Below are 226,330 nucleotides of genomic sequence, written 5' to 3'. Positions count from 1 at the left end.
GCCGCTGTCTCCCGTGGTGGACCTCCTGCAGGAGCAGGGCCACGACGCCGAGGCCGCCGGCAACCTGTTCGGCGCCATCGACGCGCTGCGGATCCCGGTGGAGTACCTGGCCGAGCTGTTCACGGCGGGTGACACCGCCGTCGTCACGGGAGTGTTGCAGAAGCTCGCCGCGATGCGGGCCTACATGCGAGACATCACGCTAGGCCGCCCCGGCGACGAGGAGATCGCCGAGGCCGTCGGCATGACCGGCGGGGCCATCGAGCAGATGTACCGCCTGCTGGCCATCGCCAAGTACAACGAGCGCTACGTCATTCCCAAGGCCCACGTCGAGCAGGCGCACAACCTGGAGGAGATGGGCTGCTCGGTGGACTTCGACGGAGACCCGGCCTTCGCCGAACCGTTCGGCGGCTCCTCCGGCAAGCCCGTGCCGGTCACCATCCAGAGCTTCAACGCCATGAAGGCTCAGCGCGACGACGAGAGCATGACCTGAGATGGCCGGCCAGATGCAGGTCTGCTTCCAGGCCGCCGCAATGGTGCTCCAGTACCCCGACGAGTCACTCCTGACCCGGCTGGACCTGCTGGAGCAGTCGCTGGCGGGCTCGCAGTCGGCCCCGCTGTTCGCACCGACTTTGGCGCACCTGCGCTCGATGCCGCTGCGCGAGCTGCAGGAGTTCCACGTCCAGGAGTTCGACCTCTCCCGCCGCCACGCCATGCACCTGACCTACTGGACCGACGGCGACACCCGCCGCCGCGGCGAGGTGCTGGCCGCCATCAAGCAGACCTACCGGGACTCGGGCCTGATCGTCGACCTCGACGGTGAACTGCCCGACTACCTGCCGATGGTGCTCGAGTTCGCCGCCCGCGGCGACACCGAGCGCGGCCTGGGGCTGCTGAACACCTACCGCGCCAGCCTGGAGCTGCTGCGGCTGGGGCTGCGCAAGGACGAGCTGCCGCAGGAGGGCGTGGTGGAGGCGGTCTGCCGGCACCTCGCCGGTCCGCTGGCCGGCTCGCGCGCGGACGTGCAGAAGATCTACGGCGCCACCTTCGTCGACGCCCCGCCGATCGAGCAGGTCGGCCTCGAGACCTATCAGATCCAGACAGGCAGGCCAGTGTCATGACTTTCTTCATCTGGGGAGTGCTCCCCTACGTCGTGCTGCTCATCCTCATCAGCGGGCTCACGTGGCGCTACAAGTACGACCAGTTCGGCTGGACCACCCGCAGCTCGCAGCTGTACGAGTCGAAGCTGCTCAAGATCGCATCCCCGATCTTCCACTTCGCGCTGCTGGCGGTGCTGATCGGCCACATCGTCGGCCTGCTGGTCCCGAAGGCGTTCACCGACTGGATCGGCCTGACACAGGAGATGTACCACTTCGGCGCGTTCTACGGCGGCGGCCTGGCGGGCCTGGCGCTGGCCGTCGCGCTCGGCATGCTGATCTGGCGCCGACGCCGCACCGCCCGGGTGTTCAAGGCCACCACCGCCAACGACAAGGTGATGTACTTGGTGCTGGCCGTCGTGATCGTGCTCGGCCTGCTGGCGACGTTCACCGGTGAGACCCACCCCAACGGCGACCACCACAACTACCGCGAGACCGTCTCCGTCTGGTTCCGCTCGATGGTGATCTTCCAGCCCGACGTCGCCCCCATGGCCGCGGCGACGTGGCAGTTCAAGGCGCACGTCTTCTTCGGACTGTTCCTGTTCGCCATCACCCCCTTCACCAGGCTCGTGCACGCGTTCACCGCCCCCGTGCACTACCTGTTCCGCCCCTACATCGTCTACCGCTCCAGGGACCAGGTGAAGGCCAGGCAGGTATCGGCCGGCGGCCGCGGCTGGGACCCCGTGGGGACCTCGGACCGTGACAAGGGACGTCGCTGACCAGACCCCGGTCGAAACTCCAGATGTCGACCCTGCGACAATCTCCGAGGCTCCGGCCCCCGAGGGTGCCTGGTCCAGGGAATCAGAGCTTCGAGGAGTGTGACTCATGACCAGCACGACTGTGTCCAGGAAGGGCGCCGGCCGCGTCCTCACGATGTCCAGCATCGCGTTCACCCTGATGTTCGCGGTCTGGCTGATGTTCGGAATCCTGGGCGTGCCCATCCAGGAGGAGCTGGGGCTCACCGACGTCGAGCTGTCCTGGATCTCTGCCTTCGCCGTCCTGAACGGCTCCATCTGGCGCCTGCCCGCCGGCATCCTCACCGACCGCATCGGCGGCCGCAAGGTCACCCTCGCGATGCTGTTCGTCGTCGCGATCCCCGCCTACCTCGTCTCAATCGCCGACAACTACGGGATGCTGCTGTTCCTGGCCTTCCTCGTCGGCTTCTCCGGCAACCTGTTCTCCGTCGGCACCGCCTGGAACGCTGCCTGGTTCGGCCGCGAGCGGCAGGGACTGGCCCTGGGCGTCTTCGGCGCGGGCAACGTCGGCGCCTCGGTCACCAAGTTCATCGGCCCCCCGCTGATCGCCGCCACCTCCGGTGCCACCTTCTTCTTCGGCGTCCAGGGTGGCTGGCGCCTGGTGCCGGTGATCTACGCGGTGCTGCTGGTGCTGGTCGGCATCGCCACCTGGGTGATCGTGCCCCGGCAGGACATCGCGCCCGGCTCCGCCAAGCCCATCAAGGAGATGCTCGCCCCGCTGCGGCACGTGCGGGTGTGGCGCTTCAGCCTCTACTACGTGGCGGTCTTCGGCGCCTACGTCGCCCTCTCGGCGTGGCTGCCGAAGTACTACGTCGACAACTTCGACGTCACCCTCACCGTCGCCGGCCTCCTGACCGCCACGTTCATCTTCCCCGCCTCGCTGCTGCGGCCCGTGGGTGGCTGGATGGCCGACCGGTGGGGAGCGCGTCGGGTCATGTACTGGACGTTCGGGATCATGCTGGTCACCTCCGGCGTCCTGATGATGCCCAACGGCCACATCGTCATCTCCCACGCCGACGGCTCCACCTCCGAACACCTGGCCTACCGGCTCTCGCTGTGGGCGTTCGTCGTGCTGGTGTTCCTGCTCGGGTGCGCCATGGGCTTCGGCAAGGCCGCCGTGTTCAAGCACATCCCCGAGTACTTCCCCGACAACGTCGGCTCCGTCGGCGGCCTCGTCGGGATGCTCGGCGGGCTGGGCGGCTTCTTCCTGCCGCCGCTGTTCGCCTACACGAAGGAATGGTCGGGGTTCCCCACCAGCACCTTCTTCGTGATCTTCCTCGTAACGGCTGTGTGCGCCGTCTGGATGCACTTGACTGTGGTGAGGATGCTCGACGACAAGTCGCCGGACCTGGCCGGCGCGATCGAACTGCCGATTGAGGAGGCCGCGAAGTGAGCACCAAGCACGAGACCGAAGGGGACTGGCTCAAGAGCTGGGACCCCGAGGACGAGAAGACATGGGACAAGAAGCTCGCCTGGCACACGCTCATCATCACCACCTTCTCGCTCACGATGTGCTTCGTGGCGTGGTTCCTGCCCAGCGCCATCATCCCGAAGCTGCGGCCGCTGGGTTATGACTTCTCACCGTCGCAGCTGTACTGGATGGCCGCCATGCCCGGCCTGTCCGGTGGCGCGTTGCGCATCCTGTGGATGATCCTGCCCCCCAAGATCGGCACCCGGAAGCTGGTCACGCTGACCACGCTGCTCCTGCTGCTGCCCATGCTGGGCTGGGCGTTCGAGATCACCAACCCCGACGTCCCGTACTGGCGCTTGATGGGCCTGGCAATCCTGTCCGGCATCGGTGGTGGCGCGTTCTCCGGGCTGATGCCGTCCACGTCGTACTTCTTCCCGAAGCGGCTGCAGGGCACGGCCCTGGGCCTGCAGGCGGGGATCGGCAACTTCGGCGTCTCACTGGTGCAGCTCCTCACGCCTTGGCTGATCTCGTTCCCGCTGTTCGGGTTCGCGTTCTTCGACAGGGTGGGCTCGGACTTCCTGAAGAATTTCGGCTACGCCATCTTCCAGAGCCACACCATGACCTTCACCGGCAAACCCGACGTGCTGGTCTGGTACCAGAACTCGGCGCTGGTCTACCTGCCGTTCGTGATCGCCATCGCCATCTGGGCCTACATCGTGCTCAAGTCCGTGCCGATGAAGGTGAGCATCAAGCAGCAGTTCGACATCTTCGGCAACATCGACACCCACCTGATGACAATCCTCTACATCATGACCTTCGGCACCTTCTCCGGGCTGGCCGCACAGTTCGGGTTGATGATGGAAAACATGTATGGGCAGTACAACGAGCTGATCGTCTCCGGAGACAACCTGCTGGTTGCCGGCTACCAACTGCCTGACGTCGTCAACTACATCTTCCTGGGCCCGCTGGTGGGTGCAGGTGCGCGCATCCTGTTCGCACCGCTGACCGACAGGATGGGCGGGGCCATCTGGACGCTGATCTCCGGGATCGGCATCCTCGCATCCATCCTGTTCACCATCCCCTCGCTGACGCCTGATGTCTCCTCGGCCGAGTCGCTGACCCGCGGCTTCTACTGGTTCCTGTGGGGCATGATCGCCATCTTCTTCTTCACCGGAATCGGCAACGCCTCCACGTTCAAGCAGATGCCGATGATCTTCGAGAAGCGGCAGGCCGGTGGCGTGATCGGCTGGACCAGCGCCGTCGCGGCGTTCGGCCCGTTCCTGTTCGGCGTCGGCCTCACCATCATGAGCCCCACCGCCTTCTACTGGATCGGTGCCGCCTGGGCCGTGATGTGCATCGTGATCACCTGGGTCCGCTACGCCGGTCCCAACGCGCCGAAGAAGGGCTGACCCCCCGCCCCGACGCCGCCCGGCCGCGTGCCGGGCGGCGTCGTCGCACCTACGCTGGAGTCACCCGCCCGAGAGGAACCCAAGTGAGCCAAGACTTCGTCCGCCTCGCCGAGATCTCCGACGTCCCCGTCGACACCGCCGCCGTCGCCGCCCTGGTGGACGACCCCCGCGCCGGCGCCGTCGTCACCTTCGTCGGTGCCGTCCGCAACCACGACGGCGGGCGCGACGTCACGTCGCTGTCCTACTCGTCCCACCCCTCGGCGGAGGATCTCCTGCGGGAGGTGGCCGAGTCCTTCAGCGGCCGGGAGGGTGTGCACGCCGTCGCGGTGGTGCACCGCGTGGGGGAGTTGGAGATCGGTGACGTGGCGCTCTTCGCCGTGGTGGCCGCCTCGCACCGTGGGCAGGCGTTCAGTTGCGCCTCGGACCTGGTCGACCACGTCAAGGCTTCCGTGCCCATCTGGAAGCACCAGCACTACGTCGACGGCACCTCCGACTGGTCAAACCTGCCGTGACGACGGCGCGGGCTCGGTCCCGCCGCCGCGCAGATAGGGCTGAAACGTATCAATAGTACGTCCCGCCCCCGTCTAAGGTGAAGGAACGACCAGTTGAGTTTTCCACAGGGGGGGCGCAGCCCGTGACGGATCGCCTGCTTGGACAACCAGAGTGTGGGTCATGCGGACCCGACAAGAGCCAGACCGCGCACTGATGAGACTCGCACGCACCCAGGCGGGAGTCCTCACGCGCGCCCAGCTGAGGCGGCACCAGAAGTCCCGCAAGGTCCGTGAACGCTGGGCCAGGGGCTGGGTGACGCTGGTGCCCGGCTTCTACTGCACGAAGGAGCCGACATGGCACAGCTGGTGTTGGGCCGGACTGGAGCGTGGCGGCTCAGGGGCTGTGGTCGGTGGTGCTGCGGCCGGGCACCTGCACGGTTTCGTGAAGGAGCCGCCGAAGCGCATCACGATCTTCCACACAAGACAGCGACCCCTCGCGGGCATGGGCGACGGCGCGGTCCGGGTGGAGCTGTGGCGGGGCACCCGCGCGGGGCGGGGGACACCGCCGCGGACGTCGGTGGAGGTGGCCATCCTGGACTTGGCTGGGGAGTGCGACGAGGACGCGACGATCATGGCGGCCACGCGGGCCATCGCGGAGGGCATGACCACGCCGTCGCGGATCGTGGAGGAGTTGCAGGGGCGCCGGGCGGTGCGGCACCGGCGGGTGCTGGAGCGGGTGTGCGAGGAGGCATCGAAGGGCATCGAGTCGGTGCTGGAGTGGCGGTTCCTGGAGCTAGTGCTGCGGGCGCACGGGCTGCCGTTGCCCACCCGGCAGGTACCTGTGGTGGAGCACAGCCGCTCGGACAACGTGTGGGACGAGTTCGGGCTGCTGGTGGAACTGGACGGCCACCTGGGCCATGAGGATGCGTTCCGGGACATGGACCGGGACAACCGCGCAGCCCTCAAGGGGTACACCACCCTGCGTTACGGCTGGCACGACGTCGTGGAGCGGCCGGCGGAGGTGGCCGCCCAGATCAGGAAGGCACTGGCGGCGGGAGGCTGGGTAGGCGCCCGGGCGGGCCGGTGACGGTCCCATGCTGGACTGGGACGCAGCAGGAGTGGATCGGATCCCGACGAGGCCCAGCACCACTACCCGAGTGCGAGGACAGCGGGCGGAGTCCCAGCCGATTTGGCCACCGCTATCCTCGGGACCGGAGCCGATGGAGGAGGAGCAGTGCGCACGGTTGAGGAGCACCAGGGGGCGGTGCTGGCGCTGGCGGAGCCGCTTGCGCCGTGCGAGGTCCCGGTGAAGGCAGACCCGACGACGGTGCTGGCCGCCGACGTCGTCGCCCGCTACCCGGTGCCCCCTTTCGACAACTCGGCGATGGACGGCTTCGCGGTACGCTCCGACGACACCGCCGAGACCCCCTGCGTGCTCGAGGTGGTGGGCGACGTCCCGGCCGGCAGCGCCTCAGACCTCACCCTCGCGCCCGGCCAGGCCATCCGGATCATGACCGGCTCGCCGCAACCCGCCGGGGCGGACGCCGTCGTACCCGTGGAGGACACGGACCAGGCACCCGGCGACCATCCGCTGCCGCAGCTCGTCGAGATCCGCGCCACCGTCGCGCCCGGGCGCCACGTCAGGCGCCGGGGGGATGACATCGAAGCCGGCCAGCTCGTGCTCCCCGCCGGGGCCCGCACCACAGCCGCAGCGGCCGCGGCGGCGTCGTCGGTGGGGCACGGGAAGTGGCTCGTGCACCCACGGCCGCGCGTGCTGGTCGTGGCCACGGGTACGGAGCTGGTGGCGCCGGGGGAGCCGATCGGCCCGGGCCAGATCCCGGACTCCAACGGGCTGCTGCTGGAGGGGCTGGTTGAGCAGTTCGGTGGGGTGGTGGCGTCGGTGCTGCGGGTCGGTGACGACCAGCAGGCCTTCCGCGACGCCCTCGCCGGGGCCGGCCGCGTGGACCTCGTGGTCACCTCCGGTGGCGTCTCGGCCGGGGCGTTCGAGGTGGTGCGCCAGGTGACCAGCGGCAGCGTCGAATTCGTGAAAGTGGCGATGCAGCCCGGCAAGCCGCAGGGCCTGGGCCACTGGGACATCGCCGGCCGCCGCGTCCCCCTGCTCGCCCTGCCGGGCAACCCCGTCAGCGTGTTCGTCTCCGCCTGGCTGTTCGTGCGCCCCCTGGTTGCGCACCTGGCCGGTCGGCCGACGACCCGTGCCACCCGGAGCTTCCCCGTGGCCGACGAGTGGACCACGCCTCCCGGCAGACGGCAGTATGTGCCCGTGGTGGTCACCCCCGCCGGGATCCGCCGCGCCCATGCCCTCGGTTCCGGATCGCACGCCATCGCGTCGCTGCACCTGGCCGATGCGCTCGCCGTCGTCCCCGCCGAAGTGGCAACCGTCCACGCCGGCGACGTCCTGGAGGTAATCGAGACCAATGACTGAATTCACCCACCTCGACGCCGCGGGCCAGGCCCGCATGGTGGACGTCACAGCCAAGCAACCCACCGTCCGCTCCGCCACCGCGCGGGCCAAGGTCACCTGCTCCGACGAGGTGGTCGCCGCCCTTCGCGACGGCACCGTCCCCAAGGGTGACGTCCTCGCCGTCGCCCGGGTGGCCGGGATCGCCGCCACCAAGAAGGTCCCTGACCTGCTGCCCCTGGCCCATGTCATCGGCGTCCACGGCGCCCGGGTGGACCTGGAGATCGTCGACGACGGGGTGGAGATCGAGGTGGAGACCCGCACGGCAGACCGCACCGGCGTCGAGATGGAGGCGCTGACCGCAGCCACCGTCGCGGCCCTCGCGATCGTCGACATGGTCAAGGGCGTGGACCGCAGCGCGGAGATCGTCAACGCGCGGGTGATCGCCAAGTCCGGTGGCCGGTCCGGGGACTGGCACAGGGAGTAGGCGAGGCTGCCTCGGATCCCGGGGCTGGTCAGGGGCCAGTTGCCACCACACCGGTGCCGACCACCCGAGGCGCTAGGCTGCCGCGCATGCCCGCAGCACGAGGAGCCACACCCGAGGAACTGGAGCGCCTGCTCCGCGATGGTGACCTGCCCGCGGCGGCCGACGTCGTCGCGCAACTCTCTGCCGCAGGCGCGGCCGACGAGGCACTCTCGCCGCTGGGTCGCCACGTGGCCGCCGCCGACGGCGAGGACCGCGCCGCCCTGGAACTGCTGGTGGAAACCCTCGACGCGTGCGGTGTCATCCATCGCATCGCCGGCTCCATGCTGCTGGACCGGACCGCCGTCGACGACGTGGCCCAGGAGTCACTGATCTCCGTCGTGCAGTCCATTGGCTCCTACCGGGGGGACTCGGCCTTCACCACCTGGCTCCACCCCATCGTGAAGCGGCGCGTCGCCGACCACCTGCGCCGCCGCCGCGACGCAGCCACGCTCTGCGACGACGAGGAACTGCTGCCGTCCGCGCGGATGAGCTCCATGATCGCCACCCGTGCCACCGTCCAGGACCTGCTGCGGCAGCTGCCCGAGCTCTACCGTCGACCCGTCACCATGCGTGACATCGACGGTATGGCCTACCGGGAGATCGCCGAGCAGCTCGGGCGCAGCATCGGCACCGTCAAGGCCCAGATCAGCCGCGGGCGGGCCATGCTCGCCGGCGCGGCCGGTGACCTGGACGGACGGCAATGAGCCAGCACCTGGGCAGGTACCGGTTGGAGGAGGCCATCGGGGTGGGCTCCTTCGCCACGGTCCACCGTGCAGTCGACGAGCACCTCGACGACGTCGTCGCCGTCAAGGTGCTGGCCGAGAACCACTCCATGAGTCCGGAGATCCGGGAGCGTTTCATCGCTGAGGGTCGGGCCCTGCGCCGCGTCGGTGGGGAGCACTGCGCCGAGGTCCACGACATCGGGGAGTCCGAGCGGCTCCAGCCATACCTCGTCATGGAGCTCGCGGACCGTGGCTCCCTCGGCGCGCGCGTTGCGGCGCTGCGTCAGCAGGGGTGGCGGGCCACGGCCGACGACCTCCTGGTCTTCGCCAGGGAACTCGCCGCCGGCGTCGACGACGTCCACCGCGCCCGCCTGGTCCACCGGGACCTCAGCCCCGGCAACCTGTTGCTGGCCTCCCGTGGCTCGGGTGGACTCGACGCCGAGGACCGGCCCCCGAGCTGCCTCGTCGCGCCCGACGAGCGGCTGCTGCTGGCCGACCTCGGAATGTGCAAGGACCTGGCGCTCAACTCGGGGCTCACGGTGGCCGGTGGCACGTCCGGCTTCCGGCCGCCGGAACAGGATGCTCCCGGCGTCGTGGACATCCGCGCCGACATCTGGGCGATGTCGGCCCTGCTGCAGTGGCTCGCCGATGACGCGGACCTGCCCCGTCCCGCAGCCCGGGCCCTCGCCGGGGTGCTGCGTCGCGGCATGGCGAGGCGCCCGAAGGACCGGCCCGCCGATGCCAACCGGTGGCTGCATGAGGTGGAGGGCGCGCTCGCCCCCGCCGACGAGGCGGCACCGTCGCCAGACCCAGCCGCCAGCCACTCCGTCTCCACGTCGCCGCCCCGTGCCCGGGTGGGTCGCTGGCTCGCGGTGGTGACGGCTGTGGTGGCCCTGGCCTGTGGGCTGTGGGCAGGCTGGCAGCTGGGTGACTCCACGCCCCCGGCCAGCGTGGGCGGGGCAAGTATCGCCATCATCGGCCCGGACGAAGTGGTGGTGGGGGAGAGCGCCGTCTTCACCGTCGACCTCGACGGGGTAGACACGTGGGTGTGGACGCTGCCGACCGGCAGGTATGTCGTCGACGAACAGGAGGTGGCGGTTCGTGCCACGAGTGCCGGCAGCGGCCGGGTGGTGCTGGCGGCACGCTCCCCGGAAGGTGCTGACCTCCTTGTCACCCATACTTTCCGGGTTGTCGAGAAGTAGTTCGGGAATCACTGCAACCGAATCGCTGTGGCTTGCGACTCATCTGCAGAACCGTTCCGAGAATCCCAAGGAGATACCAATGTCCCCCGCCCACCTGCACACTTCGTCCACGCGCCCAACCAGCCTGCTGCCCCGGGTCCGCAACCTCGGCCTGGCGGGCATCGCCCTTGTTGCGCTCAGTGCCTGCGGCGCCACGCAGGCCGCGGACTTCACCGAGGACGGTGCAAACCCCTCGGCCAGTGCCGAGACCACCGCCGAGACCACGACGGAGGCCACCCAGGAGGCTGCTCCGGCCGTCGAGGTGCAACCCGTCGAATCCGGCTTCATGACCGAGGAGTTCGCCGAGGACCTCACCTACACCGAGACCGTGCGCCCCGAACAGGGCACCGTCATCACCCCCGCCGGAACGCTGGAGTTCGTCCAGGTGCAGGCAGTGGAGACGCTCACCCCGCAGCAGATCGGCCTCGACGCGACGCTGTCCGACGGCACCGAGGTGACCAGTTACGGGCCGGCCGACGGCGAGGTCCTGCGGGTCGTCGAGGTGAAGTTCAAGCCGGTTTCCACCACTGGCTGGGACAAGGCGCCACAGGGTGACCTCTCCATCACCGTCGGCGGAGCCCAGAAGCACCTCCACGAGCTGGACAAGGAGCGCTCCGTGCGGTTGCTCGTCTCGATGCCCGACGACGGCTCCACCCGGCTGGTGGTCTCCTCCGAGGGGCACGACCAGTTGGTTGACGTCCTGACCGGCGAGCGCCAGGACGACGACGTGGCCGCGGCCTACTACCGCGCCAACACCGTCCAGGAACCACACCACACCATCCGGCTGGATCCGATCACGTTCCCCACGGACGAGACCGGTGAGAACTCCGAGGTGGTCACCGAGTTCTCCTTCGACGTCGAGGCCGCAAGGCTGACCGCCTGGACGGCCGACGGCGGTTGGGCAGAACCGGATGCCGCTTGGCTGGGAATCACCTGGGCCTACGACCTGGGCACCTCCGAGGACGGGTTCCTGACGGAGTTCACCAGCATGAACGTGGAGGCCAGCATCGACGCTGATGGCACCGTCACCACCGACGGGTTCCACGCCGAGGGCTTCTACGGCACCACCGGAACAGACGACGAGCGCACCACCTGGGTGCAGGTTCCCGTGGACCTGACCAGCGTGACCATCGGCTTCAGCGGTGACTTCGCCGTCGAGATCCCCTACGGTCAGGGCGTCCAGATCACCTCCGACGGCACGGGCACCTTCGTCACCGACGCCTTCGAGATCACTTTCCCGGCCGACGGCTGACCCAGGTGCTTCGTGCCTGCTGCCCGGGCTGCTGCGTCAGTGGGTCTCACCGTCCAACTGCCCGACGACGTGGGCACCCACCTCCGCCACCACCGCGACGGCGTCCCGCGCGCCCCCGCGTGAGCCGGGTGCGTTGACCACCAGGGCCGAGCGTTCGCCGTCGCGGATGGCCACGGCCAGCCCACGCGAGGCGATGGCCAGCGGCGTGTTGGCCAGGCCGCGGCGGCGGATCTCCTCCGGGATGCCCGGCAGTTCCTGCCCGCCGAGTGCGGCGGTGGCCTCGGGGGTGACGTCGCGGGGTGCGACGCCGGTGCCACCGGTGGTGAACACGATGCGCGCTCCGTCGGCGATGGCGGCCCGGATGGCCCCCTGGATGGGTGCCACGTCGTCGGGGACCACCACGATCCCGGCAACATCGAAGCCGGCCGCCACCAGCGCGTCGCGGGCGACGGGGCCGGAGCGGTCCTCGTAGTCGCCGTGGTGGGCGCGGTCTGAAACGGTGATCACGGCTGCTCGGATTGCCATGCGCCCATGCTAGAGCAGGTGGCTCGTGTGGAAACCAACTGCGCGCAGCGAATTCACACGCAAATGCGGTGCTATCGTCGAGAATATGACGCAGATACGGATCTCACAGGCCGCCGTGTTGCTCGGCGTGAGCGACGATTCCATCCGCCGCTGGGCCGCCGACGGCAAGCTTGCCACGGTCAGCGACGAAGCCGGGCGGCAGGTGATCGAAGGTGCGGAACTCGCACGGTTCGCCGAGGCCCTGCACACCGATGACACCCTCGCCACCCTCGATGGCGGCGCCGCGGTGCGCTCCGCCCGCAACCACTTCACCGGCATCGTCACCCGGGTCGTCTCCGACAAGGTGATGAGCCAGGTGGAGCTGCAGAGCGGACCCAACCGGGTCACGTCGTTGATCTCCACGGAGGCCGTGCAGCAGCTCGGCCTCGAGGTGGGCAGCATCGCCACCGCGGTCGTCAAAGCCACCAACGTCACCATCGAGGTGCCGCGATGAGCCGCGGCCCCCGCCTCGTGGGCGCCGCCCTGCTCGCGGCCGCACTCCTCGGGGCCACGGCCTGCTCCGCCGCCGAGGAGGCCGCTCCCGTCGTGTTCGCCGCCGCATCCCTCACCAACCCGTTCGAGGAACTGGCCGACGACGCGGCGGAGCCGGCGGACTTCTCCTTCGGCGGCTCCAACGGCCTGGTGGACCAGCTCGTCGGAGGTGCGCCCGCTGACGTGTTCGCCTCGGCCAACACGTCCACCATGGACCGCGCCGTCGAGGAGGGTGTCATCGAGGGGGAGCCCGTGCGGTTCGCCACCAACGTGCTGGTGCTGGTGACCCCGGCCGGCAACCCCGCAGGCATCACCGGGCTCGACCAGTCCCTCGACGGCGCCAAGCTCGTCGTCTGCGCACCCGAGGTGCCGTGCGGTGAGGCCACGGCAGCGCTCGCCGAGACCGTCGGGATCACGCTGCAGCCGGTCTCCGAGGAGTCCGCGGTCACCGACGTGCTCGGCAAGGTCACCTCCGGTGAGGCCGACGCCGGACTCGTCTACGCCACCGACGCCGCGGGCGCAGGCGAGGACGTGGAGACCATCGAGATCCCCGAGTCCTCCCAGCACGTGAACGAGTACTGGATCGCGGCGGTGGTCGGCGGCGACGCCGAGGCCGCGGCGTCGTTCATCGGCCTCGTCACCGGGCAGCAGGGGCAGGACCTCCTGGTCGAGTTCGGGTTCGGGCCCTCCTGATGACCCCGTTCCCCAGGTGGACGTGGCTGCCCTTCGCGCTCGGGTTGGCGTTCCTCGTCATCCCGCTCGCGGGGATGGCGGCGCGCGTCCCCTGGAGCCAGTTGCCGGCCCTGCTGCTCTCGGTGGAGGCGCGGCAGGCGCTCGGCCTCTCGCTGGTCACCTGCCTGGCAGCCACCGCCATCTCCCTGGCGCTCGGCGTCCCGTTGGCGCTGGCGATGTCCCGGATGCAGGGCCGCGGGGCCGTAGTCGTGCGGACCCTGGTGACCATCCCGATGGTGCTGCCGCCGGTGGTGGCGGGTCTGGCGCTGCTGTCCACCCTCGGGCGCCGCGGCCTCGTGGGCCAGCACCTGTCCGCCATCGGCATCGAGATCGGGTTCACGACGGTGGCCGTGGTCTGCGCGCAGGTCTTCGTCGCCATGCCGTTCCTCGTCATCTCGCTCGAGGGCGCCCTCCGCGCGGACTCCGGCGACTACGGCACCGTCGCCGCCAACCTCGGCGCCTCTCCCGGCCGGGTGCTGTGGCGCGTCACCCTGCCCATGGCGATGCCCGCGCTGGTCTCCGGCGCGGCGCTCACCTTCGCCCGCGCCCTGGGGGAGTTCGGCGCCACCCTGACCTTCGCCGGCTCGCTGGCCGGCACCACCCGCACCCTGCCGCTGCTGGTCTACCTGCAGCGCGAGCAGGATCCGGACCTTGCGCTCGCCCTGGCCCTGGTGCTGGTGGTGGTGGCGCTGCTGGTGGTGGCGGTCTCGGCGCGCTTCAACCGGCCGGTGGCATCGTGAGCGGCATCCGCGTCGACGCCCGGATCCGGGCCCGCGACGTCCACCTCGACGTGGACCTGCCGCCCGGTTCCCGCACCGCCGTGATCGGCCCCAACGGCGCAGGCAAGTCCACGCTCCTCGGGCTGCTCTCGGGTGCGCTGCGCCCCGACGACGGCCGCGTCGAGGTGCACGGCCGCGCCCTCGCCGACGGCAAGTTCTTCATCCCCCCGCACAGGCGGGAGGTGGCGCTGCTGGAGCAGCGGCCCCTGCTGTTCCCCCACCTCGACGTGCTGGCCAACGCCATGTTCGGGCTGCGCTCGCGGGGTGTCGCGAAGGGGGTGGCCCGCCAGGAGGCCCTCGCCCAGCTGGACCGGGTGGGGTGCGCGGCGCTGGCCGATCGCCGTCCCAACCAGCTCTCCGGCGGGCAGGCGCAGCGGGTGGCGCTGGCGCGGGCGCTGGCCATCAGGCCCGAGGTGGTCCTCCTCGACGAGCCGATGGCCGCGTTGGACGTGGCCACCGCTCCCGAGCTGCGGAGCCTGCTGCGAACCCACCTGGCGGACAGGACGTCTGTTCTGGTGACCCATGACCTCCTGGACGTGCTCACCCTGGCGTCCCACGTCGTCGTGCTGGAGGGCGGCCGGGTGGTGGAACAGGGTCCCGTGGCCGAGGTGCTGTCCCGGCCCCGCAGCCGGTTCCTGGCCGACTTCACCGGCGTCAACCTGCTCTCCGGGGAGCTCGTCGACGGCGGGTTGCGCCTGGCCGACGGCACCGTCGTCGCGGGCCTCATGGGCGACGACGCCAGCACCGGACCCGGCTGGGCCAGCATCCCCGCCAACGCCGTCGGCCTGCACCTGCACGACCCGCACGGCAGCCCCCGCAACGCCGTCGACGTAGTGGTCCGGGCCGTGGAACCGCGCGGACCCGTGGTGCGGGTGCTGGTGGACCTCGACGGGCAGGCGCTCGCGGCGGACCTGACCACGTCGGCCGTGGCCGAACTGGGAGTGGAGCCCGGCCTGCGCCTGGTGGCGTCGATCAAGGCCACCGCGGTGACCCTGTACTGAAGCTCGACCCGTTGGGGGCTGCGCTAAACTCCCACAAAGGGTTGGAGGCCATCGTGTCCATCGGTCAAGCGGAAGACGGACGCTCCGTCTCAGTTGCTGCCCGAGCTGTTGGGGTGGACACCCCTGGGCGGCACTGGCCGACGGTGCCGGAGATCGCCGAGGACGTCCGCGCCAACGTTGCTGCTGGCGACACCGGCCACGCGTTGAGGATGCTGATGGACGGGGTCAACCGGCTCCCGTCGGCCCTCGGTGCAGGCAGGCTGGATGAGGCCCTGACAGAACCGCCAACAACCGGCGACCACGCCTGGGATGCCCTCCTGAGGGGGGCCATCAGGTACCGCCTCCACGAGTTGGAGCGCAAGGCGCCGTCGTGGACCCGGGTGGAACCCCTCAACCAGTTCTGGTGGCCCGTCGCGTACAGCAAGGAGAAGGCCTACGTCGACATGGCCCACACACCGGCGGAACTGATGCGAATCGGTATCTTCATCGACGAACGAGAGTTCACCCAGGCATGGACGACGGTGGGCGCGACCTGAACCGCGAGGACCTGTTGATCCTGCTCACGGAAACCGGTGAGATCCTCCAACGGCAGGGAGTCGAGGCAAGCATCTACGTCGTCGATGGGGCCGCGATGGCACTGGAGTACCAGTCCCGCCGCATCACTCGCGACGTCGATGCCCAGATCAGGGCTGAGCACGCGGGTTTTCGCGAGGCCGCTGCCGTGGTTGCTGAACGGCACGGTCTGGCTCGGGACTGGGTCAACACTGCAGCTTCCGCTTTCATGTCAAACGAGCCCGACGAGGATGCCGGAGAGTTCAACCTTCCCGGTCTGCGGATCGCGGTGGCGTCAGCGGAGCACCTGATCGCGATGAAACTGCGGGCCATGCGTGAGCGTGACATGGATGACTTGGAGACGTTGTTCCGGTTCACGGGTGTCACCGAACCGGAACAAGCCGCCGACATCCACAACCGACTCTTCGACGAGTCCTACATCGGCCACGCGGATCCTGACGAGGCCCTCTATGCTGCCCGGCAGGTGTTCGCGAGGGCGGCAGCACAGGGTCGCCCGCTCAACTCTCGGGGCAACCACTAGAACCCGGCTGCTGGACACAGGTCGGCTGCTTGCCCGCTGTGGTTCGATGGGGCCATGACGACTCCTGTTGACTTCTGGTTCGATCCCACCTGCCCCTGGGCCTGGATGACCTCCCGCTGGATGCTGGAGGTGGAGAAGGTCCGCGACGTCGAGACCACCTTCCACATCATGAGCCTCGCCGTCCTCAACGACGGCCGTGACCTGCCGGCCGAGTACCGCGCCGCCATGGACCAGGCGTGGGTTCCGGCCCGCACCGCGCTGGCCGTGGAGCAGGCGCACGGCTCCAAGGGCCTGCGCGACTTCTACACCGCCATCGGCACCCGCTTCCACCCCGGCGGCGAGCCCAAGGACGAGGCCACCATCCTCAAGGCCCTGGCCGACGTCGGCTTCTCCTCCGACCTGCTGGAGCTGGCCAAGACCGACGAGCTCAACGACGCCCTGCGCAAGTCGCACCACGAGGGCATGGACCCAGTCGGCGACGAAGTGGGTACGCCCGTGCTGCGCATCAACGGCATGAGCCTGTTCGGCCCCGTCATCTCGCCCGCACCCAAGGGCGAGGAGGCCGGTGAACTGTTCGACGGCTTCGTCAAGGTGACCGCCTACCCCGGCTTCTTCGAGCTCAAGCGCACCCGCACCGTCGGCCCGATCTTCGACTGACGCTGCTGGCCCCCGGCCACCCACCGTGGTCGGGGGACAGACCCGCCGGGGTCGAGGCTCTCAGCCCGTGGCCGTCGCGCGGAGGAAGCCGCGCCAGCCGTCGGCGTCGGCCAGGGGACGGGTGAGGCCCAGCTGGGCCTGGGTCTCCCGGAGTGCGGCCTTGGTCTGGTCGTCGTAGCTGCCCGTGGCCTGGACCTCGCGCCCGTGGACGTGCCGCAGCGCGGACTGCACCAACTGCACCTGCACCTCGGAGCGCTCGCGGAACGTGCTCAGCTCATCACCGGAGACCGAGTTGTCCACGTGGATGTGGTTGTGGTGCTGCGCGTTGTACAGGTAGGTGAGGGTGTAGGCGAAGTGCAGGTGCAGCGACGCCGCCAGCCGCCAGTAGTCCCGCAGCTGGGTGCTGCTCCCGGGACCCCAGGTGTCGTAGCGGCAGGAGATCGAGCCGCCCTCGTGCACCACCTCCGCGAAGTCGAACGCCCGGCCCGCCTGGTGGAACGAACTGCACTTGTCCACGTAGGCGCCGTAGCTCCAGACCTCGCGGATCGCGCCCAGACCGCTCAGCTCCGCCCAGTCCTCCGCCCACAGCTCCAGCCGCTCCAGGAACCGCGGGTCCGAGCGCATCGACGTGTGCGCGCGGTCGATCTCGTAGCCCAGCGCGCCGGTGCCCACCGTGTCGAAACCGACCAGCGACTCCGGCGTGCGGCAGTTGTCGCCGCCGTCGGGGCGGTTCGGGAGATCCGGGACGACGTCACTCCCGCAGCCCGCGAGCAGCACCGTGCCGCCTGCCAGCAGCAGCCCGCGCCGGGAGAAGTTCGCCATGCGACAAGCATATTTCAGCGGTGGTGGCTGCCCTTCGAGGCGGCGACTGCGTCCCCGCACCTCAGGGAAACTGGAATTTCAGTTGCCATGAGGTGCGAGCGGCAGCGAGCCTCGAAGGGCCCCGTCAGTCGCCCAGGTTTGTCCCAACGTTGCGGGCGGTGCGGATCCAGGCGTGGTCCTTCGGGACGAGGGCGAGGTTTCCGGCGACGTCCTCGAGCGGCACGGCCTCGGTGTCGTCGCCCTTGGAACCCACCATCACGCCCCACTCGCCGTCGGCGATCAGGTCCGCGGCGGCGGAGCCGATCCGGGAGCCCAGCAGCCGGTCCTCGGCGCAGGGGATGCCGCCGCGCTGGACGTAGCCGAGGATGGTGACGCGTGACTCCAGCCCGGTGACCTCCTCCAACTCGTTGGCCAACTTGAACGTGTGCTCGCGGTGCTCGTGCTCGACGGCGGCCAGGTGCTTCTTCGCGGCGGCCTTCGCCTCGGGCGTGTTGGCGTCCTTCACCAAGCGCTCGGCGGCCTCCATCTCGGCCGTGGCCGCCATGTCCCGGGCACCCTCGGCGACGGCGACGACGCTGAAGTTGGTGCCGGCGTCGCGGCGGTGCTGGATGGCAGCGGCGATGGAGTCGACGGTGTAGGGGATCTCGGGCAGCAGGATCACGTCCGCGCCACCCGCGATCCCAGCGCCGAGGGTGAGCCAGCCGGCCTTGTGGCCCATGATCTCGGCCAGGATGATGCGGTGGTGGCTGTGCGCCGTCGAGTGCAGCCGGTCGATGGCGTCGGTGGCGATCTCCAGCGCCGTCGAGAACCCGAACGTGTTGTCGGTGTGGGCGACGTCCTTGTCGATGGTCTTGGGAAGGTGCATCACGTTGATGCCGGCCTTCGCGAGCCGCAGCGCGTTCTTCGCGGTGCCGCCGCCACCCAGCAGCACCAGCCCGTCGAGCCCGTTGCGCTCCACGACGTCGGCGATGGCGCCGGACATGTCACGCACCTCGCCGTCGACCTCCATCTTGTGCACCTTGTCCCGGCTGGTGCCGAGGATGGTGCCGCCGGTGGTGAGGATCCCGGACAGCATCCCCTTGTCGAGGTCGATGTGTCGGTCCTCGGCGAGGCCGCGGATGCCGTCGCGGAACCCGATCAACTCCATGCCGTGCGAGCCGATTGCCGCCTTCCCGAGGCCGCGGATGGCGGCGTTGAGGCCGGGGCTGTCGCCGCCGGCGGTGAGGACCCCGATTCTCTTCTTCGCACCCATGGCATCTCCCTGTTCGGCTCTGGGAACTCAGACGATACCGGCCGCCGACTCCGCCCGGAGGGTCTTCGGCGACCCCGCCCGATATCTCCACGACGGGCATGCCTAACGTGTGCGGGCATGGGACGAATCCTCATCACCAGTGCATCCAGGGTCGGGGCCACCACCGACGTCGCGGCCATCCTCGCCGACGCCCTCACCGAAGCGGGCCACGACGTCGTGGCCACGCCCGTCGCCGATTCTCCGACGCCCGACGGCTTCGACCTCGTGGTGGTCGGCAGCGGCATCCACGCCACCGCCTGGTACGCCGACGCGCTGGGCTGGCTGGAGCGCCACGGCGGGCGACTCGACGGCCGCACCGCGCTGTTCAACGTCTGCCTCAACGCAGCCGACCCGACCAAGCGCGACGAGGCACTCGGCTACAACCGGTCCGCCGCGTCGCTCGTCGAGCCCGTCGCGCAGGCCAGCTTCGCCGGCCGCTACGTGCCCGAGCGCGTCAGCTGGTGGAAGCGGGTGTTCATGCGCACCATGCAGGCCCGTCCGAAGGACCACGTGGACCCGGATGCCATCCGCGCGTGGGCCGCCGAGCTCGGGTTGCGGGCGCCGGTTTGATTCCACCCCTTCCGATCTGTCAGTGGTGCGTGTGACCATTGCGACATCCCAACAAAGGAGTTGCAATGCCCGTCACAACCACTCCCTACATCGAGTTCCCCGGCACCGCCGCCGTGGCCATGAAGTTCTACCAGTCCGTCTTCGGCGGCGAACTGGAGGTCATGGGCTACGAGGGGATTGACACAAGTGAATTCCCCGTGCCGCCCGCCCCCGACGCCGTTGCGCACGCCAGCCTCACCGGGGGCTCCCTGGACATCAGGGCGGGCGACGCCGTCGCGGAGGAACCCGCCGGGACCGCCTCCGACGTCTACTCGATGATGATCCTCACGGACACCGTCGCGGAGGGGGAGGAGCTGATCGAGAAGTTCGTCGCCGCCGGCGGCACCGTCGAACTGCCCTTCGAACCCGCACCCTGGGGCGACGTCTACGGCCAGGTGCGGGACCCCTTCGGCGTGATGTGGCAGGTGGACACCGAAGCTCCGCAGGAGTGAGTCGGTAGCCTTCACGGCGTGAAGCAGCGGTCCTGAGGATCCTGAGTCATGGCTGACCAGTTGTCTGCCCTCACCAGCCAGCAACACTCCTTCACGCGGTACTTGACCCTGACACAGTGGCAGGTGGGAGAACTGGAAACATGCTGTCCATCGGAGCGTTCGCACAGATCGGCCAGGTGACCCACCGGATGCTGAGGCACTGGGACACCGCCGGCCTGCTCGTGCCCGCCCACGTGGATGAGTTCAGTGGCTACCGCTCCTATGACCCGTCGCAACTCCAGCGCCTGCACCGGATCGTCGCCCTGCGGCAGCTCGGCTTCGGTCTCGACGACGTGTCCCTGATCCTCGAACAGGGCCTCGACGCCGAGCGCATCGGTGCCCTGCTGCGCGCACGACGCGCCGAGGTGGAGGAAGAGTACCGGATCGCTGCCGAGAGACTCGTCGACGTGGAGCGGCGGCTCCAACTCATCGAGAAGGAGAACCAGATGTCCCATATCGAGATCATCGAGAAGCCCCTGCCCGCCCTACGCCTCGCTGCCCGACGCGCCGTCGTCACAGAACAACAGCAGATGGCTGGTGTGGTCGGTCCCGCATTCGACGCCGTCGCCGCCATCATCGGGGACCAACGAGGTGCGCTGGCCACACCCGTCGCCCAGTACGGCAACCTCGAGGACGGGCTGTCCGTCGTCACCGGCTACGAGTACAACGGGCCAGCACGTGACGGTTTCGAGATCGTCGAGTTGCCCGCCGAGACATCCGCGGTGTGCGGCATCCACCTGGGTTCCATGGCGGGGATCGCGCAGAGTTGGCAGGCGATCCATGCCGAGATCCTCGCCCGCGGCTTCGTGCCCTCGGGCCCCTGCCGCGAGCTGTACGTGCGTGCCGAGTCCGACGACCAGGCGGACTGGGTCACCGAACTCCAGCAACCCGTGACACGTCCCTGACCGGGCCCCGGAACTGCTCCCCGGGGTGCCGGTAGCCTTCACCGGGTGAAGCAACTCGTTGTGGGTGCCCTCCTGGTCGACGACGCTGCCGCAGCCAAGCGCGTTCTGGCCGCCCGACGCTCCACACCGCCCGTGGGCCGCTGGGAGTTCCCCGGCGGCAAGGTGGAGCCGGGGGAGGGTGCCCGGGAGGCGCTGGTGCGGGAGATCGCGGAGGAGCTCCTCGTCGACGTCGTGGTCCACGGACGCCTCGACCCGCCTGCCGGTGGCCGCTGGCCCATCAACGACGCCCTCGAGCTGGAGCTGTGGTGGTGCACCACCGATGGTGAACCCGTGCCGCACGACTCCCACGACGCGCTCGGGTGGCTGACCGCCCAGGAGTTGGACGACGTGGACTGGCTGCAGAGCGACCTGGCCGCCGTCCCCGTCGTCGCCGCCCGACTGCGCGGCTAGGGTGCAACCATGGACGAGAAGCTGCGCACCGCGCCCATCGGCCAGCGCGTCACCGTGCGCTACCGCCTCGACGACGGCTCGGCCACCGACGCCGTCGGCCCCATCATCGAACGTGACGAGGAGACCATCGTCGTCGAGACCCGGCGCCGCGGCGAGGTGCGGATCGTGCTCGAGACCGTGATCGCGGCCCGCATCATCCCCGCATGACCTCTGCGGGTGCCCGCCCCGCCCGCAGCAGCAGCGCCATCTCCTCGACGGTGGGTGCGGCGTGGCTGAAGAACCGGAAGTAGCCCTCGCAGAGGTGGTTGTGGCCCGCCTCCCCGTCCACGGACGTGCCGAACCGGTCCTTGGGGCAGCCGCCGTTGCAGGCCCAGCGCACCGGGCAGCGTCGGCACTGCTCGGTCAGTCCGGTGCGCTTGGCGCGCCCGAACTCGCGCTGCTGCGGTTTGGCCAGCACCTCCGAGAAGGCATCGGTGTGCACGTTGCCGAGCAGGTAGCCGGGCTCGACGTAGTGGTCGCAGGAGTAGATGTCGCCGTTGTGCTCCACAGCCAGCGCCGTGCCGCAGTCCGGCGCGTGCACGCAGAGCGAGTACTGGCCGAAGCGGGCGGCCAGCATGGCGTCGAAGTGCTGCACGAACACCCTTCCGACGTCGCCCGTCGCCCACGCGTCGAAGACCTCACACAGGAACCGCCCCCACTGTTCCGGGCCGACGGAGCGCGACGTCACGGCGTCGCCCGCCTGCCGGTACAGCAGCCGGGCACCGTCGGGTCCGGTCCAACCCCTCTCGGCCACGGCCAGGTCCTCGGCGGGTACCCGCTCCACGATGGGGATGAACTGCAGGAACCTGGCGCCCAATTCGTCGCGGAACCAGCGGTAGACGCGGTTGCCGTGCTCGGCGTTGGCCGCGTTCACGGTGCACAGGATGTTGGTCTCCACCCCGTGGCGCTGCAGGTGCTCCCAGCCCCGGACCACCTGGGCGTGCGTGCCCCGGCCGGCCTTGTTGACCCGGTAGGAGTCGTGCAGGTCCGCCGGGCCGTCGATGGAGATGCCCACGAGGAAATCGTTCTCGGCGAAGAACTCGCACCAGTCATCGTCGAGGAGCGTGCCGTTGGTCTGCATGGCGTGCAGCACCCGCTGGCCGGGGCGTTTCAGCTCCCGCCCCAGCCGCACCGCCTCCCGGTAGAACGCCAGGCCCCGCATCGTCGGCTCGCCGCCCTGCCACATCAGGGTCACGTCGCCGTCGGGCTGCGAGTCCAACTGGTTGCCGATGAACGCCCGCAGGGTGTCGGCGGACATCCGCTGCGAGTCGCCGTCGTGCAGCAACTCCTTGGAAAGGAAGAAGCAGTACGTGCAGTCGAGGTTGCAGGCCGCGCCCGTGGGTTTGGAGACGACGCTGAACGGCAGGCTGCGCATGGCACATTCCTACGACACGAGGCGGTGTGGAATCCTCGCGGGGTCTGCTTGCACCCGCTTCAGCGGCGCTGGAACGCCACGATCCGCTCGATCGCCTCGGCGACTGCATCGGCCCCTGCCGCGAAGGACAGCCGGACGAACTCGCGGCCGTGGAACGGGTCGAAGTCGGTGCCCGGGACCAGCGCCACCCCGGTGCGTTCCAGCAGCTCTGCGCACCAGGCGGCGGAGTCAGCGAACCCGCCCAAGTTCTCCCCGAGCCCGGCGTACAGGTAGAACGCGCCGTCGGCCGGCGCCACCGGGCCCCAGCCGAGCCGCGGCAGCTGCTCCAGCACCAGCTCGCGGGTGGCGGCGAACGAGGCCACCCGCTGCTCGGCGTGCCGGTAGGAGTCCTCGGTGAACGCGCCCAACGCCGGGCGCTGCGCCGGCACCGGAGGGCACAGCGCGACGTTCCCGGCCAGTGCGTCCACCCCGTCGCGCAGGTCCTGGGGGAGCAGTGCCCAGCCCAGCCGCCAGCCGGTCATGCCCCAGAACTTGGAGAACGAGGACACGACGACGGCGCTGCGGTCCAGCTCCCAGGCGCAGACGCCGCGGGGTTCGGGATCCGCGGGATCCGGGTAGGTGATGCCGTGGTAGATCTCGTCGCTGACCAGCCGCACGTCATTGGTGCGGCACCACCCGGTGAGCGCCTCCAGTTCGGCGCGCGTGACCATGGTGCCGGTCGGGTTGGCGGGCGAGGCCACCACCAGCCCTGCGAGCGGGCCGTGGGCGGCGACGGCGTCGTCGAGGACCTCGGGGGTGGGCTGGAAGCGGGTCTCGGGGCCGCACTCCAGCTCCACCACCTGGCACCCGAGCGCGGAGAGGATGTTGCGGTAGGCGGGGTAGCCGGGCGCGGCGAGGGCCACGTGGTCGCCGTGCTCGAAGGCCGCCAGGAAAGCCAGCACGAACGCGCCGGAGGAACCGGTGGTGATGGCCACGTCGTCGGCCGAGAGCTCCAGGCCGTACCAGCGGCGGTAGTGTCCGGCGACGGCGGTGCGCAGCTCCCGCAGACCCAGGGCGCTGGTGTAGCCGAGCGCTTCGAATTCCCGGTGCTGTTCGGCCGCCAACCGGTGCACCTCGGGCGGTGCCCCACCGCTGGGTTCGCCCGCGCACAGGGAGATGACGTCGCGGCCCTCCGCCCGCAGCTGCGCGACCCGGTCCAGCACGCTCATCACCTGGAACGGCGGCACCTGCGCCCGGCGGGACAGCTTCATGGGCTCAGCCTGCCACAGGCCCGCGATTCCGGTCCGCGTGGCCCAGGTCGCGCTCCGGGGCGATCACGTCGCGGACCCCGCGCTTCAGCTCCACGATGTCCGGGAAGCCACCGTCGGCGCGGCGCGACCAGACCCGTTCGTCGTCGGCGTGGACCTCGAAGATGCCGCCGGTGCCGGGCACCAGCGTCACGCCGCCGTCGCGCAGCTCGTCCTGGAAGGTGGTCAGCAACTCCTGCGCCACCCAGGCCGCGCGGATCATCCAGTTGCACTGCGTGCAGTACGTGATGCGGATCGTGTGAGCCATGCCGGCACCGTACCTGAAGCTCGGCCCCCAACTTGTCGGTGCCATCGGGCAGGATGGACACATGTACCCCACCTACGTACCTGACCCGGACCGCTACGACGGCAGAATGCCCTACCGACGCACGGGACGCTCGGGCCTGCAGCTCCCGCTGATCTCGCTGGGGCTGTGGCAGAACTTCGGCGACGACAAGCCGATGGAGACCCAGCGCGCCATCATCCGGCGCTCGTTCGACGCGGGCATCACACACTTCGACCTCGCCAACAACTACGGACCGCCGTACGGCCAGGCCGAGACCAACTTCGGCACCATCTTCGCCCAGGACCTCGCCCCGTTCCGTGACGAACTGATCATCTCCAGCAAGGCCGGCTACGACATGTGGGCCGGCCCCTACGGGCAGGGCGGCGGCAGCCGCAAGTACGTCCTCGCGAGCCTGGACCAGTCGCTGGCGCGCACCGGCCTGGACTACTTCGACATCTTCTACTCGCACCGCTTCGACCCGGACACGCCCATCGAGGAGACCATGATGGCCCTGGACCAGGCGGTCCGGTCCGGGCGGGCGCTCTACATCGGCATCTCCTCGTACTCGGCGGCCAAGACGCGCGAGGCCGCCAACATCGCGCGCCAGCTGGGCACCCCGATCCTGATCCACCAGCCCAGCTACAACATGTTCAACCGCTGGATCGAGCCTGACCTGCTGAACGCCTGCGAGGCCGACGGCCTGGGCATCATCGCCTTCACCGCGCTCGCCCAGGGTCTGCTGACGGACCGCTACCTGGACGGCATCCCCGAGGACTCCCGAATGGCGCGCCCCGGCAGCCTCTCCAAGAGCCAGCTGACGGCGGAGACCTTCGGGCACATCAAGGCGCTCAACGAGATCGCGGCCGCCCGCGGCCAGAAGCTCGCGCAGATGGCGCTGGCCTGGGTGCTGCGCGACGAGCGGGTCACCTCCACGCTGATCGGTGCGTCGTCCGTGGAGCAGCTGGAGACCAACCTCGGTGCGCTGGACAACCTGGACTTCAGCGACGACGAACTGGAGGCCATCGACGAGCACGCCGTCGAGGCCGGGGTGAACCTGTGGGCGAAGTCGACCGAGGAGTGAGCGGCGTCGAGTACGCCCCCGGTGAGCTCGAGCGCATCCGGCGGCGACGCAGCATCGAGCCCACCGCCGTCGAGGGGGAGCCGCGCGCGGTGCGGTGGGTGGTGGAGACCGGTGGCCTGCCCTCAGGTGAGGTCGACGCCGCGCCCGGCACCCTCGGGCCGCTGCTGCAGTACGGGGTGCTGACGCGCGTCGTACTGGAGGCCGGCGCCGTCGTCACCTGGCTGGCCGACGGCCACGAGTGGACGGACCACGGTCCCCGGATCCGTGACGCCGTGAACACCGCCATCGACCTCGACGGCTGGATCACCGCCTCGCTGTAACCGAGAGCTTGGCTGTTGGAGCCCCCGGTTGCACCGACTCGAGTTTCCGGAGCCTTCCGGTTTCCCGAGCCTTCCAGTTTCCCCGAGGTGCGAGCGGCAGCGAGCCTCGAGGGGCCTCCCGCCACTACTGTGACCGGGTGAACGACGAACTGGCGCAGCTCTACCCACCCTTCGGCCTCCGCGTCACCGCAGGTGACCTCACGCTGAGGCTGTTCCGGGACTCGGACCTGCCCGCCTACTCCGAGCTGATCTCGTCGGAGATCTTCGCCGACGCCGAGGCGCCCCACGTGTTCGCCTGGACCCGCACCGAACCCGAGGAACGCCTCGTCGGGTCCCTGCAGCACCTGTGGAACGCCCGCGCTACGGTAAAGCCCGACGACTGGAAGCTGCCGCTGGCAGTGTTCGAGGGAGAGCGGCTGGTGGGCTCGCAGGACGTCGGGGCCAAGAACTTCTCCAAGCGTGGGGTGGTGGACTCGGGCTCCTACCTGCGGCTCGACGCCCAGGGCCGTGGCCTCGGCACGCTGATGCGGCAGATGGTCCTGGTCCTCGCCTTCGACCACCTCGGTGCGGTCCGTGCGGAGTCGGCCGCCGTGCTCGGCAACGAGTCGTCGCTGGCGGTGTCGCGCCACTGCGGCTACCACCTGGACGGCATGGAGATCAGCCTGAACGGCGACCAGCCGGTGCAGCACCAGCGCGTGGCGGTCACCCCGGACACCTTCGTGCGCCCCGACGTCGAGGTCACCGTCACCGGTCTCACCCCGCAACTGCGCACCATGCTGGGTGCGGTTCCCGCCGAGGGGTGAGCCGCCGGACCCGCCCGCGGTGACCGGGGCGCATGGCAGGATGACCGGCATGCAGCCAACGACGGCAGGCAACCCATCCGATGCGGACCGCGACGGCGCGGACCGGGAACAGTTGCGGCGCACGCTCCTGGCCAGCCTCGTCGCGCTCCTGGTGGGCGCGAAACTCTCCGTGCTGCTGCATGAGGTGGCGCACTGGGTCACGGGAGCGGCCCTGGGTTACCCCAGCCGGCTGTACTCCTTCGCCGTCGAGCACGCCGGGGAACTCACGCCCACCGGCGAGGCGATCGCGGCGCTGGCCGGGCCGGTGTTCAGCATCCTGTTGGGCCTCCTCCTCACCTTCTGGCTGCCGCTGCTGCGGACTGCCGGGGTCTGGCACCTGGTGTGGCTGTGGACCGGTTTCACCTCCCTGCAGGAGGGGGTCACCTACTTCGTGATCACTCCATTCGGGGCCGGTGACACCGCCCTCGCCGCCGACCGGCTGGCCTGGCACCCGGTGGTGATGATCGCGCTAGGCCTACTCGGCGTGGCCGGCATGTTCTGGCAGGCGCGACGGTTCGCGGACCACATCGTGCGCCACTGCGGCCACGACCAGGCCCTGTCCTGGCGGTTCGCGTTCATCCCCTGGATCATCGGGTCCGCTGTCCTCGTGGTGATCCAGCTGTTCGACCTCCTCATCTCCGACGTCGGCACCAGCGCGGCGGAGAACTTCACCATCGTGTTCTCCTGCATCTCCCTCACGGTGTTCGCGCCGATGGGCTTCATCTTCTGGAACCGGCCCAAGGTGGAGCGAGTGCCCTTGGACCTGCCCCGCTGGCCCGTCGGCCCCGCCGTCCTGCTGGTGGCGCTGCTGGCGTTGAACGTCGTCCTCCTGCTCACAGGTCCGACGATCGGCTGAGGCGGGCGCCACTAACCTAGGCGCATGCCCATCCGTACCTCGCAGCGCCCCCGGACGACGGTGTGAGCGCGCCCGCGAGTCGGCAGCGGCTGACCCTCAGCGACACCCCCACGCAGCTGCTGCGACGGCTGCGTCACCGGCGGTGCATCGTCGCGTTGATCGGTGCCTGGCACCACGGCGAGGCGCTGATCGCCTTCGACCCGGAACGCGAGCTCGGCCCCGACGAGGACCCCTTCGAGATCGCGGACGTGCCGCCGGCCGCGGCCGACGGCACCTTCGGCGGCGGTTGGCTAGGCGTCTGGGGCTACCGGCTCGGGCGCCGCCTGGAGGAGATCGGCCCCGAACCGCACCGCCCCGTCCCGCAGCCCGAGCACGTCCTGGCCCACTACCGCCACGTCCTGCGCTGCACCCGGGGCGCCTGGTGGGCCGAGTCGCTCGACGGAGCGGATGCGCTCGCCGCCTGGGTGGCCGGGCTCAGTGAACTGGAGGGGGGAGGCCCTTCGAGGCTCGCTGCCGCTCGCACCTCAGGACGGCTGGAGGGGGAGGTAACTGAGCAGGGCGAGCTCCCATCATCGCTGGTTGAGCAGGCCTGCGGCTCGCGCAGCGGGGAGGACCGTGTTGAAACCACGCCGAGCCCGCCCGCCTACTCGTTCACCCCGTTCCGCTCCGTCCCCGCACCCGCTGAGCACGAGGCCGCGGTGGCAGAAGTGCTGGACCACATCGTCGCGGGGGACATCTTCCAGGCAAACCTGTGCCAGCGCCTCGAGGCGGACTTCGACGGCGACCCGCTCGACGTGTTCTGCGACGGCGTGGAGGCCCTCGCACCCGCCTACGCCGCCTACGTCGGCTGGGACTACGGCGCGGTGGTCAGCTTCTCGCCGGAACTGTTCCTGCGCCGTACCGGACGTGAGGTGCTGACGTCGCCCATCAAGGGCACCGCGCCGTTGTCCGCGGACCCGGCGGAACTGGTGGCCTCGGCGAAGGACCGCGCGGAGAACATCATGATCGTGGACCTGATGCGCAACGACTTCGGCCGCGTCTGCGAGCCCGGCTCCGTCCGCGTCCCAGCGATGGCTCGGGCCGAGCGTCACAGCGTCTGGCACCTGGTCTCCGACGTCGTGGGCCACCTGCGCGCCGACCTCACCGACGCCGACCTCCTGCGCGCCACCTTCCCACCCGGCTCCATCACCGGCGCGCCCAAGGTGCGTGCCATGCAGGTCATCGCCCAGCAGGAGAGCACCGCCCGCGAGGCCTACACCGGCGCCATCGGCCACCTCAGCCCGCACGCCGGGCTGGAGCTGAACGTCGCCATCCGGACGCTCGAGTTCTCCGGGGGCGACGTCTGGCTGGGAGTGGGCGGCGGCATCGTTGCGGACTCCGTCCCGGAGCTGGAGCAGGCCGAGTGCCTCGTGAAGGCCGAGCCGATCCTGCGTGCAGTCGGTGCCCGGCTGGATGGGGACCCTTCGAGGTTCGCGAGCTCGCACCTCAGGGAGACAGAGAGAGACAGTCGCCCGGTGGGGGACCCTTCGAGGTTCGCGAGCTCGCACCTCAGGGAAACAGGGGGAGACAGTCGCCATGAGGTGCGAGCGGCAGCGAGCCTCGAAGGGCACACCGCCGCAGTCTTCGAAACCGTCCTCGTCGTCGACGGGCGGGCCATCGACCTCGACGCCCACCTCGCCCGCCTCGACGCCTCGGTCCGCGCGCTGCACGACACGTCGGTCCGTGCGGGTCTGGAGTCCGCCGTCGCCGCCAAGGTGGCAGGTGCGACGGGGCGGCACCGGCTGCGGATCGACGCGGTTCCGACTGGCCCGTCGGAGGTGGACGTCACGCTGACACTCGCGCCGCTGCGCGAGGAGCCGGCCACCTGGGTGCTGGACGTCCAAGTGCTGCCGGGCGGCTGGGGTGCGCACAAGTGGGCCGACCGCGACGCCCTCGGCCCGCACGTCCCCGGCCGCGACCGACTCCTCGTCGACGCCGACGGCTCCGTCCTCGAGTCCGCCCGCGGCAACGTGTTCGTGGTGCTCGACGACGGTGTCCACACGCCGCCGCTCGACGGCCGGATCCTGCCCGGCACCGAACGCGCCCGGGTGGTCGAACGCCTCCGGTCCGCCGGCATCGGCGTCCACCAGCGTCGCCTCACCACCACCGACCTCACCCGTGCTTCCGAGGTGTTCGTCACCAACGCCCTGCGCGGCACCGTGCCCGTGACCGAGTGCCCGGGGGTCGGGCAGTGGCTGCCCGGCCCGGTGGCCGCCCTGGCTGACTCGCGCACCAGTCGCCCTGAGGTGCGAGCCCTTCGACAGGCTCAGGAGGGGCCGCCAGCGAGCCTCGAAGGGCAAACCGGCCAGCGCGCCCGGGTGCTGTTCGTCGACAACTACGACTCGTTCGTGCACAACCTCGTCCAGTACGCCGGTGAGCTGGGCGCTGCGACGGAGGTGGTCCGCAACGACCGCGCGGACGTCGACCGCCTCGTCGCACGATTCGCGGCGGGGGAGTTCACCCACCTGGTCATCTCGCCGGGGCCGGGCACCCCGTCGGAGGCGGGGATCAGCGCGGAACTGGTCCGCCGCCTCGGCCCGACGACGCCGACGCTGGGGGTGTGCCTCGGGCACCAGGTGATCGGTGAGGTCTACGGCGCCCGGGTGGTGCGCGCCCGGGAGGTGGTCCACGGCAAGCCGTCGCTGGTCCACCACGACGGTGACGGCGTCTTCTCCGGCCTGCCCAGTCCGCTGACCTGCGCGCGGTACCACTCGCTGGTGATCGAGCCGGACTCGATGCCGGCGGAACTGTTGGTCACGGCCCGCACCGCGTCGGGGGTGGTGATGGGCGTGCGGCACCGCGACCACCCCGTCGAGGGTGTCCAGATGCATCCGGAGTCCATCCTCACCCACCGCGGCCACGACATGCTGGCCAACTTCCTTTCATTCGGCCCCCGCTGACCGCACCCGACGGCCATGGAACCCTGTCCCCAGCGCAACACTGTTGCGAAAGGCGCCGACTGCCACACCCTTCGAGACACTGTTGCGCTGGGGACATCTGGGCACTGCTCAAGTGTGTTGCATTGGGTGTCGACCACAGCGCCTTCCGCAACACTCTTGCGCTGGGGCCAGGCGCGGCGATCGGGCACCGCGATGGTGGCGATCGTCGGCCCGCCGACGGGGCTGCTGAGCGCGAACTCGCCGTCGAAGGGCTCCAGCCGACGGCGGATGCCGTCCAGCCCACCGCCGGGCGTCGGCGCCCCATCCGCCCCGCCAACTCCGTTGTCAGCCACGATCAGCCACACGGTCCCGGCCTCGGCGCGCAAGTCCACGTCGACGACGCTCGCGCCGGAGTGCTTGGCGGCGTTGGTCTCAAGGACCGCGTCTTCGACGACGTCGCCTTCGTCGCCGCACTGCGCACCGTCGCCGCGGGCGGCACCAGCGTGGACCCGGAGGTGGTAACCCGGCTGATGCAGCGTCGAGCCGTGGTCACCAGGCTCGAGCGGCTCACCCCGCGTGAGACAGAGGTGCTGGCGCGGATGGCGGAGGGGGAGTCCAATAGCGAGATCGCGGCCGGGCTGTTCGTCACGGAGAAGGCGTGGCCAAACACATCAACTCCATGTTCGCCAAGCTTGACCTGCCCGAGACCAGCAGCAACTCGCGCCGCGTCCTGGCGGTGCTGGAGTTCCTGCGCCGCTGACCCGCCACGGTTCGCCCCAATTGGATCAGTTTGCCCCCGCTACAGCAGGAGCGAAGTTACCCAACTGGGGCGCAATCGGCCGACGGGGCGGGTGCGTCAGTCGATCGCCGCATGCAGCGGCGTCGCCACCGGCTCCTTGGCCGGGCCGACGGTGAGGGCTGCGATCCCCGTCGTGATGGGAACCGACAGCACCAGCCCGATCGCGCTCGCGAGCGTGCGCACCACCTCGCCGGCGAACATCTCGACGCCGAACAGGGCGAGGGTGTCGCGGTTGGTGAAGTAGAGCAGCAGCAGGACGGCCAGGGCGCTGCCGGCGTAGGCGAACACGATGGTGTAGATGGTGGAGGCGATGTGGTCGCGCCCGATCCGCATCCCGGCGGCGAACACCTTGCGACGCGTCCACTCGGGCGCCGCGCCGCGCAACTCCCACACCGCGGAGCTCTGCGTGATGGTCACGTCGTTGAGGACACCGAGGCCGCCGATGATGATGCCCACCATCAGCAGTTCCTGGAAGTTGAGGCCGCCGACGAGTTGGGCCAGGTCGTACTCGGCCTCGTCGGCGAAACCGGAAAGGCGTGCCGCACCCACCGCCAGCATGCCCAGCCCCGTGGTCACCGCCAGCCCGAGCAGGGTGCCGGCGAGCGCCGTCGACGTCCGTATCGACACGCCGTGCGCGACGTATAGGACGACGAACATGATGGCCGTCGATCCCGCCAGCGCCACCGCCATGCCCGGTTTGCCGACGATGAGCGCCGGCAGCATGAACCCCATCAGCACGTACGCGGCCACGCCCAGACCGATGATCGCGAACAGACCCTTCCAACGGGCCACCGCCACCACACAGATCACGAACAGCACCGCGAGCGTGATCAGCACCGGCAGCCGGTTGGTGCCCGAGTAGGAGTAGATGGGGCCGGTCTCGGTGGCGATCCGGGCCACCTCGATGCTGTCGCCGGCCCTCAGCCCCGCCTGCGCCTGCGGGCCGAGGAGTTCGATGGTGATGGTCTGCCCGGACTCCTCACCAGTGCTCATCTCCACGTGTGCCGTCTGGCAGGGGGCCTCGGAACCGGAGCCCTCCATGGTCTCGCAACCCTGCTCGACCGACGTGATGGTGCCGTGCTCGTAGCTGACGCCCGGGGCGTCGTAGACCGGGACGATCGCCTGGTCCATCTCCGCCTGCGAGGGCCACAGCCAGATCAGCCCCGCGACGGCGAGGACACCCACCGCCACCAAGAACCCGACCAGCGCGTTGCGCGCCCGCGTGCCAACCTCCACCTTGCCGTGGCTGGCGGTGTGCGAGTGTCCGTGTCCCATGGAGCGCCAGCCTACCCAGCGGCACGCTTCGAACGCGCCGCGCGTGACAACTGTCATGTCGCATTCGTGACGCCACCCGATGGCGGGATCCGGGCCGTCGGCGGAGAGTGGATGGCATGAACGAAACCAACCAGTTCGCCATCAGCCTCACGGGGCTGCACAAGCGCTTCCGCACCCGCGACGGTGTGGTGGAGGCCGTGGCCGGCATCGACGTGGAGGTCTCCCAGGGCGAGATCGTCGCCTTCCTGGGGCCCAACGGTGCCGGCAAGACCACCACCATCGACATGGTGCTGGGCCTCACCGACCCCACCGCCGGCCGGGTCCGCGTCCTCGGCACGACGCCGCAGCGCGCCGTCCACGCCGGCCGCGTCTCGGCGGTCATGCAGACCGGCGGCCTGCTGCGCGACCTCACCGTTCGCGAGACCGTCCGAGCCATCGCGTCCCTGCACGGTGCATCGCACCGCGTAGACGAGGTGATGGAGCGCACCGAGATCACCAAGCTCGCCTCGCGCAAGGTCTCCAAGTGCTCGGGCGGCGAGCAGCAGCGCCTCAAGTTCGCGCTGGCGCTGCTGCCGGACCCGGACCTGCTCATCCTCGACGAGCCCACCGCCGGCATGGACGTCAACTCCCGCCGCGAGTTCTGGGACACGATGCGCGACGACGCGGACTCCGGCCGCACCGTCGTGTTCGCCACCCACTACCTCGAGGAGGCCGAGCAGTTCGCGCAGCGCACCATCCTGATCGCGGGCGGCCGCATCGTCGCCGACGGGCCCACCGCCCGGATCCAGTCGATGGTCTCGGGACGTACCGTCTCGGCCGCCCTGCCGGACCTGAACGGCGACGCCGAGGCCACCGTCGCGGCCATCCGCGGCTTCGACGGCGTCACCCGCGTGGAGCGCAACGGCCCGCGGATCTCCGCGGTCACCACCGATTCCGACGCGCTCGCCCTCGCGCTGCTGCGCGACCACGGCGCCCACGACCTGCAGATCTCGGCACCCAGCCTCGAGAACGCGTTCGTCCACCTCACCAACGGCGCCGCCGAGCGCCCCGAACTCCAGGAGAGTGCCCGATGACCGCCACCTTCATGGCAATCGACCTGACCCGCCAGTTCCGCGACGTCAGCAACGTCATGTTCGTCCTGCTGCTGCCGCTGCTGATGTACCTCGTGTTCGGCGTCACCATGGACGCCGGCTCCATCCCCATCGGCGACGCCAACGTCCGCTTCTACGTGATGAGTTCCATGGCCGCCTACGGTGCCGCGCTGGCCGCCACCACCTCCACCGGCGTCGCCGCCATGGAGCAGATGCAGGGCTGGGGCCGCCAGGTTGCCCTCACCCCGGTCCGCCCCTTCCAGGTGGTCCTCGGGAAGGTGGGCGTGGCGCTGGTGGTGACCTTCGCCGCCATGGCCGTGGTCCACCTGGGTGGGCTGGCCACCGGGGCGCAGGCCTCCGTCGCCACCTGGGCCACCACCGCCGGCATCACCCTGGCCGGGGCCACCATGTTCGCCCTCTACGGGTTCGCCGTGGCACAACTCTTCAAGAGCGAGTCGGCCCTCGGCGTCGCCACCGGCGTGCTGATCCTGATGAGCTTCGTCGGCAACGTGTTCATGCCGCTGTCCGGCTGGATCCTCGAGGTGTCCCGCTTCACCCCCATGTACGGGTTCGTCGGGCTGGTGCGCTGGCCGCTGCTGCACGGCCACCAGGTGATGGCCGACGTGGATCCCGACCCGCTGTGGCTGCTGCTCGCTAACGTGGGTGCATGGTCCCTCGTGTTCGCAGCGCTCGCCGTGATCGGAGTCCGACGTGGCCGCAACCGGCAGTGACCGCGCCGTGAGGCGTGACTCCTCCGACCCCGGGGCCGCCGCCTCCACCTGGCGGACCTGGGGTTGGCTCATGCCCGGGATCTGGCTGCTGTTCCTCATCTACACCGTGGTGGCGGTCTTCGACGCGAGCCTCGGCACCTTCGGCACCGTCGTCGGGCTCGGGATCATCGTGCTCTACGCCGCCACCTACATCGCGGGCTTCAACATGCACATGGGCGGGAACCTGTGCCGGTACCGGTTCCCCGGCTGGCGCTGGGTGGGCTTGGGGCTGATGTGGCTGTGCATCGTCGCCCAGATCGCCCTGATCGGCCCGGGGGCCATCAACATGTGCCCCTTCACCCTCGCCTACGCCGCCTACCTGTTCGCCCCGCGGGTCGCCTGGCTGGTGGCAGCCGTGACATCGGTGGGAGTGGGCCTGTTCGTCAGGCACTGGGCCGCCGAGTCGTTCTGGTACATCGTCGGGATCATGCTGGGCGTGTTCCTGGTCTGCGTGGTGATGCGGGCCCTGATCGAGGCCGACGAGCGCGCAACGTCCTCCCGCCGGGACCTCGCCGTCATCTCCGAGCGGGAGCGCGTGGCCCGCGACGTCCATGACGGCCTCGGCCACACCCTCACCGTCGTCGCCATGAAGGCCGAACTGGCCGAACGCGTGATGGAGGCGGACCCCGAACGCGCCCGCACCGAGCTCGCCGACCTGCGCCGCCTCACCCGCGACGCCCTGGACCAGGTCCGCTCCACCGTCAGCGGCCTGCGGGAGACGGACCTGCCCAACCAGGTGGCCGCCCTCACCATGACGCTGGAGGGCGCCGGCCTGGAGGTGGAGGTGAGCGGCGACCCGGCCGACGTCGCCCCCGAACTCCACACCGCACTCGGCTGGGTGCTGCGCGAGGCCGGCACCAACGTCCTGCGCCACTCCGGCGCGAGGCATTGCCAGATCGTGTTCGGGCCACGCTCCGTCGAGGTGCTGGACGACGGCGTGGGCGTCGGCGACGCGCCGGCCGGGCACGGGCGCCGCGGCATGACCGAACGGCTCGAGGCCGTCGGCGCGGAACTGCTGCTGGAGGACCGTCCCGAGGCGGGCACCCGATTGGCGGTGACGTGGTGATCAAGGTCCTCATCGCTGACGACCAGGCGCTGGTGCGTGGGGCGCTGGCCGCCCTGCTGAACCTGGAGTCCGACATCGAGGTGGTGGCCGAGGTGGACGACGGCGACGCGGTGCTCGACGCCGTGCGCGCCCACGCCGTCGACGTCTGCCTGCTGGACATCCAGATGGCCCGGCTGGACGGGATCGCCGCGACGGCGCAGGTGCGGGCCGCCGTCCCCGGGTGTCACGTGCTGATCGTCACCACGTTCGGCCGCACCGGCTACCTGCGCCGCGCGCTCGAGGCCGGCGCCAGCGGTTTCGTGGTCAAGGACACCCCCGCCGCGCAGCTGGCCGACGCCATCCGTCGCGTGCACCAGGGCCTGCGGGTGGTGGACCAGCAACTCGCAGCCGAGTCCCTCGCCGAGGGCTCCAACCCCCTCAGCGAGCGGGAGCGCGAGGTGCTTGCCCTGGCCCGCGACGGCGTCGCCGTGGCCGAGATCGCCAAGCGGGTGCATCTTTCCCCGGGGACCGTGCGCAACCACCTGTCCTCGGCCATCGGCAAGACCGGCGCCAGCAACCGGATCGAGGCCGCCAACACCGCCGCCGAGCGCGGCTGGCTGTAGACGCGCTTGCGCTGGAGTGTCTGCACCTTCACCACCAAGATCAGGGGACTTTCGTACCCTCCCACGAGTAATCCTTGACGGCGGCGAGAGCGTCCTGAAGTGTGGTCGCCGTGAAGAACCTGAACTCACCATCGCGACTCCGAACGTGGCTGGTGAGCTTTGTCGGTGCCGCTCTGGTGCTGGCTGTTGGCATGACACTGATCTCCGGCGTGCTCTCGCTGTTGGGCGTGGAGACCAGACCGTTGAGCCTGCTGCTGCCCACAGGTCTGGTCTACTGCGTCGTCTTCAGTGCCTGTTACGCCTCAGCCGAGGTATGGCGTAGAGGGAGGCGCGACAAGCAGAGCCCACCCGAATAGCGGCGGGGTTGGGACTGGCCTGCACCGGTACGCTTGCCCGCATGGAATCCGCCGTGCAGCCCGTCTGCTACCGCCACCCGGACGTGCCCACGCGCATCGTCTGCCAGCGCTGCAACCGCCCCATCTGCCCCCAGTGCATGATCCCCGGCGCCGTCGGGTTCCAGTGCCCCGAGTGCGTCGCCATCGGCCAGAAGCAGACCCGCCAACTGGTGCTGCCCTACGGTGGCAAGCGCAGCAAGGACCCGCGGATCACGTCCATCGTGCTGATCGCCCTCAACGCCCTGGTCTGGGTGGGTGTGATGCTCATGGGCGGCTCGCTCGGCAGGCTCGTCGACGCCCTTGCCATCAGGGCGCAGGGCATCTGCATCGTCGACGGCGGGCGCTACCTGCCCGGCGGGCCGGAGCAGTGCCTGGCAGCGGGCTACACGTGGGTCGACGGCGTCGCCACCGGATCGTGGTGGCAACTCATCACCAACGCGTTCACGCACTCCGAGCCGCTGCACATCGGCTTCAACATGCTGGCGCTGTGGGTGCTGGGCCCGCAGTTGGAGCGCGTCTTCGGCCGCGCCCGGTTCCTGGCCGTCTACTTCGCCTCCGCACTGATGGCTTCTGCCTTCGTGATGTGGTTCTCGGACCCGCACGTCGCCACACTGGGTGCATCGGGTGCCGTGTTCGGCATGATGGCCGCCATCCTGCTGGTGGCCCACAAGCACAAGGGCAACTACCAGACCATCCTGATGTGGCTCGGCGCCAACGTCGTCATCACCGTCGTCGGCTCGTCCTACATCTCCTGGCAGGGTCATCTCGGCGGTTTCGTCGGGGGCCTGCTGACGGCGCTGGTGCTGATGTACCTGCCCAAGCAGCAGCGCAAGCCATGGCAGTGGGTGCTGGTGGCTGCCGTCGGCGTGGTGGCGCTGGCCGCGTGCGTGGTGCGCGGCCTCCTGTTGGGAGGCTGAGACCTCTCAGGGGGCGAGGCCCCATACCGCACCTGACTGGAGAAATCAGGGAGATTTCTGAGGTTTCATTGTGAATTCTCAGGGTGTTCACGTAGGCTCGTCCTGTTTTCACGGGAACCACGAGCTATCCAAGGGGGGCGTGCCGCTGTGCGTCGAATGCGAATCCTCATCACCGCGACGCTCGCTGCCGTCGTCGCGACACTGGCCGGAATGCTGCCGCAGCAGGCGCACGCGGCCGAACTTCCCGACTTCCCGATGGCCCTGCCCGTGTCCTGGGGCGCCACCGTCCAGGCGGGCGGCACCCACACCCACGCCTCCGGCGTCCGTAGCTCCGTGGACCTCGGCGCCCTGAACGGCGCCAGCATCCCCGTGACCGCCGTCGCCGACGGCGTCGCCTCGGTCAAGCCCGGGTGCAGCGTCACCATCACCCACGCCGACGGCTGGCAGACGCAGTACTACCACCTGCGCGGCATCCCGTCCGGCCTCGACGGCGCCCAGGTGGTGGCCGGCCAGAAGGTGGGCATGAGCGCCATGCCCGGCTCCGAGACCTGCGGCCGCGGCAGCTTCCGCCACGTCCACCTCACCCTGATGCGGCACGGCGAGGAGGTGGCCATCGACGGCCTCTCCCTCGGCGGCTACACCATCCACAGCACCGGGCGCAGCTACTGCGGCTTCTGGAGCCGGGACTCCGACGGCGTGGTCGTCGCCGACGCGCAGCGCGCCTGCCTCGCCGTCCCCAGCCTGGTCAACAACATCGTGAACCCTGCCAACCTCAAGGACCGGGGCATCGAGGGGCCGAGCCGCTCCGAGGAGCGTCCCGTCATCGCCGACGAGGACACCATCACCGCGGAACTGATGTACGTCACCGAGGGCCGTCACACCGTCGGCGGGCGTGCCTGGGCCACCGACTGCGAGCCCTACTCCCAGACCGAGCGCTGCTTCACCGACATCTGGGCCACCCAGGTGATCCACGGCGCCAACGGGTACGAGATGGTGGAGGGCTGGGCGTTCAACAACCTCACCTACAAGCCCCTTGCGCGCAAGGCCTGGAGCGAGAACCCGCTGGGCCACACCGCCGAGTGGACCGCCGACGGCCGCTCCTGGCGCACCGAGTGCGACACCGAACGCACCGGCCGCAACGGCTGCCGCAGCTACATCCTGGCCACCACCTACGCCGCCACCAAGAACAAGTGGGGCCTGTTCGAGGTGACCGCCAAGAACCAGTGGGTGTTCAACAACATCGTCCACTTCACCGTCGGCGGCAGCAACGCCGCCGCGGCCGCGGCCGCCACCGTCGCGCCCGAGCCCGACGCCACCGCCAGCTCCGAGCCCGCTGCATCGGCCTCGCCAGAGCCCGCCGCGTCCGTGACGCCGGAACCCACCGCCGCGCCCAGCGCCGATGTCGAGGCGGCCGTCGAGGCCTGAGGCCCCCGTCCTACTCGAAAAGGGCCGTGATCAGCGGTGCGGCCGAGGTGGAGCCGGAGACGCCGTCCTCGACGAAGGCGGCGATGGCGTAGTTCTGGTTCCAGGAGATCATCCAGCCGTGGTGCTTGTACTCGCCCACGGGACCCCACTCGGCGGTGCCGGTCTTGGCGCCGGTCATGATGGGGGCCAGTGACCGGCCGGGGCCGTCGGTGACCACGGCGGTCATCATCTCCTGCAGGGCGGCGGTCTCCTCCGCTGTCAGGGGAGTGGCGGTGGACTCCGCCTGGGTGCCGGCCACCACCCACGGGATGGTGGTCTTGCCGCTGGCGACGCTCGCCGCCACCGAGGCCATCCCGAGCGGGGACATCGTGATCTGGCCCTGCCCGATCATGCTGGCGGCCCTGTCGATGGCGCTGTTGTTGGGCTGCACCGTGCCGAAGTTGGAGGTGAAGCCGGCGTCGTAGTCGGTGCCCACCCCGAGGCTCGCGGCGGCCGCGTGCAGCTCGTCGGGCGTGATCGACGCCGCGGCGGCGGCGAAGGTGGTGTTGCAGGAGTGCGCCAGCGCCTGGGTGAGGGTGATGGTGCCCACCATGTTGCCGGGGTAGTCGGAGTAGTTGCTGAAGCTGTGGCCGGACACGTTCAGCGAGGCGGGGCACTCCACCGTCGACGACGGGGTGTAGCCCTTGCGCAGCATCGCCAGCGCGGAGACCACCTTGAAGGTGGACCCGGGGGCGAACTTGCCGAAGGTGGCCTGTGGGTACTCGCCCGCGGCGGGTGAGTTGGCCGCCACCAGGAGGGCGCCGTCGCTGGGGCGCACCACCACGATCGTTGCCAGTCCCGGCTGGGTGCTGAGCACCTCCTCGGCCTTGGTCTGCAGGTCCCGGTCCAGGCTGAGCTCGAGCGGTTCCCCGACGCTGGAGGCCTGGTCGAACAGGTTCTGCTCCTCGAACTCCTCGGCGGCGTTGGGGTCAGCCTCGGTGTTTCGGCCCACGAGGTCGATCCGCACCTCGGGCACGCCGCGCAGCCGCTCCTGGTAGCGGGCCTGCAGCCCGCTCAGGCCGATGATGTCCTGGGGCCAGATCTCGCCGTCGGACTCGGCCACCTGTTCGGCGTTGGGCTTGCCGGTCCTGCCGAGGATGCTGATGGCGAAGGTGGAGCTGGGGGCGACGTTGGCCGTGGTGGCCAGGGCCATCCCGCCGGGGACCTTGCCGATGTCCGGGCTGATCTCCTCCTGGGACATGGTGCGGGCCACCACGAACTGCTTGGGGCCGCCGGCCAGCACCTTGGCGACGTAGGCGGCCTGGTCGATCTCCACCAGCCGGGCCAGGTCCGCGGCGGCGGTCTCCCACTCGGCCTCCACCACGCGGCTCTTGTCCAGTCCCACTTGGTAGAGGGTGCGCTCCTCGACCAGCGCCAGACCCTCGTTGTCGTTGATCGGCGCGCGCTTGGGGAGGCTGCGGGTGTGCCGCATCCGGGAGTCCGAGGTGAGTCTGGAGTGGATGATCTGCGGGGACCAGGTGACCTGCCACTGGTCATCGGCGAACTCGAGCGGCACCGTCGTGGAGAAGGTCCAGCCCTCCACGCCGACGTCGTAGCTGTGCTCGAGGGTGGCGACGGCGGTGCCGGCCTCGGCCTCGTACTCCACCGGGCCCGCGGTGACGGTGGGGTGGATGTCGTCCATGCCGGCGAAGATCGCCTCCAGGTCCGCCTGCGCCTGCTCCGGGTCAGCCAGGGGCAGCGTCGTCAGGTCGAAGGCGTTGAGCGCGTCGACGAGGTCCGCGACGACGGCGTCGGCGGCCGGCAGGTCCACCGGCGGCGTGGTGGCCGCGGCGGTGGGTGGGGCGGACTCGTTCGGCTGCTCCGCGAAGGGCGTGCACGCGCCGGTGAGCACCATCCCGAGGGACAGCGCGATGGCAGCCAGTCGTCGTCGTCCCATGGGTCCTCCCTTGCCACAAGCACGTTCATCTCGAGGGTACCCGCCGGGCCAGGGGTGCCTCCGGCAGGCGCGCCCGGGCGGTGCGGCAACTACGGGCAACGGGGTTCCGGGCACTTTGGTTTCCGGGTTACTCTTGATTACGGCGCAGGTGACGTTCACGGATCTGCGCCTTCTTTCTCCAACCTGTAGGGAGTTGTCGCACGTTGTCCGTTGCACCTTGGGTCTGGGTCCTCACGATCGTCGTGATCGCGGCCCTCCTCGCATTCGACTTCTTCTTCCACGTCCGGAAGGCCCACATCCCGACGCTGAGGGAGGCCGCCATCTGGTCCTCCATCTACGTCGGCGTCGCCATCGTCTTCGGCATCCTAGTGCTCATCTTCGGCGGCGCGCAGATGGGCGGTGAGTACTTCACGGGTTACCTGATCGAGAAGGCGCTCAGCGTCGACAACCTGTTCGTGTTCCTGGTGATCATCGGCTCGTTCGCCGTGCCCCGGGAGGACCAGCAGAAGGTCCTGCTGTTCGGCATCGTGTTCGCGCTGTTCGCACGCACGGCCTTCATCCTCGCCGGCAAGGCCATCATCGAGACCTGGTCCTGGGCGTTCTACATCTTCGGCCTGTTCCTGATCATCACGGCCGGGCGCATGCTCGGCCCGGAGAAGGAGGACCACGACGACGCCAACAACTTCATCATCAGGTTCGCGAAGAAGCACCTGCGCACCTCGGACCACTACGACGGCGACAAGCTGTTCACCATCGAGAACGGAAAGCGCGTCCTCACCCCGATGCTGCTCGTCATGATCGCCATCGGCGGCACGGACCTGCTGTTCGCGCTGGACTCCGTGCCCGCCATCTACGGCGTCACCACCAACGTCTACATCGTGTTCACCGCGACGGCGTTCTCCCTGATGGGCCTGCGCCAGCTGTACTTCCTGATCGACGGCCTGCTGGACCGCCTCGTCTACCTCAAGTACGGGCTGGCGGGCATCCTCGCCTTCATCGGCGTGAAGCTGGTCCTGGAGGCCCTCGTCAGCAACCAGCTGTCCTTCATCAACGGCGGCGAGAACGTCGACGTGTGGCACCCCAGCATCCCGGTCTCCCTGACCGTGATCGTGGTCATCCTCACCGTCACCGTCGTCGCCTCGCTGGTCAGCCCCACGGGCCGGATCGCGAGCGCCGTGGGTTCGCTGGACCGGGCGGCCCACGCCTACCTGCACACCGAGTACCACTCCGACGGTGACGAGCGCGTCAAACAGTACGAGCAGATCCAGGACAAGCTGGCCAAGCTGCGCTCGATGGACTCGCCCAAGGCACGGCAGCTGGCCGACGAGGCGGGCCTGCCCTGGACCATGGAGAAGGTCGAGGAACTGCACCTGTCCTCCAGGGACAAGTAGCGGCGTTGGCGATCGGTCCCGCGCTCAAGCGGCTCTGGCGACACCAGGCGTTCCGTCGTCTCCTGACGGTGCGCGTGCTCAGCCAGGCGGCCGACGGCACCCTGCAGGTCGGGATGGCCTCCTACATCCTGTTCTCCCCGCAGAGCCAGCCGGACGCGTGGGCGATCGCCGGGGTGCTGGCGCTCACGCTGCTCCCGTTCACGGTGATCGGGCCGTTCGTGTCCACCTACCTGGACCGCTGGTCCAGGCGGCAGGTGACCGTCATCTCGGACACGGTGCGCTGCGCCCTGGCCGTCGTGATCGGGGCCATCATCGCGGCCAACCTGACCGACGGCGGCTGGCAGGTGGTGCTGTTCGGCGCGCTGCTGGTGGCCATGAGCATCAACCGGTTCATGCTGGCCGGGCTGAGCGCCGGCATGCAGTACACCGTCGAGGACGACGAGTACCTGTCCGCGTCGTCGATCCTGCCGACGGTGGGCCCGCTCGGCGTCGTCATCGGCGCCGCGCTCGGGTTCGCCGCCCGTGCCGGGCTGGGACCGTTCCTGCCCGCCCACCAGGCCGACGCCGTCGTGTTCTGGGTGGCCGCACTCGGGTTCGGCTGCTCCGTGCTGGTCTCGCGCCGGTTCGCTCGTGACGCCCTGGGCCCGGAGCCGGGCCTGCCCCGCACCACTGCCCGCGAGGTGCTCGACGGGCTCGTCCGGGCGTGGGGGCACCTCCGCACCCGCGGCCCGGCAGGGCTGGGCCTGGCGAGCATGTTCTGCTCGCGGCTGTTGTTCGGCGTGCTCAGCGTGATCGTCATCCTCGCGCTGCGGAACTCCTACCACGTGGGCGACACCACCGCCGCACTGGCGGACCTGACCCTGTGGGGGTTGATCACCGGCGCCGGCTTCATCCTCGCCACCCCGTTCGTCCCGCTCCTCGCCCGACGGCTGGGGCTGCGTCGCACCGCCGTGGTGGTGATCCTGATCGGTGGCGTGGCGCAACTGGTGCCCGCCTTCGCCGGCGGCAAGTGGACGCTGTTCGTGATCTCGTTCTTCGTCGGACTGGCCGCGCAGTCGCTCAAGATCTGCGTCGACACCCTCGTGCAGGCCCACGTCGACGAGGAGTTCAAGGGCCGGGTGTTCGTGTTCTACGACATGCTGTTCAACGGTGCCTTCGTGCTGGCCGCCGTTGTCGTCGCCGTCCTGCTGCCGCCGACGGGGCTGTCCATGGCCGCCTTCGCCGTGCTGGGGGCCGTCTGGCTGGCGCTGGCGGTGGCGTTCGGCGTCGTGTCGAGGATGCTCGGGGCCGCCGCCTTCGAGAAGGGCACTGAGGACCTCACCCGCGCCTGACGCGGTCGCCCGCCCGCCCGGACCGCCTGCCCCTCGGCCCGCCCGCTCGCCGACCCGACACGCCGACAAAAATCGGCGGAAGGGGCACCGGTGCCCCTTCCGGCCGATCCGTTCGGCGTGTCGGGTCGGCGGGCCCGGTGCGGGTCAGTCGTCCAGCAGGCCGCACTCGTGCGCGACAAGTACCAGCCCCACCCGATCCCGCGCCTGCAGCTTGCTCAGCAGGCGTCCGATGTGGGTCTTGACGGTGCCCTCGGCCATGTACAGCCGCTGCCCGATCTCGGTGTTGTTGGCGCCGCGGGACACCTCGACGAGCACCTCCCGCTCGCGCTCGGTGAGGGCCGCGAGCTTGTCGTCGGAGCGCTCCTGGCCCGACGGCAACCGCGGCGCGACGTGGTCCAGCAGGCGACGCGTGGCGGTGGGGGCGACGATGGCCCCGCCGGCGGCCACCACCCGGATTGCGCCCAGCAGCTCGTCGGGCAGGGCGTCCTTCAGCAGGAACCCCGACGCCCCGTTGCGCAGGGCGGCGAACACGTACTCGTCGAGGTCGAAGGTGGTCAGCACCAGCACCTTGGTGTCGACGTCCAGCTCGGCGATCCGCCGCGTGGCCTCGGTGCCGTCCATGTTGGGCATCCGGATGTCCATCAGCACCACGTCCACCGCCCGGGAGCGCACCATCGCCACGGCCTCGGCGCCGTCTGCGGCCTCCCCGACGCACTCCATGTCATCGGTGGAGTCCACCATCATCCGCAGTCCGCTGCGGACCAGGGACTGGTCGTCGGCGAGCAACACCTTGATCATCTGGTTTCCCTTCATCTGAGCCAGCCGCGCCCCAGCTGGGACGGCATCGGAAGTGTCGCGGTGACGGCGAACCCGCCGCCGGTGCGCGGGCCCGCCCTGAACGTACCGCTCATCGCGTTCACGCGTTCCTGCATCCCGCGCAGGCCCGAACCCGCGCCGTCGCCGCCCGCCTGGGCGCCGATCCCGTCGTCGGTGACACGGATCCGCAACTCCTCGGCGCTGGCCTCGACGGCGACGGTGGCCCGCGCCGTCGCGCCGGCGTGCTTGAGGAAGTTGGTGACGCTCTCCTGCACGATCCGGAACGCCGTCAGGCCCAGCGACTCCGGTACCAGCGGCAGGGTCTCGGGCACCTCGAGCTCGATCCGGTCACCGGCCTTGGTCACCATCTCCGCGATGTCCTCCAGACCAGGGCTGGGACCGAAGGCGGCGCCCTCGACGCCGCGCAGCAGGGACACGATGTGGCGCATCTCACCGATCGAGGACCGGCCGGTCCGTGCGATCACGTCCAGGGCCTCGGCAGCCGCCTCCGGCCGCTTGTTGAGCATGGCCTTGGCGCCCTCGGACTGCACCACGATCACCGACAGCGAGTGCGCGACGACGTCGTGCAGCTCCCGCGCCACCTCGTTGCGGACCCGCTCGGTGGTCAGTTCCGAGGCCTGCTGCAGCTTCTGGGCGTCGGTGACGAAGCGCTCCTCGGTGAGCTCGCGCTCCAGCCGCTCGTAGCGGGCCTTCTCCTGGCCCCGCCGGCCGAGCAGGTAGGCCAGTGCGCACAGCGTCAGGCACAGGCACACCAGCAGGGAACCGGAGACGAATCGCTCGCCCTCCTCGACGTTGCCCAGCCAGGACAGGGGGCCGGCGATGGAGGCGGCGACGAACACCGGGACCAGGACCAGCGAGACAGTGGCGGACACGGTACGGGCGACGGAGTAGATGATCATCAGCACCACCACGACGGCGGGGGTGGGGGAGTGCAACTGGGCCACCATCCCAACCCCGGCGAGTGCGCAGACCGCGACGGCGAACAGGGGTGCCACCCGACGCAGCACGAGGCTGGCCACCATCAGTGCGGACCAGCCCACCGCCACCCACATCGTCGGGGAGGTGTCCACCAGGGGCAGGGGTGCGACGAGGACGAGCAGCGCCGCGAGTGCCGCCAGAGAATCGGTCAGCAGTCGACGGCGGTCACTCGACAGCCCGGCTCCCATCATGCACGTCAGCTTAGGCCGACGGCGCGGCCCGATCCGTCAGACTTTGGGTTGGTTCAGGGGTGACTCAGGTCTACGGCAGGGTGACCCCCCATGCCAACGGCACCGGCGGGCGGGTAGATTTCGGGGCATGGTTCGAAAGTTCTTCTGGGTACTCACGATGGTGGCCGCAGCCTGCGCGGCGTCGGGCCTGGTGGATCGTCACCACGCCAAGCAGCGTCGGGAACTGTGGGCCGAGGCAACCGACCAGATCTGATCATCCCGCACACGACAGAGCCGTCCGCTCCCCTCGGGGACGCGGACGGCTCTTCGTCTGCTCGGCGGGCGCGGTGGTGTCACCGCGCCGCGTTCACTCCGCGGCCGGGAGTTCGAACGTGAGCGGGTTCTCGATGTAGGCGGCGGCCGGGTCGTCGGCGACCAGGCCGCCGTTCACGGACTGCCCGTCCCACTCGAGCGACGCGAGCGCCGCACCCTCGGGCACCAGCAGCACGGTGCAGTCCATCTTGTGTTCCGCGGAACTGGCTCCGTAGTTGCTGCCCCAGCAGAACTCGGCGCTGCTCTTGAACCCGTCGAGGCTGAGGTACTCGGTGTACTCGCCGTTGTCGAGGACACCGTAGGGGCTGGCCGCCGACGGGGACTCGAACTCGCTGTCCGCGGGGATGTTGGCCTGGGTGGAGACCAGGACGGGGGTGTAGCCGGCGAAGTCCTCCGGGTTGTTGAGTTCCTTGAACCAGCCCTCGTCCTCGTACTTCACCTCCGCGACGGTGAGGCCGACCTCGGACTGGGCCACGTAGCGGCCGTCGTCCCTGACCTCGTAGGCGGAGCCGGGGACGCGCACAGTCTCGCCGAGGGCGACGGTGGTGCCGGGATCGACGAGCGTCTCCGGGACCGTCACGTCGAGGGGCTTGGCGCAGGCGGTGAGGGAGAGCAGCCCGGCGGCCAGTAGTGCGAAGGCAGCGCCGGAGCGGGTGGAGACTTGGGACAAGTTGAGAACCTTTCAATCGTGCAAAACGTCCGAATGTTAACCCCGAACGGGGTCAGTGGTGCGAAGCCCCAAGTCAACGCAGGGGCCCCGGCCGGAGATCCGACCGGGGCCCTGAATCGGGGCGTGCTGCGGCGTCAGTAGCCCAGCATCTCCTTGCGCACCGGCAGCCACGCGATGGCGTCGCGCACGGCGTCGGTCTCGCTGAGTTCGGCCTTCCAGCCCAGCACGTCGTGGGCCTTGGAGCTGACGGTGTAGACGCCGGCGACGTCCCCGGGGCGTGGGTCCCCGAACCGGACCTGCAGCGGGTCGCCGGAGATCTCCTCGAAGGAGGCGGCGAGCTCCTTGACGGTGACGCCGTTGCCGGTGCCGATGTTGAACACCTGGTAGGGACCCTCGGAGGTGGCCTTGTCGAAGCCCTCGAGGGCAGCGACGTGGGCGCGGGCCAGGTCCCAGACGTGGATGAAGTCGCGGATGCCGGAGCCGTCGCGGGTGGGCCAGTCCACCCCGGTGACCGTGAAGGTCTCCTTGTTCACCCAGGCCTCCAGCAGCTTCGCCAGCACGTGGCTGGGCTGTTCGAGCTGCTGGCCGGAGCGCAGCTTCGGGTCCGTGCCGATGGGGTTGAAGTAGCGCAGGCTGAGCACCCGCACGTCGGAGGCCTTGGTGAAGTCCTCCAGCACCATCTCCACCATGTACTTGGTGCGCGCGTAGGGGGAGCCGGGCTGCAACGGCGACTCCTCCGTCACGACGAAGTTCTCGTCGGGGGCGTAGATGGAGGCCGAGGAGCTGAACAGGAATCGGCCCACGCCGTTGCGCTGCAGGCCCTCCAGGAGGGTGACGGTCTTGGAGACGTTGTTCTCGTAGTAGCCCAGCGGGTCGGACACGGACTCGGGGACGATGATCTTCGCGGCGCAGTGCACCACGGCGTCTATCTGGTGCTCGGAGAAGATCCGGTCCAGCAGGGCGGCGTCGGCGATGTCTCCCTCGTACAGGGGGCGCTCGCCGATGAACTCGCGGCGGCCGGTGGAGAAGTCGTCGAGGATCACCACCTCGTGGCCGCTGTCCTCACACGCCGATGCGACGGTGCTGCCGATGTATCCTGCGCCGCCGGTGATCAGTACCTTCATGGTGTCCTCTCGAGAGAATTCCTCAGAGCTTCCATCCTATGACCGCTCGGTCCCGGCGCCGCAGCCGGATCTGGAAACGGTCACCGGCCGCGTGCGCGCCACTCCTCCAGGTGTGGGCGCTCGGCGCCGATTGTCGCCGACGGTCCGTGGCCGGTGTGGACCGCCGTCTGGTCCGGCAGCACGAACAGCCGCTCCTCGATGGAGGCCAGGATCTGCTCAAAGCTGGAGTAGTCCCAGCGGGTGGCGCCGGGGCCGCCCTCGAAGAGGGTGTCGCCGGAGAACACGCAGCCCAGGTCCGGTGCGACGAAGCACGTCGAGCCGGGCGTGTGGCCCGGGGTGGCGACGGCGGTCAGGGTGGTGCCGGCGACGCCGAAGGTTGCGCCGTCGGTGAGGGCCTCGAAGGGGGTGGTGCCGTGCTCGGCGGCCCACAGGAACTCATCGGCCCGGCCTAGATGGATGGGCGCCCCGCCTGTCAGGGATGCGAACTCGACGGCGGCGCGGACGTGGTCCCAGTGGCCGTGGGTGAGTAGGACGGCAACCACGCGTCGGCCCCCGACGGCCTCGGCGACTGCGGCGGCGTCGTGCGCCGGGTCGATCACCAGGACCTCGTCGGCGTCCCCGACGAGCCAGACGTTGTTCTGGTGTTCCGGCGGGCCGGCCGGGTCGTGGTTCCCTGCGGTCACGAGGTGCTGGATCTCAGCCATGGTTCTCCTCTGGTTCGGCGAGTGCGATGGCTACGGGGCCGATCAGGCGCTCGGCGTCCGCAGGCCCTTGGAAGTAGATGGCCTCGAACACGGCCATCAGGTCGTCCAGGGGCATCCGGAAGCGCAGGCGCAGCCGGCTTGCGATCTGCGACATGAAGGCCATCAGCTCCGGCCTGATCTCCGCGGCCAGGTCCTCGGCTCGGGCTGCCAGCTCGGGGGAGCGCAGCGCCCGTAGCCGGATCTCCACCAGCGTGATCCGGAACTCCTCGCTGGGCGCGATGATCTTGAAGAAGGTGGACAGCGCGGTGCCGGTGGCCCATTCGAGGCTGACTGCCTCCGGCTGGTCGGAGAAGGCCTTCTCCAGTCCGGCCATCACCTCGTCGCGGTGGTGCTCCAGCACGGCGACGCACAGGTCGTCCTTGGTGGCGAAGTTGGAGTAGAACGCCCCGCGCGTGAAACCTGCGGCCTCGCACAGCTGCTCCACGCTGGTGCCGTCCACGCCCCTGGCGGCGAACTCGCGGATGGCGGCCTCCACGAGTCGCTGGCGGGTGGCCACACGGCGCGGGGTGGTTTCGCTCATCGGCATTCCTTGCTGCTGGTTTCCGCTCAGCTTAGCGACGCAGCCCGGGCCGTGGTGCGTTGGCCCGGGTCAGCGCACCAGGCCGTGCTCGTGCGCGAACACGGCGATCTGGACCCGGTCCCGCAGCCGGAGCTTGCGCAGGATGGACCCGACATGGGTCTTGGTGGTGGACTCGCTGATGAAGATCTGCGCGGCGATCTCGGTGTTGCTCAGCCCGCGGGCGACGGCGGAGAGCACCTCGAGCTCCTTGGCCGTCAGCTGCGCGAACTCCGGCGGCAGGGGGGTGCGCTGCCGGTACTCGCCGTCGAGCAGGGTCGCCAGGTCGCCCGGCGCCAGCACCGCATTGCCGCGGTGGACGGTGCGGATCGCGTCGCACAGCATCGCGGGGGTGGTGTCCTTCAGGAGGAAACCGCTGGCCCCGTAGCGGATCGCGGCGGCGGCGCGCTCGTCGAGGTCGAAGGTGGTCAGCACCACGACGCGCAGGGGCCGACGGCGCCGCGCCACCCTGGCCGGTGCGAAGAGCTCGCGGGTGGCGGCCACGCCGTCGAGCTCCGGCATCCGCAGGTCCATCAGCACAACGTCCGGCTCCAGCTCGTCGACCGCGCGGATGGCCTCCCGCCCGTCGGCGGCCTGGCCCACCACCGCCAGGTCCGGTTGCGCGTCGACCATGATCGCCACGCCGCTGCGGAACAGTTCCTGGTCGTCGACGAGCAGGACGCGGATCGGTGGCTGTGTGCTCATGGAGTCCTCGCTGCTCGGACGGGGAGCCACGCCTGGGCCACGTAGCGCTCCTCCCCGTCGACGGTGTCCTTGCCGAAGGCCAGTCTGCCGCCCACCGACTCCACCCGGCGGGCCATCCCGAGCTGTCCGAGCCCGGGCCCGTCTCCATGGGCGGGCGCGCCCACGACGTGATTGGCCACCCGCAGGTGCAGCTCTGCGCCCCAGCGCTGCTCGACCTCCACCGGCTCCCCGCGTCGGCCGTGCTTCAGGGCGTTGGTGAGCATCTCCTGCAACGTCCGGTAGGCCACCATCTGCAGCTCCGGCGGCAGCGGCCTGGGTTGCCCGACGACCGACAGCTCGACGGCGCTGCCGGAGGCGCGCACCCCTTCGACGAGGTCGTTGAGTTCGGTGCGGACCCCGGCCGTGGTGTCGCTCCGCTCGTCGGCGCCGGCCAGCACGGTGCGGACGTCGCTGAGGGACTGCCGCGACGTCGCCGCGATGTTCGCCAGCGTGTCCCGGATCCGGTCCTGCTCGGCCGGGTCGAGGAACTGGGCCGACTCGGCCTGCGCCAGGATCACGGCGAGGGAGTGGCCGACGACGTCGTGCACGTCGTGCGCGAGCCGGGCCTGCTGCGCCCTGAGGGCTGCGATCTCGTCCGAGCGTGCGGCCTCCGCCTCGGCCTCGAGGCGCGCCTGCTGGGAGACCCGTGCCCTGCGCGTGGCCCGCATGGCCAGCCCGACGAGCCACGGCACGCCCAGGATGAGCATCACCATCGGGGCGGCCAGCAGGTAGGACTGCACCAGGTCGGACCACGCGTCCCGCCAGGGGAGGAAGTCCGGCCCGACGCCCATCTTGTCCAGCGCGTGGGTGCTGACGAACAGTGCCCCGACGGGCACGGAGACCGCACTGGCCACCAGCACTGCGGGGCCTCCCCAGCAGGCCAGCGCGAACGTCACGTAGACGATGGACAGCTGGGCCACGACGATGTCGCCGCCCAGGACCAACTGCACCGCACCGCTGAGCCAGACCACCGCCAGCGCAGCGCCGCCGTGGTGCCGCGCCAGGGCGCAGGCGGCCGCTGCGGCCACCGCCAGGAACAGCCCCGTGACGCTGACGCCGAACCCGAGGGCCCGCAGCAGGTCGCCCAGGCCGAGGACGTCGAAGCGGCTCGCGTCCCACCCGGTCAGCCCCCGACCCCGGGTGACCACCTCCAGCAGGGTCGGTGCGCCGTAGCGTCGCGCCGCCACCTCGAGCACCCCGACAAGCAGCACCAGCAGCGCGAGCGCCAGGTCTGGGAGGTAGCGGCGGGCTGGTTGCACGGTCACAATGGTGCATCCACCCGGGGCCTTTGGCGAACGCGCCGCTGCACGGGCTTCTCGACCAGGTGCCAGCTCAGCGCCGCGGCCGCGAGCGTCATCGCGGCGGCGACGGGCCCGGCCCACCCGCCCAGGTGGGGCCGGAGCCACATCGTGAACGGGTAGTTCCACAGGTAGGCGCCGTAGGACACGACGCCCAGCGCCGCCAGTCCTCGCACCGCGGGACGGGTCCCCACGTCGCGCCAGTCCCGCCAGGCGAGCATCAGCACCGCGGCCGCGGCCGCCACCACAGGTCCCGCCACCAGGTAGGTCCAGAAGTGGCCACGGAGCGGGGCCAGGGCCATCGCGCCCAGGAGCACCAGCAGGACGGGGACGAGTTGCGTCGGCGGCCGCCACGGCTGCAGGTACAGCCGCGCGGCCGCGCCGATGACGAAGCACACCGCCCACGACGTCGGCAGCGGGTAGGCCAGGTCCAGGTGCGGCGAGAGCCGCCACAGCGTGGCCACACAGACGCCCAGCAGCAGCACGGTGAGCACCACCATCACCGTCCGCAACCGACGCAGCCGGTGCGCCAGTAGCAGCGTCGAGGGCCACAGCAGGTAGAACTGCTCCTCGGTTGCCAGCGTCCACGTGTGGAAGGCGGCCGGACTGGCGTCGGCGATCGGGAGGTTGGCGGTGAAGGTCAGCATCACCAGCACCGACGCCAGGAGGAGGCCGCGCTCGTCGAGCGGGTCGAGGGTGAGGGTGACGAGGGCGAAGACCGCCACCATAGCCACCAGCGGCGGCAGCAGTCGGGCCGCCCTACGCCAGTAGAACCGACCCAGCCGGACGCGCCCGTCACGCTCCAGTTCCCGCTGCAGCACCCCGGTGATCAGGTATCCGCTGAGCGAGAAGAACATCACCACCCCCACCACCCCCGCCCCGGGGAACTGGTCCGGGAAGGCGTGGCGGGCCATCACCAGCGCGATGGCGATCCCGCGCAGCACGTCCCAGCCCGCGACCCGCCCCGACCCGCCGCTCACGCTGCCCGCGCGCGGGCCGGGGACGCCGCCAGCGTGGCCTCGATCCACGTGTCGAGCAGGGCCGGGTAGCCCCAGCCGTCGGCAGCGAACATCCGCGGCACCTGCGACTCGCCGGTCATCCCCGGCATGGTGTTGACCTCGTTCAGCACGGGTCCGGACGGGGTGAGGAAGAAGTCCACCCGTGCGATCCCCCGGCACCCCAGCGCCCGGTAGACCCGCTCCGTCGCCGCGCGCAGCTGCCCCAGCTCTGCCACGGTGAGGGGCGCGGGCACGAGGAAGCGGGCGGAGCCGTCGTACTTGGTGTCGGTGTCGAACAGGCCGCCGTCGACGAGGACCTCCAGGGGCGGGCTGATCCGCAGGTCACCGCCCGGGAGCTCCGCGACGGCCAGGTCGACCTCGCGGCCGTGGACCACCTCCTCCACGAGGACGCGGTCGTCGAGTGCGAGAGCCTCCGCCAGTGCCCCGCGCAGTTCGGCGGCGGTGCGGGCCAGCGAGACCCCGTGGCTGGAACCGGCAGAGACGGGCTTCACCACCACGGGGTGGTGGAACTCGACGGTGGGTGCCTCCGCTGCGGTGACGACCCGGCCCCTGGCCGTCGTCACGCCCACGGCCTCGGCCGCCAGCTTCGTGGCCCACTTGTCCATGGCGAGGGCGCCCGCGCCGAGCGGGGAGCCGGCGCACGGGACGCCCGCCAGCGCACACAGGCCCGTCAGGGTCCCGTCCTCGCCGAGGCGGCCGTGCACCACCGGCAGCACGACGTCGCAGCTCCCCAGGACCCGCACCGCCACCGCGAGGCTCGCGGCCGTCGTCGCGCCCAGCGGCACCCCGTCGTCGCCCGCCCAGCGCCCGTCGGGGCGGATGGTCAGCGCGATCACCTCGTGGCGTCGCGCGTCCAACGCGGCGGCGACGGCGGCCGCGGACGACAGGGACACCTCGTGCTCGCAGTTCTGGCCGCCGCCGATCACGGCGACCCTCGTTCGTGTGCTCACAGGTACTGCCTCTCCAGTCTCGTGCCCAGGCCGGTGACGATCTCGTGCGGCAGCGTGCCGCTCCAGCGGGCCCAGTCGTCGATGGTCGGTTCAGCGTCGTGTCCGGGTCCGAAGACCACCGCCGTGGTCCCCGGCGGCACGGGTGCCCCGCCCAGGTCGACGACGGTCTGGTCCATTGAGATCCGTCCCCGCACCCGGCAGCGGCGGCCGTCGATCCAGACCTCCGCGACGCCGGAGGCCGTCCGCGGGAGGCCGTCGGCGTAGCCCACCGGCAGCAGACCGACGTTGGTCGCGCCGTCAGTGACGTCGGTGTGTCCGTAGCCGATGCCCGTGCCCGCGGGCAGCGCGCGCACCTGCACGACGGGTGCGCTCAGGCGGATCGCTTGCGCGAGCCGGGTGGTGCCGGAGGGGTCGATGCCCACCAGCCCGGCGCCCACGCGGACGAGGTCCAGGTGGGTGCTGTCGTCGGTCAGCGTGGCGGCGGTGGCGGCGAGGTGGCGCAGCGTCGGCCGCAGACCCGCGGCCTCCGCCAGCGCGACGCCTGCCAGCAGCGCGCGGAGGCCCGCCCGGGTGCTCGGATGGCCGGGCTGGTCGGCACAGGGCAGGTGTCCCATGACGGCAACCACCTCGAGGTGGCCGTCGAGTTCTGCGCGACGCGCGCGTTCGAACAGTGCTGCCCAGTCGGTCGGGGCGGCCCCGTCGCGCGCCATGCCGGTGTCCAGGTGCAGGTGGACCCGTAGTGGGCGCGTCGGGCGCTGGGAGGTCACGCGGGCCAGGTGCTGGAGACTCGGGATGCCGACGTCCACGCGGTAGCGGACGGCCGCGTGGACGTCGAGGTCGACGGGGTTGAGCCAGCTCAGGATCGGGGCCCCGATCCCGGACTCCCGCAACCGGAGCGCCTCGGCCAGCGAAGTGACGCCAAGCCAGCGGGCGCCGTTGGCGAGCGCGACGCGGGCCATCTCGACGATGCCGTGGCCGAACCCGTCGGCCTTCACCACGGCCATCAGCGCCGCGTCCCCCGCCCGCCGGGCGAACAGGCGGGTGTTCGCGGCCACCGCCGACGGGTCGATCTCCAGCCTGGGACGTGCCGCCGGAGCAGGGGCCGGCGGGATGGCGAGGGCGCTCATGCGACCAACGCGGCGTCGACCGGGCCGAACAGGGCGCAGGGTGCCCCGTGGCTGAGGGCCCAGTACCTGTCGCCGTAGGACCAGTGCCACCACTCCGTCGGGTAGTTGACGAGCCCCTCGCGGCGGAGGGCGTCGGCCAGGACGGTCCGGTTGCGTCGGGCCTCCGCGCTGACTTGCGCGTCGAACCAGCAGGCGCCCGCGCTCTGCTCCGGGGTCGCGTCGATCGGGGTGCCCATGTCGAGTTCCCGGCCGTGGGCGTCCACCAGGGTGAGGTCCACGGCCGCGCCGGCCACGTGCGGGGCCACCTCGATCGGCGCGACGAAGCGGCTCGAGAGGCGGCGGATCTCGACGGCGTCGGCGCCGGGGTGGAGGAGGCGCAGCTCCGAGGAGTAGGCGTCGATGATGGCTTGCTGGTCGCTGCGGCTGCGATGGCCCTCGACCACCAGCAGGTCCGTGCCGGCGGGCAGGTGCGTTCGGGCCCTGGCCAGCCGTTCGGCCAGCGCGCCCCGGACCAGGACGTGCGGTGCGAAGTCGAGCGGGACCAGGTGGCTGCCGTCGTCGCGGACCGGCACCTCGGCCACGCGCGGGTCGGAGAGGAGAATCGTCATGGCAACGAGCTTTCCGGGCGCGGCCCCGGGAAACCTCCACCTGCGGTACCGCCCGGCTGTTCCCAGGTACCGACCCCGTCCGGCCACGGGGGCAGGCCGTGGCCGCGTGCCATCAGGGTCCGGGCTGCCCCCCGCGGGCGAATCATTTGGATACGGAACTGTATCGACGTAGAATCCACTGCGCTGGTGTACCGAACCGGCCCCTCCCGACGACGCTTTTCGAAGGTGGCTCATGTCCGCACAGCTGTACGCCCTCGGTCGCTGGTGCTTCCGCAACCGGCTCAAGGTGATCGGGATCTGGCTCGCACTGCTGGTGGTCCTCGGCGGCACTGCCGTCGCACTCGGACCGAAGTTCAACAGCACGTTCGAGATCCCCGGGTCCTCGTCGCAGGAGGCTCTGGAGAAGCTCTCCATGACGTTCCCCCAGGGCGCCGCGCTCACCGCCACGGCCATCGTCGTGGCCCCCGAGGGCACCGACGTGGCCGAACTGCAGCCGCAGATCGAGGAGGGTGTCACGGAATTGGCGGAGCTGGAGGTGGTGGAGAACGCCACCTCGCCGTGGGACGAGTTCGTCTCCGGGCAGGTGGCCGACGACGGCTCGGCCGCCATCATCCAGCTCCAGCTCGACGTGGACGGGACGCCCAGCGACGACCAACTCGCCACCATCACCGACGCCGGTGAGCGGATCGAGGCCCAGATGCCGGCAGGCACCCAGGTGGCCATGGGTGGCGAGGCGTTCAACATCGACGTCCCCGCGCTCACCATCGTCGAGGCCATCGGCCTGGGCGTCGCGTTCGTCGTCCTGTTCGTCCTGCTCGGCTCCCTCGTCGCCGCCGGGCTCCCGCTGATCACCGCCGTCGTCGGCGTCGGCGTCGCCATGGGCATCATGCTGATCTTCTCCCAGGTGGCGGACCTGAACTCCGTCACGCCGCTGCTGGCAGTCATGCTGGGCCTGGCCGTCGGCATCGACTACGCGCTGTTCATCCTCTCCCGCCACCGCGACCAGCTGCGCGACGGCATGGAGGTGGAGGAGTCCGCCGCCCGCGCCGTCGGCACCGCCGGATCCGCCGTCGTGTTCGCCGGCGTCACCGTGTTCATCGCGCTGCTGGGCCTCGGCGTCGCCGGCATCCCGTTCCTCACCGTGATGGGCGTCTTCGCCGCCCTGACCATCGTGTTCTCCGTCCTGATCGCCCTCACCATGCTGCCCGCGTTCATCGGGCTGGTGGGCGAGCGGATGCGGCCCAAGCCCAAGAAGCCGAAGAAGGCTGTTGCTGCGGAGGGGGAGGCCCTTCGAGGCTCGCTGCCGCTCGCACCTCAGGGCAACTCCGAGGCGCCGAAGAAGAAGGGTGGCCTGTTCGCCTGGTGGGTGGGCGTCACCACCAAGCACCCGGTGGTCACCACCGTCGCCATCGTGGTCTCCCTCGGCGCGCTGACCATCCCGGCGGCGGGCATGCAGATGTCGCTGCCGAATGCCGGCCAGAACGAGCCCGGCACCCCGTCGCGCGTCGCCTACGACCTGATCGCCGAGCACTTCGGCCCCGGCTTCAACGGCCCCCTCGTCGTCACGGCGGACATCATCGCCTCCGAGGATCCCATCGCCCTCATCGACGAGCTGAAGGAAGACATCCTCGCCCTCGACGGCGTCGCCAGCGTCCCGCTCGCCACCCCCAACCCGAACGTGGACACCGCGCTTATCCAGGTGATCCCCACCACCGCCTCCGACGACGCGGCCACGGCCCTTGTGGTCGAGGACCTCAAGGAACTGGGCGAGCAGTGGCGCGACGAACTGGACGTCAACACGGCCGTGACCGGGTTCACCGCCGTGCAACTCGACGTCACCGCCAAGCTTTCCGCGGCACTGCTTCCGTTCGCGATCCTCGTGGTGGGACTGTCGATGGTGCTCCTGGCCGCGGTCTTCCGTTCGGTCTGGGTACCGGTGAAGGCGACGGTGGGCTACGTCCTGAGCGTCGGCGCGGCATTCGGCGCGTCCACGCTCGTGTTCAACGAGGGCTGGTTCAAGGAGCTCATCAACCTCGAGCGCGGCATGCCCCTGATCAGTTTCCTGCCCATCCTGGTGATGGGCATCCTGTTCGGCCTGGCCATGGACTACGAGGTCTTCCTCGTGTCCCGGATGCGGGAGGAGTACGTGCACGGCAAGTCCGCGTTGGAGTCCATCCGGGCTGGCTTCGTGGCATCCGGCCCCGTGGTGATGGCAGCAGCACTCATCATGTTCGCGGTCTTCGCGTTCTTCGTGCCCGAGGGCATGGGGCCGATCAAGCAGATCGCCTTCGCGCTCGCAGTCGGGGTCATGGTGGACGCATTCCTGGTCCGCATGACCCTCGTCCCCGCCGTCCTGGCACTGCTGGGGGACCGGGCCTGGTGGCTGCCGAAGTGGCTGGACAAGCTGCTGCCCTCCTTCGACGTCGAGGGTGAGGTGCTGACCAAGAAGCTCGAACTGGCCGACTGGCCCGGCGACGGCAGCCTGCTGCACGCCGATCAGCTCGCGGTGGAGGGCGTCGTCAACCCGGTGAGCCTCAAGGCGGTCGGCGGCAATGTCATCGGCATCGCCGGTCCGCTCGGGGCCCGCACCGGCCTGGCGCTCGCACTCAGTGGCCGCCTGGCCGTCACCTCCGGCCGGGCCCGCGTCGTCGGGGAGCTGCTCCCCGAGTCCGCCGGGCTGGTCCGGAGCCGGGCAACCTATGTGGACCTTGCCGTGGAGCACTCACCCGCCGCGGCCCTCGAACGGATCGAACCCGCAGCCGGCAGCGTCGTGTTCATCGACTCCGCCGACGTGGTGGCCTCCGAGGCCGAGCGGCAGGCCCTCCAGCGCCTCGTCGACGCTGCCCGCTCCACCCGCGAGTTCGCGCTCGTGGTGTGCGCCGGCAGCGAGGCCCACCTCGCAGAGATCAACCCCGACGGCATCGTCACCGTCACCGAAGCCGAACTTGTTGGGAGCAACGCATGAGGCCCGAAAGCACCGTCACCGGCCGCAAGGTCGGCCTGCCCGCGCTGATCGCGCTGGTTCTCGTCCCGCTGCTGGCCGTCGGGGGACTGCTGGCGCTCGTCAACGGCAACGGCGAGGAGCGGGTGCAGGCCGCCGTCGTGAACCTCGACGAGGCCGTGACCGTCGGGGACCAGTACATCCCCATGGGCCGACAGTTGGCCGCCGCCATCATGGACCGCGAGGGCAGCAACATCTCCTGGACGCTCGCGGACCAGGCCAATGCCCAGGCCGGCCTCGCCAGCGGGCAGTACTCCGCCGTCGTCACCATCCCCAAGGAGTTCTCCGCCGCGGCCACCTCGTTCAGCGAGAACGACGCCGCCGTGGCCCGGCAGGCCACCATCGACATCACGATGTCCGAGAACGCGCCCGTCACCGACGCGCGCCTCGCCAAGGAGATCGCCGGGCTCGCGCGGGAGGGCATCAACTCCACCCTCACCGAGAGCTACCTGGACAACGTCTTCATCGGCTTCAACAGCGTGGGGGACCAGTTCGGGGCCATCGTCGACGGCGCCTCCCAGCTCTCCGACGGCGCCACCCAGCTGGCCGACGGCACGGACGAGCTGAGCGACGGCACCGGTGAACTGGCGGACGGCATGGGCCAGCTCTCCGACGGCGCGCTGCAACTCAACGACGGTGGAGCCCAGCTCGCCTCCGGCAGCACAGAACTGGTGGACGGCGGCGCCCAGGTGGTGGCCGGTGGCGATGCGCTGACCGAGGGCAGCGGCCAGCTGGTCTCCGGCGGCAACGAACTCGCAGCCGGGGCCGACGAACTCAGCCAGGGCGTCGAGCAGTTCGCTGGTGAGCTGCCGGCACTGGTCGACGGCGTGGGCCAGCTGGTGGACGGCGCCGAACAACTGTTGCCCGGCATCCCCGACTACACCGACGGCACCAGACAGGTGGTCGGTGGTGTCGGCGAACTGAAGGCCGGTATCGACCAGATGATCGCTGGCCTCGACGCCGGCGGCCAGACCCCTGACCCCGCCGAGCTCGAGGCCCTCGGTACCGGCGCCACCGAGATCGGCGCGGGCGTGCAGGGCATCGCCGGCGGCCTGGAACAGGTGGACGGGGCCCTGCAGGGCTTCGCCACCGGTGCCGTGCCCGCGCCCGCCGAGGTGCAGGCCATCGGCGGCCAGATCGCAGCCGCGTTCGAATGCCCAGTGGCGGATCCGGCGACGTGCGCGATGCTCGAGCAGACCTTCGCCGCGGGTGCCGCAGCCGGTGTCACCGCCGGGTTCCAGGCAGGTGCCGGGACCGCGTCCGCCGCCCTCAGCACCCCCGATGCCAGCGGCGCCAGCCTGATCGACGGCGCCTCGCAGCTAGCGACGGAGTCGGCGCCCTTCTTCGACGGCGTCGGCCAGCTCGCGCAGCAGCTGCCCGCCCTGCTGGAGGGCCTCCCCGCCCTCCGCGACGGACTGCAGCAGCTCTCCGACGGCGCCGGCGAACTCGTCACCGGGGCGCAGCCGCTGGTGGACAACGCCGACGCACTCGGCTCCGGCGCCACCCAGTTGCTGGGTGGCATGCAGCAGCTGGACCAGCAGCTCCAGGCCATGCCCGGTGGCGTCGCGGAGTTCACCGACGGCGTCTCGCAGTTCGCCGACGGCGTCGGCCAGTACACCTCCGGCGTGGAGACCTACACCAGTGGCGTCGGCCAGTTCGCCGAGGGTGTGGAGACCTACGCCGACGGCGTCGGAACCTATGCCGATGGTGTGGGCGACTACATCGACGGCGTGGGAACCTTCGCCGACGGCGTCGTGACCGCCGCCGACGGCACCCAGGACCTCGCCGACGGTGTGGTCCAGCTCGACGACGGTGCGCAGCAGCTCGCCGACGGCGTGGACACCTTCGCCACCGAGCTCTCGGCCGGTGCGGACCAGGTTCCCACGTACTCCGAGGAGGAGCGTGCCGCGCTGTCCACCGTCGTGGCCTCACCCGTTGACGGCTCCGACGAACTGGCTTCCAACAACTCCGTGGGACTTGCGGCGCTGCTGCTGGTGGCCGGGTTGTGGCTGATCGCGCTGGCGGCCTTCGTGGTGGCGCGGGCGGTGCCCTCTGACGTGGTCAGTTCCCGGGCGCCCAGCATCGCGTTGTGGGCCCGTGCGGTGGGACTACCTGCGATCCTGGCTGCCGGCCTGGGTGTGGTGTTCGGGGTCGTGGGATCCGTGGTGGTCGGACTCGGCCTCGGCCGCTCCCTTGGTCTGGTGTTCCTGCTGGCGGCCCTGGGCGTCTCGTTCGTGCTGGTCAACCACGCCCTCGTCGCGTGGCTCGGCAACGTGGGCCGGGGGATCTCCGCGCTCCTGCTGGTGGCGACGGTGGCGCTGGGCATCACCTCCGGCCTCCCCGCCTGGTTCGACTCCGTGGCCACCTTCTCGCCCGCCCAGAACGGCCTGCTCATGGTCCGTACCTGGATGGCTGACGGTTCCGGCATGACGGGCCTGGTGGGAGCCGCGGTGCTCGTGGCCGCGATCGCGTTCGCGCTGTCCTACCTGGCCATCGCGTCACGGCGGCAACTCACCGCCGACCAGTTCCGACGCCGCGTGGTGACCGCCTGAGCTTTTGCCTGCGCCGCGCCGTCGGGTTACCGTCGGACAGGGTCCGGAGGCGAACTCGGGCAGTTGTGGCCGTCCGGTCTGACCCCGGCTGTTGCAATACTTGAGCGGTGCGCGTCGAAGGATCGGAGGTGTGGCCCATGAGCCCGGAGGAAGTACACGAGGACGATCTCTCGCCACTGGCACCGGTTATCTACGGTGAGACCCCTGAGGACGAGAATCCCGAGGAGGACGCTGCCGTCGGTGGCGTCTCCGACTCGGACGGAATCGTGCGGGTGTGGCTGGAGGAGGGGCACCTGACCAAGGTGCGGGTCTCCCCGGTCTGGTACACCCGACTGGGCAAGCGAACCCTGGACGAGAGCTTCGGCCAGGCCCTCCGGATGGCCAACGCCACCGTCGGCCAGATCACCGAGCGCACGGCCCCGGACTTCGGCGACGTCGACTTCTCCGGCCTGCCCCGGTTCGACAGCAGGGCCTTCGCCGTGATGCGCAACCTGGTGGCAGACGCCGAGGAGCGCTGGGACGCGGCAATCAAGGAGTACCAGGAGCGTCCCCCGGCGCAGTCCGACGCGGTGGAGGGGCGCTCGAAGGGCGTCACCGTCCGGCTGAGTTCCGCAGGGCTTGCCGAGGCCGTCCGGTTCGAGGACAAGTGGCTGGACTCGGCCCAGGCCGGGGCCATCGCGGACCACGTCCTGGCGGCGGCCCAGAACGCCTACTCCCGCTACACCCCCAACGTTGAAGACAGAGAAGAACTCGACGCCATCGAGGACGAACACAGGTTCCTCATGGCTACTTTCAAGGCAATGCTCAACCCGAAGGAGCGATCATGACTGGTCCTGTGGATCCCTGGTCCGAGGTGGAACGACGCGCTGCTGAGAGCTCGGTGGCCGGCGTCACTGCGGACAGTGACGACACCCTCGACGACGGCGAGCTCGGCGAGGCCGCCATCAACCCCAACGCACAGGGCGGCAAGGGCAAGGGCGACAAGGGCGGCATGATGCCCCCGATGATGATGGGTGGCCGTGGCGGTGGCGCCGGTGCGGCCGGGACCACCGGTGCAGGCGGTGGCGGCGTCATGGACGCGGGCGGCATGGGCGGCGTGGGTGCCGTCGGCGCTGCCGGCGCCATGCGCAGCACCAGTGTGGGCGGCCTTGGAACCGGTGGCGGCGCAGGCATGGGCGGTGGCCTCGGAGGCGGCGCGGGCGTCGGCGGTGGCGGCGTGCTGGCCGCCGGGGCCGGCCCGGGCGACCTCAACGGCGACGGCATCGAGGACTCCTACGTCTCGGGCGGTATTGATCTTGACGGCGACGGCGTTGCCGACGTCGACTACAACGGCAACCCCCTCGGCGGTGGAGGCGGTGGCGTCGGTGGTGGCGTCGACATCGACGGCGACGGCATCCCGGACCGCGTGGTCCCCGGGGGCATCGACACCGACGGTGATGGCATCGCCGACCACGACCACAACGGCAACCCCCTGCCGGGTACCCCTGGCCACCCGGACTACCCGGGCAACCCGGGCGATCCGGGCTACCCGCAGCCGGGTGATCCGGACTATCCCGGGAACCCGGGCAATCCGGGCTACCCGCAGCCGGGTGATCCGGACTACCCCGGGAACCCGGGCAATCCCGGCAACCCGGACTACCCGCAGCCCGGTGATCCGGACTACCCCGGGAACCCGGGCAACCCGGGCTACCCGCAGCCGGGTGATCCGGACTACCCGGGCAACCCGATTGGCCCGGACTACCCGCAGCCCGGTGACCCGGACTACCCCGGGCCGGGAACCGGCACGAACCCCGGCCCCGGCACGGGCGTCACTCCCGGTGGGAGCACTGGTCCCGGCACCGGTGGCGGCACCGGCACGGGCACGGGCGGGGGCACCGGCACGGGCGGTGGGAACACCGGCGGCTACACGGGTGGCAACACGGGTGACGTCTCCGGCGCCGACGGCTACGTCGCGGACCCCGAAGCCCTCCGGACCGCCGCCAAGCAGTGGAACGAGCTCTCCGGGCAGATGAAGGCGATGCAGTCCTCGTCCACCACCGTGAGCGAGTTCGGACTGGTCAAGCAGGTCCAGCCCTCGCACACCAAGCTCTCGGGTGCGGCGGCCGAGTGGTCCGGAGGCGCCAGCACGGAGTTCGACTCACTCACCGGGAAGTTGACCAGTGCCGCAGGTGGTTACCAGGCCACCGAGGAAGCCAACGCGCAGGCAACCAAGCAGATCCACCAGGGGTGAACTGAACGTTGAACGTCAACGCAATGTTGGGCGCCATCATGGGCGCCATCAAGTCAGGTGAACAGGCCGCTGCGGCGAACTACGAGTTCTCCGAGGTGCGCTCCGAGGTGGTCAAGCTGCGCACGGCCGTCACGAACGCCATGCAGCGCGACGAGAGCGAGGCGTCGGGGTTCTGGATGGAGATGGGTCGGCTGGGCCGTCACACCCTGAACTACTTCGCGGAGAAGAACCGCTTCGAGGCGGAGGCCCGCCAGCTGAAGAACCAGGCGTTCCAGGCGCTGCAGCAGGTGGAGAACTTCATCGACACCAACGTCGCCAAGCACGCCCCTGTCCCGGGGCGACTGGTGGCCGACGCGGAGGGCTGGGACGCTCGCGCGGCCCGGGTCGGGGAGATGCAGAAGGTGGCGCAGCGGCTCCAGAACGTCGAGGGCTGGTCCGGGGATGCCCGGACCCAGTACACAACTGCTGCCAGTGTCCAGAGCAACGCCCTCCTCGAGCTCGAGGGAGTCATGAAGAGCACCGGCGCGGGTGCCCGCGCGGGCGCGCTGCTCAACCGTGCCATCTTCTACGTCGTCGGCAAGGACGTGCGGTTGGCTGCTGGCCGGATCAACGGTGCCCAGGGCAGCGGGGGCGGCCAGTACTACACGCGCACGGCCAAGGCCCGCAACGAGTGCTACGCGCTCCTCGGTGAATTGATACAGGCCATCACGGGAGATGTGGCTGGGGGCTCGAGTGCGAACCTCAGCAATGAGTTGAGGAACACCATCTCCCTCCCGAACCTGCTGGAGGTCGGGTCCTGGCCCACCGGTACCAGCGGCGCGGGCCAGACTGCCGCTGACACCAACGGGGTGACCCCCGACGTCGACGACACCAACCTCAGCGGTGGCGGTGGCGGTGGGGGCAACGCTCCCGGTGTGGACCTCTGAGCCTCGAATGACCCAGCAGCAGGCGTCCAGCGGACGCGGACGAAGCGTCCTGTGGGTGATCATCGGTGTGGCAGCCGTCGTGCTGGCCGGGCTCGTCGTTTGGGGGCTGGTTGGTGGCGGCGACACCGAACCGACCACCACGCCCACCGAGTCCGTCACCACGGTCCAGAGCACCGAGGGGACCGATGGGACCACTGGGCCCACGGAGCAGACCACCGGGCCCGGCGAGGAGACCACCGAACCCACGGGGGAGACGAGCGAGCCGACGGACGTCGACTGGGGTCCGGTGACTCCGCCCAACGTCGATTCCCTGCGGGACTTCTTCACGGCACCGAACTTCCCGGATTCGATTGGGCCGTTCGTGCAGGACCCCGAGGGCCCCATCAAGGACGTTGCCAGCATCACCGTGGACTATGACGACAACGAGGCCATCCGCGGCGTCGGCGTCGTGATCTCGATGGGACGGGACAGCTACACCCTGGCGACCTCCGAGATGCCCGACGCCACAGTGATGGGCAACGCCGTCTGCGGCACCACCAACGACGGGATCGGGGACATCATCCAGTGTTTGGTGGCCGGTGAGCCGGCCACCCTCAAGGTACTCACCGCCGGGGTGGACCACATGACGCTGGAAGAGCTCGCCGAGTTCACCAACTCCCTCTACGACCAGCTCTGACGCAGGCCCGCGTCGCGTACGCGCGGCCCAGGCTGCACCAGGGGCTCCGAGTGCCAAGCTCTGGGTTCCCCTTGTGCGGGGTCGGGTGTTGCCTGCACCGGGGGCTCCGACTGCCGAGCTCCCGGTTCCCCTTGTGTGGCCGCCGGGTCCCCGCTCCGTGACCCGGCGCTTTGGCACACTGGGGGCAGGCACTTCGCACGAGGACGAGGAGAGCATGGACGGCCTCATGGACGACGACTACGACCCGCTGGCGCCGGTTCACTACGGGGACGACGCCGCCGAGGACGAGCCGTCGCAAGGGCGTGACACCGGCTTCACCGACGGCGACAACATCGTTCGCGTGTGGGTGGCCGACGGGCAGTTGGTCCGCGTCCAGGTCTCACCCGTGTGGCACCACAAGGTTCGCGAGAAGACCCTGGACCAGTGCTTCGCCGCGGCGTTGGCGTCGGCGCGCATCCAGATCGCCCCGGCCGCCCCGGAGCCGCAGGAACCCGACCTCACCGGGGTGGACTTCTCCGGACTCCCCAGGTTCAACCGCAGCCCGTTCGTGACCTACCGGCTGGCGCTGCAGAACTTCAACCAGCGCTGGGAGGAGGCCGTCGAGCGGGCCCGCAGCACGCCGGTCGAGCCCGCCCGGCCGGTCAGCGCCGAGACGGAGGGCGTCACCGTCCGGCTGGACGAGAACGGGCACGCCGTCGCCGTCGAGTTCGACGACGAGTGGCTCGAGGACATGGCGGTCAAGGACATCAACCACTGGGTCCTGGAGACCGCCTCCCGCGCCTACGCCGCGTACGAGGCGGCGCCCGAGCCCCGTGACGAGCTGGCGGACCTGGCCCGCGAGCACGAGATCCTCATGACGGGTCTGATGAAGATGCTGACCGGGAAGGACCGACGATGACTGAACCGGACGACGTCTGGGCGGAGGTGGCCAGGCGGGCTGCAGTGAGTCGGTTCTCCGGCGTCACCGCGGACGACGACGACGTGATCGTCAACGCCGAACTGCGCGAGGCACAGCTGAACCCGAACCGGCAGGGCGGCCAGGGCGGTGTCGGGGCGCCCGGCATGATGCCCCCGATGATGATGGGCGGCATGGGCGCCGGCGGTGCGGGCGCCTCCGGGGGCTCCGGGGGCGGTGGGCTCGGCGGCGGGTCCGCTGCCGCTGCGGCCGCTGCCACCACGAGGCCGCCCCAGGCCAGCACGGGCCTCGGGGTGCAGGCCGCGCAAGCCGCCCCGCTGGCAGAGGAGGTCGAGGAGGAGCCGGGTGTCCCGGACATCGGCGGTCTCGGGGGCGGCGGCATCGGTGGCGGTGGCGGCGGGCTGCCCGACGGCGGCGGCGCCGGGGGAGGTGCCCCGGTGGGACCGGCCGACGGCTTCAGCGCGGACCCCGTCGCGGTGCGCGGCATCGCCTCCAGGTGGGCCGAGCTTGCCCAGGAGATCCAGGCGCTCGACAGCCCCGCCTTCGACGCCGCACTCGGGCTGGTGCAGCCGCCGCAGCGCCCCCAGCAGGCCGTCAACGAACAGGTCCGGACCTGGACCACGGGAGCCGGTGAGGAGTTCGACGCACTCGTGGGCAGGCTGCACGACGTCGCGGGTCAGTACGAGGCGGTCGAGGAGTCCGGCACCGCCGAGATCAGGGAGAAGACTGCCGATGAGTGAGCAGTTCCAGCAGCGAAACACCGCCCGGATCGACCTGGGGTCCGAGGAGACCGCCTCCGCGCAGCTGCGTGAGTTGCGTCGCATCGGCTACCAGGGCGGCGACGTCGAGGAGACCGAGCCGCTGCCCCAGCCCGAGTTCGCCGACGTCACGGCCGCGCTCGAGGAACTCGACGCCACCGTCACCACCGTCCTGGGCGAGGACCGCGAGCAGACGCTGCAGGCGCTGGGGCAGCTGAAGACCATGTTCCCCACGGTCTACACGCTCGTGGTGGAGCAGCTGGACACCGCGTCCGAGGTCATCACCGAGGGGGTCCGCTCCCAGCTGGAGGGGATCCGCACCCTCCTGGACGAACGGGTGGCGCCCCACGCCGAGGTGCCGGCGAAGCTGGAGGCCGAGCGCGACCTCGAGCGCAAGCAGGGTGAGAAGGTGCTCGAGATCGCGCGGCAGGTGCGGGAACTCGTCGAGGTGGAGAACTGGACCGGCGAGGCGGCCGAGGGCTACCGTCGCGCGGCACTCGTCCAGGCCAGCGCCCTCGAGGAACTCGCCGGCGTGGAGGACAGCTCATCCAACGCCTTGGACCACACCGCGCTGCTGAACCGGGCCGCGTTCTTCTACACCTCCGAGGCGATCTCCTTCACGGCCTCGCAGATCCGCGCCCTGCCCGGTGGCGACACCACCCAACTGTTCCGCCGCAGCCGCGGCGTCGAGTCCCACCTCACCCTGCTCAGGGGCAAGCTCACCCACGAGCTGGACTCGATCGCCGACGGTGACACCGCCAGGGAACTGGCCACCGAGCTGGACTCGCTGCTCGGCATGCCGAGCGTGCTGCTGCCCACCGGCTGGCCCACCGGCGGCGACTCCGCAGACCTGCGCCCGGCCCCCACCGCGGGTGCCATCCCGCCCCTCGCCTGACCGCACCCCACTTCAGCGGCGCCGGCCGCCGTCGCCGCCCCGACCCGACACGCCGACGAAAAGCGGCGACGAGGGCACGGGTGCCCCTTCCGGCGATTTCTGTCGGCGAGTCGGGTCGGCGGGGTGGGCGACGACGGGCGCCGCCGGGGCGACGGGGCACCGTCGGCGACGCGACGGCGGCCGGGGCGTCGCGCCGGACCCCGGCATCAAGGTGCACGGGAACGGACCCCTGGTGCACGAACGTGCACAGCCATTGCACCTACGTGCAGGACGGGATTGTCTGGTGCCTATACCCGGTGCCACCGCGCCAACACGGTGTTCTCGCCGGGATCCCACCGGGACACCAGTCCCGGGCCACCCGGTGCCGAGAGGCACCACGGCTGACACAGTTGTCAGGAATGGAGTCACACACAATGGAACTGTTGGAAACCTCGCTAGGGGCCATCTTCGTATCGGAAGTCGTCGGGTCCGCACTCCTGATCCTGCTGGGTGGTGGCGTCGTCGCCAACACCCTGCTGGCAAAGACCAAGGGGCAGGACACCGGCTGGCTCCTCATCAACTGGGGCTGGGGTCTCGCAGTCTTCGTCGGTGTCCTCGGGGCGGCAGCCTCCGGCGGCCACCTGAACCCGGCCGTCACCCTCGGCCTCCTCGCCAGCGGCGTGTCCATGAGCTTCGGCATGGTGATGACCTACATCGCCGGTGAGCTCGTCGGCGCGATGATCGGCGCGGGCCTGGTGTGGCTGACCTACAAGCAGCACTTCGACGCCGAGGAGGACAAGGGCAAGAAGCTGTGGGTGTTCTCCACGGCGCCGCAGATCCGCAGCCCGTTCTGGAACACCCTCACTGAGGTCATCGGCACCTTCGTCCTCGTGTTCGGCGTCCTCGCAGCGGGGCACTTCACCGACGTCGCCGCATCGGCCGAGGGCGGCACCGGCCCGGCCAACCTCGGCTGGCTCGGAGCGCTCGGCGTCGGCCTCCTCGTCGTCGCCATCGGCATCAGCCTCGGCGGCCCCACCGGCTACGCCATCAACCCGACGCGTGACCTCGGCCCCCGCATCATGCACGCCATCCTGCCCATCAAGGACAAGGGCAGCTCCGACTGGGGCTACGCCTGGGTCCCGATCGTGGGCCCGATCATCGGTGGTGTGCTGGCCGGCCTCGTGCACAGCGCACTCCTGCCCCTCCCGTGACCATCCGACAACCACACAAGGAAGTGAGAATTCATGACTGACAAGTTCGTCATGGCAATCGACCAGGGCACCACCAGCACGCGTGCCATCATCTTCGACCACAGCGGCAAGATCGTCGCCACCGGCCAGAAGGAACACGAGCAGATCTTCCCGAAGGCCGGCTGGGTGGAGCACAACGCCAAGGAGATCTGGGACAACGTCCGCTCCGTCGTCGCCGATGCCCTCGCCAAGGCCAGCCTCAACAGCGGCGACATGGCCGCCGTCGGCATCACCAACCAGCGCGAGACCACGCTGGTGTGGGACAAGACCACGGGCGAACCCGTCTACAACGCGATCGTCTGGCAGGACACCCGCACCGCCAAGATCATCGACGACCTGGGTGGCGAGGAGGGGCAGGACAAGTACAAGGACCGCGTCGGCCTGCCGCTGGCCACCTACTTCGCCGGCCCCAAGGTCAAGTGGGTCCTCGACAACGTCGAGGGTGCCCGCGCCAAGGCCGAGGCCGGGGACCTGGTCATGGGCACCATGGACACCTGGGTGCTGTGGAACATGACCGGCGGCGTCGACGGTGGCGTGCACGTCACCGACGTCACCAACGCCTCGCGCACCATGCTGATGGACCTGAAGACCCTCAGCTGGGACGAGTCGATCGCCGAAGACATGGGCATCCCGATGTCCATGCTGCCGGAGATCAAGAGCTCCGCCGAGGTCTACGGCGAGGGTCGCGCCAAGGGACTCCTGACCGGGGTTCCGATCGCCGGCATCCTGGGCGACCAGCAGGCGGCCACCTTCGGCCAGGCCTGCTTCGAGCCCGGCATGGCGAAGAACACCTACGGCACCGGCAACTTCATGCTGCTCAACACGGGCGAGGAGATCGTCCCGTCGAAGAACGGCCTGCTGACCACCGTCTGCTACAAGATCGGCGACAACAAGCCGATTTACGCGCTGGAGGGCTCCATCGCCGTCACCGGATCGCTGGTCCAGTGGCTGCGTGACAACCTCAAGATCATCGACAGCGCACCGGAGATCGAGGAGCTGGCCGCCACCGTCGAGGACAACGGCGGCGCGTACTTCGTGCCCGCCTTCTCGGGCCTGTTCGCGCCCTACTGGAAGTCCGACGCCCGCGGCGCGCTCGTCGGTCTGACCCGCTACGTCAACCGTGGCCACATCGCCCGCGCTGTCCTGGAGGCCACCGCCTACCAGACCCGCGAGGTGCTGGAGGCCATGGAGGCCGACTCCGGGGTCAAGCTGGCCGAGCTCAAGGTGGACGGCGGCATGACCAGCGATGAGTTGCTCATGCAGTTCCAGGCCGACCAACTCGGTGTCGACGTGGTGCGCCCCGTCGTCGCGGAGACCACGGCTCTGGGCGCGGCCTACGCCGCCGGCATCGCCGTCGGCTACTGGGGCGGCGAGCAGGACGTCATCGACAACTGGGCCGAGGACTCCCGCTGGAACCCGAAGATGGAGGAGGGCGAGCGCGACCGCCTCTTCCGCAATTGGAAGAAGGCCGTGACCCGCACCTTCGACTGGGTGGACGACGACGTCGTGGAGTGATCTGCGAACTCCCTTCAACGGGCCGGGCGGCGTGGGGTGACCACGCCGCCCGGCTTCTTCCTTGCTTGACCTGGGGACCGGGCCGAACGGTGCCGGCCGGTGACGTCGGCTAAGTGGGGTCGTTTTGCTGGTCGACGCGCAAAAAGAACGACCCCACTGAATCCTCTCCGGCGGGGCTCAGGGGTAGCGGATCTCCGCCTCGTGGACGCGGGCGCTGGCCTCGGTCAGGACTTGCAGCAACGCGTCGCGGTCCTTCGACGGGGCGAACGACTCACCGTCGATGGCCAGTGGGGCGCCGAAGACCACTACGGGCGCGCCCAGGCCGACGCACTCCACCGCCTGGTCGATGCTCAGGCCGCCGACCGCCTGCACGGGGATGCTGGTGGCGGCGACGATCTCCGGCAGGTCCGTCAGGGGGCTCAGCCCCAGCTCGGGGTGCCTGCCGCGGTGGTCGTAGCCGATGTGGTGGATCACCATGCCGACGCCCAGCGACTCCAGGCGCCGCGCCTCGGCCACGCGGTCCTCGGTGGCGAGGTCGTCGCCCATCACCAGCAGCCCGTACTTCTCGCCGGCCTGCAGCACCCGCTCGATGGTGGCGTCGTGCGCGCGGCCCATGACGAGCACGGCGTCGGCGCCCGCGTCGCCCATCATCTCCGCCTCCAGGTAGCCGCCGTCCATGGTCTTGAGGTCCACGACGATGGGGTGGTCCGGGAACTCGCGGCGCAGTGCCCGCACCGCATGGAGGCCCTCGGCCAGCACCAGGGGGGTGCCCACCTCGATCCAGTCCGCCCCTGCCTCGACGGCGACGGCGGCGGTCTCGAGCGCCTCGGTGTTGTTGGTCAGGTCCAGCGAGATCTGGACCAGCGCGCGGGTGAGGTTCTCGCGGGTGATGCCGCGGATGCTGCTGGACATGGTTCCTCCGGGTTCAGTTGGTGGGCAGGGGGCGGTCGATGGCGGCGCCGAGTCGGTCCAGCTCGGCCACGACGGAATCGGGGACGGGGATGCCTTCGGCCAGGCGCTGGGCGCGGCGGGTGTCCTCGGGCTCGCCCGGGACCTGGACGCCGGCGCTGCCGGGGGCGGGCCGCACGGCGTGGGCGCGTTCCGTGAGGAGGGCCATCCGGGTGAGGAACTCGGCCAGCGGGAGGTGCTGCTCGACGTCGAGCGCGAGCATCCAGTGGCCAGAGTTCTGGGGCTTGGAGAAGTCGGCGTACATGTTGCCGACGTCGGATCCGATGGCGGCGCCGCTGAACACGCCGGCCAGGGTCTCCACCAGCATCCCCATCCCGTAGCCCTTGGGGCCCCCGAACGGCAGCAGCGAGACCACCCGGCCGGGATCGGTGGTGGGGTGGCCGTCGGCGTCGATGCCCCAGTCCGGTGGGATGGCCTCGCCGGCCTCGGCCTTGACCATCACCCGCCCCATCGCGCTGGTGGCGGTGGCCATGTCCACGCACAACGGGTGTGGCTCGTGCGGGGCGGCGAACGCGAACGGGTTGGTGCCCAGCAGCGGGTCGCGGCCGCCGAAGGGCACCACCACGGGCTCGGAGTTGGACACCACTATGGCGACGAATCCCTCCCGCGCCAGCTGCCTGGCGTAGTAGCCGGCGGCCCCGAAGTGGGCGCTGGAGCGCACCACGGCACTGGCGACGCCGTGGGAGCGCGCCGTCGCGGCCACCGCCAGCATCGCCTCGCGGGCCACCACCTGCCCGGCCGCCTGCCGCCCGTCCACGTGGACGACGGCCTTGTCAGCGGTCACTTCCGGCTTGGCGTCCGGCAGCACTAGCCCCGCGTCCACCCGCTCTCGGTAGGCGGGCAGCCGCAGCACGCCGTGGGAGTCGATCCCGCGCAGGTTGGCGTCGACGAGGGTGTCGGCGATGAAGCGGGCATCGGCCCCGGGGTGTCCCCAGGACTCGAGCACGGCGGTGGTCCAGGCGGTCAGGGCGTCGGCTTCGACGGTTGCCATTCCGGTCCTCTCCGGTGAGGTTCGCTCGGGCGGGAAACCAATTTCCCGAATCCCTTGTGAAGCTTATGCAGATTAAGCATACTTAACGGCAACTTCAATGTTGAAGGGATGCGAGAAGTGCGAATCAGTGTCTTCCCCAAGGGCGAGATGGAGGCCATCACCGCCGGCCGGATGACGGTCTTCGAGTGGATCGAACAGGTGAGCGACCTCCCCGTGGAGGGCGTCGAGCTGTACTCCGGGTTCTTCATCGACAAGCCGGACTCCTTCGTCGACGACGTCGCCGCGGCCGTCCACGGCGCCGGCTTCGAGATGCCGATGCTGTGCGCCTCCCCGGACATCACCCACCCTGACCCGGCGGTGCGCCGGCAGGAGATCGAGCGCGAGATCCGGATGATCCAGGTCACGCACCGCATCTCCGGCAGCGGCGCCTCCACCCGCGTCCTCACCGGCCAGCGCCACCCCGGCGTCGAGGTGGACCAGGGCATCGAATGGGTGCTGGAGGCGCTCGACGAACTGCTGCCCGTCGCCCGCGAGCTGGACATCCTGCTGGGCCTGGAGAACCACTACAAGGACGGCATCTGGGCCTACCCCGAGTTCGCGCAGCGCAAGGAGGTCTTCCACCGGCTGCTCGGGCGCATCGAGGAGGACGTCCACTTCGGCGTCCAGTTCGACCCCTCCAACGCCATCACCGCAGGCGAGGACAGCGCCGACTTCCTGGACACCGTGATCGATCGCGTCTACACGATGCAGGCCTCGGACCGCTCGCTGGCGCCCGGCGGCTCCCTGGACGAGCTCCGGCAGAGCGACGGCACCCTGGGCTACTCGCCGCTGCTGCAGCACGGCGTCATCGGGCAGGGCCTCAACGACTACCCGCGCATCTTCAACACCCTGGTAACTGCCGGCTACGACGGCTGGATCAGCATCGAGGACGGCGTCAACGGCATGGACGAGATGCGCGCCTCGGTGGAGTTCCTGCGGGATGCCCGGGACAAGTACTTCGGCGGCTCCACAGCCGTCCGCGTCGAGCGGCTGGAGCAGGCCCGCGCCCGCGCCGGGATGGCCGGCTGGGCCCGCCCCGGGCTGGGGGAGGAGCAGGCGTGAGCGCCACCATGCAGGGCCTGGTCAAGTACGGCACCAACCCCGGCGACGTCGAGGTGCGGGAGGTGCCCGTGCCCGAACTGCTGCCCGGTCACGTCCTGGTGGCGCCGCGCTCCATCGGCGTGTGCGGCTCGGACGTCCACATGTGGCAGAACAACCAGAGCTGGGCCGTGAAGCCGGACCTGGTGCTGGGCCACGAGATGAGCGGCGTCATCGCCGAGGTGGGCGACGGCGTCGAGGGCTGGGCGGTCGGGGACCGCGTGGTGTGCGAGACGGCGTTCCGGATCTGTGGCACCTGCGCGCTGTGCCGGGCCGGCAGCTACAACCTGTGCCCGAACCGGATCGGCTATGGCGCACTGGCCGACGGCTCCTTCAGCTCCCTCGTGCTCGCCGAGCCGCGCGTGCTCCACCGCATCCCCGACGGCGTGGACTTCGACGCCGCCTCCATGACCGAGCCGTACTGCGTGGCCTACAACGCCATCGTCGAGCGCGGCAGCATCAAGCCGGGCGACGTCGTCGTGGTCCAGGGAGTGGGCGCCATCGGTTCCCTGTGCGTCCAGGTGGCCCGCCTCCAAGGTGCGGGGACCATCATCGCGCTCGGCACCACCGTCGACGGCCATCGCCTCGGCAAGGCCTCCGAGTTCGGGGCGGACCGCGTCGTCAACATCGACGACGAGGACCCGCTCGCCGTGATCGCCGCCACCGGCGATGGGTTGGGGGCCGACGTCGTCGTCGACGCCACCGGCGTCAGTGCCGCGTTCCTGCAGTCGATGGCGCTGGTGCGTCCGCTCGGCAGCATCGTCAAGGTCGGCTGGGGCCCGCAACCGCTGGGCGCCAACCTCGATCCCCTCGTGGCCAAGGCGGTCACGGTCCACGGGTCCTTCTCCCACACCTGGAACACGTGGGAGCGGGTACTCGCCCTCTTCGCCACCGGCCGGCTGGACCCCCACTCGGTCATCGGCGGCGTCTACCCCCTGTCCCGCTGGCTCGAGGCCTTCGAGGCCATGGAGCAGGGACGCAACATCAAGTCCGTGGTGACCATGGCCCACTGAACAGGCCTGGCGCCGTCCGAGGAACAGCACCACGCAGAGCAGCGCGGTGGCACACAGGAAGGTGAAACCCAACATGAGCAGGACCAGAACACTCCTCGCCGGGACCGCGGCCGCAGCACTGCTGCTGACGGCATGCGGCGGCGGCGACGGCGACAACGGTGACAACGGCGGCGACGGAAACGCCGCGGGCGGCGGCGAGGTCCACGTCTCGCTGCCCAACCACACCTGGACCGATGCCATTCAGGAACGCATCGGTGACTTCGAGGACAAGACCGGCATCACCGTCAACCTCACCACCTTCGGCGAGGACCAGCTCTCCGACCAGTACAACGTGAAGCTGAACACCGGCTCGTCGGACTTCGACGTCATGATGTACCGCCCCCTGCAGGAGGGCAAGATGTTCGTCACCAACGGCTGGCTGGCCAACCTCGACGACAACATCACGGCCAACGCCGACTGGGACTGGGACGACTTCCAGGACGGTCCCGTGGGCGCCGTCACCGACGCGGACTCCGGCTCGGTCTACGGCGTGCCGCTGGTCACCGAGCGCGAGATCCTCTACTACAACAAGGAGATCCTCGCCGACGCCGGCGTCGAGGTGCCCACCACCATGGAGGAGTTCGAGGCGGCCGTCGAGGCCACCACGGACAAGGACGCGGGCATCTTCGGCTGGGTCTCCCGCGGGCAGCGCTCCGCGGCCGTCACCCAGTTCTCCAGCTTCCTGTACTCGATGGGCGGGGACTGGGACGACGTCGCCAGCCCCGAGGCGATCGCCGCCTACGAGCTCTACAGCGGACTGCTGCGCGACTACGGCCCCGCCGGCACCACGGAGATGAGCTGGCCGCAGGCGCTGCCGGTGTTCGCGCAGGGCAACGCCGCGTTCTACACCGACGCGGACAGCCTCTACAACAACTTCATGGACCCGGAGAACTCCAACGTCGTCGACACCATCGGCTTCGCGCAGTTCCCGGCGGGACCGGCCGGCTCCAAGCCGTACAACGTCCCGTCTTGGGCGCTCGGCATCAACGAGTTCTCCGAGAACAAGGAGAACGCGTGGGCCTTCCTCGAGTGGGCCACCAGCCCCGAGACCTCGCTGGACATCCAGTCCAGCGGCGTGCCGCTGGCGCGGGCCTCGGTGTGGGCCAACCCGGAGAGCACCGCGAGCTTCCCGGAGGAGCTGGTCGAGGTCATCAACGCATCCGCCGAGGTGGGGGTCGGCTACGACCGGCCGAACGTAATCCGCGTCTCCGAGGCGCGTGACATCGTCGGCACCCCCATCGTCGAGGGCATCGAGGGCCGCGACGTGGCCGCCGCCGCGCAGAAGGCCAAGGAGGACTACGAGGCCTTCCTGGAGACCGACGGCTGATCGGGGCGCCACCGGAGCCCGGCGGCGGGAGGAGTGACATGAGGCAGGAGTCAGCAGCCACGCAGGCGCTGGCCACCAAGCTCGAGTCCGGGGGGCCGCGTGCCCCCCGGACCGGGCCGGGCCGGCTCTGGGACAACTGGGTGCACTGGGCCAACCGGCACCGCAAGTGGGTGCTGTCCGCGCCCGCGGTGGCGTTCATCGTCGCGATGGTCTCGTTCCCCATCGCGTACACGATCTACCTGAGCGTCACCAACGCGCAGGGCTCGGTGACCAGGGACGTGTCCTTCATCGGGCTGGAGAACTACGTCACGCTGCTGACCGCCTCGGACCGCTTCTGGCCGGCGGTGTGGCGCACCATCTACTTCACCGTCGGTGCGGTGGCGATCGAGCTGGTGCTGGGCATGGCCATCGCCCTGTTGCTGCGACGCCCGTTCCGCGGCGAGCGCTGGGTGCGGGTGGTAATCCTGCTGCCGCTGGTGGCCACGCCCGTGGCCGTCGGCATGATGTGGATGCTCATCTTCCAGCCCCAGATCGGCGCCGCCAACGAGATCCTGCGGACGCTGGGCCTGCCGATCCAACCATGGCTGTCGTCGTCGACGCAGGCGCTGCCCACCCTGATGTTCGTCGACATCTGGCAGTGGACGCCGATGGTGGCGCTGATCCTGCTGGCCGGGCTCACCGTCATCCCGGAGGAGCCCGACGAGGCGGCCCGCGTCGACGGCGCCTCCAGCTTCCAACGGTTCTGGTACGTCACGCTGCCGCTGCTGATGCCCACGCTGGTGACGGCGGTGCTCCTGCGCTCCATCGACGCGTTGAAGACCTTCGACATCCTGTACGCCACCAAGGGCCGCGGCGGTGGCTCGTTCCACGAGGCCGAGACCCTCAACGTGCTGGCCTACTCGCTGAGCTTCGACTACAACCGCTACGGCCAGGCCAGCGCCGTGCTGATCCTGTTCTTCTTCTTCATCGTCATCGTCGTGGCGGGGCTCGTGCTGACCCGCCGGAAGGGGAGGCTGTGATGTCCACCCAGACCGTGACGGCCGTGCGTCGCCGTCGCCGTCCCGCGGCCGTGGCCTACTCCGTGTTCCGCGTGGCGGCCATCGTCGCCATCCTGCTGTTCTTCCTCGTCCCGATGGTGTGGATGGTGCTGGCCTCGCTGAAGACCAACCTGCAGATCACGGACCCGAGCACGCTGTTCAACTTCGACCTGACCTGGACCAACTACGAGACCGTGTTCGGCCAGGAGAACTTCCTGCCGTTCATCTGGAACTCGTTCTACATCGGCTTCCTGGCCACCGCCATCTCGCTGGTGATCGGGGTGCCGGCGGCGTGGGCGATGGCCCGGTTCCGGATGACGCGCTCGGCCTCGGGGGTGCTGGTGGCCCGGATCATCCCCGGCGTCAGCCTCCTGATCCCCTGGTACTACGTGTTCGCGCAGCTCGGGCTGGTCGGCGGCTACACGGGGCTGGTGCTCAGCCACATGTTCGTCTCGCTGCCGCTGATCGTGTGGATCCTGCTGTCGTTCTTCGAGTCCCTGCCCGAGGAGTTGGAGGAGGCCGGCCAGATCGACGGGCTCACCCCCATCGGGGCGTTCCGGCACATCACGCTGCGGCTGGCCACCCCCGGCATCGCGACGGCGGCGATCCTGTCGTTCATCTTCTCCTGGAACAACTTCATGTTCGCCCTCATCCTCGCCGGCGAGAACACCCGCACCCTGCCGGTGGCGATCTTCAACTTCGTCTCCTACGCCAGCATCGACTGGGGCGGCCTGATGGCGGCCTCGGTGGTGATCACCGTCCCCATGATGGTGATCTCGCTGTTCTTCCAGCGCTACATCGTCGCCGGCCTCAGCGCCGGCGCGACCAAGGGGTGAGGGTTGTGCACATCGACTTGAGGGACAAGGTGGTCATCGTCACCGGCGCCGGCCGGGGCATCGGCCGCGACATCGCCCGGACCTTCGCCGAGGAGGACGCCGTCCCGGTGCTGCTGGACGTCAACCGCACGGACCTCGAAGCCAGCGTCGAGGCCATCGGCCGGGACGTGCCCGTGCAGGTGGTGGACGTCCGCGACGGCGCCGCCGTGCAGCAGGCCGTCGACGAGGTGGTGGCCCGGTTCGGACGCGTCGACGCCCTGGTCAACAACGCCGGCGTCGGCGGCAACGGGCTGGTGGAGGAGATGACGGAGGAGGGCTGGGACTTCTGTTTCGACGTCAACGTCAAGGGCGTGTTCAACACTTGCCGCGCCGTCGTGCCCACCATGAAGCGGCAGCGCGGCGGCCGCATCATCAACGCCGCCAGTTTCGCCGCCATCGTGCCCATGATCGGGTCCGCGGCCTACGCGGCGGCCAAGTCCGCCGTCGCCCAGTACAGCCGCGCGCTCGCCGGTGAACTGGGGCCGTGGGACATCACCGTGAACGCGTATGCTCCCGGCATGGTCCCCACCGCGCTGAACGGATTCACAGAGCTGCCCGAGCCGCAGCAGAAGGAACTGCTGGACATGCTGACGCTGCGACGCTGGGGCACCGCCCGCGAGGTCTCCGAGCTGCTCGTGTTCCTGGCCAGCGACAAATCCTCCTACATCACCGGCACCATGATCGACGTCTCGGGCGGCAAGTTGGCCACCCAGTTGCCCGCCCGCGCCTACGCGTCGGCCGCGGCGACGGGCGCCGGGAATGAATGAGGACTACCACCGACGACGGGGCGGGGCGGGGCGCGCGGACGCCGGTCTGTTCGGGGAGGTCCTGAACCGGCTGGGTGAGGACATCGTCTCCCGCAGGTTGGCCGAGGGTGAGGTGCTGGTCACCGAGCAGCTGTGCGAGAACTTCGGCGTCTCCCGTTCCGTGATGCGTGAGGTGATGCGGACGCTGTCCTCCCTCGGCCTGGTGGAGGCGCGCCAGCACCGCGGCACCCGGGTGACCCCCATGACGTCGTGGGATCTGCTGAACTCCCGTGTCATCCGCTGGCGCGGCCGCGGCGCCAACTACCTGGAGCAGCAGCGGGAACTGCTGGAGCTGCGTCTCGGCGTGGAGGCCGTCGCCGCCAGCCTCGCCGCCATGCGCGCCGCCCCAGAGCTGGGACAGGCGATGATGGCCAACGCCGAGGCCATGGGCCGCGCCATCCTCTCCGGCGACCGGCACGGTTTCTTCGACGCCGACGCCCACTTCCACTCGCTGCTGGTCCAAGGCAGTGGCAACCACGTCATCGCCCAGTTCGCCGACACCGTCTGGGCCATCCTGATGATCCGCAGCTCCGACCTGCGCCCCGGGATGCGCAGCATGCTGGTCGCCTCCGTCGACCGTCACATGGACCTCGCCCGCGCCATCACCGAGCGCGACCCCGAAGCCGCCGAGGCACGCGCCCGCGTCATCGTGGAGGAGACACTGAAGGAGTTCGCCGACGACGTCGGCGCTTAGCGGGGCGACCAGGGAAAGTGTGGTCGCTGCCGCCCCCACCTGTCCCGTGCAGAACTTTGCCACCGCTCGGTCAGCTTGCCACCGCTACAGCGGTGGCGAACTGACCTAGCGGTGGCAAACCTCCTCGGGGGACCCTCAGGACTTGAAGCGGACCATGTTGTTCATCAGCCAGCCGGCGTCGGGGAAGGGGCGCCAGCTGCCGTCGGGCAGCTGCCCCGAGCCGATGAAGCTCGTCCAGGTGTAGGAGCGGCAGGCGTCGCGCCCGGTGAGGGCGGTGTCGCACTCGGTGCGCCAGGCGCGACCGTCGGCGGCGGTCCACTCGCCGGTAAACCCGAGCGGGTTGGACGCCCACAGGGCCCGCGTCATCAGCGGAGCGTAGGTGAGGTTGTTGAACACCCAGCCGGTGGTGGCGACGTAGCGGCCGTCGACGAGCTCCACCTGCGTGCCGTGGATGTCGGTGGTGCAGCGCACCGTCTGCGAGTAGTCCTCGCACTCGGTGTACTAATGGCGGCCGTTCACCTCGTGGAAGCCAGGCGTCAGGTACAGGTCCACGGGCGGCGCCGTCGTCGGTGAGGTGCTCGGGCCGCTGGTGTTTGACATTCGCTCACTCATAGAGATCAGACGTCTGCTGATCTGCGCTCAGCGGACGGTGACCTCGTTCAACTGCGCGAGGAATCGGGCCTCCTCCACCTGCGGGAGCTTGGTGAGGTAGATGAGCACGAACTGGGTCTCGGTGGCGGCATCGGCGGTCAGGACCGTGGTCTCGGGTGCGTCGGCCTGGGTGGCCAGCACGCTCCACTCGGACTCCGAAGTCATCGGTGCCGACGTCACGGTCGCGTCCGCTGGGACGCGCAGTTCCACCGTCGCGCCGGGGGCCTCGAAGAGCAGTTCCACCTCGGCCACGGGGCGGGGTTCGCCCAGGTCCAGCACGAGACCGACGCCCGGCTTCAGGCCGCCCATCTCCGGGTTGTTGTGGTAGCGCAGGGTGGGCCAGCCGGTGGCCGGGTCGCCGTCGAAGGCGAGGGGCACCGAGTCCGGGTTCTCCTCGTCGTTGCCGTTGTCCGCGGCCGGGTCGAAGTCCGCGCCGCCGACGATCTGGAACGGCCCGGTGGGTGCGGTGGATTCGCCGGACGTGGTGGTCTCGCCGTCGCCGCTGGTGGGCTGCGTGGTGCTGGTGGGGTCCTGCCCGGCGTTCTGCTCAGCGTTGTTGATGGCCACCACCACGAGCGAGATCACCAGCGCTGCCAGCACGAAAGCCACCAGCAGCCAGAGCGCGCGCCGGCCCGGCGGACGGGTGTCGGCGGCCTCGACCTCGTCGTAGTCCTCGGGTTCCTCGGGAGCGTCGTCGGCATGGGACTGGGGGCCGGTGTAGACGGGCGGGGCGGCGGCCATGGGGGCCGGCTCCGGCTCGCGCGGCACGGCCGCCATCATGACGTTGGAGTCCTCGGGCAGCATGCTGCCGCCCTGCTCGGCCAGCGGCTCGGCCGAGCGCTTCGGCACGGAGCCGCGGGCGGCGCGGACGCGGTGCTCCAGGTCCGAGCTGGGGTCGGCGGTGCCCAGCACCTCGGACAAGGAGGCGGCCAGTTGGCCGGCAGTGGTGATCCGGCGCTCCGCCGCCGCGCCGCGCTCGGTGAGGGTCGCCGACGTGATGCGGTCCAGGGCGGGGGAGACGCCGGCGCGGACGATGTGGGGGCTGGCCGGTTCCCCGGCGATGATCGGGGCGGCCTCCATCCCGAAGTCCGGCCCGCCGGGCCAGCGCTGCACCAGCGTGGCGTAGAGGAGCTTGGCCAGGCCGTGGACGTCGGAGGCCTCTCTGTCGGTCCAGTTGGTGGCGCGGGTCTCGAGGGAGATGGCCGCCTCGACCCCGAAGCCGACGAGCTTCACGTCGCCGCTGTTGGTGATGATGACGTTCTCCGGCGTCAGGTGCTCGTGGAACAGGCCCTGCGCGTGCATGCTGGACAGCGCGTCGGCCAGTTCCCGCACGATCCACGCCGACTCCAGCGTGCTGAGCGGCCCGAAGCCGAGGATCTCGCGCAGGTTCTTGCCCGTGGTGTACTCGCACACCACGTAGGCGCCCACCTCGTTCTCGTGGTCCGAGACCTCCACGGCGTCCAGCACCCGCAGGAAGCGCGAGTCAGTGGCGACGGCGCCCTTGCGCGCGGCGTCGAGGACGTCCGGGATGCGGGGGTCCTCGGTGCGCAGCACGTGGGCGATGACGTCGCGGGAGAGCACCAGGTCATGCGCGCGCCACGTCTCGATGCTGTCTCGCTTCGCGAGCAGTTCGTCCGTGCGGAAGCGGGTGCTGAGCAGCAGGCCCGGGACGGCGATGGGCGGGAGCGGGCGGTACTCGAGCGACTCGTCGGCCGGCTGCCCGTCGGTGGCCGGCTCGGGCTCTCCGCCGGCCTCCATGTCCGCGGAGTCCTGTCGGTCGGTCTCCTCCGCGGCGTCGTCGTCGGCGGGGAGGTCGTCGGCGGGGGCGTCGTCGCCGGGCAGGCCCGGGACGGGGGTGGGGGCCGGTGCGGCGCCGGAGAGTGCCGCGGCGCCACCGGCGGCCAGCGCACTTGCGCCGGGGCCGGCCAGTGGCGGCCGGAGGCGGGTCTCCTGCATCGACTCCTCGTCGAAGTCGGCGCGCTCGGCCCATTCGTCGGCCGGCTCGGGGGCGTCGCCGGTCAGCTCGTCGCGGTAGAGCGGGATGCTGGGCTCGGGCTCGGGTTCCGGGGCGGCGACGGGGCGCGCGGGCTCGGCGCGCCGGCCGGGGGCCAGGCTGGGCTCGAAGTCGTCGTCGAGGCTGATGGCCGGGGTGAGCTGGGTGGGCATCAGGTCCTCGGTGAGCCCGGCGGCGATGCTGCCCGCGGAGTACTCGTGGTCCTCGTCGACGTCCCAGCCGTCGTCGGTCACCTCGGCCTGGGGGGCGGGCTTGCGCTTGCGGGTCCGGGCGGGGCCCGGCTCGGACTCGGCGGGGACGGCGCCACGGCGTCGCACGATGTTCACCAGGCCGGACAGACTCGTCAGCTCGCGGACCCGCAGCAGGCGGCCCACCAGGAGGTAGACCGCGCCGATCAGCACCAGCCCGACGAGGATGGCCACCACCCCGCCGAGGATGCCCTCGCCGAGCCAGCCGACCACCAGTCGGGACACGAAGTAGGCGGCCACACCACCCAGGCCAGCGCCCAGCAGCAGCCGCACGATGTGCAACGCGACGGGCCCGCCGGCGAGCTCGGGGACCTGCCGCTTCAGCAGCTGCCAGCTCACGAACACACCCACGAGGTAGGCGACGGAGTACGCGAGCGCCAGGGCGGCGGCGACGAGGCCGGGGTCGGTGACGAGCCACACGAACAGCAGCGCAAGGCCCGCGTTGGCACCTGCGATCACGAGCTGCAGGAAGAACGGGGTGCGGGTGTCCTCGAGCGCGTAGTAGGTGCGCAGGCACACGAACTGGACGGTGAACGGGATCAGCCCGACGGCGAAGCCCATCAGCGCCAGACCGACGTACTGGGAGTCCTCGGTGCCCTGGCCGTGCCCGAACAGGAGCGCGGCGATCGGGTCCGCCAGCACGAAGAACCCGACGGCGGCCGGCACCAGCAGGATCAGCGCCAGCCGGATGGTCTTGGTGGCCTCCTGCGCGACGCCGCGGAAGTTCTCCGAGGCCGCCAGTCGGGAGGCGTTCGGGAGCATCGCCGTCGCCAGCGAGACCGTGATCAGCGAGTGCGGCAGGATCCAGATCAGGTGGGCGTTGGAGTAGACGTTGTAGCCCGAACCGGAGCCGCCGGCGGTGGCGGAGGTGGCCAGCCGAGTGACGATCACGAGGACGATCTGGTTGACCGCGACGAAGCCCATGGTCCACTTGGTCAGGGAGAACGTCTTGCCCAGGCCGGTGCCCTTGAGGTCGAAGCGGGGCCGGAACCGGAAGCCCACCTTGCGCAGGTAGGGCACCAGCACCAGCGTCTGGGCGGCGATGCCCACCGTCGACCCGATGCCCAGCAGCAGCACCTGCGGGGTGGTGAACGCCGCGCCCGTGTTGCCGTCGGTGCCCCACACGAACAGGTAGACGCACAGCACCAGCACGGAGATGACGTTGTTGGCGATGGGCGCCCACATCATGGGGCCGAACTTGTCGCGGGCGTTGAGCACCTGGCCCAGCAGGAAGAAGGCGCCGTAGAAGAACACCTGCGGCAACGTCAGGTACGTGAGTGCCACCATCGACGCGTACTGCGCCGCCAGTTCCTCCGCGCGCCAGGCCTCCGAGGAGTAGAGCTGCGTGATCAGCGGCGCGCACACCGTGACCACCACCGCCACCGCGCCGACGATCAGCATGAACGCCGTCATGATGCGGTTGGTGTAGGCCTCCCCACCGTCGGCGTCGTTCTTGATGGCGCGCACGATCTGCGGCACCAGCACGGTGTTGAGGGCGCCGCCGGCGAACAGGATGTAGAGGGAGTTGGGCACCATCGTCGCCAGCGCGAGGATGTCGGCCTGGCGGGTGCCGTTGCCGAGGATGAGGGCGATCAGCATCACCCGCACGAGCCCGAGGGCCCGGGAGATGAGCGTCCCCGACGCCATGAGTGCGCTGGCAGACACCAACTTCTTGGTGCTACTTACCTGACTCACTGCTCTCCTCGTCGCCGGCCACGGTCGAAACCCGGTCAGGGGGAAATCTACCCGGTGCGTCCGGCGGGGCTGTGGCGCACCGCCGGGAACCGGTCAGGTGCGAACACGCCCGGCTTGTTCGTTCCCGCCCGTCCTACTGGGCGGGCGGGAACGAACAAGCCGGGCGGGAACTCCTGGCAGGCCGTCGCGCTACTCGACGACGGGGGCCTGGTCCGGCGCGTCACCGTGCTTGGCCTTCTCCCGCTGCACCGCCCGGATCCGCAGGAACGTGCCGCCCAGCACCACCACGCCGGAGACGATGATGATGATCCAGCCGACGCTGCCCAGGTTGGTGGCGGTGATCTCCATCGTGACCGGCAGGCCGAAGTTCTCCTCGCCGCGGGTCTGCAGGGACGCCTCCACCGCGACGACGCCGTTCGAGGTGGCCTCGGGGGAGATGTTGACCGAGAGGTTCTGACCCGGGTCGATCGTCACGAAGTCCGTGGGTGGCACGTGGATGCGCTGGGGGGAGGCGCTGTCGAAGACCAGCCGCACGGTCACGGGGAAGTCGAGCCCGTTGGTGACGGTCACCGGGAAGTCGTTGGTGCGCGAGCCCATCACCAGCTGCTGGGCGGCGGTGATCGTGACCTGGTTGGTGTCGACGGTGGCCAACGGGTGCGCGTCGACGTAGGCGATGGCGGCCGCCTCATCGACGAACCCCGACGACGACGCCTTGGCGGAGAGGACGTCGAGGAGTTCCGGGTCCGACTCACCTGTGAGGTCCTGCAGGAACTGCGCGCGGGAGCGGATCTCCTCCAGCTGGGCCAGCAGCTCCAGCCTGGGCTGCGGCACCTGCGCGGTGGGCGCGAATTGTGCCGTGCCGCCGCCGTTGTCGGGGACCGGCACCAGGGTGTTGTGCTCGAGCGTGCCGAGGGCCGCGACGTCGGCCGGGGTGCGCAGCAGGTACACGCGGGGGCTCTCGGCGACGAACTCCTCGGCGAGGCGGCGGGTGAGGTGCTGGGCGTCGGAGTCGCGGCCGCCCGGGCCCATGCCCGTCTGCTCGATCTGGTCCACGCCGACGATGCCGCCGGTGCCGGTGCCCTCGCCGATCACGTTGTCCGCGAAGATCGTGCCGATGCCGAACTGCCCGAGCCGTGCCGTGTCGGCGTCCGTGGCCCCCTCGCCGAGGTCCACCGCCAGCGGCAGGGAGCGGGTGGGCTCGGACGCGACGGCGGTGGCCTGCCAGTCCATCACCTGCGCGAGGTTGTCCTGCGCGACGGTGCGGGGGATGTCCGGGTTGGCGAACGGGAGCCGCAGCGCGTCGCCGTCCGTGGCGAGGGCCCGCGCGCGTCGCGCCCAGTCGGCGGCGGACTCGTGGCCCTCGTGCTCCTCGTCGCCGACGACGTGCGGCTCGCCCAGTGCGGTGGCCTCGGCCAGCAATGAGGGGTCCAGCAGGACCGTCGTGCCGTCGGTCTCGGCGGTGTCCAGCAGTTGGCCGAGGCGGCCCTCGATGTCGGTCAGCAGACTGTCGTCGACGAACTCGCCGGTGGCCAGCCGCGTGGGGGCGGCGGCCAGTTTCACCACTGGTGCGATCTCGAGGGCGTCCTGGCTGGCGACGACGAGGATTCGGCCGCGCCCCACCGTCACGTTCCCGTCGCCCGCCTCCGGGATGCCGCGCACGTGGACGCCCAACCGGTAGACGGCCTCGTCGGTGGGCAGCGCCAGGTCCGCGACGGTGGCGTGCACCTTGAACGTGGCGCGGTCGCCCGGCTCGAACCACTCGTCGTTGCCCCGCGTGATCACCTGGATGTGGCCCGACTCCTCAGACCAGGGCTCAGTCCGCTCCCCAAGTGGAACCATGGGCGCCGAGTCGATCGCCGCGGCGAGTTCGTCGTCGGTGGTGATCGGGTCGCTGGACTGCCAGAAGTTGATTGCCACGTAGCGCACGCGTGTGGCCGAGGTGTTGATGATGGTGCCGCTGATCTCCACCACCTGCTCCGGGTCCGAGAGGTCCAGCACCGGGGTGGAGACGTCGGTGATGGTGACGTCGATGGTCAGGCCGTCCTCCGCCCGCGCCGTCGGGGCCACCGCGACGGACGCCACCAGGACCAGCAGCGCCGCGAGCAGGGCGCGGAGGCAGGTGCGGGTGGCGGTCACCGGACCATCGTAGTCGGCCGGGCGCGTGGCCCGGCCTGGCCCCGGGTGTGGCACCCGGTCCTCCCACCGGCGACCCGACCCGCCGACGGAAATCGGGGCAAGGGGCGCGGGTGCCCCTTGCCCCGATTCCACGCGGCGTGTCGGGTCGGTCAGCGGAAGCGGACCATGTTGTTGAACACCCAACCGGAGTCCCAGCCGTGGGTCCAGGTGCCGTCGGCGGCCTGCGACGACGACACGAAGTTGGCCATCACGTAGGTCCGGCAACCGCCCCGACCCGTCTCCGCGGTGTCGCAGACCGTGCGCCACTGGCGCCCGTCGGCGGCGGTCCACGTGCCCGGGTTGGCCAGCGGGTTGTCGCCCCAGGCCGCGCGCGTCATCTGCGGCAGGTAGGTGAGGTTGTTGAACACCCACTTGTTCACCGACGCGAACCTGCCGTCCACCTCCGTGACCGTGGTGGCCCAGATCGACGTGGTGCACCGGATGGTCTGCGAGTACGGCTCGCACTCGGTGTACCACTGGCGGCCATTCACGTTGTGGAAGCCCGGCGTCGAGTAGAGATCTCCCTGCTCCGGGGCCGACGTGACGGTGGCCGTGGCGGTCACCGTCGGTGCCGGGTTGGGCGTGGCCGTGACGGTCACCGTGGGCGCCGGGTCGGGCGTGGCCGTGACAGTCACCGTCGGCTGCGGCGAGGGCTCCTCACTAGGCTCTTCGCTGGGCTCCTCACTGGGCTCCTCGCTCGGCTCGGGCGAGGGCTCGACGTCCGGCTCCTCGGCCACGACGAACGACTGCACTGCGCTGCGGGTGGTGTTGCCCGCCTCGTCGGTCAGGTCCACCCAGTACAGGTACTCCTGTTCGGCGACGACGTCGCCGGCCACGGCCGTGACGCTGCCCGCCCCGCGGACGGTCTCCGAGCCCACCAGCGTCGGCTCACCCGCGGACAGGGTCATGGCCTGGGCACCCAGCGTCCGAACCGTGTGGGAGCCGAGGTCCAGCTCCAGCACGAAGTTCTCCGCGTCGTGGCCGTGGTAGCCCTCGATCTCGACGTGGTCCGGCACCGGGTTGTTCCAGCGCGAGTCGGACGTGGTGCGGTCCAGCCAGGGAGAGTACGTCGTCGAGTACAGCAGGCCGTTCTCGGCGTCGACGCCCAGGGTGCGGTAGAACTCGTGGCCGCCCCAGGCCCTGGTCTGGTAGTCGGTCAGGATCCCGTAGGTGGTGTTGCCCTCGGCGTCGGTGAAGTCAGTCACCAGCGTGCCGGACTGGTGTCCGCTCAGCACGAGCTTCACGTTGGCGTAGGGCTCCACGAGGTGCTCCTGGACCAGCGGGTTGCTGATCGGGTCCTCGTACGGCGTCGGGGTGCCGCGCGCCCACAGGTGGTGGTGCGTGGCGATGATCACCGTGTGCTCCGGGTGGGACTCGATGACCTCCTGCGCCCAGGCGAACTCGTTGTCATCGGCGTACTCGGCCGAGTAGTAGCCGACTGCCAGGAACAGCAGCTGGGCACCGTCGAGTTCGGCCGTGTAGTAGAAGTTGTCGTTGCCCTGAGAGCCGCCGAAGGTGAACGGCGAGCCCTCGACGGAGTCCTTGAAGCGGGACATCGGGAAGTACTTGTCCAGCATCAGGTTCTCGTTGCGGGCCAGCCCGTAGTCGTGGTTGCCCCACGAGACCATGTACGGGATGTCGGCCTCCTCCATCATCTGGGCCGCCGGGTCCACGCTCGCCCACTGGAACTCATCCGTCTGGTACTGGCGGTTCACCCAGTCACCGGCGTGCAGCACGATCTCCGTCTTGCGCTCGTCGGCCACGTCCACCAGGTGCTCGAACATGTCCAGCTTCATCCACGGCGTGGACTGGGAGTACAGCTGGGTGTCGCCCATGTGGACGAAGCCCCAGTCGAAGTCCGCGCCGTCGGGGGCCTGGTCGTAGGCGTGGTCCTCGCCGAAGGGCTCGGCCAGCAGGCCGCGCCACACCAGCAGGCTGAGCTTCCCGTCATCGACGGCGTCGTCCTCGGGCGTGACCTGCACGTCCAGGCCGACGGTGCCGCCGTCGGTCTCGGCGTGGGCGTCGTCCTTCAGCACCCAGGACTGGGTGGTGTGGGACCAGACCCAGGCGGAGACGCGCCTGTCGTCGCCGGTGCCGGTCCAGGTCCAGTGCAGCGCACCGGCCTCCACCTGCTCCGGGGTGAGGGCGATCTCGTAGACCTGGAACGGGTTCTCGTTCTCCCCGACGGTGGTGGGCAGCAGCTCGCCCGCCACCTCGCCCGAGGTGGGCGTCAGCGCGTCCGGCACCCGGTCCGTGGTGCTGCCGGTGCGGACGGTGACGTTGGCGTCGGTCAGTGCCGCGGCGGGTGCCAGGTGGAAGTCCGCCCGCACCTGCTCCAGGTCCTCGGCTGCCACGTCTGCGGTCAGTTCCACCTCGCTGGAACCGGCCGCGTCGTCGGTGATGACCGCGGCCCCGGGGGCGACGGTGTCGGCCAGCACGACGGCGACCTCGGCCGGGGCGGAGGTTCCCGCCTCCGACGTGGCGGTGAACGTGACCACCTGTTCGCCGAGCGCGTTCAGCGGCACGGCGACGGTGAAGTCGCCGGCGTCGACCTGCTGGTCGAAGACGGTCCGGCCGTCCAGGGTGGCCACCACGCGGGAGCGCTCTGACAGCGTCCCGGTGAAGTCCACCAGCCCGTTCTCCAGCTCTGTGCCCGGGGCGGGGCTGCCCACCACGATCGCCGGCAGCTCGCCTCCCTTCGTGACCAGCGCGCCTGCGGTGACGGCGTCACCGAACTGCATGGCGTGGCGGAACCGCTCGAACTCGGGGATGAACGGCTGCCCTGATACCTGGACGCCCTCGATCCGGCCGACGAACGGGGCCGCCAGGGTGCCGTCGCGGGTGAACAGGTCACCGATGGTGGTGGGCAGCGCGTGGTCCGATGAGGTGAGCGCGAACTCCACCTTGGACTCGAAGGCCTGCACGCCGTCGACGAACACGGCATACGTCATGCCGTCGTACATCTGCGTCACCAGGTGCGGCTGGCCGTCGGCGGGCACCTCGATGTCCGGGGAGTCCGCGCCCAGCGACGCCTGCATTTGGCCGCCGGGGCGGAGCACCTGGGCGTAGCTGTTGCTGAGCGGCTCGCCGGCGTACTGCTTGCCGACGACCGCGCCGCCGGCCCCCACCGCGGGGGCGTCGAAGGCGTAGACCGCGCTCACGCTGAGTGCGCGCTGGTCCGCCCCGATGTTGCCGGGGTACTGCAGCCTGGACCCGTCGAAGGCTGCCCAGGCGGTGCCGTCGTCGCCCACCGTGGTGGTCAGGGGAGCCCCGAGGAGCTCGCCCGTGGCGCGCCCGGTGGAGTCGACGTGGCCGCCGCCCGTGGCGATGTCGGCGTTGAAGTGCTCCACCAGCAGGTAGTCGTTGCTCCACACGTCGGCGGGGCGGTTGTCCGGGTTGCCGCCGCCGAAGTAGGCCCACAGGCCGGTGGTGGTCTCACGCGTCACCTCTGGCAGCTTCACCCAGACGACGGAGCTGCCGCCGGTCTGCCAGCTCTCCACCTCGTGGGACAGCGGTGCGCCGTCGGTGTCGAAGAACGCGAGCGTCGAGGCTGCGACGTCGGGCGTGGCGGCGATGACCACCCGCACCGGGGTCTCGGTGAAGGTCTTGTCCGTGTCGTTGCGCACGGAGAACGCCTGCCGCGAGGTGGCGGCGGGATCGGCCCACGCCACCACGGAGCCGTCGGTGCTGACCAGGCCCTGCAGCTCACGCAGGCGCTGCTCCAGTGCCTCCAGCCGCTCCAGGTTGGCCAGTGCGCCGCGGCGCTCGGCGGACAGTGCCGCCACGGCCGTGCGGGCCGCGGCCGCGGCGGGGGCGTCGGCCACCGTCGCGTCCTGCGCCGACGGCAGGGCCGCCAGCTGGGCGTCCACGTCGTCGACGAGCTTGTCGATGCCGAAGCCCTCCATCAGCTGCGGCCGGCCCGCGGAGTTCACCTCGTAGATGTCGATGGTGAGGCGGTCGCCGGTCACGTCGACGGTGGAGAACACCTCGGCGCGGTTGTTGCGCGGGGTGCCCAGCCGGTCGAACAGCTGCAGGTAGGCCTCGGCGTCGAAGGACTCGGCGTCGGTGAGCTGGTTGTAGTGCTTGGCGCCGGCGGTCTGCGGCAGGTAGTAGATGGTGCCGTCGGGGTCGACGGTGTACTCGCGTCGGATGCCGCCGCTCAGCTCGGTGTAGACGGCGGCCTCGACGGCCTTGCCGCCGGCGGGGCCGTCGGGGTCATGGGTGAGCGGGAGGGTGCGGGCGAGGTAGTGGTCGTGGCCCTGGAAGACCAGGTCGATCCCGGCCTCCGCGACGATGGGCAGCAGCACCTCGCGCATCGCGATGATGTCTGCGTCCTCCGCGTGCGCGGCGGGGGTGTACATGCCCTTGTGCATGCTCAGGAACACCCAGTCGGCGCCGTCGGCGCGGGCCGCCGTCGCCTCGGCCAGCACCCAGGCCGCCTGCTCGTCGGTGATCGCCTGCCCCGGGTCCTCGTTGGTGTTGAGGACGATGAAGTGGGCGTTGTCGTAGCGGAACGAGTAGTAGGCGCCGGTGGTGGTGTCCTGCCCGTTGGGTGCCGGCAGCATGAAGTGGTCCACGAACGAGTTGTCGTAGAGGTCGTGGTTGCCGGAGGCCGGCACAATCGTGGTGGCCAGCAGCTGCTCCTGGGAGGCGCCGAACAGGTCGATCCAGTCCTGCTCGAAGTAGCCGTCCTGCACCACGTCGCCGCTGTGCAGCAGGAACTCCGCCTCCGGGGCCGCCTCCAGTGCGAAGGCCATGGTCTGCGCGGCCAGCTGGGCCTCCTCGCGGGCCTTGGCCTGCGTGTCGGTGAGGTTCACGAAGCTGAACCCGTCATCACCGTCGGCGGTCAAGAACTCGCCGGTGGCGCCCCAGACGCCGGTCAGGGCGTCGCCCACCCGGTAGTGGTAGGTGGTGCCGGGCTCGAGGTCCGTGGCCACCGCCTGGTAGACCCGGCCGCCGTTCGCGGCGTCCCGGGCGGTGCCCGACACCTGGAAGGTGGCCTCGGGGGCGAAACCCGGGTCCGTGCTCAGCAGCACGGCGGGCTCGGAGGCCTCGGCCGCCTGGTACCAGGTGAACCCGCGCTCGGTGCCGGCGTCGGAGAACATCGTGGCGGTGATCCGGTTGGGGAGGTCCTCCGGGGCGACGAACTTGATGACCGGGCGCAGCCGCTCGAGGTCCCAGCGCCACAGGTCCACGAAGTCCCAGCCCAGCGCGTCGTAGGGTGCGCGGGTCTGCAGCACCTCCAGTGCGGTGCCGGTGCCGTTGGCCGGGGAGTCGGCCACCTGACTGCCGCCGACCGTGATGGTGGCCAGCGCCACGTTGTCCGTAGCCGTGCCCTCACCGAGGATGCGGCCCGCCTGCTCGCCCGCCCCGACAGTGCCCGAGTAGGCGACGTTGCGGGCGACGGTGGCGTCGACCGCGCGGCCGGCCAACAGACCGGCGTGGCTGGAGCCGGAGACCTCGCCCTCGACGATGTTCTCCTCGATGGTGGCGCCTGCGGCGTCTGCAACCAGCACACCGGCGATCCCGCCGCCGGCCACCTGCGCGACGACGTCGTTGCCGCTCACCACCGCGCCGTCGGAGGCGACGGCCACCAAGCCCGCCGCGGCAGTGGCGTTGGGTGCGGAGACGGTGGCGTCGGTCACGGTGACGGCCTCGACGTGGCCGCCGACGGAGCGCGCGGCCACCGTGGCGGCCGGGCCCTCGCCGTCGGTCTCCACCCGCGTGTCCACCAGCCGCAGCTCGCGGACGGTGCCGGTCAGGGTCCCGACCAGTCCGGGCTCGGCGCCGGTGAGCACCAGGTTGGCCAGCTGGTGGTTGTTTCCGTGCAGGGTGCCGGAGAACTCGGCGATGCCGGGGAAGGGCTCCTCGCCGGTGAAGTCCAGGTCCACGAGCAGTTCGACGTGCTTGTCACCGGAGAACGGCCCAGCGGTGTTCTGCTCGGCGTAGCGGCGCAGGTCCGAGGTGGACCAGATCTGGAACGGCAGCTGCTCGGTGCCGGAGCCCAGCAGGTAGTCGTTGCCCGCGGGCACGGGGTGGCCGAGGGCCTCCTCCCAGCGCCACTGCGCTTCGAAGTCCCAGCCCAGTGCCTCGTAGGTGTCCTGCTGGGCCAGTGCGTCGGCACCGGTTGGGGTGCCGTTCTTGTTGTTCTCGCCCGGGAATTCGGGGGTGGAGCCGCCGATGGTGATGCCCTCGTCCACCAGGTTGTCTGTGAACACGAAGCCGGCGGCCTGGGCGGCGGCGGTGATGATGCCGGCATCGCCCGAGGAGCGCCAGGTGATCTCGTCGCCGAGGACGACGTTGTTGCGGGCGAAGGACTCGCGGCCGGTGCCGGAGTAGGAGCCCTGGTAGGCCATCACCATGGAGCCGCGCCCCATGGAGCCGGTGCTGGCGATGGTGGCGCCCACGAGGTTGCCCTCGATCACGACGTCGTAGCGGGCGTAGCCGGTGATGGCTGCGGGGTACCGGTTGGCGGTGTAGGTGCCGGTCACCCAATTGTTGGTGATCACGACGCCGTTCTGCGAGTTCGCCACCAGGCCGGCGGCGTACTGGGCGTTGGTGCTGATGTCCGAGTTCAACACCGAGTTGCCGTCGATGACGGCGCCGTTGTTGGCGTTGACCACCAGGGCGGAGACCGTCTGGTTACTGGAGACGTGGGCGGAGATGCCGTCGACGGTCAGGTTGCGGACGGTGCCGCCGCTGAGGACGCGGACCAGGCCCAGGTCCGCACTGGAGGCGGAGGGTCCGTAGGAGATGTTGAAGATCTTGTGCCCGTCACCGTCGAGGGTGCCCAGGAAGGTGTCGATGCCCTCGAAGACCTGGCCGCCGAAGTCGATTGACTCGGTGAGGCGGTAGTGGGCGGAGCCGAACAGTGCGGGCTCCGCGTTGATGGCCGCCGCGACGGTGGCCAGTCCGGCGGCGTCGGCCACCAGGTACGGGTCCGCCTCGGTGCCCGCACCATCGACGCCCTCGAGTTCGGGGGTCTCGACGGGTCCGGTGTACTCGGTGTGGGGGACGAGGGTGAACTCGGCCACCACCCCGGCGGGCAGTGGGTGCGCCAGCTCGGCGTCCCAGCGCCAGGCGGCGTCGAAGTCCCAGCCCAGCTCGGTGTAGGTGGTCTGCAGGGCGAGGGCCTCGGGGGTGGTGGGGGTGCCGTGCTTCTCGTGCACGCCGGGGGCCTCGGGGACGACGCCGCCCACGGTCACGTCCTCGTTGGCGAGGTTCTCCGTGATGATGAAGCCCGCGTCGCGGGTGACACCGGCGATCCGGCCCGCATCTCCCGGCAGGTTCCAGTCCACCTGCCCGTTGTGGACGACGTTGTGGCGCACGAAGGTTTCGCGCCCGGTACCGGAGTAGGAGCCCTGGTAGGCCAGCGCCAGCCCGCTGCGGCCCTGCGAGCCGGTGGAGACGGTGCGGGCGTCGATCAGGTTGCGCTCGATCACGACGTCGTAGCGGCCGTAGCCCACCAGCGCCGAGGGGTAGCGGTCCGAGGTGAACAGGCCGTGGACCCAGTTGTCCGTGACGGTCACGCCGTTGGACGCGTTGCCGACGAGGCCACCGACGTACTGGCCGGTGGAGGTCAGGTCCGCGTTGATGACCGCGTTCCCGGTGATGACCGCTCCGCCGCTGGCCGTCGTCGTGATGCCGGCGACGTTGGCGCTGCCGGTGCCGGAGACCGTGTCGATCACCAGGTTGCGGACCGTGCCGGTGAGGTTGCGCACCAGCGCCAGTTCCGCGGCGGTCTCCGACGGGCCGTAGACGACGTTGCGGATCGCGTGGCCGTTGCCGTCCAGGACGCCGGAGAAGGCTTCGATGCCGGTGAAGGTGGCGCCGGCGAAGTCGACGTCGGCGGCCAGGTGGACGTGCGCGGCGCCGAAGGCGGCGGCGTTGGTGTTGATGGCGTCGGCGACGGCCAGGAGGTCGGTGAGGTCGGTCACCAGGAGCGGTGAGGCCTCGGTGCCGTCACCCTCGACGCCCGCGATGGGCTGGGCGTCGTCGTCGATGGGGAGGGTGCCGTTGGAGGTGTAGACGGGTGTGGCGGCCAGGCCGGCGGGGACGGGGTGGGAGAGCCCGGCGTCCCAGCGCCACGCAGCGGAGAGGTCCCAGCCGAGGGCCTCGTAGGTGGCCGGGTCGGCGAGCTGTGCGGCCGTGGTGTCGGTGCCGTGCTGGTTGTCGGTGCCCGGTGCGATGGGCAGTATGCCGCCGACGGCGATGCCCTCGTTCGCGAGGTTGTCTGCAACGGCGAAGCCTGTGGAGCGGTGGGCGCGGACCGCTCGGCCCGGATCAGTGACCGTGGCGGCGTCGGACCAGGACAGGTCTCCGGCGAACAGCACGTTGCCGGTGATGGTGCTGGGCTCGTCGCGCGTGGGGTTGCCCTGGTAGCCCAGTAGCATGCCGCCGCGGGCCTGGTTGCCGGTGGCGTGCAGGTCCGCGTCCACGAGGTTGTTGGTGATGTCGATGAAGTAGCGGCCGTAACCCACCACTGCCGCCGGGTAGCTGCTGGCGGTGAAGCTGCCGTGGACGAGGTTGCCCGTGACCGTGACGTCGTCCTGCGCCCAGGCGACGAGGCCGCCCACGTTCTGCTGCTGGGCGTGCAGGTCCGCGTTCACCACGGCGTTGCCCTCGATGACGGCGCCCTTGGTGGCGCGGACGGCGAGTGCGCTCACGTAGTCGCGCGCCGTGGCGGTTACGCCGTCGACAACCAAGTGGCGGATGGTGCCGCCGGTGAGGTTCCTGACCAGGCCCAGGTCCGCGTCGTCGTCGGCGGTGTGGGCGTAGGTGACGCCGGAGATGGTGTGGCCGCCGCCGTCCAGGACGCCCGTGAGGGTCTGGAAGCCGGTGAAAGTGGCGCCGTCGAAGTCCAGGTCCGCGGTGATCAGGACGTGGCTGTCAGGTGCGCCCGCATTCACGAACTCGGCCACCACCTGGAACCTCTCCGGGGTGTCCACCAGGAACGGGGACTCCGCCGTCCCGGCGCCGCTCACCCCCTCGATCGGGTCCGCGGCCCGCGCCGACGGGGCGAGGCCGAGGAGGAGTGCGAGGGCGACGATGATTCCGGCGAACGGCCGAAGTCGAGACATGTTTGCTCCCTGGAGACGACAACTCCGCCGACGCTATTGAGGCGGGGGAACCGCTCGGCCAACTCCTGGTTACCAACAGGCGTCCCGCGGGTTAAGCCCTGGTGAACAATCCCGCCATCTACCGCGGGTTGACTAGGCGCTGTGTCAATGGGGGCTGGAGCGGACGGCTCCGTCTGCGGTGCTGTCCGCTCCACTCTCGTCTGCGGGTGGGCTGACCCGAGCTGACGGCTCCGTCTGCGGTGCTGTCCGCTCCACCGACGTGCGGGCCGGGATCAGGCCTGCCGTTCGGCCCACCAGTCCAGCAACAACTGCTGCGCGGCTGCCTCTTCGACAGGGCCGTGCTCGAGGCGGTGCTCCAGCAGGAACTTGTACGCCATCCCCACGTCACGCCCGGGTCCGATCCCGAGGATCTCCATGATCTGGGTGCCGTCGAGGTGGGGGCGGATGGCGGCGAGCTCCTCCTGGGCGTTCAGCTCGTCGATGCGCCACTCCAACTCCTCGTACGCGCGCCGCAACCGCGTGGCCTTCGCCTTGTTGCGGGTGGTGCAGTCGGAACGGGTGAGGATGTGGAGGCGCTCCAGCTGGTCGCCGGCGTCGCGGACGTAGCGGCGCACGGCCGAGTCGGTCCACTGGCCCTCGGAGTAGCCGTGGAAACGCAGGTGCAGCTCGATCAGGTGGCTGACCGCCTTCACCACGGCGGTGGGGTAGTTGAGCGCCCGCAGTCGCTTGGCGGCGAGCTTGGCGCCCACGACGTCGTGGTGGTGGAAGGTGACCTTGCTGCCCTCGAAGCGACGCGTGGCGGGCTTGCCGATGTCGTGCAGCAGGGCCGCGATCCGGCCGATCAGGTCGGGCTCGTGGCCGCGCGCCTTCTCCAGGTCGATGCTCTGCTCGAGCACGATCAGGGAGTGCTCGTAGACGTCCTTGTGGCGGTGGTGCTCGTCGAGTTCCAGCTTCAGTGCCGGCAGCTCGGGCAGCACGTGGTCCGCGATGCCGGTGCGCACCAACAGGTCCAGGCCGGCGCGCGGTGCGTCGGTCAGCAGCAGTCCGGACAGCTCGCCCTGGACCCGCTCGGCGGAGACGATGTTGATGCGCTCGGACATCGCCTTCATCGCGGCCTCCACCTCGGGGGCCACCCGGAATCCCAGCCGTGACGCGAACCGGGCGCCGCGCATCATGCGCAGGGGGTCGTCGGAGAAGGACACCTCCGGTGCGGCGGGGGTGCGCAGGACGCCGGCGGCGAGGTCCTCGAGGCCGCCGTGGGGGTCGATGAACTCGCGGGTGCGGACGTCGACGGCCATGGCGTTGACGGTGAAGTCACGGCGGACGAGGTCGTCGGCGAGGTTGTCCCCGAACGCGACGACGGGCTTGCGCGAGTCGGGCTCGTAGGCGTCGGCGCGGAAGGTGGTGACCTCGATCTGCCACTCCTGGCCGTCGTGCTTCTTGAGCGCGCCGATGGTGCCGAACGCCTTGCCGATGTCCCACGTCGTCGGCGTGAACTCCGCCAGCAGGCGCGCGGTCACGTCGGGGCGTGCCGAGGTGGTGAAGTCCAGGTCATGGCCGAGGCCGCCCAGCAGCGCGTCGCGCACGGAGCCGCCCACCAGGTAGAGGGTCTCGCCGGCACGGTGGAACAGGTCGCCGAGCTCGTCGATGATGCTGGAGATTCGCAGCAACTCTTCGACGGCGTTCTTCTGGGCTTGGGTGAGGCTCGGCACGGGGGAACAGTCTACGTGTTCGCAATGCTTCGGGTCACACGGCCGTGTCGCTGCCCGCCGCGCCGGTCCCGCCGTGTGAAGCTGAGCGGTTGCCCCGTACCTCTGGCGTGTTGAACCCCTTCCATGTTTCCCTTGGAAGCGTTGACTCGAAAGAGGGAAGACGTGGCCAAGCGACGAATCGGCTCAGGCATTGTTGCCGTCGGGATCGTTGCTGCCCTGACGGGGGCCGTTGCCTACACGACGATGGGGGAGAGCGACGTCGAGGCGGTGCCCGTCGTCGAGTCAGCACCCCCCGTCGACGCGCGCCCCACACCCGAGGCGGAGGTGGATGCGGACAGGGGCGACTCCCGCGTGCAGCTTGCACCGCCGGAGGCGCCTGAACTGCTGGCGGTGGGCCTGCCCAGCCTCGAGCCGACGACGATGGCCGCGGCCAGTGCGTCGCCGTCGGCCTCGCAGTACTCGGTGCCCGCTGTCGACCTGCCCACCGGTGCCCTGCTGTCCCAGCCGGTCTCCGGCCGCAAGACCTCGCGCTTCGGCAACAGGTTCCACCCCATCCTGCGCGTCTGGAAGCTGCACACGGGCCTCGACTTCGCCGCCGCCTGCGGTACCCCCGTCGGCGCCGCGGCTGCCGGGAAGGTGACCAAGGTGGGCTGGGCCGGCGGCAACGGCATGCAGGTGCGCGTGGACCACGGCCGCATCGGCGGCCACCACGTCGTCACTACCTACAACCACCTGTCTGCCGTGGGCGTGCGGGTGGGTCAGCAGGTGGCCGTGCACCAGGGCGTCGGCCGCGTCGGCAACACCGGCTACTCCACCGGCTGCCACCTGCACTTCGAGGTGATCGCCAACGGTTGGTACACCAACCCGGAGCAGTGGCTCAACGGCGAGGCGGTGGACATCGACACCTCCCAGATGAACAACCGGCCGGCGGCCACGCCCACCGCGAGCGCGACGGCGTCGCCCACCCCCTCACCCACGCCCAGCGCCACCCTCCCGCCGTCGTCGACGCCCAGCCCGACGGCCACCGCCAGCCCGTCGCCGACGCCAACCACCTCCCCGGAGCCGAGCTGCTCGCCCCGTCCGACGGCGGACCCCACGGCCGGCCCCACCGCTGACCCGACTACCGATCCGTGCGGCACCCCCGAGCCGAGTTGTGCGCCCTCACCCAGCGCGGGCCCGGGCGCCGACCCGTCCGCGGGTCCGACGGCGCAACCCTGCGGCACGCCCCAGCCGAGCTGCTCCGAGTCGCCCGCGCCCGGCGCCACAGCGGCCCCAGGGGAGACCCCGCAGCCCTGTGCCTCGCCAACGGCGGACCCGAGTAACACGCCGGACCCGACCGAAACCGGCTCCGAGACCCCGGAACCCACGGACAGTCCCAGCGGAACGCCCTCGACACAACCCACGGATGAACCGAGCGAGACAGCGACACCCGAGCCCAGCGAACCGGCCCCCAGTCCCAGTGGGACGACGCCCAGTCCGAGCGGGACCGCCCCGAGTCCGAGTGGGACCGCGCCCAGCCCGAGCGGGTCCAGTTCAGGCACGATCACGCCCAGCGCCGACGACGTGACCCCCTCGGGAACGTACGGCCACTCGGCCTCGGCATCTGCGCGCGTCACGGGCACGCAGGATGCCACCCACACCCCGGGCGCCACGCCCACCGCCACGTCTGAGAGCACTGCCACTGCCGGCTGAGCGTGCAAGATGGATGCATGCCTGCTGAAATCCTCGAGCGCGTCCTTCTGGTCGTCGTCGTCCTCGTCCTGGCGATAGTCCTCCGATTCTCCCTGAAGCTGGTGATCCGGCGCGTCACCCGGACCCTCGCGGCCAAGGGCCCGGACAAGTCCGCGGATGACATGGGCGCGAAGGCGCAGATGCTGCTCGCCCGCGCCAGCGGTCTGGCGCTGGAGCGGCACAAGCAGCGCGTCTCGACGCTGGGTTCGTTGCTGACCAACGTCGTCGACGTGGTCATCACCGTGGTGACGGTCCTCACGGTGCTGGCCATCGTCGGGGTGCCGATGACGCCGCTGCTGGCGTCGGCCGGCGTCGGTGGCCTGGCGATCGGTTTCGGCGCCCAGTCGCTGGTCAAGGACTACCTGTCCGGCATCTTCATGCTGGCCGAGGACCAGTTCGGCATCGGCGACCTGATCGAGGTGGGTGACATCACGGGCACCGTGCTGGAGGTCAGCCTGCGCGTCACGAAGGTGCGCACCGCGGCGGGCACCGTCTGGTACCTGCGCAACGGCGAGATCCTGACCCTCGGCAACATCTCCCAGGGCTTCTCGACGGCCATCATCGAGGTGCCGGTGGCGATCGACGAGAACCCGGAGAAGGTGGCCTCCGTGCTGCGGGGCGCCGTCACCGGGATGGACCAGGAGCCCGAGTGGGAGCAGGTGCTGCTGCAGGAGCCCACCGTTCTGGGCGTGGACTCCATGGCGGGCGGCACCATGACGCTCAACATCCTCATCAAGACCACCGCCAACAGCCAGTGGGGTGCCATGCGCGAGGTTCGGCTGCGGGCCAAGCGCGCCGTCGCCGCCGCCGGGATCCGCGGCCCCATCCTGCCCGGCACCGCCGACGTGCCACCCAGCGCCACCTGAGGCGACCGGCGAGCGTTTGGCCGGAATCGGCACCACCTTGCTTGCGTGCGCGCCTACTCTTGACGTGATGTGGTCCAAACGGCAGGAAGTTGACTACGCGCTGCAGCGGCGGGCGACGCTCGAGGCGGCGCGGAGGCCGTCGCGCGTCATGGGGCCCGACGTCTGCGACGCAGATCCGCTCCTGGTCCGCGCGGCACTGCACCACGGGGAGGAGTCCAGTGTCGGATGCCCCATGTGCAGCCACGGACCACTGCTCAACCTGAGCTATGTCTTCGGTGACCAACTCGGCCAGTACTCGGGACGGATCAAGTCCACGAAGGAACTGGAGGAGATGCAGGACGAGTACGGCGAGTTCAAGGTGTGCGTCGTCGAGGTCTGCACCGAGTGTGGGTGGAACCACATGATCAAGGCATACCTGCTGGGCGACGGGCGCAAGCGCAAGCCGCCGCGCAGGCGGAAGACGGTTGAGGACATATATGGCTGAACGCAAGACCCCGAAGCGGGCTGCGAAGAAGTCGAGTGGCAAGAAGACGAACCGGAAGCCGGTCAAGGCGGGCGCCAAGCCCCGCAAGTCCTCGGCGCAGCGCGGGAAGAAGAAGTCGACGGCGCGCAGGATCTGGGGCCGCGTCGGCATCATCGGCCTGGTGGCGGTGGTCCTGTTCGGGCTCACCGGGATCGGCAGCTTCCTGCTGCTCTACGCGACGACGGACCTCCCGGACCCCAACGAGGACTTCACCACCAACACGACCTTCATCTACTACAACGACGGTCGCAACCAGCTGGGATCGCTGGCGGTGCAGAACCGCGTCACCATGGACTTCGCGGACATGCCGCAGGTCATGAAGGACGCCGTCGTCGCCGCGGAGAACCGCTCCTTCTGGGACGACCCGGGGTTCTCGGTCAGCGGCATCGCACGGGCGATGTGGAGCATCGTGCGCGGCGGCGAGATCCAGGGCGGCGGCTCCACCATCACCCAGCAGTACATCAAGATCCTGTACCTGACCTCGGAGAGGACCTTCTCCCGCAAGGTCCGGGAACTGGTGCTGGCCGTGAAGATGGGCCGGGAGGTTCCCAAGGAGGAGATCCTCGAGGGTTACCTCAACACCATCTACTTCGGGCGCGGCGCCTACGGCATCCAGGCCGCGGCCAAGTCCTACTTCCTCAAGACCGCCGAGGAACTGACCCTGCAGGAGGCGGCGGCGCTGGCGGCCATCCTGAACAACCCCGCCGGGTTCAACCCCTCGGGCGGCGAGGAGAAGCTGGAGCGCCTCCGCGGCCGCTACAACTACGTGCTGGGCGGCATGCTCGAGATGGGCACCATCACCCAGTCCGAGTACGACGCCTCCGTCGACAACCTCCCGGAGTTCCCGGAGGTCCCCATCAACAACCGTTACGGCGGCCCCAAGGGCTTCCTGATCTCCATGGTGGAGGACGAGATGGTGGAGCTCGGCTTCACCGAGGGTCAGATCTCCGGCGGCGGACTGAAGATCGTCACCACCCTGGACAAGGGCATGCAGGCCGCGGCCACCACCACCGCCCAGCACTACACCCAGCTGGCGGCCGAGGACTCCACCACCGACGTCAGCGCCTCGGACCTGCACATCGCCGTCTCGTCGGTGGACAACTACACCGGTGGCCTGCTGGCGCTCTACGGCGGCCCCGACTACGTCAGCAACTCCCGAAACTGGGCCACCACCGCCCGTCCGGCGGCCTCGACGTACAAGGCGTTCGCCGCCGTCGCCGGCCTGCGCAACGGCTTCTCGCTGGACAGCGTCCTCAACGGCAACACCTTCACCCCCACGGGCGACACCCAGACCATCAACAACCAGAACCAGGCCCAGTACGGGCCCGTCACACTTCGGCGATCCATCGCGGACTCCATCAACACCGCGTTCGTGGACATGACCCAGCAGATCCAGGACGGCCCGAACAAGATCATCGAGGCCGCCAACGACGCCGGGGCCCCAACCGGCGCCGGCTGGGACGCCCACAACCGGATCGCGCTCGGCTTCGCCGAGGTCAGCCCGGTGGACATGGCCAACTCGTATGCCACCTTGGCCGACGAGGGCAAGCGCAAGGACACCCACATCGTGCTGCGGGTGGAGGACCGCTTCGGGGAGGTGCTCTACGAGGCGCCGGACTCGGCGGAGCAGACCATCGAGCCCAACGTCGCCGCGAACGTGACCGACGCGCTCACCAGCGTCGTCCGGGAGGGCACGGGCCGCCGCGCCTCCGAACTGGGCCGCCCCGTCGCGGGCAAGACCGGCACCAACGGCATCGACGAGACCATCACCTCGGCGTGGTTCGTCGGCTACACCCGCCAGATCTCCACCGCGGTCATGTACGTCGCCGGCGACGGCGGCAACGGCGACCTCGTCCCGTTCAAGCGTCCGGGGGACCGGACCTTCTTCGCCTCCGGCTACCCGCTGATGACGTGGGTGGACTACATGGCCCAGGCCACCGAGGGCATGGAGGTGCTGGACTTCGCCGAGCCCGAGCCCATCGACGGCCGCGACGAGGAACCCAGCCAGTCGCCCACAAGCGAGGAGCCGGAACCCACGATGTCCGAGTCGCCGACGCCGTCGGAGAGCCCCACCCCCTCGGAGACGCCGACGCCCTCGGAGACCCCGACGCCGACCCAGACCCCCACCCAGGAACCGACGCCCACGCAGACCCCCACGCAGGAGACGACGCCGCCCACCTCCGAGCCGGAGCCCGAGCCGTCGTCCACGCCCCCGGAGCCCACCGACGAACCCGAGGAGCCGGAGCCCACCGGTGAACCGGGCCAGGGCTCGAGCGGTGCCCCGGGAGAGGGAGCCAGCCGGGGGTCGGGCGAGGGGGCCAGCGGTGCCCCGGCCGCGCCGTCGCAGGAGTAGCGCGTCGTCACACTGCGCAACCCGGGACGGCAGGGCCGCTCCCCCCGCATCGGCGGCTAGGGTGTTCCCGTGAAGAACGCGTTGCTCCCGGCCTTCGGCGGTCCGATGGGCAAGCATGCCCGCGCCACCGGCCGGTGGTTCAACCCGCTGCCCTGGACCATCCTGACCTCGGCGCTGCTGTTCGCGGTGCTGGCGGTGCGGCAGGTGCCGTGCATCCAGACCGACGCCACCAACCCCATCAACGCGTTCATCCGGCTGTGCTACTCCGACATCCCGCTCATGTACACCGGCCAGGGCTTCGGGCTCGGCACCCCGCCCTTCGGCGGCGACGGCGGCATGCTGTTCCCGCCCGTGCTCGGTGTCCTGCTGCTCGCGACGGTGCGGCTCTCGGCAGCGCTCGGTGCGGACATCCGCCCCGACGCCGACGTCCAGGTCCAGCTCGACGGCGCCCAGATCTTCTTCGCCGTGAACGCCGTCATGCTGTTCGTGTTCTTCCTGGCCTGGGTCATCTCCGCGGCCATGATGGGCCGGGGCTCCGAGAACGGCCGCTACCGCACCTGGGACGGGATGCTCGTCGCCGCAGCCCCCGTGGTGCTGGCTGCCGGCCTGATCCACTGGGACATCGTGCCCATCGCCCTGTCCGCCATCGGCCTGCTGCAGTTCGCCCAGCGTCGCGTCCTGGAGGCCGGGATCGTGCTCGGGCTCGCGGCGTCGGCCGGCACCATGCCGCTGGTCGTGATCCTCGCCGTGGCCGTGTGCATCGGCCTGCGCGGCAACTGGGGACAGCAGGCGCAGTTCCTGCTCCCCGCCGTCGTGACCTGGGTGGTGGTGCACGTGCCGCTGCTGCTCACCGACGTGGACCAGGTGATCTCCTTCTACCAGAACCAGGTCGGCGGCGAGTCCTCCTACGGCTCGCTGTGGTACCTGCTGCAGCTCACCGGCTGGAACGTCCGCGCCGCCGGCTACCTCGGATTCATGGTGCTGCTGCTCCTGCTGGCCGGTCTGGTGGCCTGGCTGTACGTGAGCAAGCGCAAGCCGCGGGTGGGCACCGTCGTGGGCATCTTCGTGTTCCTGTGCGCGATGCTCGGCGCGGCCTACTCGCCGCAGACCGGGCTGTGGCTGCTGTTCGCCCTCGTGCTGGCCCGCCCGTTCAAGCTGGAGTACATCATCTTCAGCGCCGTGCAGGTGGGCTACTACCTGGCCATCTGGGGCTGGCTGTCCGGGCACCTGACCCGGGCCAAGACGGGCCCCGAGGGCCTGTACTTCCTCGCCATCGGGCTGCGGCTCGCCGTCGACCTGTGGCTCGTGTGCCTGTTCATGCGGGACATCCTCCGCCCCGGCGACGACGCCCTGCGCGCCCCCGACCACAGCGACCCCATCGGTGGTGTCCTGGTCGACGGCGAGGGGCTGGAACGCCTCGACGACGAGACCGTGGTCGCCGCCGCCTGAGCGCTACCGCTGGTCGAGTAGGGCGCCCCGCGCCCGTGTCGAGACCTCCTTCGTGTCGCGCCGGGTCTCGACACGCTCGCTGCGCGAGCTACTCGACCAACGGGGGTGGAGTGGTTCGACCAGCGGGGGACGAGAAAGGGCCCCGGTTGCCCGGGGCCCTTCTCATTCACGCAACCGTCAGGCCGCGTCCTCCTCAGCGTTGACACGCTCACGGAGCATCGCGCCGAGGTCGGCGTCGACGTTGGTCCAGTACTGGAAGAAGTTCTCCAGCACGGTGTCGTTCTGGATGGCCTCGCCCTGACCGGTGAGGGTCTCGACGAAGCGGGCGCGACCCTCGGGGGTGAACACCTCGCGGTAGAGGGTGCCGGCCTGGCCGAAGTCGTCGTCCTCGGCGTGCAGGGTGTAGGCCGAGCGCACGAGGTCGCCGTCGGTCTCCCACGAGGTCTCCACCGGACCGGTCTCGTCGGACCAGGACTCACCGAAGGAGTTCGGCGCGTACACCGGAGCGGCACCGCGGTGGTCGAAGGTCATGTTGCCCTCGAAGCTGTAGGACTTGACCTCGTTGATCGGCTTGTTGACCGGCAGCTGCTGGAAGTTGGTGCCGATGCGGTAGCGCTGTGCGTCCGCGTAGGCGAAGTTGCGGCCCAGCAGCATCTTGTCGGGGCTCATGCCCATGCCCGGGACCATGTTGGCCGGGGAGAACGCCGCCTGCTCGATCTGCGCGAAGAAGTTGGTGGGGTTCTCGTTCAGGGTCAGGGTGCCCACCTTGATGCGGGGGTAGTCCTTCTTCGAGATGGTCTTGGTCAGGTCGAAGATGTTGAAGCGGTAGTCCTTCGCCTCGGCGTAGGGCACCACCTGGACGTACAGGTCCCACTTGGGGAAGTTGCCGTCCTTGATGTTGTCGAACAGGTCGCGACGGTGGTGCTCGGCGTCCAGACCGGCCATCTTGTCGGCGTCGGCGGCGGAGAAGTTCTCCACGCCCTGCTGGGAGATGAAGTGGTAGGCCACCCAGAACTTCTCGCCCTGCGCGTTGACCCACATGTAGGTGTGCGAGCCGTAGCCGTTCATGTGGCGCCAGGTGGTGGGCAGGCCGCGGTCACCCATGACGTAGGTCACCTGGTGGGCGGACTCGGGGTTCTGGGTCCAGAAGTCCCACTGCATGGTGGCGTCGCGCAGGCCCGAGTCGGGGAGGCGCTTCTGCGAGCGGATGAAGTGGGGGAACTTCATCGGGTCGCGCAGGAAGAACACGGGGGTGTTGTTGCCGACGAGGTCGAAGTTGCCCTCTTCGGTGTAGAACTTCAGGGCGAAGCCGCGGACGTCGCGCCAGGTGTCGGGGGAGCCGAGCTCACCGGCGACGGTGGAGAAGCGCTGCAGCACGCGGGTCTTGGTGCCCGGCTGGAAGACGGCGGCCTTGGTGTAGGCGGAGACGTCCTCGGTGACCTCGAACTCACCGAACGCACCGGCACCCTTGGCGTGCGGACGACGCTCGGGCACGTTCATGCGGTTGAAGTGCTGGAGGGTCTCGACCAGGTGGTGGTCGTGCAGGACGATGGGGCCGTTGGCTCCGACGGTCAGTGAGTTGCGGTCACTGACGGCGGGGATGCCGGCCTGGGTGGTGGAACCGGTGTGGTTGTCGGTCACGTTGCTCTCTTTCTTGATGCGGTCCAGCTGTGGGGGTGGGTACTGCGATTCAGGGGGTGGGTGCCGACTGCTCGCGGCACTCGCGGCAGGTGCCGCGGTACAGGACGTCGGCGATGGCGATCTCCATGTCATGGGTCTCGCTCGGGTGCAGGCACGGGGCCTCGCCGACGGCGCAGGCGACGTCCTCCACGCGCCCGCACGAGGTGCACAGGACGTGGTGGTGGTTGTCGCGGCGGTTCAGCTCGTAGCGGCTGGGGTGACCCGGCAGGTCCAGGCGGTTGATCAGCCCGGCACCGACGAGGTCCGCGACGACGAGGTAGATGGCCTGGAAGCTCACCTTCGGCAGGTCGCCCTCCAGCGAGGTGACGATCTCGTCCACCGTCGAGTGCTGGTTGCCGGCCAGTGACTGCAGGGTGGCGACGCGCTGGCGCGTCACGCGCATGCCCGCAACTCGCAGGAGCGCGGTGGCGTCCTCCGGGCTGAGCGTCATCGTGGTGGGCATGACTCCACTGTACCCCGTTTTCTTGAATGATTCAAGAAAAGGTTGTGGGTCGTTCCTCCGCGCTCATCCGTGCCGGGGAAGCGCCTCCAAGGGGAGGGAGTTCGTCACGCGAAGGCGACCTCGTCGAAACGCGTCGTCGTCATGCGGCAGGTGACCGGGACCTCGTCGCCCACCTCCACACCGGGGCGGTGCCCCGCGACGAAGAGCATCGAGGAGTGCATGTGCGGCGGCTCTGCGAACGGTCGCTTGCGGCCGGCGATGGCGAACGGGGACAAGGTGTTGCCCGCCGCCCGGAGCACGCCGTCGGCGATGGTGTTGGCGCGCTGCCGCACGGATCGCTGCGGCACGGGCGCGGCTAGCGCGATCCCGTGGGCCGTGCCGCCGCTGGCGACGACGATGAACCCGTCTCGCGGGGCGCGGGCCTGGTGGTAGCCCAGCCTGCCGCCGCGCTTGACCGGATGGACGTCGAGCACCGTGGCCGTCGTGGTGAGTGCCTCGGGGGCGCCGAGCCACAGCCTGGTGCCCACCCGCATCCGGGTCCCGACGGGAACCTCGGCGGCGAGGGTGGCGTAGTCGGCCACGCTCAGGTGCGAGGCCCACAGCGGCGCCTCCGCCTGGGCCAGTGCCGCGCGGGCCAGAGCCTTCGCCTCAGCCAGCGAGCCGTGCGCCGGCAGGTGGATGGCCCAACCCTCCAGCGCCAGACCGGCGGTCTCCACATGGTCCAGGTCCGAGGGGCGCAGGCCGTGGCGGTGCATCGTCGTGTCCAGTTCGAGGATCACGCGGGCGCTCGGGTGGGAGTCGCGCAGCTGGTCCAGGTCGGCGGTCCGGGAGACGGTGGTGATGACGTGGGGGTCCTCCAGTAGCGACGTCGCCAGCGGGTCGGCGGGCCGCCACGGGTTCAGCACCACGATGTCGCGGTTCCAGCCCGCGAGTCGCACCGGCAGCACCTCGTGGGCGGTGCCGACGGCGATGGTGTCCACCCCCAGGGCGACGGCTTCGCGGGCGCAGTTCTCCAGGCCGAAGCCGTAACCGTTGCCCTTGGCGACGGGCACCAGGCCCGGCACCTCCTGCAGCAGGGTGCGCTGGTGGCTGCGCCACGCGTCGGCGGCGACTCTCAGGCGTAGCGTCATCTCAGCGCCTCTTCATGTACTGGTCGAAGGCCAGGTAGAGCACGGGGTTGATGGGCCGGTCCCACTCGCCCAGGTAGGCCACCGCCTCGCCGCCGGTGCCCACCTTGAACTGGATGAGCCCGATCTCCGGGTCGTCGGCCCCGACGCCCTCGGTGATGCCGCGCAGGTCGTAGACGGAGCAATCGGCGGCCGCGGCGTCGCGAATCATCTGCCACTGCACGGCGTTGGAGCCGCGCACGTCGCGCTTTGCGGTGGTGGAGGCGCCGTAGGAGTACCAGGAGTGCTCGCCGACGACGATCATGGTGGTGGCGGCCACGAGGTCACCCTCGTGCTCGGCCAGGTAGACGCGCATCCGGTCCGGGTCCTCGGCGTTGAGCGCGTCCCACATGGTCTCGAAGTAGCTGAGCGCGCGCCCGGTGAAGCCGTCGCGCTCGGCGGTCTCGAGGTAGATCTCGTGGAAGCGGGCCAGGTCCTCCCGGGTGCCCTGCCGGACCTCGACGCCGGACTTGGCCGCCTTCTTGATGTTGCGCCGCCACAGCTGGTTCATGCCCTTGAGGAGCTCGTCCTCGGTCTTGGCGGTGCCGTCGGCGTGGCGCAGTGGCAGTTGGAAGTTGAACTTCGGTTGGCCCGCGGAGAAGCCCTCGTCGCCGGAGACCGGGCGCCAGTTGAGGTGCTGCAGCTGCCGCAGCCAGCGGGTCCCGGCCAGCGTGGTCTGGTCGGGCTCCGCCTGCGACAGCCGCGTGACGTCGTCGTCGGCGATGGCCTGCTTGATGGTGGCCGGGCCCCACACCCGGTGGGTGAGTGCGGGCCCGATCCTGACGGCGAACGCCTTGGCCTTCTTCGCGTACTTCACCAGTGCGTCGAGCTGGGCCTCGATGTCCGGACGCTCCCAGTCCAGGACCGGTCCCTCGGGCAGGTAGGCCAGGTAGCGCTTCAGCTTCGGCAACTGCCGGTACAGCACCAGCCCGACGCCGATCAGCTCGGCGCCGTCGAACCAGCCCAGGGACTCGCCGCGCCACTCGGACTTGACCTTCGCCCACGCCGGGGTCTGCAGGAACGACGCGGAGCCGCGCTCGGAGATGAACCCGAGATGCTGCTCCGCGGTGATGGGCCGCACGTCGATAGTCACGTCCCCAACCTACCGGAGTGGGTCTGCGGGGGCCGGACCCTGCGGGGCTGGTGACCAGGATGAGCGAAACGCCGTGTCGGGGCCCTGCAGAGCCCGGCCGCGGCGTGTCGCTCATCCCTGTCACCAGCCATAATGAAGCAATGCAATCCACCCGACCGGCGCAGCGCCTCCTCGAGCGCTACCTGTCCTCGCGCCCGGCACGGGTGGTGGCGCTCCTGTTCCTGTTGTGGGGCATCAATTGCCTGGTGTTCGGCATCCCCACGGTGGAGCCGTGGATCCCGTACCGGATCGACCTCGACGTCTACCGCCTGGGCGCCCAGGTCTTCCGCGACGGCGGCGACCTCTACGGAGCCCTCCCGGACACCATGATCGGCGCCAACCTGCCGTTCACCTACCCCCCGTTGGCGGCCGTGTTGTTCGTGCCGCTCACGTTCCTGCCCTTCGACGTGGCCAACGTCACATTCACGCTCGTCACGCTGGCGGCCCTGTTAGTCACGATCCTGCTGGTGGCCCGCGAGGTGCTCGACCGTTCGCTCGCCGAGGCCGCATGGGTGGCCGTCGCGCTGGCGTCGGTGCTGCTGTGGGCCATCCCGGTGCGGGAGACCGTCGAGTTCGGGCAGGTCAACGTCGTGCTGATGGCGCTGGTGGTCGTCGACGTGGTGGCCGGCCGCGGCAAGTGGTGGCAGGGCTCGCTCGTGGGCCTGGCCATGGCCATCAAGCTCACGCCCGCGGTTTTCCTCGCCTACTTCCTGGCCCGACGCGACTGGCGTGCGCTCGCCGTCGGCGTCGGCTCCGCGCTGCTCTACACCGGCGTCGGCTTCCTCCTGAACTGGGGCGCGTCCGTGCAGTACTGGAGCGAGACTCTCTCGGACCCGGCCCGCATCGGTGACCTCTCGTACGTCTCCAACCAGTCCCTCAACGGGTTCATCAACCGGCTCTGGCTCAGTGAGTCCGCGACGACCCTCATCTGGTTCGGCGTGTGCGCCGTGCTCGGGCTGAGCTCGCTGTGGCTGATGCACCTGCTGTGCAGGCGCGGCCACGACGGCGTCGCGATGCTGGTGATGGGCTTCTACGCGCTGCTCGCCTCGCCGGTCTCGTGGTCGCACCACTGGGTGTGGGCGGTGCCGGCACTGATCCTGCTGCTGGCCACCGGCCTGCGCCTCACCGGTGGGACGCGCGTGCTGTTGCTGGCCATGACGGCGCTGGGCGTGCTCGTGTTCTACGGCCGCCCCATCTGGCAGGTGGAGCCGGAACCGAGCGAGGCCGATCCCTGGCTCGGCCTCGACCTCGTCCTCGGCAACGCCTACGTGATCTGGGGCGTCGCGTTCTTCGCGACGGCGTGGGTACTTGCGACCAGAGCCCCCCGCGAGGTTCGCGAGGGGCTCTGAGTCATGGTCTCCGGTCGGCCTCAGCCGACGGGGAGGGTCACTGCTTGGGGAGGCGGTGGTGCACGTCCTCGGACAGGCGGACCACGGCGAAGTACATCTCCAGCGTCATGCGCATGATGGCCAGGTAGATCAGGGCGACGATCGGACCGGCGATGATGGCCAGCAGGATCACCATCGCCTCACCGCTGGCGAGGGCACTGATCAGGAAGATCAGCAGACCCAGGCCGATCAGCACGGTGGCGATCATGTAGACCAGCTTGATGATCTTCGGGGTGACGAAGTTTGAGAAGCTGAAGTCGAACAGGGCGCCGAAGAAGCCCTTGCCCTGGCTGCTCAGGTCCCCGCCGCCGCCGTAGCCGCCGGCACCGGGGCCACCGTAGCTCTGGGCGTACGGATCTGCCTGCGGCTGCCCGTACTGGCCGGCCTGGCCCTGCTGCGCGTACTGGCCCTGCTGGCCGTAGGGGTCGCCGGTGGGCTGCTGGCCCCAGGCCTCGGTGGGCTGCTGCTGGGTGTGGGCGTCGCCGGCGGACTGCTGGCCCCATGCCTCGGTGGGCTGCTGCTGCGCGTAGGGGTCGTTCGCGGAGGTCTGGCCGTAGGGGTCGCCGGCGGAGGGCTGGCCGTAGGGGTTGGCCGAGGGCTGGCCCTCGGGGCCTTGGCCGGAGTTCGGTCCGTAGGGGTTGTTGGGATCGGTCATGATGTCTGCGTCCTTCGTCGTGCTGTGGCCCGGCCGATGACCGGGCGTGACTGCACGCCCGAGGTGACCGGACGTCCTCACCTTTCCACATCAGGGATGCAACCGCGAGGGTTTCGTGCTCAAGAGTGCTCGGCGGCCGTGAGCGGGCCGTCGCTGACCTCCATCTCCTCGGGCTCCTCACCGATCCGCATGCCGTGGAACGAGCGGTACACGAAGTACATCGAAGCCAGTCCGAAGACGACGGCGAGCGCCCCGGTGAGCGGACCCAGGCCGCGGTGGGACAGTGCCAGCGCCAACTCGACGGCCAGCAGCCCGAACAGGGTGGTGAACTTGATCACCGGGTTCAGCGCCACCGACGAGGTGTCCTTGTACGGATCGCCGACGGTGTCGCCCACCACCGTCGCGGCGTGCAGCGGGGTGCCCTTGGCGGCCAGGTCCACCTCCACCAGCTTCTTCGCGTTGTCCCAGGCCCCGCCGGCGTTGGCCATGAAGATGGCCTGGAACAGTCCGAACAACGCCATCGAGACCAGGTAGCCGATGAAGAAGAACGGCTCCACGAACGCGAATGAGAGGGTGGCGAAGAAGATGCCCAGGAAGATGTTGAGCATGCCCTTCTGCGCGTAGCGGGTGCAGATCTCCACCACCCGCGACGAGTCCTTCGTGGACGCGCGGGTGGTCCCCTCGAGCCGGATGTTGGCGCCGATGAACTCGACGGCCCGGTAGGCGCCGGTGGTCACGGCCTGCATGGAGGCGCCGGTGAACCAGTAGATCACCGCGCCGCCCACCACCAGCCCCAGCAGGAACGGGGCGTGCAGCAGGGAGAGCTTGTCCACGTCCTGGGTGAGCTTCGCCGTCAGGCCCATCATGATCGAGAAGATCATCGTGGTGGCGCCCACCACGGCGGTGCCGATCAGCACCGGCTTCGCCGTCGCCTTGAACGTGTTGCCGGCCCCGTCGTTGGACTCCAACAGGTACTTCGCGCGGGTGTGGTCGGGTGCGGCCCCGAACTCGGTCTCCAGTTCGTCGTCCACCCCGAGGTCCTCGATCCGGGACAGCTCGAAGACGGACTGGGCGTTGTCGGTGACCGGCCCGTAGGAGTCGACGGCGATGGTCACGGGCCCGAGCCCCAGGAAGCCGAACGCCACCAGCCCGAACGCGAACACGGCCGGGGCCAGCATCAGCTCACCCATGCCCAGCGTGGAGATCCAGTACGCCACGGCCATCAGGGCGGCGATGGCGATCCCGATCCAGTAGGCGGAGAAGTTGCCCGCCACCAGCCCGGACAGGATGTTGAGGGACGGCCCGCCCTTGTTGGAGGAGACCACCACCTCGCGTGTGTGGTGGGCGTTGGGGGAGGTGAAGACCTTCACCAGTTCCGGGATCAGGGCACCCGCGAGCGTGCCGCAGCTCACGATCAGCGAGAGTTTCCACCACAGCCCGTCGCCCATGCCCGCCAGCAGCAGCGCCGAGGTGCCGAACGTCGCGCCGATGCACAGCACCGACGTCAGCCACACCAGCGAGGTGAGGGGGTGCTCGAAGTCCATGTCCGTAGCCGCGTGGTAGCGGCGTCGGGTGATGGCGTGGTTGACGAAGTAGGAGACGCCGGAGCCCACCACCATCACGGCCCGCACGACGAACAGCCACACCAGCAGGGCCACCTGCATCGTCGGGTCCGGAACACCCAGCAGGACGAAGGTGATCAGCGCGACGCCGGTGACGCCGTAGGTCTCGAACCCGTCGGCGGAGGGGCCGACGGAGTCACCCGCGTTGTCGCCCACGCAGTCGGCGATGACGCCGGGGTTGCGGGCGTCGTCCTCGCGGATGCCGAGGATGATCTTCATCAGGTCCGCGCCGATGTCGGCGATCTTGGTGAAGATGCCGCCCGCGATCCGCAGTGCCGCCGCCCCCAGCGACTCACCGATGGCGAAGCCGATGAAGCAGGCACCCGCGATCTCGCCCGGCAGGAACACGAGGATGACCAGCATGATGGCCAGCTCCACCGAGATCAGCACCATGCCCACGCTCATCCCGGCCCGCATCGGGATGTCGTGCAACGGGTACGGCTTGCCGCCGAGCGACGCGTGCGCGGCGCGTGAGTTCGCGAACGTGTTGACGCGGATCCCGTACCAGGCGACGGCGTACGAGCCGGCCATCCCCACCAGGGAGAACCCGATCACGATGGCCGTCCGCCCCGCGCCGAAGCCCACCAGGAACAGGTAGTACACGACGATGATCGTCGCGATGAACGCCCACAGCAGCAGCAGGAACCGGCCCTGCTGCACGAGGTAGGTCTTGCAGGTGCGGTAGATCAGCTCCGAGATCTCCCGCATGGAGTGGTGCGCCGGCATCGCCCGCAGCTGCCGGTAGGTGACCAGCCCGAACACCAGCCCGAGCGCACACACCACCAGGCCCAGCGCGAGCAGCACGTCGCCGGGCAGTCCGACGAACTCCACCGAGCCGAGATCCGGCAGCCGCAGGTTCGCCTCGCCGCCGACTTCGTGACCGCCCTCCCGGGGCGCGGTCGAGCACGAGGCGGTGCCGAGGGTGGCGGCAGCCGTCGCCAACAGCAGCAGCATCCTCCCGGGCCGACGTCGTCTCTGGTCCAGCTGTGGGTGACGGTCCATTCCGACCACTCCTGACACGTTCCGACAGGGCTTCCATAACCCCTCTTGCCGGATGTTACGCCTGCGCCTCCGGACGGTTGGCAGGGGGGTCCCCATAGGGACCAGACCCTTGGACGAGGTGTCCCGGAACCGCCCGCGGGTGGCCGCCACGGGTCTAGGATCGGGCTCACCCACAGATTCCGTCTGCTGACACCGATGTCCTCGGGCGGGGCCGGAAGGAGTGTGTCGTGACTGAACAGCTGACCACGAAGCAGGTGGAGCTGATCGCCCCCCTGACCGGCGTGATGGTGCCGATCGAGAACGTCCCGGACCCGGTGTTCAGCCGCAAGATGCTGGGGGAGGGGTTCTCGATCGATCCGCTGCAGGGGCTGCTGGTGGCGCCGATCTCCGGCGAGGTCGTCGACGTGCAGCCGTCCTCGCACGCGGTCACCATCCGCTCCGACGACGGGCTCGAAGTGCTCATGCACATCGGCCTGGACACCGTCCGCCTGGAGGGTGAGGGATTCACGCGGAGAGTCCAGGAGGGTGCCCGGGTCACCGCTGGCGACGCCCTCATCGAGTTCGACCTCGACGACGTCGGCCGCCGTGCCAAGTCCCTCCTGACCCAGGTGGTGGTCACCAACTCCGAGCGCGTGGTGGGGATCTCTCTCGGCGATGGCCTCGTCGCCGCCGGCGAGGACGTGGCCGCCACCCTCGAACTCGGCGCCCCCGACGCTGGGGGTGACGGCAACGCCAGTGGCGACGGGGACCATGGTGCGGTCTCGGACGCAATCCTCGTCCCGAACCCTACGGGTCTGCACGCCCGCCCCACCGCCACCCTCGTCGGCGTGGCCAAGCAGTTCCGCTCCGATATCAGGCTCCGGCGGGGCGACGACTCGGCCAACGCCAAGTCCATCGTCTCCGTGATGTCCTTGGCCGTCGGCCACGCGGAGAAGGTGGTGGTCACCGCCCATGGGCCCGACGCGGAGCAGGCGGTGGCCCAGCTGGCCGATGCCATCCGTGGCGGGCTCGGAGAGGACTGCCCGCCCGCCTCCGGGACCGAGGACACCGGGGCCGTACCCGCCGTGTCCGAGCCCGAGGAGGCCGAGGAGGAGCCTGCCGGTCCGCTCTCCGGAGACGAGAACCTGCTGCTCGGGGTGTCCGCCTCGCCCGGGATCGGAATCGGCACCGTGGTGCAGCTGCGCCACGACGACATCCAGGTGGCCGAGTTCGCCGAGGACCGGCACAAGGAGCGTCGCAAGCTCAACAGCGCCATCGACCGGGCCCTCCTGGACCTCTCCGCGCTGCAACGGCGCCTCGAGGAGGAGGCATCCGCGGACAAGGCGGACATCTTCGCCGCCCATCAGGAGATCCTCGCGGACCCCGACCTGCTCGACGTGGCTGCCAGCGCCATCGACAAGGGCAAGTCCGCCCCCTTCGCGTGGCGGGCCGCGTTCAACACCGTCGCGGACCAGCTGGCGGGTCTGGACAACGAGATCCTCGCCGGACGCGCCAACGACGTCCGTGACGTGGGACAGCGGGTGCTGGAGGAGCTCACCGGGCAGCGCTCCGAGCGCGATGAGCTCCCGGAGGAGACCATCCTGGTGGCCGAGGACCTGACCCCGTCGGACACCGCCCAGCTGGACCGCACCCGGGTGGTGGGGTTCGCCACCACCAACGGCGGCGCCTCCAGCCACGTCGCCATCATCGCCCGCTCGCTGGACATCCCCGCCGTCGCCGGGATCGAGTCCCGCGCCCTGGACGTCCCCGACGGTGCGAAGGTGGTCCTCGACGGCTCCGCAGGCAGCCTGCAGCTCAACGTCAGCGATGCCGAGATCGAGCAGATCCTGGACCGCCAGCGCCGGATGGCCGAACGCAAGGCCCGCGAGGAGTCCGCCAGGGACGAGCCGGCCATCACCCCAGACGGGCACCGGGTCAAGGTGGTGGCCAACATCGGGGGCGTCGACGACGCCCGCGAGGCCATGACCCGCGGCGCCGAGGGCGTCGGCCTACTGCGCAGCGAGTTCGTGTTCATGGGCAGGGCCACCGCGCCCACCGAGGCCGAGCAGGCCGAGATCTACGCGGACTGCTCGCGGGCACTGCAGCCCGGCCAGCCGCTCGTGATCCGCACCCTCGACGTCGGCGGCGACAAGCCGCTGGCCTACCTGCCGATCCCGGCCGAGGAGAACCCCTTCCTCGGGATCCGCGGCGTGCGGGTCGGGCTCGAGAAGCCGGAGGTGCTGCGCACCCAGTTGCGGGCGATCTACGCCGCCGCCGACGCGGGGGCGGAGCTGTACGTGATGTTCCCGATGATCGCCACCATCGACGACTGGCGGCGGGCCAAGGCGATCCACGACGCGGAGTACGCCAGGTCCGGTGTCACCGCGAAGGTCAGCGTCGGGATCATGATGGAGGTGCCGTCGGTGGCCGTGATGGCCAGGCAGTTCGCCGCGGAGGAGGGCTGCGACTTCTTCAGCGTCGGTACCAACGACCTCACCAGCTACACCCTCGCCATGGACCGTGGCCATCCCAAGCTCGCCTCCCAGGTGGACCCCTGCAACCCTGCCGTCCTCACCCTGATCGGGGGTGCGGCAGAGGCGCTGCACGCCCACGGCAAGTGGCTCGGCGTGTGCGGCGGCGTCGCCTCGGACCCGCAGGCGGTGCCCATCCTCGTGGGGCTGGGCGTCGACGAACTCAGCTGCTCCATCCCGGCCATCCCTGCCGTCAAGGCCATGGTCCGGACCCACGACCTGACCACGTGCAGGGAACTGGCCGCCAGGGCCGTGGCCTGCTCCACCCCGAACGAAGTCCGGGCCCTCGTCCCGATGGACGAGGACTGAGCCGAGGAGACCGAGATGAGTTCAGCGCAAGAGATCGTCAAGGCCGTCGGTGGCCCCGGCAACATCGTCAGCCTCAGCCACTGCGCCACCCGCCTGAGGTTCCAGCTGGTTGACGCCTCCGGGATCGACGACGCCGCCGTCGAGTCCATCAAGGGCGTGATGGGCGCCGTCCCGCAGAGCGGCGAGCGCTACCAGGTGATCATGGGCGGCGCGGTCCAGAGCGTCTACGAGCAGATCAACGAGCTGCCGGAGATGGCCGAGGCCGGGCAGCCGAGCGATGCCGAGATCAAGGCGGCCGCGCGTGCCGGTGGCGTGCGCGGGAAGTTCGCCTGGGTGGACACGTTCTTCGAGTTCCTCTCGGACTCGTTCCGCCCGATTCTGGGAGCCCTGCTCGGGGCATCACTGTTCATCACGTTCATGGCGCTGATGTCCACGCTGGGCGTCATCGGGAACTGGGCGGACCCGCGCACCGAGCTCCCGCCGTCGTGGCAGTTCATGAACCTGCTGTGGCAGTCGGTCTTCGTGTTCCTGCCACTGATGGTGGCCTACAACGCCAGCAAGAAGGCCGGCGCCGACCCGTGGGTGGGGTTCGCCGTGATGGCCCTGGTGATGCTGCCCGGATTCTCCACGCTCGGCAGCATCGAGGAGGCCTACACGGCCGTGGTCGCGGGCAGCGAGGTGACGCTCGTCGACATCTTCGGCGTGCCGCTGACCATCTTCAACTACAGCTCCCAGGTGTTCCCGCCGCTGCTCATGGCCGCCGTCCTGGGGCCGCTCTACAAGGGGCTCAAGCGGATCATCCCGGACAACCTGCAGCTGATCTTCGTGCCGTTCCTGGCCATGCTCGTGATGCTGCCGCTCACGGCGTTCCTGATCGGCCCCATCGGGGTCTACGTGGGCGCCTGGCTCGCGTCCCTGCTGGGCATGGTCAACGGCTTCTCGCCGTTCATCTTCGCCATCCTGATCCCGCTGGCCTACCCATTCATGGTTCCGCTGGGCCTGCACTGGCCCCTGAACGCAGTGATGCTGCTCAACATCAGCCAGCTGGGCTACGACTACATCCAGGGCCCCATGGGCGCCTGGAACTTCGCCTGCTTCGGGGCGACGGCGGGCGTGCTGTTCCTCGCCTACCGGGACAAGGAGACCCAGATGCGCCAGACCGCCACCGGCGCGCTGGCCGCCGGGTTGCTCGGTGGCATCTCCGAGCCGTCCCTCTACGGCATCCACCTGCGCTTCAAGAAGATCTACCCGAGGATGCTGGTGGGCTGCCTCGTCGGCGGCCTGATCCTCGGGTTCGGCGGTAGCGTCACCACCAACGCGTTCGTGTTCACGTCGTTGCTGACCATCCCCGCCTTCTCCAACATCGGGCTCTACGCCCTGGCCGTGGGCGCCAGCTTCCTGACGGCCATGCTGCTGGTGATTCTCTTCGACTACCGCACACCCGAGCAGAAGGCAGCGGCCCGCCGTGCCGGCTCCGAGCTGGAGGCGGCACCCGCCGTGGAGACGAAGGTCATCGTCGTCGGGGACGTCGAGACCAACCAAGCCAAGCAGTGGGTGGCGGCCCTGGGCGGCGAGGGCAACGTCGAGACGGTGGAGCTGATCGCCGAGACCCGCGTCCGGGTGGCGGTCAGGGACTCCGGGCTGGTGGACGTCGAGGCCTTGATGAGGGCCGGGCTCGCGGGGGCGGTGGAGGTTGGGCCCGGGGTGTGGCACCTCGTCGCCGGCCTCGAGGCGGACCAGTACGCCGAGGGGATGCGACGGCGGCTGGCCTCGGTCTGACGGGTGGCCCGAACCACGGCGTCGGGAGGGCGGGCCATGCCCTAGATTGGCGCCATGTCAGCAGAGCCGCTGGAGATCCACATCGTCGCCGACTCATCGGGGGAGTCCGCGGTGCGCATCGCCCGCGCGGCCGTCGCCCAGTTCCCCGGCCAGGAGGTGCGGCTGGTGCGGCACCGTCGCATGACCTCCAAGCAGTCGGTCCACGACGCCCTCGAAGGGCTGAGGGAGCGGCAGGGCAAGCCCAACGTCGTGCTGTTCACGCTGGTGGAGGACGAACTTGTGGAACTCGTCGAGGAGATCTGCAACGATCTCGCCGTGCCGCACGTGGACCTGATGACCAGCACCCTGAACGCCATCGAACAGGCGTCCGGGGCCGAGGCCGACGACGCCCCCCGGCGGCCCGTCGGGGTGGAGACGGACTACTTCACGCGGATTGCCGCCATCGATTTCGCCGTCCGCAACGACGACGGCGCCGCGCCCGGTGCGCTGCGGCAGGCCGACATCGTGCTCACGGGGGCGTCGCGCTCCGGCAAGACCCCGCTGTCCATGTACTTGGGCTACCTGGGGTTCAAGACCGCCAACGTGCCGCTGGTGCCCGGGATCGCGCCGCCGGAGGAACTGTTCACCGTCGACTCATGGCGGCTGGTCGGGCTCACGATGGAGGCCACCCAGCTCCAGAAGATCCGAGGCGAACGAGTCCGGGGGATGGGCGGCTTCGGCACGCGCGACGGCTACGCCGACCTGGACCGGATCTACGAGGAACTGTTCGAGGTGAGGCAGGTGCAGCAGAAGCTGAAGTGCCCCGTCGTCGACACCACGGGCGTGGCGCTGGAGGAGCTCGCCTCCCGGATCGTGGACCTGGTGCAGTCCCGCGCCCGCCGCGTCGGGCAGACGCTGCGGCAGGTGCCGGGCGTCGCCCGCCCGTCCGGGTGATTATGTGACCCTGCCGCACCAATCCGGTTCCGAGGTCATAGGGTGTTGCCGTGGGACGACGAGGTCCCGGCAGATGTGGTCGAAGGAGATCAAATGGTTGAGAAGCGTTTCATCTACGACCTCTCCGAAGGCGATGCCTCGATGAAGCCACTGCTCGGTGGCAAGGGCGCAGGCGTCGCGGAGATGGCCCGGGTGGGGGTTCCGGTTCCGGACGCCTTCACCGTCACCACAGAGGCCTGCATCGAGGCCACCAGACGCGGCGGCGAGTGGCCCGAGGGGCTGCGCGAGGAGATCGACGAGGGCTTGGCGCGCCTCGAGGAACGCACCGGGAAGACCCTCGGGGGCAGCAGCAACCCGCTGCTGGTCTCCGTGCGCTCGGGCGCCGTCGTCTCGATGCCGGGCATGATGGACACCATCTTGAACCTGGGCATCTCCGACGAGTCGGTCGGCGCCGTCGCCCAGGAGTCCGGGAACGAACGCTTCGCCTGGGACTGCTACCGCCGCTTCATCCAGATGTACGGGGAAGTGGTGGAGGAGGTGCCCGCCTACCTCTACGAGGACGCGCTCACCGCGCTGAAGGCCGAGCGCGGCGTAGAGGAGGACACCGACCTCACCGCCGAGGACCTCAAGGGACTCGTCGCGACGTTCAAGGAGATCTCCGCCGAGCACCTCGGCGGCGAGTGGACCTCGGACCCGCGCGAGCAGCTGCACCGCGCCGTCGATGCCGTCTTCCGTTCCTGGCTCAACCCGCGTGCCGACGTCTACCGGCGCGCCAACAACATCTCCGCCGACCTCGGCACCGCCGTGAACGTGATGCAGATGGTCTTCGGCAACCGGGGAGACACGTCGGCCACCGGCGTCTGCTTCACCCGCAACCCGTCCACAGGCGAGAAGGCCCTCTACGGCGAGTTCCTCGTCAACGCGCAGGGTGAGGACGTCGTCGCCGGCATCCGCACCCCGCGCCCGCTGGCCGAGATGCGCGAGGTGCTGCCCGAGGCCTACGACCAGCTGATCGCCACCATGGCGAAGATGGAGGCCCACTACAAGGACATGCAGGACATGGAGTTCACCGTGGAGAACGGCAAGCTCTTCCTGCTCCAGACCCGAAACGGCAAGCGCACCGCCGCGGCCGCGCTGAAGGTGGCCTCGGACCTGGTGGACGAGGGCGTGCTCACCCAGCACGAGGCCCTCAGCCGGATCGAGCCCGCGCAGCTGGACCAGCTGCTGCACCCCGCCATCGATCCCGCGCACGGCAAGACACCCATTGCCAAGGGCCTGCCCGCCTCACCCGGGGCCGCCGTCGGCGAGGTGGTCTTCGACGCCGACACCGCCGCCGAGCGTGGCAGCAAGGGCGAGGCCGTGGTGCTGGTGCGCTACGAGACCACCCCCGACGACATCCACGGCGTCATCGTCGCGCAGGGCATCCTCACCGCCCACGGCGGCATGACCTCGCACGCAGCAGTCGTGGCCCGCGGCATGGGCAAGCCCTGCGTGGCCGGTGCGGGCGGCATCAAGATCGATGTCAAGGCCCGCACCCTCACCATCGGGGAACGCGTGCTGTCCGAGGGCGACGTCGTCACCCTCGACGGCTCCACCGGCGACGTCTACGGTGAAGCACTGGACCTGATCCCGCCGCAGATCAACGAGGACTTCGAACGCGTGGTGGCCTGGGCCGACGAGGTCCGCCGCCTGGGCGTGCGCGCCAACGCGGACAACTTCGAGGACGCGACGAAGGCCCGCGAGCTGGGCGCTGAGGGCATCGGCCTGTGCCGCACCGAGCACATGTTCATGGCCGCGGACCGGCTGCCGGCGGTGCGTCGCATGATCCTGGCCGAGACCCAGGCGCAGCGGGCCGAGGCGCTCGAGGAGATCCTGCCCATGCAGCAGGCCGACTTCGAGGGTGTGTTCACCGCCATGAAGGGCCTGCCCGTCACCGTGCGCCTGCTCGACCCGCCCCTGCACGAGTTCCTGCCCAACCTGGTGGAGCAGTCGCTGCTGGTGCAGCGGCTCGAGTCCTCAGGGGCCGACGGCGCGGAGCTGGCCGAGGCGCGCGAGACCCTCGCCCAGGTCAAGCGGCTGCACGAGCAGAACCCGATGCTGGGCACCCGCGGCTGCCGGCTGGCGATGCTCTACCCGGAGATCCCGGAGATGCAGACCCGCGCCATCGTCCGGGCGGCGCTCGCCGTGCTGGACCGGGAGGGGGAGACCGTCTCGGTGGAGATCATGATCCCCCTGGTGGCGCTCACGCAGGAGCTCTCGGCGCAGCGGGCCATCGTCGAGAAGACCGTGGCCGACGAGCTGGCTACGGCCGGCCGGGAGCTGGACTACACCATCGGCACCATGATCGAGCTGCCCCGGGCGGCGCTGCTGGCCGACCAGATCGCCCAGCACGCCGACTTCTTCAGCTTCGGCACCAACGACCTCACCCAGACCACCATCGGCATCTCCCGCGACGACGCCGAGAACGGGTTCCTGACGAACTACATCATGGACCACGTGATGGAGCGCAACCCGTTCGAGACCATCGACGTCGACGGCGTCGGGCAGCTGGTGCAGATGGGCGTCGACAAGGGACGCAGTACGAAGTCGGGGCTGAAGACCGGCGTCTGCGGCGAGCACGGCGGGGACCCGGAGTCCGTGGAGTTCTTCAACTCCGTGGGCCTGGACTACGTCTCCTGCTCCCCGTTCCGGGTGCCCATCGCCCGGTTCGCGGCCGCCAAGGCGGTGCTGAACCAGAAGTAGCCGGAAGCCACGGACCCCGTCGTGGATACCCTGTTGCCCACCAACTGGAGGTGGGAATGGGAACTCTTACGCGGCGTGCGCTGCTGGCAGGAGCGGCCGTGGCGGGGGCCGGCGCGGTGACGGCTTGCGGTCCGGGCGAGCGGTCGGGCGAGACCCCGGGACCCGGTGGCAGCACCTCGACCGGGGCCACCCCGACGCCGTCGCCGCAGCAGACCGGGCCCGGCGGCACCATCGCCGGGGTCTGCGCACCCGGGCTCCCCGAGGGGGACACGAACCCGGGCCCATTCCAGGGGCAGCAGAACCTCAGGCTCAGCCCCGACGGCGCGCTGCTCGCCGTCGCCCAGGGATCCAGTGGAGATCTGGTGGTCCACGACGTCGCCACCGGCGCCATCGCGCACCGGTTCGAGGTGCACTCCAGCTCCAGCCCGGCCTGGCTGGCGGAGCGGGTGCTGTGCTGGGCCACGGGTGAGTCGGTCATCGTCGCGGACCTGGAGTCCGGGTCCGTCCACCACTTCCGGATCTACCCGGAGTTCGTCCCGCCGGAGGGGGAGGGGGTCGACGCCGAATGGGCCTACAGCTACATCAGCGGCCTCGTCGCCAGCCCCGACGGCAGGCGGATCGCCTTCGGCGACGACCGCAACCTGCTGGTCTCGGATCCCCACGACTGCACCATCGAGGCCTTCCATGCCGGGACCGTGGCCAGCGAGATTGGGCTGACGGACACCGAACTGGTGGCCAGGGTCCGGGGCGAACTGCTGGTGCTGGACCCGATCACCGGCGAACCGACCCGCGAGCTCGGGTCCACCGATCGCGTGAACAGCCTGCGGTGGGCGGCCGACGGCACCACCCTGCTCCGCGGGTTCGTGGTCTCCGGCGGTGCGCAGCGCCTCGAGGTGGTGGACGTCGCCAGCGGGGAGGTGCTCGCGGAGGCGCACGAGGAGCGGGTGGGTCAGCCGGTGTCCCTGAGCGGGGACGGGGCCATCGTCGTCGGCAGCCCGCGCGAGACCGCCGACAAGCGGGTCCTGGTCTGGGACCACGCCGCCGACGAAGTCTCGGTGATCGAGCCCGGGGAGTCGGTCTGGGACGTCGAGCACAGCCCCGCAGGCATCCTGTATGCGAGCGGTGCGGGCGGCCTGAAGGCGTGGGACGTCGCCACCGTCACCCAGCTGGACATCACCTTCGAGCGCTGAGCCAGCCCGTCGCCGGCCCAGCCGCCCGCGGCGTCAGAGGCGCTCGGCCAGCCACTGGGTCTGGCGCAGCCACTGGTGCAGCTGCCCGCCCTCGTGGCCGTTGTACTTCCAAACCGTGATGTCCTTGTCCTGCGACGCCAGGTGGTTGTAGGCGGCGAACACCGTCGACGGCAGCACGATGGGATCCATCAGCGCCACCGAGAACAGGCTCGGGACCTCGATGCGGCGGGCGAAGTTCACACCGTCGAAGTAGGACAGCGTGTTGAACACGACGTCGTCCTGGTCACGGTGCACCGACAGGTAGTGCGTGATCTCCGTGAACGGCAGCTGGGGCGTCAGCTCCACGGAGCGCTGGAAGTGCGACAGGAACGGAACATCGGGCATCGCCGCGAACACGTCCTGGGACAGCGCGGCGACGGCGAGGGTGATGCCGCCGCCCTGGCTGCCGCCGGTCACCGAGATCCGGGACGCGTCGACGAACGGCAGCTGCTTGACCGCGTCCACCAGGCGCACGCCGTCGGTGAACACGCGACGGTAGAAGTAGGTGCCCGGGTTGCTGATGCCGCGGGTCATCCAGCCCGCCACCGAACCCTCCGAGCCGTACGGGTCGGGGGTGTCGCCGCCGCTGCCCGAGCCGCTGCCCTGGCCGCGGGTGTCCATGAACACGTGCACGTACCCGGCGGCCGCCCACTGCAGCCGCTCGCCCGGCAGGCCGCGGCCCCCGTTGTAGCCGATGTACTCAACCACCGCGGGAAGCGGGGTGTCCGTGCGGGGACGCGTGACCCACGCGCGGATGGGCTCGCCGTTGAAGCCCGGGAACGTGAGGTCCTCGATGACGAGCTGGTTGATGGGGGTGTCCGCGGGCGTCAGGACCGTCTCCCCGCCGACGGCGCGCGCCTCGGCGAGGGTGGTGGTCCAGAACTCGTCGAAGTCGGCGGGCTGGGCGACGTCGGGGCGGAACTCACGCAGGTCCGCCAGGGGGAGGTCGGTGAATGGCATGGCAGAACAATACTGATGTGGCGCGGCGGCGGGAGCCGGGTTCCACGGGACAGGGATGGCCGTCGACGCGGGCGGCGGGTCATCCGGGGCGGTGGTGACCAGCGTCCGCGAGAAATCATTTTCTCTGCTCTGGAGGGCACGATCTGCGGCGTGTCGCGGCGCCCTGTCACGCGGCCGCCGGAGCCCCCGTGTCGGGGGCGGCCCCTAGTGTGGGGGAATGCGCGCATCCGACGGCCCCAAGGCCCCCCAGCTGCACCCGCTCAGCTTCGGCGAGCTGACCGAAGGGCCGCCGCGGCTGCTCGAGCCGAACACAGACATCTACGCACTGCGTTACGCGGACATCCGCACCGAGAGTCTGGACCTCGGCAAGGGCAGCGTCGTGAACGGCTCGGTGTTCTCCGACGTGGTGGCCGACGAGCTGGTGTTCGCGTCGTCGCGCCTGGTGGAGACCAGGTTCCAGCAGACGGCGGCACCCGTGGTGAAGTCCGCGCGGGCGGCCTGGCGGGAAGTGGAGTTCGACGGCGGCCGCCTCGGTGCCATCGAGGCGTTCGACCTCGACGCCCGGGCCGTCCACTTCCGCGGCTGCCGCATCAGCTACCTGAACCTGCGTGGCTCGAAGCTGCTCGACTTCTGCTTCACCGACTGCATCGTCGAGGAACTGGACCTGTTGCAGGCCGACGCCAAGCGGTTCGCGTTCCCCGGCACCCGGATTGGGAGCCTCACCGTCCACAACTCCAAGGTGGCCGACATCGACCTCCGCGGCGCCGAACTGGCATCCGTGAGCGGCTGGCAATGGCTTGCCGGAGCCACGATGAGTGAGGAACAGCTGATGTTCCTGGCCCCGCAGATCGCCGCCGAGCTGAAGATCCGGGTGGCCTGATCAGCCCACCCTGGCCAGATTGGTGACGGCCTGCGCCCGCAGGTCCTCGCCCTCCAGGCCGGCGACGTGCGCCGCGGCCGCGGCCAGTCCGTGGTGCACCGCCGCCTGGCCGTCGGCGTCGGCGAGCAGGCCCTGGACCAGGCCTGCGACGAACGCGTCACCGGCCATCACGGACTGGATCGGCTTCTCGACGGGGCAGGACAGGGTGACCACCTCGTCGCCGCGCAGGACCGCCACGCCACGCGCGCCGAGGCTCACCAGCGGGATCCGGACCCCGGTCGCCGCCAGCTGCCGCAGCGCCAGCGCCACCCGATCCCCCGGCTCGGCCTCCGGCACCCCGGGCAGGGCCGTGATCTCGTCGTCGTTGGGTTTGAACGCAGTCAGGCCCGGCACCCGCAGCGCCTCCCGGAAGGCCGCGCCCTGCGCGTCCACCACCACCCGCGCCCCGGCCGCGAGGCAATCGCGCGCGAGCTGCGCCCAGGTCTGGTCCGGCAACCCGGACGGCGTGGACCCGTTGAGCGTGACGACGTCGCCCGGCCGCACATCCGCCAGCAGTTGCTCCACCAGGGGTGCCACCGCCTCGGGACCGTCGAGCGTGAACCCCTTCGCGACGAAGTGGGCGGCCACCTCGGCGCCCTCGCCGTCGACGAGCGTGAGGTTGTGGCGGGTCCGGCCGGGCACCGCCACCAGGTGGTGCTCCAGCCCCTCGGCCGCCAGCTTCGAGGAGTAGTGCGCGAGGTCTTCGACCCCCACCAGCGCGTACGCCTTCACCGGGACCCCCAGCGCCTTCGCGGCCCGGGCGCAGCTGACACCCTTGCCGGAGCACACGGAGCGGAACTCCTGCATCCGCCCCAGCCCGCCCCAGGTCAGCCCGGCGACGGTGTAGTAGTCGTCGTAGCCGGTGTTCAGGGTGACGGTGCGCAGGGTTCCCACGCCACCAGCCTAGAGCGGCCGGCCCCGGTCATTCCTCCGAGTCTTCGAGGTCCTCCTCCACCGGCTCGCTCAGCAGTACCTTCTCGCGGTGCCGGGCCACCACCGTCGTGATTCCCAGCTCGGACTCGATCCGCTCCTCGAGGGTGGCGGCGGGCCCGGGCTCGCCGTGGACCAGGAACACGGTCTCGGGGCGGGGCTCCAGTGATGCCACCCAGGCCACGAGCTCGGATGCGCCGGCGTGGGCGGAGAACTCATTCTCGTCCACGATCTCCGCCTTCACGGGGACGTGGCGGCCGTTGATCTTGACGTGGCGGGCACCCTCGAGGATGTCGCGGCCGCGCGTGCCCTCGCCCTGGTAGCCGACGATGACCACGCAGTTCTTCGGGTCCGGCAGCAGCTTCTGCAGCCAGCTCAGGACCCGGCCGCCCTCCAGCATCCCGGAGGAGGAGATGATGATGCGCGAGCCCTTCTGCTCCCTGGCCTTGCGGGACTGGCGGCTGGTGCGCACCTCCTCGAGACGTCGGATGCCGAGGAAGTCGTCGACGGTCACGCCCTCGGCGAGCTCCTCGGGCATGTCGCGGTAGACGTCGAGCGCCTTCATGCTCATCGGGCCGTCCACCAGTACGGGCACCTCGGGGATCCGGCCCTCGCGCTGCAGCGCCACCAGCGCGTGCAGGACGGCCTCGGTCCTGTCGATGGCGAAGGCGGGGATCACCACGGAGCCGCCGCGCTCCACGGTGCGGGTGATGGCCTCTGCCATGGCGACATGGGCGACGGGTGGGTTCTCGTGCTCGCGGTCGCCGTAGGTGGACTCGCACAGCACCCACTGCGCACCTGGCGGGGTGCCGCGGTGGCGGACGACGGGGTGGGAGTCGCGCCCCAGGTCGCCGGAGAACAGGACCCCCACGCCCTCGACGGTGAGGTTCACCGAGGCGGAGGCCAGGATGTGGCCGGCCCGGGTCCAACGGCCGACGACGCCGTGGCCGAGGTCCACGTCAGTGTCGAAGTCGACGGTGTGGAACAGCTCGATGGTGCGCTCGGCGTCGGCCTTCGTGTAGAGCGGTTCGGGCTCGGCGTGCTTGGAGTAGCCGCCGCGGATGGCGTTCTCGGTCTCCAGTTCCTGCAGGTGGGCGGAGTCGCGCAGCACGATCTCGGCCAGCCGGGCGGTGCCCTCGGTGCAGAAGATGGGGCCGCTGAAACCTTGGTTGACGAGGGCGGGGAGGTAGCTGGTGTGGTCCGCGTGGGCGTGGGTGACCACGACGAAGTCGATGGTGGCGGCGTCGACGGCGAACGGCTCCCGGTTGCGCAGCCGCAACTCCTTGGTGCCCTGGTACATGCCCGCGTCCACCACGAGCCTTCGCTCGCCGAACTCGATCAGGTACTTGGATCCGGTCACGGTGCCCGAGGCGCCGAGGAACTGCAGTGTCACTGGCACGGTCATGGCCCAACTGTAGGCAACGAGGGCGTCACCCGGGTCCGAGGCTGTGACCGGGTCGGGGGGGCTAGAGTCGCAGACCACCGACGAAGGGTGCTCGAAGATGACTTCCTTGCTGTTCGCCGTCGTGACCGCGGTCCACATCGCTCTGAGCGTGTGGGTGTTCGTCCGCGCCCGAAGGGACCGCTCCTGGTACCTGGTGCTGGTGGGCCTGGTCACGCTGGGACTGGTCTACGACAACGGGATGGTGGCCATCGGCCGTTTCATCGGGGAGGGCCCGCTGCTGGAGGCGCTCAACTGGCCGCGTTTCCTCGTCCATGCCCTCGTCACGCCGATGCTGGTGATCGTCGCCGTGGGGATGGCCCGCCGCTGTGGCGCCGCCTGGGCCCGCAAGCGCTGGGTGCATGCGCTGTTCTGCCTCGTGGCCGTCGCGCTCATGGTCTACGGGTTCGTGACCGAGGTGGTGGGGCTGGAACTGGAGGTGGTGCGCGACGGTGATGCCGTGCGCTACTCGGCGACGGAGACGGGCCCACCCATCCCCTCGATCGTGGCGATCGTGGTGCTGATCGCCGTCGGCATCGCGGTCTGGCGACGGGGAGGTTACTGGATGGCCATCGGCTCGGCCATCATGTTCGTCGCCGCCGGAATCCCGTCGCTGCCGCTGGTGCTGGCCAACACCGGCGAGGTGGCCCTCATCGTCGGCCTGGTGCTCACCGCGACGCGCGCCGTCCCCGCCGACGAGCCAGAAGGGGCGACGGCGAGTTGAGCACCCGGCGCGGTCAGAGCTCGTCGCGCCGGAGGTAGAGGTCTCGCAGCAGGGCGATCTCGGCGCCGTGGTGGATCAGCTCCCGGTGGATGTGGAGCACGAGCGTGGCGCGTGAGCGCTCCTCGAAGCCGGGCTCGAGGTCTCCCACGGGCACCTGGAGGTCCGCGTCAGACCAAGACCTGATGCCTGCCACCCACTGCTCGTGCAACTGGTCCAGCCGGCGCAGCGACTCTGCCGCGGTGCCGGGGTAGTCGTAGCCCATGTAGTCGTGGGCGGGGCCGCCGAAGTGGGAGGCCACCCGCGCCCCGAGGACGCCCACGAGGATGTGCCCGAGGCGCCAGGCGATGCTCGTCACCGGCCCCAGCGGTGTCTGTGGGAAGGCGAAGTCGATCTGGAAGTCACCGCTGCCGGCCTGCACGTACCCGTCGGCCGCAGCGGCGGGTGAGGTGGCGCCCCGGGGCCGCACGCTCCAGCCGGGAACGGGTTCCCAGAAGTACTCGTCATCGGTGATCCCGTCGAGCCGGGAGCGCAGCTGGTTGTCCCAGTGCCACTCGAGCTGCTCCAGGAGTTCGTCGCGCCAGAACATGGAACACCTCCGTCGTCGTCGGCGTACAACCACTGTATTCGCGGCACCGGTCATGGGATGCCCGGCCTGTATTGTCCGGGGCATGAAGCGCACCCCCGGTCCAGGTGGTCGCGTCGTGGCGTTGGTCTGTGGCGCGGTGGCGATGCTCGTCGCCGTGTTCACGCAGTGGGCCTCGCGCTGGCCGGAGCTGCACCTCAGCCAACTGCTGCACGTCGCGGACACCGACCCCATCGCCGAGCTGGTGCGGGTGCTGGACCCCGACTTCCGGTTCGTGACCGGGGTGGAGCACTACGACGGCGTCTACTACTACGCGATCGCGCTGGACCCGTTCGCCTCCGGACAGGCGCACGACCTCATCGACCTGGCCGGCTACCGCTACGGCTCGCCGCTGTGGGGCTGGCTCGCCGGGCTGTTCTCGTTCGGCGACGCGGCCGCGCTGCCGCTGGTGTTCTGGCTGATGACCCTGGCCTCGCTGTTCGCGGCCGGCTACCTGCTGTCCCGCCTCGTCGCCCACCACGGCGGCTCGGGGTGGTGGGGGCTCGTCGTCGCCGCCAGCCCCGGCATGCTCTACAGCTCGACGACGCTGCTGACCGAGCCGCTGCAACTGGCCATGGTGTGCGCCGTCCTGCTCTGGTGGGGCCGCGGCGAGCGGGGCAGCACGTGGGTGCTGGCCGGCCTGGTGGTGCTGACGTGCCTGCTGAAGCAGCAGCTGGTGCTGGTGCCGGTCGCGCTGCTGCTGCACGCCGGCTACCGGATGCTGCGGGGCCGGCGGACCGGCCTGACGCGGGTGTTGGCGCTCGCTGCCGGGCCAGCCGCGTACCTGGCGTGGACGTCGTTCATCCGCAGCCGGTTCACCCCGGACCAACTGACCTACGACGACGGCAACATCGGATTCCCGTTCGTGGGTTGGCTGCAGACCTTCGAGTTCGCCAGCTACCTGCGGGTGGGGGACCCGTACTCGATGCAGATCGGCACCACCGCACCGGCCGGGATCGCCGCGACGGCGGTCATCCTCGCGGCGGGCGCCGTCGCCGGCCTGTGGCGCCGCGACGCGCTCGGGTTCGTGGTGGTGCTGCAGGCGGGGCTGGTCACGTGCTTGGGCTGGTTGACGCTGCTGCACCCGCACGAGTTGTTCCGCATCCCCTCGGTGCCGGTGGCGCTGGCACTCGCCTCGGTGGCGGTGGGGCTGCGACGTCGTGGCCGGGCCGGGCCCGCGTCGTCGGAGGCGGCCTACGTGCCGCGCTTCAGCCTCCGTAGATGACGAACAACACGACGGCGAACACCAACGTCGCCGCCACGGCCAGGACGCGCTCCAGGGTGCTCTCGAGGCGACGCAGCGCCAGCCACACGAGGAGCGCCAGGCCGAGCGCGCCCAGGGTCCACCAGTAGCCGACGGGCGTGGTGTCGGAGATCCGGACCAGACCGTGCGCCGCCTCGCCCATGGCGGTGGCCGGGAGCACGGCCGCGCCGATCCCGCGCAGCCACGCGGGCCCGTTGCCCCGCAGCAGCCACACCGCCAGACCCATCGCCACCCCGGAGACGACGCCGGCCACGCACCAGAACAGCACCATCCGCATGGACACGCCGTAGTCGCGCAGCGCCGTCGTGGCGTAGTAGCCCACCATCGCAAGGGGACCGGCGACCGCGCCGAAGGCGACGTGGCTCCACGGCCCGCGCCCGAACAGCGCCAGTGCGCCCGCGAGGGTCACCACGGGAGCGGCCGAGTTGAACAGGGGCGAGATTCCCTCTGGGGCGAAGGTCTGCCCGAAGGACATCACCACCCCCGCCAGCAGGCCGATCCCCACGACGAGGGCGATGGTCCCGACACCGGGGCGTCGGGACGTGGCGGACGTGTCCGTCGCGGAAGCCATCAGCGGACGAAGACCGGCTGGTACTTGGTGGAACGGGCGTCGTCGAGTTCGTAGCCGTCCGCGCTGAACTCGAAGACCCGCGACGGCGTGCGGGACCGGTCCTTGACCAGCCACGACGCCATCAGCCCGCGGGCGCGCTTGGCGTAGAAGGAGACCACGCGCGGCTCGCCGCTGGGCCCGCGGTCCTCGAAGCGGGGAGTGACGACGCGGACGCCGAGACGCTCGGGCCGGATCACGCCGAAGTACTCGTTGGAGGCGAGGTTGACCACGACGTCGGCGCCGGGCGAGACGTCCAGGTCCCGCTTGACCTGGTCCGTGACGCGATCGCCCCACCAGTCGTACAGGTTGCGGCCGCGCGGCGTGCTCAGGCGGGTACCCATCTCCAGGCGGTGCGGCTGGATCAGGTCCAGCGGCCGCAGCACGCCGTAGAGGCCGGAGAGGATGCGGATGGTCTTCTGTGCCTCCGTGAAGTCGCGGGCGTCGAAGCCGGAGGGTGCCGCGAGGCCCTGGTAGACGTCGCCGTTGAACGCCAGCACGGCGGCGCGGGAGTTCTTGGGGGTGTGCTTTGCGTCGAAGCTCGAGTAGCGCTCCGCGTTGAGCGTCGCGAGCTCCTCCGAGATGTCCATCAGCTTGGAGATGTCCGCCGGGGACTTCTCCCGCATGATGCCGATCAGCTTCTCCGACTCCGCCACCAGGCGCGGCTCCGAGTGCTTGCGGGTGGCCGGCTTCGTCTCGAAGTCCAGTGACTTCGCGGGCGAGAGGAGGATCAGCATCCGACGATCATACGTAATGGATATGAGTCGCGCGAGCCCGTCCGGCTGGTGCGGTGGGGTGACATCAGGGCCGGGCCGCGGCGGCCGATGGGTCCGTGATGGCCGTGCTGAGGCGACGGTGCGAGCCGGCGAGGTGGTCCTCCAGGACGGCGCTGAACCCGGCCCAGTTGCCGCTCTCCGCCAGCCGCATCAGGTGGGTGTGGTCCTCGAGGGAGGGGTGGAGGTCCGCGTCCTGGGCGTTGGTGATGTCCAGCAGGGTGGCGAAGGTGGGCATGTACTGGTGCCACAGGGACAGCAGGCGGCTGTTGCCGGAGAGCTCGTAGAAGTGGGTGTGGAACTCGAGGTCCGCGTGGGCGTAGGCGTGCTGGTTGCCCGCCTCGGCGTGCCGGGCCATCTCGGCGAGGCTGGCCCGCGGCCCCTCCCAGTCGGCGGCCTCGGAGCGCTTGATGGCCAGCTCGCAGGCCAGGTGCTCGGCGGCGTTGCGGATCTCGTACAGCTCGTCCACGTCGGCCTGCCCGAAGGGCTTGGTGTGGTAGCCGCGGCGGCGCGACTCCAGCAGGCCTTCTGCCAGCAGCGTGCGCAGGGCGTCGCGCACCGGGCCGCGGCTAATGCCGTGCTCACCGGCCAGCACGTCCTCGACGAGATGGGTGCCGGGCGGCACCTCACCGCGGACGATGCGCCCGCGCAGCAGGGCGGCCAACTGTTCCCCCAGTGCCACCATCCGGACCGCACCACTCATGCGTGTCCCTCCCCTCGTGCGTGAGACCCAAACGTTATCCAAACATGCTTGCACCCACCTTCCGCCTCGGGATAGGGTTTCGTCAACCGTTAACGGTAGACCGACGACGAAGTGGGGTCCCATGACAGCACCTGAAATCCTTTCGGCGCTCACCACGCCCTTCACCTCCGACGGCGAGGTGGACGCCAACGCCTTCCGGGCCAACCTGGACCGGCTCGCACCCTTGGTGGACGGCGTGTTCGTGGCCGGCACCACCGGTGAGTACCCGGCCCTGTCCGCGGCCGAACACGCCGGACTGGTGACCCAGTGCCTCGAGGTGTTCGGGCCCCAGCGGGTGGTCGTGCACGTCGGCGCCGCCAGCACGCGGCAGGCGCTGGAACTCACCCGGGAGGCCCGGGGCTTGGGCGCCGTCCGCTACGCCGCCATCACCCCCTACTACATCCCCGCCACCGCGAAGGGGGTCCTGCGGCACTGGGCCGCCATCAACGAGGAGTGCGGCGGTGAGCTCTACGGCTACGTCTACCCCGACGTCGCGGTGACGGACCTCCTGCCCGATGACCTCCCGGAGGTGCTGAAGTCCGGCATCGCCGGGATCAAGGTCTCCGACTCCGCCTCGAAGCGGGTGTCGGAGTACTTGGCAGCGGCCCCGGAGGGCTTCAAGCTGTGGTCCGGCAACGACGCCGACGTCCCCGCGGTGATGGCTGCGGGCGGCACCGGCACCGTCTCCGGCGTTAGTGGGGCCACCCCCGGACCGTGGGCCGCACTGCGCGACGCGATGCGCGACGGCGACGCCGAGGCCGCCGCCGCGGCGCAGGCAGTGATCAAGCAGGTGGTGCCGGTCCTCGGCGGCAGCATCGCCAACCTCAAGCACGCCCTGCAACTGCAGGGCCTGGACAACGGCGAACCGTGCCGGATGTCCATCGACCAGCCAGACCCCACAACCCGGGCCAGGATCGCCGCAGCAGTCGACCTGGCCGGCAACGAGTAAGGAGACAACCATGAAGCGCAGAACACTGATCGCAGTCACGGCCGCAGCAGCCCTCGCGCTGGGGGCCTGCAGCGGCACCGGCGGAGAGGGGGACAGCGAGTTCCCCTCCAAGGACATCACCCTGATCGTCCAGGCCGCGGCCGGCGGCGGCTCGGACCTCTCGTCGCGTGCCCTCGCCACCGCCCTCGAGCCCATCCTCGGCGTCTCGATCGTCGTGGAGAACCGGCCCGGAGCCTCCGGCTCCACCGCCATGCTCCACGTCAAGGACCAGCCCGCCGACGGCTACACCATCGGCTTCGGCCCGGTGGAGATCGCGATGCTCGGCTCCATGAACTACGACATCCACCCCAGCGACTTCGACATGCTCGGCCAGATCATGCTCGGTCCCGGCGTCCTCTCCGTGCCCGCCGACAGCCCGTACAACACTCTCGAGGAGTTCGTCGCCGCAGCCCAGGACAAGGAGATGACGGTGGCCAACTCCGGTGCCGGCTCCATCTGGGAGCTGGCCGGGGCCAGCCTCGCCGACGAGACCGGGGCACAGATCAAGCCGGTGCCGTTCGACGGTGGCGCCCCCGCCGTCGCCGCGGTCCTCGGCAACCAGGTGGACGCGGCCGCCTCCGGCGTGAACGAGGTCAAGCAGAACCTGGCCGACGGCAAGCTGAAGGTGCTGGCCATCTTCCACTCCGAGCGCCACCCGGAGATCCCTGACGTGCCCACCGCGGCCGAGCAGGGCTACGACATCGAGATCGGCGGCTGGGGCGGCATCTACGCACCCAAGGACCTGCCCGACGACGTCCACGAGACCCTTGAGAGCGCCATCGCGGAGGCCGTCGAGCAGGACTCCTACCAGGAGATCATCACCGGCAGCGGCAACCTCGTCGTCTACCGTGACTCCGCCGAGTTCACCGAGTTCGCCGAGGCCGAGGCGGAGCGCTTCGCGGGCCTGCTGGAGGGCTGACGTCGGTGTCGGAGTCCCTGGACCAGCCCGGCACCACAGAGGTCGAGGCCACCACGGCGCCACCCGCTCCCGCGATGGAGAAGGTGGCCGCCGGGGTGGTCCTCGCCTTCGGTGTGCTCATGCTCGTGGGCGCGCGGGGGATCGTGCTGCGCAACGAGACCGGCGGCATCGACCCGCGCTGGTGGCCGACGGTGATCGCGGTCGGGATCATTGGCTGCGGCATCTGGATGCTCGCCAACGCGCTGCTGGGGGTGTCCATCGAGCGTGAGGTGGACCCGTCGCGTCGCAAGGGCTGGGCCCAGATGGTCGCCACAGTGGCGGGCCTCGCCGTCGTCCTGGTGCTTTGGCACCTCGGCGTCACGTTCCTGCTGCTCGGGCCCCTGTTCCTCGTGGTGATCAACTGGATCTACGGCCTGCGGAAGTGGACGTCGCTGCTGCTGTTCCCGGGGATCATCGCCGCCCTGCTGTACCTGGTGTTCCGCCTGCTGCTGAAGGTGCCGCTGTGAACCCCATCATCGAGGGGCTCGCAGCCCTGGCCGAACCGACGGCCATCCTCTGCTTCCTGATCGGGCTCGGGCTGGGGCTGCTGGTGGGTGTGTTCCCCGGCATCACCATCTCCATGGCGGTTGCCCTGGCCACCTCCTTCACCCTGACCCTCGAGCCGGCGCAGGGCCTCGCGATGCTGCTGGCGATCTACGTCTCCGCGCAGTATGGGGACCGCATCCCGTCCATCCTCGTCAACACCCCCGGCACGCCCGCCGCCGTCGCCACCACCCTCGACGGCTACCCGATGGCCCGCAAGGGCCAGGCCGGGCTGGCGCTGTCCATCTCCGCGATCGCCACCACCGTCGGCATCCTGATGTCGATGCTGGTGCTGGTGTTCCTGGCCCAACCCATCGCCGCGTTCGCGCTCCGGTTCGGGCCGTTCGAGATGTTCGCCCTGGTGTGCTTCGGGCTCACCGTCATCATCTCCATCGCGTCGAACTCTCTCGCCAAGGGCATCTTCGCGGGCCTGCTCGGCATCGCACTGGCCATAATGGGGCTGGACCCAATCACCGGCGACGCCCGGTTCGCGTTCGGGCAGGCCGAGCTCACCGGCGGCTTCAACTTCATCGCACTGATCATCGGCCTGTTCGGCATCACCGAGGTGCTGGACCAGATCCTCTCCCACCACGAACACAAGATCCGGCCCATCTCGTCGCTCGGCCGATGGTGGCCGACCAAGGCCGAGCTGAAGCGGGTGGCCAAGCCGATGGCGCAGTCGGGCGGGCTGGGCGTCGTGATCGGCGTCATCCCCGCCGCAGGCGGCGACATCGCCGGTCTGGTGGGCTGGAACCGTGCCAAGGCGATGTCCAAGAAGCCTGAGGAGTTCGGCAAGGGTTCCATCGAGGGCCTGGTCGGCTCCGACACCGCATCGAGCTCCACCCTCGGCGGTGCCGTCACCACCACCTTGTCCCTGGGCATCCCGGGAGACTCCGTGATGGCGATCATGCTCGGCTCGATGATCATCTGGGGAATCCAGCCCGGACCGTCCCTGTTCGAACGGCGGCCCGACATCATCGTGACCATCGTCGCCATCATGCTGCTGGCCACCATCGGCTCCACCATCGTCAGCCTGCTGCGAACCAAGGGCATGACCAAGCTGCTGGACCTGCAGCCGCAGTGGATCTGGGGAATCATCGTCGTGTTCTGCATGGTGGGCACCTACGCCACCACCAACAATGTCCTCACCGCGGTGCAGATGCTCGGCTTCGGCGTCGTCGGACTGCTGTTGCGCCGGGTGGGGATCCCTGCCGGGCCGGTGGTCCTCGGGTTCCTGCTCGGCCCGCTCGCGGAGGCCAACCTGCGCCGCGCGATGCTGATCGGGCAGCCCATTGAGTTCCTCACCAACCGGCCGATCGCCACCGTGCTGCTGGCGCTGGCCCTCGGCTCGCTGTTCTGGCCCATCATCAGCAAGCGGCTGAAGGCCCGCGCCGCCAAGCGCGCCCGGAGTGTCCAGTGACCCTCCTCCTCGAGCCGACGGCGGGGGTCCAGGTGCACGCCAGCACGCTGCTGGTCACAGCATCCGGACACTACGTCGTGGCATGGTTCGCCGGCTCCCACGAGGGCGCCGCGGACAGCACCATCCACGTCCTGTCCTCCGACGACGGCGCGGTCCGGCCGATCGCGCCCCAAGACGCCGTCCCGCACTGGAACCCGGTGCTGGCAGCCGGCCCCGACGGTGCGACCTGGCTGTTCTACAAGCGCGGCCATCGCATCGACGAGTGGACCACCTGGCGCTGCACCAGCACCGACGGCGGGCGAACGTGGAGCCCGCCTGCGGAACTTGTGTCGGGCGACGCCTCCGGCGGCCGGGGACCGGTCCGGCAGGCGCCGGTGCAGGTGGGGGAGCTGTGGGTGGCGCCGGGCTCCGTGGAGGTGTGGGAGCCGCCGCGCTGGGACTGCTTCATGGACGTGAGCGCCGACGCCGGCCGCACCTGGCGGCAGGTGCGCCTCCCGCTGGACCACGACGCCGTGCGCGGCGCCGGCTGCATCCAGCCGACCCTGGTGGCGCTCCCCGACGGCACGCTCGTGACCCTGACCCGAAGCAGCGCCGGTGCCGTGTTCCGGAGCGTGACCAGGGACCCTTGCTCGTGGCCCGGGCTGCGGCCGACGACGCTGCCCAACAACAACAGCGGGATCGCGGCAGTCGGGCTGGCCGACGGCCGCATCGTCGCCTGCCACAACGACGCCACCGATGACTGGGGTGCGCGTTCACGCCTGGTCCTCTCGGTCTCGGACGACGCCGGCGAGACGTGGCGACAGGTGCGGGTGGTGGTGGACGGCGCAGGTGGGGACGCCTCCGCGCCGACGGGGGCGCCCGCCGGGGCCGCGGTCACGGGCGTCGTCACGACCGGGGACGGGGAGTACTCGTACCCGGCGATGCAGGTGGTGGGCGACGAGTTGTGGGTCTCCTACAGCTGGCAGCGTCGGAGCATCGCCCTGGAGCGGATCCGGATCGCGGAGCTCTCCGGCTGACGGCTCCGATTCGGGCGGGCTGGGGTATTGCCGGGCCGGGGAGGGCTGTCTTACCCTGTGGTTCTTGGGCGCAGGGGGTGCCCGTGGACGGAGGCAGTGATGCCCTGTGACGCCAGCGGCATGGCCGAGATCCACCGCTTCTTCAAGTCAGCCTTCGGGGAGGGAGGGGACCTCGTGGCAGGGGTCCGCGACGGCGACGCCGCCCACGCGGACCGGGTGGGTGCCCACCTCGCTGCCGTCTCGAAATCCCTGCACGGTCACCACGAGTACGAGGACGGCAGCTTCTGGGACCCGCTGACCCAGCGGGCGCCGGGATGCGCCCTCCACGTCGCCCGGATGAAGCAGCAGCACGCCGACATGCTCGTCCACCTGGATGCCCTCGATGCTTCGCTCCCGGCGTGGCGACGAAGCGGCAGCGCCTCCGACGCGGCGCCGGTCCTGGGAGCGCTGGCCGGGATCAACGCCGCGCTCGCGGTGCACCTGCCCGACGAGGAGCGCAACGTGGTTCCCGTGATGGCGGAGGCGCTGGAGCAGCGTGAGATGGACGCCGCCTCCGAGCACGGTCGCAAGATCACGCCGAAGGGTTACATGTTCCCGATGCTCGGGCACATCCTGGCGGCGCAGCCCGACGGTGGGGACGAGTGGCTGCGCAAGCACATGCCCATGCCGGTCCGCTGGATCTGGCGGGGTATCGGCAGGCGCAAGTACGAGAGCTACCGGCGGGGGCTGGTGAAGTCGAGCTGACGCTCGGCGCGCTCCGCCCGCGCACCGCTGCGACCCATGGTGAGGCCCGCCACCGCGATGACCAGACCGGCGGCGATGGCCACCGCGAACGCCCCGACCCCGCCGTGCTGCGCGCTCAGCGCACCGCCGACGGCCGCGCCCAGCGAGACACCGATGGTGACCGACGACTGCATGGCCGTCATCGCCACCCCGGTGCCGCCGTGCGGGCTGCGGGACTCGGCGAGCGTGAAGCCGGTCACCATGGTCGGGCCGATGAACAGGCCCGCTCCCAGCAGCGACGCGGCCAGCAGCGGCACGCTGCCCTGGGCGGAGGCGACGGTGATGAACACGGCCATGCCGAGGCCGCCCACCAGCGCGCGGGTCGGGAGTTTTACGGTCTCGGGCACCACAACCACCAGCAGCGCGGTCAGCGCGGATCCCACCCCCATGAGGGCGTAGATCAGGCCGCCCTGGCCGGGCACCCCGAAGAACTCGCTGCGCTCGGTCACGGCGGCCTGGACGGAACCGAAGAAGGTGCCGATGGCTGTCATCACGACGATGGCGCCGGCCACCGCCCACAGCACGCGCCCGATGGAGGGGCGCACCGACGCCGTCGGGCCGGCTCCGAAGTGGGCCTCGTCGGTGGTGCTGGGGGCGGTGAGGGCGAACGGGATGCCCGCGAGGATCACGAGCGCTGCGGCCAACGCCAGCGGGGCGGACGGGACCGCCGCCGAGGCCGCGATTCCCACCAGGGCCGGTCCCAGCACGAACACCAGTTCGTCCACGGTGGACTCGTAGGAGAAGGCGGTGGAGAGGTCACGCGGGTCGGTGGCGGCACCCACCCAGCGGGCGCGGGTGAACGAGCCGATGGGCAGCGACGTGAGCCCCACCGCCAGGCAGGCGAGCCACAGCGCCGGGCCGACCCAGCCGAGCAGCGCCGCCGCCAGCAGCGTCAGAAGGGCCAGGCCGTTCAGCGGTGTCAGCAGGGTGAGGACGAAGCGCTGACCACGTCGGTCCGCCCAGCGGCCGATCAGCGGAGAGGCGACGGCCGTGGCCATGGCGACGATGCTCGTCGCCAGCCCGCCCGTCGCGACGGATCCGGTGGAGGCAGTGATGGCGGTCATCGCGCCCAACGGGATCATCGCGTACGGGGCGCGGGCGGCGACGGCCAGGGCCATCGCCCGTCCCGAAGAGATCCGAGGCAGGACCTTGTAGTGCGCGAGGGCGCGCAGGGGAGAAGTTCGCACGTGGGTGCTTTCGAGTCCGACTTCCCGCCAGGGTCCCGGTGGTCACACACGCCGGGAGCAAGCGGGGGCCCGCGGATCACTCACGCGGACGCCCTCATTCTACGCCTGCTTCCTCGAATCCCGGAAAGCCGTCGCGCAGGGGCTGTGGAGGCCACTGCGACCAAGGCTCGCGACACGCCTCGGGCTCTGCACAGCTGAGCAGGTCGACGGGCGAGTCGTGAGCCTTGGTCACACCCTTCCCCGGAGAGCCGAGGACGACGAGTCCCCGGCACCGTGCGCAGGTGCCGGGGACTCGTCGTGAAGGGGATCCGGGAATCAGTCGTCGAGCGGCTGCCCGGTCCGGTCCTTGGTGAAGGCCAGGGCGATCAGGGAGATGACGCCGAAGGCGATGATGACCAGGCCGATGGGGATGTAGCTGCCATAGGAGGCCAGCAGGGCGGTGGCGATCAGGGGCAGGGGACCGCCGAACAGGGCGGCACCCACCTGGTAGCCGAGGGACACGCCGGTGTAGCGGACGGCGGGCGGGAAGCTCTCGGCGAAGTAGGAGCCGAGGGTGGCGCCGTACAGCGACCAGATGGCGCTGAAGCCGATGACGATGGCGATCAGCGACGTGAACCAGGAACCCTGCTCGAGCAGCCAGAAGTAGGGGATCACGTAGGCCATGGCCAGGACGGTGCCGATGGTGTAGATCTTCTTGCGGCCCACCTTGTCCGAGACGGCGCCGAACAGCACCATCAGCGGCACGGCGATCACGGCGGCGATCAGGACGGCGTTGAGGGCCTCGACCCGCTCGTAGCCCAGGCCGATCATGTGCGAGATCGTGTAGGTGGCGAACAGGAAGAAGGTGCCGGTCTCGATGGCCTTGGCGCCGATCACGATGAAGACCTCGCGGGAGTTCTTCTTGAAGATGGCGGCGATGGGGAGGTTCTCGGTCTTGCGCTCGGAGGTGACCTTCTTGAACGACGGCGTCTCACCGACGGCCTTGCGGATCCACAGGCCGATGACCACGAGGACCACGGAGATCAGGAACGGGATGCGCCAGCCGTAGGACAGGAACGCCTCCTCGGAGAAGATCGACAGGCTGCCGGTCACGGCGAGGTTGCCCAGGGCGAGGCCGATGAGGGCGCCGGTCTGCGGGATGGCGCCGTAGAAGCCGCGCTTCTTGCTGGGGGAGTACTCGACGGCCATCAGCAGGCCACCGCCCCACTCGCCGCCGAGGGCGAGGCCCTGCAGCAGCCGGAGGAACGTGAGGATGATGGGGGCTGCGATCCCGATGGCGGCATAGGTGGGTACCAGGCCGATGCCCACCGTCGTCGCGCCCATCAGGGTCAGCGTCACCACGAGGGTCTTCTTGCGGCCGATCCGGTCACCCATGTGGGAGAACAGGATGCCGCCGACGGGGCGGATCAGGAACGCCAGCGCGAAGGAGGTGAGGGCCAGCAGCTGCTCCACGACGGGGTTGTCCGACGGGAAGAACAGCGGCCCGAACACGATGGCTGACATGGTTCCGTAGAGGAAGTAGTCGTACCACTCGACGATCCCACCGACGGCGCTGCCGGCCAGCGCCCGGTAGCGCTCGCCCTTGGGGATCAGGTCTGACTTGTCCACTGGTGCATCAACTTTGATGGCGGTCATCGGTTTACTTTCTGGTTCGTGAGTCTAGGGGGTGGTGGCCCGCTCAGCGGCGGGCGAGGTCGAGGGCGACGTCGACGATCATGTCCTCCTGGCCGCCGACCATCTTGCGGTTGCCGAGCTCGGTGAGGATGTCGAAGGTGGGGACGCCGTAGCGCTGGGAGGCGCGCTCGGCGTGCAGCAGGAAGCTGGAGTAGACGTTCGCGTAGCCGAGGGCGAGGGTCTCGCGGTCCACGCGGACGGGGCGGGTCTGCAGCGGACGGATGATGTCGTCGGCAGCATCGAGGAGCTTCTTCAGGTCCGCGCCGTGCTCCCAGCCGAGGCGGTTTGCGACGGCGACGAACGCCTCGATGGGGCAGTTGCCGGCGCCTGCGCCCATGCCTGCCAGGCTGGCGTCGACGCGGTAGGCGCCCTCCTCGACGGCGGCGACGGAGTTGGCGACGCTGAGCGAGAGGTTCTCGTGGGCGTGGACGCCGATCTCGGTGGCCGGGTCCAGGACCTCGCGGACGGCGCGGATGCGCTCGGCGTACTCGCGGGTGGTGAGGCCGCCGGAGGAGTCGGTGACGTAGACGCACTGGGCGCCGTAGGACTCCATCAGCTTGGCCTGCTCGGCGATCTTCTCCGCCGGCGCGAGGGCGCTCATCATGAGGAAGCCGGTGGTGTCGAGGCCGAGTTCGCGGGCGGTCGAGATGTGCTGGGCGGAGACGTCGGCCTCGGTGCAGTGCGTGGCGACGCGGACGTAGGTGACGCCCGCGGCGGCCGCGTCCTTGAGCTCGCGGATGGTGCCGATGCCCGGCAGCAGCAGGGTGGCGATGGCGGCATTCTTCGCGACGTCCACCGCGGCCTCGATCAGTTCGAGGTCCGAGTGGCGGCCGAAGCCGTAGGTGACGGTGGAGCCGGACAGGCCGTCGCCGTGGGCCACCTCGATGGAGTCGACGCCGGCGTCGTCGAGCGCGGCGACGACGCGGCGCACGTCGGCGACGGTGTACTGGTGGCCGACGGCGTGGCTGCCGTCGCGCAGGGTGACGTCGGAAACGTAGATCTTCTTGGTCATGGTCAGACTCCAACTGCCTGGTCGAGACGGTCGGCCACGAGCGATGCTGCCCGGGCCGCCGCGGAGGTCATGATGTCGAGGTTCCCGGCGTAGGCGGGCAGGTAGTCGGCTGCGCCCTCCACCTCGAGGAACACGGTGACGCGCAGGCCGGTGAAGTTGCCGACGACGGGGACGTTGGCGTTCTCGACGGCGTCGAACTGGACCTGCTGCTTGAGGCGGTAGCCGGGGACGTACTCGGCCACGGCGTCGACGGTGGCCCGGACGGAGGCGGCGATGGCGTCGCGGTCGGCGTCGTCGACGAGCGCGTAGAGGGTGTCTCGCATGAGCGCCGGCGGTTCGGCCGGGTTGAGGATGATGACGGCCTTGCCATGGGTGGCGCCGCCGACGCTCTTGAGTGCCTCGGCCGTGGTCTCGGTGAACTCGTCGATGTTGGCGCGCGTGCCAGGGCCTGCCGAGCGGCTGCTGTGGCCCGAATGACGCCCGCAGTCGTGCGCACCCTCGACATCCTGGAACTGTTCCTGGACGGTCCGACGGCGTTGTCGATGGCAGACATCGTCGCCCGGACCGGACTGCCCCGATCCTCCGTACACGAACTGCTGCGCACTCTCGTCAGCCGCGGTTACCTGACCAAGGGCGACGAGACCGGACAGTTCACGCTGGGGGTCAAGCTGCTCCACCTCGGCAACGCCTACGCCGAACGCTTCGACCTGCTGGGCGCCGCAACGTGGCCGCCCGGGCGCTCTCCGACGAGCTGAAGGAGACCGCCAGCGTAGGCATCCGGCGCGGCTCCTCCGTGTTCTACCTGGCCAAGATCGAGGCCCGGTCCCTGTTCCAGATCCCGTCCGGCATCGGGCAGAGCCTGCCGGCGAACTGCACCGGCATCGGCAAGGCGGTGCTCAGTGCGCTCAGCGACGTCGAGATCGACGAGCTGTACCCGGACCCGGACAACCTCCCGGTGATGACGGCCAGGAGCCTGCGGACACTTCCCGAACTCCGCGCGGAGCTGGCGGCCACCCGCGAGCGCGGATACGCGCTGGAGGCGGGGGAGTCCACGCCCGGCCTGCACTGCGCGGCCGCGTTGGTGCGCGACGTCGAGGGTGCCGTCGTGGCGGCGATCAGCACCTCGGTGCCGGACGTGCGCTGGGAGAGCCGCCCCGAACACGAGTGGGCGGCGCCGGTCCTCGCTGCTGCGGCGGAACTCTCGACGCAGCTGGGCTACCGCAACCCCTAGTCTGAAGCACGACCCACCGAACAGGAGACCAGCCGTGGCTGCCAACGACGCACAGCTCTACACCGCCTCGACAACCCCTTTCACCGCCACCGGTGACTTCGACCCCGGACTGGTGGACGAGTACCACCGGTGGCTCGAGGCCAGCGGCGTCGACGGGGTGTTCGCCGTCGGCACCACCGGGGAGTTCATCGCGTTGGACGACGACGAGCGCACCGTGGTGATCGCCAACGCCGTGGAGGTGTTCGGCCCGGACCGCGTGATCGCGCACACCGGGGCCACCAACCTGCGGCAGGCCGTCCGGCTCACCGCCGCCGCCCGGGACGTCGGGGCCACCCGGTTCGCCGCCATGACGCCGTTCTTCGAGGTGGCGCACGCCGACGCGTTGGTGGAGTACTACGCGGAGATCGGCCGGGTCGGTGGCGGCCAGACCTATGGCTACCACTTCCCCTCCCGCACCACCGTGCTGCTGCAGCCGGACCAGGTGCGCGACATCACGGCCCGCGCCGGGTTGGTGGGCATCAAGGTGAGTGGCCTGCCCGCCGAGGAGGCCGTTGCCTACGTGGACCCGGATGACCCTGCGTTCGAGGTCTTCACCGGCAACGACGTCACCTTCGCCGAGTGCGTCCGTGGTGGCGCCGTCGGGGCCGTGAGCGGGATGTCTGCGGCCTTCCCGTCGGTGTTCGTCGCGATGCGCGACGCCCTGCGCTCCGGCGACGACGACGCCATCGGTCGCGCCCAGGACGACGTGCAGCACGTGGTCACCGCCTGTGAGGGCGCGAACTTTGCGCTTGTGAAGAAGGCCCTCGACCTGCACGGCGTTCCCGCCGGGCCGGTGCGGGTGGCGCTCGACGAGCCCACCTGTGAGCAGGTCGCGGTGCTGGAGGAGACCTTGGACAGGTTGGGCATCCCCCGGGTCTGAGCTGGCAGTTCGGCGGGGTTCGCTGGCGGTTGGGCGGTGTGCCTGCGCTGGAGCGCAGGCCAACTGGCGGAGCGCAGGCGAAGCCGATGTTGCGGCGTCGGCCAGGCGGCAGCGTCGGCCCCTAGATCCCGAGCAGACAACGCTGTTGGTTGATCGCCCGCCGCACGAGCTTCGCTAGCGCTTCACCGTCGAGCACCAACTTCCAGTCCCAGCGAACCACCCAGTAGCCGGCGTCGCGGATGTCCTGCTCCCGACGCTTCTCCTCCATGATCGCGGTCTCGGGTGTCTTGCCCGGGTGCAGGAGCTCGCCGTACTTCCACTTGCCATCCACCTCGCCCACCAGGCGAAATTCCGGCCAGGCAAAGTCGGTGCGTGCAACCAACCGCCCATCGGCGTTGATGACGGGAAACTGCAGCGTCGGTGTGGGCAAGCCGTACTTCGCGAGCTGGACCCGACTGAGGGATTCTGCCGGGGACTCTGCCGCCGCATCGGCGAACTCAGCGGCCAGACGTGCCCGCGCCCGGCCGTGGAGCCCTTCGTGCCGGGCGACCACTGCCTGCAGCGCCTCGCGTTCAAGCCCCGCCCGGAGTGCGCCGTCGCACACGGCCACGGCCTCCGGGTAGGGCAAGGTGCGGGCCAGATCGAAAGTGCTGCGGGCCAGTGTCGTCACCTGGAGGTCATCGACGGTGGTGACCTCGGCGTCGAGGATTTTCGTGCCGTGCACCCGTAGGTGCTTCCGGGTCGAGCCGTGCCCTCCCGAGCGCCTGATCATGGCCACCTTCCCGAGCTGGTTCCTGGGGGACGGGCAAGCCGTGGACACAGCCTGCGGACTGGTGGCTGAGCACGTTGGTGGGGGCGACGGCGGGGACGGTCGCGCGGATGAGCTGTAGGTGTGCTTCCACGGGGTCGAGCGCGAGGTTGTCGGCGTAGACGCCTCGACGGATGCGGGTCAGTGTCCCCGCCGCCAGCTGCGCCCGGATGTCTGAACCGGTCAGGCCTTGGGCTCGCAGCTGGGCGTTGGTGAAGTGAGTTTGGCTCGGGCGCATGCGGAAGAGCCAACCCGGCATTCGGGGCCGAGTGCAAGGGGTGCCCCGTCAGCTGTGGATAACTCCTGGCGACGGGTGGGCCTGGCGCCGGTGGTTCGCCCGCGCTGCGTCGGTTTTGCTGGCGGTTGGGCGGTTTACCTGCGCTGGAGCGCAGGCGAACTGGCGGAGCGCAGGCGAACCGTTGCAGCATCGGGCCGGCATCCGGATCAGCGACCACCGGCGGCGACTACTCTGCCCACGACATCAGTTGGTGGCGCTCCACACCACTCGGGGCCGGTGGGGTGTTCGCCCTCGAGGTGAACGCCTACCGGGACTACTTCGCCGGCACCGGGGTGCGACGGCGCCAGCCGTCTGAGCGATGCTCACCCCTCCAGCGTCGCGTCGACGAAGTCCGGCTCCGGCGCCCGACGCTGGCCCAGGTGCGCAGCCCACACGCCCAAGCCGATGCCGACGACGTCGGCCACCAGATCTGCCGGGTCGCCGCTGCGGTGCGGGATGAACCGGTACTGCACCAGCTCACTGGTGGGCGCGTGCACCAACAGGGCGACGACCGGCCACCACGCCCGAGTGAGCCGACGGGCCAGGAAGGCCGGCAGGGCGAACAGCCCCACGTGGACCAGCTTGTCCAGTTGGGGGACCGGGAGTTCCGGGAGCGTGGGCTCCGGTGAGCCGGGTGTGTACAGCGCCAACAGGTGCACGGCCACCGCGATACCCAGCAGCCACCCGGTCCACCTCGCACTCACCAGGCCAGTCTCCCACGCCCGGACTACGCCGACGCCAACCCCAGCTCGTTGCCCGGCGACACCCGCCCGTCGGCCAGGTGGATCACGTGGTCGGCGCGGCTGGCGGAGGTGGGGTCGTGGGTGACCTGCACGACGGCGGCGCCGCGGGCGGCGTGGTGCTCGAGCAGTGACTGGATCTGCTGGCGGCTGAGGCTGTCCAGCCCGGTGGCGGGCTCGTCGAGGAGGAGGATGTCGCAGCCGCGGACCATGGCCTGGGCCAGCAGTACCCGCTGGCGCTGGCCACCGGAGAGTTCTGCGAACGGTCGGCCGGCCAGGGCGTGGAGGCCCAGTTGCTCCAGTGCTGCGCGGGTGGCCACGCGACGGTCCTCGCGGCTCCTGCGCGGTGACGTGCGCCCCCACAGTCCCATGTCGACGACGTCGCCGACGGTGAGTGGGAGCAGGTGCGACGCCCGGGTCCGCTGGACGACGAGTGCCACCTCGTCACTCCGGTGCACAGAGCCGGAGCCGGGGCGGCGGACCCCCGCGAGGATCTCGAGCAGGGTGGACTTCCCGGCGCCGTTCGCCCCGGTGATGACGGTGAGTGCTCCCCACGGGATGCTGGTCGTCACGTCGGTGAGGGCTTCGTGGCCCCCGAACGAGTAGGAGACCCTGCGGGCAGTGATGGCCAGGTCGTTTCGCATGGGGACAACCTACCATCAATTGAGAATGGTTCTCGTTATCTGTTAAGTTTCCGAACATGCTCTTCGGACTCCTCGATCCCTTCCGCAGCGACTTCATGCTGAACGCTCTGCTCGGCGGCGCCGTCGTCGCTGTCGTCTGCGCAGTCGTCGGAACCTGGGTGGTCATCCGTGGGATGGCGTTCTTGGGGGAGGCGCTCGGTCACGGCATGCTGCCCGGAGTTGCCCTGGCGACGGTGCTGGGCTGGCCCGTCGTGGTGGGCGGAGCCGTGAGCGCGGTCCTGATGAGCGCGCTGGTGGGCACGGTGCAACGGCGCGGGCGGGTCTCCTACGACACGTCCATCGGCTTGCTCTTCGTGGCGATGCTGTCAGCAGGCGTGATCATCGTTTCCCACTCCCGCAGCTTCGCGACCGATGCGACAGCGTTGCTCTTCGGTGAACTGCTCGCGCTCTCGTCGGTGGACCTGGCCTCGCTGGCAGTCGCGGCTGCTGTCACCGTGGCGCTGGCAGCGGTGTTCCATCGCGGCTTCGTCGCGGCTGCCTTCGACCCACGGGTCGCCCAGACGCTCGGGCTGCGGCCCCAGGTTGCCCAGTTCGTGCTGGTCGGGTTGGTGACGCTGGCCGTGGTGTCGGCCTTCCAGGCCGTGGGCACCCTGCTGGTGGTTGGACTGCTGCTCGCCCCCGCGGTGGCAGCCGGTCCGTGGACCCGCAGCATCCCGACCCGAATGGTCGTGGCCACCGGGTTCGGGATCGCGGCCGTGCTCGTCGGTCTGCTCGTTTCGTGGCACGTCGGCAGCGCCGCCGGGGCCTCCATCACAGCCACGGCGATCCTCCTGGCCATGGCCTCGGGGGTCCTCCACCCGCTCCTGAGACGGGTGCGACTTCCACTCGTCGTCCCACCCGCCCCCGGCCCACTAAGCGCCCACTGACAACCCCACCCCTCCCATGGAAGGTAGACATGCGTCTCCCCAGAACCGTCCTGTGCCTGGCCCTGATGTGCGCAACCCTGGTGGGCTGCTCAGCCTCCGGGCCGCCCGCGGCCCCGGTCCCGACCACCGGCAGCAGCGATTCGCAGCCCGCCAGCGAGGCGACGACTGGCGGCCATGGTGCCGTCGTCGGAGCGGCGGAGATGCCGGAGGCACAACTCGCTCTCGTCTCGATCGACGCAGGGGGCAACGCCAGCCTGCATGACCTGCTGACCGGCAGCGAGGAGAGTCTCCCGGACGTCGGGGAGCCGCTGGCGGTGGACACCGACGGGCGCTACGTCTTCGTGTCCACCGGATCCGGTCTGGACGTCCTGGACAGCGGCCGCTGGACCTGGGACCACTCGGACCACTTCCACTACTACCTCGCCGAGCCCGCGCTCGTGGGAACCGTCCCGGGTGACGGCCCGGCCACGGTGAGCACCGGGATGTTGGCCACCGCCGGCGGTACCGGCGCGTTCTTCCCGCAGTCCGGGGAGGCGGTCCTGCTGGACAACGCCGAGTTGGCGCGCGGCGTCGCCGGGGAGCTGTTCCGACTCCAGTTGCCACCGCACGACGGGATCGTCGCTCCCGTCGGGGAGGGCGCGCTCGTCACCGTGCCGGGGGCGGACGGCGTCGTCACGGAACTCGAGTACCGGGACGCCGACGGCCAGCCCGTACCTGACCTCCGGGTGGCGTGTCCCGCAGCCGCCGGCTCCATCACGACGCGGCTCGCGCTGGTGGTGGGGTGCGCCGACGGTGCGGTCCTGGCCACGCAGGGCGACGGCGGCGTCGAGCTGGAGAAGGTCCCGTACCCCGACGACGCGGCCGCGCCCGCGACGGTGTTCGCAGCCCGGAAGGGCCGACCCACCGTGGCCGGTGCGGGCACCGATTCCGGGATCTGGCTCCTGGACACCCGCAGCAGGAGTTGGCGGTGGGTGGCCGCCGGGTCGCCGCCGTTGCTGGCCGTCGCCGCCGACGACGAGGCCGGGCACGTGGTCGTCGTCGACCAGGCGGGTTCCGTGCAGGTCCTGACCGAGTCCGGCGCGGTGGTGGCAGCCACCGATCCCCTGCTGCGGCCGACGGACCTGGCCGGGGTCTCGCTCACCGTGGATGCCCAGCGCACCTACCTGAACGACCCGGCCGCGGGCGTGGTCCACGAGATCGCCCATGCCGACGCGGCCCGGGTGGCACGGACCATCGAGCCCGCCGTCGACCCCCTCTTCCTGGCGGAGGTGGGTCGATGAGGAGCCGTACGGCCCGGGCCGCACTCGCTGTGGTGCTCCTGTTCCTCACAGCGGCATGCACGGCGCCGGAGGACTCGTCGGAACCGGTCGTCTACGTCACCACCAACATCCTCGGTGACGTGGTGGAACAGGTGGTCGGTGACCAAGCGGACGTGGTGACTCTCATGAGGCCGAACTCCGACCCCCACTCGTTCGAGATCTCCGCGCAGCAGGCCGATGCGATGGGGCGGGCCGCGCTCGTGGTCTCCAACGGGGTGGGGCTCGAGGAGGGCCTCCAGCAGCACCTTGACAGGGTGCGCGACGACGGCGTCACCGTGTTCGCAGCGGGCGACCATGTCACCCTCCTGCCATACACCGGGGAGGCTGCGGGCAGCGACGACCCCCACTTCTGGACCGACCCGGGACGCATGCGGCAGGTGGTCGAGGCCCTCCAGGGGGAGCTCGCGGCCGTCGACGGCATCGACTCCGAGGCGCTGGTCGCCGGCACCAACTCCTACCTGGCACAGCTCGACGAGCTCGAACGGGAGATGGAGGCGTCCTTCGGGCGCATCCCCGAAGGCCAGAAGGCGCTGGTCACCAACCACCACGTCTTCGGCTACCTCGCCGAGAGGTTCGGCTTCCGCCTCGTGGGGGCAGCCATCCCGGGCGGCACCACGCTCGCCGCGCCCAGCGCCGCCGACCTTAAGGAGCTGGCCGAAGCGATCGAGTCCGCCGGGGTGCCCGCGATCTTCGCCGAGTCCTCACAACCTGACCGCCTGATGCAGGTGCTCGCCAGTGAGGTGGGACTCGAGGTGGAGGTCGTCGAGCTCTTCACCGAGTCCCTCACCGAACCCGACGGCGAGGCCGGCACCTACCTGTCCATGATGCGCGCCAACACCGAACGCATCACGGCGGCCCTGTCGCGGCAGCGCCCCAACTGACCCGCACCACAACCAACCAAGAAGGAAAGAAGGAATGACCATGACAAATCTGATCCGCACCGGGGGAGTCGCAGCCCTCGCCGGACTCGGCCTGCTGCTCTCGGCCTGCGCGCCGGGAACCCAGCAGGAGAGCCAGTCCCCGACCCCGCAGCAGTCCTCCAGTGCTGCCCGAACCGCCGCGGCCACCGCCGCGCCCCGGGGAGTGGAGGAGGGGGCTCCCGACTCGTCGAGGCTGGCGGTCGCCGTGGCCGGGGCCGTCCAGGTGCTCGACGGGCAGACGCTCGAGGTCCTGGCCGAGTTCGGCACGGAGGAGTTCACGAGGCTGAACGCGCTCGGCGACGGGCAGCACGTGCTGGTCACCACGTCGGCCGGGTTCCAGGTGCTCGACACCCTGGCTCCCGAGTTGACTGACACCGTCTTCCCGGCCGAGGCTGCCGGCCACGTGGTCAGGCACGCCGGCCTGACGGTCCTCTACGACGACGGCACTGGCCGCACCACGGTCTTCGAGACCGACGCGCTCGGTGCAGGAGCCGTTGAGATGCCCGAGACCCGCACCCACGAGGCCGCCGCGCCCCACCACGGCGTCTCCATCGTGCTGGAGGACGGAACCCTGCTGACCACCGTCGGTGATGCCGCCGGCCGCTCCGGCGCGATGGCACTCGAACCACACGACGACCACTGGCACGAGCATGCCGTCAATGACGAGTGCCCGGGCATCCACGGCGAGGGGACCGCAGCTGACGAGGCCGTGGTGTTCGGCTGCGAGGACGGCGCCCTGCTCTACGCCGACGGCGCGTTCCGCAAGCTCGCCGCCCCGGACGAGTTCGGCCGGATGGGCAATGCCTACGTGTCCGAGACCAGCCCGATCGTGGTGGGCGACTACAAGAGCGACCCGGATGCGGAGGGCTACCTGCTGTCCGCGGTGACGCTCATCGACACCGTTGCGGGGACGCTCGAGGTGGTCGAACTGCCCGACAACGTCCGCTACACGTACCGCGACGTCGCCCGAGGTCCCGGTGACCTGGCCTACGTCCTGTCCACCGACGGCTCGATCCACGTGCTGGACCCGGAGACCGGCGAGTTCACGGACGAGTTCCCCGTGGTGGAGCCGTGGGACGGCCCGGCCGATTGGCAGGACCCGCACCCGGCGATCGTCGTCGACGGGGACATCGCCTACGTGACCGAGCCCGCCTCCAACCAGGTGCATGCCGTGGACCTCACCAGCGGTGAGCGCCTGGCCAGTGTGGAGCTGGATGACGCGCCCAACGAGATGGCCGTGGCGCTGGGCTGACGGTGCGCACCCCCACAGGGCGCTGACCGCCGGGTCGGCGCCCTGTGTTGGGCACCAGCTCACCCCCGGTTTCGGCGACCATCGCTTGGGTCGTCGGGTGGCGACGGTTGGGGGCTTGGCTCCGAGGCCGGGGCGGCTTCGCTCGCGGTCGTGGCCGAACCGGCAGCCAAGGCGTCGAGGACTCCCAGCCCACTGATGGGCGGCTCACTGCGCATCACCTTGTTCACTGCGGTGCGGGCCTGCTGCGGTTCCTGGGCCAGGACGCTCTCGCGCCCGGCAACGTTAGCGGCGCCACAGACTGCGAAGAGGACGGCCACGACGTGGTCGGCGCGCAGGACGGCGTCGAGTGGCACCCGGATGGAGCCGATGTCCAAGAAGGCGTCGAAGAGGATGCGCACCCGGGGGTCAGCGGCCGCTCGCAAGGACTTCGCGGTTCCCTTGTTGAGCCCGACCATGACGCCGGCCTGGGCGGCGCCAGCGGCCTGGGCCAGCCGGGCCCCGAGCTTCCGCCTGCCCGGCTGCGGTTTGGTGAGCAGGTCCACCGAGACGACGCCGACCGTCGCCTCCCATGGCACGTCCAGGACGCCGGCGACGACGAACCCGCGCTTGTCCACCTTCAGGTAGTTCGGAGCGATCTCGGCCACTGCCAGCCGTTTCCGCATCCTGCCGAGGTAGCGGATCGCGAATGCCAGGACCAGTGCGAGAGCCCCGGTCAGGACGTAGGTGGCAGTGCGACCGGAACCGGTCACCACAAGCCATCCGAGCACGACCAGGGTCAACACCAGCACCGCGGCCGCCAGCACCGTCACCCAGCGGTTCCCGCGGATCCTGCGTGCCAGCAAGTCCTGGTGGACCGGCACGGTGATTCCCCGGCCCGTCTCGAAGAGTTGGACCCAGCCGTCGAAGGTGTTGGGTATTTGGTTCACTCGGCTGTTCCTCCTGCAGTTCGCCGCATCCGGTGAGGCTGACGTCCGACGCCGCCCCGGCTTCCCATTCTGAAACGAATCAACTGTTCGTTCTTGGGTCCTTGGAGGGGGCAGGAACGAACAGTTGACTTTTCTGCAGTGACCCCGGGCCACCGATCAGTGGTCCTGGACCCCCGAACCACTGGTCAAAGCCGCGACCTCAGGCGTCGGCGGAGTTCGAGCAGATGCCCGGTGCGCCGTCGTGGATGATCTTGCCGGGGTTCAGGTTGTTGCCGGGATCGATGCCCTCGAACAGCTTGCGCTGGATGTGGACGCCGGCGGGGGAGATGTCCTCGGCCATCCAGGGGCTGTGCTCCTCGCCGACGCCGTGGTGGTGCGAGACGGTGCCGTGGTGGTCCACGAACGTCTGCTGGATGGCGCGCTTGACGGCGTCGTAGGTGTCCAGGCACTCGTCGGAGTCGTCGGCGACGGCGAAGGTGAAGTACTGGCAGGCACCCGAGTGGTAGGAGTGCGAGAGGTGGGAGAACACCACGCCGCGCTTGCCGAGCGTGTCGAGCGTCTCCTGCACCGCCTGCTGCACCTTGGTGTGGAGGCTCTCGGCATAGGCCCACGGCGTCGTCGTCTCGGAGACGTCGCAGAGCATGCCGCGGTCCAGCATGAAGTCTCGGATGTAGGGGGTGTCGTACTTCTTCTGGTCGTACAGCGTACCGGGGCCCTTGCCCACGCCCATGCCGTTGTTGGCCTTGACGATCTTGGAGACCAGGCCCTTCTCGTAGCGGACGTGGTTGGGGCTGCCCTCGAAGCCGATGAAGGACATGCAGATCTTCTCGAGGTCCCAGCCCTTGGTCTCCATCACCTTCTGAACGCCCTTGTTGACGAGCTTGCTGATGCGGCCGGAGGCCTTGCCGTTGGCCATGATGTACTGCGTCTCGATCGGGTCGGACACGCGCGCCATCATGACGGCGGCGTCGGACTCGACGATCTGCTGGCAGGCGCGCAGCCCGTCGGCGTAGCTGGCGAAGAAGTAGGCCTGCAGCTCGCGCACCTCGGGGATGCGGTGCACCTGCACCCAGGCCTCGGTGATGATGCCGAGGCGGCCCTCGGAGCCGAGCACCATCTCACGCACGCTCGGCCCGGACGACGTCGACGGCAGGGGGCGCAGCGAGAGGATCTGGCCGGGCATCACCATGCGCAGGCCGCGCACGATGTCTGCGATGTCGCCGTACTTGTCGGACTGCATGCCGGAGCTGCGGGTGGCGATCCAGCCGCCGAGCGTGGACCACACGAACGAGTCGGGGTGATGACCCATCGTCCAGCCGCGGGCCTTCAGCTGGTCCTCCATGTCCGGGCCGAACACGCCGGCCTGGATGCGGGCGAGGCCGGACTCGGCGTCGATCTCCAGCACCTTGTTCAGGCGTCCCATGTTCACCGACAGCACCTGGCGGGTCTCGCCGGGCTCGGCCTCGAGGGCGGCGACGATGTTGGAGCCACCGCCGAAGGGGATCACGACGGCGTCGGCGGCGATGGCGGCGTCGACGATGCCCGCCACCTCCTCCTCGGTGCCGGGGTAGAGCACGACGTCGGGGACGCGGCCGAGTTCGCCGCGGCGCACGCGCACCAGGTCACGCACGCCCTTGCCGAAGGCGTGCACGACGCGGGTCTCGTCGTCGTCCTGGACGAACTTCTTGCCGAGGATGGCCTCCAGCTCACCGCGGAGCTGCTCGCCCAGCTGCGACGGCGGGACGTCGAGGGTCTCGAAGGCGGGCACGGACTGGACGGTGGTGGTGATGTCCACTCCCACCATCTTCTTCACGAATCCGGGGAACTTGGGCTTGTCGTGGTACTGGTAGGCCTTGCCCTCGTCGCCCCAGCCCCACCACTTCTGCTGCTTAACGCCCTGGATCATCAGTCCTCCTCGTCGGTCCGCAACCTGGCTTCCTCGGCCAGGGCGGAGATCTCGGTCTTGGCCGCCTTCTCGAGGGCGACGGTGTGTGCGTACTCGGAGAGCGTCTTTGCCCCGTACGCACGAGCAGTGGTGTCGTGGAGCTCGAGCACCCGACGACGCATCCGCTCGCTGAACTCGTGGGCGATCTCGCCCGGCAGCGGCCGCATGGGGCGGCCGATCACCACGTGCACCGGCGGGCGCCCCCGCGGCAGGTGCTTCTGCTGCGACGGCCAGGCCGCGTAGGCCCCGACCAGCGCGATCGGAACCGCCGGCACGCCCCGGGAGATGCACAGCGACGCGACGCCGGGCTTGAACGGCGCCATCGCCCCGGTGCGGCTGCGGGTGCCCTCGGGGAAGATCAGCAGCGGGATGCCGTCGGACAGCAGTGCCGAGGACATGCCGCGCACGTTCTTGTCCTTGCGACCCTTGCGCGCGTCGTCTTCGCGGTCCTTGCCGCGGTCGATGGGGAAGCCGTTGAAGAACAGCGACATCGGCCCGGACTTCCACCACTTGTCATAGAAGAAGTCGGCGGCCGCTCCGGCGGCCAGGTACTTGGAGAACTTACTGGGCAGCGCGCCGTAGATCAGCGGGGTGTCCAGGTGCGAGGAGTGGTTGGCGGCGACGACGAACGGTGCCTCGAGGCCGTCGAGGTTGGACAGCCCGTGCACGTGGACGCGCAGCAGCCGCCACACGTACGGGCGCAGGAGCAGCATCTGCGCCGCCTGCCGCGTCGTGGCGTTGAGGCGGGACCGGTAGCGCCCGCGGGAGTCGTCCTTCCTGGCCACTTCGACTCAGTGCTTCTTCCGGCTCTTGGAGAGCTTGGACGACACGAACCGGGTGAGGGCACGGGGGCCGTGGTCGCCGATGAACATGGCGAGCTTCCACTTGAACGTGGGGATGGACTCCACCTTGCCCTTCGCGGCGTCGTCGAGGCACTCGCGCACCAGCACGTCGGCGTCGATCCAGACGAAGCCCGGAAGGTTGGACGAGGAGATGCCGGCGCGCTCGTGGAACTCGGTGCGCACCCAGCCGGGGAGCAGGCCGGTGACGGTGACGCCGGTGCCCCTGAGCTCCAGGGCCAGTGCCGTGGAGTAGGTGCGGGCCCAGGCCTTGATGGAGGAGTAGTTGCCGGAGAAGATCGCGGCGGACGACGAGGCGACGTTGATGATCTGGCCGCGGCCGCGCTCGGACATCGCCCGACCGGCGGCGCCGCCGAGGATCAGCACGGCCAGGCACATGACGTCGAGCGCCTTCACGTGGGTGTCGATGGCGGACTCGTCCAGCAGGGACGAGTGCAGCCCGAAGCCGGCGTTGTTGACCAGCATGTCGACGGGGCGGGCCTGGTCCTCGAGCCGTCCGGCCACCCGGTCCACGTCGTCGCGCACGGACAGGTCCGCGGTCAGGACCTCCACCTCGACGCCGTGGGCGGCGCGCAGCTCGTCGGCCACCTTCTCCAGGCGTTGGGTGTCCCGGGCGACGATGACGAGGTCGTTGCCTCTGGCGGCCAGCTCGCGTGCGAACGCGTTGCCGATACCCGCCGTCGCGCCCGTGATCAGTGCCGTTGCCATGACGTCTACCGTATCGCCTCCGAGAAGCCTTCCGGAACAGCTCCACGACGACGTCGCGTCGGTGGTGGGAGGACCACAGCGCGGTGGGTCACCACTTGTCGGACCCCCACAACAGGGTCAGCCCTGGGCGAGCACCTCGAGGGTCTCGCGGGCCATCGCCAGCTCCTCGTTGGTGGGCACCACGAGGACGCGCACCTTGGACTCGGGCGTGGAGATCTCGCGCGGCTGCTTGGAGCGCACTTGGTTGGCGGCGTCGTCGAGGATGAAACCGAGGCCCTCGAGGCGCTTGATCGCCTTCTCGCGCACGGGAGCGGAGTTCTCGCCGACACCGGCGGTGAACACCAGCACGTCCACGCCGCCGAGGACCGCCATGTAGGAGCCGATGTAGCTGATCAGGCGGTGGACGTAGATGTCGAGGGCGAGTTCGGCCTGCGCGTCGCCGGCCTCGATGGCGGCCACGACGTCGCGCATGTCGGTGAAGCCGCACAGGCCGCCCATGCCGGAGGACTTGTTCAGCATGTCGTCGATCTCCAGCAGGGTCATGCCCTTGCCGGCGAGGAACTTGGGCATGCCCGGGTCGATGTCACCGGAGCGGGTGCCCATGACGAGGCCCTCAAGTGGGGTGAGGCCCATGGAGGTGTCGACGGCGACGCCGCCCTTGACCGCGGAGATGGAGGCGCCGTTTCCGAGGTGGGCGACGATGATGTTGAGGTCCTCGACGGGCTTGCCCAGGAACTCGGCGGCCTTCTTGGAGACGTAGCTGTGGCTGGTGCCGTGGAAGCCGAAGCGGCGGATGCGGTACTTCTTGGTGACCTCGCGGTTGATGGCGTAGGTGTAGGCCTCGGGCGGCAGCGTCGAGAAGAACGCGGTGTCGAAGATGGCGACGTGGGGCACCTCGGGCAGGATCTCCATGGCGGCCTCGATGCCCGCCACCGACGGCGGGTTGTGCAGCGGCGCCAGCTCGGAGAGCTCCTTGAGCTTGTCGATCACGGCCTGGCTGATGCGCACCGACTCCTTGAACGTGTTGCCGCCGTGCACGGTGCGGTGGCCGACGGCGATGACGTCGGACAGCGACGGGCCGTGGCTGTTGAACTGCTCCACCACCGCGGCCACGGCCTCGGTGTGGTTGGCGAAGTCCTGGTCCAGGTGGAACTCCCGGCCCGCCACCTCGTGGGAGAGCGTGGAACGTCCCTGACCGATCCGCTGCACGATCCCGACCGCCAGCGGCTGGGTCTGCTCCGGGTCAAGCAACTGGTACTTGATGGATGACGAACCGCAGTTCAGGAGCAGGATGGGCTGGGACACGTTCGGACTCTTCTCTAGCTGGGACTGGTCGTGGCCAATGCTGCCAGCCGCCAGTTCCGGACTTTCGACCGGGGTCAGGTGGGATTGTTCTGGGCCTGGATGGCGGTGATGGTGATGGTGGAGACGATGTCGTCCACCAGCGCCCCGCGGGACAGGTCGTTGACGGGCTTGTTCAGGCCCTGCAGCACCGGCCCGATGGCAACGGCGCCGGAGGTCCGCTGGACCGCCTTGTAGGTGTTGTTGCCGGTGTTCAGGTCCGGGAAGATGAACACCGTCGCACGGCCCGCAACCTCGGAGTTCGGCATCTTCTTGGCCGCGACGGTGGCGTCGACGGCGGCGTCGAACTGGATGGGGCCCTCCACCTTCAGGTGCGGCGCCCGCTCCCGCACCAGCGCGGTGGCCTCGCGCACCTTGTCCACGTCGGCGCCCGTGCCCGAGTCTCCCGTGGAGTAGCTGAGCATCGCGATCCGCGGCTCCACGTCGAAGGCCTGGGCGGTCTCCGCGGAGCTGATGGCGATGTCGGCGAGCTGCTCCGCCGTCGGGTCCGGGTTCACGGCGCAGTCGGCGTAGACGACGACGCGGTTGCTCATGGCCATCAGGAAGGAGCCGGACACGACGCCGACGCCCGGCTTGGTCTTCACGAACTCCAGCGACGGGCGGATGGTGTTGGCGGTGGTGTTGATCGCGCCGGAGACCATGCCGTCGGCCAGGCCCTGGTGGACCATCATCGTGCCGTAGTAGGACGGGTCCGAGAGCTTCTCGCGGGCCTGCTCGATGGAAACATTCTTGTGGGCGCGCAGCTCGGCGTACTTGGCCGCGAACTGCTCGAACTCCTCGCCATCACCGATCTTCACCACCGTGGCGTGGTTCAGGTTGATGCCCAGTTCGGTGGCGCGGCGGCTGACCTCGGCCGGGTCGCCCAGCAGTGTGATGTCCGCGACGCCGCGGTCCAGGACGATGGAGGCGGCCTGCAGCACGCGGTCGTCGGAGCCCTCGGGCAGCACGATCCGCTTGCGGTCCTGCCGGGCCAGCTGCATCAGCTGGTGCTCGAACATGGTTGGCGTGCGGATCTCCGAGCGCGGCAGCTCGATGGCCGCCAGCAGCGCGTCGGCGTCGACGTGGTTGGCGAACAGGGTGCGGGCCACATCACGCTTGCGGGCCGAGCCGGTGGAGATGCCCACCACCTCGCGCAGGGTGGCGGCGGTCTCGAACGTGTCGTCGTGGGTCTTGGCGATGGTCAGGTCCACCTTGGTGGCGCGCAGCAGCGTCTCGATGGACTCCGGGATCTCGAACCCGCCGGTCAGGAAGATGGCGGACAGGGGCCCGAACGCCGTCGACTCGTGCGCCCACAGCAGACCCGGCAGCAGGTCCAGGCGGTCAGCGGCGACGACGACGGTGGACTCCGGGTGCAGGCGCGTCAGCAGGTTGGGCAGGGTCATGCCCGCGATCACGGTGTGCAGCGACTCGCGGTCCAGGAAGTCCGGGTTGCCGAGCCACAGTTCGGCGTCCACGGCCTCCATCTGCATCCGCACCGACGGCGCGCCCAGGACGGGCTCGGCCGGCAGCACCGAGACCGGGACGGGGCGCACGCCCTTGAGGGCAGTGGCTACGGCGTCCACGTCGTCGGGGTTGGTGCGGGTGGCGATGATGCCGACGACGGTGTTGTGGCGGGCCTCGTAGGCCTCGATGGACTCCTCGGCCATGCGGCGCACCTGGTCCACCGAGCGCTTCGCGGCGCGCACCACGAACAGCACGGGGGAGTTCAGGTTGGCGGCGATGGTGGCGTTGGTGTCCAGCTCGGTGCCGCCGGCGATGTAGTCGTAGTCGGAACCGAGCACGACGATGGCGTCGCACCGCTCCGCGAGGGCGGCGTACTTGCTGACGATGACGTCCATGGCCTGGTCCGGGTCGTCGGCGTAGTCGTCGTAGGTGACGCCGACGGCGTCGCTGAAGTTCTTGTTGCGGATGGCCTTCTGGGACAGCAGGGCCTGCGTGACGGTGTCTTTCTCGAGCGAGTGGACCAGCGGTCGGAACACGCCGACCGTCTTCACCTGGCGCGCGAACAACTCGATCACGCCTAGGGCGATCGCGCTCTTGCTGACCTGCTTCTCTGCCGAGGCAACGTACACGCTCTTAGTCACGTCGCCCACCCTACCGTTCAGGTTTGTGGAGATGGTGGGTGTCCCCAACTTGGCCTCCGGTGGTGTGGCGACGGGGCGGTCGGCCGGGGCGTTAGGGTTCCACCCATGCGGACAACGAGGACCGAGTACGACCTCCTGGGCAGTCGTGAAGTGCCGAACAGTGCCTACTGGGGGATCCACACGCTGCGGGCGATGGAGAACTTCACCATCAGCGACAGGACCATCAACGACATCCCGCAGCTGATCCGGGCGATGGTGCAGGTGAAGAAGGCGGCCGCGCACGCCAACCTGGAACTGGGGACGCTGAGCCCCGAGGTGGGCACGGCCATCATCTGGGCCTGCGAGCGCGTGCTGGACGACGGCTGGTGCATGGACCAGTTCCCCGTGGACCAGTTCCAGGGCGGGGCGGGCACCTCGGTGAACATGAACACCAACGAGGTGCTGGCCAACCTGGCCCTGGAGCACCTGGGGCAGCCGAAGGGCAACTACGAGGTGGTCAGCCCCAACGACCACGTCAACCGCAGCCAGTCCACCAACGACGCCTACCCGACGGGGCTGCGGATCGCGCTCGACGAACTGCTAGGGGAGTTGGTGGGTGAGGTGGAGGACCTGGCGCAGGCCTTCGTCGCCAAGGGCCACGAGTTCGCCGAAATCCTCAAGATGGGGCGCACCCAGCTGCAGGACGCGGTGCCCATGACGCTCGGCAACGAGTTCACCGCGTTCGGGGTCACCATCGAGGAGGAGCTGCGCCACCTGGAGGGGGCGCGGGGCCTGATGCTGGAGGTGAACCTGGGGGCCACGGCCATCGGCACCGGAATCAACACTCCCGAGGGGTATGCGGAGCTGGCGGTGGAGAAGCTCGCCGCCGTCACCGGACGTCCCTGCGTCGGTGCGCCCAACCTGATCGAGGCCACCAGCGACACCGGGGCGTACGTGATGGCGTCGGCCGCCCTGAAACGCCTCGCCGTGAAGCTGTCCAAGATCTGCAACGACCTGCGACTGCTGTCCTCCGGACCGCGCGCCGGGCTGCACGAGATCAACCTGCCCCAGCGGCAGGCGGGCTCCTCGATCATGCCGGCCAAGGTGAACCCGGTGATCCCCGAGGTGGTCAACCAGGTCTGCTTCAAGGTGATCGGCAACGACGTGTGCATCGGCCTCGGCGCCGAGGCCGGGCAGCTGCAGCTGAACGTGATGGAGCCGGTGATCGCCGAGGCGCTGGTGGAGTCGCTGGTGCTGCTGCGCAACTCCATCCACACCCTGCGGATCCACTGCGTCGAGGGCATCACCGCCAACCCGGAGGTCTGCCTCGGCTACGTCACCAACTCCATCGGTCTGGTGACCTACCTCAACGACTACATCGGCCACCGCGCCGGCGACGAGGTGGGCCGGGAGGCGGCCCGCAGTGGCCGGAGTGTGCGCGACATCGTGCTGGAGCGGGAGCTGATGGACCCCGAACTGCTGGAGAACGTGCTGTCCATCCAGAACCTGGTGCGGGGCCGCGGCCCCGGTGGGTAGGTTCCTGCCGGGTCACGAGTGCGTGTGACTCAGGGCTCCAACTGCCAAGCTCTCCGTTTCAGCCAGCAGCAGGCCCCGAGTAGGTGTGACCCAGAGCTCCGACTGCCAAGCTCTCGGTTACAGCCAGCAGCAGGCCCCGAGTAGGTGTAACCCAGAGCTCGAACTGCCAAGCTCTGGGTTACCCGTTCCCCGGGTGGTCAGCTGAACTTGACGATGTTGTTGAAGACCCATTTGGTGGTGACGGTGTAGGTGTAGCCGCCGCTGGGCTTGGGGGTGGCGTCGGCGACCCGGGCCTGGACGTAGCTGCGGCAGCCGTTGCGGCCGGTGTTGGTGGTGTCGCATTCGGTGCGCCACTTGCGGCCGTCGTCGGCCGTCCATTCGCCCTTCTTTCCGAGGGGGTTGTTGGCCCATTGGGTGCGGGGGCTGGGGTTGTAGGTGAGGTTGTTGAAGGCCCAGTCGGTGACGCGGGTGTAGGTGCCGCCTGAGTAGATGACTTGGGTGGCGATGATCTCGGTGCGGCAGCGGGTGGTCTGGGAGTAGGGCTCGCAGGCGGTCTTCCAGTCGCGGCCGTTGAAGTGGTGGTAGCCGGGGGTGGTGTAGATGGTCTCGGCGGTGCTGGGTGTGGCGATGTAGCCGCGCTTCGAGCCGTCGTCCAAGGTGGCCATTCCGACGAGTTGGCCCGAAGCGTTGATGTCATTCACGGTCTGCAGGGCAAATCCGACGCGGCGGGGGACCAGCGAGTTCAGCGCATAGGCCTTGCCGTCGACCCACACGGCTGGCTGCTTCCCGGCACCTCCCGCTATCACGCCGTCGTTGTTTATGACCTGGGCGCAAGTGCCGTCCGAGCCTGCCAGGGGTGCGAGGTCGGTGACATCGCCGGTTGCGGAGAAGATCCGCGTGCCCCTCACCGTCGGCCAGGTGGTGCTGACCGGGCGGCATTCCACAGATGTCCCGGCGTCGTTGACAGCCGTCATCTCGTTGCTGACCGAGCCCGTTCCCGAACCGAGGAGCCGGGCGTTCCCATCCACCCAGAGAGTGGCCCCGCCGCCATAGACCTGCCCGGCGACGAAGCGGCCGTTCGGTGAGATGGACATCACCTGAGATGGGGTCGATCCGGCAGGAGGCGTCTGTTGCGTGAGTGCGTTGGGCGCGGTTGCGGTGTACCCCATGCCGCTGGCGCTCTGGATCAGGGCAACACCACTCTCTGAGATGCCGCGGGCGAAGTGTTCCGATTCCTCACGCAGTTCGAAGCTGGCAACGGAGCCGTGCTGGTACCAGTAGGGATTGCGGTCCCCTGCGTAGCTCTGCCCGAGGATCACGCCGGTGCCTGAGATGTCCACGGCCATGCCGTAGCCGGCTCCGAGGGTGACGCCACGGTTGGAACGAGACGTCCAAAGAGTCCCCCTTGCGATGTTCCCTTCCGTTCCGGACCATCCGACGACATCGCCCGCGTCGTTGAGGCCGAGAGCCTCGGAAGTCACATGCCCGGCAGCTGGTTGCAGCAGCATCACCGAGTACGACGGTGGTTCTGCGGCTTGGGCGGGTTGGGTGGCGAGGATGCTGCCGCCGAGGACGAGTGCGCCGGCTGCGCAGGTGGACAGGATTCGCTTCATCGGGTTCCTCCGGGGGTCGGGGTTCTCCCGGGTTAACGCGATCGGGTCTGCTCCAGGTGCACAAGGTTTGGAAAATGGTTGGAGCGGACGGCTCCGTCTCCGGTGCCGTCCGCTCGACTCGGCTTGGTCAGCTGAACTTCACGATGTTGTTGAAGACCCATTTGGTGGTGACGGTGTAGGTGTAGCCGCCGCCGGGCTTGGGGGTGGCGTCGGCGACGCGGGCCTGGACGTAGCTGCGGCAGCCGTTGCGGCCGGTGTTGGTGGTGTCGCACTCGGTGCGCCACTTGCGGCCGTCGTCGGCGGTCCACTCGCCCTTCTTGCCGAGGGGGTTGTTGGCCCATTGGGTGCGGGGGCTGGGGTTGTAGGTGAGGTTGTTGAAGGCCCAGTCGGTGACGCGGGCGTACGCGCCGTTGCGGTGGACCACCTGGGTGGCGATGATCTCGGTGCGGCAGCGGGTGGTCTGGGAGTAGGGCTCGCAGGCGGTCTTCCAGTCGCGGCCGTTGAAGTGGTGGTAGCCGGGGATGGTGTAGATGGTCTCGGCGGTGCTGGGCGTGGCGATGAAGCCGCGGTGGGTGCCGTCGGCGAGGCGGGCCGTCCCGACGAGCTGCCCGGAAGCGTTGATGCCGCTCACCGAGGTGAGGGTGTAGCCCGCGCGCCGGGTGGCGAGGGCATTGAGGTCATGCACTGCGCCGTCCACCCACACCACCGCCCGCGAGTCGCCGTTGGTGGTGCTTGAGGTGCCTGCGATGGCGCCAGCATTGTTGATGGCCGACGCGCAGGCGCTTGGGAATCCGCCGAGCGCCGGCAGGCGGGTGGCCGAGCCGTCGGCGGCGAAGCGCAGGGCGGCGCCGGTCCCGGAGATGGTTGCGCAGCCCACCGCCACCCCGCCGTCGTTGACCGACGAGATGAGGGCGTTGCTGGCGCTTGCCGGGCCGGCCAGCAATCTTCCCACGCCGTCGCTCCACAGGGCTGCGACGGTGGTGCTGCCCTGGGTGGCGTGCCCTCCGACGTGGCGGCCGTTGTCCGAGATCGCGGTTCCGGATGGTGCAGTCGCTCCGGCAGGGGTGGGTAGTGCCGTGGCGGCGGTGGGACTGGTGACGGTGAACACCTCGCTGGCCTCGGCCTGGACGGTGAGCACTGCCGTGCCGGTATCCGAGATCTGGCCGACCCTGCTGTAGGCGCCGTCGTGCTCGATGTTCGAACCGTTCCCACCGGCGAACCAGAATGCGCTGGGCTGGCCCATTGCCCAGTTGCCCACGATGGTGCCGTTGCCGGCGATGTCCAGCCGCTGCGCATTCGGGAAGCTCGACGAGACCGCGGTGCCGTGGCTGGACCGTGACTTCCACAGCGTGGCGTGACCGCCGCCGTCGATCGTGGTGCCTGACGGCTGGGACGAGCCGACGACGTCGCCGCGGCCGTTGATGCCCGAGGCGTAGGAGTTGGGCTGCCCGCCGATGGGCTGGAGCAGCATGACGGCGTACGACGACGGGGTCGCCGCCTGCGCCGGTTGGGCGGACAGGACAATGCCGCCGACGACGAGCGCGCCCGCGGCGCACCCGGTCAGGAATCGCTTCATCGGTCTTCCTCCAGATTGAGCTGTGCGGCGCTGATTGGCGTCGTGTTCCACATAACGCGATTGGGGCTGCGCTGGGTGCACAAAGCTCCGGAAGTGGTTGGAGCGGACGGCTCCGTCTCGGGTGCCGTCCGCTCCAGGCTCCAGTTCGGATCAGGTGGCTGGTGCGCTCGGCTCCGTCTGCGGTGCTGTGCGCTCCACCGAGCTTGCTCCAAGTGATTCAGCCTTGCTTCAGCGACTCCTTCAGCCACGTGATCTCAGCCGTGTGCTCGCCGGAGTCGCCGGGTGTCTCCAGGATGACGTTGGCGCCCGCCTCACGGACCACGTGCAGGAGCAGCTGGGGGTCGATCTTGCCGTGGCCCAGGTTGGTGTGGCGGTCGGCCCCGGAGCCTGCCTCGTCGCGGGAGTCGTTGCAGTGGACCAGGTCGATGCGGCCGGTGATGGCGCGGATGTCGTCGACGACGGTGGACAGGTCCAGCCCCGCGGCGTGGGCGTGGCAGGTGTCCAGGCAGAAGCCCACCATGTCGATGTTGTCCGAGTCCGCGATGGCGTCCCAGGTGCGGCCGATGGCCTCCAGCGTGCGCGCCATGGCGTTGGCGCCGCCGGCGGTGTTCTCGATGAAGATCGGCACGTCCAGCTTCAACCCGTCGATGCACTTGCGCCAGTTGACGTAGCCGGCCTCCGGGTCGTCGTTCGCGGTGACGTGACCACCGTGGACGACGACGCCCCGCGCGCCCGCCGCGGCCGCCTCCGTCACCGTCTGCTGCAGGATCTTGCGCGACGGGATCCGGATGCGATTGTTGGTGGAGGCCACGTTGATCACGTAGGGGGAGTGGACGTAGAGCCCGATCCCCGCCTCCTCCGCGTCAGCCCGCAGTGCCGCGGCGCCGCCGTCGTAGTCCGAGACCGGCTTCTTCCAGCTCTGCGGGTCGCCCAGGAAGATCTGGGCGATGTCCGCACCCCTGGCGGCCGACTCGACGATGGGGTTCTCGCGGCGTACGTGTCCTCCGAACTGAATCATGGGAACCAGACTAGTTGGCCCGACTGACGACCGGCGGGGTCCTTCGAGGCTCGCTGTCGCTCGCACCTCAGGACGACTGGGATTCTTCGCACGTCACGGCGACTGGCGCCCTACCGGCGGCTGGCGGCCAGGTCCAGCAGGAGCACCGTCGAGAGGTCGTTGGTGGCGTAGCGCAGCTGGTTGACGTCGACGGCCACGTAGTCCTCGGTCACGGACGGCTCGAAGGAGCCGAGCACCTCGGCGCGGGCCTTGTCGGCGGCGGCGCGGACGGCGATCTCCTTGCGGAGGTCGTCGCTGATCACGCCACCGGTCTGGGCAGACGCCCGGGCCAGCGCAGCGGCGAACTTCTCGGCGGCCACAATCTCCTTGGCGTCGTCGGAGCCGAGCATCTTGGCGGTCTGGCCGATGATGGCCTGCCCGGCAGCCAGGTCACCCTTGCCGATGTCGGTGATCGCCTGCCGCAGCAGCTGGCGCTCGGGGCGCTGGCTCTCGCGCAGCAGGAGGTCCAGGTGGATGCCGAGGATCCGCTCGCGGGTGCGCACGCCCTCGTCCTTCGTGCCGAGGCCCGGGACCACCTCGTCGCTCATGGCGGACTGGCCGAGGGTGTCGAGCAGCTCCATGCGGGCCTCGTCGACGGTGTTGACCGTGTCGGCCAGCGGCTGCGCCTTGATGAAGATGGTGGCGATGAACGCGACGGCCAGCAGCGGCAGGCAGGCGAGGAACACGATGTGCAGCTGGTCGGCGAGGGCCATGCGGACGGCGTCGAGGACCTCCGGCGGGAGGGCGGCCATGGTGTCGGGGTCGAGGACGGAGCCGGCGTCGATGTGGTCCAGCTGGTCGCCCATCTGCTCGGCGACCTCCCCGGGCAGGTGGTTCAGGATGGCGACGGCGAGCCCGCCGGTCATGATGGAGCCGAAGATGGCCACGCCGACGGTGGAGCCTACGTTGCGGAAGAACTGGATGGAGGCGGTGCCGACGCCCAGGTCGCGGCGGGACACGGAGTTCTGCACGACGAGGGTGTAGAGCTGCATCGCCAGGCCCAGTCCGATGCCGAACACGGCCATGGCGACGGTGAGCTGGAGCCTGGAGGAGTCGACGCTCAGGCGCAGCAGCAGCCCGATGCCGGCCATCATCACCAGCACGCCGACGAGCATGATCTCCTTGTAGCGGCCCCACTTGGTGACCAGCATCCCGGCGACGATGCCCAGCAGGATCATGCCCAGCATCAGCGGCAGCAGAATCAGGCCGGACTCGGTGGCGCTGACGCCCATCACGCCCTGTGCGAAGACGGGGATGTAGATGATGGAGCCGAACATCACCATCGCGATCGCGAAGGCCGCGATGTTGGAGAAGGTGAAGATGGAGTTGCGGAACAGGCGCAGCGGCAGCACGGGCTCACTGGCCCGCAGCTCGACGAGGACGAAGGCCACCAGGCCGACGGCGCCGAACGCGAACAGGCCCAGCACCTGCGGCGAGACCCACGGGTAGGTGACGCCGCCGAAGGAGGTGGCCAGCAGGATGGACACCAGGGTGGGGGCGAGGATCGCGATGCCGAGGTAGTCGATCTTCGCCTCGCGGCGCTCGTGCGGGATGTGGAGGAAGCGGGTGATGACGATGAGGGCGATGATGCCCAGCGGCAGCGGGGTGAAGAACAGCCAGCGCCACCCGAGCAGGTCGGTGATGGCGCCGCCGGCGAGCGGGCCGGCCACGGAGGTGACGCCGAAGACGGCGCCCATGTAGCCCTGGTACTTGCCGCGCTGCCGGGCGGGGATGATGTCGCCGATGATGGTCTGCGACAGCGGCATCAGCGTGCCCATGCCGAGTCCCTGGATGCAGCGGCCGAGGACCAGCATCCAGAAGTCGACGGAGAAGCCGCACACGATCGAGCCGATCATGAACACAACGAGGCCGCCCATGTAGAACGAGCGCCGCCCGTACAGGTCCGACAGCTTGCCGACGATCGGCACGCTGACAGCGCTCACCAGCATGGCCGCCGTCGCGACCCACGAGTAGTACTCCATGCCACCGAGGTCGGCGACGATGCGGGGCATGCCCGGGCCGACGATGGTCTGGCTGATGGACGACACGAACATGCCGATCATGAGGCCCAGGAAGACGCGACGGTCCCCCGGGCTCAGCGCGTACGGTGCGGCTTCCTTGGTGGTGGCGGTCACAGGGCGAGCTCCAGGTTCTGGTTGAGGCGGGAGAGGAGACGGGCGAGCTGGTCCTTGTCCTCCTCGGACCAGTCGTCGAGGGTCTCCGTGATGAGGTTGACGCGACGGGTGCGGCCCTTCGCGACGAGGGTGCGGCCGGCGCGCGTGATGACCAGCAGCTGTGCACGACCGTCGTCCGGGTCCGGCAGCCGCTCCACCAGGCCGGCGTCGACGAGGTGCGTCACGCGTCGGCTCATGGTTGAGATGTCATAGCCGCGGGCCTCGGCGAGGTCGCTCAGCCGGACGCCGTCGAGGGCCATCCGGTTGTCGAGCCAGGCGAGCACGAGGTAGTCCGCGTTACGCAGGCCGTCCTCGTGGAGGCGGGAGAAGGCGGGGCCGAGGTTGGCGAAGAGTCGGGCCAGTTCCTCAGAAAGTTGCATGATGCAAGCATATGTTTCCGATCGGATGCTTGCAACTCGCAACCAAATGCTCGATGCTGGATTGTTGGCCCGTCTATGGTCCAACAATCCAGACTTGATTCGTTTCAGGGATTGGCGGTGGCGGCGACCAGGTCGGCCACGAGGGTGTCCACCTCGTCGGAGGTCAGGTCGTGCACGGTGAGGCGCAGGTGCCGCGAGGGGGCGGCGTCGTCGGCCAGGCGGAACTCGTCGCCGGTGCGCACCAGCCAGCCGCGTCGCATCAGCCGCTCGGCGACGTCGCGCGCCGGGGCCGGCACGGGCAGCCACAGGCTCATGCCGTCGCGGGCGGTCGCCGGCAGACCGGCGGCGGTGAGGCGGGCGGCGACGTGGCGGTTGCGCTCGGCGTAGTGCGTGCCGGCCCGCTCCACCAGACGACGGGTGTCCTCGTCGCGCAGTAGGGCGTGCGTGATGCGCTGGAGCAGGTGGCTGACCCAGGTGGTGCCGGGGCTGAGGCGCATCGCGAGGCGGGCAGCGGTCTCAGGGTCCGTGGCGGTCACGGCCAGGCACATGTCCGGGCCGATGAACTTCGACACGGAGCGCACCAGGGCCCAGCGGCGGTGGTCCGGACCGATCAGCGAGTGGAACGGCTGCTGGGACAGCAGGGAGTAGAAGTCGTCCTCGATGACGAGCACGTACGGGTGTTCCTCGAGGACTTCCCGCAGCGCCGCCGCGCGGTCCGCGGTCAGCGAGGCGCCCGTCGGGTTCTGTGCGCGGGGCGTGTGCACGACGGCGCGCACCCCGGCGGCGAGGGCGACCCGCAGACCCTCGACGGTCATGCCCTCCTCGTCGACGGGGACCGCCACTGGCCGGTAGCCGCCCAGGCGGACGGTCTGGATGCTGGAGAGGAAGCACGGGTCCTCGAGGGCGACGGCGTCGTCGCGCATCAGCGCCTGTGCCAGCAGGCGCTCCACGGCGTCGACGGCGCCGCTGGTCAGTGTGAGTCGCCAGTCCTGCCCGGGGAGGTCCGGGGACATCCACTCACGCGCCCAGGCCTCGAAGTCGCGGTCGATCACCGGCTCGCCGTAGAGGACCGGGCGGCCGGCGGCTGCCTGCAGCGCGGGGCCGAGGTCGGGGATCAGGGTTGGCGAGGGGTTGCCGGTGCCTATGTCGCGCAGCGGTCCGGCCTCCGCATATCCCTCCTGCGGGGCGGGAGCGCGCCCTGCGACCCGGGTGCCGGCCCTGCCCTGCGCCACCACGGCGCCGGAGCGGGCGAGGCGACGATAGGCGGCCACCGCGGTGTTGCGGTTCACGCCGAGTTGCTCGGCCAGCGCGCGGACGGGCGGCAGGGCGTCGCCGGGGCGGAGGTCGCCGCGCTCGACGAGTCCGCGCACGCTGTCCGCGATCTCCGCGGCAGTGCTGCCGCTGATCTCGGCTCCCGGGGTGTCCACGGCCCGAGCGTACCGCCTGCGCCCTTGCTGGACAGGCGGGCGAGTGATTGGCACGGGTCATGCTAGTTTTTGGCCTAGGCCAAAAGAGAGGGAGCTCCATGCACACCAAGACAGGTACTGGCAGGGTCAAGCGCGGCTTGGCGGAGATGCTGAAGGGTGGCGTCATCATGGACGTGGTGACGCCGGAGCAGGCGCGGATCGCGGAGGATGCCGGCGCCGTCGCCGTCATGGCACTCGAGCGGGTGCCGGCCGACATCCGCGCGCAGGGCGGCGTGTCCCGGATGAGCGACCCGGACATGGTCGACGGCATCAGGGAGGCCGTCTCCATCCCCGTGATGGCCAAGGCCCGCATCGGCCACTTCGTCGAGGCGCAGGTGCTGCAGGAGTTGGGCGTGGACTACATCGACGAGTCCGAGGTGCTCTCGCCCGCCGACTACGCCAACCACATCGACAAGCACGCCTTCGAGGTGCCGTTCGTGTGCGGCGCCACCAACCTCGGCGAGGCGCTGCGGCGGATCAACGAGGGCGCGGCGATGATCCGCTCCAAGGGCGAGGCGGGCACCGGCGACGTGTCCGAGGCCACCCTGCACATCCGGCGGATCACCTCCGAGATCAACGCCCTGCGGGCCATGGCCCGCGACGAGCTCTACGTGGCCGCCAAGGAGATGCAGGCGCCCTACGAGCTGGTGGCGGAAGTGGCCGAGACCGGGAAGTTGCCCGTGGTGCTGTTCACTGCCGGCGGCGTCGCCACCCCCGCCGATGCCGCCATGATGATGCAGCTCGGCGCCGACGGCGTCTTCGTCGGCTCCGGCATCTTCAAGAGCGGGGACCCCGCCCTGCGTGCCGCCGCCATCGTCAAGGCCACCACGTTCCACGATGACCCGGCCGTCATCGCGGCGGCCTCCCGCGGCCTGGGCGAGGCGATGGTGGGCATCAACGTCGCGGACCTGCCCGCACCCCACCGCCTCGCCGAGCGCGGCTGGTGAACCCGCCCCGCGTCGGGGTCCTCGCGTTCCAGGGCGACGTGCGCGAGCACACCCGCGCGCTCTCCGAACTCGGGGCCGACGTCGTGCCCGTGCGCCGCGCCGCCGAGCTGGGGACGGTGGCCGGGCTGGTGCTGCCCGGCGGCGAGTCCAGCGTCATGGACAAGCTCACCCGCGCCTTCGGGCTCCGCGAACCGCTGCGCGCCGCCATCGCCGGAGGGATGCCCGTGCTCGGCACCTGCGCGGGACTGGTCCTGCTGGCCGACCGGCTCGTCGGCGGCATCGACGGGCAACAGACCCTCGGCGGCCTGGACGTCACCGTCCGCCGCAACGCCTTCGGCAGCCAGGCCGAGTCCTTCGAGACCGAACTGGCAGTGCCCGCCCTGGAACCGCCGACGGCGCACGCCGCGTTCATCCGGGCGCCAGTGGTGGAGGAGGTCGGCCCCCGCGCCACCGCCGTCGCGTCGCTGCCGTACGGCCGCGTCGTCGCCGTCGAACAGCACAACGTGCTGGGCCTGGCGTTCCACCCCGAAGTCACCGGAGACCTGCGCTTCCACGCCCGGCTCCTGGACCGTGTGACCCAGGGCTCGGCTGTTGGAGTCCTCGGTTGCAGTGAGCCGGGGTGAAGCCGCGCGACGTCAGTCCTTGCGCAGGATCCGGACCTCGTACGGGTCCAGCAGGTGGTGGGCGCCCGGGGCGGAGCGGGGCGGCAGGACGTGGTGGCGGGTGAGGTTGACCTGGATGAACCAGCGGTCGGTGGTGCCGGTTTCGGGGTCCTCGAGCTCCCGGTACCAGCCGAACCAGTCGTGCCGCTCGGGCTCGACGAAGCGGACCGACCCCATCGTCAGGGCGGGGTGGCGCCGTCGCATCCGGATGAGGCCGCGGTAGAAGTTCAGCACCGACTCGGGGTCCTGGTCCTGCTCGGCGACGGTGAACCCGCGCGAGCTCTCGTGGAACCCGATCCAGGGCTCGCCGGTGGTGAAGCCGTGGTTGGGTGTGGTGTCCCAGCGCATGGGGGTGCGGGCGTGGTCGCGGGAGCCGGCCATCACCTCGGCGAGCCCGTCGCGGCCCTCCACCTCGGCCTCCGCCAGCCGATTGATGGACTCGACGTCGCGCAGTGCCCGGGCGTCGGGGAAGTCCTGGTTGATCGCCCCGATCTCCTGGCCCTGGTAGATGAACGGCGTCCCGCGGCTGAGCAGCTGGATGGCGGCCACTGCCTTGGCGATGGCGGTACGGAAGCGCGGGTCCGGGTTGACCTTGGAGACCATGCGCGGGTTGTCGTGGTTCTCCACGAACAGGCTCATCCAGTCGTTCGCGCCCAGCCGGGACTGGTACTCGACGAGGTGGTTCTTCAGGTAGCTGAGGGGGTAGCGGTAGTCGTCCCAACGCGTCTTGCCCGGCGGTTCCAGCACGTCGAAGTTGAAGATCAGGTCCATCTCGCCACGGTCCTCGGCCGTGAGCAGCCTGCCCACCTCCATCCCGATCCCCGGCGTCTCGCCGATCATGACGGCGACGGCGTCGCGCCCGGGACCGCTCGAGTCCGGGGCGACGTCGCGGCGGGTGAAGCCGTTGCGACGCAGCTCGGCCAGGTACTCGTGCAGGTGCGGTCCGTGGAAGTAGTGCTCCACGCCGCGGAACTCCATCAACTGGCCGACGAACTCGTTGCCCTCGGGCAGGCCCTCGCGTTTGGAGATGTAGTTGATGACGTCCAGGCGGAAGCCGTCGATGCCGCGGTCCAGCCACCACTGCACGATGTCGGCCACCTCGGCGCGCACCTCCGGGTTGTCCCAGTTCAGGTCTATCTGGCCGTTGGCGAACAGGTGCAGCGCCCAGCGCTGGGCGTCCTCCACCCACCGCCACGCCGGGCCGGAGAAGAAGCTGGACCAGTTGTTGGGTGGGTCGGCCGGTGGCGGCGCGCCCTCGCGGAGGAAGTAGTACTGCCCGTACTTGCCGTCCGGGTCCTGGCGGGCGGCGCGGAACCACTCGTGCTCGTCGGAGGTGTGGTTGACCACGAGGTCCAGGATCAGCCGCATGCCGCGCTCGTGGCAGCCGGCGATCAACTCGTCCACGTCATCGAGGCTGCCCATCTCGGGCATCACGGCGCGGTAGTCGGAGATGTCGTAGCCGTTGTCCTCGTTGGGGGAGGCGAAGATGGGGGAGAGCCACAGGCAGTCGACTCCGAGGTCCGCGATGTGGTCCAGGTGGTTGATGATGCCGCGGATGTCGCCCACGCCGTCGCCGTCGGAGTCCGCGAACGAGCGCGGGTACACCTGGTAGAACACGGCCTGCTTCCACCAGGTGGGCGTGGGATCGCCCGGTGCGATCGGGTTGGGGGCAGGGATCTCGTTGAGCAACTCCAGCAGCGCGTCCACGAAGCCCTCGCCCACGACGGGCCTGGCCATCGCCTCCAGTTGATCCAGCCTCATCCTGGACACCAGAGGGTTGTTGACCCACCTGGGCGAGCGCCCCAGCTGCAGCAGCAGCTTGTCCACGACGTCGCGCCCCAAGGGTCGATTCAGCACGTCCCTGATGCGGGAGCTGTGGGTGAGTTGTCCTTGGGCCTCCATTGGCCAATCGTGGCAGACGGCGGGCCAGCCCGCCCGTGGCGCCAGCGTAAGAGTGTTGCGGAGGGAGCCGACTGCCGCCCCCAGCGCTATACGCTTGCGGCGGGGTCGGCGGCACCCAGCGCAACAGTGTTGCTGAAGGTGTCGACTGCCGCCCCCAGCGTTACACGCTTTCGGGGAGGTGCGTGGTCAGGAGCGCTCGCCCTGCTCCGGTTCCCAGTCGCGGGGCAGGAACTCGGGCTTGTTGGCCCACTCCTTGCCCAGCAGGGGCGAGGAGATCAGCAGGTCCGCCGTCGCCGCGTTGCAGGCCATGGGAACGTTCCAGACGGCGCCGATCCGCAGCAGGGCCTTCACGTCCGGGTCGTGTGGCTGCGCCTCCAGGGGGTCCCAGAAGAAGATCAGCGTGTCGATCACGCCCTCGGCGATCTTGGCCCCGATCTGCTGGTCCCCGCCTACGGGGCCGGACAGCAGGCGTGTCACCGGCAGCCCCAACTCGTAGGCGAGCATCGTGCCCGTGGTGCCGGTGGCGTAGAGGTGGTGGCTGCTGAGCGTGCCGCGGTTGAAGTTGGCCCACGAGAGCAGCTCGGTCTTCTTGTTGTCGTGTGCCACGATGGCGATGTGGTGCTGGTATCCGGGCATGGTGGGAATCCTTCCGGGAGAACCTGTCCAAAGCCTACGGCTGGGTTGTGAAGATCATGTGACAGACTTCCCCAAGCCGCTCCCGATGAACCCTGTTCAGGTGGGTGCGCATGTCGTCGGAGCTGATCGCCTGTGAGGGGTCAGCACGCAACTCGTCGTAGGACGCCACCACCTCCGCACGAAGCCAGGCTTCTACTGCTTCCTCGCGTGCGAACAGCGCACGAAGGCCGTCTCTGATGACCTCGCTCTCGCTCGCGTACGCGCCAGAGGCAACCCGCGCTTTCAGCGCCTCGGCCATGTTGTTGGGGAGCGTGATGCTGAGCTGCTTTGTCGTACGCATGATGTGGCCTCACCTTCAGTAGGACTTAATCCTTCCTTGCGCCTCAGTCGAAGTCCTCTTCGTCGGCGATCTCCGAGGCGGGCTTGCGCTTGCGTCTCAGGGTGCCGACGAGGACCCACGTGGCGGCGAGGCCGACGCCGATGGCCGCGCCGATGACCCCGCCCCGGACGGCGCTGGCGGTGGCTCCGGTGGCGTCGGGGCCGAACTCAAGCTTCGGCAGGGGGATGAGCCCCTGCCCGGTGAAGACGGTCCACGCCATGGCCCCGACGGTGAGCAGGATCCCGACCACCACCACCCCCGCCGCGATGAGGCGCTGCTTGGCGCTGGCCTTGTCTGCCAGCTCGTCCAGGCTGACGCCCTGGCGGCCGGCGTACCACTGGGCGGCCCAGGTGGGCAGGCCCATCATGGCCAGCAGGCCGATGGGAAGGGCGATCGCACCGAACACCGCTGCCACCAGTGCGACGGCGAGGCTGGTGTAGCTCCCGACCATCAGTCCGAACGTGGTTGCCTGGTTGAAGACGCGCTCCTCCCGCTCGTCGATCCCCTCCATGTTCATGAGGCGGTCCGTCGCTTGGCTGGTCCTGCTCTGCTTGCTGGTCATGCTTCCTCCTGCTGGTCTGGGGTGTCGAAGAGTGTCTCCACCGTGGTGCCCAGCGCCTTGGCGAGGCGCAGGGCCAGGAACACGGTGGGGGCGTAGTTGCCCTGTTCGATGGCGATCACGGTCTGCCGACTCACGCCGACGGTGGTGGCGAGCTCTGCCTGTGTCAGCCGCAGTGCCCGTCGATGCATCCGAACCGGGTTGGTTGGGTTCTCTGGTTCCTTGGGGGCCATGCAGGAAATGTTAAGTCGGGTTGACATCCAATGTCAAGGGTATTTGACAAAAGAAGTAAAGGTGACTTGACATGGAAGGAGGTTCTTTGGGGTGGGCTAGCATCGGCGGCAATGGGCCACGACCACTCGCACCACGACGCAGCCACGCCGCGCAAGCGGCTGGCGATCGCGTTCGCCATCACCGCCACCATCCTGGTGGCGGAGGTGATCGGCGCCATTTGGACCGGCAGCCTGGCGCTGCTGGTGGACGCCGGGCACATGCTCACCGACGCCGCCGGCCTGTTGATGGCGCTGATCGCGGCCTCGCTGGCGCTGCGCCCCGCCTCGCCTGAGCGCACCTGGGGTTGGCGTCGCGCGGAGGTCCTGGCGGCGGGAATGCAGGCGCTGGTGCTGTTCGGCGTCGGGATCTACGCGCTGGTGGAGGGTATCCGACGGCTGTTCGAGCCCGGGGAGATCTCCTCGACGGGGCTGCTGGTCTTCGGCATCGTGGGACTGGTGGGAAACCTGGTCTCCCTGCTGGTGCTCGCCGGTGGCCGGGGCGCCAACATCAACATGCGGGCCGCCTTCCTGGAGGTGGTCAACGACGCGCTGGGATCGGTGGCCGTCATCGTCAGCGCCATCGTGATCGCCACCACCGGCTGGACCCGCGCCGACGCCGTCGCCGGCATGCTCATCAGCCTGCTGATCCTGCCGCGCGCGCTGCTGATCCTGCGGCAGTCCGCCGGGATCCTGATGGAGTCCACGCCGGCCGGGCTGGACCTCGACGACGTCCGCCGCCACATCCTCGAGGTGCCCCACGTCATCGACGTGCACGACCTGCACGCCTCCGAGATCACCACCGGCCTGCCCGTGCTCACCGCCCACGTGGTGCTGGACGACTCCTGCTTCAGCGACGGCCACGCGCCCCGGATCCTGCTGGACCTGCAGACCTGCGTGGCGGAGCACTTCGACGTCAGCGTCGAGCACTCCACGTTCCAGTTCGAGCGCTCCGACCACGCCAACCACGAGCCGCACGCCCACTCCTGAGCGACCCGTCGGCAAGGCTCCTGCGTTGGGGTCGGTAGACCGACCCGTTCGTAGGACCCTTGCCAGGGGGAACCCGCCGATCCGCGCTACTCGCCACATCCTCGGCGTCCTGAGCGGAGGATGGGGACATGGAAACCACCGAGTTCGACCTCATCGTCATCGGCGCCGGCTCCACCGGCGAGAACGTCGCGGACCGCGCTGCCAGGGGAGGGTTGAGCGTCGCGATCGTCGAGAACAGCCTTGTGGGAGGCGATTGCTCCTACTGGGCGTGCATGCCGTCGAAGGCGCTGCTGAGACCGGGTGAGGCGCTCCGGGCGGCGGAGGGCGTCGACGGTGCCGCCGCCGCGGTCACCGGTGGGCTCGACGTCGGGGCGGTCCTCGCGCGCCGCGACTCGTTCGTCTCGGAGTGGGACGACGCCTCCCAGGTGGAGTGGCTGGAGAGCGCCGGAATCACGCTCGTGCGCGGCACGGGCCGCATCACGGCGGAGCGGGAGGTCACCGTCGCCTCCGACGGCGGGGCCGGGCAGGTGCTGCGCGCCCGGCACGCCGTGGCCGTGTGCACCGGCACCGAGCCGCTGGTCCCGCCGGTCGAGGGCTTGGAGGAGGCGGGACCGTGGACCAGCAAGGACGCCACCAGTGCCAAGTCCGTGCCGGAGAGCCTGGTCATCATCGGCGGCGGCGTGGTGGCGTGCGAACTTGCGACGGCGTACGCGGACCTCGGCGCGCGGGTCACCGTCGTCGCCCGCAGCGGCTTGCTCGGCTCAATGGAGCCGTTCGCCGGCAAGGCCGTCACCGGGCGACTCCGGGAGCGGGGCGTGGAGGTCCTCGAGGAATCCTCCGCCGTACGGGTGACGCGCGCCGACGGGAGGGTCACCGTCGAGACCGATGACGGACGGAGCGTCGTGGCGGCGGAGGTGCTGGTGGCGACGGGGCGTCGGCCCCGCATCGGGGGACTCGATCTGGCCGCCGTCGGCCTCGGGGACGGGTACCTGGAGGTGGACGACACCATGCGGGTCAAGGGCCTCGACTGGCTCTACGCCGTGGGCGACGTCAACGGCCGCGTGCTGCTGACGCACCAGGGCAAGTACCAGGCCCGGGCGGCGGGCGCCGTGATCGCGGCCCGCGCGAACGGCGGCATCGTCGACGACGCTCCTTGGGGTCTGCACGTCGCCACGGCAGACCATCGGGCCGCGCCGCAGGTGGTGTTCAGCGACCCGCAGGTGGCGTCGGTCGGGCTCACCGAATCCGCCGCGCAGGAGGCGGGCCTGAAGGTGCGGAAGGTGGAGTTCGCGCTCGGCGACGTCGCGGGCGCAAGCCTCCATCTCGACGGCTACGAGGGGCAGGCGTGCATGGTGGTGGACGAGGACCGCTCCGTGCTGGTGGGGGCCACCTTCGTCGGCCCCGACGTCGCCGAACTGCTGCACGCCGCCACCATCGCAGTGGTGGGCGAGGTGCCCTTGGCCAGACTCTGGCACGCCGTCCCCGCCTACCCGACCATGAGCGAGATCTGGCTGCGACTGCTCGAGGCCTACGGCCGCCCCCTTCATCAGTTGCCCTGAGGTGCGAGCGCCAGCGAGCCTCGACGGGCGCAGACGGAGGCCCTTCGAGGCTCGCTGCCGCTCGCACCTCAGGGCAACTGACGGGGAGTTGGTGCTCGCACGTCAGGGCAACTGACGGGGAGTTGGTGCTCGCACGTCAGGGCAACTGAGGGGCTAGATCCAGCCGTTGCTGCGGGCGGCGCGGACGGCCTCGTGGCGGTTGGCGGCGCCGAGCTTGGCAACGGCGGAGCTGAGGTAGTTGCGCACCGTGCCGGGTGAAAGGTGGACGCGAGCGGCGATCTCCTCAATGGGGGCGCCGCCGTCGGCGAGTTCCAGGACGTCGGCCTCGCGCGGCGTGAGGGGCGAGTCGCCGGCGGAGATGGCTGCGGCGGACAACTCCGGGTCCACGTAGCGCTGGCCGGCGTGGACCTGCCGGATCACGTCGGCGAGCACCCGGGCGGGGGTGGTCTTCGGAAGGAACCCGCGGGCGCCGGCGGCCAGCGCGCGTTTCAGGTAGCCGGGCCGGCCGTGCGAGGTGACGATCAGGCAACGCGTGCCGGGGGAGGACTCGGCCACCGCGGCGGTGACCTCGATCCCGTCGCGCCCGGGCATCTGCAGGTCCAGCACCGCCACGTCGGGCCGGTGGTGGGCGATTGCCGTGACCGCCTCGTCGCCGGATGCGGCCTGCGCCACCACCTCGATGTCGTCCTGCAGGGAGAGCATGGTGGCCAGGGCGTCGCGGACGAGGGTCTCGTCGTCGGCGAGCAGGATGCGGATCATGCGGTCTCCTCGGGGACGCGGGCGGTGAGGGTGAAGGTGTCCCGCTCGCGGCTGGTCTCGACGCCTCCGCCGAGCCTGCCCAGTCTGGCCCGCAGGCCGTCCAGGCCGCCACCGCCCGGGCGCGGCGGGCGGTCGCCCACGCCGTCGTTGGTGATGGTGACCTCGGCGACCCCGTCGCCGCCGGCGAGCTTGATGGTGCAGGTGCGCGCGTCGGAGTGGTGGACGACGTTGGTGGCGCCCTCGCGCACGGCCCACGCCAGTGCCTCCGCGGCCCCGGGGCCGATGCCCGCGGCGTCGCCGATCAGCCGGACGTGGATGCCGGCGGCGGTGAGCATGGCGCGGGCGCCCTTGAGTTCGGCACCGAGGTCGACGGCACGGTAGCCGGCCACCACGTCGCGCACCTCGCGCAGGCCCTGGTCCGCGAGGTCGTGCACCTCGCGCATCTCCGACGTCGCCCGCTCCACCTGCCCGGCGGTGGCGAGCTCCGCCGCCAGGTCGGACTTCACGGCGACGGCGGTGAGGGTGCGGCCGAAGATGTCGTGCAGGTCGCGGGAGAAGCGCAGCCGCTCCTCGGCGACGGCCAGTTCTGAGCGCACGACGGTGAGCTCGGCCTGCTCGCGCATCAGCTTCAGCGTCCAGGCGGCCATCGCGCCGGACATCAGGATGCCGAAGGTGACCAGCAGGGAGGTGACGGTGGTGGGGACCCAGCGGCCGGTGGCGAACAGTCCCGGGTGCAGCCACAGCCACACGGCGGTGGTGGGTGCGGCCACGGCGACCGCGCACCAGAACGTCCGCCGCCACGGGATGGCGGGGGAGAATCCGAAGGCGAGCGTGGTCAGCGAGATCAGCACCAGCGAAGTGGGCACGTCGATCCCGGAGTCGCCCGTGGGTGGGGCCGCGAAGGCGCCGAACCCGGCCGCGGCCAGGCCCGCCGCGAAGAAGGCCGCCACGAGCAGCCGGGGCCACGGGAGCCTGGCCTCGTCCGGCAGGACGGAGTGGCGCAGCACCAGCGCGCACAGCACCACGGTCACGAGGAGGGCCACGACGTGCGGGATCGTCGCCCATGAGTAGGCAGTGGCGTTGGACAGCAGCATCGCCGACATCAGCGGCGCCAGGGGCGTCACCGAGTACAGGGTGATCATCGTGTACCTGTCGAACTTCTGGTACGGCGACGAGGCGCCCACCTGCGGGGTGGGCGCCTCGGTCACCGGCTTGCTGTTCATGCTCCTCAACCTAGCGGCGGGGCTCGAACTTCATGTAGCGACGGGCCAGCAGGACCGCCAGCACGCACCAGCCGGCCAGCACGAGCAGCGGGAACCCGGCGGCGGTGAAGCTGCCGAGGAAGCCCTCGGCCGCCTCGCCGGCCATGGTGGCGCCGTCGAGACCGATGTGGACCAGGTCCACGGCCGCGTTGATGGGGGTGAGCGACGCGATGGTCTGGACCACGTCGGGCAGTCCGGTCAGCGGGAACATCGTGCCGGCGGCCATGCCGAGGACCAGGAACACGGGCATCGTGGAGTACTGGGCAGCCTCCACCGTCGAGGTGAACGCCGTCGACGCGGCGGCCAGTCCGACGGAGACGATGACGACGCCCACCACACCCAGCAGCACGAGCACCAGATTGGTGATGGCGGGAACGCCGAAGGCCACCATCGCGACAGCACCTCCGAGGACGAGGTGGGCCAGCAGGATCAGGGTCGACGGCACGGCCGCGGCCATCAGCGCCTCCCACTGGCTGGCCTCACCGGTGGAGAGCCGCTTGAATACGCGGTCCTCACGCCGGGTGACGTAGATCGAGGTCAGGTTGTAGTAGACGGTCATCAGCGCGGACCAGGTGAGCACGATGCACACCACGTAGCCGGCGAAGGAGCCGCCCAGCTGGGCCTCGTTGCCGAGGTTGATGAGCACGAACATGCCGGCCATCATCGGGCCCATCAGCAGGCCGGTGGCGAAGGCCGCCTTGTTGCGGCCCAGCAGCCGCGCCTCGGAGCGTGCGATGGCGGCGACGCGCTTCAGCGGGCTGGTCGGGCGGTGGTCCGTGGCGGGGGCGAGTCGGGTGTCGAGTGTGGTGGTCATGATGTCCTCCTTCAGGCGGCGACGGCCGGGGCGGGGTTGCTGGACAGGGACAGGAAGGCCTTCTCGAGCGAGCCGGAGCGGGCGTCGAGGTTCTCGAGCCGGACGCCGCGGGCGTCGGCCATCCCGAGCAGGGCGCCCAGGGTGGCCTGGAGGTCGCTGCTGGTGAGCACGACGTCGTTGCGCACGGTCTCCGGGGCGCGCAGCAGCGCGGGGAGGGCGGCGACGTCGTCGAGCGGCAGCTGGCTGAGGGCCGCGGCGTCGAAGTTGATCCGGGACGGCTCCTCCGCGGTGATCTGCGCGACGGTGCCCTCGCGGACGATCCGCCCCTCGGCCATGATCACCAGCCGGTCGGCGAGCTGCTCGGCCTCCTCCAGGTAGTGCGTGGTGAGCAGCACCGACGTGCCGTGGTCCAGCATCCCCTGCACCACGGCCCAGGTGGCCTCGCGGGAGGCGGGGTCCAGGCCGGTGGTGGGCTCGTCGAGGAACAGCAGTTCGGGGCGGCCGAGCGTTGCCATGGCGAGGTCCAACCGGCGGCGTTCACCACCTGAGAGCGACTTCACCCGGACGTCGGCGCGGTGACCGAGGTTCACGATCTCCAGCGCCTCCGCGATGGGCCGCGGCGACGAGAGCGTCCCGCCCCACATCTGCAGGGTCTCGGCGATGGTGAGGTCGCCCGAGAAGCCGGCCTCCTGGAGCATAATCCCGGTGCGGGGACGGACCTTGCCGCGCTCGGTGTGGGGGTCGTGGCCGAACACCTTGATGCTGCCGCCGGTGGCGGGGGCCATGCCCTCCAGCACCTCCACCAGCGACGTCTTGCCGGCGCCGTTGACGCCGAGCACGGCGAGCAGTTCCCCGCGGGCCAGGCTCAGGTCCACACCGCGGACCGCCTCGTAGGTCTTGGCGCCGGAACCGTAGGTGCGGCGCACGTTCGTGGCTTCGATCAGGCTTGTCATTTCGTCCTCCCTCGTTGCTGTGCTTCCAGCTTCTCGTGGGAACGTCGTCGCCAGTAGTGCGTGGGTTCACCGGCTGGCGTGAGGGATTCACGGGCCGGGTGTGACGTTTGTCACATCGTCGCGGGATCCGGGCCGAAGCTTGCGCAACAGTGTTGCGAACGGGGCCGACTGCCGACCCTTTCGCAACAGTGTTGCGCTGGGCCGGTTCGGGCGCAGGGGGAGGTGTCTGGCAAGCTTGGCTGGTTGGGCATCCGGCCCGATGCAAGTGCGAATCGGAGAGTGGCGGCGTGAGTGACTCGTACCTGAACCTGCTGCGCGCACCCGGCGTCGCGCGGGTGATGGCCTCGCAGCTGGTGGCCCGGTTCCCCACGGGGATGCTGGCGCTCGGCATCCTGATCCACATCGAGACGGTGTTCGGCTCCTACGGTGCGGCGGGCGTGGTGCTGGCCGCGATGTCGGTGGGCCAGGCCCTCGCCGGCCCGGTGACCAGCCGCATGATGGGCCGCTTCGGTGCTCGCCGGGTGCTGGTGACCACGACGGCGTTGTGCGCCGCGTCGATGGCCGTCCTCGCGCTCGCCACCATGCCGTTGTGGGGATTCGTGGTCTTCGCGCTCCTGACCGGGCTCAGCTCGCCGCCGGTGCAGCCGGCTGTGCGCACCATCTACCCCAAATTGGTCGAGCCTGTCCGCCTGCCGCGCCTGTTCTCCCTCGACGCGTCCGCGCAGGAGATCATCTGGGTGGCGGGGCCGCTGGTGATCACCGTCGTCTCGCGCGAGATCTCGTCGGTGGTGGGGCTCCTGGTTTGCGTGGCGGTCACGGTGGTGGGCGGGGCGTGGTTCATCTCGTCGCGCGAGCTCGGCACCGTCCGGATCGTGCGCAGCGAGTCCCGGATGGGCGCGGTGCTGCTCAAGCCGGGCGTGATGCTGGCGACGGTGACCGGCTTGTTGCTGATCGGCGCCGGTGCCGCCGTGGAGGTGGGCGTCGTCGCCCGCTTCGGCGAGGGCGGCCTCGAGGCCGGCGTGGTGCTGGCGCTGGCGGCGGTGGCATCGCTGGCCGGTGGCCTGACGCTCGGGCACCTGCCGCTCACGGACTGGACGCTCGCCCGTCGCCTGGCGATCGTCGCCGTCGGCACCTTCGTGGCCATCTACGTCACCGGCGTCGGCTGGACCGGCGTGGCCATGCTGGTGTTCGGGTTCGGCATGGCGCCCGCGCTGGCCGTGATGTACACGATGGTGGCGGAGTCCACGGACTTCTCCGAGAGCGCCGAGGCCTACGGCTGGATCGGCACCGGCCAGCTGGTGGGGGCCGCCGTCGGGTCCGCCATCGCCGGGTTCATGGTGGACGCGCAGGGCGCCCCCGGTGGGTTCACCGTCGCCGCCGTGATCGCCGCGCTCGGCGTCGTCACCGCCGTCCTGCTGCGGCACGCCCGGCCGAAGCGCTCGGCCGAGGACCTCCTGGAAGAGGCCGGCTGAGCCTCACCAGCGGTTGTGGACGTCCTCGGCCCAGCCCACCACGTCGGCCACCCGGTGCCAGGTGCCGTCGGCGTCGCGGACACGGCCCGACCAGGTGCCGAAGCACTGGTGGGTGCGCGCGGAGAACACCTTCAGGTCCGTGACTGACTGCTTCAGGTGGAACGGCGCGAGGGTCAGCTCGACGGCCTCGCCCGTGACGTGCCACGGCGCCAGCCAGTCTCCCGCGCTGTAGTCCCAGACCAGTTCCTCGCTGATCTTGGACAGCTTCCCGTCCACCAGCAGGGAGTTCTCCACGGAGCCGGTGCCGTCGGTCCACTTGCCGCCCACCTGGATGCCGATCACCTTGCCGTCGGTGCGGCCGGACCCGGCGCCCCAGTTCCAGCGCACGTCGTAGGGCCAGCGGCCGCGTCCGTGGTCCAGGGTGGCCCATGACTCGCCGGCCGGTACCTCGTGGGTGAGGCCGTCGACGGTGATGGTCCCGGCGGCGGGGCGGGCGACGTCCTTCACGGTGTACTGGAACAGCCTGTCGGTCCAGGGCACGACGACGCCCAGGCACTCGTGGCCTGCGGGGCGTTCGGCGAAGACGTCGAGGGAGATCCGGTCCCCGCGGGCCCGCAGCCGGGTGCCGCGCGGGTCCTCGTCGATGGCGATCTTCACCGCCCGCGTCGACGTCCGCGTCGGCCCCTGCGCCAGGGTTCCGGGCAGCTCCACGCTGCCGCCGAGCACGCCGCTCGCGTCGTGCGAGACGGCCTTGCCGGTGGTCCGGTCCAGGCACCAGAGGCCGTGGACGGCGGCGTAGTCGATGTCCGAGGTGACCAGCGCGACGACGTGCGTGGGTGTGGTGACCGCCCAGTACTCCCAGCGCTTGTTGCGGCCCTTGCCGAAGAGTCCGCGGCCCACGCCGTCGGTGTTGATGAGCGGGGTGCGGGTCCAGCCGACGGCGTCGGGGTTGAGCCGACCGTCGGGGCGGGTGAGGGACACCGGAGCGGTGATCTCCCGCTCGGGGACCGCCACGGCCGCGGGCTCGGCCACCCCGGCGGCGACGTCGTGGCGCAGCCGCAGCCGGGAGTTGGAACTGTGCACCTGCGCCGCGTCCACCTTCAGCACGCGCCGGTCGTAGGTGAGCAGCCCGTTGGTTTCCTGCTCGACGTCGGCCAGCTGGGTGTAGACGAACGCGGCGAGGCCGGCGTCGACGGCGGGCCCCACCTCGGTGTGCTGCAGGCGCAGGAACGCGCGCTCGAACTCGTCGCGGTCCGAGAACTTGCGGTAGCCGAACTCCTCGTCGCTCCAGGTGTGGCCGGGTACGCGCAGCGAGTAGCCGCCGTACTCGGTCAGCGCGGCGGCGCGCGGATCCTCGACGTCCCTGCGGGACAGCTCGTAGCCGCGGAAGTAGACGTGGCGGCTCGCGAGGTCACCGCCGCCCTGGTCGTGCCAGCCGGAGGCGTGGTCCACCACCCGCGTGGGGTCCAGCTCCCGGACCCGCGCGGTGGCGGCCAGCGCGTCGAACTGGCCCCAGCCCTCGTTGAACGGCACCCACACCGCAAGGCTGGGCACGGACCGCAGCAGCGCCACCGTATCGTCCAGCTCCGACAGGAACTCGGCCCGGCCGTCGGCGTCCGCGCGCCCGAACAGCGCGTGGCGGGAGTCGTCGAGCCCGAAATCCACCACCACCGGCGCCCGGGTGACGGCGCGCCTGTAGGTGCTGCCGCCGTTGACCATGTCCTGCCACACGATCATGCCGAGCCGGTCGCAGTGGTGGTACCAGCGCAGCGGCTCGATCTTGATGTGCTTGCGCAGCATGTTGAACCCGAGGTCCTTCATGGTGGCGATGTCGTGCACCAGCGCCGCGTCGGACGGTGCGGTGTAGAGCCCGTCGGGCCAGTAGCCCTGGTCCAGCAGCCCCGCGTGCAGGTACGGCTCGCCGTTGAGCAGCAGCCGGGTGCGGCCGTGGGCGTCCGGGCCCGTGCCGAAGGAACGCATGCCGAAGTAGCTCGTGACGTGGTCGGCGCCCAGCTGGACCTCGACGTCGTGCAGGAACGGGTCCTCGGGGCTCCACCGTCGCGCGGCCTCGCCCAACCCGATCCGGGTGGGGACGCCCAGTTCCACCGCCTCGCGCGCCAGGGTCTCGCCGTCGGCGCGGACCACCACCTCCGCGATCCCGGGCGCGCCCGAGCCGTCGACGACGGTGACCTCCACCTCGCCGGTGTCCAGGTGCGGCGTGAGGACGAGTTCAGAGACCCAGCGCGACGGCACAGATTCCGCCCACACGCTCTGCCAGATCCCAGACTGCGGGGTGTACCAGATGCCGCCGGGCTCTAGCACCTGCTTGCCGCGGGAGCGGTGGGAGGTGTCGGTCACGTCGCGGACCCGCACCACCAGTTCGTGCGGGGCGCCGTCGACGAGTGCCTCGGTGACGTCGATCGAGAACGGTAGGTAGCCGCCCCGGTGCGAGCCCACGCGCGCGCCGTCGATGAACACCTCGCAGTCCTGGTCCACCGCCCCGAAGTGGAGCAGCACGCGGTCGCGGACGAAACCGGCGGGCAGCTGCACCGTGCGGCGGTACCAGAGCGCCTCGTCGGGCTGCAGCACGCGGCCCACGCCGGAGAGCGGCGCCTCGGGGGAGAACGGGACGATGATCTGGCCGTCCCAGCGCTCGGGCGGGGCCGTGACGTCGGCGCCGGTGAAGGCGTGCTCCCAGCGGCCGTTGAGGTTGAGGTGGGAGTCCCGCACCAGCTGTGGGCGCGGGTACTCGGGCAGCACGTGGTCCGGGTCGAGGGCCTCGCCCCAGGGTGTGATCATGCAGGAATCTCCTCTCGTACGGGCGCCGCGGCCCGGCGGCGCAGGAAGTGGACGGGGACGACGATGAACGCGACGACGGCGGCGGCGGCCGGGAAGATCCACGGCGTCGGGACCTGCTTGACGACGCCGAGGTCCACGTAGGTCTCGGCCGCGCCGGAGATCACGGCGGCCCCGACGAACGGCCCCACCACCATCGGTACGAGGATGGCGTAGACCATCCGCAGGCCCTGCACCTGGCCGGCACGGTCGGGCGGGGTCAGGTTGCGCACGCTGGCGGACACGGCCGCCACGCCCAGCATGAACCCGGACATCATCACGATGCCCGCCAGGATCACCGCCACCATGCCGCGGGCGGGGAACATCAGCAGCAGGCCGACGGCGTACAGCGCCGCGGTGGGCAGGATGCCGCGCTGCGGCCCCACCCTGTCCAGCACCCGGCCACCGACGATGCTGACCACCGACGCCGTCAGCAGCGTCACGCCCAGCACGATCGGGTAGCCGTCGATGCGCAGGTAGCGCTGCACGTAGATGATCAGGTACGGCAGGAACACCTGCGTGCTGGTGCCCAGCACCGCCCACGCTGCGAGGGTGACGTAGAGGGCGGGGTTGGCGCGCATCGTCGACGGGCGCAGGCCGTGCAGCACCGAGGACAGGTAGCTGCCGCCGGGCCGTGGTCGCGCCGGTTCACGCAGGCCGAACCATGCCACCACCCCCACCAGCGCCGTCACGCCGCCGATGATCGAGAAGAACGTGAGCCAGTGCCCGCCCTGGGTGAGTGGGTCGAGTGCGCCGAAGACCACCAGCATCGCCAGCAGCGGCATCGTCGCCAGCACGCCGTCGACCTTGCCGCGGTTGTGCTCCGTGGTGGAGTCCGTGACCCAGGCGTTGAACGCGGCGTCGTTCGCCGTCGCGCCCAGCACGCTCATCACGCAGTCGAGGATGATGATGCCGACGACGGCCACCACGACGGCGTCGACGCCCGGCGCGAGTTGTGAGGCAGTCTCCACGTCGACCAGCCCGAAGGCTGCGGTGGTCAGGCCCCAGGCCACGTAGCCGAAGGCGATGAACTCCCGTCGACGTCCGGTGCGGTCGGACCAGGCGCCCGCGAGCAGTGTCGCGACGGTGGCGGCGATGGCGCTGGCCGCCACCAGGGTGGCAAGCACCGTCGGGTTGTCCGTGATCGTGTCGTAGACGAACACGTTGAGGTACATGTTCTCGATGGTCCAGGCCAGCTGCCCCGTCAGGCCCAGGACCGCCACCCAGAACCAGAGGCGACGCCACACTCGGCCTTGAGTCATGCCGCAACCCTAGTGGCCGCAGGTGGGGCTGGGCGGCCGACAGCCACCCGGCACCCCAACCACGCCTCAGTCCAGCTCGTCGCCGGTGGGTTCCGCGGAATAGCGCTGCTTGCGGCGCTTGCTGAGCAGCATGACGACGAACCCGACGAGCACTCCGCCCAGACCGCCGATGACTGCACCCTTCATCATGCTCGCCCCGATGCCGGTGGCGTCGGGACCGATGACGTCCGGGACCGGGATGGTGACCAGACCGGAGCCGGTGAAGACCGTCCAGCCGATGGCTGCGATGATGAGCAGGAAACTCACGCAGATGGCGAGGAGCATTCCGGCCCGGCTCGTGGGGGTGATCCGGGACGCGAGCTCATTGAGGTCGACGGAGCGCTGCTTTGCGTACCAACCCATCGCCAAGGCGGGTGAGCCGGCGAGGATGATCAGCACGACCGGCAGGGCGATGGCACCGAGGACGGCCGCGACCAGTGCCACCGCGAGGTTCACGAACAAGCTGATGCCGATGGCGAAGGTGGCTGCCTCCGTGACCACGGCCCGTTCGCGCTCGTCGCCGTAGGAAGGGCTGTCCGAGGCCATGATCATGTCCGTGATTCGGCGGCCGAGGCCGTGGCGTTTGCTGGTCTGGTTCATTGTCCTGCCTCCTGGTTGCTGGCGTCCTCGTTGAACAGGGCTTCCACCGTGGTGCCGAGCTTCCCTGCGATCCGCAGCGCCAGGTACACCGACGGGGCGTAGTCGCCCTGCTCGATGGCGATGACGGTCTGGCGGCTCACCCCGACGTCGGTGGCGAGTTCGGCCTGCGTCAGGCCGAGCTCGCGACGGCGCAACCGGACAGCGTTGGTGCCGGCTCCCTGGGTTCCTCGTGGACTCATAACTCGATGTTAAGTTGCCTTGACATCCCATCCTATTCTGTGCCGCGTCGAACAAATCTCGTGAAACCCCTCCCAATATTCGAAGCGCTTCGATATCGTCGCAACTGGTCGGGCACCAACCGACCGCCACCTACACAAGGGAGTGAAAGTGACAGCGTTGCGAAACCGGCCGGTCATCGGCCTCATGCTCGCGGTGGGACTTGCCGTCCCACTCGCCTTCGCGGGGCCGGCCTCGGCCGAGCCCCCCGTCGAACCCGGGACGTCCGGCTACACCTGGACCAACGGAGCCATCGTCGGCGGCGGCTACGTCCCCGGCATCGTCTACAACCAGAGCGAACCGGGGCTGGTCTACGCCCGCACCGACATCGGAGGCGCGTACCGGCTCGACCGCACCACCAACCGCTGGGTGCCGCTGCTGGACCACGTCGGCTGGGATGACTGGGGCCACCTCGGGGTGCTCAGCCTGGCCACCGACCCCGTCGACCCGGACCGCGTCTACACCGCCGTCGGCATGTACACCAACGAGTGGGACCCGAACAACGGTGCCATCCTGCGCTCGTCGGACCGCGGCGAGACGTGGCAGCGCACCGACCTGCCGTTCAAGGTGGGCGGCAACATGCCGGGCCGCGGCATCGGCGAGCGGCTCGCGGTGGACCCGGGGGACAACGACGTCATCTACTTCGGGGCCGAGCAGGGGGAGGGGCTGTGGCGCTCCACCGACGCCGGCGCCACCTTCGAGCAGGTGACGGCCTTCCCCAACGCGGGTGACTTCGTGCCGGACGCCGCCTCCGGCAACTCCTACCTGATGTCCAACCTGGGCGTGCTGTGGACCGTCTTCGACCCCGCCTCGGCCACCGCCGACGGCCCCAGCCGGACCATCTTCACCGCCGTCGCCGACGTCGACGACATCCTCTACCGCTCCGACGACGCTGGCCTGACCTGGCAGCCGGTGGCCGGGGCACCCACCGGGTTCATCCCGCACCACGGCGTCGTCGACGAGCAGGGCCGGTTCCTCTACCTAACCACCAGCAACACCTCCGGACCCTACGACGGCTCCGACGGCGAGGTGTGGCGCTACGGCATCGACGACGGCACCTGGACCGACATCACCCCCACCCACCGCCCCGTCGGTGGTGACTTCGGCTTCGGCGGGCTGACCGTCGACAAGAGCGACCCGGACACCGTCATGGTGGTCTCCCAGATCCAGTGGTGGCCCGACGTCCTGATCTTCCGCAGCACCGACCGCGGCGAGACCTGGACCCCCATCTGGGACTACACCTACGACGCAAGCGGCAACACGCAGTTCGAGTCCCGCTACGAGCAGGACATCTCCGCGCAGCCCTGGCTGGCGTTCGGCGGGCAGGTGGCGCCGCCGCAGCCCTGGGCCGAACCGACGCCGAAGTTGGGCTGGATGGTCTCCGCGCTGGAGATCAACCCCTTCGACTCCGACGAGCTGATGTACGGCACCGGAGCCACCATCTACCGCGCCAACGACCTGACCGAGTGGGACCGCGACGGCGGCACCATCCACATCGCGCCCGCGGCCGACGGCATCGAGGAGACCGCGATCCTGGACCTCGCCGCACCCGCCGGCGACGTCGACCTCGTCTCCGCCATGTACGACCTCGGCGGATTCGTCCACGACGACGTGCACACCATCACCAACACGTTCCGCGGCCCGTACTTCGGCGGCGCCACCAGCGTCGACGTCGCCGGCCTCGCCCCCGACGTGTTCGCCCGTGCCGGCACCGACGGACCGGGGAACGTGGTCGCCGCCGTGACCGCCGACTCCGGCGAGACCTGGACCGCATCGCCCGCCGCCGAGGGCGCCACCGGTTCCGGCACCATCACGGCAACCGCCGACGGCGCCGGCTTCGTGTGGGCCCCCGAGGGGGTCGGCGTGCGGCACTCCGTCGACAGCGGGGCCACCTGGGAGCCCGTGGTGGGCCTGCCCGACGGGGCGCGGGTGGAGAGCGACCGGGTCGACGCGTCACTGGTCTACGGCTTCGCCGACGGGGTGTTCCACCGCTCCGACGACGGTGGCGCCACGTTCACCGCGGTGAGCAGCGGCGTGCTGCCCGCCGAGGGCAACGCCCGCTTCGCCGCGCTGCCCGGCCACCCGGGCGAGGTCTGGTTGACCGGCGGCTCCGACGACGGCCCCTACGGCATGTGGCGCTCCGCCGACGCCGGCTCCACCTGGACCCGGGTGGCCGCGTTCGAGGAGGCCGACACCGTCGGATTCGGCAAGGCCGCGCCGGGTTCCACCACGCCCGCCATCTACACCGCCGCCCAGCGCGACGGCGTGCGCGGGGTGTACCGCTCCGTCGACGCCGGCTCCACCTGGGAGCGCATCAACGACGACGAGCACCAGTTCGGAGCCATCGGCGCCGACATCGAGGGTGACCCCGACGTCTTCGGGCGCGTCTACATCGCCAGCAACGGCCGCGGCATCGTCGTCGGCGACGACACGTCGGCGACCGCCCCGAGTGCATGGGAGGCCGGGACGGTCCACCAGGCCGGCGACGTCGTCGAGCACGACGGTGCTGTCTGGGTGGCGTCGTGGTGGACGCGCGGGCAGGAGCCCGGGCAGCCCTACGGTCCGTGGCAGGAGGTCAGCGCCACCGCCGTCGGTGTGGCCGAGTGGACCCGCACCCGGATCTTCGAGGCCGGCGACGTCGTGGCCCACAACGGTGAACTGTGGCGTGCCAAGTGGTGGACGCGTGCGCAGGAGCCGGGCGCCGACGCCTGGGGCCCGTGGGGGCGGGTGGGTTAGTTTCCCGTGACCTGGAACCGCTGGTCGGTCAGCGCCCCTCGGGGGCACCGACTGGCGGTTTCAGGCGCTCGGGGCCACCCAGATGCAGGCGGGGCCGCCGCCGGAGGTGGCCTCGCCCGACGAGTCGGTGATCCGCTGCAGGTGCGGCGAGGTTCCCTCCCGGGTGGCGATTCCCCGGTCCTGCGCAGCCTTCACGATCCGCTCGCGGAACTTCTTCCAGTACGCAGCCCCTTGCGGGAACTGCTGGAACTCGACGGACTTCACGACGGCGAGCCGAACGCCGCCGTCGACCTCCGTGAGGCGGCAGTGGACGTCGTCGCGCTCGGCGAAGGCCACGTGCCAGGTGCCCGGCCCCGCAGCACTCGCCAGCTTGGGCTTGGCGGCCACGGCCTGGTTGATCACGTCGGTCGCAGTGGCGGGGTCGGTCTGCAGCTCGAGCGTGGTGGACAACGCGTCCAGCGCCACGGGGAGCCGCTTGGCGGCGAAGTTCTTGCCCGCGTCCTCACCGAACTTCTGGGCGCGCCGCGTGAGCATTCCCTTCCACAGGGGGGAGAGGAACAGGACGAGGATGAGCAGCAGGATGCCGATGTACTGCCAGGTGGGCACGGGGACTCCTAGGTCTTCGGGCGGGGAACCGGTGGTTCTCGATGCAGAAGAATTGCACAACCGGGTCTCAGGGCTCTGCGATGGACGGGTCCACCCGGAGGGCGAGGGAGCGGGGAGCCTGGAGGCAGTACGAGTCCAGGAGCAGCTCGGCCAGTTCCTCCCAGTCCGAGTCCTCGTCCACGAGCATCCCGACGGCGTCCTCCCCGACGACGAAGTACGGCTCGCCCATGTGCTCGAAGGCGGCCACCTCGTCGGGTCTGGCCCGGAACGTGATGCGGAACCGCTGGTCGTGGCCGCCGAAGATGTGCGCCACCGTCGCGCCCGAGACGCGCCACCTGGCGCCGGTCCAGGCCGGGTCCTCCTCGCACCCGGGGAACGCGCTCAGGATCTCGTCCACACGCAAGACCCACTCCTCGGGGACCTCGGGTCTGCTCGGTTTCGCCACGCAGGAGATCCTGCCACGCACCCCGGACAGTTCGCGGCGCTTCCCCCCTTGTACTGCGGAACCACTGACCAGCCACTGAAGATGGAGAGATGATGACCCACCCGCACGAGGAGTTCCCCAACCAGGTCCCGCTGCTGGCGGGCTTCTGGTCCGACCCGACCATCTGCCGCGCCGGTCAGGAGTACGTGCTGGCCCACTCCAGCTTCGAGTACTTCCCCGGCGCCCCGGTCCACACCAGCACCGACCTGCTCGAGTGGCGCCACGTCGGACACGTCGTCGACCGCCCCGGCCAGACCGACCTGACCAGCGGCGGGGCGTCGTCGGGGATCTACGGATCCACCATCCGCCACCACGACGGCAGGTTCTGGTTCATCACCACGAACATCGCGCAGGTGGGCCGGGGGCAGTCGCTGTTCACCGCGGACCACCCCGAGGGCCCGTGGTCGGACCCGGTGCTGGTCCCCGTCGCCGGCATCGACCCGGACATCGCATGGGATGACGACGGCACCTGCCTGGTGACCTGGTGCAGCATCCCCTGGGGGATCCAGCAGGTGGCCGTGGACCCCGCCTCCGGTGAACTCCTCGGCGAGCCCGTCCGCCTGTGGTCCGGAACCGGCATGCGAAACCCCGAGGGCCCGCACCTCCACAAGGTGGGCGGCTGGTGGTACCTGCTCATCGCCGAGGGCGGCACCGACCGCGGACACAGCGTCAGCGTCGCCCGCAGCCGCTCGGCCCGCGGCCCCTTCGAGGGCTGCCCCGCCAACCCCATCCTCACCCGCCGCAGCACCGAGCACCCGGTCCAGTCGGTTGGGCACGCAGACCTGGTCGAGGGCCCCGGCGGGCAGTGGTACGCCGTCCACCACGGCACCCGGCCGCGCGGGAAGTTTCCGCAGTGGCACGTGCTGGGCCGCGAGACCTTCCTGGCCCGCGTCGAGTGGCGCGACGACTGGCCCGTCATCGTCGAGGAGGACGGGGTCCCCGTCGCAGGCACTGACTTCACCGACACCTTCGACGGTGCCCTCGACCCCCGCTGGACCTCCCCGTCGGGCGACCTGTCCGGCGTCACCACCGGCGCCGGGCTGGTGCTGACCTGCGACGACGCCCGTCCCCGGCCCGTCGTCTGCCGCGTGCGTGACCAGGAGTGGAGCGCCACCGCAGCGCTCGACGTCGCCGCCGGGGCCGTGCGGCTGCTCGTCCACCTCGACGACGAGCACTGGTACGGGATCGAGGCCGACGGCGACGAGGTCCGCGCCGTCGCACACGTCGGGCCGCTGGCGCAGGTGCTGGGGTCGGTCACCGTCGAACCGGAGCATCGCAGGATGGTCGCCCTGCGGGTCTCGGCCCGCCTGCCGGAGGACGGGCCGGAGCCCGACGTCGTGGCGCTCGAACTGCGCACCGGCGACGGCTGGCAGGTGCTGGGCCGGCTGGACGGGCGCTACGTCTCCACCGAGGTGGCCGGCGGGTTCACCGGGCGCATGGTGGGGCTGGAGGTGCTCTCCGGGACGGTGGTCTGCCGCTCGTTCGCCTACGAACGCGTGGGTTAGGGGGTCAGTCGGTCACGTTTCCGGTTGTGCGCGAGGGCGAGGTCCACCCACGAGGCCAGCTGCGCCTCGTCGGCGACGGCGTCGGCGGCCACCTCGATCCAGCCCGGACCCATGTCGCGCCCGGGACCCCATCTCGGCCTGCTCCACCCCGGGCTGCTCCAGCGAGCCGTGACCAGGGCACGCGACACGCCGCTGTGCGGATCCACTAGTGCACGGAAACCGATTGCTCGCGTGCTGTGGTCACGACCGCGTCAGGTCACCGTAGCCAGCAGCAGTCCCAGCGCGGCGGCCACCGTCGCCAGGACCAGGACGCCCAGGCCGTTGGCGAGTGCCGCGCCCGTGCGGCGCTCCTGGAGCAGTCGCACCGTCTCGAAGCTCGCGGTGGAGAAGGTCGTGTAGCCGCCGAGGAAGCCGGTGCCTACCACCAACTGCCACTCGTGCGGCAGCAAGGCCGACGACGCGAGTCCCGTCAGCAGGCCGAGGGCGAACGAGCCGATGACGTTGACCACGATGGTCCCGAGCGGCAGCCCTGCCCGGGGAGCCCGGGCAGTGATGACGCCGTCGAGGACGAAGCGGCAGACAGCGCCGAGGCCGCCTGCGATCGCGAGGACGAGGAAGAGCGGCGCCGTCATCGTCGGGCCCCTGCCACTATGCCGCACCACGTCGCCGCCGCCCCCACCAGCACCGTGCCCAGCGCATGGGCGACGGCTGGGGCCGCCCTGCCGTCGCCGAGCAGCACGGCGGTGTCCGTGGCGAGCGTGCTGTACGTGGTGAAGCCGCCCATGAACCCGGTCCCCAGCAGGAGTCGGAGGCGACGGTTGCGGCCACGGTCCGGGCCGCGGCGGGCGAGGCGCTCCAGCAGCAGCCCCAGCAGGAACGCGCCACAGATGTTGATGCCGGCGATGGTCCACGCCACGCCGTCGACGGCCGGCAGCGCCAGGCTCAGCGCCTCCCTTGTCCCCGTGCCCAGCGTGCCGCCCAGGAACACGAGTGCGATGGCCCGCGGGTCCCGGTACGGGGCGCGGGGCGACGGGGGAGCGCCGCGGCCGGGTGGGTCGTCGGCGGCGGTGTCTGGGTCCAGCGGCAGTTCGGGGTGCCGGTGGGGGTGCTGCTCCACGCCTCTCCTTCCAGGTTCTCGGGGTGGGCCCAGCGCAACAGTGTTGCGCAGGCGGCCGTCGTCGACGGCTCTCGCAACAGTGTTGCGCAGGGGACGGGTGTCCCGTTCGCAAGAGGCTTGCGCAAGGGTCGGTCTGCCGACCCCAACGCAAGTGACTTGCGAACGGGACACCACAGGCGGCCCGGGAACCGCGCGGCGGAAGCCCGGATCAGACGACGGTGACCTCGCGGGCGCGCAGGTCGGCGACGATGGCGGCGTAGCGCTCCTCGTCGATCCGGTACTTCGCCCGCAGGATCACCCAGCTCGCCACCATCAACAGCATGGGGATGACCATCATCACCAGCTTGAACGCGTCCACGCCGGCGTCGGTCATCTCGTCGGGCGAGGAGATCTCGCTGATGCCGGAGGTCAGCAGCGCGATGCCCACCAGCGCCGTCCCCAGCGCGTTGGAGCCCTTGTAGATGAAGGGTTGCAGGGAGAAGGTGATGGACTCGTTGCGACGGCCTAGCTTCCACTCGCCGTACTCGACGCAGTCGGCCACGAACATCAGCATCAGCAGTTGGATGAACGCCTGCCCGACGAACAGCAGCACCCCCGCCACGCCGATCACGAGCATGTTCTGCCCGGCCAGGGCGAAGATGAGCAGCCCCACCACGCACAGCACCGTCGCCAGCAGGTGGATGCCGCGCCGCCGCAGCACCCTGGCCACCAGCGGGAACACGGCCAGCCCCGTCAGTTGCGCCACGCCCAGGACCGCGGCGAACACCGAGTACATGCCCTCGTCGCCGTAGACGTACTTGAAGTAGTAGATGCCCAGGCTGGTGGTGCCGGTGTAGCCGGCCATGAACAGCAGCATGCCGAGCGTCACCCACAGCAGTTGGTCGTTCTTCCCGATCACCCGCACGAGGTCCTTCACCGGGGTGTGCTCGGCCGGCACCGCCACCCGCTGCCGCGCGAACAGCACCGTCAGCGATTGGAACGCCAGCATCACCACGACGAGGATGATGGCCAGGGCGAACCAGCCCTGCTGCAGGCTGCCGAGCCGCTCGCCCAGCATCGTCGTGACCGGGATGATCGCTACCACGACGGCGAACAGGCCGATGTTGGCGCTGATCCGGGCGATGACGCCGATGGCCTCGCGTTCCTTCTGGCTGCGGGTCAGCGACGGCAGCAGGCCGTAGAAGGAGATGTCGTTGATGGTGTAGCTGATCTCCCACGCCAGGTAGACGAGCGTGAACACCACCAGGAATGCGGTGCCCTGCAGACCTGTGTCGACGAACATCAGCACCGTCGTGATTCCCCACAGCAGCGCGCCGACGGTGATCCACGGCTTGAACTTGCCCCAGCGGCTGCGGGTGTTGTCCACGATGACGCCCATGAACGGGTCGTTGACCGCGTCGAAGACCCGCATCACCACCAGGATCACCGTCACTGCGGCCACCATCTGGCCGGAGACGTCGAGCACGTCGGTGAGGTAGAACATCAGGAACATGGAGACCATCGCGGCCGTCATGTCCCGGCCCAGGGTTCCGAGCCCGAAGCTCAACCGGTTGCGCCACGGGCGCGGCTCGACGGCGGCGTCGGTGGGGGCTGTTCCTGCGGCTGCGGTGCTCACGTCGACATCCTCCCACGGCCTGCCGGGACCTAACTGTGGTTCCTGTGTCGGTGAAGCATCCAAAACGCCACACTCAGGCGTACCGTCCCTCGGTCGTTGCGCCCCCAATTTCCTCGAGGTGAGAGCATCAGCGAGCCCCGTAAGGCCACGGGCTTGACCTTGAGCGCACTCCAGATTGTTTGCTGCTCTTATGACTGTCCTACTTCTCGTTCCGTTCGTGCTCGCTGCCGTCGCTCAGGTGCTTGCCCTGATTGTCCTGCCCGGTGAGGGCCGCGACCATGGCCTCAGTACTGCCATCGCGGCGATCCCCACGCTGCTCTACGCCCTGGCCGCGGTGGCGTGCGGGGCCGCCGTCGCCGTCGCCGCCCATTCCCAGTTCAGCAGCGGGGGAGCCAGGGCCGGTTGGAGGGTGGCGCTGGCTGTGGTGGCGGCCGTGCTGGTCTGCGCGGGACCTCTGCTGTGGGGGAGGGCGATAGGTGAGTTCCACCTGTCCCACCACCTGGTGCGGGCCGGGCTCATGGTGCTGGCGCTCGTGCTGTACTGCTGGCATGTCTCTCTCAATCGGTGAAGTGGTGGCCCGGTCCGGGCTCAGCCATGACACCCTGCGCTACTACGAGCGGGAGGGGTTGCTTCCCGCCACCGAGCGCAGCGTCTCAGGACACCGTCGGTACCCGGAGTCTGTCGTGGACCAGATCCAGGTGATCGCGTCGCTGCGGGCGGTCGGGTTCTCGCTCGCGCAGGTGCGCACCGTGCTGGCTGTGAAGGACGGCACCGGGACGTACCGGGCGCGTGTGGACGCCATGCGTGAGGCCATCACTTCACTGGAGAGTTCCCTGGACGACAAGGAGCGGGCTCTGCAGGAGGCACGGGGACACCTGCAGTCCTGGCGTGAAGAACTCGATGCCGGTGAGCCTTGGCCTGATGAGCCGATCCGGAGCTGACGAGGCCCTCAGAGGCTCACTGACGCTCGCACCCCAGGGGGGGATTGGGCCGGGGTCAGGAGGACTGGGTGCGGCCGTGGAAGATGTCGATCAGCACCCGGGTGCCCAGCACGAAGGCGATGAACAGCATCGTCAGACCGAGGAACGGCCACAGCGCCAGGTTGGGTAGGAAGGCGGGGCCGCCGTCGGCCTGCAGCAGCATGACACCGCCGATGCCTGCTGCGGAGGCGATCAGGCTCGTGCTCACCTGCTGCACCAGGCCGGTGACGAAGCTGCGCTCGGTCTCGCCGCCCATGGTGCGGACGTTGACCACGAGGGAGCCGTCCTCGAGTTGCTCGGTGATGCGGGAGATGCGACGGGGCAGCCGCTGGATCAGGGGCACCAGGGTGGCGAGCTGGTTCTCCAGCGTGGCACGGACGGCCTCCGGGCTCGCGTGGGCCTCCATCAGGGCTGCACCGTGCCGTCGCGCCAGGGACACCAGGTCCGCGTCCGGGTCCAGCAGGGCGAGCGAGCCCTCCAGTGCCGCCAGCGCTCGGAAGGCCGCGGCGAGCTGCGGCGGGACGGAGAAGCCGTGGTCCAGCACCAGGGCCATCAACTGCAGGAAAACGTCCCCGGTGCCGCCGGGGCCGACGCCGTCGCCGAACCGCAGGATCAGTTGCCCGACCTGGCGTTCGAGGAGGCGGTCGTCGAGGTCATCGGGGCGGTCGAGGAGGTCGATGAGGGCGTCGGTGGCTGCGATGGCGTCCTCGCGGTCGATGGCCAGCAGCACCATGCCGAGGGAGGTGCGCGAGTTCTTGTCCAGCCGTCCCACGGAGCCGAAGTCCAGCAGGGCCAGGCCCGAGTCGGTGATGAAGATGTTGCCGGGGTGGAGGTCCGCGTGGAAGACGCCGGTGACCAACAGTTGCTTCAGGACGGCTCGGAACAGGTCGTCGGCCAGTTCCCGACGGCGCTCGCCCGGCATGGCGTGCAGCGGCTCACCGGCCCTCGACAGCGGCTGCCCGTCGAGCTTCTCCATCACGAGCACCTGGCTGGAAGAGATCTCGGGGTGCGTGGCAGGGACGCGGACCGCCCCGTCCGCGGCCCCGACGGCGCGCGTGTTGGCCAGCTCGGTGCGGTAGTCCAGCTCCTCCTCCAGGGAGGCCTTGAAACCGGCAGCCAGCGCCGCCACCCCGATCCGCCGCCCCCACGCCGTGCGCTCCTCCAGGCGTGCGGCGAGCCGGGTGACGATGTCCAGGTCAGCAGTGGCCTGCAGCCGGGCGCGGGGCCGCTGCACCTTGACCACCACCTCGGTGCCGTCCAGCAGCGTCGCGGCGTGGATCTGCGCCACCGACGCCGCGGCCAGAGGGGTCTCGTCGACGTGCGCGAACACCTCCGGAAGGGGTCGACCGAGGGAGTCGGCGATGATGGGCTCGATCGTCGACCACGGCTCCGCCTCCACCTCGCTCTGCAGCTTCGACAGCTCGGCGACGAACGGGGCCGGCAGCAGGTCCGGGCGGGTGGAGAGCATCTGGCCCAGCTTCACGAACGTCACGCCGGCGCGCGTGAACGCCTTGCGCAGCGACGACGCCAACCGCGGGACGTCCGGGTCACGGGACTTGGCGGGACCGAGGTAGGTGACCAGGCCGTGCCGAACGGTGATCCACCACAGCGTGACGTAGCGGCGTAGCCGTCGCAGCATCGCGGGGAACTCGGTGACGACGGTGGTGAGGCTCGGCACCGAACGGGTCGGGAGCACCGCCTCGAGGACGGTGAGCACCACCAGCTGAACGGTGATGGCCCACGCGGCCAGCACCAGGGTGAGCAACGTCACCGGGATGGGCATGGTCGTTGGGTCGGCGCCCGTGGCGTCGAACACGGTGCGCACCGCGGGGAAGGCCATCGCGTTGACCAGCAGGCCGATCAGCACCGTCCGGCCCCATCCGACGGGGACGCCCAGCAGGCGCCGGGACAGCACGAGCAGGACGCCGACGTTGAACGCGGTTCCGAGCAGGGCGATGAGCATGGAGCCTCCTCGGCACAGTCTGGCACGCGGACCTGTCAGAACCGCGGTTTCCAGCACCTCGAGCACCTAGTGTGGAAGCAGTTGACAAGGTTGGAAGGAGACCAGCATGACTGAGCAGCCGGACACCGAGGACACCCGCCACCACCCGGAGGAGCCCGCCGAGGGCGCCGTCGATCCGGGCGGCGAGACTCCCGAGCGGGAGCACCCCCAGGACCCTGCCGAGGGGGCCGACCCCGACGCCTGAGCAACCGAGGGCTTGACTGTCCGAGCTCTCGGTTGCACCGACGTCGTCCCCACAAGTGGCTGCAACCCGGGACCTGGCACTTGGAGTCCCGGGTTGCACCGACTCGCACTGGGGCAGGGGGTTGCGGGCCAGTACCCTTGGGGCACGCCAGCACCCGAGGGGGACCGATGATCGAACACCTCGCCGTCCGACTGCGCGGCACCGTTGCCGCCCACGCCGACCGCACCGCCACCCGCATCCGCCGCGACGACGCCTGGCAGACGCAAACCTTCGCCGAGTTCGGCAACAAGGTCGACGAGGTGGCCCAGGGCCTGCTGGACCTCGGCATCGAGCCCGGGGACCGCGTCGGGCTGTTCGCCGGCAACTGCCCCGAGTGGTCCGAGATCGACTTCGGCTCCCTCACCGCCCGCGCCGTCCCGGTGCCGCTGTATGCCACGTCCACCCCGGAGCAGGTCCGTCACATCGCCGCCGACTCGGACGTGCGCGTCATGTTCGTCGGCGGCCGCTCCGAGGCCGAGCGCCTCCTGCAGGTCACCGACCTACTGCCCGCCCTGGAGCGGATCGTGGTCATCGAGCCGTGGGAGGGCATGCCCGAGGCCGTCGTCGCCTACGACGACTTCCGCACCACCCCGGACTCCGGCGCCATCTCCGCGCGCCTCACCGAGGCCCGCGGCGAGGACCTCGCCTCCATCATCTACACCTCCGGCACCACCGGCGACCCCAAGGGCGTCATGCTGGAGCACCAGGCGCTCCTCAAGCAGAAGGAGGCGGTCGAGGCACTGTTCCCGTTCGGCCCGGAAGACCACTCCCTGGCATTCCTGCCGCTCTCGCACGCGCTGGAGCGGGCCTGGACAACCGTGGTGCTGCTCAAGGGCTGCATGAACACCTACGTGGCCAACGCCCGCACCGTCGCCGAGCAGATGGTGCTCGCCAAGCCGACGCTGATGGTGAGCGTCCCCAAGCTGTACGAGACGGTGTTCGCGACGGCGCACGCGAAGGTGGCGTCGTCGTCGCTGAAGCGGCGGATCTTCTCGTGGGCGCTGCGGGTGGGCGCGAAGAACCAGCACGCCTACCGGCAGGGCCGCACCCCGGCGCCCTGGTGGCGGGCGCAACTCCCGCTGGCCGACAAGCTGGTGCTGGGCAACGTCCGCGACGCCCTCGGCGGCCCGAAAACGGTCCTGGCCTGCGGGGGAGCGCCCATCCGCAAGGAGATCGAGGAGTTCTTCTCCGCCGTCGGCCTGCCCGTCTACACCGGCTACGGCCTCACCGAGGCGTCGCCGCTGGTCAGCTTCAACTCGCCCGACGGCTTCAAGATCGGCACGGCAGGCCGCGTGATGAAGGGCTCCGAGCTGAAGATCGGCGAGTACGGCGAGATCCTCTACCGCGGACCCAACGTCATGGCCGGCTACTGGCGCAACCAGGAGGCCACCGACGAGGCCATCGTCGACGGCTGGCTCCACACCGGTGACGCCGGCTACGTCGACACCGACGGCTACCTCGTGATCACCGACCGCATCAAGGACATCATCGTCACGCTGGGCGGCAAGAACGTCGCACCGCAGCCCATCGAGGGCATGATCCTGGCCGATCCGCTGTTCGAGCACGCCGTACTGCTCGGCGACAACCGGCCCTTCATCACCCTGCTGGTCAAGCCGTCGCTGCCGCAGGTGGAGGAGCTCGCCCGGGTGGGGCAGTGGCCGGGCGAGGTGGCCGACTGGCTCAAGAGCGGCGAACTGCTCGACGAGTTGCGCAGGCGGGTCGAGGCCCTCACCGAGCACCTGCCCACACAGGACCGCCCCAAGGAGACCGCCGTCATGGACGAGGAGCTGACCATGGAGAACGGCATGCTCACGCCCACGCTGAAGGTCCGCCGTCGGCAGGTGGAGGAGAAGTTCCGCGCCGCCATCGAGGAGATGTACACGCGGCTGGAACGCCTCCGCAAGGGGGAGTAGGTGGCGGGCCGCAAGGAGAAGTGGTGGTCGCAGTGGCCAGTGGCGATCCTCGTCGGCCTCGGCGCCCTGTCCATGGTGATGACCGGCGTGCTGCCGCTGCTGGTCTACGCGCTGCTGGCCGGCCCCGGGAACCTCTCGGCCGGCACTGACCTGGCCCCCGAGTCCGGTCCCGGCGTCGGGATCCGGATCCTCTACGTGGCGCTCAGCCTGGTGTTCCTGGCGGTGCCCGGGTTCGTCATCTGGTCCGCCCGACGGCGCCTGCTCGGCTTCCTGCTGCTCGGGCTGATCGCCGCCTTCCTGGTGATGTGCTGGGGGCTGGCGATGCTGGGCATCCTCTGACGCCCGAGGGCCCCGCTTTGTTTTGGACCCGCCTGCGGGCACGATTGCAGGCATGGGTTTGATGGATTTCCTGGGCAAGAAGCTGCCGGGCCTCAGCGTCGACGACGCCATGCTGGCACTGAGCCGGGGAGCCGTGCTGGTCGACGTGCGCCCCAAGCGCGAGTACGAGGCCGGCCACGCCCCGGGCGCCCGCCCCGTCGACCCGAAGGAACTCCAGGCAGACCACGTCACCGCCATCTTCGGCGACGACCCCCTGGCCGAGCACGACGCCGCCATCATCGTCATCTGCGACAACGGGCTGCGCTCGTCGGTGGCCGCCGCCCAGCTGCGTGAGAAGGGCGTCCTCGCCGAGTGCATCGCCGGCGGGCTGATCGCCTGGTCCAAGGATGGCAACCCGGTGATCCCGGGCCCGTACCGGAGGCGACGGTGAACTGGCTGCGCGCCGGCGTCGTCGGGGCCGCCGTCGTCGGGTTGGGGGCACTGGCCGCCGACTACCTGCGCGGTCGCCGCACCGTGAACCGCCACGTCGACGAGTACGCCACCCACTGGGGCAACCGCGCCGCCGAGCACCCCGCCGACGTGCTGCACTACGTCGCGTTGGGGGACTCGGCCGCACAGGGTGTGGGCGCCTCCAGCGTCGACAAGAGCTACGTCGGGCTGCTCGCCGCCCGGCTCTCGGAGGCCACCGGCCGACCCGTGGCCGTCACCAACCTGTCGGTGTCCGGGGCCGTCAGCGCCGACGTCGTCCGTGACCAGCTGGACACCTTCCGTGCCCTGCCGTTCACCCCCGACGTCGTCACCATGGACATCGGGGCCAACGACGTGATCTTCCCCCACAGCAACCTCGAGAAGTTCACCGACTCCCTGGCCACCATCCTGTCCACCGTGCCGCGCGGCAGCTTCATCGCCGACGTCCCCTGGGTGATGATCCCGGGCATGGACCGGCAGTCGGTGGCGATGGCCGCGAAGGCCGCCGAGTTGATCGCCGAGCGCGGCCACCACCTCGTCGAGCTGCACAAGCCCTCGCGGCAGCTGGGCTACTTCCGCTACCACCGCTCCACCGCCAAGGACTGGTTCCACCCCAACGACAAGGGCTACGCCGCCTGGGCCGACGCGTTCTGGGACGCGATCGAGGCCTCCGGCGTGCTGGCCGAGCTGACGCCGTCGCGCTGAGGGCACCGCGGCCGGCCGCGAGAGCCGTCGCGTCGTCGCCCCGGCCGGCCCAGGCGTCGCCGCCCCGGCGCCGCTCCCGGGCCGCCTGACCCGACTCGCCGACTGAAATCGCCGGAAGGGTGGCCCGCCACCTCGCCGTCGATTCTGGTCGGCGGTTCGGGGCGTGGGACGCCCCTGTGAGAGGGTTGCCAACGACATTTGGTGCGCCTACACTCAAACCATCGAAGCGTTTCGATCTCACCCCACCGACGACGGAGTCACACATGGCCAGGACCGACGATGCCCCCGCGGGCGCGGCACCTTCGCCCCGCCTGCACCCGGGCATCTGGTTCGGCGGTGACTACAACCCCGAGCAGTGGAGCACCACCGTCCTGGACGAGGACGACGAGTTGATGCGGCGGGCGCACGTGAACACCGCGACGGTGGGCGTGTTCTCCTGGTCCTCGCTGGAGCCGACGCCGGAGGAGTACCGCTTCGAATGGCTCGACGCCGCCCTGGACCGGCTGCACCGCAACGGAGTGCGCGTGGTGCTGGCCACCCCGACGGCGTCGCCGCCGCCCTGGTTCTCCCGGCTGCACCCCGACGGCCTGCCCGTCCGCGACGACGGCGTGCGGCTCAGCCACGGCAGCCGCGACACCTACAACCCCGCCGCCCCGTCCTACCGCGAGGCCGCCCGACGCATCACCCGCAAGCTCGCCGAGCGCTACGGCAGCCACCCCGCCGTCGTGCTGTGGCACCTCCACAACGAGTACGGCACCGTCTCCCACGGGCCCGAGACCGACGCCGCGTTCCGGGAGTGGTTGCGGAGCCGGTACGGCACCCTGGAGCGGCTGAACCACACGTGGAACACCGCGTTCTGGTCCCAGGGGTACTCGGACTGGCGCGACGTCCGCGCCCTGCCCGCCACGCAGTACCTGCCCAACCCGTCCCAGGTGCTGGACTTCAAGCGCTTCTCCGCGGAAGTCATCCGGGACTGCCTCCGGGAACAGGTGGCGATCGTCCGCGAGCACAGCGCCATTCCCACCACCACCAACTTCATGCTGCCCACCTGGAACCACTACGACCAGTGGGCGCTGGCCGCCGAGATCGACGTCGTGTCCATCGACCACTACCTCGACGACGCCGGCCCGGCCGGGGAGACCCACGTCGCGTTCGCGGCGGACTTGGCGCGCTCGTTCAACGGGGGCCGGCCGTGGCTGCTGATGGAGCAGTCCACCAGCCTCGTCTACGACTACGACGGCGGCCGGATGCTGGTCAAGGAACCCGGCCGGATCCGTCGCAACACCTACCAGTACCTCGCCCGCGGTGCGATGGGCTCACTGTTCTTCCAGTGGCGCGCGCCCCTGACCGGCGCCGAGTTCTTCCACTCCGCGATGGTCCCCCACAGCGGCCCGGACAGCCGCCTCTTCCGGGAACTCGCGGCGCTCGGCGAGGAACTCTCCCGGCTCGGTGAGCTGGCCGAGCCTCCCGCGACGGGCCGCGTGAACGACGCCCGGGTGGCAGTCGTCTGGAGCGCGGACGCCTGGTGGGCCGCAGACACCCCTGCCATGCCGTCGGCCGACGTGCGGTTCCTGCCGGCCGTCCGCTCCGTCCACACCGCGCTCTGGGGCCTGGGTCACCTCTGCGACGTCGTGGCCCCGGACGCGGACCTCACGGCCTACGACGCCGTCCTCGTCCCCAGCCTGCTGCCGGTCAGCGACGCGCAGGCCGCGCGCTTCGACGCCTTCGTCTCCGCCGGCGGCCACCTGGCCGTGTGGGGCTTCGCCGGCTCCACCGACGAACACCTCCGCGTCCGCATCGGCAGCTTCTCGGGAGCCTTCGCCGATCTTCTGGGCGTCCACGTCGAGGAACTCGTCCCGCTCCCGGACGGCGACGGCGTCGCGCTCTCCGACGGCACCCGCGCGCACTCCTGGACCGAGAGGCTGCACCTGCGCGGCGCCGAGGCCGTCGCCACCCACACCGCCGAAGCCCACCCCGTCATCGGCGAGGGCGCCCCGGCCATCACCCGCAACCAGCACGGCGCGGGCGTCGCCCACTACCTGTCCGCCCGGCCGGACGCGGACTCCCTGGCCCGGCACCTGTCCCGGATCCTCGCCGAGGCCGACGTGGCACCCACCAACCCGGAGGTGTCCGACGGGCTCGAGGTGGTGCGCCGCCGCGCCGGTGCGCACACCTACCTGTTCGCGCTCAACCACGGCCGCGAGCCCCGAGCCGTGCGCGCCACCGGCACCGAACTGCTGACCGGGGAACGCGTCGGGGAAGAACTCGTCGTCACCGTGGGGGACGTGCGGATCGTCCGCGAGGAGAGCCCGGCATGACCCGGCTGCACCACCGCCGGGCCTCGCGCACCTGGCTGGACCGGTTCCCGCTCGGCAACGGCCGCATCGGCGCCATGGTGGGCGCCGCCGGCGGTGCGCTGCGCATCGGGCTGAACGAGTCGACGGTGTGGTCCGGCGGGCCGGAGTCCCAGACCCGTGACCTCGTGGCCGACGAGGTGGCGGCCGCCGCGCTGGCCCGGGCCGAGGCGCTCTTCGACGCCGGGGACCCGGTGGCGGCCGAGGCGGCCCTGCAGCCCCTGCAACACAGTTGGGCGCAGACCTTCCTGCCGGTGGGCGAACTGGTGGTGGAACTGGGCGACGACGTCGACGAGGTGGAGCGCACCCTCGACCTCGCCGCGGCGCTCCACACCACGCTGCAGCGAGGCGCGGCCCGCACCTGCACCTCCCGCACCGCCACGCTGCGCGAGGCCGACCTCCTGCTGCACGAGACCCGACTCGGGCCGCGCCCGGGCGGGGTGCGGATCCGGTTCGAGACCCCGCTGCGCGTCCGGGAGGCCACCACCGACGCCGCGGGCCTCACCCGCGTGCTGGACGTGCCCGCCGACGCCGCCCCCGCCCACGAACCCACGCAGCCCGCCCGCACCTGGGAGGTTCCGGGCGTCACCACCCTGGCCGTGGCAGTGGCGCTGCGCATCCACCACGACGGCCGCGCCCGCGTCGTCGACGACGGCATCGAGGTGCTGGACGCCACCCACCTGCGGCTGGTGCTGGCCGTGGAGACGAACTTCGAGCGCGTCGGCGCCGCTCCCCGCCCGGTGGCGGCCGCGGTGGCCCGCGCCGCCGAACGTGCGGCGCTCGCCCTCCCGGGGGACGCGCTGGACCTGCACGCCGCGGCCGAGCGGACCGCGAGCGGCGCCGTCGTGCTGGCCACGCCGTCGTCGGTGGCGGAGGTGGAACCGGAGTGGCTGGTGGCCCGGGGCGAGGTGGCCGCGCTGCTGCCGGTGCTGTTCGAACACGGCCGCTACCTGTTGCGGGCGGCGTCGCGGCCCGGGCTGCCCCCGGCCAACCTGCAGGGCCTGTGGAACGCGGAACTGCAACCGCCGTGGTCCTCGAACTACACCCTCAACATCAACACCCCCATGAACTACTGGGGAGCCGAACCCACCGGCACGGGCGACGCGCACCGGGCTCTGCTGGAACTGCTCGAGGGCCTGGTCGAGCGCGGCCGCGACGCCGCCCGTCGCCTCTACGGTGCCGGCGGCTGGGTTGCCCACCACAACTCGGACCCGTGGGCCCACCCGTGGCCCACGAGGGGTGACGCGTCGTGGGCGATCTGGCCCATGGGCGGCGCCTGGCTGGTGCGGCAGTTCGACGAGCACCGCCGCTTCGGCTCGATGACACCCACCACCCTCGCCCGGTTCTGGCCGGTTGCGCGGGGAGCCGCGGAGTTCCTGCTGGACTTCGCCACCCGACCCGACGGGACCGTGGCCACGTTCCCGTCCACGTCGCCGGAGAACCACTACCGCGTCGGCGACGCCGCCGCCGCGCTGACCCGCTCCAGCGCGCTGGACATGGCGCTGCTGCGCGAGGTGCTCGAACTGGTCGCCGAACTCGCCACGGCGGTGGGTGAACCCGCCGACCCGGTGGCCGCCCGCTGCCGCGAGCTCCTCCCGCGCGTGCCCGCGCCCGCCCGCACGCGGGAGGGAACCGTGCTGGAGTGGGGCAGCGACGTCGCCGCCGTCGACCCGCAGCACCGCCACGTCTCCCACCTGTTCGGCTGGTTCCCGGGCAGCAGCGGCGACGACGGGGACCACGACGCGGTGCGGCGCACCCTCGACGAGCGCGGCGACGACTCCACCGGCTGGTCGCTGGCGTGGAAGCTGGGGCTCGCGGCCCGGCTGCGCGACGTCGAACGCGTCGAACGGTTGCTGCCGTTGGCGGTCCGGGTCGCCGACGAGGGCTTCGGCCAGCGCGGCGGGCTGTACCCGAACCTGTTCGCCGCCCACCCGCCGTTCCAGGTGGACGGCAACCTGGGCCTGCTCGGGGCCGTGTGCGAACTGCTCGTGCAGAGCCACCGACCGGGCCGCATCGACCTGTTGCCCACCCTTCCCGCCGCCCTCGCCACGGGAAGCGTCACCGGCCTCGTCGCCCGACCCGGCATCGTCGTCGACCTCGACTGGACCGCCGGCACCCTCAACCGGGCCGTCCTGACCGCCCGCACCCCTGCCGCAGCCGGGGGCATCGAGCTGACCACACCGCACCGTCGCGCCCTGGTGGAGGTGCCCCACGGGGCGCCCCTGGTGCTCGACGGCGCCCTGCGAACCATCCCCGGACCCTGACCGACCAACGAAAAGGAACAGCCCCGCATGAGCACCGGCAACCCCGACTTCCGAGACCACGGCCTCGTCTTCCCGCCCGGGTTCGTCCTCGGCTCCGCCACCGCCGCCTTCCAGATCGAGGGCGCCGCGCGCGAGGATGGTCGCGGCCCCTCCATCTGGGACACCTTCAGCCACACCCCGGGCAAGGTCTGGAACGGCGACACCGGCGACGTGGCCTGCGAACACTACCACCGCGTCGAGGCGGACCTGGACCTGATGGCGGACCTCGGTCTCGAGGCGTACCGGTTCTCCATCGCCTGGCCCCGCATCCAGCCCACCGGCCGGGGTCCCGTCAACCAGAAGGGGCTCGACTTCTACCGACGCCTCGTCGACGCCCTCCTCGCCCGCGGCATCAAGCCCGTCGCCACGCTCTACCACTGGGACCTGCCGCAGGCCCTCGAGGACGAGGGCGGCTGGGCGGTGCGCCCCACGGCCGAGGCGTTCGCCGACTACGCCACCGTCATGGGCACCGCCCTTGGTGACCGCGTCGACACCTGGACCACCCTCAACGAGCCCTGGTGCTCGGCCTACCTCGGCTACGGCCAGGGCGGGCACGCGCCCGGTCGCACCGAACCGGCGGCGGCACTCGCGGCCGTCCACCACCTCAACCTCGCCCACGGCCTCGGGGTGCAGGCGCTGCGGGCCGCCAGCACGGGTGACCCGGACTACTCCGTGACCCTCAACTTCCATGCCCTGCGCGACGGCGGCGACCCCACCGGCGAGGCCCGCCGCCGCATCGACGCCCTCGCCAACCGGGCCTTCACCCACCCGATGCTGCTCGGCTCCTACCCCGAGGACCTGCTGGCCGACACCGCCGCCGTCACCGACTGGTCCTTCGTGCGTGAAGGCGACCTCGCCGTCGTCAACCAGCCGATCGACGTGCTGGGCGTCAACTACTACTCCACGGCGACGGTGCGCCTCTGGGACGGCAACTCCCCGCGCCAGGCCAACGACGGGCACAAGGCCTCCGCCGGCACCGCCTGGCCGGGCAGCGACGACGTGGTGGAGTTCGTTGAGCAGCCCGGCCCCCACACCGCCATGGGCTGGAACATCGCCCCCGAGGCGCTGGAGGAACTGCTGCTGTCCCTGCACGAGGAGTTCCCTGAGCAGCCGCTGATGGTGACGGAGAACGGGGCCGCGTTCGACGACGTCGTGCTCGCCGACGGCAGCATCGCCGACGTGGACCGCACCGACTACCTGCGCCGCCACTTCACCGCAGCCCACCGCGCAATCGAGGCCGGCGTGGACCTGCGCGGCTACTTCGTGTGGTCGCTGCTGGACAACTTCGAGTGGGGCTTCGGCTACGCCAAGCGGTTCGGCATCGTCCGGGTGGACTTCGACACCCTCGAGCGCACCCCCAAGAACAGTGCCCTGTGGTACCGCGAGTTCATCGCGTCCCGCACCCTGCCCGACGTGCCTGGGGCGGACGGCTCGCGCGCCCGGGACGTCGACGAGTCCGGTGAGGACGTCGCGCCGGTGGCGGCCGCGAGCTGATTTCGTCCGGCCGCGGGCGCTCGGGTAGAGTTGGCAGTCGGTCGGCAACAGCCGGCCACGCCCTCCTGCCGCGGGAACCGCCCGTGGCCGTTAGTCCGAAGGAGGTTGGGCTGCGCATGCGCAAGTACGAAGTCATGATCCTCATCGACTCAGATGTGGATGAGCGACAGGTTCCCACCGTCGTCGACAAGCACCTGGAAACCATCACCAAGGGTGGCGGAACGGTCGACAACATCGACATCTGGGGTCGCCGTCGTCTCGCTTACGACATCAACAAGAAGTCCGAAGCCCTCTACGCCGTGGTCCAGCTCACCGCTGAGCCCGCCGTCGTCAAGGAGATGGATCGTCTCCTGGGTATCGACGAGAAGATCGTCCGGACCAAGGTTCTCCGTCTCGAGGACTGAGTTTTCCACAGCGATCCGTCGCCGGTGACGACTCGGGGTCCGAAACTCCCAGAGTGTGGTTACCAGCTACCGCGGTTGCCTGTCAGGGCAACCCACTAGGATCGAAAGACCAAACACTCGGAAGGCAAGACATGGCAGGCGAAACCCAAATCACGCTGATCGGCAACCTCACCGCCGATCCCGAATTGCGCTTCACCCCCAACGGTGCGGCAGTCGCGAACTTCACGGTCGCGTCGACGCCCCGCAACTTCGACCGTCAGACCAATGAATGGAAAGACGGCGAGGCCATGTTCATCAACTGCTCGGTATGGCGCCAGTACGCCGAGAACGTTGCCGAGACCCTCTCCAAGGGGTCCCGCGTCATCGTCCAGGGGCGTCTGAAGGCACGCAGCTACGAGACCCGTGAGGGCGAGAAGCGCACCGTGTTCGAGGTTGACGTCGAAGAGGTTGGTCCCGCACTGCGTTACGCAACGGCCAAGGTCACCCGCACCAGCGGTGGTGGCGGTGGCGGTGGCGGCAACTGGCAGGGCAACCAGAACCAGGGCTCGCAGGGCCAGGGCAACAACTCCGGATCGCAGGACCCGTGGGGCAGCAGCGGCGGCAACGCCGGCGGCAACCGCGGTGGCAACGATCCGTGGGCCCAATCCAATGCCGAAGAGCCCCCGTTCTGATCCACAGCTACAACTGGCCGAACTCGGCCAGCTGGCACATTCCGTCGAAAGACGGGCTTCCAGGGCCTGACCAGGCCCAGCACACAAGGAGAGCACCACAATGGCCGGTCCACAGCGCAAGCCTGTGAACAAGAAGAAGATCATGCCGGTGAAGACGACTCGCGTCGCCAACATCGACTACAAGGACACCAACACGCTGAAGCGGTTCATCTCGGAGCGCGGCAAGATCCGCGCCCGTCGAGTGACCGGTCTGTCCGTCCAGGACCAGCGCAAGGTTGCCCTCGCCGTCAAGAACGCCCGCGAGGTGGCTCTGCTGCCCTACGCCTCGACCGCTCGCTGACAAGGAGACGAACTCATGAAGCTCATCCTCACCAGCACCGTTGACAAGCTCGGCATCGCCGGCGACGTCGTCGAGGTCAAGGACGGCTACGGCCGCAACTTCCTGCTGCCCCAGTCCAAGGCAATCCGTTGGACCAAGGGCAACGAGAAGCAGATCGAGGGCATCAAGCGCGCTCGTGACGCCCGCGAGATCCGTGGCGTCGAGCACGCCGCCGAGATCCGGACCCAGCTCGAGGAGCTGTCCGTCTCGGTCCCCGCGAAGGTTTCCGACAAGGGTCACCTGTTCGGCTCCGTCACCGCCGCTGCACTCGTGCAGGCAGTGAAGAAGGCCGGCGGCCCCTCGCTGGACAAGCGCACCGTCAGCTTCACCAAGCCGGTCAAGTCCCTCGGGGCCCACATCGCAGAGGTCAAGCTGCACCAGGGCGTCACCGCTCACGTCCCGTTCGAGGTCGTCGAGGGCTGATCGCACAGCACCTGCAAGGAACCCCCACCGTCCGCGGTGGGGGTTCTTTCGTTTCCTTCCCACATCGCCTTGAGGTGCGAGCGGCAGCGAGCCTCGAAGGGCACCGCAGGCTCCCCTCCTCAGCCCAACCGACCGTCCAGTTCGTCCACCAGCTTCTTCGGCGCGGTCATCCGGTAGGAGTCGTCCACCCACTCGGCGAGCTCGTCCCAGTCGGTCTCGTCGTCGAGGTCGAAGCCGAGCCAACCGAACGGCCCGATGTAGCCGGGCACCCAGCAGAATGGCAGGCCCTGCGCGGAGAGACGCTCGTCCTCGGAGAGCAGGAGGCACACGGCCTGCGGGTGCTGCACCCACTCGCCGTCCACCTTGTGGCTCATCCCGTAGTAGGCGAACACCTTCTTGGTGTAGAACACCGGCCGGCCGTGGGCGATCTTCTCCTGGGCTCCGGGGAACGAGAACGCCAGCTCGCGGAACCGGTGCAGGAACGGGTCGTCCTCGCTGAACATGATCGGGTGTGCCATCGCCATCACTCCCGCTGCGGGGGCAGGGTGTAGAACTCGAGCGCGATGTCGTCGGGCCCCCGGAACGAGATCAACCGACCCTTCAGCCCTTCCGCCACCGGTGAGCGCGTCACCCCGAGCTCGTCGAGCCGGGCACCCCAGGCCTCGAGCTCGGCGTCGGTGACGGCGAAGCTGAGGTGGTCCAGACCCACGCGCCGCTCGTCGAAGCTCCCGGAGGTGGCGGTCCCGTGGTTGATGAAGGTGACCATCATGGGTCCGCGCTTGCTCAGGGCCTTGGGCAGGCCGTTGTGCTCCAGGCGTGTGAGCAGCCGGAACCCCAGGACACGCTCGAACCAGCCGGCGGCGGCGTCGACGTCGGTGACGGTCATCGTGACGTGGTGGATGCCGTGGATCTCGGGTTCCGTCATGGTCAGAATCCTACGTACCGGTGCGGCATGCTGGTGCCCATGACGCGAATCGAATGGGCAGCAGGCACTTGGACCACGCCACCGGTATCGGCCTCCGAGGACGGATCCGCGCTGGTGGTGGAGGCGGCCGAGGGCAGCGACGCGTGGCGCCACACCAGCTATGGCTTCGTGCACGATTCCGAGCACGCGCTGCTGGTCCCGTTCGAGCAGGACAGCGCCATGGAGGTCGAGATCGCGGTGGACTTCGCCGAACAGTTCGACCAGGCCGGCATCTTCCTGCGCCAGGACGAGGAGCACTGGGTCAAGGCCGGGGTCGAGTTCGCCGACGGACTCTTGCAGGCCGGGGCCGTGGTGACTTGGCCGCGCTCCGACTGGTCGGTGGCGCCCGTCCCGGACTGGAACGGCCACCGGGTCACGGTCCGGGCGTCGCGCGCCGGCGACGCCGTCACCATCCGCGCCCGCCGCGACGACGAGCCGTGGCAGTTCCTGCGGGTCATCCCCGTGCCGGAGACCGCCGAGCTCAGCGCTGGTCCCCTGGCGTGTGCGCCCACCCGTGCCGGGCTGCGCGTCCGGTTCCTGGGCTGGCGCCTCACCACGCCCGACTCCTCCCTCCACTAGGAGATCCCGATGACCCGAATCCCCATCCCGGTGGTCCTCGACGTGGACACCGGAGTCGACGACGCCCTCGCCCTGGCGCTCGCCGTCCGCCACTCCGCCCTGGACGTGAGGGCGGTCACCTGCGTGGCCGGCAACGCGTCCCTGGAACAGGTGGTGGACAACACCCTCGCCGTCCTCGCGCTCGCCGGTGCCGGACCCGTCCCGGTGGCCGCCGGGATGACCGCACCGCTGGTGGAACCGGCCCGCTCCGCCGGGCACGTGCACGGCTCGAACGGCCTGGCCGGGCTCACGCTGCCGCCGCACGGCCGCGAGCCGGAGCCGGTGCACGCCGTCGAACTCCTGCGCCGTGTCCTCGAGGAGGCCGACGAGCCGGTGACGGTGATCGCGCTCGCACCCCTGACCAACATCGCGGTCCTGCTGCGGATGTACCCGCACGTGGCCGGCCGGATCGCCGGGATCACGATGATGGGTGGCGCAATCTTCGTCGGCAACGCCACACCGTCGGCCGAGTTCAACGTGTGGCACGACCCAGAGGCCGCCGAGATCGTCCTCGGCAGTGGCATCCCCGTGACCATGTACGGGCTGGAGCCGTTCCGACGCGTCACCTGCGGCCCGGGCGACGTCGCCGCACTCCGCAGCGCCGGCGACCCCCTGCGCCGCGCCGCCGGGGAGCTGCTCGCCCACCTCGACACGGTCACCGGTGAGGACGGCGACGGCGGCCGCGTCGTCGGCATCGGGGACGCCGGGGCGGTGTGTGCCGTGATCGATCCCGACGGCGTCACCACGCGCCACGCACCCGTGTCAGTGGCACTGGCGCCGGGCATCACCCGGGGCCGCACCGTCGTGGACCTGCGCACCAGCACCGACACCGCCCGACCCACCCCGGACCACGACGGACCCGTCCGGGTGGTCACCGACGTGGACGGCGCCCGCTACCGCAGGCTCTTCCTCGAAGCCCTGGCCTGACGGGGCAGCGCGGGTAGGGTCGAGCCATGAGAGTCATCATCATCGGTGGACATGGAAAGGTGGCCCTGTTGGCCGCCCCGCTCCTGGTGGGGGTGGGGCACAAGGTGACGTCGGTGATCAGGTCCGAGGACCAGGTGGCCGACGTCGAGGCCACCGGTGCGACGGCGCTGGTGGCTGACATCGAGCAGCTCGGCCGGGACGCCATCGGTGAGATCCTGCGCGGCCACGACGCCGTGGTCTGGTCCGCCGGTGCCGGCGGCGGCAACCCGCAGCGCACCTACGCTGTCGACCGGGACGCCGCAATCCGCACCATCGACGCCGCCGAGGCCGCGGGCGCCACCCGATTCATCATGGTCTCCTACGCCGGCGCCGGCCGCGACGACGTCCCCGAGGACAGCTCGTTCCGCCCCTACGCGGAGGCCAAGGCCGAGGCCGACGAGCACCTGCGCAAGTCCGGGCTGGTGTGGACCATCCTCGGCCCGGGCCTGCTCACCCTCGAGGACGCCACGAACCACATCGAGTTCGGACCGCACGTCACCGGTGGCGAGACCTCGCGTGCGAACGTGGCGCAGATGATCCTCGACACCGTCGGCCGCACTGACGTCGCCGGAGCCAAGATCGACTTCCGCGACGGCAACGTCGCCATCGACGAGGCCATCGAGATGGTGGCGCGCGAACTGGCCGGGGACCCGGTCTCCCACGTGCGCGAGGGGTTCCCGGAGCCGTTCCCCGAGCCGCCCGTCCCCGACGACCTCACCGGCCGCTGAACCTCGGACCTGGCGGAGGGCCTGATCGGCGGCCCCAAACGCCCGCCTTGTCCATTCACGCCCGGCTCGTTCGTTCGCGCCCGCCGTACTGGACGGGCGTGACTGGATAGGACGGGCGTGTCCGGATAGGGCGGGCGTCTCTTGCGTCGGGCGGCCCGGCCCCACCTCAGCGCCTGCGGAGCAGCTCCCCGATTCCCGGGTGGGCCTCGGTGTAGCCCTCCAGCAGCGCCCGGCCCAGCCGGGGCGAGTCCACGAGCGGGTGCAGGGAGAACCCCTCCCACGCCCGCTCGCGGCTCCCGGTGAGCGCCGCCTCCGCGATCGCCTGCTCCGCGCCCCGCAGCCTGGCCATCTGGCCCAGCATCCCGAGTTCCACCGGTGCCACCGGCAGCGGGTGGATGCCCGTGCCGTCGACGGTGCACGCCACCTCCACCACCAGGTCGTCACCCAGCCCGGCCACCACGCGACCGGAGCCCGCACCGTTGCCCACGTTCAGGATCATCCGCTCTGCCTCCCCGGTGGCCAGGGCGTTCATCACTCGCAGCGCCACCTCCTGGTAGCCGCCGCCGGTGACGTCCTCGGCGCGCCGCTCCTCGTCGGCCTCGCGCGCCTCGGCCATGTAGGTGGCCTCGCGCTCGTGCAGGACGTCGCGCCACAGCGCCAGGGGCGAGGCGCAGCCGTCGGCGTGGGCGTAGAAGCGGTCCTGCTGCGTGTGCAGGAACTCGCCGCGGGTCTGGTGCGCGTCGCGGATCCGGGTGATGGCCTCGTCGGTCTTCCAGTAGTAGTACAGGTACTCGTTCGGCAGGGCCCCGATGGCCCGGACCCAGTCCTTGCCGATCAGCCGGGCCTCCTCGACGTGCTCGAGCTGCTCGTCGGAGGCCAGCACCTCGGGGAGCCGGTCGGTGTCGTCGATGCTGACCGAGCGCAGCCAGCCGAGGTGGTTGAGGCCCACGTAGTCGTAGTCGACGCGCTCGCGGTCGTGCTCCAGCGAGACGCCCAGCAGCCGGGAGACTCGCCGCACCAACCCGATGGGGGTGTCGCAGATCCCGACGACGCGCTCACCCAGCACCCCACGCATGGCCTGGGTGATGATGCCGGCGGGGTTGGTGAAGTTGATGGTCCACGCGTCAGGAGCCACCTCGGCGATGGTGCGCGCCACCTCGTGCATCACCGGGACCGTGCGCAGCGCGTAGGCAAGGCCGCCGGGGCCGATGGTCTCCTGGCCGAGGAGCCCCAGGTCCAGCGCCACCCGCTCGTCCCGGATGCGCCCGGCCGAGCCGCCCACCCGCAGGGCGGCGAACACGAAGTCGGCGCCGGTGAGGGCCTCGCGCAGGTCCGTGGTCACCCGGACGCGGGGCGCGCCGTCGAGTCCGGCCGCGCGCTCCTCGACCACGCGTCGGATGGCCTCCAGCCGGGCTGCCGACGAGTCGTGCAGCACCACCTCGTGGATCAGGTCGCTGCCGGAGACCGCTTCATGGACCAGGGGCACGCGGAATCCGCCGCCGCCGAGGATGACGAGCTTCATGGCACCGAGCCTAGACTCTTGTCAGTAACCGATTGGGGGCCGAGCGTGATGAACGACCACGAGCACGACGACGACTTCTGCCCGACCTGCTGGGCGTGGGACCCGCTGGCGGACTCGCGCACCCCGCAGGACCCGCCGCTGGACGTGCTCACCACCGGGCCGCTGTTCTTCGACCTCATCTTCACCGGCCTCCCGCGCCTGCCCGAACCGGGCGAGGAACTGCACAGCGCCGGGATGGGCTCCTGCCCCGGCGGCATCGCCAACCTTGCGACGGCGGTGGCCCGGCTCGGGCTGCGCACGGGACTGGTGGCCGGCTTCGGTGACGACGCCTACGCCGACTGGATGTGGGAGACCCTCTCCGGGCAGGAGCGCATCGACCTCTCGGCCTCGCGACGGTTCGAGAACACCCACTCCGCACTGACCGTCTCGATGGCGTTCCGTGGGGACCGGGGGATGGTCACCCACACCCACGCCCTGCCGGAGTCCTTGGAGCCGAACCTGCACTCGGCACCGCGGGCGCGGGCGGCCGCCGTCGACCTCAAGACCAACACGTCCTGGTGGCAGGAGCTCAGCAACCGGGGGACGCTGGTGTTCGCCGACATCGGCTTCGACGAGAGCGGCCTGTGGGACCCGGCGGACCTCGAGGTCCTCGACCACTGCCACGCCTTCACCCCCAACGCCGTCGAGGCGATGCACTACACCCGCACCTACTCACCCAGCGACGCCGTGCGCCGGCTCACGGACCAGGTGCCGGTGGCGGTGGTCACCGACGGTGTCAGCGGTTCCTTCGCCATCGACCAGACCACCGGCGAGGAGGCGTTCTGCCCCGCGCTCTCGGTGCCCGCCATCGACCCCACCGGCGCCGGGGACGTGTTCGCCGCGTCATTCATCCTGGGGACGCTCTCGAAGTGGCCGCTGGAGCAGCGGCTCCGGTTCGCGTCGCTGAGTTCGTCGCTGGCCGTCCTTCAGTTCGGCGGTTCGCTGGCGGCACCCGGCTGGGGCGACATCGCCGACTGGTACCGCAGCCTGACCGCCAAGGCAGGCGCCGGCGACATGCGCGCCGGGCACATCCTGCGTGACTACGGCTTCCTCGAGGACCTGATCCCCAGGCACCAGGTGCAGGGCGTGCGCCGGGCTCAGGGCACGTTCGCCTCCGCCTCCGACGCCGGGGCGCACGCCCACTGAGGGCTCGGCTCCAAGGGCGTGGTGAGCAGCGTGATCGGAAACCGATTTCGAGGCTCTGGAGATTCCCGATGCGGCCCGCGGGCTCAAGGCGGGCTCAGCGCAGCCCCCACCGCACCACGGCGGTGGCGAACCTGCCCAGCGCGCCGCCCACGACGTCGAACCAGCGCCCGGTGGGCAGTCCCAACTCGGCACGCGCCCAGACCGGCAGCGAAGCGATGGCGCCTGCCGCCAGCATCCAGTAGCCCGGCCGTGCGGGCCACGGCACGGGCGGGGTCCTGAGGATGAAGTCGACGGTGTCGCGCGCGGCGGGGGAGGCGCGCAGTTCCGGGCGGAAGTCCTCGATCGCAGCCTTGAGACGAGCCTCCGTGCGGGGCAGGTCCACCGCGCCGAGCAGTTCCCCGACGGGGGCCGCCTGGGCCACGTACTCGTTGCGCTCAGCGGCGGTGAGGTGACGGTCGCCGTAGCGCTTGAAGCTCTCCAGGAAGCTCTCGGTCTCGGCGACGTGCACCCACGCCAGCAGGTGCGGGTCCGAGGCGCGGTAGGGGGTGCCGTCGTCGGTCTTGCCGCGGACGCGCTCGTGGATCCCGCGGATCTTGCCGATCAGCGCCTCGGCCGAGGGGATGGGGCCGTAGGTGGTCATGGCGATGAACTCCGAGGTGCGCTGCAGCCTGCCCCACGGGTCCGAGCGGTAGCCGGAGTGGCCGGCCACGCCCGCCATCGCCGCCGGGTGCAGCGCCTGCAGCAGTAGCGAGCGGATCCCTCCCGCGTACATGGCGGCGTCGGAGTTCACGTGCCAGATGACGTCGCCCTCGGTGTGCCAGCGCTCACCCTCGGCACCCCAGATCAGGGCGGCCTTCGCCTCGGCGTCGGGGCCGGCCACCCGGCTCCGGAGCACGCGGCCGAGGCCCTTGCGCACCTTCTCGAGCGGGTTCCACATGCCCCAAGCGTAGGCGGGCCCGTTCGGGATCGCCCTTTGGCCGATGGTTTGAATCTGATACCAAAGTGTGACCTCGATAGCGGGGCTTGGTCGTTCTCTGGCGGGTGGGCGCGGACTAGGCTGCGGGCGTGGCTGAACCCATCCAGATCCTTCCCGACGGCACCATCAAGCAGGTCAATCCGTTCTCCGGGACCCAGGTTTGGACAGTCCCCGGAAGGGGCCACCGGCCCTTCAACGGCGCCGCGGCCCAGGACCGTCCCCTGGATCCCGAGCAGCACGGCAGGCACTGTGCGTTCTGCGAGCTCAGGTACCTCGACACCCCGCCCGAGAAGGCGCGGATGGTGCGCAACGACTCCGGCTGGGAGCGCATCGACGCCCTGGCCGCGAACCGCCTCCACGAGACGCGGGCGGAGTTCCGCCGGGTGCCCAACCTGTTCGAGATCCTCTCGCTCGACTACTGGGAGGCCAACCACAGGCACCGCATCCCCACACGCATCCGGCTCCGCATGCAGGAGTACTTGGACGACCCCGCGGGCCGGGAGCACGTCCTACGGGTGGCGCGCCTGAAGGCCGAGGCGTTCGGCGTCTCCGACGAGGCCTGGGACGCGCTCACGGATGCGCAGCGCCTGGACTACGTCGACAACTTCTTCGACGGCGGCCACGACGTCATCGTCGCTCGCCGCCACTTCGTCGAAGGCGCCACCAGCGAGCGCCAGCTGGCGTCGTCTGGCACGCTCTCGCCCGAGGAGCACGTCCAGTTCGTGCAGTTCACCATCTGGGCGATGGCGGACCTCTACCGCTTCGACCGCAACGTCCTCTACGTCAGCGCGTTCCAGAACTGGCTGCGGCCAGCCGGTGCGAGCTTCGACCACCTCCACAAGCAGTTGGTAGCCATCGACGAGCGCGGCATCCGGGCCGAGGAGGAGCTGGCGCGGCTGCGCACCCGGCCCAACTTCTACAACGAGATGGCCGTCGACAAGGCCCAGGAGTATGGACTGCTGCTGGCGGAGAACGAGCACGCCGTCGCGTTCGCCGGCTTCGGGCACCGGTTCCCGACGCTGGAGGTGTTCTCGAAGTCGCCCAGCACGGTGCCCTGGGAGCACACCCGCGAGGAGGTGCGCGGCATGTCCGACCTGCTGCACGCGTGCCACGCCGCCACTGGCGCCGAGATCCCCACCAACGAGGAGTGGTACCACCAGCCGCGCGACGTCTACGTCGCCATGCCGTGGCGGGTGCTGGTGAAGTGGCGGGTCTCCACCGTCGCCGGGTTCGAGGGCGGCACCAAGATCAACGTGAACACCATCTCCCCGTTCGACCTGCGTGACAGGGTCCTGCCCCGCCTCGAGCAGCTCCGCTCCGAAGGCGCCATCGCAGACATGCGGCTCGGCGACGAGTGCAACGGTCCGCCGAACCGACTGCGCTACCTGGGCTGACTGCGGCTGTGTTCCGCGGGCAGGGATCGCGGGGACCGAGGGTGCTTGGTGACAGGCGTGAGAGACACGCCGCGCAGCGGCTCTCCAGAGCCCCGAAAGCGATTTCCGTTCACGCGTGTCACCGGCCGCTGAGGCTGCGCTAGTTGGGGTGACTTGACGGTGCCAGCGGATTGATCCAGGTGACCTCGGGGAACCGCTTGAAGTCGCTGTCGGCGGAAATGATAGGCACCCCGAACTCGACCCCGAGCGCAGCCAGCGCGGCATCCGGGACGAGGTTGGAAGTGATGCCATGCGTGCGCGCCAAGGTGGAGTAGATTCTCGCCGTCCGCTCAGTCACGGGAGGGACCCAAGCAGCCGGGGCCCGGAGCCAAGCATCCAGGAAGCTGTGTGCTCGCTCGGCGTTGAGGGGATTCGGCGTCACCCGGGGATGTGTCGCGATCCTTGTGAAGGCTGTCAGGGACTGCAGCGGCAGGCCAACCCTGGCGTTACCGTTCAGCGCGTCGGTGAGCCATTTGGCGGCCACAGCGTGGGATGGCGATGCTGAATCCACTGCGTAGAGCAGGATGTTTGCGTCGACGATCATTCGACTCGGTCTGCTTCATCCAGAATGTCGAGGACTTCCCCGACGTTGCTGATGTCCACCTGGATCTGCAGGTCTTCCGTCATGTGCACGTAGTCCACAGGAGGAGTGTCCCGAGCTGCCATTCCCCGTCGCACCAGCTGGTTCAGTGCAGTGCTGAGGCCGAGTCCCTCATCCCTGCGAAGCCTTTCCAGCTCGCGGGCGACGTCGTCGTCCAGTGTCACAGTAGTCCGCATGGAGCTACTGTACGTCACGACGCAGGCACTGGAGCATCATGATGCGCATCGTTTCCCATCCCCATGCTCCTGCATGCGGTATGCGTTGGCTAGCCACCGCCACAGGAGCGCGGGCCGATCCAGTACGGAGTCGCGCCGGTCTACGGGGCTCCGGGACATGGATACGGGTACCCACCTGGGGAACACCCGCACGCGACGCTCACCCTCGTCCTGGGGGCGGTTGGAATCGTTGTGCCGGTCCTCTCCTTCGTCGCCTGGTACTTCGGGGGACAGGCTCGCACCGAGATCCGCAACGGTGCCCCTTTCTCGTGGCGGGGCGGGCTGGTGGTGGGTTACTGGCTGGGCAAGATCCTCAGCATCCTCACGATCGTGAGCGTCTGCGCCTCAATGCTCCTCGGGGTCTTGGGCTTCATCCTCCAGGTGAGCCTCTTCGCCTACATCTTCGGGATCTTGTGAGGGACAGGGTGGGGCTTCCGGGGATTTGGTGGCGTGGGACGATGGGGGCGTGGCTGATTCCCCTGACGAGATGACCCGCGACGAACTGCAGCGCTACTCGCGCCAGATCATGCTGCCCCAGTTGGGCGCAGAGGGACAGGAACGCATCCGGGCGGCACGCGTCCTGGTGATGGGTGCCGGCGGCCTTGGGTCGCCGGTGCTGCTCTACCTCGGAGCGGCCGGAGTGGGGACCATCGGGATCGTGGACGACGACGTCGTGGACGCCACCAACCTGCAGCGGCAGGTCATCCACGCCACGCCGGACGTCGGCCGCGCCAAGACGACCTCCGCGGCCGAGAAGGTCCGCGCACTCAACCCCGCCGTCGAGGTGGTGGAGCACAACCTGCGTCTGACCAGCGAGAACGCGCTCGAGGTCCTGGCCGACTACGACCTGGTGATCGACGGCACCGACAACTTCCCCACCCGGTACCTGGTCAGCGACGCCGCGGAGATCCTTGGCATGCCGTGCGTGTGGGGTGCCATCTTCCAGTTCGCCGGGCAGGTGGCCGTGTTCGACGCCGCCAGTGGCCCCACGTACCGCGACGTCTTCCCGGAGCCGCCCGCGCCCGGCACCGTGCCCTCGTGCGCCGAGGGCGGCGTGGTGGGCGTGTTGCCGGGGATGGTGGGCACCGCGATGGCCAACGAGGCCGTGAAGCTGATCACCGGCATCGGCCGCAGCCTGCTGGGACGCCTCGTCGTCCTCGACGCCCTCGACTTCAACTGGCGCGAGATCACGATCAAGCCCGACCCCGCGCGCGAGCCCGTCACCGAGCTGATCGACTACGACGCCTGGTGCGGCGTCCCGGAGCCCGTGGCGGCGCCGTCGGACGACGGGATGGTCAGCGCCACCGAGCTCGCCCGCCTCCTCCAGGACAGGGCGGCCGGCCTGACCGACTTTGACCTGCTCGACGTCCGCGAGCCCGGCGAGTACGAGATCGTCCACATCGACGGCGCCCGCCTGCTCCCGCTGGGCCGCTTCATCTCCGGCGACGTCGAACTGGACGCGGATCGACCCGTGATCATCCACTGCCGCACCGACGTGCGCTCGCGCCAGGCGCGCGACCTCCTCGTCGCCGCGGGTCATCCGTCGGTGCGCGTGGTGCGTGGAGGAGTGCTGGCCTGGGTGGCCGAAGTGGAACCTGACAAGGCCACTTACTGACCCCTTCCAACTGTCGGTGGGCAGGCGTAGTGTCTGGTTTCCCAACGAAGGAAGGGAGCCGACGATGGCTCACGGCGACATCACGCACATCGACATCCCCGTCTCGGACTTCGCGAAGGCGTCGGAGTTCTATGGCGGCCTTTTCGGCTGGAAGATCGCTGAAATCCCCGGCTTCGAGGGCTACCCGATGTGGCAGGCCCCGAACGAGATCTCCGGCGGCGGCCTCGCGCCCCGCGGCGAGGGCTTCACCCAACCCCGCTCCTACGTGGAGGTGGACTCCATCGACGACGTGCTGGCGAAGGTCGAGGCCGCCGGTGGGAAGGTGACCATGCCCAAGGGTGAGATCTCACCCACCAGTTGGTGGGCCGCGTTCGAGGATCCCGACGGCAACCACATCGGCCTGTACGAGGGCACCACCTAGGAGGGGGAGGCTCAGATACCGAGGATGAGTTTCGCGATCAGGAAGTAGACCACCAGCCCGGTGGCGTCGACGAACGTGCTGATGAACGGGTTGGAGAACACCGCCGGATCTGCGCGGAGGGCCTTCGCCAGCAGGGGCATGACCCCGCCGACGGTGGCGGCCAACGCGCACATCACGAAGAGGGTGAGGCCGATCACGCTGCCGATGCCGACGTCGTAGAGCAGCGCCGTGATGGTGAAGCCGAGGCCGCCCATCACCAGACCGAGGGTGGCGCCGGTGGCCAGTTCGCGCCCGAGCACCTTCATCACGTCGCGGGGTCTGACCTCGCCCAGCGCGAGCGCGCGGGTGACCGTGGTGGCGGCCTGGTTGCCGGTGTTGCCGCCGGTCCCGATCAGCAGCGGGATGAACACCGAGAGCACGACGAGCTTGCCGATGGTCTCCTCGAACACCTCCAGCACCTGCACCGTGAGGCTGGCGCCGATCGCGAGCACCAGCAGCCAGACCACTCGGGAGCGCACGATCCGCAGGATGGGGGTCGAGAGGTAGTGCCTGCGCAGCGGCTCGGCGCCGCCGAGGCGGGCCTGGTCCTCGGACTCGGCCTCCTCGAGGATGCGCAGCGCGTCGTCGACGGTGAGGATGCCGACGAGTCGTTCCTCGGAGTCCACCACCGGGAGGGCGAGGTGCCGACGCTCGGCGCAGCGGCGGGCGGCGTCCTCGGCCGGTTCGGTGGCATCGGCGGTGTCGGCCGGGGAGATGAGCTCGGCGACGAGGGTGCTGGGGTCGGCCGCGACCAGATCGCGGAGACTCACCACTCCCAGCAGGCGGCGGGTGTCGTCGGTGACGCAGATCGTGTAGATGGTCTCGCTGGAGTCGACGACGGCCTTGACGTGGGCGAGCGCCGCGGCCGCGTCCTGCTCGGCGTGGACGGTGGCCACCTCGGGGCTCATCTGCCGGCCGATGGAGCGCTTCGGGTAGCCCAGCACCGTGGTGGTCAGGAGCCGTTCCTGCGTGGACAGCCCGGACATCAGCCGGGTGGCGATGCCGGCCGGGAGCTCGTCGAGGAGCGTGACCCTGTCGTCTGGGTCCATGGGCTCGAACACGGCTGCGGTCTCGTCGGTGCGCAGCAGCCGGACCAGGTCGCCCTGCGACGCAGGGTCCAGCAGTTCGAACACCTCCAGGGCCCGGTCCTTCGGCAGCAGCCGGAACGCGACGGCGCTGTCCTGCGCCTGCAACCGGTCCAGTTCGTCTACGACGTCTCCGGTGCTCGCGCCGGCCAGCAGTTCCTGGGCGCGTGTCAGGTCGCGGGCGGCGAGGGCGCGTTCGAACTCCTCGGGCTCCAATGCGGTCTGCACATCCATGGCTGCCTCCCGGTGGTCACACTGCGACGTGCAGCAGGGTCTGCCCGTCGGCGCTGATGGTTGCCGAGGGTGATCCCTCGAGGGTGAGGGCGACGGTGAGGCGTTCGCCGCCCGCGCCCACTGCGTCGTAGGTGTAGGTGGTGTTGGTGAGTGTCCTGGTCTCGGTGCGCGCCCGCGTCAGCCAGGGGTGGCGACGGCGCAGGGAGATCAGGTCCTGGTGCAGCCGGTGCGCCCAACCGCCGATCGGGGACAGCTCGGTGGGGGAGTCGGGGAACGGCGGCCGGACCTCGTCGTCGCCGCCGATGCGCTCGGTCTTGGTGCCGGCGAAGGCCTGCTCGTCGCCGTAGTAGACCGACGGGATGCCGGCGACTGTGAACAGCACGACGTGGGCCAGGGCCGCGCGCGGGGCGTCCAGGGTGGTGGCGATCCGGGTGACGTCGTGGTTGCCGACGAAGGTCTGGGGGACGAAGGTGTCCAGGAGTTCGTTGTGGCGCTGCAGGCACCAGTCGAGCTCGAAGAAGTTCCCGTCCTTGAGGGAACTCCACGTGGCCTTCCACAGCTCGTACTGCGTGAGGGAGTCCAGCCCCGACTGGGTGACGATGGCGGCGTCGTCGCCGTGGATCACCTCGCCGAAGAACCAGGCCTCGGGGAACTCGCTGCGCACCCGGGGCAGCACTCGCGCCCAGAACTCGGGGGCGACGGCGTAGGCCGCGTCGAGGCGCCAGCCCGAGATGCCGCGACGCAGCCAGTGCGCCATCACGTCGACGACGAGGTCCACCACCGCGGGGGAGTCGTGGTTGAGCTCCACCAGGGAGCCGTGGCCCTCGAACACGGCGGGCTCTCCCGTGGCCGGGTCCAGGACGAACAGCTCCCGCTCCGGTCCACCGGCGATGGCGGCCGCAAATGCGGGATGACCACGGCCTACGTGGTTGAACACGCCGTCCAGGAGGATCCGGATGCCGCGCTGTTCACAGGCCGAGACCAGCCGGTCGAAGTCCGCGTCGTCGCCGAGGCGGGGGTCGATCCGGAAGAAGTCCGTGGTGTCGTAACCGTGGCTCTCGGACTCGAAGACGGGGCCCAGCAGCAGCCCGTTGCAGCCGAGCTCGATGACGTAGTCGAGCCAGTTCTCGAGCCGTCCGAGGCGGTGGGTGAGTGCCCGTTCCGCGTCTCCCGTCGGCCGGATCGGGGCGCCGACGAAGCCCAGCGGGTACACCTGCCACCAGATGGCGTGCTCGCTCCAAACCATGGCTGCCTCCTCGTCTCAGCGGATCGACTGGTCCAACCGTACTGCCCAGAGTTGTCCACCGAGTTTTCCACAGCCGTGGATAACTACACGTGTGTAACTACGCGGCTGGCACGCCCAATCAGAACGGGGGGAACCACATCGCCACCGAGAGGTAGAGCGCTGCGATATGGGCCAGAGTCTTGGAACTGGCGGAGCGCTTGTGTTCGAGGTTGCCGTCACCATGAACCAGACGAGCACGAGCACCACCACGAGGGGCAGTTTGATCCCCCAGTCCTGCGTGGTGGAGACGTGCATGGAGGCGGGGTGCACGCCCTGCTCGTCGGCGAAGAACTGGGTCGCGAGCACGCCGAACGTCAGGGCCACGAGGGTCTGCCCCGCGATCTTGCCGCCACTGCTGAGGCCCCGGTCGTCCTGGGTGAACACCTTGATGAAGTCGTCCAGGAAGCCGACCGTCCCGCATCGGACGAACAGCAGCAGCGCGAGCCACATGCTCGCACTGGGCCTGCTCCCGAATGTTTGCAGCGCAACGGCGTGACACGCGCACCGGGGTGTGGGGACAGTCACCTGCCCTCTGCACGGACACCTGCGTTGTAACGCAGGTGACGGGGTACAGCGCAGGTGACGGGGGACAGCGCAGGTGACAAGCCGATGCACAATGGGTCAATGTCGCAGCGAGTCGTGTTCATGTGCGGGCCTGCCGGGTCCGGCAAGACCACCCATGCCCACCGGTTGGAGGCCGACGGCATGGCCCGGCTCTCGTTCGACGCCACGGCGTGGGAACTCGGACATCGCAGCATGCCGCTCCCCGATGACGTCCACCGGCAGGTCGAGCAGCACCTCCGCGCCGAACTCGCCCGGCTCCTGTCAGCCGGGCGCGACGTGGTGCTCGACTTCTCGTTCTGGTCGCGCAGCATGCGCGACGACTGGCGCCGCAACGTCCGGGCGCACGGCGTGGAGCCGGAGACCATCTACCTGGCCACGGACAGGGAGACCGTGCTCGCGCGGATCGGGGCGCGCGCCGGTGAGCACCGCGATGACTTCGAACTCGACGCCGCGACGGCGGCCGCCTACCTCGACAACTTCCAGCCGCCGAGCCCGGACGAGGGCCCGCTGACGGTGATCAGCTGACCACGGGGTCCTCGAGGATCTCGGGCAGCGCCCGTGCGTGCACCTGGAACAGGGGGCTGGTTGGGTCCGCCACTGTGATCAGCGCCTTCCACAGGGCCCAGGCCCGACCACGGTGCCAGGTGTCGTCGTCTAGCGCGACGGCGTCCCGGAACACCCGCCGCCCGGAGGCGTCGAACATGGTCCATGCCGCGACGAGGTCGCAGGCCGGGTCTCCGACGCCACAGGTCCCGAAGTCGATCAGCGCGGTGAGGTGCCCGTCCGCATCCACCAGGAGGTTCCCCGCCGCGACGTCGCCGTGGAACCACACCGGTGCCTCACGCCAGGCGCTGCCCACGCCCCTGAGCCAGGCGGCGCGGGCCGTGGCGGAGATCCCGGCGTTGGCAGGGTCTGCGAGGCAGCGCTGGACCTCGTCTGCGTAGGCGCTCGGATGCGTGCCGCGCAGGAAGGAATGGGTGCCGGCCCACGGACCGTCGTCGCTGGGCAGGGCCTGCAGTTCCCGCAGGGTGTGGCCCAGGTCCCGGGCCAGGTCCTCGCCGAGCGGGCGGGCCGCCTCGGGCGGGCGTCCCGGCAGCCAACGCCTGACCGACCAGGGCCTCGGGAAGCTGGCGCTGGGTCCGACGGTGGCCACCACCTCGGGCACGGCCACCGGGAGGCGGTCCGCCAGCAGTGGCAGGACGCGGTCCTCCTTCGCGATGCCGGCGGCGTAGGCATCAGCGCTGGGGATCCGGACGGCCAGTTCCTCACCGAGGCGGAACGTGCGGTTGTCCCAGCCCTGCTGCTCCACGGGGCGGACGGGCAGCTGCGCGTACTGGGGCAATTCCCGTGCCACCAGGTCCACGACGAAGTCGGTTGCCAGTTCGGACATGTTCACAGGCCATCCTGGTCCGTGATGGTCAACGGGATCACACTCGGACCACTTCGAGGGCGCCCAGTTCGGAGAGCGCGGAGAAGCCTGCGTCCTGCGTGTAGACAGGCAGGCCGTTGGCGAGGGCCACTGCTGCAATCCAGAGGTCGTTGACGCCCATCGCCCTCCCAGCCTCGTGGAGTTGCACGCGCAGGGATGCCCAGTGACGCGCCGCGGTGGCGTCGATCGGCAGGGGTTGGTACGAACTGAGTCTTTCGAGGGTCCCCATCCGGGCGGAGCGGGTCCGGGTGTCGCTGGCGGCGAGTACACCAGCGTGCAGTTCCGCCATGGTCACGACGCAGATCGCGGCTTCGTCCGGCAGCGCCGCGGCGTCGAGTTCACGCCCGACTTCACCGGCGATCCAGACGCTGGTGTCCAGAAGGCCCCGAGTCACCTGATGGGTCCAAGGTCGTCGGTGGAGCCGCCTGAGATCCAGGCCAGATCTGCCTCCAGAGTGACGTCGCCCGCGGCGGAGAAGACGATGTCCATGACCGCCGCCCGTGGGATTGCCGTGGGTAGGGCACGCCGGGGTGTGCGGATCTCTGCGACAGGCTTTCCGTTTACGGTGACGGTCACCACGTCGCCAGCCGCCACGCGCTCGAGAACGGAGCGCGTGTGGTTGCGCAGGTCACGCGACGCGACGGAGGTCATGTGCGCAACTGTAGCACTTCTGCCACACCGCAGGAAGGGGGTCCGGGAGTAATCTGGTCCCAGACCCAGGGAGGCGCCATGTCGGACTTCTTCTCCATCTTCCAGCCCGGAATGCAGCACGTCCGGGAGCAGCGCGACTTCGAGAAGGTGCGCTTCGTCGAGTCGGCGGAGGGCGCCCCGGGCGGTCCGTCGCTGGTGGACTTCGAGGCCGGCAGCGTGACCATCTCCGTCCCGCCCCCAGCGGCCGAGGCACCCGAAGATCACTGAGCACTCACGCATGGACGAACCGCATCGCCACGCCACGAGGGGGCCTGGAGATTCGCGCCCGTTCCACTTCGAATCAGTCTGGCGGGTGGAAATGCCCAGCGAACAGGCCTGGTCCGCCCTCACCGACGTCGAGCGCTGGCCCGCGTGGTGGCAGGGGATGGCGGTTGAATCCATGCAGGTCGGCGGCCATCCCGACGGCGTCGGTAACCGGGCCGCGCTCCTCGTCCGGAGTCCCGCAGGGCTGCGGCTGCGGTTCACCGTCGAGCTGACCGCCGTCGAACCGCTGCGGCGGCTGGCCTTCACCGCGGAGGGTGACCTCCGGGGAGACGGCGAGTGGGCCTTCGCCCCTGACGGCGACGGCACGCGCATGGACGTCACGTGGTGCGTCGTGTCACGGCGGTGGCCCATCCGGGTTGGCCGCCCCCTGGCCGCGTGGGCGCACCACCGCATCATGGAGCGCGGCGAGGCGGGGCTGCGTCGTCCGTAACGGCTGTCAGGCAGGGCCCGGAGGCCGTTGCCGAGCCCCGGGGGTGCCCGTTCAGGTCCGCCGATGTGGGTTATGCCCGTCAGCGACGTACATTTGGGAACTGTGCAAACTAGCGGTCGAGCAGAACTGAACAGCGGCAAGCCCCCGGTCTGGCTTCGGACGGGCCTCCCGATCGTCCTGATCATCTTGTGGCTGGTGGGCGCCGGAATGGGCGGACCGTACTTCGGTAAGGTCGGTGAGGTGGCCTCCAACGACCAGGCCGCGTTCCTCTCGGCCAGCGCGGACGCCACCCTCGTCGGCGAGCGCTACACAGACTTCGTGGGCGACGACACCATCCCCGCCATCGTCATCCTCACCTCCGAGGACACCATCGACGTCGCCACCCTCGAGGACCTCAACACCCTCGTCGAGGGCCTCGGCGACCTCGACGTGGTGGACAGCGTCTCACCCCTCATCCCCTCCGACGACGGCCTCGCGGCCCAGGCGTTCATCCCGCTCGACGCCGAGGCGGACCTCGAGGAGGCCGTCGCGGCCGTCCGGGACGCCCTGGCCCAGGACGCGCCCGCCGGCATCACGCACCACGTCACCGGCCCCGCCGGATTCTCGGCGGACCTCGTCGAGGCCTTCGGCGGCATCGACGGGCTGCTGCTCGGCGTCGCGCTCGGGGCAGTGCTAATCATCCTGCTGATCGTCTACCGCTCCCTCCTGCTCCCATTCCTGGTGCTGGCCACCAGCGTGTTCGCGTTGTGCGTGGCGCTGCTGGTCAACTGGTGGTTGGCGAAGTGGGGGATCCTCACGCTCAACGGTCAGACGCAGGGCATCCTGTTCATCCTGGTGATCGGTGCGGCCACGGACTACGCCTTGCTGTACACCGCCCGCTACCAGGAGGAACTGCGCCGCAACGAGTCCCGGATGGCGGCCACGCGCAAGACCATCCGGGGTTCGCTGGAGCCGATCCTGGCCTCGGGTGGCACCGTCATCGCGGGCCTGTTGTGCCTGTTGTTCAGCGATCTCTCGTCCAACAAGTCCCTCGGTCCTGTGGCTGCGATCGGCATCGGGTTCGCGATGCTCTCGGCGCTGACGCTGCTGCCGGCGATGCTGCTCCTGCTGGGCCGCGCCGCGTTCTGGCCGCGCCGCCCCGTCTTCGACCCGGAGCGCGACACCGAGACCGCCTTCAACCAGGGTGCCTACGCCGCCATCGGCCGCTTCGTCGCCAAGCGTCCCCGCACCGTGTGGCTCGCCTGCGTGGCGCTGCTGGCGGTGGGTGCTGCCTTCGTTCCCACGCTCAAGGCCGACGGTGTCGCCACCAGTGAGCTGGTGATCGGTGCCTCCGACGCCCGCGACGGGCAGCAGGCCCTCGCCGAGCACTTCCCGGGCGGCTCCGGTGACCCGGCCAACGTGCTGGTGGCCGAGGCCGACCTGCAAGCGGTGGCCGACGTCCTGCTGGCCGCCGACGGCGTCGACTCGGTGGCCGTCCTGGCCGCCGACAGCCCGTCGGGTTCGGCACCCGTCACGGAGGAGGGCATCCAGCCCCTCGGCCCGCCGGGAACCCCCGCCCCGGAGCCGACGGTCAACGACGGCGAGGTCTTCCTGCAGGCCACCCTGTCGGACCCCGGGGACAGCATCGAGGCGCAGGAGACCGTCAGGGCGCTGCGCGCCGAACTCGACGGCACGGCGCTGATCGGGGGCACGACGGCGGTGGCGATCGACACCAACGACACCTCC

General features: G+C 70.1%; 210 protein-coding genes and 1 pseudogene (1 of these 211 cut by a window edge). 119 read left to right on the top strand and 92 right to left on the bottom strand.

Annotated elements, in window-relative coordinates; translation table 11 throughout:
- The 12 genes from narH to ACYU7G_RS01000 all read left to right on the top strand — a co-directional run.
- Positions 1-490, top strand: partial view of a nitrate reductase subunit beta gene (narH, locus tag ACYU7G_RS01055; RefSeq protein WP_461103868.1) — the 3' end only. It extends 1,076 nt beyond the left edge of the window; 490 of the gene's 1,566 nt are visible here — the last part of the coding sequence; the start codon falls outside the window, past its left edge; the stop codon is at positions 488-490.
- Position 491: 1 nt separating this feature from the next.
- The gene (narJ, locus tag ACYU7G_RS01050; protein ID WP_461103866.1) at positions 492-1,118 is read left to right on the top strand and encodes a nitrate reductase molybdenum cofactor assembly chaperone; all 627 of its coding nucleotides are present in this window, start codon (positions 492-494) and stop codon (positions 1,116-1,118) included.
- Positions 1,115-1,873, top strand: coding sequence for a respiratory nitrate reductase subunit gamma (gene narI / locus ACYU7G_RS01045; protein WP_461103864.1), 759 nt, complete (start codon positions 1,115-1,117; stop codon positions 1,871-1,873). Before narJ ends, narI begins: the two co-directional genes overlap by 4 nt.
- A gap of 106 nt (positions 1,874-1,979) precedes the next feature.
- Positions 1,980-3,302, top strand: a complete 1,323-nt coding sequence (locus ACYU7G_RS01040; protein ID WP_461103862.1) for an MFS transporter — start codon at positions 1,980-1,982, stop codon at positions 3,300-3,302.
- Positions 3,299-4,729, top strand: coding sequence for an MFS transporter (locus ACYU7G_RS01035; protein WP_461103860.1), 1,431 nt, complete (start codon positions 3,299-3,301; stop codon positions 4,727-4,729). Before ACYU7G_RS01040 ends, ACYU7G_RS01035 begins: the two co-directional genes overlap by 4 nt.
- An 83-nt stretch (positions 4,730-4,812) precedes the next feature.
- The gene (locus ACYU7G_RS01030; RefSeq protein ID WP_461103858.1) at positions 4,813-5,241 is read left to right on the top strand and encodes a molybdenum cofactor biosynthesis protein MoaE; all 429 of its coding nucleotides are present in this window, start codon (positions 4,813-4,815) and stop codon (positions 5,239-5,241) included.
- Between the two features lie 193 nt (positions 5,242-5,434).
- Positions 5,435-6,307: a DUF559 domain-containing protein gene (locus ACYU7G_RS01025; RefSeq protein ID WP_461103856.1), complete on the top strand. Its 873-nt coding sequence runs from the start codon at positions 5,435-5,437 to the stop codon at positions 6,305-6,307.
- 147 nt (positions 6,308-6,454) lie between these two features.
- Complete coding sequence (locus tag ACYU7G_RS01020; RefSeq protein ID WP_461103854.1) at positions 6,455-7,663, top strand: molybdopterin molybdotransferase MoeA; 1,209 nt, start codon at positions 6,455-6,457, stop codon at positions 7,661-7,663.
- Positions 7,656-8,126, top strand: coding sequence for a cyclic pyranopterin monophosphate synthase MoaC (gene moaC / locus ACYU7G_RS01015; protein WP_461103852.1), 471 nt, complete (start codon positions 7,656-7,658; stop codon positions 8,124-8,126). Before ACYU7G_RS01020 ends, moaC begins: the two co-directional genes overlap by 8 nt.
- A gap of 86 nt (positions 8,127-8,212) precedes the next feature.
- Positions 8,213-8,869 (top strand): RNA polymerase sigma factor, encoded by a 657-nt coding sequence (locus ACYU7G_RS01010; RefSeq protein WP_461103850.1) that lies wholly within the window; start codon positions 8,213-8,215, stop codon positions 8,867-8,869.
- On the top strand, positions 8,866-10,089 hold the full coding sequence (locus tag ACYU7G_RS01005; RefSeq protein ID WP_461103848.1) for a protein kinase domain-containing protein: 1,224 nt from the start codon (positions 8,866-8,868) through the stop codon (positions 10,087-10,089). The genes ACYU7G_RS01010 and ACYU7G_RS01005 overlap by 4 nt, the downstream gene beginning before the upstream one ends.
- Positions 10,090-10,168: 79 nt before the next feature.
- A complete protein-coding gene (locus tag ACYU7G_RS01000) occupies positions 10,169-11,380 on the top strand; it encodes a hypothetical protein (RefSeq protein WP_461103846.1) in 1,212 nt (403 codons plus the stop codon).
- Positions 11,381-11,416: 36 nt separating this feature from the next.
- Here the strand turns inward: ACYU7G_RS01000 and ACYU7G_RS00995 are convergent, their stop codons facing one another.
- Complete coding sequence (locus ACYU7G_RS00995) at positions 11,417-11,905, bottom strand: MogA/MoaB family molybdenum cofactor biosynthesis protein (RefSeq protein ID WP_461103844.1); 489 nt, start codon at positions 11,903-11,905, stop codon at positions 11,417-11,419.
- Between the two features lie 85 nt (positions 11,906-11,990).
- Between ACYU7G_RS00995 and ACYU7G_RS00990 the strand changes: the two genes are divergently transcribed.
- The 7 genes from ACYU7G_RS00990 to ACYU7G_RS00960 are packed head-to-tail and all read left to right on the top strand — an operon-like array spanning position 11,991 to position 16,698.
- Positions 11,991-12,398, top strand: coding sequence for a TOBE domain-containing protein (locus tag ACYU7G_RS00990; protein ID WP_461103842.1), 408 nt, complete (start codon positions 11,991-11,993; stop codon positions 12,396-12,398).
- Entirely contained in the window at positions 12,395-13,129 is a 735-nt protein-coding gene (gene modA / locus ACYU7G_RS00985; RefSeq protein ID WP_461103840.1) for a molybdate ABC transporter substrate-binding protein, read from the top strand. The genes ACYU7G_RS00990 and modA overlap by 4 nt, the downstream gene beginning before the upstream one ends.
- Positions 13,129-13,908 (top strand): ABC transporter permease, encoded by a 780-nt coding sequence (locus tag ACYU7G_RS00980; protein WP_461103838.1) that lies wholly within the window; start codon positions 13,129-13,131, stop codon positions 13,906-13,908. Before modA ends, ACYU7G_RS00980 begins: the two co-directional genes overlap by 1 nt.
- Entirely contained in the window at positions 13,905-14,948 is a 1,044-nt protein-coding gene (locus ACYU7G_RS00975; RefSeq protein WP_461103836.1) for a sulfate/molybdate ABC transporter ATP-binding protein, read from the top strand. The genes ACYU7G_RS00980 and ACYU7G_RS00975 overlap by 4 nt, the downstream gene beginning before the upstream one ends.
- Positions 14,949-15,001: 53 nt before the next feature.
- Positions 15,002-15,484, top strand: coding sequence for a hypothetical protein (locus ACYU7G_RS00970; protein WP_461103834.1), 483 nt, complete (start codon positions 15,002-15,004; stop codon positions 15,482-15,484).
- On the top strand, positions 15,460-16,041 hold the full coding sequence (locus tag ACYU7G_RS00965) for a DUF6036 family nucleotidyltransferase (RefSeq protein ID WP_461103832.1): 582 nt from the start codon (positions 15,460-15,462) through the stop codon (positions 16,039-16,041). Before ACYU7G_RS00970 ends, ACYU7G_RS00965 begins: the two co-directional genes overlap by 25 nt.
- Before the next feature lie 54 nt (positions 16,042-16,095).
- The gene (locus ACYU7G_RS00960; RefSeq protein WP_461103830.1) at positions 16,096-16,698 is read left to right on the top strand and encodes a mycothiol-dependent nitroreductase Rv2466c family protein; all 603 of its coding nucleotides are present in this window, start codon (positions 16,096-16,098) and stop codon (positions 16,696-16,698) included.
- Between the two features lie 60 nt (positions 16,699-16,758).
- Here the strand turns inward: ACYU7G_RS00960 and ACYU7G_RS00955 are convergent, their stop codons facing one another.
- Together ACYU7G_RS00955 and ACYU7G_RS00950 are read right to left on the bottom strand one after the other, a co-directional pair.
- Positions 16,759-17,520: a hypothetical protein gene (locus ACYU7G_RS00955; protein ID WP_461103828.1), complete on the bottom strand. Its 762-nt coding sequence runs from the start codon at positions 17,518-17,520 to the stop codon at positions 16,759-16,761.
- Between the two features lie 124 nt (positions 17,521-17,644).
- Entirely contained in the window at positions 17,645-18,772 is a 1,128-nt protein-coding gene (locus ACYU7G_RS00950) for a 6-phosphofructokinase (RefSeq protein WP_461103826.1), read from the bottom strand.
- Positions 18,773-18,889: 117 nt separating this feature from the next.
- Here ACYU7G_RS00950 and ACYU7G_RS00945 point away from each other — a divergent pair, with 117 nt between their 5' ends.
- From ACYU7G_RS00945 to ACYU7G_RS00925, 5 genes are all read left to right on the top strand, one after another.
- The gene (locus ACYU7G_RS00945) at positions 18,890-19,381 is read left to right on the top strand and encodes a flavodoxin domain-containing protein (protein WP_461103824.1); all 492 of its coding nucleotides are present in this window, start codon (positions 18,890-18,892) and stop codon (positions 19,379-19,381) included.
- 65 nt (positions 19,382-19,446) lie between these two features.
- On the top strand, positions 19,447-19,872 hold the full coding sequence (locus ACYU7G_RS00940) for a VOC family protein (protein WP_461103822.1): 426 nt from the start codon (positions 19,447-19,449) through the stop codon (positions 19,870-19,872).
- A 140-nt stretch (positions 19,873-20,012) separates the two neighbouring features.
- Positions 20,013-20,816 (top strand): MerR family transcriptional regulator, encoded by an 804-nt coding sequence (locus ACYU7G_RS00935; protein ID WP_461103820.1) that lies wholly within the window; start codon positions 20,013-20,015, stop codon positions 20,814-20,816.
- A gap of 45 nt (positions 20,817-20,861) precedes the next feature.
- A complete protein-coding gene (locus tag ACYU7G_RS00930) occupies positions 20,862-21,266 on the top strand; it encodes an NUDIX domain-containing protein (protein WP_461103818.1) in 405 nt (134 codons plus the stop codon).
- Positions 21,267-21,275: 9 nt separating this feature from the next.
- Entirely contained in the window at positions 21,276-21,473 is a 198-nt protein-coding gene (locus ACYU7G_RS00925) for a putative acetyltransferase (RefSeq protein WP_461103816.1), read from the top strand.
- On the opposite strand, the gene ACYU7G_RS00920 is transcribed toward ACYU7G_RS00925, so the two are convergent.
- From ACYU7G_RS00920 to ACYU7G_RS00910, 3 genes are read right to left on the bottom strand one after another with little or no spacing between them, the layout of a single operon-like run.
- The gene (locus ACYU7G_RS00920; protein ID WP_461103814.1) at positions 21,460-22,680 is read right to left on the bottom strand and encodes an anaerobic sulfatase maturase; all 1,221 of its coding nucleotides are present in this window, start codon (positions 22,678-22,680) and stop codon (positions 21,460-21,462) included. The two genes, ACYU7G_RS00925 and ACYU7G_RS00920, sit on opposite strands and share 14 nt — an antisense overlap.
- 59 nt (positions 22,681-22,739) lie before the next feature.
- Positions 22,740-23,930: a pyridoxal phosphate-dependent aminotransferase gene (locus tag ACYU7G_RS00915; protein ID WP_461103812.1), complete on the bottom strand. Its 1,191-nt coding sequence runs from the start codon at positions 23,928-23,930 to the stop codon at positions 22,740-22,742.
- A gap of 4 nt (positions 23,931-23,934) precedes the next feature.
- On the bottom strand, positions 23,935-24,234 hold the full coding sequence (locus tag ACYU7G_RS00910) for an Rdx family protein (protein WP_461103810.1): 300 nt from the start codon (positions 24,232-24,234) through the stop codon (positions 23,935-23,937).
- A gap of 61 nt (positions 24,235-24,295) precedes the next feature.
- Here ACYU7G_RS00910 and mgrA point away from each other — a divergent pair, with 61 nt between their 5' ends.
- From mgrA to ACYU7G_RS00880, 6 genes and pseudogenes are all read left to right on the top strand, one after another.
- The gene (mgrA, locus tag ACYU7G_RS00905; RefSeq protein WP_461105120.1) at positions 24,296-25,333 is read left to right on the top strand and encodes an L-glyceraldehyde 3-phosphate reductase; all 1,038 of its coding nucleotides are present in this window, start codon (positions 24,296-24,298) and stop codon (positions 25,331-25,333) included.
- Complete coding sequence (locus tag ACYU7G_RS00900) at positions 25,330-25,653, top strand: hypothetical protein (RefSeq protein WP_461103808.1); 324 nt, start codon at positions 25,330-25,332, stop codon at positions 25,651-25,653. Before mgrA ends, ACYU7G_RS00900 begins: the two co-directional genes overlap by 4 nt.
- Before the next feature lie 137 nt (positions 25,654-25,790).
- A complete protein-coding gene (locus tag ACYU7G_RS00895; protein ID WP_461103806.1) occupies positions 25,791-26,456 on the top strand; it encodes a GNAT family N-acetyltransferase in 666 nt (221 codons plus the stop codon).
- A 49-nt stretch (positions 26,457-26,505) separates the two neighbouring features.
- Positions 26,506-27,351, top strand: a complete 846-nt coding sequence (locus ACYU7G_RS00890) for a hypothetical protein (protein WP_461103804.1) — start codon at positions 26,506-26,508, stop codon at positions 27,349-27,351.
- Positions 27,352-27,413: 62 nt separating this feature from the next.
- The gene (locus tag ACYU7G_RS00885; protein ID WP_461103802.1) at positions 27,414-30,290 is read left to right on the top strand and encodes a chorismate-binding protein; all 2,877 of its coding nucleotides are present in this window, start codon (positions 27,414-27,416) and stop codon (positions 30,288-30,290) included.
- Between the two features lie 509 nt (positions 30,291-30,799).
- Positions 30,800-30,913 (top strand): annotated as a pseudogene (locus ACYU7G_RS00880) (LuxR C-terminal-related transcriptional regulator); the annotation flags it as partial.
- A 212-nt stretch (positions 30,914-31,125) separates the two neighbouring features.
- Here ACYU7G_RS00880 and ACYU7G_RS00875 read toward each other — a convergent pair.
- Positions 31,126-32,343: a YibE/F family protein gene (locus tag ACYU7G_RS00875; protein ID WP_461103800.1), complete on the bottom strand. Its 1,218-nt coding sequence runs from the start codon at positions 32,341-32,343 to the stop codon at positions 31,126-31,128.
- A gap of 116 nt (positions 32,344-32,459) precedes the next feature.
- On the opposite strand from ACYU7G_RS00875, the gene ACYU7G_RS00870 reads away from it, so the two are divergent.
- From ACYU7G_RS00870 to ACYU7G_RS00840, 7 genes are all read left to right on the top strand, one after another.
- Positions 32,460-33,416 carry an ABC transporter ATP-binding protein gene (locus ACYU7G_RS00870; RefSeq protein ID WP_461103798.1) on the top strand — a complete coding sequence of 319 codons (957 nt, stop codon included), beginning with the start codon at positions 32,460-32,462 and terminating at the stop codon, positions 33,414-33,416.
- Complete coding sequence (locus ACYU7G_RS00865; protein ID WP_461103796.1) at positions 33,413-34,165, top strand: ABC transporter permease; 753 nt, start codon at positions 33,413-33,415, stop codon at positions 34,163-34,165. Before ACYU7G_RS00870 ends, ACYU7G_RS00865 begins: the two co-directional genes overlap by 4 nt.
- Positions 34,146-35,270 carry a sensor histidine kinase gene (locus ACYU7G_RS00860; RefSeq protein ID WP_461103794.1) on the top strand — a complete coding sequence of 375 codons (1,125 nt, stop codon included), beginning with the start codon at positions 34,146-34,148 and terminating at the stop codon, positions 35,268-35,270. The genes ACYU7G_RS00865 and ACYU7G_RS00860 overlap by 20 nt, the downstream gene beginning before the upstream one ends.
- Positions 35,264-35,872 (top strand): response regulator, encoded by a 609-nt coding sequence (locus ACYU7G_RS00855; protein WP_461103792.1) that lies wholly within the window; start codon positions 35,264-35,266, stop codon positions 35,870-35,872. Before ACYU7G_RS00860 ends, ACYU7G_RS00855 begins: the two co-directional genes overlap by 7 nt.
- Before the next feature lie 152 nt (positions 35,873-36,024).
- Positions 36,025-36,228, top strand: coding sequence for a hypothetical protein (locus tag ACYU7G_RS00850; protein ID WP_461103790.1), 204 nt, complete (start codon positions 36,025-36,027; stop codon positions 36,226-36,228).
- A 41-nt stretch (positions 36,229-36,269) separates the two neighbouring features.
- Positions 36,270-37,184, top strand: coding sequence for a rhomboid family intramembrane serine protease (locus ACYU7G_RS00845; protein ID WP_461103788.1), 915 nt, complete (start codon positions 36,270-36,272; stop codon positions 37,182-37,184).
- Between the two features lie 156 nt (positions 37,185-37,340).
- The gene (locus ACYU7G_RS00840) at positions 37,341-38,609 is read left to right on the top strand and encodes a peptidoglycan DD-metalloendopeptidase family protein (RefSeq protein WP_461103786.1); all 1,269 of its coding nucleotides are present in this window, start codon (positions 37,341-37,343) and stop codon (positions 38,607-38,609) included.
- 10 nt (positions 38,610-38,619) lie between these two features.
- Here ACYU7G_RS00840 and ACYU7G_RS00835 read toward each other — a convergent pair whose 3' ends face one another.
- Positions 38,620-40,545, bottom strand: a complete 1,926-nt coding sequence (locus ACYU7G_RS00835) for a penicillin-binding transpeptidase domain-containing protein (RefSeq protein WP_461103784.1) — start codon at positions 40,543-40,545, stop codon at positions 38,620-38,622.
- Positions 40,546-40,748: 203 nt separating this feature from the next.
- Between ACYU7G_RS00835 and ACYU7G_RS00830 the strand changes: the two genes are divergently transcribed.
- On the top strand, positions 40,749-41,936 hold the full coding sequence (locus ACYU7G_RS00830) for a TerC family protein (RefSeq protein WP_461103782.1): 1,188 nt from the start codon (positions 40,749-40,751) through the stop codon (positions 41,934-41,936).
- A gap of 5 nt (positions 41,937-41,941) precedes the next feature.
- On the top strand, positions 41,942-43,267 hold the full coding sequence (locus ACYU7G_RS00825; RefSeq protein WP_461103780.1) for an MFS transporter: 1,326 nt from the start codon (positions 41,942-41,944) through the stop codon (positions 43,265-43,267).
- 144 nt (positions 43,268-43,411) lie between these two features.
- Here ACYU7G_RS00825 and ACYU7G_RS00820 read toward each other — a convergent pair whose 3' ends face one another.
- Entirely contained in the window at positions 43,412-44,065 is a 654-nt protein-coding gene (locus tag ACYU7G_RS00820) for a response regulator (protein WP_461103778.1), read from the bottom strand.
- Between the two features lie 11 nt (positions 44,066-44,076).
- A complete protein-coding gene (locus ACYU7G_RS00815; protein ID WP_461103776.1) occupies positions 44,077-45,273 on the bottom strand; it encodes a sensor histidine kinase in 1,197 nt (398 codons plus the stop codon).
- 127 nt (positions 45,274-45,400) lie between these two features.
- Between ACYU7G_RS00815 and ACYU7G_RS00810 the strand changes: the two genes are divergently transcribed.
- Entirely contained in the window at positions 45,401-45,526 is a 126-nt protein-coding gene (locus ACYU7G_RS00810; protein WP_461103774.1) for a hypothetical protein, read from the top strand.
- A gap of 93 nt (positions 45,527-45,619) precedes the next feature.
- Here the strand turns inward: ACYU7G_RS00810 and ACYU7G_RS00805 are convergent, their stop codons facing one another.
- The 10 genes from ACYU7G_RS00805 to ACYU7G_RS00760 all read right to left on the bottom strand — a co-directional run bounded on the left by ACYU7G_RS00805 (position 45,620) and on the right by ACYU7G_RS00760 (position 54,445).
- Positions 45,620-46,255, bottom strand: coding sequence for a hypothetical protein (locus tag ACYU7G_RS00805; RefSeq protein ID WP_461103772.1), 636 nt, complete (start codon positions 46,253-46,255; stop codon positions 45,620-45,622).
- Between the two features lie 134 nt (positions 46,256-46,389).
- The gene (galE, locus tag ACYU7G_RS00800; protein ID WP_461103770.1) at positions 46,390-47,379 is read right to left on the bottom strand and encodes a UDP-glucose 4-epimerase GalE; all 990 of its coding nucleotides are present in this window, start codon (positions 47,377-47,379) and stop codon (positions 46,390-46,392) included.
- 80 nt (positions 47,380-47,459) lie between these two features.
- The gene (locus tag ACYU7G_RS00795) at positions 47,460-48,083 is read right to left on the bottom strand and encodes an MBL fold metallo-hydrolase (RefSeq protein WP_461103768.1); all 624 of its coding nucleotides are present in this window, start codon (positions 48,081-48,083) and stop codon (positions 47,460-47,462) included.
- Positions 48,076-48,663, bottom strand: a complete 588-nt coding sequence (locus tag ACYU7G_RS00790) for a TetR/AcrR family transcriptional regulator (RefSeq protein ID WP_461103766.1) — start codon at positions 48,661-48,663, stop codon at positions 48,076-48,078. The genes ACYU7G_RS00795 and ACYU7G_RS00790 overlap by 8 nt, the downstream gene beginning before the upstream one ends.
- A 69-nt stretch (positions 48,664-48,732) precedes the next feature.
- The gene (locus ACYU7G_RS00785; RefSeq protein WP_461103764.1) at positions 48,733-49,404 is read right to left on the bottom strand and encodes a response regulator; all 672 of its coding nucleotides are present in this window, start codon (positions 49,402-49,404) and stop codon (positions 48,733-48,735) included.
- Positions 49,401-50,708, bottom strand: a complete 1,308-nt coding sequence (locus ACYU7G_RS00780; protein ID WP_461103762.1) for a sensor histidine kinase — start codon at positions 50,706-50,708, stop codon at positions 49,401-49,403. Before ACYU7G_RS00780 ends, ACYU7G_RS00785 begins: the two co-directional genes overlap by 4 nt.
- Positions 50,705-51,721 carry an acyltransferase family protein gene (locus ACYU7G_RS00775; protein WP_461103760.1) on the bottom strand — a complete coding sequence of 339 codons (1,017 nt, stop codon included), beginning with the start codon at positions 51,719-51,721 and terminating at the stop codon, positions 50,705-50,707. The genes ACYU7G_RS00780 and ACYU7G_RS00775 overlap by 4 nt, the downstream gene beginning before the upstream one ends.
- A complete protein-coding gene (locus ACYU7G_RS00770; RefSeq protein WP_461103758.1) occupies positions 51,718-52,710 on the bottom strand; it encodes a D-alanine--D-alanine ligase family protein in 993 nt (330 codons plus the stop codon). The genes ACYU7G_RS00775 and ACYU7G_RS00770 overlap by 4 nt, the downstream gene beginning before the upstream one ends.
- Positions 52,707-53,837 carry an alanine racemase gene (alr, locus tag ACYU7G_RS00765; protein WP_461103756.1) on the bottom strand — a complete coding sequence of 377 codons (1,131 nt, stop codon included), beginning with the start codon at positions 53,835-53,837 and terminating at the stop codon, positions 52,707-52,709. The genes ACYU7G_RS00770 and alr overlap by 4 nt, the downstream gene beginning before the upstream one ends.
- Positions 53,834-54,445 (bottom strand): M15 family metallopeptidase, encoded by a 612-nt coding sequence (locus ACYU7G_RS00760; protein ID WP_461103754.1) that lies wholly within the window; start codon positions 54,443-54,445, stop codon positions 53,834-53,836. Before ACYU7G_RS00760 ends, alr begins: the two co-directional genes overlap by 4 nt.
- 232 nt (positions 54,446-54,677) lie before the next feature.
- Between ACYU7G_RS00760 and ACYU7G_RS00755 the strand changes: the two genes are divergently transcribed.
- From ACYU7G_RS00755 to glpK, 11 genes are all read left to right on the top strand, one after another.
- Positions 54,678-57,410, top strand: coding sequence for an MMPL family transporter (locus tag ACYU7G_RS00755; protein ID WP_461103752.1), 2,733 nt, complete (start codon positions 54,678-54,680; stop codon positions 57,408-57,410).
- Positions 57,407-59,998, top strand: coding sequence for a hypothetical protein (locus tag ACYU7G_RS00750; RefSeq protein WP_461103750.1), 2,592 nt, complete (start codon positions 57,407-57,409; stop codon positions 59,996-59,998). Before ACYU7G_RS00755 ends, ACYU7G_RS00750 begins: the two co-directional genes overlap by 4 nt.
- Before the next feature lie 107 nt (positions 59,999-60,105).
- Complete coding sequence (locus ACYU7G_RS00745; protein ID WP_461103748.1) at positions 60,106-60,825, top strand: hypothetical protein; 720 nt, start codon at positions 60,106-60,108, stop codon at positions 60,823-60,825.
- On the top strand, positions 60,822-62,228 hold the full coding sequence (locus ACYU7G_RS00740) for a hypothetical protein (RefSeq protein WP_461103746.1): 1,407 nt from the start codon (positions 60,822-60,824) through the stop codon (positions 62,226-62,228). The genes ACYU7G_RS00745 and ACYU7G_RS00740 overlap by 4 nt, the downstream gene beginning before the upstream one ends.
- Before the next feature lie 8 nt (positions 62,229-62,236).
- The gene (locus ACYU7G_RS00735) at positions 62,237-63,154 is read left to right on the top strand and encodes a hypothetical protein (protein ID WP_461103744.1); all 918 of its coding nucleotides are present in this window, start codon (positions 62,237-62,239) and stop codon (positions 63,152-63,154) included.
- A 7-nt stretch (positions 63,155-63,161) separates the two neighbouring features.
- A complete protein-coding gene (locus tag ACYU7G_RS00730; protein WP_461103742.1) occupies positions 63,162-63,830 on the top strand; it encodes a hypothetical protein in 669 nt (222 codons plus the stop codon).
- Positions 63,831-64,044: 214 nt separating this feature from the next.
- A complete protein-coding gene (locus ACYU7G_RS00725; RefSeq protein WP_461103740.1) occupies positions 64,045-64,728 on the top strand; it encodes a hypothetical protein in 684 nt (227 codons plus the stop codon).
- Positions 64,725-65,486, top strand: coding sequence for a hypothetical protein (locus tag ACYU7G_RS00720; protein WP_461103738.1), 762 nt, complete (start codon positions 64,725-64,727; stop codon positions 65,484-65,486). The genes ACYU7G_RS00725 and ACYU7G_RS00720 overlap by 4 nt, the downstream gene beginning before the upstream one ends.
- Positions 65,479-66,399 (top strand): hypothetical protein, encoded by a 921-nt coding sequence (locus tag ACYU7G_RS00715; RefSeq protein ID WP_461103736.1) that lies wholly within the window; start codon positions 65,479-65,481, stop codon positions 66,397-66,399. The genes ACYU7G_RS00720 and ACYU7G_RS00715 overlap by 8 nt, the downstream gene beginning before the upstream one ends.
- A gap of 413 nt (positions 66,400-66,812) precedes the next feature.
- Positions 66,813-67,589 (top strand): MIP/aquaporin family protein, encoded by a 777-nt coding sequence (locus ACYU7G_RS00710; protein WP_461103734.1) that lies wholly within the window; start codon positions 66,813-66,815, stop codon positions 67,587-67,589.
- A gap of 33 nt (positions 67,590-67,622) precedes the next feature.
- Positions 67,623-69,143, top strand: a complete 1,521-nt coding sequence (glpK, locus tag ACYU7G_RS00705) for a glycerol kinase GlpK (protein ID WP_461103732.1) — start codon at positions 67,623-67,625, stop codon at positions 69,141-69,143.
- Positions 69,144-69,320: 177 nt separating this feature from the next.
- Here the strand turns inward: glpK and ACYU7G_RS00700 are convergent, their stop codons facing one another.
- Both ACYU7G_RS00700 and ACYU7G_RS00695 read right to left on the bottom strand, forming a co-directional pair.
- Positions 69,321-70,055 carry an orotidine 5'-phosphate decarboxylase / HUMPS family protein gene (locus ACYU7G_RS00700; RefSeq protein ID WP_461103730.1) on the bottom strand — a complete coding sequence of 245 codons (735 nt, stop codon included), beginning with the start codon at positions 70,053-70,055 and terminating at the stop codon, positions 69,321-69,323.
- Positions 70,056-70,068: 13 nt separating this feature from the next.
- Positions 70,069-71,103 carry an Ldh family oxidoreductase gene (locus ACYU7G_RS00695; RefSeq protein ID WP_461103728.1) on the bottom strand — a complete coding sequence of 345 codons (1,035 nt, stop codon included), beginning with the start codon at positions 71,101-71,103 and terminating at the stop codon, positions 70,069-70,071.
- A gap of 117 nt (positions 71,104-71,220) precedes the next feature.
- On the opposite strand from ACYU7G_RS00695, the gene ACYU7G_RS00690 reads away from it, so the two are divergent.
- From ACYU7G_RS00690 to ACYU7G_RS00660, 7 genes are all read left to right on the top strand, one after another.
- Positions 71,221-72,204 carry a sugar phosphate isomerase/epimerase family protein gene (locus ACYU7G_RS00690; RefSeq protein WP_461103726.1) on the top strand — a complete coding sequence of 328 codons (984 nt, stop codon included), beginning with the start codon at positions 71,221-71,223 and terminating at the stop codon, positions 72,202-72,204.
- A complete protein-coding gene (locus ACYU7G_RS00685) occupies positions 72,201-73,253 on the top strand; it encodes a zinc-dependent alcohol dehydrogenase (RefSeq protein WP_461103724.1) in 1,053 nt (350 codons plus the stop codon). The genes ACYU7G_RS00690 and ACYU7G_RS00685 overlap by 4 nt, the downstream gene beginning before the upstream one ends.
- A gap of 73 nt (positions 73,254-73,326) precedes the next feature.
- Positions 73,327-74,619 (top strand): ABC transporter substrate-binding protein, encoded by a 1,293-nt coding sequence (locus ACYU7G_RS00680; protein ID WP_461103722.1) that lies wholly within the window; start codon positions 73,327-73,329, stop codon positions 74,617-74,619.
- Between the two features lie 38 nt (positions 74,620-74,657).
- Complete coding sequence (locus tag ACYU7G_RS00675) at positions 74,658-75,638, top strand: carbohydrate ABC transporter permease (RefSeq protein ID WP_461103720.1); 981 nt, start codon at positions 74,658-74,660, stop codon at positions 75,636-75,638.
- The gene (locus ACYU7G_RS00670) at positions 75,638-76,492 is read left to right on the top strand and encodes a carbohydrate ABC transporter permease (RefSeq protein ID WP_461103718.1); all 855 of its coding nucleotides are present in this window, start codon (positions 75,638-75,640) and stop codon (positions 76,490-76,492) included. The genes ACYU7G_RS00675 and ACYU7G_RS00670 overlap by 1 nt, the downstream gene beginning before the upstream one ends.
- A gap of 5 nt (positions 76,493-76,497) precedes the next feature.
- Entirely contained in the window at positions 76,498-77,298 is an 801-nt protein-coding gene (locus ACYU7G_RS00665; RefSeq protein ID WP_461103716.1) for an SDR family NAD(P)-dependent oxidoreductase, read from the top strand.
- The gene (locus tag ACYU7G_RS00660) at positions 77,291-78,031 is read left to right on the top strand and encodes a FadR/GntR family transcriptional regulator (protein ID WP_461103714.1); all 741 of its coding nucleotides are present in this window, start codon (positions 77,291-77,293) and stop codon (positions 78,029-78,031) included. Before ACYU7G_RS00665 ends, ACYU7G_RS00660 begins: the two co-directional genes overlap by 8 nt.
- A gap of 135 nt (positions 78,032-78,166) precedes the next feature.
- Here ACYU7G_RS00660 and ACYU7G_RS00655 read toward each other — a convergent pair whose 3' ends face one another.
- The 5 genes from ACYU7G_RS00655 to ACYU7G_RS00635 all read right to left on the bottom strand — a co-directional run bounded on the left by ACYU7G_RS00655 (position 78,167) and on the right by ACYU7G_RS00635 (position 95,606).
- Positions 78,167-78,502 carry a hypothetical protein gene (locus ACYU7G_RS00655; RefSeq protein ID WP_461103712.1) on the bottom strand — a complete coding sequence of 112 codons (336 nt, stop codon included), beginning with the start codon at positions 78,500-78,502 and terminating at the stop codon, positions 78,167-78,169.
- A 168-nt stretch (positions 78,503-78,670) separates the two neighbouring features.
- Positions 78,671-82,639, bottom strand: a complete 3,969-nt coding sequence (gene murJ, locus ACYU7G_RS00650; protein ID WP_461103710.1) for a murein biosynthesis integral membrane protein MurJ — start codon at positions 82,637-82,639, stop codon at positions 78,671-78,673.
- 189 nt (positions 82,640-82,828) lie between these two features.
- Positions 82,829-84,775, bottom strand: a complete 1,947-nt coding sequence (locus ACYU7G_RS00645) for a DUF6049 family protein (RefSeq protein ID WP_461103708.1) — start codon at positions 84,773-84,775, stop codon at positions 82,829-82,831.
- Between the two features lie 149 nt (positions 84,776-84,924).
- Positions 84,925-93,894: a metallophosphoesterase gene (locus ACYU7G_RS00640; RefSeq protein ID WP_461103706.1), complete on the bottom strand. Its 8,970-nt coding sequence runs from the start codon at positions 93,892-93,894 to the stop codon at positions 84,925-84,927.
- A 272-nt stretch (positions 93,895-94,166) separates the two neighbouring features.
- Positions 94,167-95,606: a CCA tRNA nucleotidyltransferase gene (locus ACYU7G_RS00635; RefSeq protein WP_461103704.1), complete on the bottom strand. Its 1,440-nt coding sequence runs from the start codon at positions 95,604-95,606 to the stop codon at positions 94,167-94,169.
- 162 nt (positions 95,607-95,768) lie between these two features.
- Between ACYU7G_RS00635 and ACYU7G_RS00630 the strand changes: the two genes are divergently transcribed.
- The 5 genes from ACYU7G_RS00630 to ACYU7G_RS00610 all read left to right on the top strand — a co-directional run bounded on the left by ACYU7G_RS00630 (position 95,769) and on the right by ACYU7G_RS00610 (position 102,528).
- Positions 95,769-97,298, top strand: a complete 1,530-nt coding sequence (locus ACYU7G_RS00630) for a M23 family metallopeptidase (protein WP_461103702.1) — start codon at positions 95,769-95,771, stop codon at positions 97,296-97,298.
- Between the two features lie 17 nt (positions 97,299-97,315).
- Positions 97,316-98,203, top strand: a complete 888-nt coding sequence (locus ACYU7G_RS00625) for a mechanosensitive ion channel family protein (protein WP_461103700.1) — start codon at positions 97,316-97,318, stop codon at positions 98,201-98,203.
- A 67-nt stretch (positions 98,204-98,270) separates the two neighbouring features.
- A complete protein-coding gene (locus ACYU7G_RS00620) occupies positions 98,271-98,687 on the top strand; it encodes a DUF5318 family protein (protein ID WP_461103698.1) in 417 nt (138 codons plus the stop codon).
- The gene (locus tag ACYU7G_RS00615; RefSeq protein WP_461103696.1) at positions 98,680-101,079 is read left to right on the top strand and encodes a transglycosylase domain-containing protein; all 2,400 of its coding nucleotides are present in this window, start codon (positions 98,680-98,682) and stop codon (positions 101,077-101,079) included. Before ACYU7G_RS00620 ends, ACYU7G_RS00615 begins: the two co-directional genes overlap by 8 nt.
- A 69-nt stretch (positions 101,080-101,148) precedes the next feature.
- The gene (locus ACYU7G_RS00610) at positions 101,149-102,528 is read left to right on the top strand and encodes a hypothetical protein (protein ID WP_461103694.1); all 1,380 of its coding nucleotides are present in this window, start codon (positions 101,149-101,151) and stop codon (positions 102,526-102,528) included.
- Positions 102,529-102,705: 177 nt separating this feature from the next.
- On the opposite strand, the gene ACYU7G_RS00605 is transcribed toward ACYU7G_RS00610, so the two are convergent.
- From ACYU7G_RS00605 to ACYU7G_RS00590, 4 genes are all read right to left on the bottom strand, one after another.
- On the bottom strand, positions 102,706-104,169 hold the full coding sequence (locus tag ACYU7G_RS00605) for a catalase (RefSeq protein ID WP_461103692.1): 1,464 nt from the start codon (positions 104,167-104,169) through the stop codon (positions 102,706-102,708).
- A gap of 49 nt (positions 104,170-104,218) precedes the next feature.
- Positions 104,219-104,671: a Fur family transcriptional regulator gene (locus ACYU7G_RS00600; protein ID WP_461103690.1), complete on the bottom strand. Its 453-nt coding sequence runs from the start codon at positions 104,669-104,671 to the stop codon at positions 104,219-104,221.
- A 104-nt stretch (positions 104,672-104,775) separates the two neighbouring features.
- The gene (locus ACYU7G_RS00595) at positions 104,776-105,801 is read right to left on the bottom strand and encodes an alanine racemase (RefSeq protein WP_461103688.1); all 1,026 of its coding nucleotides are present in this window, start codon (positions 105,799-105,801) and stop codon (positions 104,776-104,778) included.
- A gap of 1 nt (position 105,802) precedes the next feature.
- Positions 105,803-106,930, bottom strand: a complete 1,128-nt coding sequence (locus tag ACYU7G_RS00590) for a lipid II:glycine glycyltransferase FemX (RefSeq protein ID WP_461103686.1) — start codon at positions 106,928-106,930, stop codon at positions 105,803-105,805.
- A gap of 140 nt (positions 106,931-107,070) precedes the next feature.
- On the opposite strand from ACYU7G_RS00590, the gene ACYU7G_RS00585 reads away from it, so the two are divergent.
- Entirely contained in the window at positions 107,071-108,318 is a 1,248-nt protein-coding gene (locus ACYU7G_RS00585; protein ID WP_461103684.1) for a glycosyltransferase 87 family protein, read from the top strand.
- A 37-nt stretch (positions 108,319-108,355) separates the two neighbouring features.
- On the opposite strand, the gene ACYU7G_RS00580 is transcribed toward ACYU7G_RS00585, so the two are convergent.
- Both ACYU7G_RS00580 and ACYU7G_RS00575 read right to left on the bottom strand, forming a co-directional pair.
- Positions 108,356-109,012 (bottom strand): DUF4282 domain-containing protein, encoded by a 657-nt coding sequence (locus tag ACYU7G_RS00580; protein WP_461103682.1) that lies wholly within the window; start codon positions 109,010-109,012, stop codon positions 108,356-108,358.
- A 119-nt stretch (positions 109,013-109,131) separates the two neighbouring features.
- Positions 109,132-111,636 (bottom strand): sodium-translocating pyrophosphatase, encoded by a 2,505-nt coding sequence (locus tag ACYU7G_RS00575; protein ID WP_461103680.1) that lies wholly within the window; start codon positions 111,634-111,636, stop codon positions 109,132-109,134.
- Positions 111,637-111,863: 227 nt separating this feature from the next.
- Between ACYU7G_RS00575 and ptsP the strand changes: the two genes are divergently transcribed.
- From ptsP to ACYU7G_RS00550, 5 genes are all read left to right on the top strand, one after another.
- The gene (gene ptsP, locus ACYU7G_RS00570) at positions 111,864-114,455 is read left to right on the top strand and encodes a phosphoenolpyruvate--protein phosphotransferase (RefSeq protein ID WP_461103678.1); all 2,592 of its coding nucleotides are present in this window, start codon (positions 111,864-111,866) and stop codon (positions 114,453-114,455) included.
- A gap of 15 nt (positions 114,456-114,470) precedes the next feature.
- Positions 114,471-116,234 carry a PTS transporter subunit EIIC gene (locus ACYU7G_RS00565; protein ID WP_461103676.1) on the top strand — a complete coding sequence of 588 codons (1,764 nt, stop codon included), beginning with the start codon at positions 114,471-114,473 and terminating at the stop codon, positions 116,232-116,234.
- Positions 116,235-116,288: 54 nt separating this feature from the next.
- Positions 116,289-117,167 (top strand): pyruvate, water dikinase regulatory protein, encoded by an 879-nt coding sequence (locus ACYU7G_RS00560; protein WP_461103674.1) that lies wholly within the window; start codon positions 116,289-116,291, stop codon positions 117,165-117,167.
- Positions 117,168-117,260: 93 nt separating this feature from the next.
- Positions 117,261-119,909, top strand: a complete 2,649-nt coding sequence (ppdK, locus tag ACYU7G_RS00555) for a pyruvate, phosphate dikinase (RefSeq protein ID WP_461103672.1) — start codon at positions 117,261-117,263, stop codon at positions 119,907-119,909.
- 56 nt (positions 119,910-119,965) lie between these two features.
- Positions 119,966-121,099 (top strand): WD40 repeat domain-containing protein, encoded by a 1,134-nt coding sequence (locus tag ACYU7G_RS00550; RefSeq protein ID WP_461103670.1) that lies wholly within the window; start codon positions 119,966-119,968, stop codon positions 121,097-121,099.
- A gap of 33 nt (positions 121,100-121,132) precedes the next feature.
- Here ACYU7G_RS00550 and ACYU7G_RS00545 read toward each other — a convergent pair whose 3' ends face one another.
- Positions 121,133-122,098, bottom strand: coding sequence for an acetylxylan esterase (locus tag ACYU7G_RS00545; RefSeq protein ID WP_461103668.1), 966 nt, complete (start codon positions 122,096-122,098; stop codon positions 121,133-121,135).
- A gap of 217 nt (positions 122,099-122,315) precedes the next feature.
- Between ACYU7G_RS00545 and ACYU7G_RS00540 the strand changes: the two genes are divergently transcribed.
- Positions 122,316-122,978 carry a pentapeptide repeat-containing protein gene (locus ACYU7G_RS00540; protein ID WP_461103666.1) on the top strand — a complete coding sequence of 221 codons (663 nt, stop codon included), beginning with the start codon at positions 122,316-122,318 and terminating at the stop codon, positions 122,976-122,978.
- On the opposite strand, the gene ACYU7G_RS00535 is transcribed toward ACYU7G_RS00540, so the two are convergent.
- Both ACYU7G_RS00535 and ACYU7G_RS00530 read right to left on the bottom strand, forming a co-directional pair.
- On the bottom strand, positions 122,979-123,911 hold the full coding sequence (locus tag ACYU7G_RS00535; RefSeq protein WP_461103664.1) for a 1-phosphofructokinase family hexose kinase: 933 nt from the start codon (positions 123,909-123,911) through the stop codon (positions 122,979-122,981).
- Positions 123,912-123,939: 28 nt separating this feature from the next.
- Positions 123,940-125,352, bottom strand: coding sequence for an MBL fold metallo-hydrolase RNA specificity domain-containing protein (locus tag ACYU7G_RS00530; RefSeq protein WP_461103662.1), 1,413 nt, complete (start codon positions 125,350-125,352; stop codon positions 123,940-123,942).
- Positions 125,353-125,449: 97 nt separating this feature from the next.
- Between ACYU7G_RS00530 and ACYU7G_RS00525 the strand changes: the two genes are divergently transcribed.
- Complete coding sequence (locus ACYU7G_RS00525; RefSeq protein WP_461103660.1) at positions 125,450-126,112, top strand: hypothetical protein; 663 nt, start codon at positions 125,450-125,452, stop codon at positions 126,110-126,112.
- A gap of 13 nt (positions 126,113-126,125) precedes the next feature.
- Here ACYU7G_RS00525 and ACYU7G_RS00520 read toward each other — a convergent pair whose 3' ends face one another.
- On the bottom strand, positions 126,126-126,698 hold the full coding sequence (locus ACYU7G_RS00520) for a DinB family protein (protein WP_461103658.1): 573 nt from the start codon (positions 126,696-126,698) through the stop codon (positions 126,126-126,128).
- Positions 126,699-126,780: 82 nt separating this feature from the next.
- Between ACYU7G_RS00520 and ACYU7G_RS00515 the strand changes: the two genes are divergently transcribed.
- Positions 126,781-127,959 (top strand): hypothetical protein, encoded by a 1,179-nt coding sequence (locus ACYU7G_RS00515; RefSeq protein WP_461103656.1) that lies wholly within the window; start codon positions 126,781-126,783, stop codon positions 127,957-127,959.
- Here the strand turns inward: ACYU7G_RS00515 and ACYU7G_RS00510 are convergent.
- From ACYU7G_RS00510 to ACYU7G_RS00500, 3 genes are all read right to left on the bottom strand, one after another.
- Positions 127,943-128,569 carry a DUF6518 family protein gene (locus ACYU7G_RS00510; protein ID WP_461103654.1) on the bottom strand — a complete coding sequence of 209 codons (627 nt, stop codon included), beginning with the start codon at positions 128,567-128,569 and terminating at the stop codon, positions 127,943-127,945. The two genes, ACYU7G_RS00515 and ACYU7G_RS00510, sit on opposite strands and share 17 nt — an antisense overlap.
- Positions 128,569-129,342, bottom strand: coding sequence for a peroxide stress protein YaaA (gene yaaA, locus ACYU7G_RS00505; protein WP_461103652.1), 774 nt, complete (start codon positions 129,340-129,342; stop codon positions 128,569-128,571). Before yaaA ends, ACYU7G_RS00510 begins: the two co-directional genes overlap by 1 nt.
- Positions 129,343-129,406: 64 nt before the next feature.
- Positions 129,407-130,081, bottom strand: coding sequence for a GntR family transcriptional regulator (locus tag ACYU7G_RS00500; RefSeq protein WP_461103650.1), 675 nt, complete (start codon positions 130,079-130,081; stop codon positions 129,407-129,409).
- A gap of 121 nt (positions 130,082-130,202) precedes the next feature.
- Between ACYU7G_RS00500 and ACYU7G_RS00495 the strand changes: the two genes are divergently transcribed.
- From ACYU7G_RS00495 to ACYU7G_RS00470, 6 genes are all read left to right on the top strand, one after another.
- Complete coding sequence (locus ACYU7G_RS00495) at positions 130,203-131,069, top strand: dihydrodipicolinate synthase family protein (protein WP_461103648.1); 867 nt, start codon at positions 130,203-130,205, stop codon at positions 131,067-131,069.
- A gap of 10 nt (positions 131,070-131,079) precedes the next feature.
- On the top strand, positions 131,080-132,027 hold the full coding sequence (locus ACYU7G_RS00490) for a tripartite tricarboxylate transporter substrate binding protein (protein ID WP_461103646.1): 948 nt from the start codon (positions 131,080-131,082) through the stop codon (positions 132,025-132,027).
- 5 nt (positions 132,028-132,032) lie between these two features.
- Positions 132,033-132,533, top strand: a complete 501-nt coding sequence (locus ACYU7G_RS00485) for a tripartite tricarboxylate transporter TctB family protein (protein WP_461103644.1) — start codon at positions 132,033-132,035, stop codon at positions 132,531-132,533.
- Positions 132,530-134,029 (top strand): tripartite tricarboxylate transporter permease, encoded by a 1,500-nt coding sequence (locus ACYU7G_RS00480; protein WP_461103642.1) that lies wholly within the window; start codon positions 132,530-132,532, stop codon positions 134,027-134,029. Before ACYU7G_RS00485 ends, ACYU7G_RS00480 begins: the two co-directional genes overlap by 4 nt.
- Positions 134,026-135,045 (top strand): exo-alpha-sialidase, encoded by a 1,020-nt coding sequence (locus tag ACYU7G_RS00475; RefSeq protein WP_461103640.1) that lies wholly within the window; start codon positions 134,026-134,028, stop codon positions 135,043-135,045. Before ACYU7G_RS00480 ends, ACYU7G_RS00475 begins: the two co-directional genes overlap by 4 nt.
- A 99-nt stretch (positions 135,046-135,144) precedes the next feature.
- Positions 135,145-135,789: a hemerythrin domain-containing protein gene (locus ACYU7G_RS00470; RefSeq protein ID WP_461103638.1), complete on the top strand. Its 645-nt coding sequence runs from the start codon at positions 135,145-135,147 to the stop codon at positions 135,787-135,789.
- On the opposite strand, the gene ACYU7G_RS00465 is transcribed toward ACYU7G_RS00470, so the two are convergent.
- The 4 genes from ACYU7G_RS00465 to ACYU7G_RS00450 all read right to left on the bottom strand — a co-directional run bounded on the left by ACYU7G_RS00465 (position 135,759) and on the right by ACYU7G_RS00450 (position 140,291).
- Entirely contained in the window at positions 135,759-137,015 is a 1,257-nt protein-coding gene (locus ACYU7G_RS00465) for an MFS transporter (RefSeq protein ID WP_461103636.1), read from the bottom strand. The genes ACYU7G_RS00470 and ACYU7G_RS00465 overlap by 31 nt on opposite strands.
- A 315-nt stretch (positions 137,016-137,330) precedes the next feature.
- Positions 137,331-138,650, bottom strand: a complete 1,320-nt coding sequence (locus ACYU7G_RS00460) for an MFS transporter (RefSeq protein ID WP_461103634.1) — start codon at positions 138,648-138,650, stop codon at positions 137,331-137,333.
- Positions 138,651-138,693: 43 nt separating this feature from the next.
- A complete protein-coding gene (dmpG, locus tag ACYU7G_RS00455; RefSeq protein ID WP_461103632.1) occupies positions 138,694-139,701 on the bottom strand; it encodes a 4-hydroxy-2-oxovalerate aldolase in 1,008 nt (335 codons plus the stop codon).
- A 2-nt stretch (positions 139,702-139,703) separates the two neighbouring features.
- Positions 139,704-140,291: a hypothetical protein gene (locus ACYU7G_RS00450; RefSeq protein WP_461103630.1), complete on the bottom strand. Its 588-nt coding sequence runs from the start codon at positions 140,289-140,291 to the stop codon at positions 139,704-139,706.
- On the opposite strand from ACYU7G_RS00450, the gene ACYU7G_RS00445 reads away from it, so the two are divergent.
- The 3 genes from ACYU7G_RS00445 to ACYU7G_RS00435 are packed head-to-tail and all read left to right on the top strand — an operon-like array spanning position 140,175 to position 141,851.
- Positions 140,175-140,456 carry a helix-turn-helix domain-containing protein gene (locus ACYU7G_RS00445; protein WP_461103628.1) on the top strand — a complete coding sequence of 94 codons (282 nt, stop codon included), beginning with the start codon at positions 140,175-140,177 and terminating at the stop codon, positions 140,454-140,456. The genes ACYU7G_RS00450 and ACYU7G_RS00445 overlap by 117 nt on opposite strands.
- On the top strand, positions 140,426-140,932 hold the full coding sequence (locus ACYU7G_RS00440; RefSeq protein WP_461103626.1) for an IclR family transcriptional regulator: 507 nt from the start codon (positions 140,426-140,428) through the stop codon (positions 140,930-140,932). Before ACYU7G_RS00445 ends, ACYU7G_RS00440 begins: the two co-directional genes overlap by 31 nt.
- Before the next feature lie 34 nt (positions 140,933-140,966).
- Positions 140,967-141,851 carry a dihydrodipicolinate synthase family protein gene (locus tag ACYU7G_RS00435; protein WP_461103624.1) on the top strand — a complete coding sequence of 295 codons (885 nt, stop codon included), beginning with the start codon at positions 140,967-140,969 and terminating at the stop codon, positions 141,849-141,851.
- Between the two features lie 121 nt (positions 141,852-141,972).
- On the opposite strand, the gene ACYU7G_RS00430 is transcribed toward ACYU7G_RS00435, so the two are convergent.
- The 4 genes from ACYU7G_RS00430 to aztA all read right to left on the bottom strand — a co-directional run bounded on the left by ACYU7G_RS00430 (position 141,973) and on the right by aztA (position 144,320).
- A complete protein-coding gene (locus tag ACYU7G_RS00430; protein ID WP_461105154.1) occupies positions 141,973-142,623 on the bottom strand; it encodes a hypothetical protein in 651 nt (216 codons plus the stop codon).
- Positions 142,529-142,897 (bottom strand): type IV toxin-antitoxin system AbiEi family antitoxin domain-containing protein, encoded by a 369-nt coding sequence (locus ACYU7G_RS00425; protein WP_461103622.1) that lies wholly within the window; start codon positions 142,895-142,897, stop codon positions 142,529-142,531. Before ACYU7G_RS00425 ends, ACYU7G_RS00430 begins: the two co-directional genes overlap by 95 nt.
- 362 nt (positions 142,898-143,259) lie before the next feature.
- Positions 143,260-143,640, bottom strand: a complete 381-nt coding sequence (locus ACYU7G_RS00420; protein WP_461103620.1) for a VanZ family protein — start codon at positions 143,638-143,640, stop codon at positions 143,260-143,262.
- 23 nt (positions 143,641-143,663) lie between these two features.
- The gene (gene aztA / locus ACYU7G_RS00415) at positions 143,664-144,320 is read right to left on the bottom strand and encodes a zinc ABC transporter ATP-binding protein AztA (RefSeq protein WP_461103618.1); all 657 of its coding nucleotides are present in this window, start codon (positions 144,318-144,320) and stop codon (positions 143,664-143,666) included.
- A gap of 56 nt (positions 144,321-144,376) precedes the next feature.
- Here aztA and aztB point away from each other — a divergent pair, with 56 nt between their 5' ends.
- The 4 genes from aztB to aztD are packed head-to-tail and all read left to right on the top strand — an operon-like array spanning position 144,377 to position 148,737.
- Positions 144,377-145,246 (top strand): zinc ABC transporter permease AztB, encoded by an 870-nt coding sequence (gene aztB, locus ACYU7G_RS00410; protein ID WP_461103616.1) that lies wholly within the window; start codon positions 144,377-144,379, stop codon positions 145,244-145,246.
- 29 nt (positions 145,247-145,275) lie between these two features.
- A complete protein-coding gene (locus ACYU7G_RS00405; RefSeq protein WP_461103614.1) occupies positions 145,276-146,526 on the top strand; it encodes an ABC transporter in 1,251 nt (416 codons plus the stop codon).
- On the top strand, positions 146,523-147,446 hold the full coding sequence (gene aztC, locus ACYU7G_RS00400) for a zinc ABC transporter substrate-binding protein AztC (protein ID WP_461103612.1): 924 nt from the start codon (positions 146,523-146,525) through the stop codon (positions 147,444-147,446). Before ACYU7G_RS00405 ends, aztC begins: the two co-directional genes overlap by 4 nt.
- 40 nt (positions 147,447-147,486) lie before the next feature.
- Positions 147,487-148,737 (top strand): zinc metallochaperone AztD, encoded by a 1,251-nt coding sequence (aztD, locus tag ACYU7G_RS00395; RefSeq protein ID WP_461103610.1) that lies wholly within the window; start codon positions 147,487-147,489, stop codon positions 148,735-148,737.
- 59 nt (positions 148,738-148,796) lie between these two features.
- On the opposite strand, the gene ACYU7G_RS00390 is transcribed toward aztD, so the two are convergent.
- From ACYU7G_RS00390 to pta, 6 genes are all read right to left on the bottom strand, one after another.
- Entirely contained in the window at positions 148,797-149,663 is an 867-nt protein-coding gene (locus ACYU7G_RS00390; RefSeq protein ID WP_461103608.1) for a hypothetical protein, read from the bottom strand.
- A 199-nt stretch (positions 149,664-149,862) separates the two neighbouring features.
- Positions 149,863-151,569 (bottom strand): FAD-binding oxidoreductase, encoded by a 1,707-nt coding sequence (locus tag ACYU7G_RS00385; RefSeq protein WP_461103606.1) that lies wholly within the window; start codon positions 151,567-151,569, stop codon positions 149,863-149,865.
- Positions 151,569-152,393, bottom strand: a complete 825-nt coding sequence (locus tag ACYU7G_RS00380; protein WP_461103604.1) for a lysophospholipid acyltransferase family protein — start codon at positions 152,391-152,393, stop codon at positions 151,569-151,571. The genes ACYU7G_RS00385 and ACYU7G_RS00380 overlap by 1 nt, the downstream gene beginning before the upstream one ends.
- Positions 152,394-152,399: 6 nt before the next feature.
- Entirely contained in the window at positions 152,400-153,176 is a 777-nt protein-coding gene (locus ACYU7G_RS00375; RefSeq protein ID WP_461103602.1) for an SDR family NAD(P)-dependent oxidoreductase, read from the bottom strand.
- 117 nt (positions 153,177-153,293) lie between these two features.
- Positions 153,294-154,481: an acetate/propionate family kinase gene (locus tag ACYU7G_RS00370; RefSeq protein WP_461103600.1), complete on the bottom strand. Its 1,188-nt coding sequence runs from the start codon at positions 154,479-154,481 to the stop codon at positions 153,294-153,296.
- A 74-nt stretch (positions 154,482-154,555) separates the two neighbouring features.
- Positions 154,556-156,622, bottom strand: a complete 2,067-nt coding sequence (gene pta, locus ACYU7G_RS00365; protein ID WP_461103598.1) for a phosphate acetyltransferase — start codon at positions 156,620-156,622, stop codon at positions 154,556-154,558.
- Positions 156,623-156,727: 105 nt separating this feature from the next.
- Between pta and aspA the strand changes: the two genes are divergently transcribed.
- Positions 156,728-158,137, top strand: coding sequence for an aspartate ammonia-lyase (aspA, locus tag ACYU7G_RS00360; RefSeq protein WP_461103596.1), 1,410 nt, complete (start codon positions 156,728-156,730; stop codon positions 158,135-158,137).
- Between the two features lie 197 nt (positions 158,138-158,334).
- Here aspA and ACYU7G_RS00355 read toward each other — a convergent pair whose 3' ends face one another.
- The 6 genes from ACYU7G_RS00355 to ACYU7G_RS00330 all read right to left on the bottom strand — a co-directional run bounded on the left by ACYU7G_RS00355 (position 158,335) and on the right by ACYU7G_RS00330 (position 166,364).
- The gene (locus ACYU7G_RS00355; RefSeq protein ID WP_461103594.1) at positions 158,335-159,750 is read right to left on the bottom strand and encodes a hypothetical protein; all 1,416 of its coding nucleotides are present in this window, start codon (positions 159,748-159,750) and stop codon (positions 158,335-158,337) included.
- 127 nt (positions 159,751-159,877) lie between these two features.
- Positions 159,878-161,326 (bottom strand): hypothetical protein, encoded by a 1,449-nt coding sequence (locus ACYU7G_RS00350; RefSeq protein ID WP_461103592.1) that lies wholly within the window; start codon positions 161,324-161,326, stop codon positions 159,878-159,880.
- Positions 161,327-161,543: 217 nt separating this feature from the next.
- Positions 161,544-162,344: a deoxyribonuclease IV gene (locus ACYU7G_RS00345; protein ID WP_461103590.1), complete on the bottom strand. Its 801-nt coding sequence runs from the start codon at positions 162,342-162,344 to the stop codon at positions 161,544-161,546.
- Positions 162,345-162,454: 110 nt separating this feature from the next.
- Positions 162,455-164,518, bottom strand: a complete 2,064-nt coding sequence (locus tag ACYU7G_RS00340) for an MDR family MFS transporter (RefSeq protein ID WP_461103588.1) — start codon at positions 164,516-164,518, stop codon at positions 162,455-162,457.
- A complete protein-coding gene (locus ACYU7G_RS00335; RefSeq protein ID WP_461103586.1) occupies positions 164,515-164,937 on the bottom strand; it encodes a MarR family winged helix-turn-helix transcriptional regulator in 423 nt (140 codons plus the stop codon). Before ACYU7G_RS00335 ends, ACYU7G_RS00340 begins: the two co-directional genes overlap by 4 nt.
- A gap of 104 nt (positions 164,938-165,041) precedes the next feature.
- Positions 165,042-166,364 carry an aminotransferase class I/II-fold pyridoxal phosphate-dependent enzyme gene (locus ACYU7G_RS00330; RefSeq protein ID WP_461103584.1) on the bottom strand — a complete coding sequence of 441 codons (1,323 nt, stop codon included), beginning with the start codon at positions 166,362-166,364 and terminating at the stop codon, positions 165,042-165,044.
- 98 nt (positions 166,365-166,462) lie between these two features.
- Between ACYU7G_RS00330 and pdxS the strand changes: the two genes are divergently transcribed.
- The gene (gene pdxS, locus ACYU7G_RS00325; protein WP_461103582.1) at positions 166,463-167,350 is read left to right on the top strand and encodes a pyridoxal 5'-phosphate synthase lyase subunit PdxS; all 888 of its coding nucleotides are present in this window, start codon (positions 166,463-166,465) and stop codon (positions 167,348-167,350) included.
- Complete coding sequence (gene pdxT / locus ACYU7G_RS00320; RefSeq protein ID WP_461103580.1) at positions 167,347-167,973, top strand: pyridoxal 5'-phosphate synthase glutaminase subunit PdxT; 627 nt, start codon at positions 167,347-167,349, stop codon at positions 167,971-167,973. The genes pdxS and pdxT overlap by 4 nt, the downstream gene beginning before the upstream one ends.
- Positions 167,974-167,985: 12 nt before the next feature.
- Here the strand turns inward: pdxT and ACYU7G_RS00315 are convergent, their stop codons facing one another.
- From ACYU7G_RS00315 to ACYU7G_RS00295, 5 genes are all read right to left on the bottom strand, one after another.
- Positions 167,986-169,914, bottom strand: a complete 1,929-nt coding sequence (locus ACYU7G_RS00315; RefSeq protein WP_461103579.1) for an alpha-glucosidase — start codon at positions 169,912-169,914, stop codon at positions 167,986-167,988.
- 186 nt (positions 169,915-170,100) lie between these two features.
- Positions 170,101-170,550, bottom strand: coding sequence for a methylglyoxal synthase (locus tag ACYU7G_RS00310; RefSeq protein ID WP_461103577.1), 450 nt, complete (start codon positions 170,548-170,550; stop codon positions 170,101-170,103).
- Positions 170,551-170,584: 34 nt separating this feature from the next.
- On the bottom strand, positions 170,585-170,890 hold the full coding sequence (locus ACYU7G_RS00305; protein ID WP_461103575.1) for a ribbon-helix-helix domain-containing protein: 306 nt from the start codon (positions 170,888-170,890) through the stop codon (positions 170,585-170,587).
- A gap of 43 nt (positions 170,891-170,933) precedes the next feature.
- Complete coding sequence (locus ACYU7G_RS00300; protein WP_461103573.1) at positions 170,934-171,491, bottom strand: hypothetical protein; 558 nt, start codon at positions 171,489-171,491, stop codon at positions 170,934-170,936.
- The gene (locus ACYU7G_RS00295) at positions 171,488-171,721 is read right to left on the bottom strand and encodes a helix-turn-helix transcriptional regulator (RefSeq protein ID WP_461103571.1); all 234 of its coding nucleotides are present in this window, start codon (positions 171,719-171,721) and stop codon (positions 171,488-171,490) included. The genes ACYU7G_RS00300 and ACYU7G_RS00295 overlap by 4 nt, the downstream gene beginning before the upstream one ends.
- A gap of 111 nt (positions 171,722-171,832) precedes the next feature.
- Here ACYU7G_RS00295 and ACYU7G_RS00290 point away from each other — a divergent pair, with 111 nt between their 5' ends.
- Both ACYU7G_RS00290 and ACYU7G_RS00285 read left to right on the top strand, forming a co-directional pair.
- Positions 171,833-172,747, top strand: coding sequence for a cation diffusion facilitator family transporter (locus ACYU7G_RS00290; RefSeq protein ID WP_461103569.1), 915 nt, complete (start codon positions 171,833-171,835; stop codon positions 172,745-172,747).
- Between the two features lie 128 nt (positions 172,748-172,875).
- A complete protein-coding gene (locus ACYU7G_RS00285; protein WP_461103567.1) occupies positions 172,876-174,306 on the top strand; it encodes a dihydrolipoyl dehydrogenase family protein in 1,431 nt (476 codons plus the stop codon).
- Positions 174,307-174,459: 153 nt separating this feature from the next.
- On the opposite strand, the gene ACYU7G_RS00280 is transcribed toward ACYU7G_RS00285, so the two are convergent.
- The 4 genes from ACYU7G_RS00280 to ACYU7G_RS00265 are packed head-to-tail and all read right to left on the bottom strand — an operon-like array spanning position 174,460 to position 178,094.
- On the bottom strand, positions 174,460-175,065 hold the full coding sequence (locus tag ACYU7G_RS00280; protein ID WP_461103565.1) for a response regulator: 606 nt from the start codon (positions 175,063-175,065) through the stop codon (positions 174,460-174,462).
- Entirely contained in the window at positions 175,062-176,288 is a 1,227-nt protein-coding gene (locus tag ACYU7G_RS00275) for a sensor histidine kinase (protein WP_461103563.1), read from the bottom strand. The genes ACYU7G_RS00280 and ACYU7G_RS00275 overlap by 4 nt, the downstream gene beginning before the upstream one ends.
- 10 nt (positions 176,289-176,298) lie before the next feature.
- On the bottom strand, positions 176,299-177,141 hold the full coding sequence (locus ACYU7G_RS00270) for an ABC transporter permease (RefSeq protein WP_461103561.1): 843 nt from the start codon (positions 177,139-177,141) through the stop codon (positions 176,299-176,301).
- Between the two features lie 11 nt (positions 177,142-177,152).
- The gene (locus ACYU7G_RS00265) at positions 177,153-178,094 is read right to left on the bottom strand and encodes an ABC transporter ATP-binding protein (RefSeq protein WP_461103559.1); all 942 of its coding nucleotides are present in this window, start codon (positions 178,092-178,094) and stop codon (positions 177,153-177,155) included.
- Positions 178,095-178,243: 149 nt separating this feature from the next.
- On the opposite strand from ACYU7G_RS00265, the gene ACYU7G_RS00260 reads away from it, so the two are divergent.
- Positions 178,244-179,566 carry an MFS transporter gene (locus ACYU7G_RS00260; protein WP_461103557.1) on the top strand — a complete coding sequence of 441 codons (1,323 nt, stop codon included), beginning with the start codon at positions 178,244-178,246 and terminating at the stop codon, positions 179,564-179,566.
- Between the two features lie 3 nt (positions 179,567-179,569).
- On the opposite strand, the gene ACYU7G_RS00255 is transcribed toward ACYU7G_RS00260, so the two are convergent.
- The 4 genes from ACYU7G_RS00255 to ACYU7G_RS00240 all read right to left on the bottom strand — a co-directional run bounded on the left by ACYU7G_RS00255 (position 179,570) and on the right by ACYU7G_RS00240 (position 184,541).
- The gene (locus ACYU7G_RS00255; RefSeq protein WP_461103555.1) at positions 179,570-182,365 is read right to left on the bottom strand and encodes a DUF2804 family protein; all 2,796 of its coding nucleotides are present in this window, start codon (positions 182,363-182,365) and stop codon (positions 179,570-179,572) included.
- Positions 182,362-183,663, bottom strand: a complete 1,302-nt coding sequence (locus ACYU7G_RS00250; RefSeq protein ID WP_461103553.1) for an MFS transporter — start codon at positions 183,661-183,663, stop codon at positions 182,362-182,364. The genes ACYU7G_RS00255 and ACYU7G_RS00250 overlap by 4 nt, the downstream gene beginning before the upstream one ends.
- A 66-nt stretch (positions 183,664-183,729) precedes the next feature.
- Positions 183,730-184,302, bottom strand: a complete 573-nt coding sequence (locus tag ACYU7G_RS00245) for a hypothetical protein (RefSeq protein WP_461103551.1) — start codon at positions 184,300-184,302, stop codon at positions 183,730-183,732.
- A complete protein-coding gene (locus ACYU7G_RS00240) occupies positions 184,299-184,541 on the bottom strand; it encodes a helix-turn-helix transcriptional regulator (protein WP_461103549.1) in 243 nt (80 codons plus the stop codon). Before ACYU7G_RS00240 ends, ACYU7G_RS00245 begins: the two co-directional genes overlap by 4 nt.
- A gap of 148 nt (positions 184,542-184,689) precedes the next feature.
- Between ACYU7G_RS00240 and ACYU7G_RS00235 the strand changes: the two genes are divergently transcribed.
- Positions 184,690-187,314, top strand: coding sequence for a carbohydrate-binding protein (locus ACYU7G_RS00235; protein ID WP_461103547.1), 2,625 nt, complete (start codon positions 184,690-184,692; stop codon positions 187,312-187,314).
- Positions 187,315-187,374: 60 nt separating this feature from the next.
- Here the strand turns inward: ACYU7G_RS00235 and ACYU7G_RS00230 are convergent, their stop codons facing one another.
- Together ACYU7G_RS00230 and ACYU7G_RS00225 are read right to left on the bottom strand one after the other, a co-directional pair.
- On the bottom strand, positions 187,375-187,920 hold the full coding sequence (locus ACYU7G_RS00230) for a hypothetical protein (protein WP_461103545.1): 546 nt from the start codon (positions 187,918-187,920) through the stop codon (positions 187,375-187,377).
- A 67-nt stretch (positions 187,921-187,987) separates the two neighbouring features.
- Positions 187,988-188,365, bottom strand: a complete 378-nt coding sequence (locus ACYU7G_RS00225) for an MmcQ/YjbR family DNA-binding protein (protein ID WP_461103543.1) — start codon at positions 188,363-188,365, stop codon at positions 187,988-187,990.
- A gap of 92 nt (positions 188,366-188,457) precedes the next feature.
- Here ACYU7G_RS00225 and ACYU7G_RS00220 point away from each other — a divergent pair, with 92 nt between their 5' ends.
- Positions 188,458-189,909, top strand: a complete 1,452-nt coding sequence (locus ACYU7G_RS00220) for a glycoside hydrolase family 43 protein (protein ID WP_461103541.1) — start codon at positions 188,458-188,460, stop codon at positions 189,907-189,909.
- Here ACYU7G_RS00220 and ACYU7G_RS00215 read toward each other — a convergent pair.
- From ACYU7G_RS00215 to ACYU7G_RS00200, 4 genes are all read right to left on the bottom strand, one after another.
- Positions 189,906-190,097: a hypothetical protein gene (locus ACYU7G_RS00215; RefSeq protein ID WP_461103539.1), complete on the bottom strand. Its 192-nt coding sequence runs from the start codon at positions 190,095-190,097 to the stop codon at positions 189,906-189,908. The two genes, ACYU7G_RS00220 and ACYU7G_RS00215, sit on opposite strands and share 4 nt — an antisense overlap.
- 63 nt (positions 190,098-190,160) lie before the next feature.
- Positions 190,161-190,541, bottom strand: a complete 381-nt coding sequence (crcB, locus tag ACYU7G_RS00210; RefSeq protein ID WP_461103537.1) for a fluoride efflux transporter CrcB — start codon at positions 190,539-190,541, stop codon at positions 190,161-190,163.
- Positions 190,538-191,026 (bottom strand): fluoride efflux transporter FluC, encoded by a 489-nt coding sequence (locus ACYU7G_RS00205; RefSeq protein WP_461103535.1) that lies wholly within the window; start codon positions 191,024-191,026, stop codon positions 190,538-190,540. Before ACYU7G_RS00205 ends, crcB begins: the two co-directional genes overlap by 4 nt.
- A 208-nt stretch (positions 191,027-191,234) precedes the next feature.
- Positions 191,235-192,641, bottom strand: coding sequence for a glycoside-pentoside-hexuronide (GPH):cation symporter (locus ACYU7G_RS00200; protein ID WP_461103533.1), 1,407 nt, complete (start codon positions 192,639-192,641; stop codon positions 191,235-191,237).
- A gap of 190 nt (positions 192,642-192,831) precedes the next feature.
- Here ACYU7G_RS00200 and ACYU7G_RS00195 point away from each other — a divergent pair, with 190 nt between their 5' ends.
- Together ACYU7G_RS00195 and ACYU7G_RS00190 are read left to right on the top strand one after the other, a co-directional pair.
- Entirely contained in the window at positions 192,832-193,209 is a 378-nt protein-coding gene (locus tag ACYU7G_RS00195; RefSeq protein WP_461103531.1) for a hypothetical protein, read from the top strand.
- Positions 193,190-193,582 carry a MerR family transcriptional regulator gene (locus tag ACYU7G_RS00190; RefSeq protein WP_461103529.1) on the top strand — a complete coding sequence of 131 codons (393 nt, stop codon included), beginning with the start codon at positions 193,190-193,192 and terminating at the stop codon, positions 193,580-193,582. Before ACYU7G_RS00195 ends, ACYU7G_RS00190 begins: the two co-directional genes overlap by 20 nt.
- A gap of 55 nt (positions 193,583-193,637) precedes the next feature.
- Here ACYU7G_RS00190 and ACYU7G_RS00185 read toward each other — a convergent pair whose 3' ends face one another.
- Positions 193,638-195,584, bottom strand: a complete 1,947-nt coding sequence (locus ACYU7G_RS00185; protein WP_461103527.1) for an ABC1 kinase family protein — start codon at positions 195,582-195,584, stop codon at positions 193,638-193,640.
- 106 nt (positions 195,585-195,690) lie between these two features.
- Between ACYU7G_RS00185 and ACYU7G_RS00180 the strand changes: the two genes are divergently transcribed.
- The 12 genes from ACYU7G_RS00180 to rplI all read left to right on the top strand — a co-directional run bounded on the left by ACYU7G_RS00180 (position 195,691) and on the right by rplI (position 207,320).
- Positions 195,691-195,828, top strand: a complete 138-nt coding sequence (locus ACYU7G_RS00180; RefSeq protein WP_461103525.1) for a hypothetical protein — start codon at positions 195,691-195,693, stop codon at positions 195,826-195,828.
- Positions 195,829-195,995: 167 nt separating this feature from the next.
- Positions 195,996-197,780 carry an AMP-dependent synthetase/ligase gene (locus ACYU7G_RS00175; RefSeq protein ID WP_461103523.1) on the top strand — a complete coding sequence of 595 codons (1,785 nt, stop codon included), beginning with the start codon at positions 195,996-195,998 and terminating at the stop codon, positions 197,778-197,780.
- Positions 197,781-198,119 carry a hypothetical protein gene (locus ACYU7G_RS00170; RefSeq protein WP_461103521.1) on the top strand — a complete coding sequence of 113 codons (339 nt, stop codon included), beginning with the start codon at positions 197,781-197,783 and terminating at the stop codon, positions 198,117-198,119. It abuts the gene before it with no gap.
- A 52-nt stretch (positions 198,120-198,171) separates the two neighbouring features.
- On the top strand, positions 198,172-198,549 hold the full coding sequence (locus ACYU7G_RS00165) for a rhodanese-like domain-containing protein (RefSeq protein ID WP_461103519.1): 378 nt from the start codon (positions 198,172-198,174) through the stop codon (positions 198,547-198,549).
- Entirely contained in the window at positions 198,546-199,292 is a 747-nt protein-coding gene (locus tag ACYU7G_RS00160) for an SGNH/GDSL hydrolase family protein (protein ID WP_461103517.1), read from the top strand. The genes ACYU7G_RS00165 and ACYU7G_RS00160 overlap by 4 nt, the downstream gene beginning before the upstream one ends.
- Positions 199,293-199,555: 263 nt before the next feature.
- Complete coding sequence (locus ACYU7G_RS00155; protein WP_461103515.1) at positions 199,556-201,610, top strand: beta-galactosidase; 2,055 nt, start codon at positions 199,556-199,558, stop codon at positions 201,608-201,610.
- Positions 201,607-203,910 carry a glycosyl hydrolase family 95 catalytic domain-containing protein gene (locus tag ACYU7G_RS00150; RefSeq protein WP_461103513.1) on the top strand — a complete coding sequence of 768 codons (2,304 nt, stop codon included), beginning with the start codon at positions 201,607-201,609 and terminating at the stop codon, positions 203,908-203,910. The genes ACYU7G_RS00155 and ACYU7G_RS00150 overlap by 4 nt, the downstream gene beginning before the upstream one ends.
- A 27-nt stretch (positions 203,911-203,937) precedes the next feature.
- Entirely contained in the window at positions 203,938-205,443 is a 1,506-nt protein-coding gene (locus tag ACYU7G_RS00145; RefSeq protein WP_461103511.1) for a GH1 family beta-glucosidase, read from the top strand.
- A gap of 116 nt (positions 205,444-205,559) precedes the next feature.
- Positions 205,560-205,847: a 30S ribosomal protein S6 gene (gene rpsF / locus ACYU7G_RS00140; RefSeq protein ID WP_461103509.1), complete on the top strand. Its 288-nt coding sequence runs from the start codon at positions 205,560-205,562 to the stop codon at positions 205,845-205,847.
- A gap of 131 nt (positions 205,848-205,978) precedes the next feature.
- Positions 205,979-206,518 carry a single-stranded DNA-binding protein gene (locus tag ACYU7G_RS00135; RefSeq protein ID WP_461103507.1) on the top strand — a complete coding sequence of 180 codons (540 nt, stop codon included), beginning with the start codon at positions 205,979-205,981 and terminating at the stop codon, positions 206,516-206,518.
- Between the two features lie 100 nt (positions 206,519-206,618).
- Positions 206,619-206,858, top strand: a complete 240-nt coding sequence (rpsR, locus tag ACYU7G_RS00130; protein ID WP_143938129.1) for a 30S ribosomal protein S18 — start codon at positions 206,619-206,621, stop codon at positions 206,856-206,858.
- A gap of 15 nt (positions 206,859-206,873) precedes the next feature.
- Positions 206,874-207,320 carry a 50S ribosomal protein L9 gene (rplI, locus tag ACYU7G_RS00125; RefSeq protein WP_461103505.1) on the top strand — a complete coding sequence of 149 codons (447 nt, stop codon included), beginning with the start codon at positions 206,874-206,876 and terminating at the stop codon, positions 207,318-207,320.
- Positions 207,321-207,439: 119 nt separating this feature from the next.
- On the opposite strand, the gene ACYU7G_RS00120 is transcribed toward rplI, so the two are convergent.
- On the bottom strand, positions 207,440-207,838 hold the full coding sequence (locus ACYU7G_RS00120) for an MmcQ/YjbR family DNA-binding protein (RefSeq protein ID WP_461103503.1): 399 nt from the start codon (positions 207,836-207,838) through the stop codon (positions 207,440-207,442).
- 5 nt (positions 207,839-207,843) lie between these two features.
- Positions 207,844-208,245 (bottom strand): VOC family protein, encoded by a 402-nt coding sequence (locus tag ACYU7G_RS00115; protein ID WP_461103501.1) that lies wholly within the window; start codon positions 208,243-208,245, stop codon positions 207,844-207,846.
- Positions 208,246-208,284: 39 nt separating this feature from the next.
- Here ACYU7G_RS00115 and ACYU7G_RS00110 point away from each other — a divergent pair, with 39 nt between their 5' ends.
- Genes ACYU7G_RS00110 through ACYU7G_RS00100 form a run of 3 tightly spaced genes read left to right on the top strand, consistent with a single transcriptional unit; the run spans position 208,285 to position 210,596 of the window.
- A complete protein-coding gene (locus ACYU7G_RS00110) occupies positions 208,285-208,863 on the top strand; it encodes a DUF1349 domain-containing protein (protein ID WP_461103499.1) in 579 nt (192 codons plus the stop codon).
- Between the two features lie 9 nt (positions 208,864-208,872).
- Positions 208,873-209,829, top strand: a complete 957-nt coding sequence (locus ACYU7G_RS00105) for a nucleoside hydrolase (RefSeq protein WP_461103497.1) — start codon at positions 208,873-208,875, stop codon at positions 209,827-209,829.
- A 26-nt stretch (positions 209,830-209,855) separates the two neighbouring features.
- A complete protein-coding gene (locus tag ACYU7G_RS00100; RefSeq protein ID WP_461103495.1) occupies positions 209,856-210,596 on the top strand; it encodes an SDR family oxidoreductase in 741 nt (246 codons plus the stop codon).
- 166 nt (positions 210,597-210,762) lie between these two features.
- Here ACYU7G_RS00100 and ACYU7G_RS00095 read toward each other — a convergent pair whose 3' ends face one another.
- A complete protein-coding gene (locus tag ACYU7G_RS00095; RefSeq protein ID WP_461103493.1) occupies positions 210,763-212,118 on the bottom strand; it encodes a family 4 glycosyl hydrolase in 1,356 nt (451 codons plus the stop codon).
- Between the two features lie 48 nt (positions 212,119-212,166).
- Between ACYU7G_RS00095 and ACYU7G_RS00090 the strand changes: the two genes are divergently transcribed.
- The gene (locus ACYU7G_RS00090; protein WP_461105118.1) at positions 212,167-213,303 is read left to right on the top strand and encodes a carbohydrate kinase family protein; all 1,137 of its coding nucleotides are present in this window, start codon (positions 212,167-212,169) and stop codon (positions 213,301-213,303) included.
- A gap of 94 nt (positions 213,304-213,397) precedes the next feature.
- Here ACYU7G_RS00090 and ACYU7G_RS00085 read toward each other — a convergent pair whose 3' ends face one another.
- On the bottom strand, positions 213,398-214,240 hold the full coding sequence (locus ACYU7G_RS00085) for an oxygenase MpaB family protein (RefSeq protein WP_461103491.1): 843 nt from the start codon (positions 214,238-214,240) through the stop codon (positions 213,398-213,400).
- 128 nt (positions 214,241-214,368) lie between these two features.
- Here ACYU7G_RS00085 and ACYU7G_RS00080 point away from each other — a divergent pair, with 128 nt between their 5' ends.
- Positions 214,369-215,673 carry a DUF4921 family protein gene (locus tag ACYU7G_RS00080; protein WP_461103489.1) on the top strand — a complete coding sequence of 435 codons (1,305 nt, stop codon included), beginning with the start codon at positions 214,369-214,371 and terminating at the stop codon, positions 215,671-215,673.
- A 139-nt stretch (positions 215,674-215,812) separates the two neighbouring features.
- Here the strand turns inward: ACYU7G_RS00080 and ACYU7G_RS00075 are convergent, their stop codons facing one another.
- Together ACYU7G_RS00075 and ACYU7G_RS00070 are read right to left on the bottom strand one after the other, a co-directional pair.
- Positions 215,813-216,256 carry a TA system VapC family ribonuclease toxin gene (locus ACYU7G_RS00075; protein ID WP_461103487.1) on the bottom strand — a complete coding sequence of 148 codons (444 nt, stop codon included), beginning with the start codon at positions 216,254-216,256 and terminating at the stop codon, positions 215,813-215,815.
- Positions 216,253-216,477, bottom strand: a complete 225-nt coding sequence (locus tag ACYU7G_RS00070; RefSeq protein ID WP_461103485.1) for a hypothetical protein — start codon at positions 216,475-216,477, stop codon at positions 216,253-216,255. Before ACYU7G_RS00070 ends, ACYU7G_RS00075 begins: the two co-directional genes overlap by 4 nt.
- Positions 216,478-216,720: 243 nt before the next feature.
- Between ACYU7G_RS00070 and ACYU7G_RS00065 the strand changes: the two genes are divergently transcribed.
- From ACYU7G_RS00065 to ACYU7G_RS00055, 3 genes are all read left to right on the top strand, one after another.
- The gene (locus ACYU7G_RS00065) at positions 216,721-216,945 is read left to right on the top strand and encodes a hypothetical protein (RefSeq protein WP_461103483.1); all 225 of its coding nucleotides are present in this window, start codon (positions 216,721-216,723) and stop codon (positions 216,943-216,945) included.
- Between the two features lie 49 nt (positions 216,946-216,994).
- Complete coding sequence (gene moeB / locus ACYU7G_RS00060) at positions 216,995-218,143, top strand: molybdopterin-synthase adenylyltransferase MoeB (protein ID WP_461103481.1); 1,149 nt, start codon at positions 216,995-216,997, stop codon at positions 218,141-218,143.
- Between the two features lie 64 nt (positions 218,144-218,207).
- A complete protein-coding gene (locus ACYU7G_RS00055) occupies positions 218,208-218,564 on the top strand; it encodes a VOC family protein (RefSeq protein ID WP_461103479.1) in 357 nt (118 codons plus the stop codon).
- 11 nt (positions 218,565-218,575) lie between these two features.
- Here ACYU7G_RS00055 and mgtE read toward each other — a convergent pair whose 3' ends face one another.
- Genes mgtE through ACYU7G_RS00040 form a run of 3 tightly spaced genes read right to left on the bottom strand, consistent with a single transcriptional unit; the run spans position 218,576 to position 221,657 of the window.
- Entirely contained in the window at positions 218,576-219,922 is a 1,347-nt protein-coding gene (mgtE, locus tag ACYU7G_RS00050; protein ID WP_461103477.1) for a magnesium transporter, read from the bottom strand.
- Between the two features lie 16 nt (positions 219,923-219,938).
- Complete coding sequence (locus tag ACYU7G_RS00045) at positions 219,939-221,168, bottom strand: alpha-amylase family protein (protein ID WP_461103475.1); 1,230 nt, start codon at positions 221,166-221,168, stop codon at positions 219,939-219,941.
- A 15-nt stretch (positions 221,169-221,183) separates the two neighbouring features.
- Positions 221,184-221,657: a hypothetical protein gene (locus ACYU7G_RS00040; RefSeq protein WP_461103473.1), complete on the bottom strand. Its 474-nt coding sequence runs from the start codon at positions 221,655-221,657 to the stop codon at positions 221,184-221,186.
- Between the two features lie 174 nt (positions 221,658-221,831).
- On the opposite strand from ACYU7G_RS00040, the gene ACYU7G_RS00035 reads away from it, so the two are divergent.
- Positions 221,832-222,296: an AAA family ATPase gene (locus ACYU7G_RS00035; protein WP_461103471.1), complete on the top strand. Its 465-nt coding sequence runs from the start codon at positions 221,832-221,834 to the stop codon at positions 222,294-222,296.
- On the opposite strand, the gene ACYU7G_RS00030 is transcribed toward ACYU7G_RS00035, so the two are convergent.
- The 3 genes from ACYU7G_RS00030 to ACYU7G_RS00020 are packed head-to-tail and all read right to left on the bottom strand — an operon-like array spanning position 222,289 to position 223,851.
- Positions 222,289-223,161 carry an aminoglycoside phosphotransferase family protein gene (locus ACYU7G_RS00030; RefSeq protein ID WP_461103469.1) on the bottom strand — a complete coding sequence of 291 codons (873 nt, stop codon included), beginning with the start codon at positions 223,159-223,161 and terminating at the stop codon, positions 222,289-222,291. The genes ACYU7G_RS00035 and ACYU7G_RS00030 overlap by 8 nt on opposite strands.
- Before the next feature lie 37 nt (positions 223,162-223,198).
- Complete coding sequence (locus tag ACYU7G_RS00025) at positions 223,199-223,594, bottom strand: PIN domain-containing protein (protein WP_461103467.1); 396 nt, start codon at positions 223,592-223,594, stop codon at positions 223,199-223,201.
- The gene (locus ACYU7G_RS00020) at positions 223,591-223,851 is read right to left on the bottom strand and encodes a type II toxin-antitoxin system Phd/YefM family antitoxin (RefSeq protein ID WP_461103465.1); all 261 of its coding nucleotides are present in this window, start codon (positions 223,849-223,851) and stop codon (positions 223,591-223,593) included. Before ACYU7G_RS00020 ends, ACYU7G_RS00025 begins: the two co-directional genes overlap by 4 nt.
- A 78-nt stretch (positions 223,852-223,929) precedes the next feature.
- On the opposite strand from ACYU7G_RS00020, the gene ACYU7G_RS00015 reads away from it, so the two are divergent.
- The 3 genes from ACYU7G_RS00015 to ACYU7G_RS00005 all read left to right on the top strand — a co-directional run.
- Positions 223,930-224,118 (top strand): DUF6191 domain-containing protein, encoded by a 189-nt coding sequence (locus tag ACYU7G_RS00015; protein ID WP_461103463.1) that lies wholly within the window; start codon positions 223,930-223,932, stop codon positions 224,116-224,118.
- A gap of 10 nt (positions 224,119-224,128) precedes the next feature.
- Positions 224,129-224,605 (top strand): SRPBCC family protein, encoded by a 477-nt coding sequence (locus ACYU7G_RS00010; protein WP_461103461.1) that lies wholly within the window; start codon positions 224,129-224,131, stop codon positions 224,603-224,605.
- Between the two features lie 102 nt (positions 224,606-224,707).
- A partial coding sequence (locus ACYU7G_RS00005; RefSeq protein ID WP_461103459.1) for an MMPL family transporter occupies positions 224,708-226,330 on the top strand: 1,623 nt, incomplete at its 3' end.

Source organism: Tessaracoccus terricola (assembly GCF_054776555.1).
Note: the sequence above shows the minus strand (reverse complement) of the source record. Positions and strands in the feature narration are given on the sequence as shown.

Bases quoted from the DNA above. Each gene is read 5' to 3' on its own strand.
- ACYU7G_RS00955 (WP_461103828.1), bottom strand. From the start codon at position 17,520: ATGGCGAACTTCTCCCGGCGCGGGCTGCTGCTGGCAGGCGGCACGGTG.
- ACYU7G_RS01025 (WP_461103856.1), top strand. From the start codon at position 5,435: ATGAGACTCGCACGCACCCAGGCGGGAGTCCTCACGCGCGCCCAGCTG.
- ACYU7G_RS00815 (WP_461103776.1), bottom strand. From the start codon at position 45,273: ATGATGGGAGCCGGGCTGTCGAGTGACCGCCGTCGACTGCTGACCGAT.
- ACYU7G_RS01040 (WP_461103862.1), top strand. From the start codon at position 1,980: ATGACCAGCACGACTGTGTCCAGGAAGGGCGCCGGCCGCGTCCTCACG.
- pdxS (WP_461103582.1), top strand. From the start codon at position 166,463: ATGCACACCAAGACAGGTACTGGCAGGGTCAAGCGCGGCTTGGCGGAG.
- ACYU7G_RS00335 (WP_461103586.1), bottom strand. From the start codon at position 164,937: ATGCAACTTTCTGAGGAACTGGCCCGACTCTTCGCCAACCTCGGCCCC.
- ACYU7G_RS00275 (WP_461103563.1), bottom strand. From the start codon at position 176,288: ATGAACAGCAAGCCGGTGACCGAGGCGCCCACCCCGCAGGTGGGCGCC.
- aztC (WP_461103612.1), top strand. From the start codon at position 146,523: ATGAGGAGCCGTACGGCCCGGGCCGCACTCGCTGTGGTGCTCCTGTTC.
- ACYU7G_RS00385 (WP_461103606.1), bottom strand. From the start codon at position 151,569: ATGATCCAGGGCGTTAAGCAGCAGAAGTGGTGGGGCTGGGGCGACGAG.
- ACYU7G_RS00510 (WP_461103654.1), bottom strand. From the start codon at position 128,569: ATGGCTTCCGCGACGGACACGTCCGCCACGTCCCGACGCCCCGGTGTC.
- ACYU7G_RS00045 (WP_461103475.1), bottom strand. From the start codon at position 221,168: ATGGTTTGGAGCGAGCACGCCATCTGGTGGCAGGTGTACCCGCTGGGC.
- ACYU7G_RS00680 (WP_461103722.1), top strand. From the start codon at position 73,327: ATGAGCAGGACCAGAACACTCCTCGCCGGGACCGCGGCCGCAGCACTG.
- ACYU7G_RS00545 (WP_461103668.1), bottom strand. From the start codon at position 122,098: ATGCCATTCACCGACCTCCCCCTGGCGGACCTGCGTGAGTTCCGCCCC.
- ACYU7G_RS00100 (WP_461103495.1), top strand. From the start codon at position 209,856: ATGAGAGTCATCATCATCGGTGGACATGGAAAGGTGGCCCTGTTGGCC.
- ACYU7G_RS00920 (WP_461103814.1), bottom strand. From the start codon at position 22,680: ATGCGCAGCCTGCCGTTCAGCGTCGTCTCCAAACCCACGGGCGCGGCC.
- ACYU7G_RS00720 (WP_461103738.1), top strand. From the start codon at position 64,725: ATGACTGAACCGGACGACGTCTGGGCGGAGGTGGCCAGGCGGGCTGCA.
- ACYU7G_RS00055 (WP_461103479.1), top strand. From the start codon at position 218,208: ATGGCTCACGGCGACATCACGCACATCGACATCCCCGTCTCGGACTTC.
- ACYU7G_RS00760 (WP_461103754.1), bottom strand. From the start codon at position 54,445: ATGACGATTCTCCTCTCCGACCCGCGCGTGGCCGAGGTGCCGGTCCGC.
- ACYU7G_RS01000 (WP_461103846.1), top strand. From the start codon at position 10,169: ATGTCCCCCGCCCACCTGCACACTTCGTCCACGCGCCCAACCAGCCTG.
- ACYU7G_RS00500 (WP_461103650.1), bottom strand. From the start codon at position 130,081: ATGAGTGGTGCGGTCCGGATGGTGGCACTGGGGGAACAGTTGGCCGCC.
- ACYU7G_RS00430 (WP_461105154.1), bottom strand. From the start codon at position 142,623: ATGATCAGGCGCTCGGGAGGGCACGGCTCGACCCGGAAGCACCTACGG.
- ACYU7G_RS00890 (WP_461103804.1), top strand. From the start codon at position 26,506: ATGCAGCCAACGACGGCAGGCAACCCATCCGATGCGGACCGCGACGGC.
- ACYU7G_RS00085 (WP_461103491.1), bottom strand. From the start codon at position 214,240: ATGTGGAACCCGCTCGAGAAGGTGCGCAAGGGCCTCGGCCGCGTGCTC.
- ACYU7G_RS00960 (WP_461103830.1), top strand. From the start codon at position 16,096: ATGACGACTCCTGTTGACTTCTGGTTCGATCCCACCTGCCCCTGGGCC.
- ACYU7G_RS00515 (WP_461103656.1), top strand. From the start codon at position 126,781: ATGAAGCGCACCCCCGGTCCAGGTGGTCGCGTCGTGGCGTTGGTCTGT.
- ACYU7G_RS00250 (WP_461103553.1), bottom strand. From the start codon at position 183,663: ATGACTCAAGGCCGAGTGTGGCGTCGCCTCTGGTTCTGGGTGGCGGTC.
- ACYU7G_RS00565 (WP_461103676.1), top strand. From the start codon at position 114,471: ATGAGTTCAGCGCAAGAGATCGTCAAGGCCGTCGGTGGCCCCGGCAAC.
- ACYU7G_RS00345 (WP_461103590.1), bottom strand. From the start codon at position 162,344: ATGATTCAGTTCGGAGGACACGTACGCCGCGAGAACCCCATCGTCGAG.
- ACYU7G_RS00090 (WP_461105118.1), top strand. From the start codon at position 212,167: ATGAACGACCACGAGCACGACGACGACTTCTGCCCGACCTGCTGGGCG.
- ACYU7G_RS00150 (WP_461103513.1), top strand. From the start codon at position 201,607: ATGACCCGGCTGCACCACCGCCGGGCCTCGCGCACCTGGCTGGACCGG.
- ACYU7G_RS00865 (WP_461103796.1), top strand. From the start codon at position 33,413: ATGACCGCCACCTTCATGGCAATCGACCTGACCCGCCAGTTCCGCGAC.
- ACYU7G_RS00710 (WP_461103734.1), top strand. From the start codon at position 66,813: ATGGAACTGTTGGAAACCTCGCTAGGGGCCATCTTCGTATCGGAAGTC.
- ACYU7G_RS00245 (WP_461103551.1), bottom strand. From the start codon at position 184,302: ATGAACCAGACCAGCAAACGCCACGGCCTCGGCCGCCGAATCACGGAC.
- ACYU7G_RS00285 (WP_461103567.1), top strand. From the start codon at position 172,876: ATGGAAACCACCGAGTTCGACCTCATCGTCATCGGCGCCGGCTCCACC.
- ACYU7G_RS00560 (WP_461103674.1), top strand. From the start codon at position 116,289: ATGTCAGCAGAGCCGCTGGAGATCCACATCGTCGCCGACTCATCGGGG.
- ACYU7G_RS00165 (WP_461103519.1), top strand. From the start codon at position 198,172: ATGGGTTTGATGGATTTCCTGGGCAAGAAGCTGCCGGGCCTCAGCGTC.
- modA (WP_461103840.1), top strand. From the start codon at position 12,395: ATGAGCCGCGGCCCCCGCCTCGTGGGCGCCGCCCTGCTCGCGGCCGCA.
- ACYU7G_RS00840 (WP_461103786.1), top strand. From the start codon at position 37,341: ATGCGAATCCTCATCACCGCGACGCTCGCTGCCGTCGTCGCGACACTG.
- ACYU7G_RS00020 (WP_461103465.1), bottom strand. From the start codon at position 223,851: ATGACCTCCGTCGCGTCGCGTGACCTGCGCAACCACACGCGCTCCGTT.
- ACYU7G_RS00540 (WP_461103666.1), top strand. From the start codon at position 122,316: ATGCGCGCATCCGACGGCCCCAAGGCCCCCCAGCTGCACCCGCTCAGC.
- ACYU7G_RS00110 (WP_461103499.1), top strand. From the start codon at position 208,285: ATGACGCGAATCGAATGGGCAGCAGGCACTTGGACCACGCCACCGGTA.
- ACYU7G_RS00195 (WP_461103531.1), top strand. From the start codon at position 192,832: ATGACTGTCCTACTTCTCGTTCCGTTCGTGCTCGCTGCCGTCGCTCAG.
- ACYU7G_RS00255 (WP_461103555.1), bottom strand. From the start codon at position 182,365: ATGATCACACCCTGGGGCGAGGCCCTCGACCCGGACCACGTGCTGCCC.
- ACYU7G_RS00600 (WP_461103690.1), bottom strand. From the start codon at position 104,671: ATGCCCACCACGATGACGCTCAGCCCGGAGGACGCCACCGCGCTCCTG.
- moaC (WP_461103852.1), top strand. From the start codon at position 7,656: ATGACTGAATTCACCCACCTCGACGCCGCGGGCCAGGCCCGCATGGTG.
- ACYU7G_RS00445 (WP_461103628.1), top strand. From the start codon at position 140,175: ATGACGCCCGCAGTCGTGCGCACCCTCGACATCCTGGAACTGTTCCTG.
- ACYU7G_RS00145 (WP_461103511.1), top strand. From the start codon at position 203,938: ATGAGCACCGGCAACCCCGACTTCCGAGACCACGGCCTCGTCTTCCCG.
- ACYU7G_RS01010 (WP_461103850.1), top strand. From the start codon at position 8,213: ATGCCCGCAGCACGAGGAGCCACACCCGAGGAACTGGAGCGCCTGCTC.
- ACYU7G_RS00075 (WP_461103487.1), bottom strand. From the start codon at position 216,256: ATGATCGTCGACGCAAACATCCTGCTCTACGCAGTGGATTCAGCATCG.
- crcB (WP_461103537.1), bottom strand. From the start codon at position 190,541: ATGACGGCGCCGCTCTTCCTCGTCCTCGCGATCGCAGGCGGCCTCGGC.
- ACYU7G_RS00925 (WP_461103816.1), top strand. From the start codon at position 21,276: ATGGACGAGAAGCTGCGCACCGCGCCCATCGGCCAGCGCGTCACCGTG.
- ACYU7G_RS00790 (WP_461103766.1), bottom strand. From the start codon at position 48,663: ATGAGCGAAACCACCCCGCGCCGTGTGGCCACCCGCCAGCGACTCGTG.
- ACYU7G_RS00530 (WP_461103662.1), bottom strand. From the start codon at position 125,352: ATGACCGTGCCAGTGACACTGCAGTTCCTCGGCGCCTCGGGCACCGTG.
- ACYU7G_RS00990 (WP_461103842.1), top strand. From the start codon at position 11,991: ATGACGCAGATACGGATCTCACAGGCCGCCGTGTTGCTCGGCGTGAGC.
- ACYU7G_RS00910 (WP_461103810.1), bottom strand. From the start codon at position 24,234: ATGGCTCACACGATCCGCATCACGTACTGCACGCAGTGCAACTGGATG.
- ACYU7G_RS00785 (WP_461103764.1), bottom strand. From the start codon at position 49,404: ATGAGCACACAGCCACCGATCCGCGTCCTGCTCGTCGACGACCAGGAA.
- rpsR (WP_143938129.1), top strand. From the start codon at position 206,619: ATGGCCGGTCCACAGCGCAAGCCTGTGAACAAGAAGAAGATCATGCCG.
- ACYU7G_RS00845 (WP_461103788.1), top strand. From the start codon at position 36,270: ATGGAATCCGCCGTGCAGCCCGTCTGCTACCGCCACCCGGACGTGCCC.
- ACYU7G_RS00350 (WP_461103592.1), bottom strand. From the start codon at position 161,326: ATGAAGCGATTCCTGACCGGGTGCGCCGCGGGCGCGCTCGTCGTCGGC.
- ACYU7G_RS00015 (WP_461103463.1), top strand. From the start codon at position 223,930: ATGTCGGACTTCTTCTCCATCTTCCAGCCCGGAATGCAGCACGTCCGG.
- ACYU7G_RS00035 (WP_461103471.1), top strand. From the start codon at position 221,832: ATGTCGCAGCGAGTCGTGTTCATGTGCGGGCCTGCCGGGTCCGGCAAG.
- ACYU7G_RS00585 (WP_461103684.1), top strand. From the start codon at position 107,071: ATGCAATCCACCCGACCGGCGCAGCGCCTCCTCGAGCGCTACCTGTCC.
- ACYU7G_RS00950 (WP_461103826.1), bottom strand. From the start codon at position 18,772: ATGGGTGCGAAGAAGAGAATCGGGGTCCTCACCGCCGGCGGCGACAGC.
- ACYU7G_RS00795 (WP_461103768.1), bottom strand. From the start codon at position 48,083: ATGGCTGAGATCCAGCACCTCGTGACCGCAGGGAACCACGACCCGGCC.
- ACYU7G_RS00750 (WP_461103750.1), top strand. From the start codon at position 57,407: ATGAGGCCCGAAAGCACCGTCACCGGCCGCAAGGTCGGCCTGCCCGCG.
- ACYU7G_RS00625 (WP_461103700.1), top strand. From the start codon at position 97,316: ATGCCTGCTGAAATCCTCGAGCGCGTCCTTCTGGTCGTCGTCGTCCTC.
- ACYU7G_RS00620 (WP_461103698.1), top strand. From the start codon at position 98,271: ATGTGGTCCAAACGGCAGGAAGTTGACTACGCGCTGCAGCGGCGGGCG.
- ACYU7G_RS00935 (WP_461103820.1), top strand. From the start codon at position 20,013: ATGCTGTCCATCGGAGCGTTCGCACAGATCGGCCAGGTGACCCACCGG.
- ACYU7G_RS00660 (WP_461103714.1), top strand. From the start codon at position 77,291: ATGAATGAGGACTACCACCGACGACGGGGCGGGGCGGGGCGCGCGGAC.
- galE (WP_461103770.1), bottom strand. From the start codon at position 47,379: ATGAAGGTACTGATCACCGGCGGCGCAGGATACATCGGCAGCACCGTC.
- ACYU7G_RS00180 (WP_461103525.1), top strand. From the start codon at position 195,691: ATGACTGAGCAGCCGGACACCGAGGACACCCGCCACCACCCGGAGGAG.
- ACYU7G_RS00120 (WP_461103503.1), bottom strand. From the start codon at position 207,838: ATGGCACACCCGATCATGTTCAGCGAGGACGACCCGTTCCTGCACCGG.
- ACYU7G_RS00550 (WP_461103670.1), top strand. From the start codon at position 119,966: ATGGGAACTCTTACGCGGCGTGCGCTGCTGGCAGGAGCGGCCGTGGCG.
- ACYU7G_RS00695 (WP_461103728.1), bottom strand. From the start codon at position 71,103: ATGGCAACCGTCGAAGCCGACGCCCTGACCGCCTGGACCACCGCCGTG.
- ACYU7G_RS00615 (WP_461103696.1), top strand. From the start codon at position 98,680: ATGGCTGAACGCAAGACCCCGAAGCGGGCTGCGAAGAAGTCGAGTGGC.
- ACYU7G_RS00355 (WP_461103594.1), bottom strand. From the start codon at position 159,750: ATGAAGCGAATCCTGTCCACCTGCGCAGCCGGCGCACTCGTCCTCGGC.
- ACYU7G_RS00965 (WP_461103832.1), top strand. From the start codon at position 15,460: ATGGACGACGGTGGGCGCGACCTGAACCGCGAGGACCTGTTGATCCTG.
- ACYU7G_RS00470 (WP_461103638.1), top strand. From the start codon at position 135,145: ATGCCCTGTGACGCCAGCGGCATGGCCGAGATCCACCGCTTCTTCAAG.
- ACYU7G_RS00725 (WP_461103740.1), top strand. From the start codon at position 64,045: ATGGACGGCCTCATGGACGACGACTACGACCCGCTGGCGCCGGTTCAC.
- ACYU7G_RS00875 (WP_461103800.1), bottom strand. From the start codon at position 32,343: ATGGGACACGGACACTCGCACACCGCCAGCCACGGCAAGGTGGAGGTT.
- aztB (WP_461103616.1), top strand. From the start codon at position 144,377: ATGCTCTTCGGACTCCTCGATCCCTTCCGCAGCGACTTCATGCTGAAC.
- ACYU7G_RS00105 (WP_461103497.1), top strand. From the start codon at position 208,873: ATGACCCGAATCCCCATCCCGGTGGTCCTCGACGTGGACACCGGAGTC.
- ACYU7G_RS00185 (WP_461103527.1), bottom strand. From the start codon at position 195,584: ATGCTCATCGCCCTGCTCGGAACCGCGTTCAACGTCGGCGTCCTGCTC.
- ACYU7G_RS00495 (WP_461103648.1), top strand. From the start codon at position 130,203: ATGACAGCACCTGAAATCCTTTCGGCGCTCACCACGCCCTTCACCTCC.
- ACYU7G_RS00580 (WP_461103682.1), bottom strand. From the start codon at position 109,012: ATGACCGATCCCAACAACCCCTACGGACCGAACTCCGGCCAAGGCCCC.
- ACYU7G_RS00315 (WP_461103579.1), bottom strand. From the start codon at position 169,914: ATGGAGGCCCAAGGACAACTCACCCACAGCTCCCGCATCAGGGACGTG.
- ACYU7G_RS00095 (WP_461103493.1), bottom strand. From the start codon at position 212,118: ATGAAGCTCGTCATCCTCGGCGGCGGCGGATTCCGCGTGCCCCTGGTC.
- ACYU7G_RS00115 (WP_461103501.1), bottom strand. From the start codon at position 208,245: ATGACGGAACCCGAGATCCACGGCATCCACCACGTCACGATGACCGTC.
- ppdK (WP_461103672.1), top strand. From the start codon at position 117,261: ATGGTTGAGAAGCGTTTCATCTACGACCTCTCCGAAGGCGATGCCTCG.
- ACYU7G_RS00755 (WP_461103752.1), top strand. From the start codon at position 54,678: ATGTCCGCACAGCTGTACGCCCTCGGTCGCTGGTGCTTCCGCAACCGG.
- ACYU7G_RS00220 (WP_461103541.1), top strand. From the start codon at position 188,458: ATGACCCACCCGCACGAGGAGTTCCCCAACCAGGTCCCGCTGCTGGCG.
- ACYU7G_RS00595 (WP_461103688.1), bottom strand. From the start codon at position 105,801: ATGACGCTACGCCTGAGAGTCGCCGCCGACGCGTGGCGCAGCCACCAG.
- narI (WP_461103864.1), top strand. From the start codon at position 1,115: ATGACTTTCTTCATCTGGGGAGTGCTCCCCTACGTCGTGCTGCTCATC.
- ACYU7G_RS00640 (WP_461103706.1), bottom strand. From the start codon at position 93,894: ATGTCTCGACTTCGGCCGTTCGCCGGAATCATCGTCGCCCTCGCACTC.
- aztD (WP_461103610.1), top strand. From the start codon at position 147,487: ATGACAAATCTGATCCGCACCGGGGGAGTCGCAGCCCTCGCCGGACTC.
- rplI (WP_461103505.1), top strand. From the start codon at position 206,874: ATGAAGCTCATCCTCACCAGCACCGTTGACAAGCTCGGCATCGCCGGC.
- ACYU7G_RS00980 (WP_461103838.1), top strand. From the start codon at position 13,129: ATGACCCCGTTCCCCAGGTGGACGTGGCTGCCCTTCGCGCTCGGGTTG.
- ACYU7G_RS01005 (WP_461103848.1), top strand. From the start codon at position 8,866: ATGAGCCAGCACCTGGGCAGGTACCGGTTGGAGGAGGCCATCGGGGTG.
- ACYU7G_RS00175 (WP_461103523.1), top strand. From the start codon at position 195,996: ATGATCGAACACCTCGCCGTCCGACTGCGCGGCACCGTTGCCGCCCAC.
- ACYU7G_RS00375 (WP_461103602.1), bottom strand. From the start codon at position 153,176: ATGGCAACGGCACTGATCACGGGCGCGACGGCGGGTATCGGCAACGCG.
- ACYU7G_RS00240 (WP_461103549.1), bottom strand. From the start codon at position 184,541: ATGAGTCCACGAGGAACCCAGGGAGCCGGCACCAACGCTGTCCGGTTG.
- ACYU7G_RS00520 (WP_461103658.1), bottom strand. From the start codon at position 126,698: ATGTTCTGGCGCGACGAACTCCTGGAGCAGCTCGAGTGGCACTGGGAC.
- ACYU7G_RS00040 (WP_461103473.1), bottom strand. From the start codon at position 221,657: ATGTGGCTCGCGCTGCTGCTGTTCGTCCGATGCGGGACGGTCGGCTTC.
- ACYU7G_RS00575 (WP_461103680.1), bottom strand. From the start codon at position 111,636: ATGGACCGTCACCCACAGCTGGACCAGAGACGACGTCGGCCCGGGAGG.
- ACYU7G_RS00190 (WP_461103529.1), top strand. From the start codon at position 193,190: ATGTCTCTCTCAATCGGTGAAGTGGTGGCCCGGTCCGGGCTCAGCCAT.
- yaaA (WP_461103652.1), bottom strand. From the start codon at position 129,342: ATGCTGATCCTCCTCTCGCCCGCGAAGTCACTGGACTTCGAGACGAAG.
- ACYU7G_RS00270 (WP_461103561.1), bottom strand. From the start codon at position 177,141: ATGACCACCACACTCGACACCCGACTCGCCCCCGCCACGGACCACCGC.
- ACYU7G_RS00915 (WP_461103812.1), bottom strand. From the start codon at position 23,930: ATGAAGCTGTCCCGCCGGGCGCAGGTGCCGCCGTTCCAGGTGATGAGC.
- ACYU7G_RS00675 (WP_461103720.1), top strand. From the start codon at position 74,658: ATGAGGCAGGAGTCAGCAGCCACGCAGGCGCTGGCCACCAAGCTCGAG.
- ACYU7G_RS00490 (WP_461103646.1), top strand. From the start codon at position 131,080: ATGAAGCGCAGAACACTGATCGCAGTCACGGCCGCAGCAGCCCTCGCG.
- ACYU7G_RS00155 (WP_461103515.1), top strand. From the start codon at position 199,556: ATGGCCAGGACCGACGATGCCCCCGCGGGCGCGGCACCTTCGCCCCGC.
- ACYU7G_RS00730 (WP_461103742.1), top strand. From the start codon at position 63,162: ATGACCCAGCAGCAGGCGTCCAGCGGACGCGGACGAAGCGTCCTGTGG.
- alr (WP_461103756.1), bottom strand. From the start codon at position 53,837: ATGAGCGCCCTCGCCATCCCGCCGGCCCCTGCTCCGGCGGCACGTCCC.
- ACYU7G_RS00835 (WP_461103784.1), bottom strand. From the start codon at position 40,545: ATGGGACGACGACGACTGGCTGCCATCGCGCTGTCCCTCGGGATGGTG.
- ACYU7G_RS00295 (WP_461103571.1), bottom strand. From the start codon at position 171,721: ATGGCCCCCAAGGAACCAGAGAACCCAACCAACCCGGTTCGGATGCAT.
- ACYU7G_RS00305 (WP_461103575.1), bottom strand. From the start codon at position 170,890: ATGCGTACGACAAAGCAGCTCAGCATCACGCTCCCCAACAACATGGCC.
- dmpG (WP_461103632.1), bottom strand. From the start codon at position 139,701: ATGACCAAGAAGATCTACGTTTCCGACGTCACCCTGCGCGACGGCAGC.
- ACYU7G_RS00700 (WP_461103730.1), bottom strand. From the start codon at position 70,055: ATGTCCAGCAGCATCCGCGGCATCACCCGCGAGAACCTCACCCGCGCG.
- aztA (WP_461103618.1), bottom strand. From the start codon at position 144,320: ATGCGAAACGACCTGGCCATCACTGCCCGCAGGGTCTCCTACTCGTTC.
- ACYU7G_RS00135 (WP_461103507.1), top strand. From the start codon at position 205,979: ATGGCAGGCGAAACCCAAATCACGCTGATCGGCAACCTCACCGCCGAT.
- ACYU7G_RS00010 (WP_461103461.1), top strand. From the start codon at position 224,129: ATGGACGAACCGCATCGCCACGCCACGAGGGGGCCTGGAGATTCGCGC.
- mgtE (WP_461103477.1), bottom strand. From the start codon at position 219,922: ATGGATGTGCAGACCGCATTGGAGCCCGAGGAGTTCGAACGCGCCCTC.
- ACYU7G_RS00525 (WP_461103660.1), top strand. From the start codon at position 125,450: ATGACTTCCTTGCTGTTCGCCGTCGTGACCGCGGTCCACATCGCTCTG.
- aspA (WP_461103596.1), top strand. From the start codon at position 156,728: ATGCGGACAACGAGGACCGAGTACGACCTCCTGGGCAGTCGTGAAGTG.
- rpsF (WP_461103509.1), top strand. From the start codon at position 205,560: ATGCGCAAGTACGAAGTCATGATCCTCATCGACTCAGATGTGGATGAG.
- ACYU7G_RS00995 (WP_461103844.1), bottom strand. From the start codon at position 11,905: ATGGCAATCCGAGCAGCCGTGATCACCGTTTCAGACCGCGCCCACCAC.
- ACYU7G_RS00810 (WP_461103774.1), top strand. From the start codon at position 45,401: ATGGTTCGAAAGTTCTTCTGGGTACTCACGATGGTGGCCGCAGCCTGC.
- ACYU7G_RS00670 (WP_461103718.1), top strand. From the start codon at position 75,638: ATGTCCACCCAGACCGTGACGGCCGTGCGTCGCCGTCGCCGTCCCGCG.
- ACYU7G_RS00310 (WP_461103577.1), bottom strand. From the start codon at position 170,550: ATGCCCGGATACCAGCACCACATCGCCATCGTGGCACACGACAACAAG.
- ACYU7G_RS00425 (WP_461103622.1), bottom strand. From the start codon at position 142,897: ATGCGCCCGAGCCAAACTCACTTCACCAACGCCCAGCTGCGAGCCCAA.
- ACYU7G_RS00265 (WP_461103559.1), bottom strand. From the start codon at position 178,094: ATGACAAGCCTGATCGAAGCCACGAACGTGCGCCGCACCTACGGTTCC.
- ACYU7G_RS00715 (WP_461103736.1), top strand. From the start codon at position 65,479: ATGAGTGAGCAGTTCCAGCAGCGAAACACCGCCCGGATCGACCTGGGG.
- glpK (WP_461103732.1), top strand. From the start codon at position 67,623: ATGACTGACAAGTTCGTCATGGCAATCGACCAGGGCACCACCAGCACG.
- ACYU7G_RS00740 (WP_461103746.1), top strand. From the start codon at position 60,822: ATGACTGGTCCTGTGGATCCCTGGTCCGAGGTGGAACGACGCGCTGCT.
- narJ (WP_461103866.1), top strand. From the start codon at position 492: ATGGCCGGCCAGATGCAGGTCTGCTTCCAGGCCGCCGCAATGGTGCTC.
- ACYU7G_RS00405 (WP_461103614.1), top strand. From the start codon at position 145,276: ATGCGTCTCCCCAGAACCGTCCTGTGCCTGGCCCTGATGTGCGCAACC.
- ACYU7G_RS00945 (WP_461103824.1), top strand. From the start codon at position 18,890: ATGGGACGAATCCTCATCACCAGTGCATCCAGGGTCGGGGCCACCACC.
- ACYU7G_RS00460 (WP_461103634.1), bottom strand. From the start codon at position 138,650: ATGACCGCCATCAAAGTTGATGCACCAGTGGACAAGTCAGACCTGATC.
- ACYU7G_RS00300 (WP_461103573.1), bottom strand. From the start codon at position 171,491: ATGACCAGCAAGCAGAGCAGGACCAGCCAAGCGACGGACCGCCTCATG.
- ACYU7G_RS00280 (WP_461103565.1), bottom strand. From the start codon at position 175,065: ATGATCCGCATCCTGCTCGCCGACGACGAGACCCTCGTCCGCGACGCC.
- mgrA (WP_461105120.1), top strand. From the start codon at position 24,296: ATGTACCCCACCTACGTACCTGACCCGGACCGCTACGACGGCAGAATG.
- ACYU7G_RS00870 (WP_461103798.1), top strand. From the start codon at position 32,460: ATGAACGAAACCAACCAGTTCGCCATCAGCCTCACGGGGCTGCACAAG.
- ACYU7G_RS00030 (WP_461103469.1), bottom strand. From the start codon at position 223,161: ATGTCCGAACTGGCAACCGACTTCGTCGTGGACCTGGTGGCACGGGAA.
- ACYU7G_RS00290 (WP_461103569.1), top strand. From the start codon at position 171,833: ATGGGCCACGACCACTCGCACCACGACGCAGCCACGCCGCGCAAGCGG.
- ACYU7G_RS00820 (WP_461103778.1), bottom strand. From the start codon at position 44,065: ATGATCAAGGTGTTGCTCGCCGACGACCAGTCCCTGGTCCGCAGCGGA.
- ACYU7G_RS00940 (WP_461103822.1), top strand. From the start codon at position 19,447: ATGCCCGTCACAACCACTCCCTACATCGAGTTCCCCGGCACCGCCGCC.